A 221,286-nucleotide genomic window follows, 5' to 3' on the forward strand; every position below is an offset into this window, starting at 1 on the left:
TGTCTTGCAACAGGACGAGGTCAGGATGGCCGGGGAAACCCCTTCTTCCACTCACCCCCCACTCCCACCCACCACGGAAGATGAACGGCTGTCCTGGCTTCGCCTGTTGCGCTCCCGACGCGTCGGGCCGCAGACATTCCATCGGCTGATCCGGCAGCATGGCAGCGCAAGGGCCGCACTCACGGAACTCCCCGCTCTCGCCAGGGCCGCCGGTGACATGGAGTATCAGATCTGCCCCGAGGGCCCTGCCCGCGCCGAGCTGAAAGCCGCGCGCCGCGCCGGGGCTGCCCTGCTGTGCTGGGGCGCCCCGGACTATCCCGCCGCGCTCATGACCATCCCCGATGCCCCGCCGCTCCTCTGGGCGCTCGGCGACATACGGTTCGCGAACCGACCCGCCGTGGCGCTCGTGGGCGCGCGCAACGCCTCCTCCCTCGGGCTCCGCATGGCGCGGCGGCTCGCCGGCGAGCTGGCGGAGGCGGGGATCACCGTGGTCTCGGGCCTCGCCCGGGGGATCGACGCGGCCGCGCATGAGGCGGCGCTCGGGGCCGGCAAGGGCGCCGGGGCGGGGTCGCAGGAGCGGCCCCGGGGCAGCGAAGGCGCGGGCCGCATGGCCGGCCCCAGCCAGCCCCCGGCAGGCAGCACCATCGCCGTCTTCGCGGGCGGCGCCGACGTGCTCTACCCGACTCAGAACGCCGCCCTCGCCCGCGCCATTGCCGCACGCGGGCTGATCCTCACCGAGCAGCCCTTCGGCCTGCAGCCGCAGCCGCGGCACTTCCCCTTGCGCAACCGCATCGTATCCGGCCTCGCGCTCGGCGTCGTCGTGGTCGAGGCCGCTGCGCGCTCCGGCTCGCTGATCACCGCCCGCACGGCGCTCGATCAGGGGCGGGAGGTGCTGGTCGTCCCCGGCCATCCGCTCGATTCGCGGGCCTCGGGCTGCAACATGTTGCTGCGCGACGGCGCGACGCTCGTCCGCAGTGCCGAAGACGTGATCTCCGCGCTCGGCCCGCTCCTTGAGCCCGCCTTCGACCTCCGCCCCGACGCCCCCGCCCTGCCGCTCGGCGAAGAGATCGCCGCCCTGCCCGCCCCCGCCCCCCGCCCTTCGGGCGAGACGCGAGCGCTCCATGCCGCGATCCTCGAAAAGCTCTCCGCCGCGCCCCTGGGGGAGGACCAGCTCCTGCGCGATGTCGGCGCCGCGGCGGGCGAGTTCGGCCCCGCGCTCACCGAGCTGGAACTCGGCGGCAGCATCCGCCGCGAGGCCGGCGGGCTCTTGACCCGGGCGGTCTGACGCCCCACTTGGCCCGGGCTGACCGGCGCCGGAGCTCGCGGGGGGCCCGGGCCGAATGCCCCCTCCCCGCCCTTTCCGGCCCCGGATTGACAATCGCCGCGGCGCGCCCCCATGGTCGCGCCCCAATCGCCGGCCCCGGCCGGCCCGCCTGGCCCGGCTCTCGGGCCGCCCCCGAGGGAGATCCGTCCGCCCATGCCCGTCGTCGTCGTCGAATCTCCCGCCAAGGCCAAGACGATCAACAAATATCTGGGGCCGGATTACATCGTCCTCGCCTCCTACGGCCATGTCCGCGACCTGCCGCCAAAGGACGGATCCGTCGACCCCGACGCCGATTTCGCCATGACCTGGGAGATCGCTGCAGACAGCCGCAAGCATGTGAAGGCCATCGCCGATGCGCTGAAGAACGACCCCTCGCTCATCCTCGCGACCGACCCCGACCGCGAGGGCGAGGCGATCTCGTGGCACCTGCAGGAGGCGCTGACGGCCCGCAAGGCGATCAAGAAGGACACCGCGGTCTCCCGCGTCACCTTCAACGCCATCACCCAGAGCGCCGTGACCGAGGCCATGGCCCATCCCCGCCAGGTGGATGCGCCGCTGGTGGAGGCCTACCTCGCCCGCCGCGCGCTCGACTATCTCGTCGGCTTCAACCTCTCGCCCGTCCTCTGGCGGAAGCTGCCCGGCGCCAAGTCGGCGGGGCGCGTCCAGTCGGTGTGCCTGAGGCTCATCGTCGAGCGCGAGATGGAGATCGAGGCCTTCCGCGCCCAGGAATACTGGAGCGTCAAGGCCGAGCTCGCCACCCCGCGCGGCCAGACCTACGAGGCCCGGCTCGTCACCCTCGCCGGCAAGAAACTGGAGAAATTCGACCTCGGCGATGCCGGTGCGGCCGATATGGCGGTCTCCGCCATCCAGAAACGCGACCTCAAGGTCACCTCCGTCGAGGCCAAGCCCGGCACGCGCAACCCTGCGCCGCCCTTCATGACCTCGACGCTCCAGCAGGAGGCCAGCCGCAAGTTCGGCTTTGGCGCCCGGGCCACGATGTCGGCCGCCCAGCGGCTCTACGAGGCCGGCCTCATCACCTATATGCGGACGGACGGGATCGACATGGCGCCCGAGGCGGTCATGGCCGCCCGCGAGGCGATCAAAGCGAAATACGGGGCGGAGTACCTGCCGGATTCCCCCCGCATGTACAAGAACAAGGCCAAGAACGCGCAGGAAGCCCACGAGTGCATCCGCCCGACGGACATGACGCTCTCCGCCGACCGGCTGAAGATCTCAGACCCCGACCAGCGCAAGCTCTACGATCTCATCTACAAGCGCACACTCGCCAGTCAGATGGCGGCGGCGCGGCTGGAGCGGACAGAGGTCAACATCGGCTCGTCCGACGGGCAGGTGGGCCTGCGCGCCACCGGCCAGGTGGTGCTCTTCGACGGCTTCATCCGCATCTATGAAGAGGGCCGCGACGACAGCGTCGATGACGACGAAGACGGCAACCGCCTGCCGCAGATCGCGCAGGGCGAAGCCGCCGACAAGCGCGCCGTCACGCCGGAGCAGCATTTCACCCAGCCGCCGCCCCGCTACACCGAGGCGACGCTGGTCAAGCGCATGGAAGAGCTCGGCATCGGCCGGCCCTCCACCTATGCCTCGATCGTCACGACGATCCAGGACCGGGAATATGTGAAGAAGGACAAGGGCCGCCTCATCCCCGAGGACAAGGGAAGGCTGGTGACGGCGTTCCTCTCCAACTATTTCAACCGCTACGTGCAATACGATTTCACGGCGGCGCTTGAGGAGCAGCTCGACAGTGTCTCCGCCGGCGATGCGCAGTACAAGGACGTGCTGGCGCGGTTCTGGCGCGATTTCTCGGCGGCCATCGCCGAGACCTCCGAGCTGCGGATCACTGACGTCCTCGAGAAGATCAACGAGGTGCTCGAGCCGCATCTCTTCCCGCCGACGGAAGACGGCTCCGACCCGCGGGCCTGCCCGAACTGCGGCACGGGGCGGCTGTCGATGCGCACCGCCCGCTCCGGCGGCGCCTTCATCGGCTGCTCGAACTACCCCGAATGCCGCTACACCCGGCCCTTCGGCCCGCCCGGGGCTGAGGAATCGAACATCCCCGCCGAGGGCAAGCTCCTCGGCCACGACCAGGGCGACCCGATCACGCTCCGCGACGGGCGCTTCGGGCCTTACGTCCAGCGCGGCGATGTGACGGAGGAGGTGCCGAAGCCGCCCCGCGCCTCGCTGCCGAAAGGCTGGGAGCCCGAGGCGCTGGATCTGGAGAAGGCGCTGCGGCTCCTCTCCCTCCCCCGCGAGGTCGGCAAGCATCCCGAGGATGGCGAGCCGGTCGAGGCCGGCATCGGCCGCTACGGGCCCTTCGTGAAGCACGGGCGGCTCTATGCGAACCTCAAGGAGGCCGACGAGGTCTTCGAGATCGGCATGAACCGCGCCGTCGAGCTTCTCGCCCAGAAGGCCGCCAGCCGCGGCGCCGGGCGGGGCGCCGCCGCCAAGCCGCTGAAGGAGCTCGGCGAGCATCCGGACGGCGGCGCGATCTCTGTCATGCCGGGGCGCTACGGACCTTACGTGAAGTGGGAGAAGGTCAATGCGACCCTCCCCAAGGACGTCGAGCCCGAGGCGGTGACGCTGGACCAGGCCGTGGAGCTCGTCAACGAGAAGGCGGCCAAGAGCGGCAAGGGCAAGAAGAAAGCCGCGCCGAAGAAGGCGGCCGCGGCGAAAAAGCCCGCCGCGAAGAAGGCGCCGGCCAAGAAGACCGCGGCCAAGAAGCCGGCCGCGAAGAAGCCGGCCGCCAAGAAGGCCGAGCCCAAAAGCGACGCAGGCTAAAGGGCGCGGGAACCTGCCCGCCACCGGCGGCGTTTATCGGGGCGGCCCTTCCCGGGCCGCCCATGTCCACCGCAGGAGCCAGATCGCCGCCCCGACCTTCCGGCGGCGCCCTTCAGGACCCCCCCATGACCTTCACATCCATGTCCGCCCGGCTTGCCCGGGCCTATCGGCATCTGACCGAGCGACCGGCGCGCGGCCTTCTCATCGGCTATCTCGCCTATATGCTGGCCGGCTGGCTGCTGCTGCTCCTGCCGTTTTCGCGCACGGTGCCCGTCGCGGCGCTCGATTCGCTCTTCATCGCCACCTCGGCGGTCTCCACCACGGGGCTGGTGACCGTGGACCCGGGTAGCAGCTACACCTTCTTCGGCGAGCTGGTGATCCTCGCGCTCATCCAGATGGGCGGGCTCGGCTACATGACCATCGGCTCCTTCGCGCTGATCGCCGTGCAGCGGCATCTCTCGGCGGAGCGCGAGCGCAACGCCCGCACCGCGTTCGAGCTGCCGGCAAAGATGGCGCTGCAGCCCTTCATTGCCTCCGTCGTCATCTTCACGCTGATCGCCGAGGCGGCCGGGGCGGCGGCGCTCTATCCGATGCTGAAGGCGGCCGGGGTGGAGGCGCCGCTCTGGTCGGCGCTCTTCCATGCCGTCTCGGCCTTCTGCACCGCCGGCTTCTCGCTTTTCCCGACGAGCCTCGAGGCCTTCAGCGCCCATCCGGGCGTCGTCGCCGTGATCTCGGCCCTGTCGCTGATGGGCGCCATGGGCTTCCTGATCGTCGTCGACATCTGGCGGTCGCTCCGCCGGCGGCGGGCGCGGGCCTTCTTCACGACGAAGATCATAGTGCGGATCACGCTGGCCTTCCTCGTCCTCGGCACCGCGCTTCTCGCCATCGACGACCCGGTCATCGCCGCCCTGCCCCTCGGCGAGCGGCTGCTCGCCGCCTTCTTCCAGACGATGTCGGCCGCGACGACCGTGGGCTTCGACACCGTGCCCATCGCCGCGCTCGGGCCGGCCTCGATCATGGCGCTCATCGTGCTTATGGTCATCGGCGCCTCGCCGGCCGGCACCGGCGGCGGGCTCAAGACCACTTCCTTCGCGGCGCTCTTCGCGCTGGTGCGCGCCACGCTCCGCGGCGAACGCGAGGTGCGCTTCATGAACCGCCGCCTGCCGGAGGAGAAGATCCGCACCGCCGCCGCCTCGCTCGCCTATTACGCCGGGGTCATGAGCGTCGCCATGATCCTCCTCCTCACCACGGAGGCCGGCCAGCCTTTCGAATCTGTGCTCTTCGAGGCGGTCTCGGCCATCGGCACGGTCGGCCTGTCGCTCGGGCTGACGTCAGAGCTGACGGCGGCGGGCAAGCTGATCCTCATCGTCCTGATGACGGCCGGGCGGCTCGGCATCCTCACCTTCGGCATCGCGCTGGCGGTGAAGCACATGCCCGAGCCGGGCAGCGAGACGCCGCCCGAACCGGGCGCCGGCTGAGCCTGCCGCACCGCAGCAATTATCACCATCCCGGGGCCTGTGGCCGCGTTGACTTTGCCAAGGCTGCAAGCGACAACGTCTTTTGACGACAGCGAGGAGGGGTGTCATGCAGAAGGTTTACGGCTCGGCCGCAGAGGCTCTGGACGGCCTCCTTTTTGACGGCATGATGATTGCCGCCGGCGGTTTCGGGCTCTGCGGCATACCCGAACTGCTGATCGAGGCGCTGGTCGAGGCCGGCACCAAGGACCTCACCGTCGCCTCCAACAATGCCGGCGTCGACGGCTTCGGGCTCGGCAAGCTGCTCGAGACGCGCCAGATCAAGAAGATGCTCAGCTCCTATGTCGGCGAGAATGCCGAATTCATGCGGCAGTACCTCTCGGGCGAGCTGGAGCTGGAATTCAACCCGCAGGGCACGCTCGCGGAGCGGATGCGCGCCGGCGGCTGCGGCATCCCCGGCTTCTACACCAAGACCGGCGTCGGCACGGTCATCGCCGAGGGCAAGGAGCACAAGGAGTTCGACGGCCAGACCTATATCCTTGAGCGCGGCATCTTCGCCGATCTCTCCATCGTCAAGGCCTGGAAGGCGGACGAGACGGGCAATGCGGTCTTCCGCAAGACCGCCCGCAACTTCAACCCGCCCGCCGCCATGTGCGGCAAGGTCTGCGTGATGGAGGTGGAGGAGATCGTGCCGACCGGCAGCCTCGAGCCCGATTCCATCCACCTGCCCGGCATCTATGTGCACCGCATCATCCAGGGGCAGCACGAGAAGCGCATCGAACAGCGCACCGTCCGCCAGCGGGAAGAGGCCTGATGGGCAGCGGCCGTGATGTCATATGACGTTTCGGCCGGGTGCCGCGGGCTGATAGGTTTGCGGTACACCCCAAGGCACCTTATGGACCCCCGATGACCGAGACCTTCCCTTCCCCCATCCCGCCCGAGGCCTTCTCGGACAGGGAGGCGATGGCGCTTCTGGACCATTCGAACATCTCGCTGCTGGTGACGGATCCGCGCCTGCCGGACAATCCGATCGTCTACGTCAACGCCGCCTTCGAGACGGTGACGGGCTACACGCGCGACGAGGTGCTCGGCCGCAACTGCCGCTTCATGCAGGGCCCGATGACGGATCCCGAGGATATCGAGCTCCTCCGCCGCGCCATCGCGGACGGGGTGGAGACGACGATCGACATCCTCAATTACCGGAAGAACGGCTCGAGCTTCGTCAACCGGCTGGTGATGACGCCCGTGCGGCAGAATGGCGAGATCCGCTACTTCCTCGGCATGCAGAAGCCGCTGACGCGGGCCGAGCGGCTGCGGTCGATCAACTTCGGCACGCGCATGGTGCGCGAGCTGCAGCACCGGGTGAAGAACCACCTGGCGATGCTGGGCTCGCTCATCCGCATCGAGGGCCGCCGCGCCGCCGAGCCGGGGCCCTTCCAGCATCTCAGCGAGCGGCTCGCCGGGCTGCAGGCGCTTTACGAAGAGCTGTCGGACCCGGCCGGCGACCGCGCGGCGGGCGATGTGGCTCTCGGCCCCTTTTTGCAGCGCATCGCCGATGCCGTGGCGCGGACGGGCGGCGCCGAGGGCGTGACGATCGGCGTCGACGCCCCCGAGGGCGCCCGCGTCTCGACGCTGGTCGGCGGCAAGATCGGCTTTCTGGCCTCCGAGATCGTCACCAACGCCGTCAAGCACGCCTTCGAGGGCCGCGAGAGCGGCCGCGTCCAGATCGTGGCCACCGCCGACGGCGACGACCTCCGCCTCATCTTCGACGATGACGGCACCGGACTCGCCGAAGGGGCCGAATGGCCGCGCGCCGCCTCTGTCGGCGGCCGCATCCTCGCGGGGCTCCTGGCCGAGCTGGAGGCGACGCTTGCGATCGACACCGGTGCGGACGGCACGCGCATCACGATAGACATTCCCGGCGGTCTCGACGCCGGGACCCTTTGAGGAGGACGGGAAATGCCCTGGGATCGGAGCCAGATGGCGGCGCGCGCCGCTGAAGAGCTGGAAGACGGCATGTATGTGAACCTCGGGATCGGTATCCCGACGCTCGTCGCCAATTACGTGGGCGACAAGGACATCACGCTGCAATCCGAGAACGGGATGCTCGGCATGGGTCCCTTCCCCTATGAGGGCGAGGAGGATCCCGACCTCATCAACGCCGGCAAGCAGACGATCACCGAGCTGAAGCGCACGGCCTATTTCGACTCTGCGCAGAGCTTCGGCATGATCCGCGGCGGCAAGATCGCCGCCGCCATCCTCGGCGCGATGGAAGTGGCGGAGAATGGCGACCTCGCCAACTGGATGATCCCCGGCAAGCTCGTGAAGGGCATGGGCGGCGCGATGGATCTCGTCGCCGGCGTCGGCAAGGTCATCGTGGTGATGGATCACCAGAACAAGCACGGAGAATCGAAGGTCCTGAAGGAATGCTCCCTGCCGCTCACCGGCGCGGGGGTGGTCGACCGGATCATCACCAATCTCGGCGTGCTCGATGTCGTCGAGGGCGGGCTCAGCATCGTCGAGCTGGCCGACGGGGTCACCGAGGACGAGATGCGCGCCGCGACCGAGGCGACGATTGTCTGACGTCCGCTACGACGAGGGGGGCGGCAAGGGCCGCTACTTCATCGAAAGGCCGGAGGGGGTGGCGGAGCTGGTGCTCTCGCTCTCCTCCCCCCGGCTGGTCATCGCCGAACATACCGAGGTGCCGACGGCGCTGGAGGGCCAGGGCCTTGCCCGGCTGCTGCTCGACGCGCTCCTCGCGGATGCGCGCGAGAAGGGCTTCCGCATCGTGCCGCTCTGCCCCTATGTGAACGCCCAGCGCCGGCGCCACCCCGAATGGGCGGAGCTCTTCAGCGGCTGAGACCGGTCAGAGGTTGTTCACCGTGAAGACGCAACCGTCGGAGAGCAGCTCCGGCGGCGTCTGGCAGAGCCCGCGGGCGAGGCGCCAGGCGGCGAGCACCTTCGGCACATAAGCCCGCGTCTCGGCATAGGGCGGCACGCCGCCATTGTCGCGCACCGAGCCTTCGCCGGCATTGTAGCCGGCCAGCGCCAGCACCGCGTCCCCTTGGAAATGACGCATCAGCCAGTCGAGATAGGCCGTACCGCCGCGGATGGACTGCACGGCGTCGAGCCGGTCGCTGACGCCGAAGCGCGTGGCCGTGTCGGGCATGAGCTGCATGAGCCCCGCGGCGCCGGCATGGCTCTCCGCCCCCGCATTGCCGGCGCTTTCGACGGCGATCACCGCGAGCACAAGCGCCGGGGAGACATCGGTGCCGATGGTGGCGGCGAGGATGTCTCGGCCATGCGCCTCGGCGATGCCCTGCAACGTCGCGAGCCGGGGGACGGGCAGCGCCGCCGCCTCGTCCGGCGGGGCGGCGAGCGTGCCGAGCGCGGCATTGACCCGTTCGGCGGCGCCCATGCCGAGCTCGGCCGGCACCACGGCCCAGAACCAGTCGACAGCGCTCGGCGCGGCGCCGGGCTGCATGGCGACCGGCAGCGCCTCCGGCGCGGCGGCGAGATCGGTCACCGGCTCGCGCGGCGCGAAGGCGGAATTGCCGGCGCGGATGGCGCTCGGCGCCGTGGGGTCGATCTGCACCGAGATGCGCGGCGCGGAGCCGGCGGGCGGAGCAGAGACGCGGCGAAAGGTGAAATCGGGCTGCAGGCGCGTGTCCTGGCCTGCGGCGGGCCCCGCGACAGCAAGGACCAGCCCGGCCAGCGCCGTGCCTAGGATGCGTTTCATGCTCTGCCTCGTCTCGCGGGTGGTCTGGTCGCCCCCGTCGTTGGCCGATCCTCGCATGAAAGGGCCGATGAGGGCAGCCGCCCCGGCCCGCATTGCCGCATTCCTGCGGACTTTCGGTGACAATTGGCGAGGTTTGCCAATAATATCAATAGTTTGACAATTTTAGCGGTGCCACGGAGATATACCACAAACGGTCGAAAGGTGACAAATTCCCGCCCGATTCCGCCGGCTATATGGGGCCATCCGAGACGGGGATCGGGCCAAGGAGAGGCCGGCCCGACGAGAACCGCTTGGTGTGTGAAAACCGAGTGAAACCCTGAGGAGGGATTTGAAATGCTCAACGTCCTGAAGAAATTCCGCGCTGACGAATCTGGCGCTGTCACCGTCGACTGGGTCGTGCTGACCGCCGCCATCGTCGGCCTCGGCATCGCCGTTCTCGGCTCCATCCAGTCCGGCGCCGGCGACCTCGCCGACGATATCGGTGCCGATCTGACCGGCATGGTCACGGCCGACAGCTGATCCGTCAGCGCTTGAAAGATCGAAGGCCGCGCTCCTCCCGGGCGCGGCCTTCGCCGTTTGAAACGCCTGCTTTTACAGGGGCTAAACCATCGGCCCGGCTTCACCAAACCACCTAGCGGGTGGCGCAGTTCCGCCACATTCCACCGCGAGTACGGGTCCATGAACTTAACGAGGAGGGCTGCCGACATGCGTCGACATCTCAGAGCCTTCGGCAAGAGCGAAAGCGGGGCGGTCACCGTCGACTGGGTCGTCCTGACCGCCGCCATTGGCTTTCTAAGCGTCGGCCTCGTGGTGACCATCCGCGATGCCGCGACAGATCCCGCCGATTCCGTCGGTGCCCAGCTCAGCGGCATGGTGACGGAAGACTAAGGCAGGGCGCCGGGGCCGCCACGGCCCCGGTTCGAGCAGAAAGGGAAAGACATGCGCGCCGTTTTCGGCCTCGTGCTCATCATCGGTCTCGGCCTGGCCGGCTTCGCCGTCTACACGGTGAAGGGCTACCTCGATACGCAGCAGCGGGCGCTCGCCAACGAGCGCGCCGCCGCCGCCTCCCGCGTGCCCACCGTCGAGATCTATGCCGTCACCCGCACCATGGAATTCGGCGAGCGTCTGTCGCCGGAGGATGTGCGGCTGATCCCCTATCCCGCGCCCTTCCTGCCCGAAGGCGTCTTCCGGACCGCGGAAGAGCTCTTCCCCGACGGGTCGGATTCCTTGCGCATGGTGGCGCGGCAGATGGAGCCGAACGAGCCCGTGCTGGCCGCCAAGGTCACCGAGCCCGGCGCCGATGCCGGCATCACCACGCGGCTCCAGCCCGGGATGCGCGCTTTCGCGATCTCCGTCGATGTCGCCTCCGGCGTCTCCGGCTTCCTGCGGCCCGGCGACCGGGTGGACGTGTTCTGGACGGGCTCCATCGCCCGCTCCGTCTCCGGCGGTGGCCGCGAGGTGACCAAGCTCATCGAGACGGGGCTGCGCCTCGTCGCCGTCGACCAGACCGCCGATACCGGCCGCTCGCAGGCCGCCGTCGCGCGCACCGTGACGGTCGAGGCCAACCCCCAGCAGGTCGCGGCGCTCGCCCAGGCGGCGGCCACCGGCAAGCTGTCGCTCGCGCTCGTCGGCTATTCCGACGAGACGGTGGCCGTGGCTGTCGAGGTCGATCAGCGCTCGCTTCTCGGTATCGTCGAGGAGGAGATCCCCGTCGAGGAGGCACCGCCGCCGCCGATGGAAGAAGAGGTCTGCACGATCCGCACCCGCCGCGGGTCCGAGGTGGTGGAGATCCCGATTCCCTGCCCGAGCTGAGGCGGAAAAGGCCGGCGCGTCGGCTTGCCGAAATCGAACCAAAGGACAAGCGGCGCCGGACGACCGGCGCCGTCGGCTGTTGCGGTTTGCCCACATGAGGTAAGCCGCCCAAGCCACTGTTTCTTGAATTGATGACCTTCGGGTGCAAGGGTGACGCAAAGGCGGGCAGAAGACCCGCATGTCGCGCGTGACTGGAGAGGCAGGTCACATGAAATTTCACAAAGCTCTCAGGGTGGCGACTCTCGCCCTCCTTGCCGGTTTCGGCAGCGTCGCTGCTGCGCCGGCCATGGCGGAGACCCTTCAGGTCCTCCGCGGCCAGCCGTCGCGCGCGCTGCAGGTGCCGATGAACCGCGCCGTGGTGGTCGAGAGCGACACGCCCTTCGCCGAGCTTTCCATCGCCAACCCCGGCATCGCCGACATCTCCTCCCTCTCCGACCGGACGATCTACGTCCTCGGCAAGGAGCCGGGCCGCACGACCCTGACCATCCTCGATGCCGAAGGCCGGCTCATCACCAATGTGGAGGTGCAGGTCACCCCCGATGTCGGCGAGTTCCGCGAGCGCCTGGCGCAGGTGCTGCCCGGAGAGCCCATCGAGGTGCGCACCGCCAATGACGGCATCGTCCTGTCCGGCACCGTCTCGTCCATCGTGGCGCTCGACCGGGCGCTCGAGCTGGCGCAGCGCTATGCGCCCGACCGCGTGTCGAACCTCATGGATGTCGGCGGCCAGCAGCAGGTGATGCTGCGCGTGCGCTTCGCGGAGATGCAGCGCTCCGTCGCCAAGTCGCTGTCGTCCTCGCTGACGCTGCAGGGCACCGCGCTCGGCGGCAATCTCGGGCTGTCCGGCGGCGCGAACACGCTCAACACCTCCGGCGCCATGGCCAATGCCTTCGGCGGCAACATCCCGGCAGCGAACCTCAACAACGGCGCCTTCCTCTTCGGCTTCAACGCCGGCGGCGTCGAGGTGGGGATGCTGCTCGAGGCGCTGGAATCCCGCGGCGTCGTCCGCACGCTGGCCGAGCCGAACCTCACCGCCCTCTCCGGGCAGGAGGCGCATTTCCTCGCCGGCGGCGAATATCCCGTGCCGATCAGCGACGGCAGCGCCGTCTCGATCTCCTACAAGCCCTTCGGCGTGGAGCTGAACTTCATCCCGCGCGTCGTCGACGGCGATCTCATCAACCTCGAGCTGTCGGCCGCGGTGTCGTCCATCGACCCGACCAACGGCGTCAACGTCAACGGCTTCTCCGTCGATGCCTTCCGGCGCCGCGAGACCTCGACGGTCGTCGAGATCCGCGACGGCGAGAGCTTCGCCATCGCCGGCCTCTTGACCGACGACTTCCGCGACCTGAACGGCCAAGTGCCGTGGCTCGGCGACATTCCGATCCTCGGGGCGCTCTTCCGCTCGGCGGAATACCAGCGCGAGCAGACCGAGCTCGTCATCATCATCACCCCGCATCTCGTCACGCCCACCCGCGGCGATACGCTGGCCCTGCCGACGGACAGGGTGCGCCCGCCGTCGGAGCGTGACCTCTTCCTCTTCGGGCGGGTCACCGGCAATGATGCGCCGACGACCGGCGCGGCCGGCGAGGTGGCGCGGCAGGATTTTTCCAGCCCCTACGGCTATGTGCTCGACGATTGACGGGGTGAGGACGATGCGCAGACTGATCTCCACCACGGCGTTGCTGGGCCTCCTGGCCGGCTGCGCGCCGGGCCCCGCGGGCGATGTCGGCTTCGGCGTCGCCACCGCCAACAACCTGGCCGTGCAGACCGGCGAGGTGGCCTATCTCGGCGACGTCAACGCCAGCTTCACCGCCAGCGTCACGACGACGATCAACTTCGCCTTCGATTCCGCCGTGCCCGACAGCGCCGCCCGCGCCGCGCTGAACGCCCAGGCCGCCTTCATCGCCCAGTACCCGGATCTGAAGTTCCGGGTCTACGGGCATACCGATCTCGTCGGCAGCGAGGCCTACAACTACAATCTCGGGCTGCGCCGCGCCAACGCGGCCGTGGCCTATCTGACCTCGCGCGGCATCTCGCGCGGTCGGCTGGAAGCGGTTGTTTCCTATGGGGAAACCCAGCCGCTCATCGCCACGACCAACCCCGAGCGCGCCAACCGGCGGACGGTGACGGAGGTCTCCGGCTTCGCCTCGGGCAGCGGCACGGTGCTCAACGGCGAATATGCGCATGTCATCTACAATGACTATGTCGCCTCCGCCGCGGCCGAGCCCACGGTCACCGGCGCCGGGGCCGCGATCTCCGGTGGAGGTGGCGGCGGCGGCGGAGGTGGCGGCGCCTCCGGCGGCGGCGGCGACACGGGCGGCGGCGACAGCTAGCGTCCCCGCCCCGGAAACGGGGTCACGCGTTCGCGAGGATCGTACCCCCTGCCCCAACAATTCCAACATTGGGGCCCGATTCCTGCCCCGATTGACCCTCATCGTCTGACATCGACGGCGCGGATTCTGTTCGCGCCGCGTCGGCCAGGCCCCGCGCCTGTTCCGACGCCCCGCGCGTACGGGGGCCAGACATGAGGACGAAGGCGAAATGGGAAGCACTGCCGTCTTGCAACCCGATCCCCAGCCGATCGTGGCCTGCACCGTCAGCCGCGACGTGCAGATCTTCGACCTGCTGATCGAGGATATGGAAGCCTCGCTCGGCGAGCGCTGGGGCGATCTCAGCTTCACCGATGCGCTGACCTTCCTCGACCAGCCGGAGGCGGATTCGCTCGAATTCATCGCCCTTGCCCTCGATTCCGAGGACGAGGCCGACCTGGCGCTGCTGATGGAGGTCATCACTTCCGCCAAGGCGCGGGGGATCAAGGTGATCCTCATCGCCGAGGATGTCTCGCCCGCCGCGCTGCACCAGCTTCTCCGCGAGGGGGGTGACGAGTTCATCCCCTATCCGCTGCCCGAGGGCGAGCTCGACCGCGCCATCCGCCGCATGGGCGAGCCGCCCGAGCGGCAGGATGCGGCGCCGACCCCGATCAAGGCGAAGGACGACCGCTCCGGCGTGGTGATCCCCGTTCAGGGCCTCGCCGGCGGCACCGGCTCCACCACCTTCGCCACCAACCTCGCCTGGGAGCTGTCGCTGGCGGCCGATGGCGAGGGCGCGCGGGTCTGCCTGATCGACCTCGACCTGCAGTTCGGCACCGTGTCGACCTATCTCGACCTGCCGCGCCGCGAGGCGGTGCTGGAGCTCCTGTCCAACATCGACGCGATGGACAGCGAGAGCTTCCTGCAGGCGCTACTGCCCTACGAGGAAAGGCTGCAGGTGCTGACCTCGCCGGCCGAGCTGGTGCCGGTCGACCTGCTGACGCCGGCCGATGTCGAGCGGATCATCGAGACCGCGCGGCTCAATTTCGACTATGTCGTCATCGACATGCCGACCACGATGGTCGAGTGGTCAGAGACGGTCCTGCAAGCCTCCCATGTCTATTTCGCGCTGATCGAGCTCGATATGCGCTCCGCCCAGAACGCGCTGCGCCTCAAGCGGGCGCTGCAGGGGGAGGATCTGCCCTTCGAGAAGCTGCGCTTCGTGCTCAACCGGGCCCCCGGCTTCACCGATCTCAACGGCAAGTCGCGGGTCAAGCGCCTGGCGGAGAGCCTCGGCATCTCCATCGAGGTGCTCTTGCCCGACGGCGGCAAGCAGGTCGTGCAGGTCAACGATCACGGCGCGGCGCTGGGCATCGGCGCCCCCAAGAATGCGCTCCGCAAGGAGATCCAGAAACTCGCCAAATCCGTGCATGAGGTGAATGCCGAAGCGGATGCGCGCGCCAAGGGCTGATGTGAGAGAAACCCATGTTTTCCAAGTACAAGAAGCCTGACGCCCGCCCCGCCGCCGCCGCCCCGCGGCCCGGCCAGACCGCGGCGCCTGCCGCCCCGGCGGCCAGGCAAACCGCGACCCCCGCCGCCACCCCGGCGCCCCAGCCCGACCCGCAGCCCGCTGCCGCCCAGCGCAAGGCGCTGATGCGGGCCATGCCGGGCAAGAACGCCGAGGCGGCGCCGGCCGACAAGGAGCGCAAGCGCAAGGAACGGCTCGGCGAGATCAAGCTGGAGCTGCACAAGGCGCTGCTGGAGAACCTCAACCTCGCGGCGCTCGAGAAGGCCTCCGAGCAGGAGCTGAGGACCGAGATCCAGGCGATCTCGGCCGAGACGCTCGAAGAGCTCGGCATCGTCCTCAACCGCGACGAACGCGCCCAGCTCAACCAGGACCTCTATTTCGAGGTCACGGGCCTCGGCCCGCTCGAGACGCTGCTCAAGGACGACAGCGTCTCGGACATCCTCGTCAACGGCCCGCAGCAGATCTTCGTGGAACGCGGCGGCCGGCTGCAGCTGACCGACGTGACCTTCAAGGACGAGCGGCACCTGCAGCGGATCATCGACAAGATCGTCTCCGCCGTCGGCCGGCGGGTGGATGAATCGAACCCCTATGTCGACGCCCGCCTCGCGGACGGCTCGCGCTTCAACGCCATGGTGCCGCCCATCGCGGTCGACGGCTCGCTCGTCTCGATCCGGAAGTTCAAGAAGGACAAGCTCGGCATCGACGATCTCGTCCGCTACGGCGCTTTCTCGGAGGAGATGGCGGCGTTTCTGCAGGCCGCGGTCGCGACCCGGCTCAACGTCATCGTCTCGGGCGGGACCGGCTCGGGCAAGACGACGACGCTCAACGCCCTGAGCTCCTTCATCGACAATTCCGAGCGCATCCTCACCATCGAGGACACCGCCGAACTCCAGCTCCAGCAGAGCCATGTCGGCCGGATGGAGAGCCGCCCGGCCAACGTCGAGGGCCGCGGTGCCGTCTCGGCGCGCGACTGCCTGAAGAACGCCCTGCGGATGCGGCCCGACCGCATAATCGTCGGCGAGACGCGGGGCGAGGAGGTCATCGACATGCTGCAGGCCATGAACACCGGCCACGACGGCTCCATGACCACGATCCACGCCAACTCCGCCCGCGACGCCATCTCGCGCCTCGAGAACATGATCGCCATGGCCGGCGTCGACATGCCCCTGAAGGCGATGCGCAGCCAGATCGCCTCGGCCGTCAACCTGATCGTGCAGGCCTCCCGCCTGCAGGACGGCTCGCGGCGCATGACCTCCATCACCGAGATCACGGGCATGGAGGGCGATGTCATCTCGATGCAGGAGATCTTCCGCTTCCAGCGCACCGGCCTGACGCCCGAGAACAAGATCATCGGGCATTTCACCGCGACCGGCGTGCGCAGCCACTTCTCCGAACGCTTCCGGCTCTGGGGATACGACCTGCCGGCGGCGATCTTCGAACCTTTCAACGGATAGGCGCCATGACGCTTTCGCCCGAACCGATCATCTACGGCCTGATCTTCGTGGCCGTCCTCGTCCTGGTCGAGGGCGTCTATCTCGTCGCCTTCGGCAAGTCGATCAAGCTCAACTCCCGGGTCAACCGGCGGCTGGAGCTGCTCGAGAAGGGCGGCCGCCGCGAAGAGGTGCTGGACCAGCTCCGCAAGGAGATGACCCAGCACATGAAGAGCCAGAGCATCCCGCTCTACTCTCTCCTCGCCAGCAAGGCCCAGCATGCCAATATCGCCTTTACCCCGGTGCAGCTCATCGGCGTCATGGCGGCGCTGGCCGCCGTGGCCTTCATGGGGCTGACCTATGCCACCGAGGCTAGCACTCCGGTGCGGGCGCTCGTGGCCGTCGCGATGGGGATCGGCGGCGTCTACACCTGGATCAACAACAAGGCCAAGAAGCGCATGGCGCTGATCGAGGAGCAGCTGCCCGAGGCCGTCGAGCTCATGGTCCGCAGCTTGCGCGTCGGCCATCCCTTCTCCAGCGCCATCAACATCGTCGCCAAGGAGGTGCCCGACCCGCTCGGCTCCGAGATGGGGGTCATCGCCGACGAGGCCGCCTATGGCCGCGACATGGGCGAGACGCTGAAGGCCATGGCCGAGCGGATCGACATGCAGGACCTGCGCTTCCTCGCCGTGGCCGTGACGATCCAGCAGCAGGCCGGCGGCAACCTTGCCGAGATCCTCGACGGGCTCGCCAAGGTGATCCGCGCCCGCTTCCGCCTGTTCCGCCGGGTGAAGGCCATCACGGCCGAGGCGAAATGGTCGGGGATGTTCCTCTCCGCCTTCCCGCTGCTCGCGCTCATCGGCATCAACGTGATGCAGCCGGGCTATTACGACGAGGTGAAGGAGACGGCGGTCTTCATCCCCGCCTGCCTGGTCGTCGGCGCCTTCCTGGTGGTGAACCTCATCGTCATGCGTGCACTCGTGAACATCAAGGTCTGAGGGGGAGCCATGCTCGACAATCTGACGACCCAGGCGCTCGGCCTCTGGACCTCCCTCGGCCCGCTCGCCCCCGTGGTGGCGGCGGGCGTGCTCGGCATCGTGCTCATCGCCGTCGCCCTGCCCTTCTACCTCAAGCGCGAGGCCGATCCGCTCGACCGGCTGAAGGAGAGCAACCGCGCCGCCACCGCCACGGCGGCCCGCCCCACCAAGGACAAGCTGCGCACCGCCAGCCGCACCGACAAGCTGGAGCGCTATTCCAACTTCCTCGAGCCGAAGGACGAGGAGGAATATTCCGCCTCGCGCCTCAAGCTCCTGCAGGCCGGCTATTCCAGCAAGAATGCCGTACGCATCTACCATTTCTCGCAGTTCGCGCTCGGCCTCGCCGGGCTGGTGCTCGGCGTCGCCTATACGTTCTATCTCTCGGCCACCGGCGATCCGACGACGCGCGACCTGGTGCTCTACGGGCTCGGGCCCGGAATCGTCGCCTACATGCTGCCGAAATACTGGGTCAACAAGCGCCAGCAGGAGCGGCAGAAGGCCATCACCAACGGCTTTCCGGACTCGCTCGACATGATGCTGGTCTGCGTCGAAGCGGGCCAGTCGCTCGACCAGTCGATCATCCGCGTCGCCCGGGAGCTCCGCACCGGCTTCCCCGAGCTCGCGCATGAATACGAGATGGTCGCCTACGAGATGAAGGCCGGCAAGGACAAGACCGCGGTCCTGCGCGACATGGCCGAGCGCTGCGGCGTCGCCGATGTGACGAGCTTCGTCACCGTGCTGATCCAGAGCCAGCAGTTCGGCACCTCGATCGCCGAGGCGCTGCGGATCTACGCCGCCGAGATGCGCGACAAGCGCGTCATGCGGGCGGAGGAGAAGGCCAACACCCTGCCCACCAAGATGACGCTGGCGACCATGATGTTGACCGTGCCTCCGCTTCTCATCATCCTGATCGGGCCGTCGGTCTGGGATATCTACCAGACGCTCGGCGGTGGTGGGGCAGCAGAAGAAACCGGCGTTGCGGAAGGTCACGAGATCGACCAGGGGCAGAACTAGGCGGCGCGCCGGCCTGGCGCTGGCGGCCTTCGCCCTTCTTGCGTCCTGCGGCGGCGGCCAGCTCAACGAAAGCTCCGGCGGCGTCTATGCGCCCGGCCCCTCCGGCGAGCCCGATGTCGACGGGCTCATCATCGGCCACCGGCTGATGGAGGCGGGGGAATACGAGCTGGCGCTGCGCGCCTACACCCGCGCCGCCACCGAGGACGGGCTGACCATCGACACGCTCTCCGCCATGGGCTCCGCCAACCTCCGGCTCGGCCGGCTGAACCAGGCGGAGGAGATCCTCCGCCGCGCCGTGGAGGAGGATGCGACCTTCCCGCCGGCCTGGAACAACCTCGGCGTGATCCTCATGGAGCGCGGCGAAGTGGCCGAGGCGGCGGAGGCGTTTCGTCGCGCCTACGCAACGGACAACGGAAATTCCGACCAGATTCGCGACAACCTGCGATTGGCGCTCGCAAGACGCGACGCGGCGCTCTATGCTGAGCCCCAAGAGAACGAAGAGTTCCAACTGGTTCGGCGCGGGCAGGGCGATTACCTGATCCTCGCGCCGCTCTGAGGCAGAAAACGAGGGCAGCCATGCTCCGCGCGATGCAGTACACCCTTCTGGCGGGGGCCCTTGGCCTGTCCGCCTGTTCGCAATCGGGCGACGAGATCGTCGACAGGGCGATGGCGGATGTCGACCTCGCCGCCGATGCCGATCTCTCCGACGTCATGCTCACCGTGGCCGACCCCTCCGAGGCGGTCAGCTACTTCTCCCGCGGGCTCGAGACCAACCCCGGCCGCATCGACCTGCAGCGCGGGCTCGCCATCTCGCTGGTCCGCGCCGGGCGCGCGGCGGAGGGGGTGACCGCCTGGCAGACCGTCCTCGCCCATCCGGAGGCGACCAACGAGGATCGCGTCTCCCTCGCCGGTGCCCTCATCCGGGCCGACCGCTGGGAGGATGCCGGCGCGACGCTCGACGCCATCCCGCCCACCTATGAGACCTTCGAGCGCTACCGGCTCGAGGCGATCATCGCCGACAGCCGCGAGGACTGGGCCCGCGCCGACAGCTTCTACGAGACGGCGGCGGGCCTGACCACGACGCCCGCGAGCGTCCTCAACAACTGGGGTTTCTCGAAGCTCTCGCGCGGCGATTTCCGCGCGGCGGAGGGGCTTTTCGAGGATGCGCTCCGCCACGACCCGCAGCTCTTCACCGCGAAGAACAACCTCGTCATGGCGCGCGGCGCCCAGCACAATTACGAGCTGCCGGTGATCCCGATGACCCAGGTCGAGCGGGCCGAGCTGCTCTATACGGCCGCCCTGACGGCCATCAAGCAGAACGACATCAACATCGGCAAGCAGCTCCTCGCCGAGGCGATCGACACCCATCCGCAGCATTTCGAAGAGGCCGTCCGCGCGCTGCGGGCGCTCGAAGAGAACGTGGCCCTGTGACGATGCTGGCGGTGACCATGCGCGAGGCGGCGATCTTCCTGCCGCTGGTGGTGCCGATCTGCCTTTACGTCTGCTGGTCCGACCTCCGCGACATGAAGATCACCAACCGCGCGGTGCTGGCGCTTCTCGCCGTCTTCGTGGTGCTGGGGCCGGTGGCGCTGGATCTGCCGGATTACCTCTGGCGCTACAGTCACCTGGCGGTGGTGCTGGCCATCGGCATCCTCCTCAACGCCGTCGGCGCCATGGGCGCGGGCGATGCGAAATTCGCCGCCGCCGCCGCGCCCTTCATCGCGCTGGCCGACCTCCGGCTGATCCTCCTCCTCTTCGCCGCCTGCCTGCTCGCCAGCTTCGTGGCGCACCGCGTCGCCCGCGCGACGCCGCTCCGCCGCCTCGCGCCCGATTGGGAGAGCTGGGAATCCGGGCGCCGCTTCCCCATGGGTCTGCCGCTCTCGGCGACGCTGGTCTTCTACCTCGCCCTCGGCCTGATCGGCGACTGACGGGCGCGGGTCGCCGCCAGGGTTTCAGCCGGCACTGCCCCTCCGCGCCCCCGCCCTTTCCATCCTTTCGCCACCATTCCCCGCCATCCTCGCCGCCGACCCGACGTTCGGAGCCGAGCCGATGAACATGGAACCGCAGCCGCCCCTCGCCCCCCCGGCGCCCCGCCAGCTCAACCAGATGCAGCTGCCGCTGGTGATGATGCGCGACATCCTCCTCAAGACGATGTTCCGCACGAATGCCTCGGAGGTGAGCGAGATCGCCCGCGCCATCTGCCTGCCCCGCCCGGTGACGCAGGAGCTCGTCGACCTCGCGCGTGGCCAGCTCCTCCTCGAGGCGACGGGCACGCTTTCGGCCAATGCGGGCACCGAGATGGGCTATCGCCTCACCGAGGCCGGTAAGGCCCGGGCGCTCGATGCGCTCGCCCAGTCGGAATATTACGGCGCCATGCCGGTGCCGCTCGAGATCTATGCCGAGCAGGTCGACCGCCAGTCGATCCGCAACATCCAGATCACCCGCGAGCAGCTCACCTCCGCCATGGGCCATCTCGTCCTGCCGCCGAAGCTTCTCGACCAGCTCGGCCCCGCCGTCACCTCCGGCCGGTCGATCCTGATGTACGGGCCTCCGGGGAACGGCAAGAGCTCGATCTCCAACGGCATCCGCGACGCTCTGGGCGACCGGATCTACGTGCCGCGGGCCATCGAATATTCCGGGCAGGTCATCACGGTCTACGACCCGATCGTGCATACGGCGGCGGAGGAGGATCTCGACGATCCCAACGCGCTCCGCCGCACCTCCGGCCGCTTCGACACCCGCTATGTCCGCTGCGACCGGCCCACGGTGATCACCGGCGGGGAGCTGTCGCTCTCGATGCTCGATCTCGTCTACAATCCCACGGCGCGGACCTATCAGGCGCCCCTGCAGCTCAAGGCCACCGGTGGCATCTTCATCGTCGACGACCTCGGCCGCCAGGCGGTGCCGCCGCAGAAGCTCGTCAACCGCTGGATCGTACCGCTCGAGGAGGGCCGCGACATCCTGGGGCTCCAGTCCGGCGAGAAGTTCGAGGTGCCCTTCGACACGCTCGTTATCTTCTCCACCAACTTCCATCCGGGCGAGATCTTCGACCAGGCGGCGCTCAGACGGATCTTCTTCAAGATCAAGATCGACGGGCCGAGCCGCGCGGACTTCCTGAAGATCTTCGCCATGGTGGCCCGCAAGCGCCGGATGCCGCTCAACGAAGAGGCGCTCATCCACCTGATCGAGAAGAAGTACCCGACGATCGACAATGTCTTTGCGAATTATCAGCCAGTCTTCCTGATCGACCAGATCGCCGCCATCTGCGATTTCGAGGGCATCCCCTACCAGATGACGAAGGAGCTGATCGACCGGGCCTGGGCGAACATGTTCGTCAAGGACGAGGTGATCGTGAAGTAGGGTGTGCGGGGGCTGCCGCCCCCGCCCCCCCGCTTTCCTGGGGGGCTTCGGCCCCACAGACCCCCGATCGGTGGGGGCCAGCCCCCACGCCCCCGAGGTATTTGCGAAGGGGCATGAACAAGAGAGCTCCCGCCTGCTGCCCCTTTTCAAATATCTCCGGGGAGCGCGAGGGGCAGGCGGCCCCTCGCTCCCGGACCCTCCACGCCTCCCGCCGCATGGACTGCACGCCAAAGCCCCCCTACATCTGGCGCATGACCGCCCTCCCCGCCGCGCTCGACGCCTTCTTCGCCCGCCGCGGCTGGGCGCTGCATCCGCATCAGGCGGAGATGCTGGCGCGGGCCTCCGAGCCGGCGCTCCTCCTCATCGCGCCCACCGGCGGCGGCAAGACGCTGGCGGGCTTCCTGCCGACGCTGGCCGAGCTGGCGTCAGGCCCGCATGACGGCCTCCACACCCTCTACATCTCGCCCCTGAAGGCGCTGGCCGCCGACATCCGCCGGAACCTCGGCACCCCGGTCGCCGAGGCCGGGCTCGACATCCGCATCGAGGACAGGACGGGCGACACCTCCGCCACCACCCGCCGCCGCCAGCGCGCCGACCCGCCGGAGATTCTGCTGACGACGCCGGAGAGCCTCGCGCTTCTCCTCTCCTACGAGGACGCGCCTCGCATCTTCGCCGGGCTCCAGCGGGTCGTCGTCGACGAGATCCATGCGCTGGCGGAATCGAAGCGGGGCGACCAGCTCCTCCTCTGCCTGACCCGGCTCGAGGCGCTGGCGCCCGGGCTCCGCCGGGTGTTCCTTTCTGCCACGGTGGAGGACCCCGAGGCGCTGGCGGCCCTCGTCTCCATCCCTCCCTGCCCGGTGCTTCATGCCGATCCCGGCCCCGAGCCCGACATCGGCATGTTGCAGACGGAGGAGCGCCCGCCCTGGGCCGGCGGCGGCGGCGCCTATGCGATCCCCGCCGTGCTGGAGGAGGTGCGGCGCCACCGGACGACGCTCATCTTCCACAACACCCGCGCGCAGGCGGAGATCTTCTTTCACAACCTCTGGCTGGCGAATACCGACAACCTGCCGATCGGCATCCATCACGGCTCCCTCGCCCGCGCTCAGCGCGAGAAGGTCGAGGCGGCGATGGTGGCGGGGGAGCTGCGCGCCATCGTCTGTACGGGGAGCCTCGATCTCGGCATCGACTGGGGGGATGTCGACCTCGTCATCCAGATCGGCGCGCCGAAGAACGTCAAGCGGCTGATCCAGCGGATCGGCCGGGCCAACCACCGCTACAACGCGCCGTCGAAGGCGCTGCTCGTGCCGGCCAACCGCTTCGAGATCCTCGAATGCCTGGCCGCGCTCGATGCCGCGAAGGCGCATGACCTCGACGGTGACCCGCGGGGGCCGGGGCCGCGGGATGTGCTCTGCCAGCACATCCTCATCCGCGCCTGCGCCGGACCCTTCGACGAGGGCGAACTCTACCGCGAGGTGAAGGGCTGCGGCGCCTACCGGAGCCTTTCCCGCGCCCAGTTCGACGAGGCGCTCGATTTCTGCGCGACAGGCGGCTACGGGCTCGGCGCCTATGACCGCTGGCAGCGGCTCATGCTGCGGGACGGGCTCTGGACGCTCCGCGACCCGCGCTCGGCCGCCCGCATCCGCATGAACATCGGCACGATCCAGGACAGCGACCTTCTGAAGGTGCGGATGCGGGGGCAAGGCACGCCCCTCGGCGAGATCGAGGAAGGCTTCGCCGCCTCGCTGACGCCGGGGGATACCTTCCTCTTCGGCGGCAAGATCGTCCGCTTCGAGGGGCTGAAGGAGATGGCCGTCGAGGTCTCCCGCGAGCGGGGGCGCAAGCCGAAGATCGCCGTCTACACGGGGACCAAGTTCTCCACCTCCACCCGGCTTTCGGAGCGGCTCCTCCGGCTCTTTGAGGCGCGGGATTTCGCGCGGCTGCCGGAGCATACGCGGAGCTGGCTCGCCCATCAGGAGGAGGTCTCGCGCCTGCCCGGGCCGGGGGAGCTGCTGGTCGAGAGCTTCCCCCACGAGGGGCGGCACTACGCCTGCTTCTACGGCTTCGCCGGGCGGAACGCGCAGCAGACGCTGGGGCTGCTCCTCACCCGGCGGATGGAGGATGCGCGGCTGGCGCCGCTCGGCTTCGTCTCCACCGATTACGCGACGCTCGTCTGGTCGCTGGAGCCGGTGACGGACCCGGGCCCCCTCCTCGCCGCCGCGCCGCTTCGCGAGGAGTTCGAGACCTGGCTGCAGGGCAACGCGGTGATGAAGCGCACCTTCCGAGCCTCGGCGACCATCGCCGGGCTCATCGAGCGCAACATGGGCGCCGGCGGGCGGAAGACCGGGCGGCAGGCGACCTTCTCCTCCGACATCCTCTACGACACGCTGGTGCGCTACGCGCCCGAGCACATCCTGATGGGCATCACGCGGGAGGAGGCCATGCGCGGCCTCGTCGATTTCGGGCGGATCGAGGAGATGCTGGCACGCAGCCACGGGACATGGGACTTCCGCGTGCTGCCCGGCCTGACCCCCTTCGCGGCGCCGCTCTTCCTCGAGCACGGGCGGGTGCCGGTGGATGGCGAGGCAGGCGAGCGGCTGATGGTGGAAGCGGCGGAGAAGCTGCTGGCCGAGAGCGAGTGAGGCGGGAGATGGGATGAAGGCCCGCCCGGCTCACCCCCGTAGGGTGGGTTTTCAACGCACCGTCCGCGCAACGCCCGAGCGGCGCCCCCGGCCCCGCACACCCCCGGCGCAAGGCGCCCTTTCCCACGCGTCCCGGCTTGCGCGGGGGCGGCACGGGGCGCATAGAACACATCATGAACTCCTGCGAGATATCCTTCGCCGGGATGGGCCTCACCGCCCTGCACTCCGGCGCGCTCTACCTGGCCGGCGATGGCATGCTCGTCGTCTCCGACCTGCATCTCGGCCGGTCCGAGCGTGTAGCGCGCGAGGCGGGGCCGCTCCTGCCCCCCTATGAGGTGCGGCAGACGCTGGAGCGGCTGCAGGCCGATCTCGCGGCGACGGGGGCGGGCACGGTCCTGTGCCTCGGCGACAGTTTCGACGACACGGCCGCCGCCAGTGGGCTCGGGGCGGCAGAGCGGGCGCAGCTCCTCGCCCTGCAGGAGGGGCGGCGCTGGATCTGGGTGGAGGGCAACCACGATCCCGGCCCCCTCGGCCTTGGCGGGACGCATCTGAGCGAGCTGCGCCTCGGGCCGCTGACCTTTCGCCATATCGCCCTCGCCGGTGAGGTGAGCGGCGAAGTCTCCGGCCATTACCACCCGAAGCTGGGGCTGCCCGGGGCCGGGCGGGCGCGGCCCTGCTTTCTCTTCGACGCGCATAGGCTGATCCTGCCGGCCTATGGCTGCTATACCGGCGGCCTCTCTGCCCGGTCGCCTGTTCTGGCCGCGCTCTTCGAGGGGCCGGTGCAGGCGGTCGTCACCGGGCGGCGGGCGCTCCGCGTGCCTGTCACGGCCGGGGCTGCTGACGCCCGGAGCGCCGCACCCGGCCCAGGCCAACGTCGCAAGGCAAGCTAACCGCGGCCAACCGGCCGCCCGGCGCTACGGCGCGCCCCGGCCGCGCGGAAGCGCCATGGCGGAGGAGCCGGGCGCACCCTCCGACCGCCAGCCCGCCTCCTGCGGCTCGGCCGCCTCGCCGGTGCCGCGCTCGGGCAGCAGCCCCAGCGCCACCAGCTCGTCACGATAGGTGCGGCTGACCGGCAGACGGGCGCCGTTCCTCAGCACCACGACCTCCTTGCTGCCCTCGCGCCGCGCCTCGCGGATCGCCTCGCGCGCCACCCAGTGCGAACGGTGGACGAGGAAGCCCTCGACATTGTCCATCTCCGTCACCGCATCGGAAAACCGCAGGAGCAGCCGCTCCTCCTCCCGCCCGTCGATGAGGACGCTCACGTAGTGATCGTCCGCCGAGAGGCGCCAGATGCGGCCGCCCTCATGGCCCGGCAGGCGGGCCAGCAGCCGCGGCGGCGCGGCGATCCAGGGCTGCGAGACGCGCAGCGCCCATTGCACCGCGTGCAGGATCAGCCCGACGAGCAGCACCTTCAGGATGACGGCGAAGAGGCCCGGCGCCTCGGCGAGGAGCCATGGCTCGAACAGTATGTAGATGCCGACCATCACCGGGGCGAAGACCGCCGTGAAGAGCAGGGCCCGCAGCACCGCCAGCACGCCGGGATGCAGACGCGCCCCCACCGTCGCTGTCAGCCGGGTGATGCCCCAGGTGAGCGGCACGGCGGCGAGGATCGCCAGCTTGAAGAAGAGAAGCCGCGGCACCAGCTCCATCAGGCCCCAGGTCCCGAAGGGGCCGGTGAGCCCGAGGACCGCCGACAGCGCCAGCAGCGCCGCCGCCCAGACCACCCAGGAGCCCTGGCCCACGTTGCCCTGACCTACAGGGCCCTGCCAGCGGACCGGTCGCAGGAAATCTTGCACGAGAGCCTTCATCGGCCATCCTCCCTGTCCTGTCGGCCCCTTGGGGGGACGCCCCCCGGGAGCCAAGTTTTGTGGGGAAACCAGATAGGACAGCGCGCAGATTGACCAAGGGGCAACTTGAGAGTTTTTCAACCCTCGCGCGATTGGCGGGGCAGCCGCCCGCGGGGGCGGCCGCTCTTCGCAGCGTCTCTCTTAAAGCGCCGGCTCGGGCAGGCCTCGGGCCCGGCAGCAGGCGGTCAGCGTGTTGGACAGAAGGCAGGCGATGGTCATCGGGCCGACGCCGCCGGGCACCGGCGTGATGGCGCCCGCCACCTCCGCCGCGCTGGCATAATCGACATCGCCGACCAGCCTGTGGCCCTCGCCGTCCGCCTTCGCCACCCGGTTGATGCCGACGTCGATCACCGTCGCGCCCGGCTTGATCCAGTCGCCCGGCACCATCTCGGGCCGGCCGACGGCGGCGATGACGATATCGGCGCGGGAGACGACCTCGGCGAGATCCTTCGTGCGGCTATGGGCGATGGTCACTGTGCAGCTCTCTCCCAGAAGAAGCTGCGCCATCGGCTTTCCGACGATGTTCGAGCGGCCGATCACCACGGCCTCCATGCCCGAGAGCGAGCCATGGTGAGCTTTCAGCATCATCAGGCAGCCGAGCGGCGTGCAGGGCACGAGGCTCTTTTGCCCCGTGGCCAGAAGCCCGACATTGGAGATGTGGAAGCCGTCCACATCCTTCTTGGGGTCGATGGCATTGATGACGAGATCGGAATCGAGGTGACCGGGCAGCGGCAGCTGCACGAGGATGCCATGCACCTCCGGGTCGGCATTGAGCTCGCGCACCTTGGCGAGCAGCTCCGCCTCCGTCGTCTCCGCCGGCAGCTTGTGCTCGAAGGAGGCCATGCCGGCCTCCAGCGTCTGCTTGCCCTTGGAGCGGACATAGACCTGGCTCGCCGGATCCTCCCCCACCAGCACGACGGCGAGGCCCGGGGTGATCCCGTGCTCGTCCTTCAGCTTCGCCACATGGGTGGCGATGCGGGCGCGGAGGTCGGCGGCGAAGGCCTTGCCGTCGATGACCTCGGCCGCCATCAGAAGAGCCCCTCGATCTGCCCGGCGTCGTTGAGGCGGATCGCCTCGGCCGACGGCACGCGCGGCAGGCCGGGCATGGTCATGATCTCGCCGCAGATCACCACGACGAAGCCGGCCCCGGCCGAGAGCCGCACCTCGCGGACGGGCACGGTATGCCCCTCCGGCGCACCGCGGAGGTTCGGATCGGTCGAGAAGGAATACTGCGTCTTGGCCATGCAGACCGGCAGATGGCCGTAGCCCTGCTCTTCCCAGGCATGAAGCTGCTGGCGGATCGACTTGTCGGCGATCACCTCGTCGGCATGGTAGATGCGCTTGGCGATGGTCTCGATCTTCTGGAAGAGCGGCATCTCGTCGGGGTAGATCGGCGAGAAGTTGGCGGCGCCGGACTCGGCGAGCTGCACCACCTTGTGCGCCAGATCCTCGATGCCGGCGGAGCCGTCGGCCCAGTGCTTGCAGAGCACCGCCTCGGCGCCCTGGGATTTCACGTAATCCTTCACCGCCTGCACCTCGGCCTCGGTATCCGAGACGAAGTGGTTGATGGCCACGACCACCGGCACGCCGAAGCTCTTCACGTTGGAGATATGGCGGCCGAGGTTGGCGCAGCCCTTCTGGATGGCGGCGACATTCTCGGTGCCGAGGTCGCCCTTGGCGACGCCGCCGTTCATCTTCATGGCGCGGCAGGTGGCGACGAGCACCACGGCATCGGGCGCCAGCCCGGCCTTGCGGCATTTGATGTTCATGAACTTCTCGGCGCCGAGATCGGCCCCGAAGCCGGCCTCCGTCACCACGTAATCGGCTATTTTGAGCGCCGTCGTCGTGGCGATGACCGAGTTGCACCCGTGGGCGATGTTGGCAAACGGCCCGCCATGGACGAAGGCGGGGTTGTTCTCGAGCGTCTGCACGAGGTTCGGCTGCATCGCGTCCTTCAGGAGCACCGTCATCGCGCCGTCGGCCTTGATGTCGCGGCAATAGACCGGCGTCTTGTCGCGGCGATAGGCGACGATCATGTCGCCGAGGCGCTTCTGCAGATCCTCGAGGTCGCGCGCCAGGCAGAGGATCGCCATCACCTCGGAGGCGACGGTGATGTCGAAGCCCGTCTCCCGCGGGAAGCCGTTGGCGACGCCGCCGAGCGAGGCGGTGATCTGCCGGAGTGCCCGGTCGTTCATGTCGACCACCCGGCGCCAGACGACGCGGCGGATGTCGATCTCGAGCTCGTTGCCCCAGTAGATGTGGTTGTCGATCATCGCCGCCAGCAGCGAATGCGCGGAGGTGATCGCATGGAAGTCGCCGGTGAAATGGAGGTTCATGTCCTCCATCGGCACGACCTGCGCATAGCCGCCGCCGGCCGCCCCGCCCTTCATGCCGAAGTTCGGGCCGAGCGAGGCCTCGCGGATGCAGATGGCGGTCTTCTTGCCGATGCGGTTGAGCCCGTCGCCGAGCCCGACCGTCGTCGTCGTCTTGCCCTCGCCGGCCGGCGTCGGGTTGATCGCGGTCACCAGGATCAGCTTGCCGTTCGGCCGGTCCTGCACGGACTGGATGAAGTCCTGGCTGACCTTGGCCTTGTCATGCCCGTAGGGGAGGAGGCTCTCGGACGGGATGCCGAGCTTGGCGCCGATCTCGGCGATCGGCTTCTTCTGCGCCTCGCGGGCGATCTCGATATCGGTCTTGTGGGCCATGGTGCACTCCCCTCGCTGTCGCTGTCCGGCGGCGCTCCGCCCGTCGGCCCCACGGATAGCCGGGCGCGCCTTCCGGCAGAACGGCAATTCCGACACTTTCCACGCCGGTAACGGCGACGATCGGGGAGCCTGTTTCCGATGGGAACCTCCCGCCCCGGCGCAGGGCGCTCAGCCCCCTGCCTCTCCCCCCGCCCACGCCCGCTGCGCCGGCACATGCAGCCGCAGACGCTCGCCGAGCCGCAGGGGGCCCTCCCGCTCGACCCAGGCGGTGACACCCCGGCGGCCCCGCGCCGCGGCCTTGAAGGCGCGGCCATGGCCGGGGCGGGCCTCCTCGATGGCGCGGGCGGGGATGTTGCAGGGCTCGTTCAGCATGTCGACCGTCAGCGTCGTGCCGCCCTCCCCCTGCAGCCGCGACGAGGGCGGCAGATGGGTCAGATCCGGGATGCCCTCGATCACCAGCGAGGCCCCGAGCCAGGTCGGCTCCAGCGCTTCAAGCCCGAGCGTGGCGGCGATCTCCGCCATCTCCTCGGCGGAGACGATGGAAAGCTGGCGCGTGTTGCGGATCTCGGTTCCCCGGGGATATTGCGCCGTCACCCGGCTGCAGGAGAGCCGCGTCAGCCCGGCGTGATGCTCCCCCGCCGCCCCGGCGAAGGTCAGGCGCATCTCCGCCACCGCCTCGCCCACGAGCCCGCCCTCGCGGTGCGGCACGCGCCCCATCCAGGTGATCGTCCCGTAGTGATCCGTCGGCACCAGCGCCACCATCGCCTGCTCCCTTGTCGCCCGCCCTCTCCTAGCCCCCGGCAGCCTGCCCCCTCAACCGCCCTCATGTCTTTGCTCCCGAAAATCCTCGGGGGGAGTCGCCCTTAAGGGCGACGGGGGGCAGACAGCCCCCCAAAGAGCCGGCCTCTCGCCTAGGCCGCCCGCCGGAGCACGAAGAACAGCCGGCGGAAGGGGAAGAGCACCCCGCCATCCGCCTCGCGCGGATAGGCGGCCTCCAGCGCCGCGTCGTAGGCTTTGGTGAAGCGGGTGAGCTCCCCGGTGTCGAGCCGCTCGGCCACCGGCCGCAGCGCGGTGGACGCGGTGAAGGCCTGCACCGGATGCCCCTCCGGCACGGGGGCGAGGCGCTGCAGATACTCCGTCTCCCAAAGATTGACCTCACCCAGCGGCGCCAGAAGGCGCTGATAGACCGCCGGCTCCGCCACCGGCGCCTCCCAGCCGTCGAAGTCGAACCGCTCCGGGAAGAGCTCGGCGGCCAGGTCGCGGATCAGCTGGTGCGAGGGCGCGGCGAACTGGCGGGGCATCTGCACGGCGAGCGTGCCACCGGGCGCGAGGAGCCCGGCCAGCCGCGGCAGGAGCAGCGCGTGATCCGGCAGCCAGTGCAGCGCGGCGTTGGAAGAGATGAGCCCGGGCGGGCTCTCGGGCGCCCAGCCGGCGATGTCGGCCTCGATCAGCGCGTCATAGCCCCGCGCCTTGGCCAGCATGGCGGCCGAGGCATCGACGCCGAGGAGCCGCCGCTTGGGATAGCGCGCCCTGAGGCTCGCCGCCGCGGCGCCGTCGCCGCAGCCGAGGTCGATGATATCGCCCGGCCCGGGCGATCCCGCCTGCATCAGAAGGTCGAGCGCCGGCCGGAGCCGCAGCTCGCGGAACCGCGCATAGCTCCCCGGGTCCCAATCCTTCGCCATCCGCGCCTCCCGCCCTTGCTGCCTGCAGACTACCGAAGGCGCCGCGGCCGCGACAGCCCGGGGCGGCGGGGCTCGATGCCCCGGCGCGCCGGCCCCGGCTTGGCAGAAGCTCGGGAGCTCACGGGAGCCCCCAACCGCGTGACCAAAAACGAAAACCCCCGCGAGCCTGGCTCGCGGGGGTCTTGATCGTGCAGGCGGAGAGCTCAGGCGGTCGGCTCGGGCTCCAGCCCGCCGCCGTCATCCTTGCGGCGGCCCTTGGTCTTGGGAACAACGGCCAGCGACGGCTTGCGGGAGGCTTCCGACGGGGCGTCGCCGCCTTCGTCGTCATTGCCGCCGGGCGCCTCGCCGCGGATGACGCGAAGCATGTCCGCGCCGGTCAGCGTCTCGTATTCCAGAAGGCCCTCGGCGAGGTTCTCCATCTCGGTCCAGTTCTCGCGCAGGATCGTCTTGGCCCGCTCATAGGCCTCGTCCACCAGCCGGCGAACCTCCTGGTCGATGATCGTGCGGCTCTCCGCCGAGGCGTTGAACTGCGACTGGCTGCCGAGATAGCTCTCTTGCGTCGAGGTGTAGTTGATGTTGCCGAGCTTGTCGGACATCCCCCACTGGCTGACCATCGACGTGGCGATATTGGTCACATGCTGGATGTCGCTATAGGCGCCGTTCGTCACGTTGTCCGGGCCGAAGACCAGCTCTTCTGCCGCCTTGCCGCCCATGGCGGAGGCGAGCTTCGACAGCGCCGATTCCTTCGTCAGCGACAGCTTGTCCCGCTCCGGCAGGTAGAAGGTCACGCCGAGCGCGCGGCCGCGCGGGATGATCGTCACCTTGTGCACCGGGTCGTGCTGCGGGACGTGCAGGCCGACGATGGCATGGCCGGCCTCGTGATAGGCGGTCAGCTTCTTCTCGTCCTCGGTCATGACCATGGAGCGGCGCTCCGGACCCATCATGACCTTGTCCTTGGCCATCTCGAAATCTTCGAGCGTCACATGCCGGCGGCCGACGCGGGCCGCCATCAGCGCAGCCTCGTTCACGAGGTTGGCGAGGTCGGCGCCCGAGAAGCCGGGCGTGCCGCGCGCGATGACGCGCAGGTCGACATCGGGGCCGAGCGGCACCTTGCGGGCATGGACAGCGAGGATCTTCTCGCGGCCCTTGATGTCGGGATTCGGCACCTGCACCTGACGGTCGAAGCGGCCGGGGCGGAGGAGCGCGGGGTCGAGCACGTCGGGCCGGTTGGTGGCCGCAACGATGATGATGCCCTCGTTGGCCTCGAAACCGTCCATTTCGACCAGAAGCTGGTTCAGCGTCTGCTCGCGCTCGTCATTGCCGCCGCCGTAGCCGACGCCGCGCGAGCGGCCGACCGCGTCGATCTCGTCGATGAAGACGATGCAGGGCGCGTTCTTCTTGGCCTGCTCGAACATGTCGCGGACGCGGCTGGCACCGACGCCGACGAACATCTCCACGAAGTCGGAGCCCGAGATCGTGAAGAACGGCACCCCGGCCTCGCCGGCGATGGCGCGGGCAAGCAGGGTCTTACCGGTGCCAGGAGGGCCGACCAGCAGGGCGCCTTTCGGGATCTTGCCGCCGAGGCGCGAGAACTTCTGCGGGTTGCGCAGGAACTCGACGATCTCTTCCAGCTCTTCCTTGGCCTCGTCGATGCCGGCGACGTCATCGAAGGTGACGCGGCCGTGCTTCTCGGTCAGGAGCTTCGCGCGGGACTTGCCGAAGCCCATGGCGCCGCCACGGCCGCCGCCCTGCATCCGGTTCATGAAGTAGATCCAGACGCCGATGAGAAGCAGGAAGGGCAGGAGCGAGACGAGGAAGGTCGTGAACGAGCTTTCCTCCTGCGGCTTGGCCTCGACGGGCACGCCGCGGGCGATGAGCTCGTCGGTGATCGTCGCGTCCTCGGGCTTGATCGTCGTGAAGGTCTGGCCGCCCTCGGTGGTGTATTGCACCTGCTCGCCATTCAACTTCACGGAGTTGACCTGGCCGTTCTCGACCGCCTGAACGAAGTCCGAATAGTTCCGCGTGGAGCTTTGCAGCCCGGCGCTGCCGTTCGAGAAGATGTTGAAGAGCGCCAGGATGAGGAGGAACAGGACCACCCAGAAAGCGATGTTACGCGCGTTGCCCAATGCAAGGCTCCTTGAAAGCGAGATATCCGGCGCGGCTCCTCCGCGGCTCCGGTTGCTGTCCTAAAATAGTGTCACAAGCGTGGCCTTCAATGCGATAATGCCGCCGGGGTGAATTGAGCGACAAGCTGCGCGCTGCCGCCACGGTCCGGATCGGCCAGCGGGGCGGCGATCAGCGCGGCGCCCGCCCAGATCGAGGGGGAGGCCAGAAGCGACTGGCGCGGCAGGCCTGAGGCCCGCCAGTCGGGGCAGAGAAGCAGCCCCTCGGCCCCGAGCGCGCGCACCTCGCAGGCGCCTTCCGCGGGGGCGCCAGACGGGGCGGTCACGATCCAGCGACCGTCCCAGAGCGCACCGGGTGCGGCGCGCCGCTCCGCCACCGCCTTCCATTCGCGGGTGAGCCGCGTGGCGCCGGGCGCGGGCAGCGTCAACGCGCCGGAGAGGCTCTGCGCCTCGCCGATCCGCGCCCGCGTGATGGCGGCGGCGAGCGGGGCGCGGCGGGGGGGATAGGGCTCCGACGAGATCCAGCGGAGCGCCGCGATCCAGAGCCGGCGCTGCACCTCCTCCGGTTCGGCATAAAGGCTGTGGGCCAGGATCAGGTCCCCCGCCTCCTGCCGCACATGGGCGGCGATGGCGGCCTCGAGCTGGGCATCGAGCGCCGCGCGGGCGGAGCGGAGCTGCGCGGCCGTCTCGGCGAGGGTCTCGGCGGTGATGCCCAAGGGCGCGAGCGCCGCCAGCGCCTCGCGGGCCCGGACCCGCTCGTAGCGAGGGTCTTGGTTGGAGGGGTCCTCGGCCCAGTCATGCCCCGCCTCGGTGAGCGCGGCGCGCAGCTCGGCGCGGGCATAGGCGAGGAGCGGGCGGTGGAAGGTCACCCCGTGGCGGGTGACCTCCGGCGCCATGGCGGAAAGGCCGTCGACCCCGGCCTCGCGGGCGAGGCGCATGAGGAACGTCTCCGCCTGGTCGTCCTGCGTATGGGCGAGCGCCACGGCATCGAGCCCCCGGCGCCCGGCCCAACCGGCGAGGAGCCGGTAGCGCCCGGCGCGGGCCTCGGCCTGGAGGTTGCCACTGGCGGGCGCCTCCCAGCGGAGCACCTCGGCGGGGAGGCCGAGCGCCTCGGCCCTCGCGGCAACCGCCGCCGCCTCCGACGCCGCCTCGGGGCGGAGCCCGTGGTCGATCGTGGCGACCTCCAGCGTGACGCCCCAGCCGGGCGCCCAGAGCGCCGCCATCTCCATCAGCGCCCGGCTGTCGGAGCCGCCGGAGACGGCGAGGCCGAGCCGGCGGGGCGGCTCGGCGCCGAAGTGTCGAAGAAGGTCATCCGCGAGCCCGGCCAGCCGTGAGGGCGCGCCCCCGGCCGGCCGCTCGCTCAGGGGCATCCGAACTCGCCGCGGAGCGCCGTGACATCGGCGAGAAGCGGCGAGGCGGGAAAACGGACCGGCAGCTCCGCCAGCGTCACGCAGGCATCCGCCGCCTGCCCGAGCCGGCCGAGCGCCCGGCCGAGCCGGAAGAGCGCGTCATCGGCGAACTCGCCGGAGGGGTTCCCGGAGAAGGCGTCGAGATAGGCCCGCGCCGCACCCTGCATGTCGCCCGTCTGCTCCAGCGCATCGCCGCGCTTGTAGAGCGCCGCGGTGGAGAGCGGCCCGCCCGGATAGGTCGTCAGGTACTGCTGGTACAGCGTTGCGGCCTCCGCGAAATTTCCGGCGGCGAAGGCGGCTTCGGCGGCGTCGAAGGATTCCTGCTCGCCGACGGCGAGCTGCGGGCCGTCCACCGGCGGCGGCGCCGGCACGGGCACTTCGGCGGCGCTGTCGATGCCGCCGAGGCTCGGCGTGTCGCCGAGCGCGCCGATGTCGCAGCCGGGCTCGATCTCGCAGAGCCGGAACTCCAGATCGCCGATCCGGTTGGTGCCGTCCACGGTGATCTGGTTGATGCGGAACTCGAGCTCCTCGGTCTTGGCGGTGAGCCGCTGCAGCTCGGCCTCGATGGCGTTCAGCCGGTCGAGCGGCGTGGCGCCGGAGATGCCCTCGGCGGGAAAGCCGGAGGTGTTGAGCTCGCCCCTGAGCCGCTCGACATCGACATAGAGCGTCGAGAGCTGCTGCCGGATGTCCGCCAGCGTCTCGCCGTCCTGCGCCGGAGCGGCGACAGGCGCAGCGAGCGAGAAGGCGAGCGCGAGGCCGAGAGCGAGCCGCCGCATCAGCTGAGCGCGCCCGCCGCGATGACGGTCACAGCCCGGCGGTTCTGCGTGTAGCAGGCCTCGTCGGAGCAGACGGCCACCGGCCGCTCCTTGCCGTAGGAGACGGTGCGCAGCCGTGCCGGGTTGATGCCGCGCGAGATGAGATATTCGCGCGCCGCATTGGCCCGCCGGGCGCCGAGCGCGACGTTGTATTCGCGCGTACCCTGCTCGTCGGCATGGCCCTCGATGACGGCGATGAACTCGGGGTGGGACTGCAGCCACCCGGCCTGGCCGTCGAGCGTCGCCTTGGCGGCATCGGAGAGCGTCGACTGGTCGACGGCGAAGAAGACCCGGTCGCCCACGACCTGGTTGAAATACTCAGGGCTGTTGGGGTCGCCCGGCCCGCCCGGGATGACACCCGTGCCCACGCCGCCTGCGCCCGGGCCGCCCGGCCCCATGCCGTCCCCGGCGCCGCCAAAGCGATCCGGCCGCGTACAGGCCGACAGCGCCAGCGCCGCCACCATCAGGACAATGGAAAGATATCTCATGCCGCTCACCCGCTGCTCGTTTTGGCGAGCTTACCAAGGGGGGCGCCCGCAGACCAGAGGAAGGGTGGGCGGTCACGGGGGCGTGTGGTGGGGGGACCCCTGCTGGGTCGGGCGACCCGCCGGTGCGGTCCGTAGGGTGGGTTTTCAACCCACCGTCTGGCGTAACCCTGGAGCTTGGGGCGCGCCCTGCGCGGGCGCTCGATTGGTCGAGTGGGGCGTCCGACGTTCGTTCTGTGCCCCCGCCCGGTACGCGCCGCAGGCGCAGGGCGAGCGCCGGCCCGTCCCGCGGGCTGGCGCTCTGGTGAGGTCAGGCGCGACGGTGAGCGGGGGATCGGCTGCACCATAAAGCGCGCCGTCCAGCCGGCAGGAGCGCCAACCCCCGGGCCGGCGCTCGCCCTGCGCGGCCCCGTTGGGCCGGGTGGAGAGGCCGTGGTGGGTTGAAAACCCACCCTACGCCAGACCCGTAGGGCGGGCTTCAGCCCTCCACCGGCTCCATCGCCTTCACGGCTGGAGCGGCCCCCACGAGGGATCCGACGCGAAGCCGCCCGTCGGCACCTGGCGGAGGTTCCGGCCCGAGATGTCCACCGTGTAGAGCGACGGGCCGCCGGCGGCGCCTTGGGTCTCGCGCGTGAACATCAGGACCCGGCCGTTTGGCGCCCAGGTAGGGCTTTCATCCAGGAACGAAGCCGTCAGCAGCCGCTCCTCCGAGCCGTCCGTCCGCATGACGCCGATGTGGAAGCGCCCCGCGTTTTGCTTGGTGAAGGCGATGAGATCGCCGCGCGGGCTCCAGACGGGGGAGCCGTAGCGCCCCTCGCCGAAGGAGATGCGCCGCGGCTCGCCGCCGCCGGCCGGCATGATGTAGATCTGCTGGGTGCCCGAGCGGTCGCTCTCGAAGACGATCTGGCTGCCGTCTGGGCTGAGGGAAGGCGAGGTCTCGATCGAGGGCGCGTTGGTCAGCCGCGTGTGCTGGCCCGTCGCCAGATCCGTCCGCCAGAGGTCGGTATTGCCGCCCGAGGAGATGGAATAGATGATCTGGCTCCCGTCGCGGCTGAAACGCGGGGTGAAGGCCATCTCGCCATCCGCCGTCGTCAGCGTCTGCGTGCCGACCGAGGCGACCTGCAGCATGTTGATCCGGGGAAAGCCGGAGGAATAGCTCGTGTAGAGCAGCCGGTCTCCGGTGGGGGAGAAGCGCGGCGACAGCACCAGAGAGGAGCTGTCAGTCAGATACTGGATGTTGGCGCCGTCGTAATCCATCACAGCGAGCCGGCGGGCCCGGTTGTCCTTCGGACCGCTCTCGGCGACGAAGGCCACGCGGCTGTCGAAATAGCCGCCCTCGCCGGTGATCCGCGAATAGACGGCATCGGCCACCTTGTGCCCCATCCGCCGCCAACCGGCCGGCGTGCCGGTGAACTGCAGGCCCGCGCCGAGCTCGGCGCCGGAGAAGACGTCGTAGAGCCGGAATTTCACGTTGAGCGTGGAGCCCGAGACGGACACCGCCCCGGTGATCAGCGCCTGCGCATTGATCGCCCGCCAGTCGGCATAGGGCACCGGCGCCGCGAAATCGGAGACCTGAGAGATATAGGCATCCGTCGGGATCAGCCGGAAGAGCCCGGTGCCGGCTAGATCCTCCGCCGCCAGACGGGCGATGTCGGCGGCGAGCTGCCCGGCGCCGCCTTCGTCCTGAAAGGTCGGCACCGCGACGGGGATGGGCTCGATGACCCCCTCGGTGATCTCGATCTGCAGGGGGCCGCCCTGGGCGGTGGCGGGCTGGGCCGGCCCGACCACGAAGACCGGGGCCAGAAGGAGGCTGGCGCAGATGGCGCCGAGAAGTCTCGTCAGCATAAAGATCGTCGTCCCTTCCCACCCGGGCGCGCGGCGCACCGGCCCCCGCAAAGTCGTTCCTAACGCCATTTGGCCCGGAGGCGTTTCACATCAACCGGCATTTCGCCGCGGCCCGGCGCCAAGCGCGGCCTTGGCGCCACACTCCCGGCCCGCGTCCGCGAGGGGAAGGCGGCGTTCGGCAGATCGAGGCGCCCCCGACCCTCGGCCCGCGCCGAGACGGCCTGCGCAGGGCCGGTGAGGGCCCGGTCCGGCACCGCCCCTCACCGCAGCCGCATGTCATCGGGGTTGAAGGTCATCTCGACCATCCGCCAGCTGTCGTACTTGTCGCCCGGCAGCGGGTAACCCGTCTCGCCCTGGCAGCGCAGCACGGCGCGGCGGGCGGCCTCGAAGGCGGAGTTGACGGCGCCGGGCGTGCCGCCCGAATTGCCGATCATCACCACCTGGTTGCTCTCCACCCGCCCCTCGCGCGTCAGGCCGAAGGCGACGGTGACCGTCACCCGCGCCGCTTCAGACCCCGGATCGAGCACCCAGCAGCCCTGGACGGCCACGCGGAACGTATCCTGCTCGGCGGCGGTGAGCTGGGCGGCGCCGCCCGGCTCGGCCCCGGCGGAGCTGGCACCGGCCCCGGCGGCCGCGAGCGCCTCGGCCAGCGCATCGGCCTCGCTGTCGTCGGCGGCGGCCGGAGGCTCTTCGCTCGCCGCGGCGGGCGTCGCGCGGGCGAGGTTGGCGGGCCGCACCGGCGGGCGGGGGGCGCTGTCGAGAACGCCCGAGGGCGTCTCCGCCTCGGTGACGATCTCGGGCGCCGCCTCCTCGGGGGCGGTGGCCTCCTGCTCGGGCTCCGGCTCGGCCGTCTCGCCTTCGGGCTCGATCGCCTCGGTCACCTCGGGCGCGATGGCGGCGTCGATATCCGGCGCGGCTTCGGAGGCGATGCGGTCCGCCGGGCGCGGCTGCGGGCGCAGCGCCTCATCGGGGGCATTCGCCTGCGGCGGCGGCGCGATCTCGGGCGCGGTATCAGGCAGCGCGTCGGGCTGCTGCTCCGGCAGGGGCGGCAGGACGGGCAGGTCGCTCGGCGCGGGCTCCGGCTCCGGTTCGGGCTCGGGCATCGGCTCGGGTTCGGGCTCCGGTTCCGGCTCGGGGGCGAGGTCGGGCGCCTCGGTCGGCGGCGGCGTCACCTCCTGCGGCGGCTCGGGCGCCTCGGGGGGCGGCGTCTCCTCCACCGGCGCCTCGGGCTGCGGTTCGGGGGCGGTGGTCTCGACGGGGGCCTCGGCCTCGGGAAGCGCCGGCTCGGCCTCCTCGTCCACCGAGGGGGGCTCGGGGGCGGGCGGCAGGTCTGCCTCCGCCTGCGGCGTCGTCGCGGCGACGATGGAGGCATAATCGGCGGCGGAGACGACAGAGACCTCGGCGACCTCGAACTCCATCGGCTCGTGATCGAGGCCCCATCCGGCAAGAAGCCAGACGATCAGGGCGGCATGGCCGGCGCCCGAGACATATCCGCCGGGGCTCATCGCAAGCGCCCTATTCGCCCGCGCCGTCCGCAGCCGGCGCGCCCCCGGCATCCGGGCTGGCCTCGCCGGCCCCGGTCGCGCCGAACCCACCGCCCAGACCGCCTCCCAGCCCGCCGTCCAGCGTCGGCCCGCCGGAATCGGTCACGAGGCCGATGTTGGTGAAGCCCCCGGCATTGAGCGCGCCCATGATCTCGGCGACCAGCGCCCAGGCATTGGCGCCGTCGGCGCGCAGGAAAATGCGGTCGGAGGTCCGCTCGGCGGCGATGGCCGTCAGCCGCGGGATCAGCTCCTCGGCCGGCACCTCGGTCGTCTGGATCAGAAGCTGCCCCTCGGCGGTGACGGTGACCGTCAGCGGCTCTTCCTGATCGCTCGGCAGGGCGCCGGCGGCGGTCTGCGGCAATTCGACGGGCACGCCCACGGTCATGAGCGGCGCCGCCACCATGAAGATGATGAGCAGGACGAGCATGACGTCGACGAAGGGCGTGACGTTGATCTCGGCCATCGGCACGGCGCGGCCGCGCCGCCGGCGCCGCCCGCCTCCGCCATCGGCCTTCTTCTGGATGCCGGCGGCCATGTCAGCTGTCCAGCTGGCGGGAGAGGATCGTGGCGAATTCGTCGGCGAAGGCCTCGTAACCCGCGACGATCCTGTCGGAATCGTTGGACAGCTTGTTGTAGAAGATCACCGCCGGGATGGCGGCGAGGAGGCCGAGGCCCGTGGCGAGGAGCGCCTCCGAGATGCCCGGCGCCACCACCGCGAGGTTGGTGTTCTGCGCCTCGGCGATCTCGATGAAGGCGTTCATGATGCCCCAGACCGTGCCGAAGAGGCCGATGAAGGGCGCCGTCGAGCCGACCGTCGCAAGCACCTGCAGGCCGCGCTGGAGCCGCCCCGCCTCCTTGGCGATGGCGACATCCATCGAGCGGTCTATGCGCGCCTGGGCGCCGGCGATCAGCCCGCCGTCCTGCCGGTGCGAGCGGCGCCATTCCAGCATCCCGGCCACGAAGATCTTCTGGCTGGGGCCGTCGGGATTGGTGCCGATCTGGTCGAAGAGCCCGTCGAGCGGCTCGCCGGACCAGAAGGCCTCGTCGAAGATGCGCGCCTCGCGCCGGGCGCGGCGGTATTGCATGAGCTTGTCGATGACCACCGCCCAGCACCAGATGGAGGCCGCGATCAGCAGCACCATGACGATCTTGACGATAAAGGTCGCGCGGGCGAACAGCGCCCACATCGTGTAATCGGCCGCGATATCCATGTTCTGCTCTTTGCTGCCTCGGCCGTCTCATCGGGCCGTTTTGCGAGGACATTAGCGCAGGCGGGGGAGGAAATCCAACGCCGCCGCGGTCACGCCTGCGTTTTGTCGCCGGTGGGCACGGCGCGCATGGCCGCCGGCAGCCGCTGCGGCCGCCCCGACGCGCCGATGGCGACGATGGTCACGAGCGCCGAGAAGAGCAGCGCCCCGCTCCGGCGCACCTCCTGGCGCAGGACCGCGCGGGAGGCCTTGAGCTCTGTCACCTCGGTCGTGGTGCACAAGAGATCGTCGAACCGCGCGGGGGCGAGGTAATCCGCCTCGATCCGCCGGACGGCGAAGACCGTCCCCTCGTCCTTCAGCGCCGTCTGGTCGATGCCGAGGCCCCGTACCCATTCGGAGCGGGCGCGCTCGATGTAGCGCAGGTAGTTGGCGTAATAGACGATCCCGCCGAGATCGACGTCTTCGTAATAGACCCGGGTGGTGAACTCATGCGCCATCGCGCCAGTCTCGCCCGCCGCGCGCCGAATGGCAAAGCGCAGGCGGCGGGGCGGCGAAATTTTCCGGCAGAGTGGCTCGGCCCGGCGGCGACGGGCGCGCGCCCGCCGCAAGGCCGGCCGGGGGGAACCATTTCTTAAATCGGTGGCCCTAGGAGTTGCCGGGATGCAGCCGCCCCGTGGGGGCCGGCGGCAGCACGACGGAACAGCCGGGAGATTTCGACGTGAGCGACATGGGGCAGACCCACCGGATGGCGGCCCAGCGGGCACAGAGCGGCGCCGATCCGCTCTACAGCTTCCTGAGGGAGGCGGCAGGAGGGCCGGCCACGGTCGACCTCGAGGAGGTGGGCCTGTGCGATTCGCAGCGCCTGCAGATCCTCGTCAGCGCCAGCCGGCACTGGCGCGCCGCCGGCTCGTCGCTGCGCCTCACCGGCGCCGGCGAGACCTTCCTGAAGGGGCTGGAGCTCTCGGGGCTCGATCCTGCCGAATTCGATTTTGAGGACAAGTGAGCATGACAAAGGTTCTGGCGATCGACGATTCGCGCACCATCCGCAACCTCCTGCGGATGTCGCTCGAGAATGCCGGCTTTGAATACCATTGTGCCGAAGACGGGCGTCTCGGCGTCGATGCCTTTCCCGAGGTGCAGCCCGATGTGGTGATCACCGACATCAACATGCCCAATCTCGACGGCTACGGCGTGATCGACGAGCTGCGGCGCGGGCCCAATGCCACGAAGGTGCCGATCATCGTGCTCACCACCGAGAGCTCCGACGAGCTCAAGGCCCGCGCCCGCGAGGCGGGCGCCACCGGCTGGATCGTCAAGCCCTTCGACGATGCCTCGCTGATCTCCGTTTTGAAGCGTCTCACCGGCCACGCGGCCTGAGGAGAGATCCATGCAAGCCTCCATCCGCGATACTTTCTTCGAGGAATGCGAAGAGCTCCTTGAAGCCATGGTCGAGGGCCTCGGCGTCATCGACGAGGGCCAGTACGATTCCGAGACGGTCAACGCGGTGTTCCGCGCTGTCCATTCCATCAAGGGCGGCGCCGGGGCCTTCGGGCTGACCGACCTCGTCTCCTTCGCCCATACGTTCGAGACGGTGTTCGACGAGGTCCGCTCCGAGCGGCTGCCCGTCACGCCGGAGCTCGTGGCCGTCCTCTTCCGCGCCGGCGACCAGCTCGCGACGCTGGTCGAGGCGGCGCGTGACGAGACGGGGATCGACGAGGTGCCGCGCGATGCCGTCCTCAAGGAGCTGAAGAGCTACCTGGACGAGCCGGAGGAGGTGCATGGCGGCGCCGAGGCCGGCCCGCCGGGCGGCTTCCAGCCGATGACTCTCGATTTCTCGGCCCTGGCGCTGCCCATGGCCGGCGGCGCCGATGGCCCCCTTGCCGGCGGCGAGAGTTTCGCGGCGCCCGAGCTGCCCGCCGCCCCGGCGGAGCACCTGTTCGACATCCGCTTCCAGCCCGACCGCGCGCTCATCGCCAACGGCCATGAGCCGATGCTGCTGATCCGCGCGCTGAGCGAGCTCGGCACGCTCGCCGTCACCGCCCAGTCAGAGGAGCTGCCGGCCTTCGACGAGCTCGACCCGGAAGAATGCTACCTCAAGTGGTCGATGACCCTGCGCAGCGAAAGCGACAGGGCTGCCGTCGAGAAGATCTTCGAATTCGTCGAGGGGCTCTGCTCGCTCGACATCAGCGAGATCGGCGGCGACACCCCGGCCGCGGCACCGGCAGCGCCGGCGGCGCCCACCCCGTCTGCTCTCCCGTCCGCCGCCGCGTCGGCCCCGCGCCCTGCCGCCCCCGCGGCGCCGCAAGCCCCGCCGGCCGCCGCGCCCGCGGCCGCGCCGCCGCCCCGCCCGCGCGCTGCGGCCGACGAGGATGCCAAGGCCAAGGCCGGCGCCCATCAGGCCCGCGCCACGCTCAGGGTGGAGCTCGACCGGGTCGACCGGCTCATCAACACTGTCGGCGAACTCATCATCAACCAGGCGATGCTCAGCCAGCGCATCGCCGAGCTCGAGCTGCCAAAGGGCGCCGATGCCGAGGTCGAGCTGGAGGATTACAAGCTCCTCGCCCGCGAGATCCAGGAAGGCGTCATGGCGATCCGCGCGCAGCCGGTGAAGCCGCTCTTCCAGCGCATGGCGCGGATCGTGCGCGAGGCCTGCACGGCCACGGGCAAGCGCGCCCGGCTGGTGACGGTGGGCGACCATACCGAGGTCGACAAGACGGTCATCGAGCGGCTCTCCGACCCTCTGACCCACATGATCCGCAACTCCATCGACCACGGGCTCGAAAAGCCCGAGAAGCGGCGCGACGTGGGCAAGGATCCCGAGGGCGAGGTGCGGCTCTCGGCCTCGCAGCGCTCCGGCTCGATCTTCATCGAGATCGCGGATGACGGTGCCGGCCTCAACCGGCCGAAGATCCTCGAGATCGCCATGTCGAAAGGGCTCGTGCCGCAGAATGCCGAGCTCTCCGACGCCGAGATCGACAACCTGATCTTCGCCGCCGGCTTCTCGACGGCGACGGAGGTCTCCAACCTCTCCGGCCGCGGCGTCGGCATGGATGTGGTGCGCACCTCGATCCAGCAGCTCGGCGGGCGGGTCTCCATCGCCTCCGAGACGGGCAAGGGCACGACGCTGACGATCATCCTGCCGCTGACGCTGGCGGTGATGGACGGCATGGTCGTCTCCGTCCGCGGCCAGACCATGGTCGTGCCCATCGCATCTGTGCTCGAGACGATCCGCCCGAAGGAGGGCGACGTGCACCGGATCGGCTCCGACGAGGAGGTGCTGTCGATCCGCGGCTCCTACGTGCCGATCATCGACGTGGCCGCCAGCCTCGGCATGCACGGGCAGGGCAAGTCGCTCAGCTCCTCGGTGCTGATCCTGGTGGAAACCGAGCAGCGCGGGCAATGCGCGCTGGCGCTCGATGCGATCCACGACCAGCGCCAGGTGGTCATCAAGAGCCTCGACCGCTCCTTCGGCGACATCCCGGGCGTCTCGGCCGCCACCATTCTCGGCGACGGCAAGATCGCCCTGATCATCGACCCGGACGGGGTGGCCCAGATCGCCGGCCGCCGCTCCGAGGCCGGCCCTTCCTCCGCACCAGTCATGGAGTTCTTCGATGAGTGACGATCACACCAAGGCGGTCTCCGGGTCCGAGCTGAAATTCGTGACCTTCACCGTGGCCGGGCAGAACTACTGCCTCGACATCCAGCAGATCCGCGAGATCCGCCGCTGGGCGCCGGTCACGCCCCTGCCCCATGCCGCGGGCGGCGTCCTCGGGGTCATGAACCTGCGCGGGGCCGTGATCCCGATCTACGACATGGCCTCGCGGCTGGGGCTTGGCATCACCGAGCCGTCGGAGCGCAACGTCGTCATCGTCGTGGCGATGGACGACAACCTCTTCGGCCTCCTCGCCGAGACGGTGCAGGAGATCCTCTCCGTCAACGAGGATCAGCTCTTGCCGACGCCGGATGTGAAATCCGAATCGACCCGCGAGGCGATCCAGGGCGTAATCTCGCTGGCGGATGACATGACGCGGATCCTCGATCTGCGCTTCGTCACCGGCTCCTTCTCGCGCGCCGTGGCCTGACCCGCCATGCTCGAAGCCCCGGATCCAGGCCCGCCGCAAAGGCAGGGAGGCCAGGAATTCGCGCTGACCGGCGCGGATTTCGCCGCGATCGCGCGGCTGGCCTATCAGCATTTCGGCCTGCACCTGACGGAGTCGAAGCGCAGCCTCGTCTATTCGCGGCTGGCGCGCCGGCTGCGCAAGAAGGGGCTCCCCGATTTCGCCGCCTATGTCGTCCTTCTCAATGGCCCCGAATGGGAGGCCGAGAAGCTCGACTTCCTGACGGCCCTGACGACCAACACCACGCATTTCTACCGCGAGGCGCATCACTTCACCCGGCTGGAGAAGGAGGTGCTGCCACCCCTCATCGAGGCGGCCCGCAAGAAACGCGGGCGGGTGCGGCTGTGGTCGGCCGCCAGCTCGTCGGGGCAGGAGCCCTATTCGATGGCGATGTCGGTGCTGCGGGTCTGCCCCGAGGCGGCCAGCCTCGACATCAAGATCCTCGCCACCGACATCGACCCGGTCATCGTCAACAAGGCCCGCGAGGCGGTCTATCTGCCCGAGGAGTACCAGTCGATGCCGGCCGACATGCGCGCCGAATGCACCCAGCCGGTGCCGGGCAATTACAAGCTGAGCCCGAAGGTCACGGGGCTCGTGACCTTCGGCATCCTCAACCTGATGGACGAGCTGCCCTTCCGCGGCCCGTTCGACGCCATCTTCTGCCGCAACGTGGCGATCTACTTCGACAAACCGACGCAGGTGAAGGTTTTCACCAAGCTCACGCACGTCCTCCGGCCCGGCGGTGAACTCTTCATCGGCCATTCCGAACGGCTCTCGGGCGAGGTGAGCAATTATTATGAAAACTCTGGCATCACCTCCTACAAACGCCGCGCTGATGCGGCCCGGCCGAAGCCAAGGAGCTTGAACGTATGAGCCTGAAGGACTCGCTCAGAATCATGGTGGTGGACGATATGTCGACCAGCCGGGCGATCATCACCAACACGCTCGACGAGCTGGGGATCGTTCACAATTACGCCGAGAATGACGGCCAGGTCGCGCTGAGCAAGCTCGCCGCCAATCCGGTGCATCTCGTCCTGTCGGATTACAACATGCCGAAGATGGACGGGCTGCAGCTTCTGCAGGCCCTGCGGCAGAACCGCATGACCCAGCAGATCGGCTTCATCCTCGTCACCGGCCGCGCCACGCCGGAGATCGTGCAGGTCGGCCAGCAATGGGGGCTGAACAACCTGATCGAGAAGCCGTTCACGACCCCGCAGATGAAGGCCTGCATCGAACGTGTCGTGGGGCCGCTCTGAACCCATGTCCGATCATTTCCATCCCCTGCGCGAGCTTTTGCAGAATGTCGCCAACGAACTTGAGCGCGCCGACCGCGAGCTGCGCGATCTCGAGGGCACGGTCGTCGAGGCGCTGGCCGATCGGCCCGCCACCTCGACGCACGATATCGAGACGCTGCAGAATTTCGACACGCTGTCGCAATGCCTGCTCGCCGTGGCCGGCTTCCTGAAGGTCGCGCTGAAGGGGCTGCCGGAGGATTACGGAATCGACGCCGCCGACGCATTCGGAGGGGTGCCGCTGCACGCCCTGGCGGCGCGCCTGGCGGGCGAAGCGCGGGAGAAACCCGGAAGCCCCGTGACGAGCGAGGCCATCGAACTCTTCTAGCCGCCCGAGGGGCCGGGCGGTCGGGGCAGCGCGCCCCTAGGGAACGCCGCGGAGGCGGCAGCAGACGGCGGATCCAATCCGGCCGCACTGAGGGAATGTGACCATGACGGTTCTGAACAACACCAAGATCGCCATCAAGATCCCGCTCGGCATCGGCATCGTGTCGCTGACGCTGATGGCCGCCTTTTCGGTGGTTTGCTACGCCACGCTGAAGACCGCCGTCGTCGACAGCACGCGCACCAGCTTCATGCAGATCGCCGAGCAGCGCAGCCGCGATCTGATGCACATGTTCAACATGATCGAGGAAGACCTGCGCGTCGCGGCCGAGGCAAGCGCCACGCAGACGGCGATCCAGCGCTTCGAGAATGCCTTCGTCGGTCTCGGCGAGGCCGCCACGCAGCAACTCCAGGCGGATTACATCACGGGCAATCCCAACCCCGCCGGCGAGCGCCAGCAGTTCATGCGCGCCGAGGCGCCGACGGCCTACAACATCAACCACGAGATCTACCACAACACCTTCCTGTCCCTGCAGGCCACGAAGGGATATTACGACGTGCTGCTCCTCGATGCGGCGGGCAACGTCGTCTATTCGGTCTCGAAGGAGGCCGATTTCGCCACCAATGTCCTGAGCGGCCCCCATGCCGGCACCGGGCTCGGCGACGTCTTCCGCGCCGCCAGCACCGGCCCGAACGGGCAGATCTTCCTGTCCGATTTCGAGCCCCATGCGGCCAGCGGCGGCGAGCCGGCGTCCTTCGCCTCCATCCGCGTGACGGATTCGGCCGGCGAGCTGCTGGGCATTCTCGCGGTGCAGATCCCCGGCCGACAGATCGACGAGGTCATGAACAACCCCTTCGGCATCGGCGAGACGATGGATGTCTTCATCGTCGCCCGCGACGGCACGATGCGCAGCGATGCCGTCGACGGCACCAGCTACCGGATCTTCGATCCGCTGCCGGCCGGCACCGAGCTGGATCAGCTTCTCTCGCCCGACTATGCCGAAACGGGCCGGGTCGTCTCCGGGCTGACCGGGCTGACCGGCGAGGCCGTCTATGCCTACGGGCTTCCCTTCAGCGAGCTCGGGGTGGACTGGATGGTGGTCGTCGAGCAGGACGAGGCCGTGATCCTCTACATGGTCCATGCGCTGCGCAACATCTTCATCGTGGCGACGGCGGTGGTCTCGGCCCTCCTCTGCCTCGTCTACTGGGCGGGCGTCACCTACATCACCCGCGGCATGAACCGGGTGCGCGAGTCGATGGGCCGGGTCAGCAATGGTGACTATGGCGCCGATATCCCCGATGCGGCCCGCGGCGACGAGATCGGCGAGATCGCCACCGAGCTCGTGGAATTCCGGGACCGGCTCCGCGCCGCCGACGAGACGCGCGAGATCAGCGCGCGACGAGAGGCCGAGCAGGATGCCGTCGTCGCCGCCCTGTCCCAGGGGCTCGTCACCCTCGCCCAGGGCGACCTGACGCGCAGCATCGACCAGCCCTTCGCGGCCGATTACGAGGCGCTGCGCAAGAACTACAACGCGACGCTGACCAACCTCGCCGCCGTCATCGACCAGGTGGTGGAGACCGCCCGCTCGATCAGCCACGGCGCGACGGAGATCAGCCAGGCCTCCGACGACCTGTCGGGCCGGACGGAAACGCAGGCGGCCACGCTGGAAGAGACGGCCTCGGCGCTCGACGAGCTGACCACCTCCGTCGTCGCCGCCGCCGACAACGCCAAATCCGTCGAGACCGTCGTCGATCAGGCGCGGGAAGAGGCGCGGCGCTCCGGCGAGATCGTGCAGAACGCCGTGACGGCCATGACCGCGATCGAGACCTCGTCGCAGCAGATCAGCCAGATCATCGGCGTCATCGACGACATCGCCTTCCAGACCAACCTTCTCGCCCTCAACGCCGGCGTCGAGGCGGCGCGGGCCGGCGAGGCGGGCAAGGGCTTCGCCGTGGTGGCGAGCGAGGTCAGGGCGTTGGCCCAGCGCTCGTCCGACGCCGCCAAGGAGATCAAGGAGCTGATCTCCGGCTCGACGGAACAGGTCGGGGCGGGCGTGACGCTCGTCGGCAAGGCCGGCGAGGCGCTCAGCACCATCGCCCAGCGGGTGAGCCATATCTCCGAGCTCGTCAGCGAGATCGCCTCCGGCGCCGTCGAGCAATCGACCGGCCTCGGCGAGATCAACACCGGCGTAGGCGCGCTCGATCAGGTGACCCAGCAGAATGCCGCCATGGTCGAGGAAGCGACGGCCGCGAGCCACATCCTGAAAAAGGATGCGCAGGTCCTGAGCGGGCTTGTGAGCCGCTTCGTCACCGCTCCCGGCGCCTCGGTCGCCTCGACGGCGGGCTGGCAGCCGGCCGCGGCCTCCTACGGCTCCTCGGGGGACTATGCCGATTTCGGCGAGCCGGGCGAGCCGATCCGCAGCCCCAGCGAGCTGACCGGCAAGGCGACCGAGGAAGAGGTGAAGCCGCTGCCGATCGAGGCCGCCATCACCGGCACGCATGACCAGGCCGGCATCTGGCAGAGCTTCTGACGGCAGATCCCCGGGTCGGCGCCAGCGCGCCGGCCCACCGGCACGGCACTTTTGGCGCGAGGCGGCATGTCCCCCACCCTGATCATCATCGCCAGTCCCGACAGGGCCCGCCGCACCTGGCTTCACCAGTTGCTCCGCGGGCAGATCGAGGCCGAGGTGCTGGACGCGCCGACCCTGCGCGACACGTTCAACCTCACCGAAGAGCGTGAACCGGGGCTTGTCATCGTCGATGACAAGCTGGCGATCCTGCCGGAATTCCGCGCCCTGCAGATGCTCTTCACCGCCATCGACACCAGATGGCTGACGCTCTGCTCGAACCCCGGCGACGGTGTTTCCGTCGCGGCCCGCGCCTCGTCGGGGCTCTTCTGCCTCGACCCCTCGGCGCCGCCGCACCGCACGCTCGAGCAGCTCCGCGCGGTGCTGCGCAATCCCAAGAAGCGCCATGCGGCCGCACCGCCCGAGAGCCAGACCCCGACGCGCTGGAAGCGCCATGTGCTGATCGGCTCGTCGACGGGGGGGATCGAGGCGCTGATCTGCATCCTCGGCGGCTTTCCGGCGCATTGCCCGCCGACGGCGATCGTCCAGCACACCGGCCGGGGTTTCGGCGCCAGCCTGACGAACCTGCTCGCCCGCAGATGCGCGGCCGAGGTGCGCCCCGCCGAGCCGGGGCTGCAGATGCGGCCCGGAAGGGTCATCATCGCCGCGGGCACTCCCCGCCATATGGAGCTGGAGGGGCCGTCCGAGCCGAAGGTGCGCTTCGGCCATGACGCCAATGTCTCGGGCCATTGCCCCTCGGTGGACGCGCTCTTCCTGTCGGCTGTGCCCTGCGCGCGCAAGGTGGTGGGGGTCCTCCTCACCGGCATGGGCTCCGACGGGGCGCAGGGGCTGCTGGCGCTGAGGCGCGGCGGCGCGATGACGCTGGCGCAGGATGAGGCCTCGTCGGTGGTCTACGGCATGCCGCGGGTTGCCTTCGAGCGGGGCGCGGTCTGCGAACAGGTGCCGATCGGGGGAATCGCGGGGGCAATCTTGAAACATGCCGGTGCGCCGGCCAGGGCAGGAGACAGCGTATGAGCCACGTGGCCATGGGCGGACAGGTGGTGACGATCTTTCAGGGAGAGTACCACGTCTCCGACACGCCGGGCGCGATCATCAACACGCTCCTCGGCTCCTGCATCGCCGTCTGCCTGCATGAACCGACCCGCAGGATCGGCGGGATGAACCATTTCCTGCTGCCCGAGGGGCAGCCGAGCGCGGCGCCCGACGTCAAGCAGGGCGCCTATGCGATGGAAATCCTCATCAACGAGATGGTGAAACGGGGGGCGCTGCGCAGCAAGCTGACGGCGAAGGTCTTCGGCGCCGGGCGCATCACCCAGCGCTTCTCCTATGTCAGCGAGGCGAACATCGCCTTCGTGCGCAGCTTCCTGCGGGCCGAAGACATCCCCTGCCTCAGCGAAAGCGTCGGCGGAGATTCCGCGCGGCGGATCCGCTTCGAGCCCTATTCGGGCGATGCGCGGCAGATGCTGGTGCCGAAGGGGGACGCCAAGGAGGATATCCGCCCCGCGCGCCCGGTGCCGCCGCCGGCGAACGCGGTGGAGCTCTTCTAGGCCCGGGCCTCAGGCGCCCGCGCCGAAATAGGCCTCGGCGCCGAGGTAATGGGCGAGCCGCCCGGCCTCGGCCCAGAGCCGCTCCTCCGCGGTGTCGCCGACGAGCACGACGGCATCGCCCGGCCGCCCCTCGAGCGCCGCCGTCACCCCCGCCCGCGCCTCGGCCCAGGGGGCGAAGGGGCGGGGCGCCGGATGGGCGGCGTCCATCAGGGCCGCCAGCGCCTCTTGCGCCACCGGCGGCCGGGCGAGCCCGATGCGGGCGGCGCCGCGGATGGCGCCGAGCCGCTCCGCCACTTCGGGCGGCGGCAGCGCGCCGGCGCGGAGCATCCGCAAAGCATTGGTCGAGAAGAGAAAGCCGATCACGTCGCGCCCGGTCGAGGCGCGGATGCCGGCATAGGTGCGATAGGGCAGCCCGAGGTCCTTCGCCCGGGCGACACGGCGGCGCACCACCTCCAGCGGCAGATGGGGCATCAGCTCCGCCCGCGCGCGGGCCCAGGCATGGCGCCGCCAGCCGAAGCCCGGCTCCATGCTCGGCCCGCCGTTGTGGCCGATGCCGGGGGTGGGGCCGGCAGCGGTGTCTCCGCCGCTCATTCCCATTCCCTCAGCCGCGCCACATAGCGGGCCATCGTGTCGACCTCGAGGTTGATGCCGTCGCCGACCTTCGCCCGCCCCCAGGTCGTCACCTCCTTGGTATGCGGGATGATGTTGACGCCGAATTCGGCCCCATCCACCTCGTTGACCGTCAGCGATGTGCCGTTCAGCGCCACCGAGCCCTTCGGCGCGATGAATTTCGCAAAGGCCTCCGGCGCCCGGAAGGTCAGCCGCGTCGAGTCGCCCTCGTCGCGCATCGCGATCAGCTCCGCCACGCCGTCGACATGGCCGGCGACGATATGGCCGCCGAGCTCGTCACCGACCTTCAGCGCCCGCTCGAGGTTGAGCTTCTGCCCCTCCGCCCAGCCGTTGCGGCCGATATTGGTCTTCGACAGCGTCTCGGCCGAGACTTGCACCTCGAACCAGGGCCCCGGCTCCGCGCCCTTGGTCACCACCGTCAGGCAGACCCCGTCGCAAGAGATCGAGGCACCGATGTCGATGCCGTCGGGATCGTAGCTGCAGCCGATCCGCGCCCGCATGTCGCCCTCGGCGCGCACGGCGAGCACCTCGCCGATATCCGTGATAATCCCCGTGAACATGGCTCTGCCTCCTGATGCCCTGACCCGTAGCTCCGCCCGCCCGGCCCAGCAAGGCCGGGGCCTGCGGCATTTCCCCAATGCTGCCCCTTTTCCGCCCAAAGCCGTGCTTAGGGCGATAAAAGGGATATTCAGGCTGAAGATGTAAGGGGTCGCCATGGTCATGCCAGCACCCGACAGGCGCTTTCTGTTTCTGCAAGGGCCGCACGGGCCCTTCTTTCACCGGCTGGGGCGGATGCTCACCGCGGCCGGCGCCGAGGTACATCGCATCGGCTTCAATGCCGGCGACCGCGCCTTCTGGATGGGCGCGCCCGGCTACATCCCCTATCACGGCTCGCTCGACGCCTGGCAGGAGGCCTTCGCCGGCATCGTCCATGCCCATGCCATCACCGATATCGTGCTCTACGGAGACACACGGCCCGTCCATGTCGCCGCCATCGAGCGCGCGCGGGCCCTCGGCCTGCGCATCCACGTCTTCGAGGAAGGCTACATGCGGCCCTGGTGGGTCACCTACGAGCGGGGCGGCTCGAACGGCCATTCGCGGCTGATGGAGATGTCGATCGCGAGCATGGCGCGGGCGCTCGAGATGTCGGATCTCGAGGTCCCCGAGCCGCCGGCCCATTGGGGCGACATGCGCCAGCACATCTTCTACGGCGCGCTCTATCACTGGTTCGTTCTCTTCCGGAACGGCGACTACCGGAACTTCACGCCCCATCGCGCCCTGCCGATCTGGTCTGAGGCGAAGCTCTACACCCGCCGCCTGGCGCTCATGCCCTGGCTGGCGCTGGAGCGGCGCTGGCTGACGCGGCGCATCACCGGCGGCGGCTTTCCCTATCACCTCGTGCTCATGCAGCTCGAGCATGACAGCTCCTTCCAGGTGCATTCGCCCTTCGAGACGATGGAGGAGTTCATGTCGCTGGTGGTCGAGGGCTTCGCCGCCGGCGCGCCGCGCCACCACCATCTCGTCTTCAAGGCCCATCCGCTGGAGATGGGCCGCAACCCCTACAAGCGCCAGCTCGCGGATCTGGCGAAGCGGCACGGGCTGGAAGGGCGGGTGCATTACGTGCCCGGCGGCAAGCTGGCGCGGCTTCTCAACCACGCGCGGACGGCCGTCACGGTGAATTCCACCGCCGCCCAGCAGGTGCTCTGGCGGGGCATTCCGCTGAAGGTCTTCGGGCGCGCCGTCTATGCCAAGGACGAGTTCGTCTCTGCCCAGCCGCTGCCGGAGTTCTTCTCGCAGCCGACCCGCCCCAATGGCCACGCCTATCGCGACTACCGGCGGTATCTGCTGGAGACGAGCCAGCTCCCCGGCGGCTTCTACTCCACCTCCGGCCGGCGGCAGCTCCTCCGCCAGGTGGTGGACATGATGCTCGCCGACGAGGACCCCTATGACGCGCTCCTCTCCGGCACCGCGGCGCCGCGGCAGAGCTTGCGTGTGGTGACCTGAGGGCAGCCAGATGTTGCGGCCCGCGCCCCCGGGCGCGGCGCCCGGGCAACACCCGGCCTGCCGCGCCACCCTGCCCGTCTGGCTTTTTTGCTGCCTCCCCGATAGCTTGCAGCCCAAACGTGAGGCAGAATAACAGGTCGAGGAGACCGGGCAGTGATCACCAAATCCACGCGCTTCGCGCGGGGCGTCGCCGCGATTGTGGCGCTCACGCTCCTGGCCACCTGCGGCCTGCCGCGCTCTGGCCCCAACCGCAACGAGATCTACGCCGGATCGGTGCTGCGCGAGGGCGACAGCTTCATCCTGATGGTCGATGATCGCATCAACCTGATCGCCGGCGTCTCGCCGGCGCTCGGCTTCACCGAGAGTTTCGTCAATGCCGGGATCCTCGGCTCCGACACGATCCAGCCGGGCGACGTGCTCGGCCTGACGATCTGGGAGAATGTCGACGACGGTCTGATGGTGCCGACCGGGCAGAACGCCACGGTGCTCGACGAGGTGCAGGTCGACGGCGCCGGCTTCATCTTCGTGCCCTATGCGGGCCGCATCCGCGCCGCCGGCAACACGCCGGAGGCGATCCGCCGCATCATCTCCGAACAGCTCGAAGAGCAGACGCCGGACCCGCAGGTGCAGGTGCGCCGGCTGGCCGGGGACGGCTCGACGGTCTCGGTCGTCGGCGCCGTCGGCGCCCAGGGCGTCTATCCGATCGAACGGCCGACCCGCACGCTGGCCGCCATGCTGGCCGAGGCCGGCGGCGTCACCATCGAACCCGAGATCGCCCTCGTCACCGTCGTGCGCGGCGGCCAGCGCGCGACGGCCTGGTTCACCGACATCTACGACTACCCGCAGAACGACATCCCGCTCCGCGCCGGCGATCGCATCGTCGTGGAGGAGGACACCCGCTCCTTCACCGCGCTCGGCGCCACCGGCCGGCAGGATCTGGTGCCCTTCACCTCCAAGACGATCAGCGCCATCGAGGCCATCGCCCAGGTCGGCGGCCTGTCCTCGGCCGCGGCCGACCCGACGGGTGTCTTCATCTTCCGCAACGAGCCGGAGGAGATCGCCCGCCAGCTCACCGGGGTGAACACGCTCACCGGCACGCAGCGCGTCGTCTATGTCCTTGATCTGACGCGGCCGAACGGGCTGTTCTTTGCCCGCGACTTCGCGGTGCGCGACGAGGATACGGTCTATGTGACCGAGGCGCCCTTCTCGCAGTTCAGCAAGGTGATCGCCTCGATCACCGGCACGCTGGCCTCGGTGGACGCCATCAATTCCGTCGCCAGCAGCTTCGAGTGAGCCAAGGCATGGGCGCCGCGGGGGAGACCTCGCGGCGCCTTTTCGTCTTCAACGGCGGCTTCCTCAACCGGCGCATCCGGCGCATCCTCGCCCTCTCCGGCTATGACGTTTCGCTGGGGGTGCCGTCCGAGGGCGACCTCGTGGGCCTCTGGGGCGCCTCCCCCACCGCCTGGCGCGGCGAGCGGGTGGCGGCGCGGCGCGGCGCGAAGCTGGTGCGGGTAGAGGATGCGTTCCTTCGCTCCCTCCGCCCCGGGCGGAGCGGCGAGCCGCCCATGGGGCTCCTGATCGACGAGACGGGCCTGCATTTTGACGGGCGGCGGGCCTCGGATCTCGAGACGCTCCTCGCCACAAACCCGCTCGACGATCATGCCCTTTTGCAACGCGCCAAGGCGGCCATCGCCCGGATCCGCGCGCTCCATCTGTCGAAATACAACTTGCACGATACCGTGCTCCCCCCGCCGGAGCCCGGCTATGTGCTGGTGATCGACCAGACGGCGGGGGATGCCTCGCTCCTCGGCGCCGGCCGCAACACCTTTCTCGAGATGCTGACGGAGGCGCGGCTGGCCCATCCCGGCGCCCGCATCCTCCTCAAGACCCATCCCGAGACGCGCGCCGGCCATCGCCCCGGCCATTTCCGCGCCGACGATCCGGGCGAGCTCTACGACGCGCCGGTCTCGCCCCATGCGCTTCTCGAGGGGGCCATCGCGGTCTATACCTTCTCCTCCCAGCTCGGCTTCGAGGCGATCCTCGCCGGCCACCGGCCCCATGTCTTCGGCCAGCCCTTCTATGCCGGCTGGGGGCTGACGGAGGATCGCGCCGACCTGCCCCGCCGCCAGCGGCGCCTCACCCCGGCGCAGCTCTTCGCCGCTGCCATGATCCTCGCGCCCCGCTGGTATTGCCCCTATCGCGACCGCCTCGCCTCGCTGGAGGAGGTCATCGACACGCTGGAGGCCGAGACCCGCGCCCATCGCGAGGACCACCCGGGCTACGTCGCCACGAACATTCGCCTCTGGAAGCGCCGCCCCCTCGCCGGCTTCCTGCAAGGCCCGCTCCGCTTCGCCGACCCAGCCGAGACGGCCGCGCGGCTGGCGGAAGAGAGCGGCCGCCGCCTTCTCTCCTGGGCCGGGCGCGAGGTGCCGGGCGCGGTGCAGATCGAGGACGGGTTCCTCCGCTCGCGCGGGCTCGGGGCGGAGCTGGTGCCGCCCCTCTCCCTCGCCCTCGACGACCTCGGCATCTACTACGATCCGCGCACCGAAAGCCGCCTCGAGCGCCTCATCGCCCAGAGCGAGGATCTGCCCGCCACGGCCCGGGCCCGGGCCGAGGCGCTGGTGACGCGCCTGACAGAGGCGGGGATCACCAAGTACAACCTCGGCGGCGCCGGCCTGCCGGAGGGGCTGCCCCATGGCCGCCGCATCCTCGTGCCCGGCCAGGTGGAGGACGATGCCTCCATCCGCCTCGGCGCCGGCGAGGTGCGCACCAACCGCGCCCTGATCGCCGCCGCCCGCGCCGCCAATCCCGGGGCGCTCATCCTCTACAAGCCGCATCCCGACGTCGAGGCCGGGCTCCGCCCCGGCGCCGTGCCCGATGCCGCCGAGCTCGCCGATGCGGTGCTGACCAAGGCCGACCCCGTGGCCCTCCTCCGCGAGGTGGACGAGGTCTGGACGATCACCTCCACCCTCGGCTTCGAGGCGCTCCTCCGCGAAATCCCGGTCACCACCCTCGGCCAGCCCTTCTACGCCGGCTGGGGCCTGACGAATGACCTCGGCGCCCCCCTCCCCCGCCGCTCGGCCCGCCCCGATGTCATCGCCCTCGCCCATGCGGCGCTCATCGCCTATCCGCGCTACATGGATCCGGTGACGCGCCGCCCCTGCCCGCCCGAGGTCGCGCTCGAGCGCCTCGCCACCGGCACCATCCCGCATCCCGGCGCCGCCAACCGGCTCCTCGCCAAGGCCCAGGGCCTCCTCGCCAGCCGCGCCCATCTCTGGCGCTGAGCCTCTCTCGCTTTTCTGCAAATACCCGCGGGGGGAGTCGCCGTTCAGGCGACGGGGGGCAGAGCCCCCCTCCTCCAGACGCTCATCACATCCCCGCCGACGGCCCGCAGCTCCGCCAGCTCCAGCCGCGGCGCCTCCGCCAGCGCGCCGAGGCCCATGGCGGCGAGCGCCGGCGTGCCCTCCGCCCCGATGCCGGTGCCGGCGGTGAAGAGCACCAGCTCATCCACAAGCCCGCCCGCGAGGAGGGAGGCCGCGAGCCCGCCGCCGCCCTCACAGAAGACCCGCGTGATGCCCCGCGCCGCCAGCGCGGCCAGCGCCCCGGCCGGGTCGATCTGCTGGGCAGCGACCGGCGCCTCGATCAGCTCGGCGCCGAGCGCCTCCCACGGCGCGCCCGCCTCGGGGCCGAGCCCGGCGCCATGGACGAGCCAGAGCGGCACCTCGCGCGCCGTCCGCGCCAGGTAGCTCTCCGCCGGCAGGTCGAGCCGGCGGGAGAGGACGACGCGCACCGGCGCCCGCCGCGCGCCCATGCCGCGGAGCGTCAAGTTCGGATCGTCCGCCCGCGCCGTGCCGCCGCCGACCATCACCGCGTCATGGGAGGCGCGCATCCCCTGCACCGCCGCCCGCGCCGCCGGGCCGGTGATCCACTGGCTCTCCCCCGTCGCCGTGGCGATGCGCCCGTCGAGGCTGGCGGCGAGCTTCAGCGTCAGCCAGGGGCGCCCGGTGGTGAAGCGGGTGAGGAAGCCGGCGAGGTCGCGCTCGGCCTCGGTACGGAGCACGCCTTCCGTCACCTCCACCCCGGCCGACCTCAGGATCGCCACCCCCTTGCCGGCCACCCGCGGGTCGCGGTCGGGCGCGGCGATGACCACGCGGGCGACCCCCGCCGCCACCAGCGCCTCGGCGCAGGGCGGCGTCTGGCCGTGGTGGGCGCAAGGTTCGAGCGTGACATAGGCCGTGGCGCCGCGCGCCGCCTCTCCGGCGGCGGTCAGGGCAGCGACCTCCGCATGGGGCCGCCCGCCCGGCGCCGTCCAGCCACGGGAGAGGACGCGGCCGTCCTTCACCAGCACGCAGCCGACGGCGGGGTTGGGCCAGGCCTGCCCCATGCTCCGCCGGCCTATAGCCAGCGCATGGGCCATGTGGCGGCGGTCAGCCTCGGCGCCCGCGGCGGGTGTCACTCGTCCGACGGAGCCTTGGGGCGCAGCTCGGCGACGAATTTGTCGAAATCGTCGGGATCCTGGAAGTTCTTGTAAACGCTGGCAAAGCGCACATAGGCGACCGTGTCGATCCGGTGCAGCGTCTCCATGACGATCTCGCCGATCACCTTGGAGGGGATGTCCGTCTCGCCCATGCTTTCGAGCCGCCGCACGATGCCGGAGATGATCTGGTCGATCCGCTCCGGCTCGATCGGCCGCTTCTGCATGGCGATGCGGATGGAGCGCTCGAGCTTGTCGCGGTCGAAGTCCTCGCGGCGGCCGGAGGTCTTGATGACGACGAGGTCGCGGAGCTGCACCCGCTCATAGGTGGTGAACCGCCCGCCGCAGGCCGGGCAGAACCGCCGGCGGCGGATGGCCACATGGTCCTCCGCCGGGCGAGAATCCTTCACCTGGGTGTCGACATTTCCGCAAAACGGGCAGCGCATGCTTCGCCTCTCTGACGCCGCTTGGGGCGCCCCTCATTCGTCCCACTGGCACTATAGGGGCCTTGGCAGGGGTTGGGTAGGGGCGAATTGGCGCCGCAAGATAGAGGGCGACACCAGACACTCCCGCGCTCTCGGCTTAGCGCAGCATCGCCACCACCTCGCGCCGGTGCGGGCGGCGGCGGTGCTCGAAGAGGTAGATCCCCTGCCATGTGCCGAGCGCCATGCAGCCCCCCAACACGGGGACAGACAGGCTCACCGGCAGGATCGCGGCCTTGATATGGGCCGGCATGTCGTCCGGCCCCTCATAGGTATGGGTCAGGTAGGACATGGACGGATCGTCGGAGGGCGGCACCAGCTTGCCGAGCCAGACAGACAGGTCTGTCTGCACCTCCGGATCGGCATTTTCCTGGATCAGGAGCGAGCAGGAGGTGTGGCGGACGAAGAGGGTGAGCACGCCCTCTCCCCCCTCGGCCCGCGCGACCCAGCGGGCCACCTCATCCGTGAACTCATAAAGGCCGGGGCCGGAGGTGGCGATGGTGAAGGTCTCGTGCATGGGCCGAGCCTCACCCGCGGGCGGCCGGCTTGCAAGGGGCGGGCTTGCAAGGGCCCGGCGTGCAAGGGGCAGACTTGAAAGCCTCCCGCCGGCATGGTCTGGCTCGGGGCAAAGGGGAGATGATATGGCACTCCGGCCAGCGGCAGCACCAATCGGCCAGCGCATCACCGCGGCGATCCGCGCCGGGCGGGGGCGCGAGGCGGCGGGGCTGATCGAGGCGGCGCTGCGCCAGCGGCCGAAGGATGCGGCGCTCCTGCTGACCCTCGCCCAGGTGCACAACCGGCTGACCCGCGAGCCCGGCGCCGCCCGTGCCGCCGCCGAGAAGGCGGTGAAGGCGGCCCCCTCCTCCGCCCGGGCGCGGCTGGAGGCGGCGGAGGCGGCGGCGCTCCTGCAGGACTTCCCGGCGGCCGAGGCCCATCTCTCCCGCGCCCGCGCGCTCGCCCCGAAGGAGGCCGATGTCCATTACGTCGCCGCCGCGCTCGCCGAGCGCATGGGGCAGAGCGAGGCGGCGCTCGCGGCGGCGGAGGAGGCGCTCCGCCTCGCGCCCGGCCACCTGCCCGCCCGGCTGCAGATCGCCACGAGCCTGCGCAATGCGGGGCGGTTGGAGGAGGCGGCGGCCGCCTGCCACGCTCTCTTCACGGACGCGCCCGACAATTCGCATCTCTACGGCATCTGGGCCCGCACGGGCCGCATCGCCGAGGACGACCCGCTCTACCTGCATCTGAGGGACAGCCTCGTCCCCCGCCTCCGCAAAGCCGGCGGCCCGGCCCTCTCCGCGCCGCTCGCCGCGCTCGCCAAGGCGCGGGACGATCAGGGCGCGCATGAGGAGGCGCTGGCGCTCCATGCCGAGGCGAAGGCGGCCGAGGGGCTCACCTACGACGCCGCCGCCTATGAGGCCTTCGTCGATGCCCTCACCGCCGCGCCGCCCGGCGCCCCGGTCGGGCCCGAAGGCCCGGCGCCGGTGCTGATCACCGGCCTGCCCCGCTCCGGCTCGACGCTGCTCGAACAGATGCTCGCCCGGCATCCGGCGCTCTCGGCGGCGGGCGAATCCGAGGCACTGGCGCTGATGGTCAAGGGCGAGGGCGTGGCGCTCCGCGACGGGCCGGCGCTCGCGGCGCTGACCTCCGGCCTCGGCCACGGACAGGCGGCGCGGCTGGCGAAGGGCTATCAGGCGATCGTGGCGCGAAGCGCCGGGGAGGGGCGCGCCATCGACAAGAGGCTCCACAATTTCGAGCTGATCGGGCTCTTCTCGCGGCTCTTCCCGGAGGGGCGCGTCCTTGCCATGCGGCGCGATCCGCTCGACATGCTCACCTCCTGCTACCTGCAGCCGCTCGGCCCCTTCCACAGCTACACGCGCAGCCTTGAGGGGCTGGCCGCCCACTACCTCGCCCATCGCCGGCTGATGGCGCATTGGCAGGCGGCGCTGCCGGGGCGCATCCACGAGGTGAGCTACGAGGCGCTGGTGACGGGCCCCGAGCCGGTCCTTCGCGAGGTGCTCGGCTTTCTCGGGCTGGACTGGGAGCCCGCCTGCCTCGATCACCGCAGCGGCGGCTCGGTGCAGACGCTCTCCACCTGGCAGGTCCGCCAGCCGCTCGGGCCCGGGGCAATCGGCCGCTGGCGGCGCTACGGGGCAAGGCTGGAGCCGCTGAAGGCGGCGCTGGCGGAGGTCTATCCGGAGGGGTTCGGCGCGCCGGCCGTGTAGGGCGGGGGGCTTGGGCTTTCGGGGCGAAGGGGTGGCGGGCTGAAGCCCGCCCTACTCTCGCCCGGCCCTTCAGGAGGGCGGCGAGCCACCCAGAAATCGCTTGAGCCGGCTGAACGCGGCCTCGCGCGGAGGCCGGAAGAGGGCGTTCCATGCGCTGTCGTTGCCGTGCCATGTCTCGCCCGGGGCGACCGAGGCGTAGCGGATGGCGGGGGTCGAGGCCGGGACCGGGTCGCCCTCGGCCATCACGAAGAGCAGGTCGCTGACCGCCCTGGGGCGGCTGCGGGCGAGGGCCTCGCTTAGGGCACGGGATTCGGCGCGGATGAAGCCGGCGGGGTCGGTGTAGCCGACCAGCTCGTTCGGGCCGCGCAGGCGGACGAAGAGGATCGGCTCGGACGAAGCGAGAAGCGCGTGCCAACGGCGCTTGAGCTCGGCGATCCGGGGGGCGTTGGCCGCGATCATTCCGGCGAGACTGTCGGCGGACTTGGCCTCATGGACGAAGCGGATCTGCGTGGCCCTGTCGACGGGTATGCCGGCCGGGTGCAGATCGGTCGCCTCCTCCGTCAGCAAGCCGTCCACGCGGCCCTCGCAGGCGGCCAGCGCGCCGGCCTGGGGAGTGACGAACCAGTCGAGGAGCTGGGCCCCGTCCTCCCCCGTGATGCGACGAAGCTGGTGGGTGACCTGGCAATTGCAGCCGAGCGAGATGACATGGACGTAGCGGGAGAGGTCTATGGGGCGGGACAGATCGATGTGGCGGCTCCGGCCGAACAGCCTCATCGCGGGGCGCCCTCAGTCGAAGATCCGGTCGCCCTGCTGGTCGATCATCAGCTTCGCCTTGCCGACCGCGGCCTCGGCGGCGGAGCTGTGATCGTCGAGCAGGTCGGCTCGGACGAGCTTGTGGGTCTTCACCGCGCCGCCGATCTCCTTCTCGATCCGCGCCGCGATGCGATGCTTGCCGCCGTCGGGGATCGGCTCGGGGTAGATGGCGTAGCCCTTGTATTCCAACGGCTTGGCCTCTGGCCCCGAGGCACCGCCACCTCCACCGAAGAGCTTGCCGAAAAGCCCCACCCTACTGGTCCAGGAACGAGCGCAGCTTCCGGCTCCGCGAGGGGTGCTTGAGCTTACGGAGCGCCTTCGCCTCGATCTGCCGGATCCGCTCGCGCGTCACCGAGAACTGCTGGCCCACCTCTTCGAGCGTGTGGTCGGTGTTCATGCCGATGCCGAAGCGCATGCGCAGCACCCGCTCCTCCCGCGGCGTCAGCGAGGCGAGCACCCGCGTCGTCGTCTCCTTCAGGTTCTCCTGAATGGCGCTGTCGAGCGGCAGGATGGCGTTCTTGTCCTCGATGAAGTCGCCGAGCTGGCTGTCCTCCTCGTCGCCGATGGGCGTCTCGAGCGAGATCGGCTCCTTGGCGATCTTCATCACCTTGCGGACCTTCTCGAGCGGCATCTGCAGCTTCTCGGCCAGCTCTTCCGGCGTCGGCTCACGGCCGATCTCGTGCAGCATCTGCCGGCCAGTGCGGACGAGCTTGTTGATCGTCTCGATCATGTGGACCGGGATACGGATCGTCCGGGCCTGATCGGCGATCGACCGCGTGATGGCCTGACGGATCCACCAGGTTGCATAAGTGCTGAACTTGTAGCCGCGGCGATACTCGAACTTGTCGACGGCCTTCATGAGGCCGATGTTGCCTTCCTGAATGAGATCAAGGAACTGAAGGCCCCGGTTCGTGTATTTCTTGGCGATGGAGATCACGAGGCGAAGGTTGGCTTCCACCATTTCCTTCTTCGCCTGACGGGCTTCCTTCTCGCCCTTCTGCACCTGCTGGACGATCCGCCGGAACTCCGAGATGTCGACGCCGACATATTGGCCGACCTGGGCCATCTCGGCGCGCAAGGTCTCGATCCGCTCGGAGGAGCGCTCGATCAGCGCCTGCCAGCCGCGGCCGGTCTTCTCTGCCATCTCGTCGAGCCACGAGGGGTCGAGCTCGCGGCCGCGATAGGCGTCGATGAACTCGCGGCGGTTGATGCGGGCCTGGTCGGCCAGCTTCACCATGCCGCTGTCGATGGCCATCACCCGGCGGTTGAGGCCGTAGAGCTGGTCCATCAGCGCCTCGATCCGGCCGTTGTGCAGATGAAGCGAGTTCACCAGCTCGACGATGCCGGCGCGGAGCTGCTGGTAATTCGTCTCTTCGGTGGCGGAGAAGCTGTCGTCCTCGTTGAGGGTCGCCGACATCCGGGCGTCCTGCATCTCGGAGAGCTTGCCGAAGTCGTTGGCAATCTTCTCGAGCGTTTCCAGAACGCGCGGCTTCAGCGCCGCCTCCATGGCGGCGAGCGACATGTTGGCCTGCTCGTCGTCATCGTCGTCGTCGTCGCGCGCGATGGGGTTGCCATCGGCGTCGAGCTCAGTGCCCTTGTCGCGCTCGCCGGAGCCGCCCTCTTCCGAGCCGGAATTCTCGACGACGGGCTCGTCGCCCTCGTCATCGCCGAGCTGGTTGCCGAAGGTCGCCTCGAGGTCGATCACGTCGCGGAGCAGGATGTCTTCGCTCAGAAGTTCGTCGCGCCAGATCGTGATGGCCTGGAAGGTCAGCGGGCTCTCGCAGAGCCCGGCAATCATCGTGTTGCGGCCGGCCTCGATGCGCTTGGCGATGGCGATCTCGCCCTCGCGGGAGAGGAGCTCGACCGAGCCCATCTCGCGCAGATACATGCGCACCGGGTCGTCGGTGCGGTCGAGCTTTTCCTGTTCGCCGGAGCCGAGCGTGACCTCGCGCCCGCCGGAAGAGGTCGTCGCCACCTCGCGGGAGCCGCCCTTGCCGTCGTCGGCGTCCTCGTCCTCTTCGTCGTCCTGATCGGTGACCTGGATGCCCATTTCGGAGAGCATCGACATAACATCCTCGATCTGGTCGGAGGAGACCTGATCGGGCGGCAGGACGGCGTTGAGCTGATCGTAGGTGATGGACCCTTTCTCGCGCGCCTCGGCAATCATGCGCTTGACCGCGGCCTGGCTCATGTCGAGCGAGATGTCGCCGTCCTGATCTTCGCTTTGCGGGGCGTCGTCGGTGTCCTTCGCCATGGGGCGCTCCTCATTCAGGGCTCGAACGAATCAGTGATTCGCCCTCAACCGATTCATCCGAATCAATCGCGCAGTCCGGCGATTCGCAACCGGCGTGCGTGAAAATCCAAAAACACTGCGGCCCGGCTGTGCCGGATCGCCCTCCCGAACCCCTCTACCGGGGTCTAACGCTGCCGCCCTTTGGGCGGTTTCATCTGGCCGAGCTGGCCGATCAGCGCATCGAGAGCAGCGCTCTCTTCCCTGTCGATGGCGGCACCGTTGGGTGCGGTCAGGGTGGCCCGCTTGTCGCCCGCCTCCAGCCGCCGCGTCGGATCGAGCGCCGCTGCGGCCTCCTCGAGGCGGCGGGTGAGCCATTCGTCCTCGACCTCGCCGATGTCCTCCATCGCCTCCGCGAGCGCCGCCTGATGGCCGCGCCGCGCCTTCAGCCCCGCGAGCCCTTCGGCGACCGAGAGCCGGGCAAGCTCGGCATCTCCGGCGCGGCGGATGGCGGGGATGACGGCCAGATGGCGGTCGTTGCGCAGATTTTCAAGGGCCTCCGTCCCGATGGATGCGCCGAGCGCAACACCCGGCTCCGGCGCCTCGGCGGCGGCGAGGAGCGCGCGGCGGAGCGGCTCGTGCGGCGCGTGGCGGCACTCGAACATCTCGAGCTCGGAGAGGAACTCCGGCAGCACACCCGGATTGAGCGCGAGGATGCCGAGGAGCGCCGCCTCCAGAACCCTGTCCTCGCTGCCCTCGGGCAGGACGGTGAGCCGCGTCTCGCTGCGCGCCGGCGGCTGCGACGGCAGCCATTTGCCGTCCTTCCACTGGCCGCGCGGGCGGGGCTGCCAGTCACGCCGGGGCGCGCCGTCGCGGGGGGCGCCGCCGCCACCGCCGAAGGCCTCGCGGCGGAGGCGGCCGATCTCCTCGCCGTAGTGGCGGCGGAGCGCCTTGTCCTGAATCGTGCCGATCACCTCGCGGAGCCGCTTGTCGAGCGACGCCCGGCGCTCGGGACTGTCGAGCACCTTTCCTTCCGTCTCTCGCTGCCAGAGGAGGTCGATGAGCGGTCGCGCGCCCTCGATCACCTCCGCCATGGCCTCGCGGCCCTTCGCCTTGATGAGGTCGTCCGGGTCCTGCCCCTCGGGCATCAGCGCGATGCGCAGCGACTTACCGGACTGAAGGAGCGGCAGGGCGAGGTCGATGACGCGGAGCGCCGCCCGCTGGCCGGCGGCATCGCCGTCGAGCGCCAGCACCGGCTCGTCGGAGAAGCGCCAGAGGAGCTGGAGCTGGTCGGCGGTGACCGCCGTGCCCAGCGGCGCGACGGCAGCCTCGAACCCCGCCTCCGCCAGCGCGATCACATCCATGTAGCCCTCGGCCACGACCAGCGGATGGCCCTTGCCGGCCGCCTCGCGGGCGCGCTGCTGGTTGTAGAGCGACCGGCCCTTGTCGAAGAGCAGCGTCTCCGGCGAGTTGAGGTATTTGGCGCGGGCATTGGGGTCCATCGCCCGCCCGCCGAAGGCGATAAGCCGCCCCCGCCCGTCGCGGATGGGAAAGAGGATGCGCCCCCGGAACCGGTCATAGGGCGCGCCGCCGCCCTCCGGCACGATCACCAGCCCCGCCTGGTCGGCGAGCTCAGTGGAGACGCCCTGGCCCTGGAGGTGCTGGGCGAGCGCGGTGCGGCTGTCGGGGGCGAAGGCGATCTCCCACCTGTCCTGCGCCTCGGAGGAAAGGCCGCGCTTCGCCAGATAATCGCGCGCATCGGCGGCGGCGCCGGTCTTGAGCTGCAGCCTGTAGAACCGGAGCGCCGCCTCCATCACCTCGGCGAGGCGGGTGCGCTCGTCGGCCTTCTGGGCGGCGGCGGGGTCGCGGGCCGGCATCTCCATCCCCGCCTCGCGGGCGAGAAGCTCGATGGCCTCCATGAAGCCCATGTTCTCGGTCTCGCGCACGAAGGAGACGGCGTCGCCCTTCGCGTGGCAGCCGAAGCAATAGTAAAAGCCCTTCCGGTCATCGACATGGAAGCTCGCCGTCTTCTCTTGATGGAAGGGGCACGGCGCCCAGAGGTCGCCCTTGGCAGGGTTCGACTTCTTGCGATCCCAGATGACCTTGCGCCCGACGACCTGAGCAAGGCTCAGGCGGGTCTTGAGGTCATCGAGGAAGGTGGGCGGCAGACTCATGGGGGGAGTATCGGGCCTGGGGGGTGTGGCCACAAGCGGCGGGACATGTGAGGGCGGCGGGACATTCGGGGCTCTGCCCCGGACCCCGAGGTATTTTTGGCCAGATGAAAGGGATCAGGGGCGGAGGGGGCCGAAGAAGGCGCGCAGAAGCGCGGCGGCCTCGGCCTCGGCGATGCCGTCGATCACCTCGGGGCGGTGGTGGGCCTGGGGGTGGGAGAAGATGCGGGGGCCGTGGGCGACGCCGCCGGACTTGGGGTCGGGCGCGCCGTAGACCAGCCGGGCGATCCGCGCGGCGGAGATGGCGGCGGCGCACATCGGGCAGGGCTCGAGCGTGACATAGAGCGCGGCGCCGGGGAGCCGCTCAGACCCGGTGGCGGCGCAGGCGGCGCGGATGGCCAGCATCTCGGCATGGGCCGTGGGGTCGGCGAGCTCGCGGGTGCGGTTGCCGGCGGCGGCGAGCACCTCGCCCGCCGCGGAGACGATCACGGCGCCAACCGGCACCTCGCCGCGGGCGGCGGCGGCGCGGGCCTCGGCGAGAGCGGCCTCCATATGGCTGATAAACTCCATGGCCGGGACATGCCCCGGCGCGGGCGGCGCTGGCAAGAGCGGGCGGGAGCGGATAGGGGAGGCGGCATGAGTGACACGCCCAAGCCCCCCGGGAAAACCCCGCCGACATCTCCTGACGGAGACCGGATCGCCAAGCGCCTCGCCCGCGCCGGCGTCGCCTCGCGCCGCGAGGCGGAGCGGATGATCGCCGAAGGGCGCGTTGCCGTGAACGGGCAGGTCATCGACAGCCCGGCGCTCAACGTCACCGGGCGCGACCGCGTCACCGTCGACGGCAAGCCCCTGGCCGAGCCGGAGCCGGCGCGGCTCTGGCTCTATCACAAGCCGAAGGGGCTGGTGACCTCGGCGAAGGACGAGAAGGGCCGCGAGACGGTCTTCGACAAGATGCCGGAGGACATGCCGCGCGTCGTCTCCGTCGGGCGGCTCGACCTCAATTCCGAGGGGCTCCTCCTTCTCACCAACGATGGCGAGCTGAAGCGGAAGCTCGAGCTGCCGTCGACCGGCTGGCTCCGCCGCTACCGGGTGCGCGTCAACGGCACGGTGGACGAGGCGGCGCTCGACCGTCTGCGCAAGGGCATCGAGATCGACGGCGAGCGCTTCCAGCCGATGGAGGTGCGGCTCGACCGCCAGCAGGGCGCCAACGCCTGGCTGACCATCGGCCTCCGCGAGGGGAAGAACCGCGAGATCCGGCGGGCCGTGGAGGTGATCGGGCTGGTGGTGAACCGGCTGATCCGCATCTCCTACGGGCCGTTCCAGCTCGGCAACCTCGCCGAGGGGGCGGTGGAGGAGGTGCGCGGGCGCGTCCTGCGAGACCAGCTCGGCGAGCGGGAGGCGCAGGGCGAGGGCACGGCGAAGCGGGCCGGCAAACCGGGCGGCAAGGCGGGCGGCAAGCCTGGCAAGCGGCCGCAGCGGCCGGAGGGCAAGGGGCCGCGCGGCGCGCGGCCGGAAGGCTCCGGGCGCCGGTTCAGCGCGGGCGGGCCCGGCAAGACCGAGCGGGGCGACGACAGCCCCGGCCGCGACGGGGCCAAGGGCCCGCGGGGCGGCAAGCCCGAGGGCACGGGGCGGAGCTTCAAGGCGCGCGGCGCGGCGGGGGCGGACGCGCCCGGCAAGCCCGGGCGCAGCGGCGGGCCCAGGCGCGAGGGCAGCGCCCGGCCCGAGGGGCGGAGCTTCGGCGTGGCGCGGCCCGGCGGAAAGCCGAAATCCGGGCCCCGGACCGGCCCGAAACCCGGGGGGCGGGGGCCGAAACGGGGCGAATGAGCGGGATTTCCCGATTTTCCCCCTTTCAGGGCGCCCCCTGCGGCCCAATCTATTGCCTGCCCCCTGCCCCGCCCTAAAGTGAGGCCTGATGATCCGTTTGATGCTCTTCGTCTTCCTCCTCCTGCTCGTCGCCACCTGCGCTCTGGCGGCCATGGTGCTCTTTCGGCTTGCCCGAGGGCGCCCCGGCCCCGCGCGGCTGACGCGCGAGGGCGCCCTGCCCCCGGCCGTGACCGGCACCGCCTATGGGGTGCTGATCGCGCTGCTCGTCGGTGTCTCCACCGGCCTTCTGGGGGGCCTGTGATGGCGCGCGAGTTCGGCGGCCGGTATTCTCCGCAGGTGCCCAAGGCCGGGCAGAAGCCCCCGGCCGAGGCGGCGCGGCGGCAGGCGGTGCTCGACGAGGCGGTGATCGACCAGGCGGGGGCCGGGGCGAACCTTCTCTATCTGCCGGCGGTGCTGCTTCTCGTGACCTCGTTCTTCGGGGGCGCCATCTCGCTGCTCGCGGGGCTCGCGGGCAGCGCCATGATCGCCGGCGCCGCCTGGCTGATGCGCGAGGGGCTGCGCGCCGAGGCGGCCTGGAACGCCCGGCCCGCCGCGCGGCGGCCGGCACTGCCGCGGAAGATCCTCGCCAGCCTCCTCCTCGGCCTCGGCACCCTGGCCGCCGGCTTTGCCCATGAGGACGGGCTGGCCGGGCCGGCGCTCTACGGGCTCGCGGCCTTCGCGCTCAGCCTCGTCGCCTTCGGCATCGACCCGCTCAGGAACAAGCGCCCCGAGGGCGTCGACAGCTTCCAGCAGGGCCGCGTCGCCAAGGTGGTGGACGAGGCGGAGGCCTATCTTGCCCAGATGCGCGCCGACATCGCCGCCCTGGGCGACCGGCAGCTCGAGGCCCGCGTCGAGGGCTTCGAGGCCATGGCGCGGCGGATGATCCGCTCCGTCGAGGAGGACCCGCGCGACCTGACAGAGGCGCGCCGCTTCCTCGGCGTCTATCTGATGGGCGCCCGCGACGCCTCGGTGAAGTTCGCCGAGCTCTACCGGCGCCGCCACGACGCGGGAGCGCGGGCCGATTACGAGGCGCTCCTCGCCGATCTGGAGCGCAATTTCGGCGCCCGCACCGAGAAAATGCTGGAGAATGACCGCGCCGGCATGGACATTGAAATCAAGGTGCTGCGCGAGCGGCTGGAACGCGAGGGGGTGTGACCCGTGGCTGACGACAGAACGATCTCGAAGACCATCGACACCGTGACGGCCGTGGTGCTGCCCGAGCCGCTACCGGCCGAGGCGGTGGTGCCCCTCAGCGAGGCGTCGCCCGAGATGTCGGAGGCGATCCGCAAGCGCATGGCCGAGATCGACATGAGCTCCACGCAATCCATCGTCGGCTTCGGCTCGGCGGCCCAGTCCGAGCTGCAGAGCATCAGCCAGACGATGCTGCAGGGCGTGCGCAACAAGGATGTCGGCCCGGCCGGCGACTCGCTGCAGGAGATCGTGGCGGCGCTCCGCGGCTTCTCCGTCAGCGAGCTCGACCTCGGGCGGAAACCTTCCTTCTTCGACAGGATGCTCGGCCGCGCCAAGCCGCTCGCCAAGTTCCAGGCGAAGTTCGAGGAGGTGCAGGTGCAGATCGACCGGATCACCTCCGACCTGCAGAAGCACGAGCACCTCCTGTTGAAGGATATCGAGAGCCTCGACCTGCTCTACGAGAAGACGCTCGCCTTCTATGACGAGGTGGCGCTCTACATCGCCGCCGGCGAGGCGAAGCTCGCCGAGCTCGACGGCGAGACGATCCCCGCCAAGGCCGCCGCGGTTGCCGATGACGACGTGATGGCGGCGCAGGAGCTGCGTGACCTGCGCGCCGCGCGCGACGATCTGGAACGGCGCGTGCATGACCTCAAGCTCACGCGGCAGGTCACGATGCAGTCGCTCCCCTCGATCCGGCTGGTGCAGGAGAACGACAAGTCGCTGGTCACCAAGATCAATTCGACCTTGGTCAACACCGTGCCGCTCTGGGAGACGCAGCTCGCCCAGGCCGTGACCATCCAGCGCTCCGGCGAGGCCGCGAGCGCAGTGAAGGAGGCGAACGACCTGACCAACGACCTCCTGAAATCCAACGCCGAGAACCTGCGCACCGCCAACAAGGCGATCCGCACCGAGATGGAGCGCGGCGTCTTCGACATCGAGGCGGTGGATGCCGCCAACAAGGCGCTGATCGGAGCGATCAACGAGAGCCTCGCGATTGCCGACGAGGGCAAGAAGAAGCGTGCCGCGGCGGAGGCGGAGCTGCAGCGGATGGAAGGGGAGCTGAAGGGCGCCCTGTCTTCGGCGAAGGCGCGGGCGGAGGGGTGAGGTGAGGGTGGGGGCTCTGCCCCCACACCCCCGAGGTACTTTTGGCCAGATGAAAGACGGATCGGAGGGCCGGGGCGCGGTTGGGCGCCCCGGCCTTTTGCTCACTCGCAGGTGAAGCTGTCCGCCGACGCTTCGTCGCCGCCCTCGTAGCGGGCCACCTGCGGCCAGGGGCAGAGCGGGCGGGAGATGGCGCCGAGCGTCGCCTCCGCCTCGCTGCCGGCCAAGGTCGCGGCCGCGATGGGCCCCGGGGCGGTGCCCTCCTCGACCCAGGCTTCCAGCGCGCTCATCAGGTCGAAATCGCCGGTGGAGGCGGCGCCGGTGCCATGCGGCATGCCGGGGACCGTGTAGAGCATGGCGAAGTCCTCCGCCGCGTCGCCGTTGTTGGCGTCGAGCGCCTCGTACCAACTGATGGTGTCTAGCACCGAGAAGACCGGGTCGGATACGCCGTGCACGATGATCATCTTACCGCCCGCGTCGCGGAAAGCGGCGAGCTCGGGGTCATCGGCGCCGGGGGGCGTCATCGCCTCCATAGCCGATTCGCCGAAGGTCTCGTCGCTGGCGTAGATCTTCGGCGCGTCTTCGTCGAAATCGAAGCCGAGAAGATAGGCCTCGAGCTCCTCCGGCGAGCCGCCCACCTCCGTCGGCGGCGTCGTGAAGATGTAGGATAGCGAGCCCGCCCCCATCACCGCGATGAGGGGCATGTTGCCCCAGGGTGGGATCGGGCTTTCCAGCTTCCAGAAGCGCCAGTCGCCGGAGGAGAGGCCCGTGTCCCACGCCCAGTTCGTATAGAGCGGCTCTCCGGCCGAGTTGGTCGGCCCCTCGAACATGCGGCCGAGCGCGGTGACCTGCGCCTCGCTGAGGCAGCCCTCGTTGGCCCCCGCCTCGCACTGGACGGCGGCGAGGTCGAAGGCGCCCTGGCAGGCGGCGCTGTCGCCGACGATGCCGTCCTCCAGCCCGTCGAGCCCGTCGCAGGCGGCGAGGATGGCATCCGACACCAGCGCGAGGTCCTCCGGCGCGAAGGCCGTGCGGATGTCGCCGGTGACCGGCTTGACGCTCTGCACGTCCCAGGCGTGCTGGACGGCAGCCTGCGGCAGGTTGAAGCCGGGATAGCCGATGAGGAGCCCGTCGAAGGCCTCCGGCATCCGGGCGGCGGCGATCATCGCATGGCGGCCGCCATTGGAGCCGCCGATGCCGTAGGCCTTGTCGATCCCGGCACCGTAGAAGGCCTCGACGACCTGCCGGGCGAGCGGATCGACCGTCGCCACCGCGCCGTAGCCGTAGTTGCGCCGCGCCTCGGGATCGAGGCCGAAGCGGTTGCCGGCGGCGAGCCCCGCGGTCTCCTCCTGAGCGGTGCCGTCGTGGCCGGCGTCGCTCGAGGTGACGGCATAGCCGCGCGACAGCGCCGTATCGCTCGTATCCGCCCCGAGAAGCCCGCCCATGGCCGGCACCACGGCGCCGTCATTGCCGCCGTTGAACTGGTGAACGAAGGAGCCGTTCCACTCGTCCGGCAGGCGAAGCTCGAAGCGGATGGCGTAATCCTGCCCGTCCGCCCCGGTCCGCTCGGCGGTGACGAGGCTCACCTGGCAATGCGCGACCGGCATCTCTCCGCCGGCGTCGATATGGGCCACGGCAGTGACGCGCGTGCCCTCTGCGAGGCCGAGCGCGCCGGCGAGGCTCTCGTCGCAGGGCAGCGCCTCGGCGAAGGCGGCTTGGCCCAGAAGGGTCGCGGCGCCCGCGAGAAGGGCGCCCTTCAGTGATCTGAACATGTCTTCCTCCCATTCCGGCGGGTGACCCACCGGCAAGGGGATTGTTTCCCGGGAAAATGTATCTGGCAAGAATGAAGCTGCGGGCCGGCGGGGGGCCGCCGCTGTGGCGCTCGTGCCATGGCCCGTGATGCCCTGCGGCCTGCGGGAACCGGCGGGGCCCCGCGCCAGTTGGAAAGGCGCCTGTCCCTTGCTAGGACCGGATCGAGAGAAGGGGGACGGCGTGGGCAGATCAGACCGGGGAGCGACCCTGAAATCGCTGGCATTTTCCGGGCTTGCCGCGCTTGCCGCCTGTGCGGCGCCGGTCAGCAACCCGCCCCCGGCCCCGACCCAGGTGGCGGCCCCGAGCGTCGCGCCCGTGGCCCGGCCGGGAAGCGTCGCCCCCTCCGCCGCAAGTTCGGACCTTGCCGCCTATTACCGGCGCGAGGAGGCGCGGCTCCTCGCCCAGGGGCTCCTGCGCACCGATGGCGGCGGGCCGGATACGCCCTTCACCGACACGATGCTGGCGCGCAACTTCATCGCCATCGCGCTCTTCGACGAATATGTCGAGACGGCGGGCACCTACCAGGCGCGCGCGACGGCGGCGGTGCTGAACCGCTGGGAACAGCCGGTGGTCTTCAATGTCGAGGCCGGCGCTTCCGTGCCGCCGGCCCAGGCGGCGGAGGACCGCGCCAATGTCACCGCCTATGCGGCGCGGCTGTCGCGCGCGACCGGCCTGCCGATGAGCGTGAGCCCGGTGGCCGGCCAGGGGAATTTCCACGTCCTGATCCTCGGCGAGGATGACCGGCCGGGCTATGCCGCCCGGATCCGCGCGCTTCTGCCGGGCATCCCCGATGCCTCGCTCCGCGCGATCCTCTATCCGCCGCGCGAGACCTATTGCCTCGTCGTCTCCTTCGCCGACCGAACGGGCAACGCCTTCGGCTCGGCCGTGGCGCTGATCCGCGCCGAGCACCCGGACCTCCTCCGCCTCGCCTGCATCCACGAGGAGCTGGCGCAGGGGCTGGGGCTGACGAATGACAGCGCCGGCGCCCGGCCGTCGATCTTCAACGACGATCAGGAATTCGGGCTCCTGACCACGCAGGACGAGCTTCTCCTGCGGATCCTCTACGACCGCCGGCTCCGGCCCGGCATGGGCTCCGCCGAGGCCGCGCCGATCGTCCGCCAGATCGCGACGGAGCTCATGGGCCGCGGCCCGGCCTGAGCGGGCGGTGAGGTCCCGCCCTCCCCGCGAGGCGTAGGGTGGGTTTGCAACCCACCTTCCGCGCCCGCCGGGGCGAAAGGTTGCCGCGCAGGGCGAGCGCCGGCCCGGGGGTTGGCGCTCCTGCCGGTGCCGCATCGCGCTTTATGGTGCAACCTGCCTCCCCGCTCCGAGCTCATGCCCAGCATCACCAGAGCGCCGACCCGCGGGACGGGCCGGCGCTCGCCCTGCGCCGTGCCGGCGCGTACCGGGCGGGGGTACCGCACAAGCGTCACGCCACGGTGGGTTACAAACCCACCCTACGCACTTCGGCACGTGTCGGTCTCCACCCCGAAAAGGGGGAAAACCTGCCCCCCTTCCTCCCTTGATCCGCGGGACCTCCGGGGCCAGTCTCTTGCCAAGCCGGCACGGCCCGGTCCACATCAGGCCATTCATCAAGCGAAGGTGACCGCCATGGGCATTCTCGATTTCCTCTCCGGCCAGTTCATTGACGTCATTCACTGGACCGATGACACCCGCGACACCATGGTCTGGCGCTTCGAGCGCTATGGCCACGAGATCAAATACGGCGCCAAGCTGACCGTCCGTGAGGGGCAGGCCGCGGTCTTCGTTCACGAGGGCCAGCTCGCCGATGTCTTCAAGCCCGGGCTCTACGAGCTCGAGACGAACAACATGCCGATCATGACCTCGCTCCAGCACTGGAGCCACGGCTTCAAGTCGCCGTTCAAGAGCGAGATCTATTTCGTCAATACCGCCCGCTTCAACGACCAGAAGTGGGGCACCAAGAACCCGATCATCTGCCGCGACCCCGAATACGGGCCGATCCGCCTGCGTGCCTTCGGCAATTACTCCATGCGCGTCACCGATCCGGGCGTGTTCCTGAAGGAGATCGTCGGCACCGACGGCGAGTTCACCACCGACGAGGTCTCCTTCCAGATCCGCAACATCGTGGTGCAGGAAGCCTCCCGCGTGCTCGCCGCCTCCGGCATCCCGGTGCTCGACATGGCGGCGAACACCGGCGATCTCGGCAAGGTCGTGGCCGAGGCCATCAAGCCGACGATCGCCGCCTACGGGCTGGTGATCCCGGAATTCTACATCGAGAACATCTCGCTACCGGCCGAGGTCGAGGCGATGCTCGACAAGCGCACCTCGATGGGGATCGTCGGCGACATGGGCCGCTACATGCAGTATTCCGCCGCCGAGGCGATGCAGAACCCCGAAAGCGCCGCCGGCTCGGCGATGGGCATGGGCATGGGCGCCGGGATGGGCATGAACATGGCCGGGCAGGTCGGGCCCTGGGGCGCCGCCCCGCAGCAGCAGCCCGCTGCCGCCCCGCCCGCGCCGCCGCCGCCCCCGGTGGAGAGCGTCTGGCATATCGCCGAGAACGGCGCGACGGAAGGCCCCTTCTCCCGCGCCACGATGGGCCAGAAGGTGGCCTCGGGCGCGCTCAGCCGCGACACGCTGGTGTGGACGGCCGGGCAGGATGGCTGGCTGAAGGCCGGCGACGTGCCGGAGCTGGCGCAGCTCTTCACCGTCCATCCCCCGCCGCCCCCGCCGCCGGGCGCCTGAGCCATGGCCGCGAGCCTGACCGGCCGGTGCGACTGCGGGGCGGTGACCATCACCGTCCCGTCCCTGCCCGACGAGATCAACGCCTGCCCCTGCGACTATTGCCGCCGGGCGGGCGCGCGCTGGGGCTATTACAAGGCCGGGAGCGCCGGCATCTCCGGCGAGACGGCGACCTACCGCCGCGCGGCGAAGGTGGCCGATTTCCACCGCTGCCCGACCTGCGGCATCCTCACCCATTGGGACGGCAACGGCGTGACCCCGCATATGGGCGTCAACATGAGCAATTTCGATCAGGAGGCCCTGAGCGGCATTCCGGTCGTCGAAGATCCTTGACCCTTTTCAACCAGAGCCCCTTTTCATGACCGATTTCGACGGTGCCGCGCCGCCCCCCGCCCCGGAAGAGGAATTCCGGTTCCCCTGCAACGAATGCGGCGCCAACATGCGCTTCGAGCCCGGCACCGGCCGGCTGATCTGCGATCATTGCGGCAATGTGGCCGAGCTCGAGGGCGGCGTGGATGACGCCGCCGAGGCGCTGAAGGAGAACGATTTCGAGGCGGCGCTCTCCGCCGGCGTCCCCGCCGCCGAGATGGAGGAGGTGCGCGTCACGCCCTGCCCCAATTGCGGCGCCCGCATCGAGTTCACCGGCGCGGATCACGCCACCGAATGCCCCTTCTGCGCCACGCCGGTGGTCGCCGATACCGGCACCCAGCGGCAGATCAAGCCGGCGGGCGTCCTGCCCTTCGTGCTGTCGGAATCCGAGGCGCGGGCGGCGATGACCAAGTGGCTCGGGCGGCTCTGGTTCGCCCCGAACGGCCTCAAGGACTACGCGCGCAAGGGCCGCAAGCTCTCCGGCCTCTATACGCCCTACTGGACCTATGACGCGGATACGAAGTCGAAATACGTCGGCATGCGGGGCGTCTATTACTACGTCACCAAGACCGTGATGCGCGACGGCAAGCCGACGCAGGTCCGCGAGCGGCGCACGCGCTGGACGCCGAAATCCGGCCGTGTGGCGCGCTGGTTCGACGATGTGCTCGTCCTCGCCTCGCATTCGCTGCCGAAGCGCTACACCGATGCGCTCGAGCCCTGGGACCTGACGAAGCTCGCGCCCTATCGGCCCGACTTCCTCGCCGGCTTCACCGCCGAGGGCTATCAGGTCGAGCTCGACAAGGGCTATGAGGAGGCGCGCCAGATCATGGACCGCCAGATCCTCCGCGACGTGCGCGCCGATATCGGCGGCGACGAGCAGCGGGTCATGAATGTCTCCACCCAGGTCTCGGATGTGACCTACAAGCATATCCTGCTGCCGGTCTGGATGGCGGCCTACAAGTTCAAGGGCAAGAGCTACCGCTTCGTGGTCAACGGGCAATCCGGCGAGGTCCAGGGCGAGCGGCCCTACAGCGCCATCAAGATCGCCATCGCCGTCATCCTCGGCCTCATCGTCGCGGGCGGCGTCGCCTATGTGGCCTATCTGCAGAACGGCGGCTGATGCGGGCGCTCTTGCCGCTCCTCCTGCTGGCCGGCCCCGCCGGTGCGGAGCCTCTGGTCACCGGCGGCCACCTCACCCTACCCTACCCGGGCGCCCCCTCCGCCGCCGCCTATGTGAGCCTCGCCAACCCCGGCGGGCCGGACGATGCGCTCACCGGGGCCTCGAGCCCGCTCGCGGCGGAGGCCATGCTGCATGAGAGCGTCGAGGCCGAGGGGATGATGCGGATGGAGCCGGTCGGCGCCCTGCCCCTCCCTGCAGATGGCGCGATCGTGATGGCGCCGGGGGGCCTGCATCTGATGCTGATGGGGCTGGAGCCGATGGACGAGGGGGATCTCCTCTCCCTCACGCTGAGCTTCGAGAGCGGCGCGACGCTGGCGCTCGAGCTGCCGCTCAGCCTGCCCGGCGGCTAGCCGCAGGCGCGCTCCGCCGCGGTGGCGAAGGCCCGGTAGCGGCGCCAGAAATCTTCCATCGCGGGAGTATCGGCCGTCCGGGCCTCCTGCGCGAGATGGGGATCCTCAAAGAAGGTCGCGGCGCGGCGTTGGTCGCTGTTCGACAGGCTCTGGTCGGCCACCCGCTGCACGCAGGAACACAGCGCCGGATTTGCCGCCGACCGCCCGCCTGCCATGCAGGCATTTGCAACATCGCCCGACACCCGGGCACAGCTCGCTAGGGCGAAAAACGCCGCCGCAATCATCAATGGACGCATGGTCTGCCTGTCTCCTGCCTTGCGCGCATCATGCGGCAAATGCGCCTTCGGCGCAATCTCCGGGCGCGCTCGCGATCGGCCGTTTCAGGCTCACCTGCTCTCGCAATATTCCTGTGATCTTGGCATGATTGAAGGCGCGGATGACGACGGAGGCTTCATGAAAATCGGCGCGAACGGCAGCAGGGACTGGCTGGAGGCAGAGCTCGCCGACAGTCTCGACGAAGAGATCGAGATGGAGCTGGAGGATTCGATCCTCAGCCAGGAGATCGCGGCCATCTACGACCGCGCCCATCCCGACGCCCTCTCGCGCCCCGCCTATCTGCAGGCGCTCCTGAAGCTCCAGGCCGAGCTGATCCGCCTGCAGGACTGGGTGGTCCACACGGGCGAGAAGGTCGTGGTGCTCTTCGAGGGCCGCGACAGCGCCGGCAAGGGCGGCGTCATCAAGCGGATCACGCAGCGGCTCAACCCGCGCGTCGTGCGCGTCGTGGCCCTGCCGGCGCCGAACGACCGCGAGAAGACGCAATGGTATTTCCAGCGCTACACGCCGCATCTGCCGGCGGGCGGCGAGATCGTGCTCTTCGACCGGAGCTGGTACAACCGCGCCGGCGTTGAGCGGGTCATGGGCTTCGCCGACGAGCGGCAGGTCGACGAGTTCTTCCGCGACGTGCCGGATTTCGAGCGGATGCTCGTGCGCTCCGGCATCCGGCTGGTGAAATACTGGTTTTCCATCACCGACGAGGAGCAGCAGATGCGCTTCCTCATGCGCATCCACGACCCGCTCAAGCAGTGGAAGCTGAGCCCGATGGATCTGCAGAGCCGGGTCCGCTGGGAGCAGTATACCAAGGCGAAGGAAGAGATGTTCCGCTCCACGAACATCCCCGAGGCGCCGTGGTACATCGTCGAGGGCAACGACAAGAAGCGGGCGCGGCTCAACTGCATCGACCACCTCCTGTCACTCATCCCCTACGGCGACGTGCCGCATGAAGAGGTGACGCTGCCCGAGCGCATCTACAATCAGGACTACGAGCGTGCGGTACTGCCGCGCGAGCTCTACGTGCCGTCGAAATACTAGCCCCGGGGGCGGGGCCGGAGCTGGCGCCGGAGCGCGTCGCGGGGCCGTTCAGCCCCGCGTCGCCCGGGCGCGAAGCCGCTCTGCGAGCTCCACTTCGTCGATGCGCCCCTGCGCCACCTCGATGATGAGCGGGCCGATCCAGGCGGTTTCCCACTCCCCCTCCAGCCCGTTCAGCGCGAGGACGGCGTTCATCGCGCGAAAGGCGGTGCGCTTGTTGCCATCGTTGAAGCAATGGCCGGTCGAGACGGCCACGGCCGTCGCGGCGGCGAGGTCGTAGCCGTCGGCGATCATGCCGTAGGAGAGGCGGGTTTCCACCCGGAAGAGCGCGCCCTCCAGCGACTTGTCCCTCGCCAGCCCCGGCAGCTCGCCGGGATTGAGGACCGCGTCATGGATGGCAACGACAAGCTCCGGGGTCAGCGTGACCCAGCTCATTTGTCCCGCAGATACTCGAGCACGGGCTGGGCGCGCTCACGGCTCTCTTCCAGGTGCGCCATCACCTCGTCCATCGTCGCCGGCCGGCTGTCGCCCTCGTCCAGCGTCGCCTCGGCGGGGACGAAATAACCCACGAGCTTGGAATTCCTGAGCACCGCCACGGGCTTGCCATGGGCGCGGTCGAGCACCTTCTGCGGGTCGCGCATCTCGGTCATCGTGGCGATCTGGTTGGTGAGCAGGCGGGTCATCATCGGCACTCCATTGGCTACTCCAATATGCACCCTACCACGCAATCCTTTCAAGAGCCTTAATACCGCCCCCCGACCCCGCCCCATCCGCGCCCGATTGACGAAAGGCCCGGCTGGCCTCATATCGGCGCGCATGACCGAGCTCGCCCAGATCCGCAACTTCTCCATCGTCGCCCATATCGACCACGGGAAATCCACCCTGGCCGACCGGCTGATCCAGCTCACCGGCACCGTCGCCGAGCGGGACATGAAGGCCCAGCTGCTCGACGCGATGGATATCGAGCGCGAGCGCGGCATCACCATCAAGGCGAACTCCGTGCGGATCGAGTATCCGGCGAAGGACGGCAAGACCTACATCCTCAACCTCATCGACACGCCCGGCCACGTCGACTTCGCCTATGAGGTCTCGCGGTCGATGCAGGCGGTCGAGGGCTCGCTGCTGGTCGTCGATGCCACCCAGGGCGTCGAGGCGCAGACGCTCGCGAACGTCTATCAAGCCATCGACGCCGATCACGAGATCGTCCCGGTGCTCAACAAGATCGACCTCCCCGCCGCCGAGCCGGACCGGGTAAAGGAGCAGATCGAGGATGTGATCGGCATCGAGGCGCATGATGCGGTGCTCATCTCGGCCAAGACCGGGATCGGCATTCCCGACGTGCTGGAGGCCATCGTCACGCGCCTCCCCGCCCCCAAGGGCACGCGCGACGCGCCGCTCAAGGCCATGCTCGTCGATAGCTGGTACGACAGCTACCTCGGCGTCGTCGTCCTCATCCGCGTGATGGATGGCGTGATCCGCAAGGGCGACACGATCCGCATGATGAAGACCGCCGCGACCTACAAGCTCGACACGCTCGCCGTGCTCAAGCCGCAGATGGTGCAGATCGACGAGCTCGGCCCCGGCGAGATCGGCGTCTTCACCGCCTCGATCAAGCAGGTCCGCGACACCCGCGTCGGCGACACGATCACCCATGAGAAGAAGCAGACAGCGAAGGCCCTGCCCGGCTTCAAGCCCTCCGTCCCCGTGGTGTTCTGCGGCCTCTTCCCGGTCGATGCCAACGATTTCGACGACCTGCGCGACGCGATGGAAAAGCTGGCGCTCAACGACGCCTCGTTCTCCTTCGAGATGGAGACCTCCGCCGCCCTCGGCTTCGGCTTCCGCTGCGGCTTCCTCGGGCTCCTGCATCTGGAGGTCGTGCGCGACCGGCTGGAGCGGGAGTACGACCTCGACCTGATCACCACGGCGCCCTCGGTGGTCTACAAGATCCACATGAAGGACGGCGCGGTGGACGACCTCCACAACCCCGCCGACATGCCCGACCTGACGCTGGTCGACCATATCGAGGAGCCGCGGATCAAGGCGACGATCCTCGTGCCGGACGAGTATCTCGGCGACGTCCTCAAGCTCTGCCAGGACCGCCGCGGCATCCAGCTCGACCTCACCTATGCCGGCCCCCGCGCGATGGTGGTCTATGACCTGCCTCTGAACGAGGTGGTCTTCGACTTCTACGACCGTTTGAAGAGCGTCACGAAGGGTTATGCGAGTTTCGATTACCAGATCACCGGCTATCGCGAGGACAACCTCGTGAAGATGCAGGTGCTGGTGAATGACGAGCCAGTGGATGCCCTGTCCATGATGGTGCACCGCGACCGCGCGGAGATGCGCGGCCGGGCGATGGTGGAGAAGCTGAAGGAGCTGATCCCGCGCCACATGTTCAAGATCCCGATCCAGGCGGCCATCGGCGGCAAGGTCATTGCGCGGGAGACGCTGAGCGCGCTACGCAAGGACGTGACGGCGAAATGCTACGGCGGCGATGCGACGCGGAAGCGCAAGCTCCTCGACAAGCAGAAGGCCGGCAAGAAGAAGATGCGCCAGTTCGGGAAGGTCGAGATCCCGCAGGAGGCGTTCATCTCGGCGTTGAAGATGGATGGGTGATGTTTAACTTGACTCCTAAACCCGAAGAAGTTTTTACCCCCAAAGCGCCCACTATCAATGAAAAGATGTATGTGGACCGCTCCGAATTAGAGAACAGGCTCAAAGAGCTGATTTCCGGATCGAAACACATAATCGTTCATGGCGAAAGCGGAAATGGAAAGACTTGGCTATACAAGAACGTATTTTCGGAGACCAAAACGCCTTACTCAGTCGTAAATCTGGGGAACGCCTCCAGACTGGGCTCGATTTCAGCCGCAATCACCGAGAAAATTAATCGAAGCAAGGGAGATGATAGAGTCCTCTCTCAGATAGTAGTAAGCGGCGGCGTCGAGTTTTTGCCCGGCGGCGTGGGACTCAAGGGCGCAAAGGAATGGCTCTATGAGGCTGTAGAGAGAGAGCCGTATGACGCGATGATGCGCCTTATCCGCTCTTCCGAAAAGTCGAAGAAAGGGATATTGGTACTCGACAACTTCGAAACCATTCTCCAGAACGCCGCTCTTGTCAAAGAGCTCGCTGATATGATCATATTGCTTGATGACGACGACTACGCAGAGCATGACGTGAAGCTATGCATTGTCGGCGTGCCGACTAATATCCGCGACTACCTTTCGACCGCCAATGCAAGTCAAAGTCTTGCAAATCGCCTCTCCGAACTGCCCGAAGTTGCAAGAATGAGCGTCGATGAAGCTCGATCCCTGCTCACACGGGGCCTCAGAGATCTTCTCAAGATCAATATCTCAGATTCAGTCATTGATGACATTAGCTGGTCCACTGACAGGATTGCTCAATACTTGCATGAACTTGGACTCGAGGTCGCTCGGGTAGCGCTTAGGAACGACGCTACTGCTGAGGGTGAAGAGTTTCGCATGGCGGAAGAACTGTGGTTCAACCAGAATTTCTCAGCAGCACGAGAGACTCTTGAACAGAACTTGAATGCTCGCGAAACAAAGCGAGGTCGCAGAAATCAAGTCATCTACTCTCTAGGAATTATCCAGATTGAGGACTTTAAGTATACGGATGTTGAGAAGCTCGTGCGGAAAGAGTTTCCCCAGTCAACGCAAGGAATTACTCTCAACGTCACACAAAGACTGGGAGAACTCGAAGGCGGCACACATCCCATGATTAAAAGAATTCCGCGAGGCGATGCATATCGAGTAATTGATCCAAAGATAAAAATTGCGGCTCGGGTCATGCTTCAAAAGGTGGACGGTCGTGTGGAGCGCTCTAGCAACTATCGAGGCTGACTGATTGACAAAGTCATACTGCTTCGTCGTTGCGGTCAAACTCAGCTCCATCGCAAACGGCCTTAGGCCGACATCTTCTGAATTACCCACAGCGTCTACCACTAGGCGGCTATAAAGTAGCGCAGAGCTATTGTCTGCTAAATCCCCCCGGGAACCCTCCCCCCACCTCCCGCATTACCCCCGCAGGAGGTCACGCCCATGCAGCACGCGTCCCAGCTCATCCGTCCGGTCCCGACGAGCGCCGTTGCCGTCGCCGCCGCCGCGATCATTGCCCTCGTCATCGCCATCGCGCTCGGCTGGATCGATTGGTTCTACCTCTCCGCCATCGTCGGCGGGCTGGCTGTCGGCTGGGGGCTCGGCGTCCTTCTCGCAGCACGCGACAGGCGTGACCCTGCCGCCTGAGGCGCCCCCTTCCCATCCGTGACGATGCCGCGCGCCCTCTCTGCTACCGGGAGCGCGGCGCGCCCATGCCCTCTCCCCGCCCCCGATCACGAGCCTGAGCGCGGGGGAACCGGAGCCCCTCGCCGGCGCGTTGGGCCTCCGAACAAGCGACAGGAGGCTCCCATGCCCGACCATTCCCCCGAAGAGCTCAAGGACAAGTTCTGGTCCAAGATGACCAGCGAGCGGACGATCATGCTCGGCCTGCCCGGCAAGGCCGCCGGCCGGCCGATGACCGCGATCAGCGACGGCGAGACGCCCGGCGTCCTGTGGTTCTTCACCTCCACCGACACCGATCTCGGCGAGGTCACCTTCGCGGCGGATGCCGAGATGGTCTTCGTCGGCAAGCATCATGACCTCTATGCCACCGCCCATGGCCGCCTCGCCCCCGAGCCGGATCATACGAAGGTGGACGAGCTCTGGTCGCCCTTCGTCGCCGCCTGGTTCGACGGCAAGGACGACCCGAAGCTGCGGCTCCTCAGGCTCGACCTCCATCAGGCCGAGATCTGGCTGGAGGCGAACACGCTCGTCGCCGGGGCGAAGATGCTCCTCGGCAGCGACCCCAAGGAGAGTGCCGGCGAGAACGCCGAGGTCTCTCTCTAGTCGAGGAACGCCCGGACGGCCGCCTCCACCTCGCGGGGGCGGTCGGCATGGACCCAGTGGCCGGCGCCGGGGATCTTCGCGAAGCGCGCCGCCGGGAAGAGCGCCTTGATGCGCTCCCGGTGCTCGGGCTGCACGTAGTGGCTCTCGGAGCCGGAGAGGAAGAGGACGGGGCCGTCGAAGACCCCCGAGACCTCGGGGAAGCCGACGACGCGCTCCATCTCGCGCTCCAGCACATCAAGGTTCAGCCGCCAGCGCCGCTCTTTCATGTCTAGGCTCTGCAGCAGGAACGCCGCATTGGCGGGGTCGAGGCCCATGGCGGCCTCGGCCTCCTTGCGGCTGGAGACGCTGCCCACATCCACCTTCCGCGCCGCCTCGATGATATGCGCCTGGCTGTGGCTGTAGGCTACCGGCGCGATGTCCAGGACGATCAGCCGCCGCACCAGCTCCGGCCGGGTGAGCGCCACCACCATCGCCGCCTTGCCGCCCATCGAATGGCCGAGGAGGTCGGCCTCGCCGCCCGCCTCCGCCTCGATAAGCTCCGCCAGATCGGCAGCCATCTCGTCATAGCCCTGGCTTTCGGCCCAGGGGCTGTCGCCATGGTTGCGCATGTCGGGGAGGATGACCTCGCCCCGGTCGGCCAGCCGCTTGCCGATGACCCCCCAGTTCCGCCCCGAGCCGAAGAGCCCGTGGGCGATGATGAGGGGCAGGCCGCCGCTGCCGTATCTGGTCACGTTGAGCATGCCCCTCTTTGGCAAGAGTGGCCCGCAAAGCCAAGAGCCCGGCAACCGGCGGCGCCGGGGGCCGGAAAATGATCGCGGGAGGATTTTGGCCCGCGGCGAGAATTGCCCGCCGGCCGCCGCCGCCCTAGAAGGGCCGGATGGACCAGGGGGAGATCTTTCAGAGGACGGAGACCGTCCGCCAGCTTCTGGTGGAGCGGCTCGGCGCGCGGGGCGACACGCTCTCGGGCGCGCTGGCCTCGTGCCGCCGCGAGTTGCCGCACCGCATCCGGCGGGCGGTGGGGGTGATGGTCGAGGGCGAGGAGCTCGGCCGCAATCCGCGCCTCGCCCGGCAGGTCCCGCCCGCGCGCTTCGCCCGGGCGGAGGCCGACGTGCTGCGCTACCTGCGCCGCATCGGGCGAGGCCAGCGGCTGAAGGCCCGTGCGGTGCGGATCGGCGCCATCCTCGCCTTCAACATCCTGCTCTTCGGCGGGATCGCGGTGGCCTGGCTGCGCTCTCAGGGGCGGATCTAAGGGCGCCCCCGGCGCTTCCCCGCCCCGGCCCCGCCCTTGCCGCTTGACGCCCCGGGCGATTCCGCCTATCTGGCGGAACCGATTTTCGAGGGCCCCTCTCACGGGGCCCCGCTGTTTTGAGCCGGGGCGCGACGGGCCCCGATAGACCTGAGGATGAGACCATGTCGCGCCGCTGCGAACTGACCGGCAAGGGCCCGATGACGGGCAACAACGTGTCCCACGCCAACAACAAGACCCGCCGCCGCTTTCTGCCCAACCTGCAGGATGTGACGCTGATCTCCGATACGCTGGGCCGCTCCTTCAAGTTCCGCGTCTCCTCTGCCGCGCTCCGCACGGTCGATCACCGTGGCGGGCTCGATGCCTTCCTTTCCCGCGCCAAGGACGACGAGCTGTCCGATTCGGCGCTGAAGGTGAAGAAGGACATCGCCAAGGCGAAGGCCGACGCCGCCGCCTGAGGCGGACGGACCAACGGATTGCGAGGGCCCGGTGGCAGATGCCGCCGGGCCCTTTGCTTTGCGGCCCGGCCCAGTGCGCTCTGGCCCGCTCCGGCGGGCCCTGCCTTTGCGTTCCCCGGCCATGCCGCTAAGGAGAGGCAAAGGGGAGGGGTCCGATGCAGGAGCGTTTCGTCAGCCGCGAGGAAGGGCAGAAGCTCTTCTCCACCGCCGAGGGGCCGGAGGGTGGCCATGCGCTCGTCTTCGCCAATTCGCTCGGCACCGATCTGACGAGCTGGGACACGCTCCTGCCGCTTCTGCCCGAGGGGCTCCGCCTGATCCGCTGGGACAAGCGCGGCCATGGCCGCTCGTCGGTGCCCGAGGCGCCCTATCACATGGGCACCCTCGTCTCCGATGCCGAGGCGGTCTGCGAGGCCTGGGGGCTCAGCGGCGTCACCTTCGTCGGCCTGTCCATCGGCGGGCTGATCGCGCAGGGGCTGGCGGTGAAGCGGCCCGATCTGATCGGCAGCCTCGTCCTCTCCAGCACCGCCGCCAAGATCGGCACGCCGCAGCTTTGGGCGGACAGGATCGCCGCCCTCCGCCGCGGCGGCATGGAGGCGATTGCCGACGGGGTGATGGAGCGCTGGTTCTCCGCCGCCTTCCGCGAGGGGCCGGAGCTTGCCGCCTGGCGCGCCCGGCTCGCCGCGACGCCGCTCGAGGGCTACATCGGCTGCTGCGCCGCCATCTCGGGCACGGATTTCTGGGCGACCACGGCGACGCTGACCCTACCGACCCTCGGCATCGCCGGGTCGGAGGATCGCTCGACGCCGCCGGACCTCGTCCGCGAGACGGTGGCGCTCGTCGCGGGCTCGCGGACCGAACTGATCCGCGGCGCCGGCCACCTGCCGCAGATCGAGGCGCCGCGCGACTATGCGGCGCTGCTCACCGCCTTCCTGAAGGAGACCGGCCATGTCTGACGATTCCACTGACACGGACCGCCCCGACCGACTCGCCCAGGGCCGCAAGACCCGTTCCGAAGTGCTCGGCCCCGCCCATGTCGCCCGCTCGGACGCGAACCGCACACCGGAGGATGCCCGCTTCATCGAGCTCATCACCGAGGCCGCCTGGGGGCATGTCTGGTCCTCCGAGGCGATCAGCCGGCGCGAGCGCTCGATGCTGACCATCGCCCTCCTCGCCGCGCTCGGCAATGAGGAGGAGCTGCGGCTGCACCTGCGCGCCACGGCCAACACCGGCGCCAGCCGCTCGGACGTGATCGAGGCGCTGCACCACGTCGCCATCTACGCCGGCGTGCCCCGCGCCAATTCGGCAATCCGCATCGCCAAGGAGATCTGGGCGGAGGAGCCTCAGGCCAAGGACTAGCCGAAGGCGAGGGCGCCCCGGCGACATCTCATGTCGCTGCGAGCCAAGCCCGGCCGGCGGGGCGGGCCGACAAGGGCCCGGCCAGTGCCAGCCTGACGAGAGCGCCCATGAGCCTAGACGCCGCCCCCGCGACCGCCGCCACCACGACCATCCGCGCCGCGATCTGCCGCGCCTTCGGGCAACCCCTGTCGCTGGAGGAGGTGGAGCTTCGCGCCCCGCTCTCCGGCGAGATCCAGGTGCGGCTCGGCGCCGTCGCCATCTGCCATTCGGATATTTCCTTCATGGATGGCATCTGGGGCGGCGCCCTGCCCGCTATCTACGGCCATGAGGCGGCGGGCATCGTCAGCGCCATCGGCCCGGGCGTCACCGGCCTCGCCCCGGGCGACCGGGTGGTGGTGACGCTAATCCGCGCCTGCGGCGGCTGCGGCTCCTGCGCCTCCGGCCATCCGGTCTATTGCGAGAGCCCCGCCTCCGCCCATCCGCCGGCGCTGACGCAGGGCGGCGCGCCGCTCACGCAGGCGATGAACGCCGGCGCCTTCGCCGAGGCGGTGACGGTGCATCACAGCCAGGTGGCGAAGGTGGCGGAGGCGATCCCGATGGAGGCGGCGGCGCTTCTCGCCTGCGGCGTCATCACCGGCGTCGGCGCCGTGGTGAATGCCGCGAAGCTCCGCCCCGGCGAGGATGCCGTTGTGATCGGCTGCGGCGGCGTCGGGCTCAACGCCATCCAGGGCGCCCGCATCGCCGGCGCCCGCCGCATCGTCGCCGTTGATCCCGTGCCGGAGAAGCTGGAGGCCGCTCGCGCCTTCGGCGCCACCGACCTCATCGACGCCCGCCAGGAGGCGCCGTGGGAGGCCGCCCGCCAGGCGCTCGGCCGCGGCGCCGATGCCGTCTTCGTCACCGTCGGCGCCATCCCCGCCTTCGACGCGGCACCAGCCTATCTCGCTCCCCGTGGCCGGGCCATCGCCGTCGGCATGCCGGCCTCCGGGGCGCTGTCGCATTACGAGCCGGTGAACCTCGCCGCCTACGGGCAGAGCCTCACCGGCACCAAGATGGGCGACACGGTCGTGGCGCGTGACATCCCCTGGCTCGCGGATCTCTACCTGCAGGGGCGGCTGGAGCTCGATGCGCTGATCTCCCGCCGCTGGCGTCTCCACGAGATCAACGAGGCCATCGCCGACAGCCGCAAGGGCGCCGCCCGCCGCAACGTGATCGTGTTCGACTAGGGCGCCAGATTCTTCGCCGAAAAATCTGCCCCAAAATTCTTCGCAGAAGAATTTTGCCTCAGACTCCGAGGTCCGGCGGCGGCAGCATCATCACCGCGTCGATCTTCCAGGCGCCGTCCAGCTCGATCATCTTGTAGGCAAGGGCATGGACCCGACCGCCCGCATCGCTCACCCAGACCTCCTGCCAGAGCGCCCCGCCGATCTCGCGCTGATCCATCATCCGCGCGCCCTGGTTCTGCCAGACCATCGGATAGCCATCCTCGACCATCACGCCGAAATTGCCGGGGCTGCCGAAGATCGCCTGGATGCCGGGGCTGGCATAGTCCCACGCCTCCTCGATATCGCCGTCGTTGAAGGCGTCGAGCTGGCCGGTGATGACGGCTTCGATCTCCTCCTCCGCCTCGGCGGCGGCCGGCTGGGCGAGGACGGCGAGGGCGATGGCGCTGGTCAGGGGCAGGATGCGGTGCATGGGGTGCTCCTTTCGGATGTCCGTCATCGTAGACACGGTCCGGCCGCCGCGGAAGTTTCAACGCCACACCGGAACCGCCGGGCCGCCCCCGGCATTCGCCCCGCATGAGCTATGCATGGATTCCGGGCGAGCCGCCCGCCACCTTCCTCACCCGCGTCGCCGAGACGCAGCTCCGCAAGGCGCTGGCGCCGCTCGAGGGTGAGGAGATGCCCTCCCCGGACGAGATCCACGACATCCGCAAGCGGCTGAAGAAGCTCCGCGGCCTCCTCCGCCTATTCCGCGGCGCCGCGCCCTTCTACGCCGAGGAGAATGCCGCCTACCGCGACGCCGCCCGCATCCTCGCCCCCCTTCGTGACGCCGCCGCCGTGCTCGAAAGCTACGAGCGGCTCCGCGCTGCGGGGCTGATCGACGCCGAGGCGACACGGCCCTTCCGCGAGGGGCTCGAGGCGGCGCAGGCGGAGGCCGAGACGGGCGGCGAGGCGCCCGGCCGCCGCGACGAGGTGCGCCTGAGGCTCGAGGCGGCGCTCGGCCGGGTGGCGGACTGGGAGCTGACGGAGGACGGCTGGGGCGCGGTCGCCCCCGGCCTCACTGAAACCTACCGGCGGGGCCGCAAGGGCCTGAAGGCAGCAGAAAGCCGCGAGGGCGAGGCGCTGCACGACTGGCGCAAGCGCGTGAAATACCACTGGTATCACGCCCGGCTTCTCTCGCCGGTCTGGCCCGAGGCGCTCGCCCCGCATGTGGCGGCGGCGAGCGCGCTTTCCGACCTTCTGGGCGACCGGCATGACCTTGACGTGCTGGCCGCCGCCCTCCCCGGCGGGCTGGAGAGTGCCGCCGAGGAGGGCCTCCGCGAGGCGCTCTGCACAGAGGCCCGCCGGCTGGAAGACGCCGCCTTCGCCATCGGGCAGAAGCTCTACGCCGAGCGCCCCAAGGCACTCGCCAGACGCTGGGGCGCCCTCTTCCGGCTCGCCTAGATGTCGATCGGCTCCTCATGGGCAAGGTCGCCCCGGAGCGCCTTGACGATCAGCGCCTTGGTCTCCTCGATCCCGTAGAGCGCGATGAACCCGCCGAAGCGCGGCCCCTCGGAAGCGCCGAGCAGCACCTCGTAGAGCGCCTGGAACCAGTGGCGGAGCGGGTCGAACCGATGCTCCTTGCCGATGGCATAGAGCATGTTCTGCAGCGCCTCGGCATCCGCCTCGCCCTGCCATTCGTCCAGCGCCGCCAGCACCTCCTCCATCGCCGCCCGCTCGGAGACATCGGGCATCCGGTAGGTCTTATGCGGCTTCACCCGGTCGTTGTAGTAGCGCACGGCATGGCCGACCGCCGCATCGAGCCCCGGGTGGCTCTTCGGCGTCGCATCCGGCGCATAGCGGCGGATGAAGCCCCAGAGCGTCGCCTTGTCCTCCGCCCCGGCCACGCTGGCGAGGTTGAGGAGCATCGAGAAGGGCACCACGAGATCGCTCTCCGGCACCTGCCCGCCATGGATATGCCAGGCGGGGTTGGCGAGCTGCTGCACCGGTTCCTGCCCTTTGAAGCCGCGGATCTGCTGGTGGTATTCGTCCACCGCCTTCGGGATCACGTCGAAATGCAGCCGCTTCGCCGTCTTCGGCTTCTGGTACATGAAGTAGCTGAGGCTCTCGGTCGAGGCATAGGTCAGCCATTCGTCGATGGTCAGCCCGTTGCCCTTCGACTTCGAGATCTTCTGCCCGGTCTCGTCGAGGAACAGCTCGTAGGTGAAATGGTGGGGCGCCCGCCCGCCCAGCACCTCGCAGATGCCGTCGTAGATCGGCGTATTGGTGGAATGGTCCTTGCCATACATCTCGAAATCGACGCCGAGCGCCGCCCAGCGCGCGCCGAAATCGGGCTTCCACTGCAGCTTCACATGGCCGCCGGTGACGGGGAGCGTCCATTCCCGGCCGTCCTCGTCGTCGAAGGTGATGGTGCCGTCTTCGGCATTCACCTCCTTCATCGGCACATAGAGCACGCGGCCGGTCTCGGGATGGATCGGCAGGAAGCAGGAGTAGGTCTGCTGGCGCTCCTCGCGGAGGCTCGCGAGCATGATCTTCATCACGTCGTCATACTTGCGCGCCGCCTCGCGCAGCGTCTCGTCGAAGCGGCCGGAGGCATAGAACTCCGTCGCCGAGATGAACTCGTATTCGAACCCGAAGGTATCGAGGAACCGCCGCAGCATGGCGTTGTTGTGATGCCCGAAGCTCTCGAACTCCCCGAACGGGTCCGGCACCGAGGTGAGCGGCCGTTGCAGGTTCTCGCGCAGCATCGCCTGGTCCGGAACGTTGTCCGGCACCTTGCGCATCCCGTCGAGATCGTCGGAAAAGCAGATGAGCCGGGTCGGGATGTCAGAGATCAGCTCGAAGGCCCGGCGGATCATCGTGGTGCGCAGAACCTCGCCGAACGTGCCGATATGCGGCAGGCCCGAGGGGCCGTAACCCGTCTCGAAGAGCACATGGCCCTTCTCGGGCGGGGCCTTCTCGTAGCGTTTGGCGAGGGCGCGCGCCTCCTGGAAGGGCCAGGCCTTGCTGTCCATCGCCACGTCTCTGAGGTCCGCCATATCGCACTCCATTGCCACAACTCGGGGCGCCGCATCCCTATTGCGGGGCGGGGGGGCCGTCAATAAATGGGCAGGGAACGACAGGAGAGAGTGATGACCGACGACAGCCCGCTGACGGAAGCCGATGCCCTCGTGGCGCTGATGATCGCCGTCTCGGCCTCCGACGAGACCATCCGCACGGCCGAGCTCCTGCAGATCCAGAACATCCTCGATCACCTGCCGATCTTCGCCGATTACGACGGCGCCGCCCTGCCCCGCGTCAGCGAGATGGTCTTCGACCTTCTCGAGCAGGAGGACGGGCTCGACGCGCTCTTCGGCCTCGTCCGCGACGCCCTGCCGGAGCGGCTGTTCGAGACGGCCTATGCGCTGGCCTGCGACATCGCCGCCGCCGATGGCCAGATCGGCCAGGTGGAGGCGCGGATGCTGGAGGAGACGCGCCACGAGCTCTCCATCGACCGCCTTCACGCCGCGGCCATCGAGCGCGGCGCCAAGGCCCGCTACCAGAGCCTCTGAGCCGGGGTCCGGGCGGCGCGGCGGCCTCGGGCGCCCTGCCTCCTGCCCCTTTCCAAATACCCTTCGGGGGGTCCGGGGGGCAGACAGCCCCCCGGCCTCTCAACCCGCGCGCGCCGCCAGCATCTTCGTGGCCCGGCCGAGGTCATGCAGCAGCGACCCCGCCATCGAGCGCATGACGGCGAGCTCCATCGCCTCCGCCCCGACCCGCGTCACCGATGCTGTCATATGGCCGATGAACGTCCGCACTGTCCGGCCCTCGGTCAGGGCCTCGGGAGAGAGGTCCACCGGCACCAGCCGTGCCAGCACCGCCTCCACCGCCGCGCCCTCGGCCAGCAGCACCGCCTGCGCCCCCGTCTGATCCGTCAGCGCCGCGCGGAGGCCGTCGGGCGGCGCCACGCCGATCAGGAGGGCGCGCCCGGGGCCCACCCAGAGCGCCCGCGCCGCGCCCGCGCGCGGCGCCTCCCCGGCGGCGGGGAAGGCGATCCCGTGCGCTGCCTGAAGGGCCGCCGAGACATCGCCCTCCGCTCCCCGGAAGGGCGCGATCTCGGTGACCGGACCCCAGTCGACCTCGCGCAGCTCCAACCCTGGCAGGGCCGGCAGCTCGGCGAAGGCGGGGGCCGCGAACAATCTAGCCACGCATCCGCCCTCCCGGCTGGTCCACGAAGACCGGCGAGGTGACGAGGCAAAGCGCCTCCGTCCCGCGCAGGTGGTCGGTGAAGCGCACGACCTCTCCGATCCTCTCCGGGCCGCGCTTCAGGAAGGCCAGCGCGATGTCGCGCCCGATGATGGGTGAATGGCCGGCGGAGGTGACATAGCCTTCCGCATTGGCCCGCTCCGCCGCCGCGCCGCGCGAGAAGAGGAAGCCGCCGGCGGTCAGCCGCGCGCCGTCCACCGGCTTCAGCCCGATCAGCCGCTCGCGGCCCGGGTCCGTCAGCCCCTCGCGCGCCGCCGCCGCCCGGCCGATGAAATCCTTCTTCGTCGACATCATGCCCTGCAGGCCGACGTCATATGCCGTCGCCCGCCCGTCGATCTCGGCATGGGTGAGGAAGCCCTTCTCGATCCGAAGGACGTTCAGCGCCTCCATCCCGTAGGCGCCGCCGCCGAGGCTTTCGGCCTGGGCCACCATCAGCCGCCAGAGCGCGGCGCCATAGGCCACGGGCACCGCGATCTCGAAGCCGAGCTCGCCCGAGAAGGAGATGCGGAAGAGCCGCCCCGGCACGCCCATCACTCCGATCTGCGCCGCGCCCATGAAGGGCAGCTCGTCCACCACCGGGCGGTCATCCACCAGCGTCCGCAGAAGCTCGCGGGCCAGCGGCCCGGTGGCGGAAAATTGCGCCCAGGCCTCGGTGACGGAGGTGAAGGTCACGTCCAGATCCGGCCGCAGCACCTGCGCGGCGAAGTCCATGTGCCGCATCACCAGCCCGGCGGCCGCCGTGGTCGTGGTGATGAGATAGCGGTCGTCGCCCAGCCGCGCGCAGGTGCCGTCGTCCATGACGAAGCCGTCCTCGCGCAGCATCAGCCCGTAGCGGACGCGGCCGATGCCGAGCGTCGACATCGCCCCCGTATAGAGGAAGTCGAGAAATTCCGCCGCATCCGGCCCCTGCACGTCGATCTTGCCGAGGGTGGAGACATCGGCGACGCCGACCTTGTAGCGGACCATGCGCACCTCGCGGTCGCAGGCCTGACGCCAGTTCGTCTCGCCGGCCCGGGGGAAGTAGCTGGCGCGATACCACAGCCCCGCCTCCACCATCGGCGCCGAGCGCTCGCGGACGGCGGCGTCGGAGGCGGTGCGCCGGATCGGTGCGAAGCCCTTGCCGCGCCCGCCCGCGCCCATCGCCGAGATCGGCACGGGCACGTAAGGAGGCCGGTAGGTCGTTGTGCCCGCCGGGGTGGCCGGTGTGCCGGTGGCCGCGGCGAGGACGGAGAGCGCGTTGACGTTCGACATCTTGCCCTGGTCGGTCGCCATACCTTGCGTCGTGTAGCGCTTCATGTGCTCGGGGGAGGAGAAGCCCTCCTCAGCCGATTGCTTGACGTCCTTCACGGTCACGTCGTTCTGGAAGTCGAGCCAGGCCCGCCCGGGGCCCTCGAAGACCCAGGAGGAGGGGCTGGCATCGGCCTCTTCCTCCGCCTCCGGCAGCTCGGGGGGCGGCGCGGTGAAGCCGCTCTCGACCGCCGCCTCGGCCCCGGCACGCCAGCCCTCGGCGAGGCAGGCGGCGGTGGCGAAGGTGCCGGCGGCGGCCCCCGCCGGCACGAGTCCCGGCACGCCGCCTTCGGGCGGCAGGAAGGCCGAGAGCCCCGCATCCCAGGCGGGCTTGCCGCCCATATGGCAGGCGATGTTCACCTGCGGGTTCCAGCCGCCGGCCATGGCGAGCGTGTCCGCCCGGATGCTCTGCTCGACGAGGCCATGGCTGACCTTCACCAGCGACAGGCCGAGCCGCCCGTGGGTGGCGGTGACGCGCCCGCCCGGGAAGACCGGGTAGTCATGCGCCTCCTTGGCGTCCGGATCGGGGTCGATGAGGCCGGTCACCGCGACGCCGGCATCGAGGAGCTGCTCGGCGGTGGCGCGCGCGGCGCGTCCCGTGCCGAAGATCGCCACCTCCTTGCCCGGGGCCACGGCCCAGCGGTTGAGATAGGCGCGTACGGCCCCCGCCATCATCACGCCCGGCCGGTCGTTGCCGGGGAAGGTCATGGCGCGCTCGAGCGCGCCGGCGGCGAGGACGGCCCGCTTCGCGGCGATCCGCCAGAAGGCATAGCGCGGGCGGCCCCCCGCCGGGGCCAGATGGGCGCCGACCCGCTCGAGCGCGCCATAGGTGCCGCCGTCATAGGCGCCGGTCACCGCCGTGCGGGTCATGACGCGGACGTTGGGCATGGCCTCCAGCTCCGCTGCCACACCGGCCGCCCAGTCGGCGCCGGGCTGGCCGCCGACGCTTTCGCGCTCGGCGAGGAGCCGGCCGCCGAGCGCCGTATCCTCCTCCGCGAGGATCACCCGCGCCCCGGCCCGGCCGGCGGCCAGCGCCGCCATGAGCCCCGCCGGCCCCCCGCCGATGACGAGCACGTCGCAGAAGGCAAAGGCCTTCTCGTCCTCCCCCGGCCCCGGATCGCGGTGGAGCGCGCCGAGCCCGGCGGCGCGGCGGATGAAGGGCTCGTAGAGCAGCTCCCAGGCCTTCCGCGGCCACATGAAGGTCTTGTAGTAGAATCCCGCGCCGAAGAAGGGCGAAAGCAGGTCATTGACCGACAGTACGTCGAGCGACAGGGCCGGCCAGTTGTTCTGGCTCGTCACGTCGAGCCCGTCCCAGATCTCCTGCACCGTGGCGCGGACGTTGGGCTCCCGCCCCGCCCCGCGCCCGACGGTCACCAGCGCGTTGGGTTCCTCCGACCCGGCGGTGAGGATGCCGCGCGGCCGGTGATACTTGAACGAGCGCCCGACGAGGCGGATGCCCGAGGCGAGCAGCGCCGAGGCGACGGTATCGCCCGGATGCGCCGTGATCCGGCGCCCGTCGAAGCGGAAATGCAGGTCCTGCGAACGGTCGATCCGCCCGCCCTTGGACAGCCTCATGGGACCTCCCCGGGCTCGATCATCTGATGGCTGCGCGTGTCGCGGACCGCGCGCACCATCGCCCCGCAGGGGTCATGGTGCCACAGCTCGGCCAGCGGGCCGGCGGGGTTCTCGCGCAGATACACATAGGCATGCATCTCGTCGCCCCAGGCGCCGCCCGTCTCGGGCCGGGCGAGCGCGGCCCCCATCCAGGTGAACTCGCGCCGGTCGCGGGCGCCGCAATGCGGGCAGGCGATGCGCATTCAGCAGCCCTCCAGGATCTGGTCGAAGAAGGGCTCGCCCCCCTGCGCCAGATAGCGCAGGCGGATGGCGGCGCCGAGCGCAAAGAAGGCCTCCGACGCCGGCGAGCCGTCGCAGAAGGCGGCCTTCATGTCGGCGCCGACGCCCTCCTCGATCTCGGCGGAGGGGGTGGCCGCAAGCTCCTGCAGCGCCAGCGGGAAGCGCGATTCGATGAGAAGGACGGGGCCCTCCGCCTCGATCCGCTCGACCTCGACGCCGCGATAGGCAAAGGCCTCCCGGCCCTCCCACATGTCGGCGGCCAGAAGCTGGGTGAGCTCGCAGGCGGCGGCATTCGGGCAGCCCTCGGGCACCGGCGGCGCCGCGACCGGCCCGCCCGTCTCGCAGGCGGCGAGAAGCGGCAGGGCAGCAAGGGCAAGGAGAGCCCCGCGCATCACTTCTCTCCCGACATCATGCTGCAGACATTGTTATGGGCGGTGTAGAGCCGGTAGGTAACCGGCTGGCCCGGCACCTCGGCCAGCGTCTCGGTGCCCGCGCAGGGCCCGTTCACCAGCCCCTCGCGCAGCACGCCGAAGCCGGAGGTCACGACATCGACCCCGTCCTGCCGGGGCACGACGGTCAGCATGCCGCCGCCGCAATCGGCGGAGCAGGTGACGCCGCCCTCCCCCTCGACGCAATTGGCCCATTGCTGGTGCCAGGCCCCGGCGGCGGCGGCGGTGCCGGCGACGCGGCCCTGCGCGGCAAAGCGCGCCGCAACGAAGCCGGTGTAGAACTCTCCCTCGTCGAGCGTGAGCTGGACGACGAGCTCCTCCACCACCTGCGCGGGGGCGGCGGCCAGATCGGCGGCGTCATAGGCGCGCGTGAAGCAGCCGTAGATCGGCTTGGCCGCGGCCGGCGTGGCGGCGGCCAGAGCGGCCGCCAACGCGGCGGCGGCCCTAATGCAGGTTATGCTGCGCACCGGTGCCCTCCTCGTCCATGATGCCCACGCCATCGCGGAAGCGCTCCAGCCGGAAGCGCTCGGCCGTGGCATGGGGCGCGCCCGTGGCGATCAGATGCGCCGTTGCCCAGCCGGAGGCGGGGACGGCCTTGAACCCCCCGTAATTCCAGCCGCAATTGAGGAAGAGCCCGCCGATATGCGTCGTGTCGATGATGGGCGAGCCGTCGGGCGACATGTCCATGACCCCGCCCCAGTGGCGCAGCACCTTGGCGCGGCCGATCATCGGCATCAGCGTCATCGCGGCTTCCATCACCTGCTCGACGCCCGGCAGGTTCCCCCGCTGCGCGTAGGAAGGGTAGAAGTCGAGGTCGCCCCCGAAGACCAGCCCGCCCTTGTCGGACTGGCAGATGTAGAAATGTCCCATGCCGTAGGAGATGACGTGGTTGACCGCCGGCTTGATGCCCTCGGTCACATAGGCCTGCAGCACATGGCTCTCGATCGGCAGGCGCATCCCCGCGAGCGCCGCCACCTGGCCCGAGCGGCCGGCGGTGATCATCGCGACCTTCTTGGCGCGGATCGGGCCGCGGGAGGTCTGAACGCCGGTGACGCGGCCCGCCTCGATGTCGATCCCCGTCACCTCGCAGTTCTGGATGAGATCGACGCCCCGGCTATCGGCCCCCCGCGCGTAGCCCCAGGCGACGGCATCGTGCCGTGCCGTGCCGCCCCGCCGGTGGAGGAGCCCGCCGTGGATCGGGAAGCGCGTCTGCTCGAAATCGAGATAGGGCACATGGCGGCGGAGCTGCTCCTTCGTCAGGAGCTCGGCATCGTCGCCCTGGTTGCGCATCGCATTGCCGCGCCGGGCCATCGCGTCGCGCTGGCCGTCGGAATGGAAGAGGTTGATGAGCCCCCGCTGCGAATGCATGACGTTGTAGTTGAGCTCGGCCTCGAGCCCTTCCCAGAGCTTCAGCGAGTGGCTGTAGAACTCGCTGTTGCCCGGCAGGTAGTAATTCGCCCGCACCATCGTCGTGTTGCGGCCCACGTTGCCGCCGCCGAGATAGCCCTTCTCGAGCACCGCGACATTGGTCAGCCCGTGGTTCTTCGCGAGGTAATAGGCGGTGGAGAGCCCGTGGCCGCCGCCGCCGATGATGACGATGTCATAGGCCGGCTTCGGTTCGGGCTGGCGCCATACCGGCGCCCAGCCGTTGCCGAGGCCAAGCGCCTGTTTCACGATCTGAAAGCCCGAATAGCGCACGTCTCGTCCCCTGCTCGGGCCGGATGGAACCACGGCCCGCCGCAAATGACCAGCGCCAGTTTCGCCGTTCCGTAGGGGCCGGCTCGGCGGCGCCCGAACTTGCCTCAAGGGCGCTTGGTCGCGCCGGCATACACGTTCAAGAACGGCCGGCGTAACGCTTCGGAGACCCATTTTCACGGCGTCGTTACGGCTACTTTTGTGGCCCGACGAGGGGCCCCAGTTACGTCTCACGACACAGACGATGGTGCAGACAATCCCGGGTCAGCTCCGCTCCTCGCCGCCACGTGTCGGTAGCGAAAAATCAGGCACTGCCCTGAAAAGAAAGGAAACGACCCATGACCAAATTCACCATTCTCGCCCCGCTCGCCGCTGCCCTCTCGCTGGCCGGCATCTCCGCCTCTGCCGCCGAAGCGGAGACCACGGGCACCATCGGCCACTATAGCGCCGGCTCGCAGATCATCTGGCTCGAAGGCGACGGGGTGTATCACTTCCGCCTCGACCAGGACTTCCCGGACGATCTGGAAGCAGGCGACCAGGTGCAGGTCACCTACGAGACCCGTGACGGCATCCGCTTCATTACCGAGTTCACCGACCTCTCCTGAGGACGATGATGCGGGGATCGGGCGCGCCTCCCTGACGCCCGTCTCCCCTTTCCAAGCCGGCTCTGCTGTCCCGCAGGGCCGGCTTTTCGCTGTCGGTGGGCTGCCGGGGGGTTGCCTCCGGCCGCCGGCTCGCATGACATCGGCGCGACCCCGCGCCCCGGCCCCCAGGAGCCCTGTCATGACGGAGCCCGACCGCCCCACCGAGGAGGCTGACCGCGACGCCGCCGCGGGCCTCGTCGGCCGGCCCCTGCCGATCCGGCCCATGGTGGAGATCGCGGGCGCCGAGCGCATTGCCGAACTCCTCCCCGCCGGCGGCTATGTTCGGGCGCCGATCCTCCGCCGCCGGGGCATCGCCACCGCCTTCGACGACGAACTGCAGCGCAGCCGCGGCGCGCGGATCGAGACGCCGCCCGTCGAGGCTTGGCGGCTCCGTGACGCCATCGTGCTCGACCTCGGCATCGTCATCAGCGCCGGCGGTGAGGTGGTGCGGGAGTCGCTCGCCGAGCTGAAGATCCCGCAGGACGGGCCCAACTACGCCTGTGACGGCGAGAGCCTCACCCTGAAGAGCCCGCCCCAGGGGCGCTTCCCGCGCGGGCATCTTCTCAAGAAGCGGGGCGCCCGCAACTACGGCCACTGGCTGGCGGAGCTGCTGGTGCGGGAAGAGGCGCTGCGCCAGGCCGGCCTCCCCCATGGCTGGCCGCTCGTGCACAAGAGCCGCCATGCCGAGCTCACCGAGCTCTACCGCCGCTCGCTGCAGATGCTGGGCGCCCCGCCGCCGCACCCCTGCGGGCCGGAGCCGCTCTCGGTGGACGACCTGACACTCGTCACCGGCCTCTCCGCCCATCCGGACCGCAAGCACCCTCTCTTGCGCGAGATGGCCGCGCGGCTCCGCCGGGTGGCGGCGGCGGAGGGCGCGACCGGGCTCGGTGAGCGGCTGCTCGTGACCCGCGCGGCCGGGCACGGGCGGGGTTTTGCCAATCGCGAGGCCGTCCATGCCTATTTCACCGACCGCGGCTTCCGGATCATCGAGCCGCAGAGCCTGAGCTTCCCCGAGCAGATCGCCGCCTTCGGGGCGGCGAAGGAGGTCTGGGGGATCATGGGCGCTGCGATGACCAACACGCTCTTCGCGCCGCCGGAGGCGAGGATCGGCTACATCGCCTCCGCCCATATGAACGGCCAGTTCTTTGCCGATCAGGAGGCGATCGCCGGCCGCGACGCCTTCAACGTGCTCTTCTGCGCGCCGGTCTCGGGCAGCGGGCCCAGCTCGCCGCGCGGCAACATCAACGACAAGATCACCGTCGACCTCGCGGCGCTGGAGGCGCTCCGCGCCGAAATGCTGCCGGCGGCGCCGGCGCCCGCCCCTCCCCCGCCGCTGGTCCGGCGGCTGATGAAGCGGCTGCGCCGGCGGCGTTCCGGCGCCTAGAGCCCCTTGGCCTTGTAGCTGGCCGCCACCCGGCTGATCGAGACGATATAGGCGGCGGTGCGCAGGTCGGCGACATCGCCGCGGCCGTGCCAGACCTCGCGCATCGACTGATAGGCCGAGCGCATCGTGTCATCGAGACCGGAGCGCACGAGCTCCAGCTCGCCGGCGCCCCGCAGATACTGGCTCTTGAAGCCCGGCGAGAGCGTCCAGCCGAGACCGCGGTCTGCCGAGAGCCGCTCCAGCTCCTCGACGATCAGCTCGTGGCGCGCTTCCTCCTGGCGCCGCTGCATCCGGCCGAAGCGGATATGGCTGAGGTTCTTCACCCATTCGAAATACGAGACGGTGACGCCCCCGGCATTGGCATACATGTCGGGGATGATGATCGTGCCCTTGCGGCGGAGCACCTCGTCCGCCCCCGCCGTGATCGGGCCGTTGGCGGCCTCGACGATGAGCGGCGCCGAGATCCGCTCGGCATTGCCCATGTGGATCGTCCCCTCCATCGCGGCGGGGATGAGGATGTCGCACTCATGCTCCAGAAGCACGGCGCCATCGGCCACCAGGCTGGCATCGGGATAGCCCTTGATGCCGCCGTGGCGGGAGATCCAGGCCTTCACCGATTCCACGTCGAGCCCGCTCTCGTTGTAGAGCGCGCCGTCGCGTTCGATGATGCCGGTGATCTTCGCGCCGTCCTCGTTCTGCAGGAAGGTCGCGGCGTGATAGCCCACGTTGCCGAGCCCCTGCACGATGACGCGCTTGCCGTCGAGCCCGCCCGAGAGGCTCGCGGCGGCGACATCCTCGGGATGGCGGAAGAACTCGCGGAGCGCGTATTGCACGCCCCGGCCCGTCGCCTCGACGCGGCCATGGATGCCGCCGGCATTGAGCGGCTTGCCGGTGACGCAGGCGGCAGCGTTGATATCCGTCGTGTTCATCCGCCGGTACTGGTCGACGATCCAGGCCATCTCGCGCTCGCCGGTGCCCATGTCGGGCGCCGGCACGTTCTGCGCCGGGTTGATGAGGTCGCGCTTGGCGAGCTCGTAGGCGAAGCGCCGGGTGATGAGCTCGAGCTCATGCTCCTCCCACTCGCGCGGGTCGATCCTGAGCCCGCCCTTGGAGCCGCCGAAGGGCGTTTCCACCAGTGCGCATTTGTAGGTCATCAGCGCCGCCAGCGCCTCCACCTCGTCCTGATGGACGCTCATGGCGTAGCGTATGCCGCCCTTCACGGGCTCCATATGTTCCGAATGGACGGCCCGGTAGCCGGTGAAGGTATGGATCGAGCCACGGAGCCGGACCCCGAAGCGCACCGTATAGGTCGCGTTGCAGACGCGGATCTTCTCCTCGAGCCCGGGGGAGAGATCCATCAGCGCCATGGCGCGGTTGACCATGATGTCGACGGATTCGCGAAAGCTCGGCTCTGTGAACGTGGCGGCCTCGTTGGGCATGGCAGATACCTTCCTTTTATGGGTCCGACCGTTCGGGGGTCGGCGGGCCTTCGGGTGCCGGCCATCGGGCCAGCGGGCCCTCTCTGCCCCCTTCTATCGCGGGAGGGTAACGAGTGGCAAAACATCCCGCTTCGAATCGCGCCCCGCCCCGGGGGCGCAGGCGTTTCCCTTAAGTCGTCGATCCCGCCGCGTGCCCGGGGATTGTCGCCAGCCCGCCGAAACGCAGCAGGATTGAATAAGCTTTGCCACAATTTTGCCCTAGCGCGAGCCCAGGGGAGCCACGCGCGCGCGTCAAGCATCCGGTAACCAGATTGCCCCGGCGCAAGCGCAAAACCCGAGGGTGGGGCCTGAGGGACGAGCGATGACGACCGCCTTGAGACCGACATCAATCCTCCGCGCCGCCCGCCGGGCCGGCGGGCGCCTTGGCCGGTTCCACCGGGCCGAGGACGGCTCGATGATCATCTTCTCCCTCTTCATCATCCTCATGATGCTCATCGTCGGCGGTGTCGCCGTCGACGTGATGCGCGCCGAGGCGCATCGCCAGCGCCTGCAGACGCTGGTCGACCGCGCCACGCTGGCCGCCGCCGACCTCAACCAGACGCTCGACCCCGAGGAGGTGGTGCGCGACTACTTCACCCGGGCCGGCCTGCTGGAGGATCTCGTCAGCGTCGATGTCTCCTCCGCCTTCAACCGGCGCGAGGTCACCGTCCTTGCCCGCACCAACGTGCCGACGACGCTGACGCAGCTCGTCGGCATCGAGGAGTTCAACGTCCCCGCCGTCGCCACCGCGACGGAGAGCGTCACGGATCTGGAGATCCTGCTCGTCCTCGACGTGTCGGGCTCGATGGGGGATTACAACAAGCTGGAGGATCTGAAGGACGCCGCGCAGGAATTCGTCAACACGATCTTCGATACCGATACCGAAGGCCGCGTCTCGATGGGCATGGTGCCCTTCAACGGCCAGGTGAACCTCGGCCGGCGCTTCTTCGAGCAGTACAACACCCACGATTACGGCGGGGTCGCCGAGAATTACTGCATCGACCTGCCGCCCGAGGCCTATGCGTCGCTCGACCTGTCGACCGACCTGCCCATGCCGGCCACCGGCTTCTACGACAGCTATTCGACGACCTATACCTACGACAATTACTACAGCCCGTCGGACAACCGGCCGCGCAACGACCGGGGGTACTACACCAACTCCTGGTGCCCGCCGATGACGGAGAACCAGGTGCTCGTCCCCTCCGACGACAGGCAGGAGCTGCTCGACGCGATCGAGAACCTGCATGCCATCGGCGCCACCTCGATCAATGCCGGGATGCGCTGGGGGATGGAGCTGATGGATCCGGGCTCCGCCGCCATGATCACCGAGCTCAACGGCGGCACTGTCGCCGGGCAGATCCGCCCGCTCGCCTATGACGCGCCGGATGCCGGCAAGATCGTCGTGCTGATGACCGACGGGGAGCATTTCCCCGAGGAGCGCCTGAACGACGGCTGGCGCGCCGGCGCCTCGCCGATCTTTCGCTCGAGCGACGGCTATTACTCCATCTACCATCCCGGGGTGTCGGGCGGGTTCCAATGGTATGTGCCGCACAAGGATTTCTGGATGCGCGAGCCCTGGCAGGGCAGCAACCCGAACTACCGCGACAGGGCGACGAGCGTCTCCACCGGCTATCGCGCCCAGGACATGCTGCGCGGTGGCGAGAGCCTGCCCGCGCGCATCGGCAATGCCACCCGGCAGGACTGGCAGGACATCTGGGAGGACATGCGCGTCCAGTATGTGGCCTGGCAATTCTACGCCCGCGCCTTCGGCACGAGCAATTACAGCCGCAGCAGCGTCTTCACCACGCAGATGGACAGCTTCCGCACCCAAACCTCGACCGCGACGATGGACAACCAGCTCCAGGCCCTGTGCACCGATGCCAAGGACCAGGGCGTCGCGATCTACGGGATCTCGTTCATGGCGAGCGAGCATGGCGCCGGCGAGATCTTCGACTGCGCCTCCTCGCCCTCGCATTTCTATCCCGCCACCGGCGAGGGCTCCTCCGACGGGACGGACATCATGACCGTCTTCCAGTCGATCGCCGGGTCGATCAACACGCTGAGGCTGACGCAATGAGGCGGCTCCTGCGGCGCATCCTTTGGGCCGAGGACGGCAGCAGCACGGTGGAATTCGTGCTGATGGCGCCGGTCTTCATCCTCATCTTCGTCTCGGCCTTCGAGGTCGGCGCGCTGATGCTGCGCAATGTCATGCTCGACCGGGCGCTCGACATCGCCGTGCGCGACGTGCGGCTGGGGCTCGTCGGCGGCGCGGATGACGAGGAATACTACGACAACCTCAAGGAGCGGATCTGCGACCGGGCGCTGGTCGTGCCGAACTGCATGAGCGAGCTGAAGCTCGAGATGCGCCGGGTGCATCCCGTCGCCATGCGCCTGATGCCGGTGGATGCCGATTGCGTCGACCGGGCCGAGCGGGGCAAGCCGGCCCGCGAGTTCACGCATGGCGGCGATCATGAGCTGATGATCCTGCGCGCCTGCACGCTCTTCGACCCCTTCTTCCCCACCGGCGGGCTCGGCTCGCCGATCCCCCGCCGATCGGACGGGACCTATGCGCTGGTCTCCGTCTCCTCCTTCGTGATCGAGCCGAGCTGATGACACGCATCGCCAGATTCCTGCGCCGTTTCGCCGGGGGCACCGAGGGCTCGGTGATCATCGAGGGCGTGATCATGTTCCCGGTCGTCGCCTGGTGCTTCGTCGCCTGCTACAGCTTCTTCGACGCCTTCCACGCGCGGGCGAACAACATCCGCGCCGCCTTCACCATCTCCGACACGCTGACGCGCGAGACGGATTACATCACCCCGGCCTATATGGACGGGCTTCTGCAGCTCCAGCGGTTCCTGATGATCGGCAGCGACAATGCGCGGCTGCGGATCACCGTCTTCCATTACGACGACGACCGCGACCGGCTGGAGCTCGACTGGAGCCAGGGGCGCGGCGGCTATGCGGCGCTGACCAGCCGGCAGTTGCGCGACATGGCCGACAGCATCCCGACCCTCGCCCCGGGCGACAGCGCGATCCTGGTGGAGACCGAATCGGATTACGAGGTGCCCTTCAAGGTCGGGCTCGCCGATGACACGTTCTACGAATTCGTCGTCGCGCGGCCCCGCTTCTCCGGCCAGCTCTGCTGGAACCCGGTGGAGGACGGCGCCAACGACACGGCGGTCTGCTAGAACCGCCCGTCCTCGCTGCCCGGCTTCCGCAGTGCCAGCTGCGCCGAGATCTCCGTCGCCATCGCGCGGGCGGCCCGCCCGTCCGTCACCCCGCCGATGCCGACGCGGCGGCCGAGCCGCCACCACAGGCCCGGCGCCCAGGCCGCCCCGGCCGGGGTGTGCAGACGAAGAAGAAAGCCGTTCGACGGCTTGAAGGCGAAGGTGCCGCTGTCGACGCGGGCGATCTCGTCCCAGCCGGCGATCAGCCGCCCGGGGCTCTCGGCGAGCCCCTCTTCCGTCAGCACCAGCGCCCGCGCCGTGGCCCGGCGGAGCGCCTCGGCCACGACGAGCACGCCGATGGCCAGCGCGCCCAGCGCCAACGCGGCCAGCGTGCCGGCCGTGCCGGTCAGCGCCAGCCAGAGCGCGATGGCGCCCAGCGCATAGAGAACGGCGAGCGCGAAGACCCGCCGCGACCCGGCCGGCCGCATCTCTGCCAATGGTTCGCTCATCCCGCCCCCCTGTTTCGGGCCATCCTGCCGGAGGCCGTTAAGGATTGCATCCCCGATCCTCCCGCTTTCCTGCGGGCGGGACCTGCTCGGGGCCGGTCGCAACAAAAAGCCCCCGCCGGTGAGGGCGGGGGCCGGGACCGGGGCCGAGGCCCCGATGAAAGGCGCTTACTCGCTGCCGAGGATCGTGATGCGACCGTCGGTATAGGGCTCGTAAGGCGTGTTTTCGGCGAGGAATTCCGCCGTCACATCCGCGAGGTCCGGCCCGAAGTCATAGGCATTCTCGGCCTCGACGAACATGGCATAGCCGTCGCCGCCGTTGCGGACGTAGTTGTTGGACACAAGGCCGTACATCGCCTCGGTATCCACCGCCTCGCCGGCGACCATCACCTCAGAGACGCGGGCGCCCGGCTCGGCCGAGGGATCGACCGTGAAGGTCAGCCCCGCCACCTGCGGGAAGCGGCCGGCGCCATCGGCGATCTGGCTGACGCCGTTCTCGAGCGCATCGAGCAGCACCTGGCCGGAGACCTGGAAGGTGGAGAGCGTGTTCTGGAACGGCAGCACCGTCAGCACCTCGCCCATGGTCACTTCGCCCTCGTCGATGGAGGCGCGCAGGCCGCCCGAGTTGGCGATGGCCACCTGGATGCCCTGATCGGCCACGCGGTCGAGCATGGCATCGGCGACGAGATTGCCCATCGAGCATTCCATCGCGCGGCAGACCGCACGGTCGCCCTCGATGAAGCCGGCCGCCTCGGCGACCACCTCGTTGCGGATCTCGTCGAGCGGCACGGCCAGCTCGGCAATGCGGTCGACCGTGCCCTGATCCTCGGCCACGGCGGCATCCATGATGATCGGCGCGCCGGAAGCGGAGGTCACGACGCCCTCGTCGTCGAAGGTGACGTTCAGCTCGCCGAGGAACTTGCCGTAGGCATAGGCCGAGACAATGGCCGTGTCGCCGACCATGGTCGGATAGGCGCCCTCGGCACCTTCCATGTCACCCAGAAGGGTGTTGGTGTGGCCGCCGACGATCACGTCGACGCCGGTCGTGTTCTCGGCCACCGTCTGGTCCACGCCATAGCCGGAGTGGGAGAGGACGATGATCTTGTTCACGCCCGCCTCGGTCAGCGCGTCCACTTCGCCCTGTACGGCCTCGGACGGGTCGGAGAAGGTGATGTTCGGCCCCGGCGAGGCGAGCTCGTCGGTATCCTGCGGGGTCAGGCCGATAAGGCCGATGGTCTCGCCGCCCACCTCGATGGTGGTGGATTTCATCAGGACGTCGGCCAGAAGCTCCTCGGCGGAGACATCGGCGTTGGACATCAGGATCGGGAAGTCGATCGCATCCATGAAGCCGCGGAGCACCTCGGGGCCGTCGTCGAACTCGTGGTTGCCGACGGTCATCGCGTCATAGCCGAGCTGGTTCATGAACTCGGCCGCCATGGCGCCCTTGTAATAGGTGTAGAACAGCGAGCCCTGGAACTGGTCGCCGCCGTCGACGAGGATCGAATTCTCGTGATTGGCGCGGGCCTCGGCAATCGCCGTGGCCAGACGCGCGGTGCCGCCGAAGCACTCGCCGGCGGTGTTGTCCTCGGGCGAGCAGGTCGAGTCGGAACCGGAGATCGGCTCGAAGCGCGAGTGGAAATCGTTGGTGTGAAGGATCGTCAGATCGAAGTCGGCCTGCGCGGTGCCGGCGGCGAGCGCCAGCGCGGCGGAGGTGGCCATGAGGCGAAACGACATGTCATGTCTCCCTGTTTTGGTTATGCGGTGACCTTGGGCCGAGCGGGACAAGGCGTCAACGCCCTGCCCTTGCCAGCCGGTCGTGACAGGCGGGTGACGGCCCATGCGCTGCTCAGCCATCTTGACCGCTGCGCAAACCGCAGGCAGGAGCGACAACATGTTGATCTACAAGATCCTCCGTGGGGCAGAATGGGCGGCGCTCCAGGATATGGCGGAGACGCCCGGCGCCCCGATCGACGTGGCCGACGGCTTCATCCATTTTTCGACCGCCGCCCAGGCGGAGGAGACGGCCGCGAAGCATTTCGCCGGCGAAGAGGGGCTGTGGCTCCTGACGCTCGAGGCCGAGACGCTGGAGGCGCTCAAGTGGGAGCCCTCGCGCGGCGGGCAGCTCTTCCCGCATCTTTACGGGCCGCTCCGGCTCGCCGACGTGATCGCCGCCGCGCCCCTGCCGGTTGACGACGGGCGGCACATCTTCCCCGAACTCGCATGAGCGGCCGGGGGAACGGCCAGAAGACCGGGCGGGGGGAGGATCGTGGCTTCGTCGCCGCCTTCCGCGCCCGCGGCGGCGCCTTCATGGACAGGCACGGGCTCGCCATCGTCCGCCGGCTCGACCCCGAGACGGGCCACCGGCTGGCGCTCCGCGCGCTCGCGATGGGGCTCGGGCCGCGCGGCGGGCCCGTCACCTCGCGGCGGCTCGCGATCAACGTGGGCGGGTTGCAGCTGCCCAACCCGCTCGGCCTCGCGGCCGGCTTCGACAAGGATGGCGAGGCGATCGAGCCCATCTCGCGCATGCCCTTCGGCTTTGCCGAGATCGGCGCCGTCACGCCCCGCCCCCAGCCCGGCAACCCCCGCCCCCGGCTCTTCCGCCTGAAGGAGGACGAGGCCGCCATCAACCGCTTCGGCTTCAACAACCAGGGCATGGATGCGCTCGCCGCCCGGCTCGCCTGGCGGCCGCATGGCATTCTCGGGCTGAACATCGGCGCCAACAAGGACAGCCCGGACCGCGCCGCGGATTTCGCGGCCGTCGTGCGTCGCTGCGGCGACCTCGTGGATTTCGTGACGATCAACGTCTCCTCCCCCAATACCGAGCGGCTGCGCGATCTGCAGGGGCGCGAGGCGCTGACGGCCCTGCTGGAGCAGGTGATGGCGGCACGAGCCGATATCGCGACGATCCTGCCGATCTTCCTCAAGATCGCGCCCGACCTGACCGAGCCCGAGCTCGCCGACGTCGCCGAACTGGCAGAGCGAGCGCGGCTCGACGGCATCATCGCCACCAACACCACGCTCGCCCGCGACGGGCTTCGCTCGCGCCATGCCAGCGAAGCGGGCGGGCTCTCGGGCCGGCCGCTCTTCGGGCGCTCCACCCGCGTTCTGGCGCAACTCGCCGGCATGACCTCCCTGCCGCTGATCGGGGTCGGCGGCGTCGGCAGCGCGGAGGAGGCCTATGCGAAGATTCGTGCCGGCGCCTCCGCGGTGCAGATGTATACCGCGCTGGTCTTCCAGGGGCTGAACCTGCCGGGAGAGATCCTCGAAGGCCTCGATGCGCTCCTCGCCCGCGACGGCTTCGCCAATGTCGCCGAGGCGGTGGGCACCGACCGCGAGCGCTGGCTGCCCTAGGCGGCCCGGCGGGGCGGCTCCGCGCCGATCCCGGCCTCCAGCGCCGGATAGAGCCGGCCGAGCGTCACGGCGCGCACCACGAAGAACAGCAGCATCGCCGCCCAGAGCCCGTGGTTGCCGAAGAGCGGCACCAGCACGGCCAGCAGCGCCGCATAGACGAGCCCCGACTGGAACATCGCGATGCGCATCGCCCGCGTCCATGTGGCGCCGATGAAGATCCCGTCCAGCATCCACGAGGCGATGCCGACCACCGGCGCCAGCGCCACCCAGAAGAGGTAGTGCTCCCCCGCCTCGCGCACGCGGGGGGCCGTCGTCATGATGGCGATGATGTCGGGGCCGAAGACCCAGAAGACCAGCGCCATCGGGATGGAAAGCCCGAGCCCCCACCAGCTCGTCATCAGCGCCGCCCGGCGGAAGGCCGCGCGGTTGCCGGCACCGAGCGCCGCGCCGACCAGCGCCTCGGCCGCGAAGGCGAAGCCGTCGAGCGCGTAGGCGGTGATCTGGAGGAACTGCATCAGCACCTGATTGGCGGCCAGCACCACATCCCCCTCGCCGGCGGCGATGAAGAGGAAGGAGGTGAAGCCGGCCTGCAGGATCACCGAGCGGATCATGATGTCGCGGTTGACGCTCATCATCCGCTTGATGCGGACCCGGTCGAAGATGCGCAGCCAGTCGCGCCACTGGTCGCCCGAGAAGGCGGCGCGGCAGAGCCAGAGCCCGAGCGCCAGGCCGCTCCATTCGGCGATGAGCGTGGCCGAGGCCACGCCGCCCACGCCCCAGCCGATGCCGAGGACGAAGAAGAGGTCGAGCGCGATGTTGAGCCCGTTCATCCAGAGCTGGAGGACGAGAACGCCCCGCGTCCGCTCCATGGCGATGAGCCAGCCGGTGACGGCATAGATGGCGATGGCCGCGGGCGCGCCCCAGATGCGGATGGCGAGATAGCGGCGGGCCAGCTCTTCCACCTCCGCCGAGGCGGGGGCGAGCTTGAAGGCCGCCCAGAAAACCCCGACCTGCGCGAGAATGAAGACGAGCCCCGCCGCGCCGCCGATCATCAGCGCCCGCATGAGGATCGCCCCCGTCTCGCCGGCGTCACCGCCGCCGCGGGCCTGGGCGACGAGGCCGGTGGTGCCCATGCGGAGGAAGCCGAAGATCCAGTAGATCGACGACAGGATCACCGCGCCGATGCCGACGGCACCGATGGGCGCCGGCAGGCCGAGCTGGCCGACGACGCCGGTGTCGACGGCGCCGAGGATCGGCACCGTGGCGTTGGAAAGGACGATGGGCAGCGCGATGGCGAGGATGCGCCGATGCGTCAGCGGGCCGGCGGCCCGGGCCTCGGCGCTCATGCATCGCCCTCATGCTGCGGCATCAGGAAATGGCCCGTACCTTGCGCGAAGAGCCGCGCGCGATTGTCCTGCCAGGCCTCGACATGGACGGAGGCATAGCGCCGCCCCGAGCGGTTGACCCTCGCGCGGGCATAGGCGTCCCTCGGCAGGCCGGGGCGCAGGAAATCCGTGGTGAAGTCGATGGTCTTCGGCAGGCGCGGCGCGCCTTCCGGCAGGCCGCCGCCCGCCTCCATCTCTTCCCAGGCGAAGGCCCAGGCGAGTTCGATGATGGCTGTCACCTCCAGGAAGGCGGCGGTGACGCCGCCATGCAGCGCCGGGCGGATCGGATTGCCGATCAGCATGTCCTGAAAGGGCAGGACGGCCGTCAGCTCGTCGCCCCTCCGGTCGAAGCGGATGCCGAGAAAGCCGAGATAGGGCAGGTGCGAGACCAGTTGGCCCAGCGCCGCATCCCGCCGCGCCTTGACCTGCTGGACGCTCTCGAAGGCCATCAGCCGCGCTCCACGGTGAAGGCGGCCGTCGCGGCCGCGACGGGGCGGCTCGGGTCGTCGTCTCGCGCCTCGGCGCGCACGAAGGCGACCGTCCGGGTGATGTGATAGCATTCCGCCCGCGCCACGATGGTCTGCCCCGGCGTGGCGCTGCGCATGTAGTCGATCCTGAGGTCGAGCGTCGCCGTGCCCGCCGGGCAGTCGGGATGCGCCATGACCGCGGCGCCGGCGCAGGTGTCCATCAGCGCCGAGACGGCGCCGCCGTGGATCACCCCCGTCGCCGGATCGCCGACCAGCCGCTTGTCCCAGGGCATGGAGATTTCCGCCGTGCCGGCGCCGACCGCCACGAGGTCGAGCCCGAGCGCCCGCCCGTGCGGCAGCCCTTCGATGAACGCCCGCGCGATGCGCTGGCGGCGGGCCTGGTCCTCGTCCGACATGGGTCACCTCCGGGGCAGAGACTTCCCCATAAGACGCGCGCCGTCCAGCCACCTCGCCGCATGTTGCCGCACCGGCGAGGCGGCGCTAAGGTCTTGAAGGAGGTCCCGCATGCCCGATCAGGACGCCACCGTCCGCTTGTCCTTCAAGGAGATGTGCGCGCGCTTCGACGTGACGCCGCGCACCTTGCGTTATTACGAATACATCGAGCTGCTTTCGCCCGAGCGCGAAGGCCGCTCGCGCTTCTACGGCCCCCGGGAGGTGGCGCGGATGACGCTCATCCTGCGCGGCCGGCGCTTCGGCTTCTCGCTGGAGGATATCCGCCAGTGGCTCCTGATCTACGAGCGGGAGGGCACGGAGGCCCAGATGCGCCGCTGGCTGGAGCTGGCCGACCGGCAGCTCGCCGAACTCGACACCCAGGCCCAGCAGCTTCAGGAGACGATCGAGGCGCTGCAATCGCTCCGCGAAGAGACGGCCAGATCGCTCTCCTGACCGGCGTACTGACCGGCCGTTCGAGCGGGGTCATTTCCTTGAGCTTTTTCTCGCGTTCTGCATAGAGAAAAGTGGGCCCGGGGGCGAGACGAATGGTCGCAGGCAAAATGACGCGCCGGCCGGCCCGCCGGCGCCCGCCGCCCCACCCCTCCGGAAATCCTCCACGGTTATCAGGGCGTTAACGGCTCGGTCCGGAACCGCGGCGATTCGTGACGGGAGGTCACGGCCGCGCGGGGGCTCCGCGCTGTTTACGTTGACGTCAGCCACCCACTATCTTCCGCCCCAAAAGATTGTAGACGGGCCGCTTCCGCTGCAATCGAGAAACGGACATGACGGAAGACACGATGACTATCCGTGAGATGTGCGAGGCGTTCGAAGTGACCCCGCGCACCTTACGGTTCTACGAATCCAAGGAGCTGCTCAGCCCCATCCGGCAAGGGACTCGCCGTCTCTACACGCGCCGCGAGCGGGCAAGATTGAAGCTGATCCTGCGCGGCAAGCGCTTCGGCTTCTCTCTGGAGGAAATCCGGCAACTTCTGGAGCTCTATTACGTCGGCGACGACGGCCGCACGCAAACGGCCCGCGCGCTCGACGCCGCCCGCACGCACCTGTCGCGCATGGTCGCGCAGCGTGACGAACTGGCCTCGGCCATACAGGATCTGGAAAGCCTGATCGCGCAGGCCGAGAAGGATCTCGAAGGCAAGGGGCCGGGGATTGCCCAGGCCGGCTGAGCCGGCTTCGCCCGAGGTGCCGGCCCGGCCGGCCCTCGCCTTCGAGGAGTGACGACATGCCGAGCTACACCGCCCCGATCGACGATATGCAATTCGTCCTGCACGACTTGCTGAGGATCTCTGAAGGGGCGGTCCCCGGATATGCCGATCTCGACCGCGACTTTACCGGCGCCATCCTCGAGGAGGCCGGCAAGGTCGCCCGGGATCTCCTCGCCCCCCTGAACGCCACCGGCGATGCCGAAGGCTGCCGGCTCGAGAACGGCGTGGTCCGCACGCCCGAGGGCTTCAAGGCGGCCTTCGACACGGTCCGCGAAGGGGGCTGGACGGCCATCGATGCGGGCGAGGAATTCGGCGGCCAGGGCCTGCCTTACGTCATCCATACGGCGGTGAACGAGCCCTTTGTCTCCGCCAACATGGCGTTCAACATGTACCAGGGCCTGACGCATGGCGCCTATACGGCGATCCTCGCGCATGGCTCCGAGGCGCAGAAGGCGCTCTACCTGCCGAAGCTCGCCTCCTGCGAATGGACGGGCACGATGAACCTGACCGAGCCGCATTGTGGCACGGATCTGGGGCTCATGCGCACCAAGGCCGAGCCGCAGGACGACGGCTCCTACCTCATCACCGGCCAGAAGATCTTCATCTCCGCCGGCGATCACGACATGGCGGACAATATCGTCCATCTGGTGCTGGCGAAGATTCCCGGCGGCCCCGAGGGCACGAAAGGCATCTCGCTCTTCATCGTGCCGAAGGTGCTGCATGATGAGGACGGCGCGCTCGGGCAGCGCAACGGCGTCTCGGTCGGCAAGATCGAGGAGAAGATGGGCATCCACGGCAATGCCACCTGCGTCATGAATTACGACGGCGCCAAGGGCTGGCTCCTCGGCGAGGCGCACAAAGGCATGCGGGCGATGTTCACGATGATGAACGAGGCCCGGCTCGGGGTCGGCCTTCAAGGCTTCGCGCAGAGCGAGGCGGCCTATCAGGCGGCGCTCTCCTATGCCAGGGAGCGGCTGCAGGGCCGCGCCGTCACCGGCCCCGCCCAGCCCGAAAGCCCCGCCGACCCGCTGATCGTCCACCCGGACATCCGGCGGAACCTGATGGACATGAAGTCCTTCACCGAGGGCGCGCGGGCGCTGACCTACTGGGGCGCGACGCTGATCGACGCCGCCCACCGCGCGGGCGATGCCGAGGCGGAGGCGCTGATCTCGCTCCTCACCCCCGTCATCAAGGGCTTCCAGACCGACAAGGGCTTCGAGATGGCCACCGCCGCCCAGCAGGTCTGGGGCGGGCATGGCTACATCGAGGAATCGGGCATGTCGCAATTCGCGCGCGATGCCAGGATCACGATGATCTACGAGGGCGCGAACGGCATCCAGGCGCTCGATCTTGTCGGCCGCAAGCTCGCCTCGAACGGCGGCAAGACGGTCATGGCCTTCTTCGAGATGATCAAGAGCTTCTGCAGCGAGAACAAGGGGATGGAGGGGCTCGACGAGCCTTTCCTCGTGCCCCTGAAAGCGGCTTCGAAGGATCTGCAGGCGGCAGCGATGTACTTCATGCAATCGGGCATGAAGGAACCGAACAACGCCCTCGCCGGCTCCTACGACTTCATGCACATGATGGGGCATGTCTGCCTCGGCTTCATGTGGGCGAAGATGGCCAAGGCCTCGCTCGAGGCTCTTGAAGCCGGCGCCGAGAACGCGGGTTTCTACGAGACCAAGATCGCGACCGGCCGCTACTACATGGCGCGCCACCTGCCGGCGACGAAGATGCACCTCGCCCGCATCGAATCCGGCGCCGAGTCGGTGATGGCGCTGGCCGAAGAGGCGTTCTGAGGGCCGCGGGCGGGGCCGACACCGCCCCGTCCGCCCCCACGACCTTCGCGCGAAGATCGCCTGCCCGGCCGCGAGGACGCGCCCGCCCCCGGATGGCCTCCCCACGCCCACCGGTCTAGACTGGCCCCGCCAACCCGGGAGCCGCCCCATGCCCAAACGCCTGCGCCTCACCCGCCGCTTCCCCGTCGCCATGACGGAGGACGGCTACCGGCGCCTCAAGCGCTTCGCCCGCGAGGCGGGGCTCGACGAGGGGGAGGCGCTGTCCTTCCTCTTCGAGAATTTCGATTCGATCCTGGATGAAGAGACCTTCGGCCACCGGCTCCGCCTCTTCAATCTCGAGCTCGAAGACCGCAAACGGTGACGCCGCGCACCGCCCCGGGCGGCGGCGCGGGCTGAGGGTTGGGGAGCCTCCGGCGGCGGTATTTGGAAATGAGCGATTGCAGAGAGGCTCCCCCCGCCCCGACGCATTCTCCAGGAGGCACGGGACGGGGTTCGCTCATTGCGGTCATCGGCTCCGCAGCCTGTACCGCAACGCCGATCTTGTCGTGTCAGGGTTACCAATAGGTAAAGCCCTTCCCTCTCGCTCATTTTCAAATACCGTCCGGGGGGTGCGGGGGGTGGAAAACCCCCCGCTGGCGCAACGGGAGAGACGAGCATGACGGCAAAGCTCTATTGCTTCGGCGAGAGCGGGCATTCCTACAAGGTGGCGCTGGCCCTCGCCCTCACCGGCACCCCATGGGAGGCGCGTTTCGTCGATTTCTTCAACGGCGAGACCCGCTCCCCGGAGTTCCGCCAGACTCTCAACGTCATGGGCGAATGCCCCGTCTATATCGACGGCGATCTGAAGCTCACTCAGTCCGCCACCATCCTCCTCCATCTCGTGGATGAGACCGGCAAGCTCGGCTGGGCCGATGCGGCGGAGAAGGCGGAGGTGCTCCGCTGGATGTTCTGGGACAATCACAAGATGTCCGGGCAGATCGGCGTGCAGCGGTTCCTGATGAACTTCCTGCCCGAGGAGAAGCGCTCGCCGGAGATCCTCGCCTATGTCGGCGGGCGCTGCCGCGCGGCGCTGCAGGTGCTGGAGGCAGCGCTCGAAGGCCGCGACTGGATCGCAACGTCACGAGAGGTTTCCATCGCGGATCTGAGCTGTTGCTCCTATCTCTACTACCCGGAACCGTTCGGCTTTGACCGGGCGGACTGGCCGAATATCGACGCCTGGCTCGACAGGATCGCAGCCCTCTCCGGATGGGCGCATCCCTACGATCTGATGCCGGGCAGCCCTGCCGACCGGGCGTGAACGGGGCGTGAAGAGGAGGGACCCATGACCGAGGCCTATATTTACGATTCCGTCCGCACTCCGCGCGGCAAGGGCCGCAAGGACGGCGCGCTGCAGGAGGTGACCTCGGTCCGCCTCTCCGCCGGGATCCTCGATGCGCTCGCCGAGCGAAGCGGGCTCGAGGGCCACGCGGTCGAGGATGTCATCTGGGGCAATGCCACGCAGGTCGGCGAGCAGGGCGGCTGCCTCGCACGCACGGCCGTCCTGGCCTCGACACTCGACGAGCGCATCCCCGGCCTTTCGATCAACCGCTTCTGCGCCTCCGGCCTCGAGGCGGTGAACCTCGCCGCCAATCAGGTGCGGGGCGGGGCCGGCGCCGGCTATATCGCCGGCGGTGTCGAGATGATGGGCCGCGTGCCCATGGGCTCCGACGGGGCCGCCGTGGCTGTGGACCCCACCGTCGCGATGGATCGCTACTTCGTCCCTCAGGGCATCTCGGCCGACATCATCGCCACCGAATACGGCATCACCCGCGAGGAGGCGGATGCCTATGCCGCCCAGTCACAGCACCGCGCCGCCGAGGCCTGGGCCGACGGGCGGTTTGACCGCTCCATCGCCCCGGTCAGGGACGTGAACGGCCTCACCATCCTCGACCGCGACGAATACATGCGCCCCGAGACGACGGCGGAGGCCCTCGGCGCCCTCAAGCCCTCCTTCAAGGAGATGGGCGAGGTCATGCCCGGCTTCGACAAGGTCGCGCTGATGAAATACCCGCATCTGGAGGCGATCAACCACATCCACCATGCCGGCAATTCCTCCGGCATCGTCGACGGCGCCGCGGGCCTTCTGATCGGCTCCCGGGAGTTCGGCGAGGCCCATGGCCTCACCCCCCGCGCCCGCATCCGCGCCACGGCGAAGATCGGCACCGATCCGACGATCATGCTCACCGGCCCCGTGCCGGTGACGGAGAAGATCCTCGCCGACAGCGGCATGTCCATCGGCGACATAGACCTCTTCGAGGTCAACGAGGCCTTCGCCGCCGTAGTGCTCCGCTTCATGCAGGCCTTCCAGGTCGGGCAGGACAAGGTGAACGTCAACGGCGGCGCCATCGCCATGGGCCATCCGCTCGGGGCCTCCGGCGCCATCATCCTCGGCACGCTGCTCGACGAGATGGAGCGGCGGGGCCTCGGCACCGGGCTCGCCACGCTCTGCGTCGCCTCCGGCATGGGGGCCGCGACGATCATCGAGCGGGTCTGATGACCATCATCCGCCGCAGCGACGTCGCCCGGCAGACAGCGCCCTCCTCCTACCCGGAAGAGTTCAACACCGCGCCGTCCGACTTCTCCTTCCGGCCGATCAGTGACGCGCTCGGGCTCACCCAGTTCGGGCTGGCGGAGGAGGTGCTGGAGCCCGGCTCCTCCGTCTCGCTGCTCCACTGGCACGAGGAGGAGGACGAGTTTCTCTACCTCCTCGCCGGCGAGCTGACGGTGATCGAGAGCCGGGAGGGCGACGAGACGCGCACGATCCTGGAGCCCGGCGATTGCGCCGGCTGGCCGGCGGGCGAGCCGGTCGGCCATGCGATCTACAATCATACGGACATGCCGTGCCGCTACCTGATCCTCGGCACGCGGAAGGCGGCGGAGGTCGGCCACTATCCGGGGCGCGACCTCCTCTTCATCCGCGACGAGACCGGCGCGAGCTACACGCATCTCGACGGCACCCCCTATCCGAAGAAGGAGGGCTGACATGGCGATCTTCCGCAAGGCCGACCAGACGCTCAAAGATGCCGGCGCCAGTTACCCGGCGCCCTACACGCTGCCCGCCGGGCGGATGCTGACGCATCACCTGACGGAGCGGGGCGGGCTCACCCAGTTCGGCGTCGTCCTGCAGCAGCTGCAGCCCGGCGGCCAGTCGAGCCAGATGCACTGGGAAAGCCATGAGGACGAGTTTCTCTACGTCCTCGATGGCCGGCTGACAGTGGTGGAGGACGGGGTGGAAACCGAGATCGGCCCCGGCGACAGCGCCTGCTGGCCGGCGGGCGTCGCGGTGGCCCATTGTCTGCGCAACCACTCCGATGCCCCCGCCACCTACCTCGTCGCCGGCACGCGCGACGAGGCGCACAACATCTGCACCTATCCCGGCCTCGACATGCTGGCGACGCCGGCCGGCCGGACGCATGCGGACGGCACGCCCTATCGCGAGCCGGACCCCAAGGGAGAGACCTCATGAGCGATTTCAGCTACGAGACGGAAGACGGCGTCGCGATCATCACCTGGGATGTCGAGGGCAAGAGCATGAACGTGCTCAACCTCGCCGGGGCGGACGAGCTCTCTGCCCTCATCGACCGCGCCCATGGCGACGAGGCGGTGAAGGGCATCGTCATCACCTCCGCCAAGAAGGATTTCGCCGGCGGGATGGATCTCAACGTCATCGCCAAGATGAAAGAGAGCGCCGGCGACAACCCGGCCAAGGGGCTCTTCAACGGCATCATGGGCTTTCACCGGCTCGAGCGGAAGATCGAGCTCGGCGGCATGGACCCGAAGACGAAGAAGGGCGGCAAGCCGACGGTCGCCGCCCTGCCCGGCACGGCGCTGGGCATCGGGCTGGAGATCCCGCTCTCCTGCCACCGCCGGATCGCGGCGGACAATCCCAAGGCCAAGATCGGCCTGCCGGAGATCAAGGTCGGCATCTTCCCCGGCGCCGGCGGCACGACGCGGCTGACGCGGATGATGGGGGCCATGGCGGCGGCGCCGTTCCTTCTGCAGGGCAAGCTGTCTGACCCGAAGGCCGCCAAGGCGGCGGGGATCATCGACGAGGTGGTGCCGGCGGATGAGCTTCTGGCCCGCGCCAAGGCCTGGGTGCTGGAAGCGACCGAGGCCGATTGCGTCAAGCCGTGGGACCAGAAGGGCTACAAGTTGCCGGGCGGCACGCCCTTCCATCCGGCGGGCTTCCAGACCTTCGTCGGCGCCTCCGCCATGGTCAACGGCCAGACCTGGGGCGCCTTCCCGGCGGCCAAGGCGATGCTCTCGGCCATCTACGAGGGCGCCATGGTCGATTTCGACACGGCGCTCCGGATCGAGGCGCGCTGGTTCACCAATGTGCTGATGAACCCCTCGAGCAGCGCCATGATCCGCTCGCTCTTCATCAACAAGGAAGCGCTGGAGAAAGGCGCCAACCGCCCCGAGGCGCCCGACCAGAAGGTCGCCAAGCTGGGCGTGCTCGGCGCCGGGATGATGGGCGCGGGCATCGCCTATGTCTCTGCCAATGCCGGCATCGAGGTGGTGCTGATCGACCAGGATCAGGCCGCCGCCGACCGCGGGAAGGCGCATGCCGAGGGGATCCTCGACAAGGGCATCTCCCGCAAGAAGGTCACGCAAGAGGGCAAGGAGGAGGTGCTCGGCCGGATCACGGCGACCACCGACCTGCAGGCCCTCAAGGGCTGCGACCTGATCATCGAGGCGGTCTTCGAGGATCCGGGCGTGAAGGCCGAGATCACCGGCCGCGTGCAGCAGATAATCGGGCCGGAATGCATCTTCGCCACCAACACCTCCACCCTGCCGATCACCGAGCTGGCCAAGGCCTTCGGGCGGCCGGAGGATTTCATCGGCATCCATTTCTTCTCGCCGGTCGACAAGATGCTGCTGGTCGAGATCATCAAGGGCGAGAAGACGGGGGACCGCGCCGTCGCCAAGGCGCTCGATTTCGTCCGCCAGATCCGCAAGACGCCGATCGTCGTCAACGATGCGCGGTTCTTCTACGCCAACCGCTGCATCATCCCCTATCTCAACGAGGGCGCCCGGATGGTGACGGAGGGCGTGGCCCCCGCGCTCATCGAACACGCCGCGCAGCTCGTCGGCATGCCGCTCGGGCCGCTGCAGCTCATCGACGAGACCTCCATCGACCTCGCGGTGAAGATCTCCAAGGCCACCAAGGCGGCGATGGGCGATGCCTACCCGGCCGACATGGCGCCGGTGGACGATCTGATGTTCTGGCTGGCGGACGAAGGCCGGCTCGGCCGCAAGGCGAAGGCGGGCTTCTACGCCTATGACGACAAGGGCAAGCGCACCGGCCTCTGGCCCGGCCTCGCCGAGCGCCACAAGGTCGCCGGCGAGCAGCCCGACGTTACCGAGGTGCAGCACCGGCTCCTCATGGCGCAGGTGCTGGAGGCGGTGAAGGCGCTGGAGGAGGGCGTGCTCGAAGACATCCGCGAAGGCGATGTGGGCGCCATCCTCGGCTGGGGCTTCGCGCCTTGGTCGGGCGGGCCATTCTCGTGGCTCGACATCATCGGCGCCGCGAAGGCGGTGGAGATCTGCGAGGGCCTCGCCGCTTCCGAAGGGCCGCGCTTCGAGCCGCCGCAGCTCCTGCGCGAAATGGCCGCCTCGGGCGAGACCTTCTACGGACGGTTCTCGCAACAGGCCGCCGCCTGAGCGCGACCGCCCTGGGATCTTTCTTGGAAAGATCCCGGGGCCCGCCTCACCGCGCCAGCACCGCACCCACGAGGATCAGCCCCATCCCGCCCAGCTCCCGCGGGTTGAGCGTGTCGCCCCAGAGCCACCAGCCCCAGAGCGCCGCGAATATGAGGAGCGAGTTCTCCATCACCGCCATCCGCGCGGGCTCGCCGAGCTGATAGGCGCGGATGAGGAGCCCGACGGCCAGAAGCGAGCCCAAAGCCTGCGCGAGGCTCACCGCCGTGAAGGTCGCGCCCGCCCGCCCCCACGCCCGAAGCGCCCAGCCCGCCGCGCCCTCCGGCACCTCCGGCCCCCAGAGCGCCAGCGCGAGGCAGCCGAGCGCCCCCACGGCGCCGAGGAGGAGGTAGTAGCCGAAGAGGAGCGACAGGGGCGATTCCTGCGAACAGCGCAGCCGCGTCACGAGGTTCCCCGCCCCGTAGAGCAGCCCCGCCAGCACCGCGAGCCCCGTCGCCCAGCCGCCGCCGCTGCCGAAGGGGTCGAGCATCACCACGACGCCCGCGAAGCCGAGGCCCACCGCCAGCGCCCGCCCGGCACCGGGCCGCGCGCCACGCAGCCCCCAGTCGATCAGCACCAGCCAGATCGGCGCGGTGAAGAGCCCCGCCGCCACCAGCGCCACCGGCAGCGTGCCGAGGCAGCCGAAGTAAAGGAGCATCCCTCCGGTCGCGAGCACGGAGCGGAGCGCCACGGCCCCCGGCGCGACGGGCCAGACCCGGCGCCACGCCATCAGCGGCACGAGCACCACCAGCGCCATGCCGGCACGGACGGCCTGGAACTGCCAGAGCCCGGCCGTGGGCGCGATCAGCGCCACGAAATTGTCGATGAGCCCGATGAGCGCCATGCCGCCCAGCACCATCGCCCCGGCCCCGCCGCCCGAGGCCATCCACCGCACCGCCATCCCCGCCCCTCCTGTCGCCCGGCGCGCCACTCTCCGCCCCGGCCCCGGCGCGCGCAAGCCCTCGCGGGCCCATCTCGGCACCCGCCGCCGCTTTCGCTTTCCCCTCCCCGCGCGGGCCCCTATGATCGGCGGAAAAGAGGTGCGGGCAGTGACAGCCCTCTCGCAATATCAGCGGTTGGAATCAGGCGGGCTCTGGCGGGCCGACAGTGACGCGGAAGAGCGCGAGGTCTTCGTGTCCTTCGGCGACGCGACGCTCGTCATCGCCGCCCCCGACGGGCGCCCGCTCGCGCATTGGTCGCTCCCCGCCATCGAACGGCAGAACCCCGGCACGCGGCCCGCGCTCTTCACGCCGGGTCCGGACAGCGGCGAGGTCCTGCAGATCGAAGAAGCCCTGATGATCGACGCCATCGAGCGGGTCCGCAAGGTGCTCGCCCGCTCGCGGCCCCGGCGGGGGCGGCTGCGCTATCTGGGGCTGGGCACCTTCCTCGCGGTGCTGCTCGCGGTGGTGGTCTTCTGGCTGCCGGGGGCGCTGCAGCGGCAGACGCTGGCCGTCGTGCCGCTCGCCAAGCGGCTGGAGATCGGCGCGAGCCTTCTTGGCAACCTGCAGCGCCTCGCGGGCGCCTCCTGCCGCGACCCGCTGGGTAGCCAGGCGCTCATCACCCTGCAGGAGAGGCTCTTCAGCGACGGCGACGGCCGGCTGGTGGTGCTGCCAGAGGCGCCCGATTTCGGCATCATCCTGCCGGGGCGGATCGTGATCCTCTCCGCCGAGATGATCGAGGCGTCAGAGGAGGCGGCGATCCCCGCCGGCCATGCCCTCACCGCCTGGATCGCCCGTCAGGACGACGACCCGATGGAGGCGCTCCTCAAGGATGCCGGCCTCGGCGCGACGCTGACGCTTCTGACCACCGGCGATCTGCCGCCCGGCGCGATCGAGGATCATGCCGCGCATCTGCTGGTCGAGCCGCCGCCCGCGCCGCCCCGCGCCGAGCTGGCGGCCGGCTTCGAGGCGGAGGGGCTGAGCTTCGCCGCCTGGGCCGCGGCGGTGGACCCGGAGGGCGCCCGCTTCGGCACCAATCCCGGGCCGATCCCCGAGACGCTGACGCGCGTGCCGCTTCTCACGGATTCCGACTGGATCGCCCTCAAGGGCATCTGCCAGGGCTGACAGCTCAACCGCGGGGGGCGCTTTCACCGGGCAGGAGATGCGCCGGGGGGCTGGCCCCCCGGCCGCTCACTCTCACCGAACGTAGGCATCCGCATAGCCCGCGCCCCGCGCCGCGTTCAGCGCGTTCTGTAGCGCCTGGGCGCTGGAGAAGGGCCCGGCCGCCACGGCCTGCATGCCGCCGGCCTGCATGATGCCGACCGGCAGGCCCATGGCCTGCAGCCGCGTCACGGCGCGCTGCGCATTGCCCGGCTCGGCATAGGTGCCGACCTGCACGTAACGGCCCGCGGGAGCGGCGGAGGGCGCGGCGGACGGCGCCGAGACGACCGGCGCGGAAGAGGTCGAGAGCACGCCGGCGGCCCCGGCCGTGCCGCGGTGGAGGTTCACCCGCCCATCGTCCCAGGCTCGCTCGTAGCCGGGCGGCGGGGCGTTCGGCACGACGCCAACGACGGGGTTCGAGATCGGCACGGCGGCCCCGGCCGCCGCCGGCGCCGGGGCGCCGAAGGTCGACAGCGTGCCCGGCGCGCTGGCCGTCACCGCCGCGGCATTGCCGGCGGAATGCGGCGCCTGGGCCTGCGGCCCGCAGCGGATCGGCAGGCCGCCGCCGCCAGAGAGGAACTCGGTATAGGAGAAGACGCCCGACGGGCAGGACGCGGCGAGCCCGGCCGGCAGCGGCTGCGCGGCCGAGGACGGCGTCGAGACGACGACCATCGGCGCCGTGGCGGTGACCGGCCTGCCGGCCATCGAGGGCGCGCCCGGCAGCACGGGGCCGGACGGCGCGGTGGTGACCGGGATCGGCATCGGCGCGGCGGGGCAGCTCAGCGGCCGGCCCGTCGACTGGTCGATCAGCGACCGGCCCGCCGCCACCTCGGCGCAGGCGCTGGCCAGCGTCAGCCGGCGCACGGTCGGCCCGGTGGGGATCGGCGCGCCGATGGGCCCCGAGGCCGCCACCGGCGCCATGGCCGGGATCAGCATCGCAGGGGCGGCGGCTGCGCTGGCCACGACGGTCGGCGCCGCACTGCCGCAATCGACAGGTTGGCCGGTCGAGGCGCGGATGAGCCCGGGCTGGACGCCGGTGCGCCCGGCGCAGGCCTCGGCCAGCGTGATGCGGCGGGGGGCCGGCGCGGCCGGGGCTGCGGGGGCCACGCGCGCCGGGGCGGCAGGCGCCGCGGCGGTGGCGACCGGGCCTGTCGGCGCGGCCGTGCCGGGCCGGATCGGGCCGGAGGAGCCATCGATATCCGGCAGGCCGAAGAATCCCTGCGGCTGGTTGGTGGCGATGGTCTGCGCCGGCGGCGTGTCGAAGGTGGGCACATAGCCGCAGAGCTGCTCGCGCTGCGGGCTCATGCGCGGCACCCATTCGAGCCCGCCGTCGAGCCCGGCACGGATGAAGGCGCAGCCCTCGCTGTCGACGAACTGGTTGCCGGCGTAATTGGCCGGCGGAAACTCGGCCGGTACCTGCGCGAGCAGCGCGGCAGGCGCCGCTCCGAGCGCCAGAGCCAGACAAGCGGCATATCGGACAGGTTTCATGGCAGACCCCCACTAGATGTGGGAGAGGATGCCGGATCGGCCCTGCCAAGTAAAGGCCGGGCCGGGGTCTGGTTAACCCTGCGCTACTTGGTGCCGAACATCCTGTCGCCGGCATCGCCGAGGCCGGGGACGATGTAGCCGTGGTCGTTCAGATGGCTGTCGATGGCGGCGGTGACGATGGGCACGTCGGGATGCGCCTGACGCATCCGCGCGATCCCCTCGGGCGCCGCGAGAAGGCACATGAAGCGGATGTTGCTGGCGCCGGCAGCCTTCACGAGGTCGATGGCGGCGGCGGAGGAATTCCCCGTCGCCAGCATCGGATCGACCACGATGGTCAGCCGCTCGTCGAGGCTGCCGGGGAGCTTCGAATAATACTGCACCGGCTCCAGCGTCTCGGGGTCGCGGTAGAGCCCGACGAAGCCGACGCGGGCCGCCGGGATCAGCTCGAGGATCCCGTCCAGCAGCCCGTTGCCGGCCCGCAGAATCGACACGAGCGCCAGCTTCTTGCCCTCGATCATCGGCGCGTCCATCGGCTGGAGCGGCGTCTCGATCCGCTCCGTCGTCATCGGCAGGTCGCGGGTGATCTCGTAGGCGAGGAGGTGGCTGATCTCGCGCAGGAGCCGGCGGAAGGAATTGGTCGAGGTCTCCTTGTTCCGCATCAGGCTCAGCTTGTGCTGCACAAGGGGGTGGTCGACGAGGGTCACGCCGTCGGGGATCCCGCCACCGGAGGTCACGCCGTCATCTGTCATCGCTTCAGCCTTTCTCTCACCGCATCCCGCGTCTCCTCGTCGCAGAAAGCCGCGGCGAGCGCCACCTCGGTCAGCTCGGTGAACTCCTCCTCCCCCCAGCCGAAGGCGCGCTCGAGCCCCTCGAACTCGGCGGTCATCGTCGTGTGGAAATAGGGCGGATCGTCGGTCGAGATCGTGACCTTCACGCCCCGCTCGCGGAGCTTGGCGATGGGATGGCTCTCCCAGCTCTTCGCCGCGCCGAGGAAGACGTTGGAGCCGGGGCAAACCTCGAGCACCACCCCCGCCTCGGCGATCCGCTCGCAGAGCTCGGGGTCGCGGGCGGCGGAGATGCCGTGGCCGATGCGCTCCACCTTCAGGTCGCGGAGCGTGTCGGCCACCATGTCGGGCCCACCCCATTCGCCGGCATGGGCGGTGAGGCGCAGCCCCGCCTCCCGCGCCATGTCGAAGGCATAGGAGAAATCCCCCGGCCGCCCCATCAGCTCCGCTCCCGCAAGGCCGAAGCCGGTGAGGAAGCGGCCCTTCGTCTCGGCGGCGCAGAGCGCCGTGGCCTTCGCCTGCTCGGGGCCAAGATGCCGGATGGCGGTGACGATGGCGCGGAGCGTGATGCCATGCGTCCGCTCCGCCTCGGCGGCGGCATCCTCGATGGCGGCGAGGTAATCGCGCCAGGCGGCGACATCGCCGCCGCCGCAGAAGTCCGGCGACAGGAAGGTCTCGGAATAGACCACGCCATGGGCGGCGCTTTCCTCCAGCACCGCGAGGGTGAGGCGGCGGAAATCCTCGGGGGATTGCAGCGTCGTGCAGGCGGCCTCATAGACGGTCAGGAAGTGGTCGAACCCCTCGTAGCGGTAGCCTCCGGCCTCGGTGAAGATGCCGGAGAGGTCGATCTTCTTCTCCATCGCCAGCCCCTTGATGAAGGCCGGCGGCGCGGCGCCTTCGAGATGCAGGTGCAATTCTACCTTCGGGAAGTCACGCCAGCTCATCGGGGGATCTCCAGGTGGGCGGCGATGAGCGCCGCGACATCGGTGAAGGCCATCAGCCCCAGCTCCTTCCGGCCCGCCCCCGCCACCAGCACCGGCACCCGCTCGCGGGTGTGGTCGGTGCCGGCGAAGGTCGGGTCGTTGCCGTGATCGGCGGTGATGACGAGGAGGTCGCCCTCGCGAAGCGCCGCCACGACCCGCCCCAGCTCGCCATCCGCCCATTCCAGATGCCGCGCATAGCCCGCCACGTCGCGGCGGTGGCCGTAGAGGCTGTCGAACTCGACGAGATTGGCGAAGGTGAAGGCGCCCTCCTCCGCATCGGCCACAAGCCGGTGGAGGTCGGCCATCAGGCTCTCGTCCGTCCCCTTGGTCACGTCGTCGATGCCCTGCATCGAGAAGATGTCGCCGATCTTGCCGATTGCATGCACGGGGTGGCCAGCCTCTTGCGCCCAGTCGCAGAGCGTCGGCTCCGGCGGGGCGATGGCATAGTCGCGGCGATGCGGTGTGCGCTTGAAATCGGCTGCGGTGGCGCCAAGGAAGGGCCTCGCGATGACCCGGCCGATCTTCATCGCATGGAGCCGCGGCGCCAGCGCCTCGCAGAGCTGGAGCAGCCGGTCCAGCCCGAAGACCTCCTCATGCGCGGCGATCTGGAAGACGCTGTCGACGGAGGTGTAGCAGATCGGCCAGCCGCTCTTCAGATGCTCTTCCCCGAACTCCTCGATGACCGCCGTGCCGGAGCCGTGCCGGTTGCAGAGCGTGCCTTCAGTGCCGGCGAGGCGGGCGACCTCGGCCATGAGCTCCTCGGGGAAGGCCGGGTCACTGTCGGGAAAATAGCCCCAGTCCCAGGGCACGGGCACGCCCGCCAGCTCCCAATGGCCCGAGGGCGTGTCCTTGCCCGGCGAGATCTCGGTCGCGGCGCCGAAGGCGCCCGTGACGGCGGCATCGGGCCATGGGTCGGGGAAGCCGGAGGCGAGCGTGATCGCCCGCCCGAGCCCGAGCGCGGCGAGGTTCGGCAGGTGGAGCGGGCCGGAGCGCCCCTCCTCCGCCCGGCCGGCGGCGCAAGCCTCGGCGATATGGCCCAAGGTGTTGGCGCCGGTATCCGGCACGCGGCCGTTGAAGAAATTGGCGGCATCGGGCGCCCCGCCCACGCCGGCCGAATCGAGAACGACGAGGAAGGCGCGGCTCATCGGGCGCCTCCCGCCAAGCGGAGCCATGTCATGACCGCACCTCCTCAAGGATCAGGGGCATCTGGGGCGGCGGCGCCTCGCCCAGCGTGAAGGCCGCCCGCACCGCCTCCGCCGCGGCGAAGGCATCCTCCTCGGTCGCGGCATGCAGCGTGCAGAGCGGCGCGCCCGGGGCGAGCTCCGTGCCGAGCGCCGCGATGTCGGAGAGGCCGACCGCCGGGTTCACCCGGTCGCTTTCCACCTGCCGCCCGCCGCCGAGGGCGACGACGGCATGGCCCAGCGCCTCGCCGTCGATGGCGGTGACGAAGCCGCCCTCCGGCGCCGTCACGTCGCCAACGATCTCGGCCGCCGGCAGATGGGTGCGCCAGTCCTCCGCCATGTCGGGCGGCCCGCCGAGGGCGGCCAGCATCTCGCACAAGCGCTCGAGCGCCTCGCCGGACGCGATCGCCGCCGCCGCCTTCTCCGCCCCGCCCGGGATGCCGCCGAGCTCCAGCGCCCGGCCCGCCAGCGCGACGGAAAGGTCATGGAGACGCGGCGCCGCCGCCCGCCCCTCGCTGAGGACGGACATGCAGACCGCCACCTCCAGCGCATTGCCCATGGCGGGCGCCAGCGGCTGCGACATGTCGGTGATCAGCGCATCCGTCGGGCAGCCGGCGCCGGTGCCGGCTGCAGTCAGCGCCTCCGCCAGCGCCCGCGCCTCCTCGGGCCGCTTCATGAAGGCGCCGGACCCGCATTTGACGTCGAGCACCAGCGCGTCGAGCCCCGCCGCCAGCTTCTTCGACAGGATCGAGGCGGTGATGAGGTCGATGCTCTCCACCGTGCCCGTGACGTCGCGGATCGCGTAGAGCCGCCGGTCGGCCGGGGCGATCTCGCCGGTGGCGCCGACGATGGCGCAGCCGACCTGCTCAGTGATCGCCCGGAGCTCCCTCTCACTGACCTGGGTGGAGACGCCGGGCACCGCCTCGAGCTTGTCGAGCGTGCCGCCGGTATGCCCCAGCCCCCGGCCGGAGATCATCGGCACATAGGCCCCGCAGGCGGCCAGTGCCGGGGCGAGGATCAGCGACACCGGATCGCCCACGCCGCCTGTCGAATGCTTGTCGATCACCGGGCCCGGCAGGTCCCACGCGAGCACCCGGCCCGAATCGCGAAAGCCCGCTGTCAGCGCCACGCGCCCCGCCTCGCCGAGCCCCTTGAGCATGACGGCCATGGCGAAGGCCCCGGCCTGCGCGTCCGACACCTCGCCCGTGGCGAGCCCGGCGGCGAAGCGGGCCAGCGCCCCCTCCGGCAGCGCCTCCCCCCTCCGGACGGCGGCGATGAGCGCGCGCGGCTCCATCCTCAGCTCATGTAATCGCGGGAAAACCCGCCGGGGAGGAGGTCGCCTATCGTCGTCACCTCCACCTTGCCGTCCATCGTCGCCATATGGACCTGCACCTCCGCCGCGCCGAATTCCTTCAGCTTCTGCCGGCAGCCACCGCAGGGCGTCACCGGCATGGGCGAGCCGGCGATGACGGCGACCTCGCGGATCTCGGTCTCCCCCGCCGCCACCATGGCGGCGATGGCCCCGGCCTCGGCGCAGGTGCCTTCGGGATAGGCGACATTCTCGACATTGACGCCGAGATAGACCCGCCCCGAGGCCGCGCGGATCGCCGCCCCGACCTTGAAGTCCGAATAGGGCGCGTGGGCATTCTCGCGCACCGCCTTCGCCGCCTCGATCAGATCCATCGCTCGCCTCCGTCCGAAAGGTCCCGCCAGCCTGCGGCGCCGCCCCCGGGGATGCAAGGCCCGACGCCGCGCGCACCCGAGCGTCGCCTCAGCCCGCCCAGTCCTGTCCACCCCCTGCCTCTGCCCCTTTCCAAATATGCTTCGGGGGGTTCGGGGGGCAGACAGCCCCCCGAACCCCCCGTCCCACCCTCTGGACAACTCACGCTTTCCCACGCTAATGCACGATCATGCACGTTTCACCCCCAGACGCCCGGCGCGAAGCCATCGCCACCCGCCTCTCCGCGGGCAGCCCGGTGAGCTCCGCCGCCCTCGCGGCGGAGTATCGCGTCTCGGAGGACGCCATCCGCCGCGACCTCCGTGCCCTCGCCGCCGCCGGGCGCTGCACAAGGGTCTATGGCGGGGCCCTGCCGCTCTCCCCCGCCGGCCGCCCCCTGGCCACCCGTCAAACCGAGGATCTCGCCGCCAAGCGCGCCCTCGCCGAGGTCGCCGCCCGCCTCGCTTCCCCCGGCCAGACGCTCTTCCTCGACACCGGCAGCACGGTGGCGATCCTCGCGCCGCTCCTCCCCGCCGGCGTCACCATCTTCACCAATTCGCTGCCCGCCGCGGCCGCGCTCTCGGGGCGCACCGATCTCCGCCTCCACCTCATCGGCGGCCGCGTCTCGGCAGAGACCGGCGGCACCACCGGCGCCGCCGCGATCCGCGAGGCCCGGAGCCTCCGCCCCGACCTCGCCTTCCTCGGCGCCTGCGCCCTCTCGGCCGAGGGCATAGCCGCCTTCGACCCGGAGGATGCCGAGCTCAAGCGCGCCCTCATCGCCTCCGCCCGCGCCACGGCGCTGATGATGACGAGCGCCAAGCTCGAGACGCATGCGCCCCACCCGGTCGCCCCGCTCACCGCCCTCACGCATCTCATTCTGGAACAGGGCGCCCCCGGCTATGACGGCCCGGCGCTCCACCGCCCCCCGAAGGATCCCTCATGACCCTTGCCCCCGCCTCCCGCGCTACCCGGCTCGCCTTTCTCGTCGGCGGCTTCCTGCCCTCGGCCTGGGCGCCGCTCATCCCCTTCGCGAAAGAGCGGGTGGGGGCGGACGAGGGGCTCCTTGGCCTCCTCCTCCTCTGCCTCGGCATCGGATCGGTGATCGCCATGCCGCTCACCGGCACCATCGCCGCCCGCACCGGGCCGCGGCCGGTGATCCTCATCGGCGGCGCCGGGCTGGTGCTGGCGACGCCCTTCCTGATGATCGCGGCCGGGCCCCTCGCCCTCGGCGCCGCGCTCTTCGTCTTCGGCGCCTCGCTGGGAAGCCTCGACGTCGCCATGAACGTCCATGCGGTGGAGGTCGAGCGGCGGGACACGCGGCCCCTCATGTCGGGCTTCCATGCGATGTTCTCCGTCGGCGGCATCCTCGGCGCCGGCGGCGCGACGCTGATGCTGACCCTCGGCGCCGGGCCGATTGCGACGGCGCTGACAGCGGCGGTTCTCGCCGCCCTGGCGCTCGCCGTCGCGGCACCCGGGCTCCTGCGCGCCGGCGGCGAGGAGCCGCCGCCCCTCGCCCTGCCCCGCGGCATCGTCCTTCTCTTCGCCGGGCTGGCGGCGGTCTGCTTCCTGGCCGAGGGCGCGGTGCTCGACTGGGGCGCGCTGCTGCTGACGGGGCTCGACCGGCTGGACGCGGCGCAGGCGGGCCTCGGCTACATGGCCTTTTCGGTGACGATGACGGCCGGGCGGCTGACCGGCGACCGGATCGTCGCGGCGCTCGGCCGCTTCCACGTGCTCTTCTGGGGCGGGCTGATCGCCAGTGCCGGGATCGTGCTGGCGGTGATGCTGCCGGGCGCCGCCGCGCTGGCGGGCTTCGCGCTGATCGGCGTCGGGGCGGCGAACCTCGTGCCGGTGGTCTTCTCGCTGACCGGCAAGCAGACCCTCATGCCCCCGGCGCTCGCCATCGCGGCGGTGACGACGACGGGCTATGCGGGCGTGCTCCTCGGCCCGGCGCTCATCGGCTTCCTCGCCGACTGGACGAGCCTGCCCCTCGCCTTCGGAATGCTGGCGGTGCTGATGCTGGCCTTCCCGCTGACGGCGCGGCGGGCCTGGAAGGCGTGAGGGGGGGCCGGGCTGAAGCCCGGCCTACGGGGGCCGGGGGCCGGCCCTCGCTTGGAGGGCGCCGTCCTGGGAACCAGCCGTAGGGTGGGTTTTCAACCCACCGCCCTCCCTCACCACCGCGCCCTGACCTCTCCGCGCAGGGCGAGCGCCGGCCCGGGGGTTGGCGCTCCTGCCGGTGAGGCGGCGCGCTTCATGGTGCAGCCACCTCCGCCCCAACCGCATCGCCCAGCCCCACCAGAGCGCCAGCCCGCGGGACGGGCCGGCGCTCGCCCTGCGCCTGCGGCGCGTACCGGGCGGGGACACCGCAGAAGCGTTGGAAAGGGCAATCCTTCGTAGGGCGGGCTTCAGCCCGCCACCCCCCGCGGCAAGCCCCCCCGCCCTGTGCTCCCGCGAAGGGACGGCGGGCGGGGCGATTGCCGGAGGCGAGCGCCGTCCGGCGTCAGAACGCCTCGGGCACCGCCTCGCGGGCCATGTGGTCCAGCACCGCGTTGACGAAGCTCGGCTCCTTCCCCTCGGGGAAGAACGCCCGCGCCACGTCGACGAACTCGCTGATCACCACGCGCGGCGGCGTCTCCTTCGCCACCATCTCCGCCCCCGCAGCCCGGAAGAGGGCCCGCAAAGTCGGGTCGATCCGGGCAATCGGCCATTTGGCCACCAGCGCCCGGTCGGTCATCTGGTCGATCACCGCCTGCCGGCTCACCGCCTCGGTCATCAGCGCCCGGAAGAGGTCGATATCGCCGTCCTGATATTCGCCCTCCTCGTAGACCGCGCCGAAGCGGTGCATCTCGAACTCGCGGATGACCTTATCGATCCGCTGGCCCTGCGCCTCCATCTGGAAGAGCGCCTGCACCGCATAGAGCCGCGACGCCGATTTCATCTTTCGCCGCTGGTTATTGCTGAGGTTGTCGCCGCGGAGGCTCATGCGGGCGTGCCCCCGCGCGCCATCAGGATGTCGGAGGTGAAGCCCGCCCCGCGGCTCCGCCCGCCCCATCTGCGCGAGAGCGCCAGCAGATGCAGCGCCGCCGCCGCCGCACCCGCGCCCTTGTTGGCTTGCGCCGGATCGGCGCGGACGACGGCCTGGCCGTGGTTCTCCACCGTCAGGATGCCGTTGCCGAGCGGCAGGCCCTGCAGCGCGAGGAGCTGCAGCGCGCGCGACGAGTCGTTGCAGACCGTCTCGTAATGCGTCGTCTCGCCGCGGATCACGCAGCCGAGCGCCACGAAAGCGTCGAAATCGGCGAGCTTCGCGGCCATGGCGATGGCCGGCGCCACTTCCAGCGCGCCGGGAACCTCGACGGTCTCGTGGGTCGCGCCGGCGGCCTCGAGCTCGGCCCGGGCACCCGCCAGCGCCATGTCGGCGATGTCGCGGTAGAAGGGCGCGACGACGATCAGCGCCTTGACCGGCCGGTCGAACTCGGGCCGCGGCAGGGCGTATTCGGAGGCTCCGGCCATCGGATCAGCCTTTCGGAATGGGCCGCGTGCCGGCGATCTCGATGCCATAGGCCTCGAGTCCGACGATGCGCGGTTTGGGAGAATTGGTGAGAAGCTCGATCCGGCTGAGGCCGAGCGTCGAGAGGATCTGCGCGCCCACCCCGTACTGGCGGAGCGTCTGCGGCGAGACCTCGCCGGCGCCGGAGATCTTCATGTGCAGGTCCCGCAGCAGCACCAGCGCCCCACGCCCCTCGGCGGCAATGGCGCGCATTGCGTCGGCGAAGAGGCTCGCCCGCCCCGCCGGCCCGCAGCCGACGATGTCCTTCATCGCGTCCTGGGCATGCATCCGCACCAGCACCGGTTCCTCGCCCGAGATGTCGCCCTTGATGAGCACGATATGCTCGGCGCCCTGCGTTACGTCCGAGAAGATGCGCAGCTCCCACTCCCCGCCGAATTCGGAGGTGATGGTCTGCGCCTCGGTCTGGCGGACGAGATTGTCGTGCCGGCGGCGGTAGGCGATGAGGTCGCTGATCGTGCCGATCTTGAGCCCGTGCTTCTGCGCGAAGGCGACGAGATCGGGCAGCCGCGCCATCGAGCCGTCCTCGTTCATGATCTCGCAGATCACGCCGGAGGGGTTGAGGCCGGCCAGCCGGGCGATATCCACCGAGGCTTCGGTATGCCCGGCGCGCACGAGCACCCCGCCCTCACGGGCGCGGAGCGGAAAGACATGGCCCGGCGTCGCGATATCCTGCGCGCCCTTGCCGGCGTCGATGGCGACGGCGACGGTCAGCGCCCGGTCGGCAGCGGAGATGCCGGTGGAGACGCCCTCGCGCGCCTCGATCGAGGTGGTGAAGGCCGTCTCGTGCCGCGAGGAATTCTGCTGGGCCATGAGCGGCAGGCCCAGCGCGTCGATCCGCTCGGAGGTGAGCGCGAGGCAGATGAGCCCGCGGCCATGGGTGGCCATGAAGTTGATGGCATCCGGCGTCGCCATCTGCGCGGGGATGACGAGGTCGCCCTCGTTCTCGCGATCCTCGTGATCGACAAGCACGAACATCCGCCCGTTGCGGGCGTCGTTGATGATCTCGTCGACGGTGGAGATCGCGTCGGACCAGTCGCGCTCGATCGGGCCGGGATTTTCGAAGGTCATGGGCATGGGGCTTCCCGCAAATCTGGGCGGGAGATAGTGGATGAGGGGCCGCTTGGCCAGAGGCGGGGCGCGGCGCATGGCTGCCATGCGGGCGGGAAAGGTCGGCTGGCGGTTGGCCCTTCGGGGCGGAGGGGTCTCAGCCCCCTCCTGCGCGGCTCCCCCCGTAGGGTGGGTTTTCAACCCACCATCCCCCTCGCAACCGGGCACACCCGTCACCGCGCAGGGCGAGCGCCGGGCCGGGGGTTGGCGCTCCAACGGTTACGCGGCGCACTTTATGGTGCCGCCACCTCCCCGCTCACTGGCCGGGCCCAGCCCCACCAGAGCGCCAGCCCGCGGGACGGGCCGGCGCTCGCCCTGCGCCTGCGGCGCGTAACGGGCGGGGGAACAGCTCGGCCGTCAGGTGCGGGCGTAGGGTGGGTTTGTAACCCACCTTCTCCTCGCAACCGGGCGCCCCGGCGCCCTGCGCCGTGCCGGCGCGCACCGGGCGGGGCACCGACAAACCGTCGCGCCATCGGTGGATTGCAAACCCACCCGACAGGGCCGCCCGCGTAGGCCGGGCTTCAGCCCGGCACCCCCTCCCTCAATGCCCCGCGCCGAACGCCCCCGCGCGGACGCCATATTGCGCCGCAACGCCATAATCCGGGTCGTCCTCCGAGCGGACCACCAGCTGGTCCGCCCGGTCGAGGAGGCGGACGCAATCGTCCGAGAGGTGCTTCAGCTCGACCCGCTTGCCCAGCGCCTCGTAGCGATGGGCGAGCGCGTCGATGGCCTCCAGCGCCGACTGGTCGGCCACCCGGCTCTTCGCGAAGTCGACGACCACCAGCTCGGGGTCCGCCTCCGGCGTGAAGAGCTCGCCGAAGCCCTGCGCCGAGCCGAAGAACAGCGGCCCTTCGATCCGGTAGACCTTCACGCCCTCGTAGCTCACCCGCTCCGCCCGGATGCGCACGGCATTCTCCCAGGCATAGGCGAGGGCCGAGACGATGACGCCGACGATCACCGCCGTCGCGAGATCGGTGAAGACCGTCACCACGGTCACCAGCACGATCACGGCGGCATCCGTCCGCGGCACCTTGGTCATGATGCGGAAGCTCCGCCAGGCGAAGGTGCCGATGACCACCATGAACATGACGCCGACGAGCGCCGCGAGCGGGATGAGCTCGATGAGCGGCGCCGCGACGAGGATGAAGAGCAGGAGGAACACGGCCGCCGCGATGCCGGAGAGCCGGGTTCGCCCGCCGGAATTCACGTTGATCATCGACTGGCCGATCATCGCGCAGCCGCCCATGCCGCCGAAGAAGCCGGTGACGGTGTTGGCGGCGCCCTGCGCCACGCATTCCCGGCTCGCCCCGCCCCGCTGGCCGGTGATCTCGCCGACGAGGTTCAGCGTCAGAAGGCTCTCGATCAGCCCCACGGCCGCGAGGAGCGCGGCATAGGGCAGGACGATCCGCAGCGTCTCCCAGGTCATCGGCACGGCGGGGATGTGGAAGGCAGGGAAGCCGCCGGAGATCGAGGCCATGTCGCCCACGCGCGGCACGTCGACGTTGAAGATCATGACGATGCCGGCGGTCACGGCGATGGCGGCGAGCGGCGCCGGCACCAGTTTCGTGACCTTCGGCATGCCCCAGATCACCACCATGGTCAGCGCCGTCAGCGCCAGCATTGCATAGAGCCGCGTGCCGGTCAGCCAGGCCCCGCCGCCGACCCCGCCATGGCCCCCGACGCCCCCGCCGCCGGCGCCCGGCACCTGGAACTGCGCGAGCTGGGCGATGAAGATGACGATGGCGAGCCCGTTGACGAAGCCGAGCATCACCGGGTTCGGCACCAGCCGGATGAACCGCCCCAGCTTGAAGAGCCCCGCGGCAATCTGGATGAGGCCGGTGAGCACCACGGCGGCGAAGAGATATTCCACCCCGTGCTCGGCGACGAGCGCCACCATGACGACGGCCATGGCCCCGGTCGCACCCGAGATCATCCCCGGCCGCCCCCCGAAGGCCGAGGTGATGAGCCCGACGAAGAACGCCGCATAGAGCCCGACCAACGGATGCACCCCCGCCACGAAGGCGAAGGCCACGGCCTCGGGGACGAGCGCGAGCGCGACGGTGAGGCCGCAGAGCAGCTCGGTGCGGATCTGCCCTCCTGTCAGCGGCGCGGTGGGCGCGACGGCGTCGTGCAGCGGGCGGGCGAATTCGGCAAGGCTGGCGCGGGCCAAGGCAGGCTCCTGTTGAGGCTGATGCGGGCGGGATACCCCTCGGCCCTAAAGAACCCCCTCCCCCACCGCCAGAGCGCCGGGCGCAAGGCCGCCATGCGTGATGCGGCGAGGTCACGCGAACAACCGCGAGCCCGCCCGTCTGGGCGGGCCGAGCATGTCCGGACCGTACCGCGCAGGGCGAGCGCCGGCCCGTGGGTTGGCGCTCCCACCTGCTCCGCATGGCGCTTTATGGTGCAACCACTCCCCCGCTCACCGTCACGCCTGACCCCACGAGAGCGCCAGCCCGCGGGACGGGCCGGCGCTCGCCCTGCGCCTGCGGCGCGTACCGGGCGGGGGCCCTGCTCCAACCTCGCGCATTCGGTGGGTTAGAAACCCACCCTACCCAGCAACCTCCGCCCATCCGCCCTTGCCTCCGCCGCCTCCTGCCACCATCTGTCAGGTGCCAGCCTTGCACCGGAACAAAAGAAGACCGACACTCGCGCGCCAGTCCTTGGGGGATGTCACGATGCACAACAATTCGCCCGAACAGATGCCCATGCTCCAGCGGGCGCCCGAGCGGCGCGAGAAGCTGGAGGGCGGCAAGAGCTTCGTGATGCACACGAGCTTCTCGCCGGCGGGCGACCAGCCGACGGCCATCGTCGAGCTCGCCTCGGGCATCACTGCCGGCGAGCGGGATCAGGTGCTCCTCGGCGCCACCGGCACGGGCAAGACCTTCACCATGGCGAAGGTCATCGAGGAAACCCAGCGCCCCGCCATCATCCTCGCCCCCAACAAGACGCTGGCCGCGCAGCTCTATGGCGAGTTCAAGGGCTTCTTCCCCGAGAACGCCGTCGAGTATTTTGTCTCCTACTACGATTACTACCAGCCGGAGGCCTATGTGCCCCGGTCGGACACCTATATCGAGAAGGAGAGCCAGATTAACGAGCAGATCGACCGGATGCGCCACTCGGCGACCCGGGCGCTGCTCGAGCGCGACGATGTCATCATCATCGCCTCCGTCTCCTGCATCTACGGCATCGGCTCGGTGGAGACCTATTCGGCGATGACCGTCGATCTCCACAAGGGCCGGCCCTATGACCAGCGCCAGCTCATCGCCGATCTCGTCGCCCAGCAATACCGCCGCAACGACGCCGGCTTCCAGCGCGGCGCCTTCCGCGTGCGGGGCGACACGATCGAGGTCTGGCCCGCCCACCTCGAGGACCGCGCCTGGCGCCTGAGCTTCTTCGGGGAGGAGCTGGAGTCCATCACCGAATTCGACACGCTGACCGGCGAGAAGACCGACACGTTCGATCGCGTCCGCATCTATGCGAACAGCCACTACGTGACGCCCCGCCCGACGCTCGCCCAGGCGATCCAGGGCATCAAGAAGGAGCTGAAGGTCCGGCTCGACCAGCTCGTCTCGGAGGGCAAGCTCCTCGAGGCGCAGCGGCTCGAGCAGCGCACGAATTTCGACCTCGAGATGATGGAGGCCACCGGCTCCTGCGCGGGGATCGAGAACTATTCGCGCTACCTCACCGGCCGCGCCCCCGGCGAGCCGCCGCCAACGCTCTTCGAGTTCATCCCCGACAATGCCATCGTCTTCGCCGACGAGAGCCATGTCTCCGTCCCCCAGATCGGCGCCATGTACCGCGGCGACTACCGGCGGAAATTCACGCTGGCCGAGCACGGCTTCCGCCTGCCCTCCTGTATGGACAACCGACCCCTCAAGTTCGAGGAATGGGACGCGATGCGCCCGCAGTCGATCTATGTCTCCGCCACGCCGCAATCGTGGGAGCTCGACCAGGCCGGCGGCGTCTTCGCCGAGCAGGTGATCCGCCCGACGGGGCTGCTGGACCCCCAGGTCGAGATCCGGCCCGTGGGCACCCAGGTCGACGACCTCCTCGACGAGATCCGCAAGGTGACGGCCCGCGGCTTCCGCACGCTCTGCACCGTGCTGACCAAGCGCATGGCGGAGGACCTGACCGAATACCTGCACGAGCAGGGCATCAAGGTCCGCTACATGCACTCCGACATCGACACGATCGAGCGGATCGAGATCCTCCGCGACCTCCGCCTCGGCGCCTTCGACGTGCTGGTCGGGATCAACCTCCTGCGCGAGGGGCTCGACATCCCCGAATGCGGGCTGGTGGCGATCCTCGATGCCGACAAGGAGGGGTTCCTGCGGTCGGAGACCTCGCTCATCCAGACCATCGGCCGCGCGGCGCGGAACGCCGAGGGCCGGGTCATCATGTATGCCGACCGGATCACCGGCTCGATGGAGCGCGCCATGCGCGAGACCGACCGGCGCCGCGAGAAGCAGGTCGCCTACAATATCGAGCACAACATCACCCCGGCGACCGTGAAGAAGAACGTCGAGGACATCCTCGCCGGGCTCTACCATGGCGACGTCGACATGAACCGCGTGACCGCGAAGGTCGACAAGCCGCTCCACGGCGGGAATTTGGAGGCTGTGCTGGACGGCCTCCGCGCCGACATGCGCAAGGCCGCCGAGAACCTCGAGTTCGAGGAGGCGGCGCGGCTTCGCGACGAGGTGAAGCGGCTGGAGACGGTGGACCTCGTGATCTCCGACGACCCGCTGGCGCGGCAGTCCGCGGTGGACTCGGCGGTGGACGAGGGGCGGAAGGCGTCCGGCCGGTCGACGGCCGGGCGGCCGGGGCAAAGAGGCGGGGTGAAGCGGCGGGGGAAGCGGTAGGGCAAGGCGCCCCAACTTTCCCTTAGGGAAAAGACTGTCCCCCTTTTAACGTTTCGTTAAGAATCGTTAACGCCCTCGGGGGACAGAATGCCGCGCAACACCGTGTTCCTGGCCCTGGGCGCCGTCGCCCTGGCCGGTTTCTTCTTCGGCTCGCCCCCTGCACCCGTCGCCCAGACGCAAACCCAGCTCGCCCAATCCCAGTGCGACCCGAATTATCGCGGCGCCTGCGTGCCTATCGCCTCAGACGTCGATTGCGCCGGCGGCTCCGGCAATGGCCCGGCCTATGTGCGCGGCCCTGTGACCGTCGTAGGGCGCGACATCTATGATCTGGACAGGGACGGCGACGGGATCGGGTGCGACCGCTAGGCTGCCGCGCCGCGCCATGCTAGATTGGCCCGCATGAACGCCCGGCTCCAAACCCTGATGACCGATGCCGCCGCCCTCCCGGACGGCGCGCAGTCGGATCTGGCCGAGATTGTCGAAGGGTTCCTAGCGGCCCATGCCGGCCCCTTGCCCTTTGATCCGGCCGAACTGGCGGATCTGCGGCGGCGCGAAGCGGCGCCTTTCGATCCGGCGGCCCCGGCAGACGTGAGCCGCGCGCTCCGGCGTGGCTGACATCCGCTGGTCGCGGGAGGCGCTGGCGGACCTCATCGCGCAGACGGACGAGCTTGAAAGCCAGAACCCGCAGGCAGCCAGAAGACTGCTACAGGACGTCCAGCGCCTTGCCGATCACCTCGCGCAATTTCCCGCGCTTGGCCGGGCCATAGATGGCACCGGCCTGCGCGTCCTCCTGACGCGATCCTACAGATATCGACTGGTTTACCGGGTGGCCGGCGACGCCGTGGAGGTCATCGCCGTCCTGCACCCGCGGCAGGCGTGACTCACACGTCCCGCCGTCCCCCCTTCACCGCGCGCACGATGGCCAACACGATCACGGCGCCGACGATCCCCGCCAGCAGCACGACCAGGATGCCGCCCGCCGCCAGTGCCGTGACGCCCACGGCCGCGAGGATGAACGGTGTTGCCAGTGCCGCCAGCACGCCGACGGCCATGTAGAGGCCCTTGTCGCGGCCCGCGACGAGGCCGGCAAGCCAGCCGGCGACGAGGCCGATGAGGGCCAGGATGATCAGCATGAAGATGCCGATGCCTTGCAGTAGCTCTTCCATCTCACTCTCCCGTGATTGCAGAGCCTTAACCCCGCCGGCCCCCCGGCGGTTCCCTCTTTCCTCCGCGCGCCGGCTCCGTCACGCTTCCGCCATGCGCATCGCCCTTGTCCTCGGCTCGGCCAACTGGCCCGACGGCCCCTCCCCCAACCTCCTCCGCCGCGCCCGCCATGGCGCGCGGCTCTGGCGGGAGGGCAAGGTCGATGCCGTCCTCGGCACCGGCGGCGTGGGCAACGGCGCCGCGAGCGAGGGCGCCGCCATCGCGGCGGTGCTGGCGGCGGAGGGCGTGCCCGCTCACGCCATCCACAAGGAGGAGGCGGCGCGGACGACGATGGAGAACATCGCCTTCTCCCTGCCCCTCCTCCAGATGCTCGGCGCCACCGAGGTGCTCATCGTCACCGACGCGCCGCATTGCCCGCGCGCCGTGATGACGGCCCGGGCGCATGGGCTGCCCGCCCGCGCCGCGCCCCTGCCGCTAAAGGGCGCGAGCCCCCGGGCGCAGGTCCGGCTCGCCCTGCGCGAGCTGGTGGCGCTGCCCGGCTATCGCTGGCGGCTCTGGCGCGAACCGCCGCACCGCCCATACGTCACAAAACGTTGACAGACTCGGCGAGCGGCTCCTACGCTTCGTATAGAGAAACTTTTTTCGTCTAGCGAAAAGGGTGGGGCTGCGAGTGGAGGCGCGGCCCGGACGTCCCCGCAGACGCAAAGGATTCGGTCAGCACCCTCGAGGAGGAAACGGGGCGCTGGCCGAAAGGCCGCCAGGCGGCCGATCCCGGGAGGAGGAGGGCGGCGGCCTCCGGGCCGCCGCCAGCGGCGACCTGCCGTGCTCCCGGTTCATGAAACGGGAGGATATCATGGACGACCACACCCAACGGCCGGACTCCGGCCTGCCCCAGGCGGAATCCGCGCCATCTGCGGAGCACACCACCCCCGATCTCGGGCTTGCCCCCAAGTCGGGCATCTCGCGCCGCTCGATGCTCACCAGCGGCGCCATCGGCATGGCCGGCGCCGGCCTCGCCACCCGCGCCGCCGCGCAGGACGAGCCGGCGAGCCCGGCCCTCGCCTCCGGCTCCGTCGAGGGGCAGGAATTCCGCGCCTTCGTGCGCTACGGCACCGGCTCCGAGATCATGGATCTGAAGCTCAACGCCATCGCCCCGCGGCAGGTGGTGGTGCGCTGCACCGCCTCCATCGGCTGCTACACCGTCACCCGCTCGGTGCTCGGCGGGCAGGACCTCGCCACGCCGACGATCCCCAACCACTCCGGCTTCGGCGTGGTCGAGGCGGTCGGCTCCGAGGTGCGCCGCGTGAAGGTCGGCGACCGGGTGCTCGTCTCCGGCTCCACCGAATGCGGGCATTGCTACCAGTGCCTGCACGGCAATCCCGAGGCCTGCGACTGGCTGGCGCCCTACCAGAACGAGCCGGTGGCGCAGATGGCCGACGGCACAGGGGTCATCGAGAGCGCCCAGGTCGGCGGGCTCTCCGAGCTCATGGTGGCGTGGGAGGCCTATTGCGTGCCCTGCTACACCGACCTGCCGGACGAGCAGCTCTGCATGCTCGGCGACACCTTCGGCGTCGGCGTCACGGTGACGGCGATCCATGCGCCGGTGACGGCGGGCTCCGATGTGGTGATCTTCGGCGCCGGCTGCATCGGCCTCTCGGCCACGCAGGGCGCCCGCGCCCGGGCGGCGGGGCAGATTATCGTCATCGAGCCGATCCCCTACCGCCGCGAGCGGGCGCTCGAATACGGCGCGACGACGGTCATCGACCCCAATGTCGACCCCGACGGGATCGTCGAGCAGGTCCGCGCGCTCTGCAGCGGGCCGTCGGAGAATATCGACGCCGGCGGCCGCACGCCGCGGGGCTTCTTCCAGAGCCGCGGCGGCGATTTCGTCATCGAATGCGTGGGGGGCGATCTCTTCCCGCCGACCGAGGTGGCGGGGCCCGACCCCTCCGGCATCCTGCCGCTCCGGCAGAGCTGGGAGGTCACGCGCGGCGGCGGCTATCTGACGCTGCTCTCGGCCTTCCAGTATTCCGACATCTCCTTCCCCTCGACGGAGTTCTGCCTCTCCACCCGCACCGTCTACGGCGGGCAGATGGGCGGGCAGCATCCGCTGCGGGACAATCCCCGCATCATCAAGATGATGGAGCGCGGCTATGTCGATGCGGGCTCGCTCATCACGGCGCGCTACGGGCTGGAGGGGATCGTCGAGGGCTTCCAGGGCGTCGCCGACCGGCGGGAACTCGGGGTGATCTTCAACCCGAACGCCTGACATGACGGAGGGGGGCGACGCCGCCCCCCTCGCTTTTCTGCAAATGAGCGGAGGGCAGACGGCCCCCCGCCCCTGCCCGCTCAGCCGTTCCGCCGGGCGCCGAAGCGCCAGACGGCGACGCCGAGCCCGGCCACGGTCAGCACCGTGCACCAGATCAGCGAGCCCGCCACCGGGTGCAGCAGCATCCAGCTCGCATCCGCCGGGATCGGGTTCGGGTTGCCGAAGAGATCGCGCAGCGCCGCGACGACCGGCGTCACCGGGCTCCAGTCCGTCACCAGCCGCACCACGGCGGGCATCCCGTCGATCGGCACGAAGGCGTTGGAGGCGAAGGTCAGCGGGAAGATGACCAGAAAGCCGATGGCCTGCGCCGCGTTCTGGGTCCGCACCGAGAGGCCCAGGCCCGCGCCGAGCGCGATCATCGCGAAGGAGAAGTAGATCATCAGCGCGAAGCCGCCGAGCGCCGGGCCGAGCCCCGCTTCGGGCGACCAGCCAATCAGCAGGCCGCAGAGCGCCATGACGACGATGCCGAGCAGCCCTTCGATCATCTCGCCCGCCGCCCGGCCGACCAGGATCGACAGAGACGAGATCGGCAGCACGCGGAAGCGGTCGATCACCGCCTCGCCGAAATCGGTGACGATGCCGGTGGCGGTCGACACGCAGCGGAAGGCCAGCGTCTGGATGAAGATCCCCGCCATCAGGAACTCGCGGTAGTTGCCGCTGTCGCCGACGTCGATGGCCGAGCCGAAGATATAGCCGAAGAGCAGCACGAACATGAGCGGCTGCAGCGTCACGTCGAGCAGCTTCTCGGGCACACGCGGGATGTGCTGCAGGTCGCGGGCCATGAAGACTCCGATCTCGTCGAGCATCTTCATGATGCCCCGGCGCGTGGCGGGCCGTGTGGTGGTGTGGGTGGCGGTTTGCGTCGTGCCGGTCATTCTGCAGGCTCCAGGCTGGGGGCCGGCTCGGCCGTCGCGGGCCGGCCGGTCAATTCGAAGAAGACGTCGTCCATGCTCGGCCGCAGGACGCTGACGGCGTCGAGCGACAGGCCGGCGCCCGCCAGCGCCTCGACGAGGCGGGCCGTCCCGGGCAGGTCCTTGAGCGGGACGATGAGCTGCGGGCCCCGGCGGAAGGCCGGGCCGGCGGCGAAGGGCGCGGCGAGCTCTCTCAGCGCCGCCTCGGCCCCTTCCCCCTCGCCGAGGTCCACGGCCAGAGAGGCCCGCCCGACCCGCGCCTTGAGGGCGGAGGGCGTGCCCTCTGCCACCACGCGGCCATGGTCGATGACGGCGACGCGCTCGGCGAAGGTGTCGGCCTCTTCCAGGTATTGCGTCGTCAGGAGCACCGTGGTGCCGCCCTTCGTCATGTCGGCGATGATCTCCCAGGTCGCGGCGCGGCCCGAGGGGTCGAGCCCGGTCGTCGGCTCATCGAGGAAAAGGACGGGCGGCGCCACCACCAGCGAGGCGGCGAGGTCGAGCCGCCGGCGCATCCCGCCGGAGAAACTTTTGATCGGCTTGCGGCCCGTGGATGCGAGGTCGAAGCGCTCGAGCAGCTCGTCGGCCCGGGCCCTGGCGTCGCGCGGGCGCAGTCCGTGGAGCCGGGCGATCATGACGAGGTTCTGCCGGGCGGAGAGCAGCTCGTCGACGCTGGCATATTGCCCGACGAGGCCGATGTTCCGCCGCACCATGGGCGCGGCGCGCACCACGTCATGGCCGGCGACGAAAGCGGTGCCCTCATCGGGCGTCAGCAGCGTCGTCAGCATCCGCACGGTCGTCGTCTTGCCGGCGCCGTTGGGGCCGAGAAGCCCGAAGACCGAGCCGCGCGGCACCGAGAGCGAGATGCCGTCGGCGGCGCGGTTGGATCCGAAGCTCTTGCCGAGCCCCCGCGCCTCGATGGCGAGCGCGGGATCGGGAGGGGAGGAGGATGTCATGAGGAAGAACTCCGCAGGTGGGCTTGCCCTCTCGGGCGCGCCGTTGGTACGATGTACGAAGCGACCTAATGGTACGGTGTACGAATGTCAAGGATCCCTTCCGACCCCGCGCTCCGCGCGCGGATGCAGGCGCTGACGGAGGCCATGCAGGCCGAGGGGCGGGCGATGCGCGGCGGCGATGTCGTCGCCGGAATGCGCCGCATGATGGCTCTGAGGGACGAGATGCATGCGCTCCGCGCCGAGATCGCCGCGCAGGATGCCGCCACCCGCCAGAGCGCCCGCGCCGGCCGTGGCGGGCGGCCGCAGCTCGATCGCGCCAGCATCGCCGCTGCCGCGCTCGCCATCGCCGATGCGGAGGGGCTGGAGGCGGTCTCGATGCGCCGTGTGGCCCAGGCGCTCGGCGCCGGCACCATGTCGCTCTACCACCATGTCGCCACGAAGGAGGCGCTGCTCGGCGAGATGTCTGACCGGATCATGAGCGAGGTGCTTCTGCCGGCGGAGGCCATGACGGGGCTCTGGCGGCAGGACCTGCGGCTGATCGCCCATGCGACCCGCGCCAGCTTCACCGCCCACCCCTGGGTGCTGACGGAGCGGCCGCCCGGCCCGTCGGGGCCGAATGCCATGGCGCATTTCGAGCAGAGCCTCGCCGCGCTCGCCGCGGTCGACATGCCCCTCGCCGACCGGCTGACGCTCATCGCCACCGTCGACAATTACGTCTTCGGCCATTGCCTGCGCGCCGGGATGGAGCGGGGCGGCCCGCCCGCGGAGGAAGAGCTCGATGCCCGCGCCTTCGCCGGCATCGCCGAAGACGGCGCCCATCCCGAATTCGCCCGGCTCATCGCCCGCGAGGGGGCGGAGGCCTTCTTCAGGCAGCTCACCCTCTCGACCCGGGCCGAGGCGATCTTCGAGGAGGGGCTCGGCCTCATCCTCGACGGCGCCGCCCGCCGCTTTTCGCTGCCGGATTGAGGGGGAGAGAGGCGCGGGCAGGCCCCGGCGCGAATGCCGCCCTGCGGTGCTTGACACCACCCCCGCGCTCGCCCTATCAGCACCCGGTCTGGGGCCGTAGCTCAGTTGGGAGAGCGCGTCGTTCGCAATGACGAGGTCAGGGGTTCGATCCCCCTCGGCTCCACCATTCTTCTTTTTTCCATGTTTTTGCCTCCTAAGGCCCTGAACGGTAACGATAATTCGGGGGTTCGAAACCCTGTATCTCGGTCGTAGGCTAGACCCTCGGTGAAGGCCAATCGGAGCACCGTCTGCTGTAGTGGAAGCTGGCGGGTTTCCCATAGTTTCGAAGGGTTTGCGAGGAAGTCGAGCGCGAGTTCGAACGTCTCCCGGTAGCTACGCTTCGGCTTGCCCATTTCGGCGAGTTTGTCAGCGAGGAGACGTTTCTCGTCCTCCAGCTTTTCGACGCGGCGCTCCAGCGCTGCAGAGACAGTGCATGACTCCGTTTCGACGATCCGGTCGAGCAGTTGTTCGATGGATGCATCAATACGCTTCAGGTCCATCTTTAGGTCGCCACCGAGGGAGTTGGCTTGTGCCAACCGCATTTCCCAGGCGGCTCGGAACATCTCCTTGACGCAGGCGAATAAGGCGGGGGTTGGCTTGAGGGTACGCAGGACATCCTCGAATGAATCCTCGATATCCGCGCGGCGGATGGATTTGCGCTTTTCATCGCAGTCCTTACGCACGCACAGGTAGTAAGGGTGCTTCTTGCCGGTCTTGCTCTTGGACCAGCAGGCGCTCATGGGATTGCCGCAGCACCCACAGCGCACGAAACCCCGCAACGGGAAGTCGGCGCTGAAATCCTTGCGGATCGCGGCAACGGGCTTGTCGTCGAGCCGCTCCTGCACCTTCTTCCAGGTCTCGTAAGAAGTCAGCGCTTCGTGCTTGCCGGGGTGGAGGCGGATGCCCCACTTCTCAACATCAATCAATCCGGCATAGAGGGGCCGGCGCAGCGTCTCTGCCACGAGTGTGAAGCGCACCTCGCCATGCCGGTCGCGCGGGGTCGAAGGGAAGCTTTCGAAGAACTGCTTCACCTCCGAGATGGATTGGAAGCGGCCCGCGGCATAACCTTCGAGAGCTTCGCGAACGATAGAGGCGTTCGGCTCGTCCGGCACTAGCATCTTGCCGTGGCCAGGCACCTTCTCGTAGCGATAGCCCAAGACGGGAGCGAAGATGTAATAGCCCGCGAGGACACGGGCCGTCATCTTCTGCACCACCTGGCGGCCGTTCTGCTGGCGTTCCAGCTCCCCCTGCGCAGCCATGATGGTCTCGATGAAACGCCCTTCGGGCGTGTCTTCGAACTTGAAGTTCAGACATTCAACGCGGGCATTGCGAGATGTCAGCTCCCGCCGCAGCTTGATATGAAACTCTGTATCGCGGGCGAACCGCTTGAGGTCGTCGAAGATGACCGCGTAAGGCTTGCCGTCCTGCGCATCGAGATAGCTGAGCAGCGCCACCAGGCCGGGGCGCTTCATGAAGTCGCCTCCCCCCGACGCATCGTCGGGGAAGACTGCCTCAACCTGGTATCCCTTCGAGATCGCGTAGTCGCGGCAGCGGGCCTCCTGGCTATCGAGACCATGGCCATGGATGGCCTGCTTGGTGCTCGACACCCGGCAATAGATAATCGCTCTGGTTACTTCGTCCTCGCTCATCGGTGCCGCCCTTCATCGCCTGTTGGCAAAACGTGCCGCCGGGCGCGATCGTGATCCTCATGGTCAAACCCCGAGCTCAGTCTAGCACCGGAGGCCGGCAGGTCGCTCAGCATTTTGGCTAGGTCGAGGACTTGTCCCCCATCTTTTACTACCCGATCTTGCGGCGCGATGCCGAAGCCAAGATCGACAAAGGCAAGGATGATAGACCAAAGTGTTTCGATGAATTCGCGCTTCTGATCCTCGCTCAAATCGGACTGTTCGAGGTGATGGCCAAAAGTCGTCCAGTCGAAGGCGATACGCGGTTCAGGAGGGGGAATGGCAGAGCTAATATTGGTGGGGCTGGTCATGGCGGTTTTGTCTTTCTATTCTGTCTGGTTCTTTCTCCCTCTTGGGAACAATGGGAGAACATAATAGGCATAAATTCCTAGATTTGGCAAAGTCTTTATTTGATTATCCTCGCTTCATCGAATTGAACCCTACTTCAAAGAATTGATTGCTTGGGTGCTCTCCGATCGCCCCCGGAGCGGCGCTCGGAGACTTGGGCAAAGGCTTTCCGAGCCATGCCATCAACCTGATCCCGTTCATGGGCGCGAGTGATCAGGGCTTCGATTTCACCGCGCTCCGATGCTTCCAATCCTCGCAGATCGCGCTCATGAGCCTGCTTTACGATGGCATGAGCCTCCCGCGTGATATCTTTTGCGCTCGTGCCGCTGCCAGCAGGTCTCGGCGATGATGGCGTGAAGTCGGCATGACGGTTTAATAGCTCAGCGCGCTGGGTATCGACCCGCGCATGATATTCCTCGTGGTATCTGCCGATCATCTTCTCTCGCGCATCGGCAAAGCGTTCCTTGATATCGCGTAGGTCCTGCCAGTCCTCGGGCTTACGAACCTGGCGTTCTTCGAACCGCAGGACCGCTTCGTGAAAGACTTTGCTGAGTTCCCGGTCGATAAAGTCGGACACGTCAATTCTCCTCCGGTGCGCCAATATTTGCTTTCGGTAAGGCTGTTTCGGTATCCTGATTTCATGGTTGTATTTCAGGACATTCAGGACGTCGAAGAGTGGTTGGAGCCGCTGGGCTACATCGCGTTTTGGGAAGCGGTCAGGCCCTATCATCTGAACCTGCAGGATCGCGATCACTGCGACGAGCTGATCGCGAGCGGAAAGGTTGACCCCACCCTGATCCTCGACGGGCTTAAGTATCTTGCCGTCGTTGAGATGCGCGTGGCTTTCGGTTTGACGGATCGCATAACCGAGCCGCTGGCTGCGCAAAGCCTGGCGTCCATCCACTAGCCAGCCTCCTTGAAGAAGCGGAACCAGCCGCATTTGCCGTTGCTTGCAGCAACGGTATGGACGCCGGTCCAACCGATGAAGGTGCAGGATGTGTAGGTGCGATCGGCGAGTGGGTCCCAGCGGGCACCGTTGTCGAGGAACATGTAGCTGGCGATGATGTGCGGTGTGCCCCAAGTGGCATAGATGCCGTAAAGGCCGAGCGGCAGCAGGACCCAGAGGAAGAGCGCGACCACCCTCATGACTCAGCCTCTGTCGGCAACGGAAAGCGCAGCTTCGGATCGGACGGCAAGCGTCCCCCTTCGAGAGGATTGGCAGCCACCAGGTCGCAATAGGGCGCGATATTGTTCTGACTGATCTTGTCGGCGACGAAGAACCCGACCCCCTTCACGTGGATCAGTTGCTGATGGGCGGGCATCGCCATGAGCTCGGCGGGCGACATCCATTTCTGGCGGATCAAGCTCCAGTTAGTCTGCAACCGGAAGCTTTCGGAATCGGCACCCAGCCCTTGCTGCACGGCGTGCTGCTCGCCCATCATGTCGCTGACGAGCTTGGCCTCAGTGAACCCAGAGAAGCCAAACCACTGCTTGACGATGGCGTTCTCTTCGATCGTCTCGACGGCGTGTTTGCCAAGCTTCTTTTCGATCTCGGAACGGGACTGGGCGATGTTGTGGGCTTCGGTCCCTCCGAACGCCCTGAGGGTTGTCAGCGCGTCCACATACGGCTTCAGAGGCGCGTTGGTGACTTCCTCTCCGATCAGAGTAAGCCCGCCCGCCTTGCGATAGAGAGCGTTGATGAAGCCCATCAGGTGGAGGGCGTAGTATGGCCCCAGACGGCTCATATGCGCCTGCGGGCCAACCAGGAAGATCACGGCGCGCTTCTGGATCAGCTCAAAATGCGTTGTTGTGGCGCCGATACCGACTTTGTTGAGACGGGTGCCGATGGCGAAGATGCGAAGCGCGTTTTCCGCCGCCTCGCAGTGCTGTGGCCAGTGCTCGTGGCGGGTCATACCGAGGATGTTTCGAGCCAGCACCCGCAGCATGCCTTCACCCTCGGCAGCTTCGATTTCAGCAAAATTTGCAAGCATCATCGGGTCGCTCAGGACTTGCCAGACACCGCCAGGCGTGGCGAGCTTCGGATTTCGCTTGAGAAGCATCAGGGTAACGAACTCGACCAGCAACCGGGGCCAGCTCCTGAAGTACCGGTTTCGAGCGTCGTCCTGCGGCTCTTCGATCATCGAGTGGGTGAAGAGCTCATTCGCATAGAGCAGGTCGTCGGGCGCGTTGAGGTAGGTATCGACTACGGCTGAAATCGGGTTGATGGACACACGGTGCCGGTAGTCGGCTGGAAAGACCCCCATGTCGTCAATAACCGCGACGGGAAGCCCGAGGTCCGCGATCATATCCGCCGATTGTGCCGCGAGTTCACCGTCCTTGGAATCTGTCAGGAGGATGGCGCTTCGGGAAGTGGAGGACAGAAGCGAGAAGAGCCAGACGTTCGACCCTGCGGTCGTTTTCCCTCCGCCGTTGGCGGAAAGAAGGAGGGAATGCCCCTTAGGGGCGAAAATCGGCTCGCCAGTCTGGGGAACCAGTCCAATCAGACGCTTCCCCACTGGATCGACCTCGTTGACGAAAGGCTTACGCCCGGAAGCGAAGCGGCGCTTTCGAAAAGGTAAACTCATCGGATCATCCCCCGCTTGCGCAGGTCATCCTCGCTCGCCAGATGGTCGGCGCGCGGGACGCCGCCCATCCGCTTCATGCGGGCGAGCTGACGGCTACGGGAGAAGAAGCGCCACAGATGACGCATGCCGTCCAGAACTTGCAAAACGCCGGTCAGGCCGACCAGCACGGCGAAGATATATAATTGCCACCATTCCTTGGTGACATTGGACCAGGCCAACCACGCCGCGCCGAGACACAGCGTCCCCAGCGCGAAATGGGCGTTAATCTTGAGGATGGCGCGCCATTCGGGATTACGTTCGATCATGACCGCGCCTCCTTCTTGGCGCGATCCGACGCTTCGAGGATCTGGGGCCGCATCCGGTTGAGGTGACGGTAGGTCCCCATCACGGAGTCCGAAAGCTTGGAGCCTCGGAGGTCCCGGCTGACCAGTGTGAGCTGACCGATGCAGAGCCCGCCGGTCACCGCTAGTCCAATGACCGCCAGTGCGGTCTTGATCTCACCAGGGTAGAGGATGTCGGCAAAAGACCAGGCGAACCCGCCAAGCATCGTGGCGACTATCAGCCCCGCGGCAAAGAACGGCCTCCGCGTGGATATAACTGACAGGTCTTCTAGCCGATATGAATCATTGTGGGTATGCAGGGCGGATGGGCCGATAAAGAGCTTGCCAAAGATCATGGCTCAGCCCTCCATCCGGCAGGCAGGCGAATGCAGAGCGCGGCTCAGCGCCGCCTCTCGTTCCCGGACTTCGATCGGAGTAAAGAGCCGCCCCGAGGCGGCATAGAGCGCCAGCTCAAGCCGGTTCTCTTCGACATACACGGCTTGCGCGCAGGAGCAGCTGTCAGACACTCTGGTGAGTGTTCGCTCTACACGAGCAGTCTTTTCGGAATTCTGAAGACGCTCGGCCCCGCCGATGATGATGGCAGGATCGGGAATATATCGACACAGCTGCGCCAAGTCCGGATCGCCGGCCGTCAGCATGGCACAGAGGCCCGGCACATCGGGAAGCTGCGGTGCCGGCGTGCGCACGGATTCGATTTCGGAGGCAACGCCGGCCTCACACTTCAGCAGCCAACCATCACGGGCCATCTCCCGGGCGGCTATCTCCGGGCCAGCCCACACCCAGGTGAAGGCGGCGCAGGCCGCCCCCACGATCATCGTCGTGCCGCCGATCGGCAGGGCCGAAATATCGAATGGCATCTTCGTACCCCTCAGCGCCGAGCGGAAGCTTGCTGAACTCTCTTGGCCTCGACTTCCTGCACGAGGCGAGCGGGCGGCAGCGTCACGAGAGACTCAAAGCTGTTGGGGTCAGGGTCGTCTGGCTCCCTCGGGTTCTCCTGCTGGACCCGGCCGAGCAGCGTCGTGAAGGTGTAGAACCAAAGGCACAGCGGGAAGATTAGCTCAATCACGGCGACGATCATCGCCAGCGGCAGGAAATGTCCCATCCAGGCGAAGGTGTCGGTCACACCAGTCTTGGCCGGCAGGTGCGGTCGAGATACGTCGATAGTGTCTTCCCGTACAATCGCCGCGCCAAGTGCGCCGGCATGTCGCTGCATGATCGCAGAGAGGTTTGCGCTCGCCCTGTCCCGGTCAGGAATGTTCGCCCCGCTGGCGAGCTGCGCTGCAAAACCCTGCAGCGTTGCCGTGGGGGCGGATTGCTCCAACTGGGTCAGCAGCCGAGAGATTTCCGACATGTCTGCTTGAAGTGCCGCTCGCCTCTGGTTTGATGAAAGCGAGGGATCGTCCAGCGCATCTGTGAAGTCTGCTTGCTTGTCAGCCAGAGCTTCAAGCGCGACGGAGACATCGCGCCCGGAGCGTTCAACTTCGGAGAGAACAGCAGCCGCAGCCAAGCTTTTCAGCTGCGCTTCCCGGTAGACGGGGCCGGTTCCGCCGATGCCGGACTCGTTCAGGCATCCAGCATCAAACTCGCACTGCGCCGTCGCAGTGAGATCGGACGTGATGGCCCGGACCAGAGGCACCGCATCCATGCTTCGCCTCGCCTCGGCCTGGGCTATGTCAACATAATCAGCATACTCACTTGCAAACTCCTGAAGCCGGAGCTGGTCGACCTCGCTGCGCGTGAAACCGGCGTAGGTGGCACCGAACATTCCGGCACCGACAACCACGATCGAAGCAACACTTACTAAGCCGGCTCCGGGAGCCCCCAGGGCAGCCTGGAGGGTTCCTTTCTCCACTGCGAGACGCGTAGTGCCGTAACTGACACCCGCTCCGGTCAAGCCGATGAGAACGATCTTGCCCCAGTCGAGCGCTGTCGCCGGTTCCAAGAGGCCCGGCAAGGCCGCGCCTAACATGAGCCCCGACCCGAAAGACAGTCCGGCAGCCAAACGCGTCGCGATTGGCTCCTTTGATCGACGGCTCATCGGCTTTAAGGTGGCATTGGAGAATGCTTCGTTCTGTGTCACTCGTTTCGCTCCTCAAGTAACTTTGCCCGCCGCTACGCTACGAGCCCGAAGACCCAAGCAAGCTGAACTTCCAAGAGAAGAGCACGAGGACGATGACCGAGCGCGCAAAGTCCGTTTGCATTCCCGGAAACGCAAAGGGATTTAGCGTTCTTGATGGCGGCCAAGGCCGCTCATTCCCGATGGCGTGGCAAAACGTCTGCCGAGACCTTCTAGAGTTCTACCGGAAGACCAAACAGGAGACGCTGCACAGAAAGCGCGTGGGATGGACCGCGATCCGCGACGACATCATGGCTAAATTCGATGAGAGGCGGCCTGACGGAAAGTTGCAGCGCGATCCAATGCTAACCCGGCAAGATTTGGAAGCATGGCAAAGGGGTGTGAAATTATCAAACGTCAAATTCCAATACATCGACATATTTGCTAGATCGCTCCTAATGGACCCCCGATATGACAGCTTCTCGACAGAGGCCATCCAGAGCAGAGATGCCGCAGTGTTGGAATCATTGTCGAACATTTATTTGCCGAGGACTGGAAATACCTCATCCGCACAAATAGTCAGGGAAACCCTTTCGGGGATAGCAATCACGGAAGCGCTTGAGGATACATGGTTTCGCCACATCGCCATACAGCCTCTCTATGAGAGCTCAGGCATTTTCAAGGCAATCTTTGCGTATATCCCTGAGAAAATATCTGATTTCAGGAGAGCCCATTTTTCAGAGGTAGTCTTCTTCGAAGGCTACATAATTCCAATAGATGCACCTATGGAGTCTAATGTCTTAGCGGCCCTCGCAGATCAAGATTTGGAAATAACAACAGCGAGTTGCTTGGTAAAGCTAACCAGGGCAGAGTTTAAGGGGAGTCAGGCGTTCGGTCATGCCGACGGCATGATCTCATTAAGCAGGCTCATCTCAGGCGAAGAGACGATCTTGGCGGGCGAGGTCCGTTATCCCAGCCCTATTCTTCGACCTTCAATAGTCACAGAAGATATTGATAGCCGATATCATGAGGCTAAAGAAGAGGAGAAACTTGGAACAAAAAGGACATCGCGTACCTCTCAATCAATCGCAGAAATTTGGAAGGACGAGAGTGACCACGACTTTCTTGAGACTTTCAGGTGGAACGCCAATATTGCTCCGGCAGAGATGTATGAAGTTATTCTTGGCGAATTATTTTCTCAATGTTATAAAGGATACCTATTTTGAGGAATGTCGCGAGAAAGATGAACTTCGGTGAAGATGAGCCGACGCCAGATATTTTCCGAGCTGCTGTTGAGAATGACATCGGCGAACTTTCTCGCGCCCTCGCAGAGGGTCAAACGTTAGACCAAGTTAGCACCAACAGACTTCACATGACGCCTCTTCATCTCGCCTGCATCCACTCAAGCAATGACTTTCTACTAGCGGCATCGCGACACAAGTCTTTCGATCCATGGGCAAGAGACGACAATATGCGTACTCCGTGGGATCACGCTGCCGCCAAGCGTAACTTGGAGGCGCAGTCTCTACTGCTGAGCGTAATGCAACGGACGATCATTCGCTGACGTGCGGAGTTGGTGCCTCACCGAGAGGTCTCGTCCTATCCACAGAGCCAAGGGTAAGGGCAAGGGCAAGATGTGTGGGGTCAGACCCCACTACCTTGGCAAGGGAGACGCTGCGCTCTCCCGTTGCATCCCTCTCTCCCGAATTGGAATTTCATCGAAACTCAGGAAGTTATCAGGGGATAACAGCCTACAATATCTGGGGAAGGCTAGCATAGCGTGCACTACCTATGCTAGAAATGAGCCTATGTTCTCTAAATGTTCGACGAGGAACCGCCCTGTGACCGCATCACTCGCCCTACAGCCCGCTTGCCCTAGCTTCTGCGCTGTGACTGAGGCCGTCGAGAAGCTTGCTGCTGGCGCCGGCATCGAAGAGCGGGGTGCTATCTACACCAAGCGTGAAGTGGTCGATTTTATGCTCGATTTGACGGGCTACACCGCCAATGCTCCGCTCAGAGAGTACCGACTTCTTGAGCCGTCCTTCGGCGACGGCGACTTCCTTTTGCCAGCTATCGACCGCCTTCTGGAATCAGCGGCGCGTGATGATGCCCTGACCTATGAGGCGCTTGCTCCTGCGATCCGAGCCATTGAGTTGCATCGTCCGACCTTTGAAGGAACGCGCACGCTTGTCGCCGAGCGGCTTCGAAAAGCTGAATTGTCTCGTGAAGATGTGGCGCGACTATGCAAAGCGTGGCTATATCAAGGTGACTTCCTGTTGGCTGAATTCGAGACTGCCTTTACTCATGTGGTGGGTAATCCGCCCTATGTTCGGCAGGAATCCATTCCTGATATTCTGATGGCTGAATACCGCGCGCGATACAAGACTATATACGACCGCGCTGATATCTATGTGCCGTTCATCGAGCGCTCTTTGGCGCTATTGGGGTGGGGTGGAAAGCTCAGTTTCATTTGTGCCGACCGATGGATGAAAAACAAATATGGCAAGAAGCTTCGTGAGTTGGTCAGCACGAAGTACGCGCTTACTACATACGTCGATATGTACGGCGTTGATGCCTTCCATGCCGAAGTCAGCGCCTATCCTGCGATCACCGTGATAAAACGGGCGGAAGGCGATAAGACTCGAGTCTTTTCCCGTCCTGCCGTCGATGCAAAATTTCTCAAATCCTTGTCCGCCGACTTGACGGCCTTCAAGCTACCAGAGATGAGCAAGGCTCGCGAAATCGAGAACGTCACTGCAGGCAGTGAGCCTTGGGTTCTCGACTCCTTTGACGAGCTTGCCTTGGTTCGGCGCTTGGAGGCGCATTTTCCGACCATCGAGGATGCGGGCTGCAAGGTCGGGATTGGCGTTGCGACAGGAGCGGACAAGGCTTTTATCGGTGACTTTCAAAGCCTCGATGTAGAGGCCTCGCGCAAGCTGCCGCTCGTGATGACGCGTGATATCCTCGAAGGGCATGTCGCATGGCGCGGCAAGGGCATCGTCAACCCGTTCGGTGATGACGGCAAGCTCGTGGATCTCGAGGACTTCCCGAAGCTTCGCGCTTATCTTGAAGAGCGCAAGGAACAGATCGCTGGCCGTCATGTCGCCGAGAAGAACCCGCGCGGCTGGTATCGCACCATCGACCGTATTTATCATGCACTAACCTACCGCGAAAAGCTCTTGATCCCCGACATCAAGGGGGATGCCTCCATCGTGTACGAGGAAGGCAAGCTCTATCCGCACCACAACCTTTACTACATCACATCTGATGATTGGGATTTGCACGCCCTCCAGGCTGTTATGCGCTCGGGTATCGCGCGCCTTTTCGTCGCGCTCTACTGCACCCGTATGCGGGGCGAGTACTTGCGCTTTCAGGCGCAGTATCTTCGCAAGATCAGGATTCCGAAGTGGCTGGACGTTAGCGCCGATCTACGCCTGCGCTTAGCAGATTACGCCGAGACCAACGACCGCCAAGCTCTCAACGAAATTGTATCGGAGCTCTACGGGCTGACACCTGCAGAGCTGAAATTGATTGAAGGAAATCCCTAAGAATGAGCCTCGACCTTGCCAACTACGAAGACCAGGCGCGCGAAGCCGTCAAACTATTCTGGGGCAACCGCGAAGCCGCGCTGGCTAAACAGATTGAGTCCGGCAGCCAAGATGCGGGTTCGCGGGGGGCAGTTACAGCTGGCAAGAACATGGACGGCTTTCTCGTCATCGCTCAGACTCTCATTGAGGCCAACGGCCTTGGTCTGGCTGATATCTGCGTAACGCAGCGGGTGCTGACGCTGCCAGGATTTTTTCGTCCGACGAAGCTGTGGGACATGCTCGTGATGTATCGGGGTGAGCTGATCGCTGCCTTGGAATTCAAATCGCAAGTCGGCCCATCCTTTGGCAATAACTTCAACAACCGTTCAGAAGAAGCTATCGGGACGGCTCACGATCTATGGACAGCATACCGCGAGGGAGCATTTGGGGAAGATGCGCCGAGACCCTTCCTTGGCTGGGTCATGCTGGTAGAAGATTGCGTTAAGTCGAATACACCAGTCTCCGACAAGCAGCCTCACTTCCCTGTCGACCCAGCCTTCAAACGCGCTTCTTACGCTCAGCGGTACGATATTATGTGCAAACGGCTGGTTCAGGAAGGGCTATACTCCAGCGCCACGTTTCTTGCGTCACCGCGTGAAGCGGCCCGCGATGGAAGCTATCGACATCTAAGTGAACTTACGTCCCTGAAGACCTTTGTGACCGAGTTCGCAGGGCATATTGCAGCAGTGGCAGCGAGGAAGTAAGCATGGCCGACGACCACGAGCATGCAGAGAGCATTCGCATCGCCCATCTGACGATGTTGCAGGGCGTTATTACGCGGATGGGCGCGAACTCTTTTACACTCAAAGCTCTGTCCGCAACCTTTGGGAGTGCTGCGGTTGCTATCACTGCGACGGCAGATAACCCATCTCTTTACTACGCTATCGCGGCCTTTGTGCCGGTACTGATATTTTGGCTAATGGACGCTCAGTACCTCAGGTATGAGCGCGCATACCGCGATCTATATGAACACGTCCGTAAAGGCGAAGAGATCGAGGCATACAGCCTAGATGCCGCACCATTTATGCAAGACATCCGTTCAGTGTTTCGCGTTGCCCTGTCTTGGTCCGTTAGCCTGTTCTATTTCGCAATCCTCATCTCCTTCGGAATTGTGATTTACTTGATTCACGCGGGGATTTAGATGGTTTTGGCTTCAGACTACTTGGGAATCGAGCCGCAGAAGCGCAGAGTATTTTTCTCGTTTCACTATCAGAACGATATTTGGCGCGTCAATCAGATCAGAAATTCTTGGCGCTACCAGCACGAAAATCAACGCGTTGCCGAAGGTTTTTATGACGGCAGCATCTGGGAGAGCTCAAAGCGCACCAACGATGACTCACTGAAGGTACTTATTCGTGAAGGTATCAAAAATACATCGGTAACCTGTGTCCTTGCCGGAAGCGCGACGTTCGCACGAAGATGGGTCCGGTATGAGATCGCGCGAAGTATAGTGAAAGGCAACGGCCTGTTGGTCGTTCGTGTACACAACATGTCGAACCAGGCCGGGTATGCGTCACAGGCAGGGCCAAATCCGCTCGATTTCATGGGTACTTATAAAGTCGATGATGGCCGCATACTTCTTGCAGAGAAGAACGAAGGTAAGTGGGAACGCTATACTGACTATACGCAGGCCATACGCCTTCCCCGGCAGTGGCGTCAGCCTACTTCTACAACCGTTGTCCCCCTGAGCACTTATGCGCGGGACTATTGCTACGTATCGCATGGCGGCAATGCGAACTTTCCGGCGTGGGTTCGGCATGCGGCTGGCATGACTGGAGCGTAGCAATGGGACTTGTGACTATAGGCCAAGCCTTACTAGCTGCAGATAGGGAGCTGGCAAGCACCTATCGCGACGCAAAGCTCATCCTTAGAGAGGAGGCAAATACCGGACGCACATCTTTCGATATCTTCCTTTCTCATTCGAAGATAGATGAGAAATATGTGCTTGGTGCAAAACGTATACTCGAAGAGAAAGGCTTTACGATCTATGTGGATTGGATCAACGATCAGCAACTTGACAGGTCCAATGTAAACAAGAACACCGCGGATTACCTTCGAACACGGATGAAACAGTGCAAACTTCTATTCTATTTGCACACCGAAAACGCCAGCGTATCTAAATGGTGCCCCTGGGAGCTAGGTTTCTTCAACGGCCATTCAGGATCTGCTGAGCGAACGTTTATCTTCCCCCTTGTGTTCACTGGAGAAAAATTCACGGGCCAAGAATATCTAGAGCTTTATCCTATTGTTGACATCGACAATGTTGGAAAGGAATCCAGTTTTCGGAAGGATGTCTGGGGCTATTTCCCGTCAACCGAACGAGAATGGCGGCAGATATCATCCATCCTAGATAGGATTTGAAACAATTCGATGATGTCCATGGCATCATAGCAAGCGGATGGCCGGTCAATAGGCCGTGCGTCGAATGAAAATTGCCGAGCGGGCGATTTGCATTGAGGGCTATGTCGAAAATCTCGCGTGTATTCAGGAGGGATGTCTAAATCATCGCGGCTCTGGACATATGGGCTTTCGGTTAAAAGCCAATTGGTGCGCGAATTGTTGCGAGGCAAGCGAAGGGCCGCTTCCAGCCCGAAGCACTCTTAGACGCTACATTAAGTTGCAGTCAGCCATTAGTCGTTTTCTGGTCTGAGAACTCTAGCACTATCTGTTCCAGAGTGGCTGCCTCACTATGATTCGCAGCTTGAGTGTGTTCAGACGCTTCTTTGGACTCCTCAACACTTGCCGAAAGCCCGATGTAGGCATCGCCCATCATCATCTCGTAGTGCCCGCCATGGCCGGAGTCCTCGAATATCCTCTGAAAAACTCCCATGTAGCGCTTGACCTGACCCGGATCGCAAGACATGAAAAGATCATCATTTGCAAAATGTGATCCGTCGTTGATCCAGGATAGCAGCGATTTACAGGTCAACTTTTCCTGTCCGTCAAATTTCTCTATGATGTCTTCTGGTGTGATGCCTCCGAAGAACTTGAAATAGTGTTCAAGAATCCGCCGCATGACATTCTGGATCGCAACATCAGACGGGGTCTTTTGACGTACTTCGCGCCAAAGAAGTTCGTAGCTCGACTTAATTGGGTTTTCTTCCGAGAACTCAACCTCTGACTTCTCACTCGATTTTCTGATAATCCAGAATGTCTCATCTCTGAACGGCGAAGAGCCGTTGCGTTTCGTGTTGAAGGTAATCTCTTTATGGAAGTAGATGTTATGCGTAAGGACGAAGACTTGCTTGATCGAACCGGCGCCATCGCGCATTTCAGAGACGATCCCTTTTATCAGATTGCAGACGATAAACAAAATGTCTGAATCTAGGCTCGACACCGGGTCATCAAAAACAACGATCCGGTCATTCGTAGCGCCGCTGGTCGAGAATGAGCCTTTGATTAGGTGGTAGAAGTACAGGAAGGTGATGAACGATTTCTCGCCTTCGCTGAGCGTTTCTTTTGCATCCGACCCATCTACCCTGCGAACGACATAGAATCCCTCATCGTTGCTTTCGGCCAGATGGAAATTTGTGAACCCGAATGATCTGAGTAGCTTGTTAATATTATCAATGGCGGGCTTAATGCTTGTGATCTTGCGCTCGTTTTCTTCAAGCTCCGATCGCTTGTCGTCAAACTCGCTCTGCTTCTTCTCGATTTGTGCGCTCAAGCCGCTTATCGCTGCGGCGAGCGCTTTGTCTTGCGTCTTGAAATGTTCGTAGGTGGGCTTCGTGTCTTCGATCAGGCGCTTCCAAACCTCCGCGCTAAGGTCCGCCCTCGCTGATCTCAGGTTGCTGAGTGTGTCATTATTGGTTTGCACCTTTGTGTTGGCCGCCCCAATATGCCCATTCACAATGCTAAATAATGGCGCCGTATCTCTTAGAATGACGGGCGCGCTCGGCACCTTCTTCTTCCCTTTGATAGCCTCTATGTTGGCATCAAGCGCCAGATTCAAAGTCGCCAGATCGCGCTCGAACGCGTCGCGCTCCAAAAACCGCGATTCGAGTAATTCCGTTAGCGCATAAGCCGCGCGGAGGTCTTTTACGCCTTTTTCATAGCTTTCAAGAACCGCATCAATGGAGGCGAGATCCGCAACGTAGCTTTCGTCGAAGTACTCTTCCAGGCTCTTTCTGAATGTGTCATCAGTTTTCTGCTGGCAGAACGGGCATTGGTCATCCAGTTGATCGAAATACTGATGTCCCTGGCGTACCCAGTCGCTGTTTCCTAGCTGCTCAATCAAGGCCGCGATATCTACATCAGTCTTGCCGATTATCTTCTTACTTAAAATTGGAGCGCTCTCCTGGTTGGTGATCTTCGCCGCGTTCGGACTTGGAATACTAGCTGCCTCTGTTAGCGCATCTGCAAATACAGTTTCCGCGTCTTTCAAAAGGTCGGCCAAAGGTCGCAAAGTGGCCGTGCTGTTTTCTGCTTCCGCGAGGTAGCGCGTAGAAAATTTCCTCTTGCTGTTGTTCAGCCCTGAGAAAGCCTCACTGAGGTCATTGAGAATGCCCTTTGCAGCCCAAATATCGTTGACGAGCCCGGCCTCTAGTTCTGCACGCTCCTTTTCTTTGCCGCCTTGTCCATCGTCGCCGCTCAGCGTTCGTCGCAGATTCTTAATGGCCTTAGAAAGATCATCGGTTTCGGATTTGAGCGCCTCGATCTTTTCGGCTATTTTGACATTCTCACCGAAAGTATAGATGCCCTTGATGTTGCTGTCGGAATCGAAATGTTGGGCAACAAAGTCTCGGTTATAGACACGCGTTTCGAGCGGTGGGCCAGACTTCCATACGACCTGACAGTCTGGATAAAGGGACAAATTCTCGACGACGCGGGAAATAGTTGTTTTTCCAGATCCGTTCGGCCCGAAGATGAAGTTAAGCGCCTTGAGGCCGGACAGCTTAGTGCCTGTTCCGTCAAAGGCCCCTTCATTCGCCAGTTCTATCTCTTCGATCATGGTGCATGCGCCACTAATTGCTCAAATTAAATATTATCAACGTGACACTTAATTTCGCTTACTCGCAAGTGTTTTTTCTATCTTCTAGGTCTTGTGCATCTCTTTGGCGATCGGGCTGTCGTGAACCGAGCCTTTAGTCTTGTACATTCGGCTTCCATCCCTTGCGTAAGATCATCTGGCAGCCCTGCGGGATGAAGTCTTTCTCAGTGCCGGGGTTTGCAGCCCCGTCATCCGTCAAGACCACGCCCTTCGCATACGCTACGGGCGCAGTCGACGGTTTCCCCATCCTTCCGCGCGCTTCGCGCTTGTGCAGGACAGGTGATCCCCCTCCGGTGTCTGCGGTCTTGACGGTCTCCCCCCCTCATTGGCGCGAGCCTAGTCCGGTTGCAGGCGCAACCGGTCTTGAGAGTTCGAAGAATGGCTGTAACCGGAACTTTTATTTGATAGTGACCGACAAGATCATTTCCGATCAGGAGCATGGCGAGTTGACATGACTAAAGCCCTGGTTGGCGGGAAAACTGAGCCGCTTAATCGTAAAGCCGGTGATCTTTGCTCACACTATCGGAGTCAAAATTTTTATAATCTGGGGCATGAGAATATGTGTTTGACTAGTTGGCAATCCGAGTTCGTTCCGAATGGATTCGATTAGAAGTCTTCCATGTCGCCGCCGCGCTCGACGTATTCATCATGAAGATCGTAGGTTATTTGCACGAATAGCTCCACGAACACCCACTCATCTAGATCGGCCACGATCCCTTCTTCGGCTAGGCTTTCGATACCCTTTGATATTCCATCACTAAGATCGGAAAAAGCTCTGGCCGCATGCGACCAAAGTTCTCGAAGCTCATCAATAGTTGGAGTGTAGGTGATCTGGTGCGCCAGTTTGTTTCGCATGGTGTTAATCGAGAGCAGCACCTCTCGTTGCGGACCATTGATAATGCCAATATCTGAGCATAGCTGAACAAGCCGCGCATGGGTAAGCTGATCGCCGAGGCGTTCCAGCTTTGCGTCGTATTGCACGAGTAGCTTTCGGAGCAGGAACTCGATGGCAAGATGACCTGGTAGGAAGGCGCCTAAGAGCTCATTGCCGCCAATAGTGTGTTGGTAGAGGTCAGTAAAATTTCCAACCTGAGTCTTCTTGCTCATGAGCTAATTATCCATCGAAACTACAATCTTGGCAACAGTTTGAGTGAATAATCAAAGCGCGCGCCGTGGGCCCGCTGGGCGCTGCGGTATCAGGAAATCACGTTCAGTACTCTCGTGTCTCGCAGATTTCAGTAATCTGTAAATCCGCATCTGCTCGCGGTGGCGCGTCAGCGCGACGTAGATCAAATGCCGATCCATAGACGGGCTCGACAGGACGAAGCTGCGGTCGACGGTGCAACCTTGCGATTTATGGATGCTGACCGCATAGCCGTGATCCAACGCGGCGTAGGATCGCGGATTGATCAGGACGGTCCGATCGCCGTCGTCAAGCTTTATGCGCAATGTTCCGTTGGCCACCGAGGCGACGCTGCCGAGCATGCCGTTCCGCAAGCCTAGGCTTGCGTCGTTGCGCGTGAAGAGGATGCGGTCCCCGGATGCGAAAACGCGTGGCCCGTGCTCAGTCTCCGCATATATATCATCTTTCAACTCACTGGCGGAGACACGACCTTCGCGGATAGCCTGATTGAGCGCGAACACATCCCGGCGTCGGTGCGCTAAGGCAAGAAGGCTGGCCTTCGGGTTCGCACGCATGTCAGCGAGATAATCGTCGGCCAGGGATGAGATGGCCAGATCGAGGTCGCGTGCCTCTTGAACATAGCCGCGGTCGGCATAGTCGCGCAGCGCCATGTCCACATGACCGTTCGCCAGATCGGTCGAAGCCCTGCGCTGCCAGTCTGCTTTCTGACGGCGCACCTGTGTCAGCCTGGCATGGTCATGCCGGGCGAGCAGATCGCGGAAAGGCGTTCCCGATTCGATCGGTTGGAGTTGATCCGGATCGCCCACGAGCACGACCTTGCAGTCTCGCGAGTGCAGTTCTTCCATGACGCGAACGAGCTGCCTCGTGCCGACCATGCCGACTTCGTCGATGACAAAGACCGAGCCACTTGCGATCGGTTCCGCGCCTACCTTCCAGCTACTTTCCAATGAGGCCAGCGTCCGGGATGAGATTCTCGAGGCAGCTTCGAGCGAGTCCGCTGCCTTGCCGGAAAGTGCCGCGCCATAGACTTTATATCCCTGCGCCTCCCAGGCGGCGCGGGCCGCTTCCAATAGCGTGCTTTTGCCCGCCCCGGCATAGCCGACGACGCATGATAGCCCGTCCGCAGAGAGAACGTGATTGAGCGCTCCGAATTGCTCGTCACTGAGCACTGCTCCGACCTGCGCCAACTCTCGGCTTCTGACGGACACGGCGTTTGAGACATGGCGGCGGTCGACCGCATGTCGCCGGGCTCCCGCCAGCGCCGCGGCGCAAGCAACGAGGCGGTGCTGCGTGCCCTGGTAGTCTCGCGTGGTGAATCGCGCACCTGCGTCGGAAGAAACCGCAATAAGATCGGGCGAAGCGAGCAGTCGTCGCCGAATGCGCTCTTGCCAGTCGGCATCGGGGGAAACGGCTCCGAGGACGCGGTTTATATCGCCTGTCGTGAACGCCTCTGCCTTGGCAGAAAGATGATCCAGTACCATCTCGGGCCGCAATTCCACATCCAACATGGAGGGCGGTGCATCTCCCAGCGGCAGCACCAGCTTTTGGCGCGGGTCAGCGGTGGGACGTCCGTCAGCCAATTCAGCTGCGAGGCGATCGAAAGCGAGCCGATGCTCCCGCGCGCGGTCAAGGTCGCGGCGTTCCGCCAGATGCTTTTGGATCATTTCATCCAGCTCGCGGCGGTCGCGAGTTAGCTTTGCTTCGGCTTCCGCCGCCAGCGCCGCTTCGATCTTTGAAAGCCCACCGGTTAGGCGTGCCCAGACGCCGCTTAACCCTGTCGGCAGTCTTGCTTGACGGCGCTGCAGTTCCTCGCGCTCACGGATGGTTTGGCGCTGTGACAGAGCATCGCGTTCCGCACGCTGACGGACAACAATAGCGGCAAGTGCATCATCCGGCCTGACTGGCGACTGTACCACGGGATCGGTGACTGAAGCGGCAGCATCTTCAACGCTTGGCAATCCATCAGGAAGGCCAAGCCGCACTCTTAGCGCTTTCGCACCAGCGCCCGTCCAGCGGGAGAGAGAGTAGATTTTCCCATCAGCATCGACGGCAACAAAAGTGCGCCTAGTGCCTTGCGCTATGGCGAACCCATGTTCACGCAGGGCGGCGGCCAAGGCACCCTTGGAGTCTGACCGCTCCCAACATTCGCGGAACAGCGCTTTTAGTTCTTTGGGATCGCGCGCAGCCTTCTTTGACTGCGCCGCTTCGACCTGGGTGAAGCTGTTCGGATCACGATCCTTCGCTGCGATGAAACCCGCGGGCATTTCCCAGCCATGCGCCTGGTATAGGTTCCGCGCCACTTCCTGAAGTCGCCGCTTGAAATGCGGTAGGTTGATCGCTCGCATTGTTTGGGTGTCGATCCGCGACCAGACACAATGCGCGTGTCGCCGGGATTTCTTTTCGTGGAAGACAACTGCCCGAGGCTGGCCGGCCAGGCCGAGCTGCATCTCGATCTTGTCGATCGCTGCCTCGAACACAGCTATAGGCACGTCATTTCCTAGCGGTGGGTTCAGGCTCAGCGAGAAGAGATACTGTCTGCACTTCGTGCCGAGCGAAATGGCCTCCGTTTCCTTGAACGCACCGACCAGATCGTCCGCCACAAAGCCGCGCAGCTCGTGCACCACCGCATGCTCGTTGTCATCGACATTGAGTAGGTGGAGGGCAAGATCGCGCCCGAAGCCGCGCTGGTTGCCCTTCAGGATCATGACTTCAGGCCTAGCGCCTGCATCAGGATCGCGCGCATAGCGATGACAGCGTGGCACGCCTCTTGAAGATCGGACGCGGTCGTGTCGTCGACCGGTAGGGTTCCAATGTTGGCGTGGTGGGCGAGCTGGTTCAGGTTGTTGGCAATGCGCGACTGGCCCAAGAGCCCGAGCAGCTTTCCAATCGCTTCGCGATCTTCGATGGCCAGTCCGCTCGCGCGCCGACGTGGCAGAATTTCACCGAGTGCCTTCGCCCGGAGGAAGACGCTGAGCGCCGTGCCGTTCGCAAGTTCGGTGAGTTTGGCATGATCTTCAGGAGACAGACGGACGGTCACGCGTGGACAGTCGCGCGTCCGCCTTCGCCGATTGGTTAGGGACGTTTTAGAGTGAACTGTCCTCCGGCTGAATTCCTCGCGTAGGCCGTTCATAGCGACGGTCCACTTGGGCGCCGTGGCCGCTGTGGCATCAGGTGTTGCTGAGCTTCAAGAACACCGTTCCAGTCAGCCAGTGTCTCAAGGATGGAGTTCGAAAACTCTCCCTCAAGGTCCACCAGACTTCCCCTCACCGATGAACCGCCAGCCCCTCCGGGGCGCCCGTGCCTTGCACCATGCCGTACCCCATGCCAAGCCGCGAAACGGCCCGGCCCAGAAACGACGATGGGGGCCCCGCCGGAGCCCCCACCTGCCGATCCTTCTCGCGCGCGGCGCTTACCAGTCGGCCTCGATGCTCTTGCCGCCGCCGGAGAACTGGACGCTGACATCGGTGTACTGGAAGATCTCGATCTTCACGCCGTTGGGGTCGTCGATCCAGGCCTGCCAGGTCTCGTCGACGCCCTTCTTCGGCGCCGTCGGCTCGATGCCCTGCGCGCGGATATGCGCCACGGCCTCCGGCAGGTCCTCCACCTCGAGGCAGAGGTGGTTGATCTGGTTCTTGCCGGAGTATTCCGCCGAGCCGTTCTCGAAGACCTCGACGAAGGTCCGGTTGCCGGCATCGAGGTAGAAGCCGAAGATCTTCCCCTGCCGCGTGAAGTTGAAGACGGTCTTCATGCCGAGCACGTCCTCGTAGAAGCGGCGCGTCTCCTCGACGTCGCGCGCGAAGATGCAGACATGGGCGAGTTGCTTGAGATTGAGGGCCATGGGAGGCCTCCTCCTGTTGGGGCGGGGGCGGGCCTCAGCCCAGCCCGTCGCGGAAGTCGTTGAGATCGGCCTCGACGCTCGACGGCGCGTCGAGCCAGTCGTCCATCGCCGCGCCGGTGACCGGGTCCTTGGCCGGGATCGGCAGCATCATGATGCGCTTGGCCGCCTCGCGGGCGGCGAGATCGTCCAGCCGCTCGCCGCGCATGTTGTCCCAGTCGCGCCCGTCGGGATAGCCGCCGACGACGAGCACGTCCTCGGAATTGCCGGTCATCTCGTGGCTGACGCCGGCGGGCATGACGACGACGTCCCCCGCCTCCAGCCGCACCCGCACCCCGCCGGAGACCGAGAGCTCCAGCTCCATCCAGCCCGTGGCGACGCCGAGGCATTCATGGGTGGTGGAGTGGTAGTGGGCGTAATCGTAGATGCCGGGGTAATCCCAGTTGTTCGTCCAGCCGTTGCCGCGGAAAAGCGCCCGCATCTCAACCGCCCCGCCGCCCGGCAGGGCGCCGCGGTGGATCAGCAGCGGAAAGCGGCTGTTGGGCACATGGCCCGCGGGGCGGGATGTGTGGCGTTCGGTGTCCATGTCAGCTCCCTTTGGCGAGGCCGATCCGGCGCATGGTCTCCGCCGAGCGGGAGGCAAAGGCGCGCCAGTCGGCGGGGTTGTCATGCTCGGCGACGACATGCGTGGCCGCCGTCGCCTCCATCAGCGGCACCAGCGCCTGCCAGTCGATGATGCCGTCGCCGGTGGCGCGCCAGCCGTCTTCGCTCGACATGCCGTCCGGCCCCGCCGTGTCCTTGAGCTGGATGGCGACGATGCGGTCCGCATAGCGGCGCAGCTCCTCCGCCGGGTCGGCGCCGCCCCGGACGATCCAGCCGCAGTCGATCTCGAACTTTAACGCCTCGCTGACGCCGAGGATGTGGTCGATGGGCCGCGTGCCGTCGGGCAGCGCGACATATTCGAAATCGTGGTTGTGCCAGGCGACGGTGAGGCCGCGCTTTGCAGCGACCTCCGCCCCGCGCGCCAGGATCTCGCCGATGCCGCGCCAGTAGGCGGCGGTCGGCTGGCGCTCTTCCTGCGGCACATAGGGCGGTATCAGCACCTCGGCGCCCATCGCCTCGGCGATGTCGCACCAGGCGCCCGGATCCTCGGCGAGGCCGGCCAGCGGCATGTGAAAGCCGATGATCCGCATCCCCGCCGCCTCGACCGCCCGCCGGAAGGCGGCAGGGTCCGCCTCATAGGCCGGCAGCCAGGGTTCGATCGCGTCATAGCCCATGGCGGCGAGCTCGGGGAGCTGCGCCTCGAGGGGCGGGAAGTTCCGCGAGGAATAGAGCTGGTAGGCAAGCGGGAAGGTCATTCGGCGGCGTCCGCCCCCTGCGGTTCCTTGTCCTTGTCGAACTCGAGGAGCTCGAGCATCACGCCGAGGTCCTTGACGGTGTCGTAATAGGCATAACGCCCGTGGCTGCCGTCGAACTCGCCGCGCTGCAGGAGCTTGTGGCCCCGCTCCTCGAGATAGGCGTTGCGCTTGGTGAGGTTGCGGGTGCGGAAGGCGATGTGGTGGCAGCCGGGGCCCTTCTCTTCCAGAAGGTCGCGCCAGGCGCTCTTCTCGGGGCCGGGCTGGAGGAATTCCACGTCGATGTTGCCGAAGGCGAACATGCGGATCGTGCAGCCGACCCGGGCGGGCTGGCCGTTGTAGATGGCTTTCGCCTCTTCGGGCTCGGCGGCCTTGCCCTCGGGCGGCATGTCCTTGCCGGTCAGCTCGGCGAACCAGCGGGCGGAGGCCTCGGCGTCGTGGGTGACGAAGCAGATCTGCATCACCTCGTCTTCGTCGAGCAGTCGTTTGTCGATCATGGGGGGGTCCAGTTCAGGCAGCCGCAGGGGCGCGGCGGAGGGGAGTGAGGGGGCCGGGCGGCCCAGGAAGGAGACCGCCCGGCAGGGGATCCGCGGCGGCTCAGCCGAGGATCAGGTCGTAGTTGCTCTGCATCTGCTCGATCGCCTCGTCGGTGGTCATCGACGGGTCGCTCCAGAAGTTGAAGAGCACGTCCCAGAGGGAGGATTGCCAGTCGGCATCCACCATGGTGTGCGGGTTGGCCACCTGGTGCTCGGGGTCTTCCAGATAGCCGAGAACGGCCTGGCTGCAGGCGTCGATCTCGCCGGCGGCGTCGAGCCGGACGGGGGTGGAGCCCTTCGCGGCCGCGAACTGGGCCTGCACCTCGGGGTCGAGGACGACCGAGGCGAAGTCGAGCTCGGCGGCGTCCATCTCCTCGGACTGGTCGCCGAGGATGCCCCAGGCGTCGACCGTCACCGGCACGGCCATGGCGCCGGGGATCTGCATGCAGCCGAAGTCCTCGCCGGCGACCTTGCCGGCGGCGGTCCATTCGCCCTTCATCCAGTCACCGTGGATCTGCATGAGCGCGTCGCCGGTGATGACCATGTTGGTCGTCACGTTCCAGTCGCGGTTGACGGAGCCCTCGTCGGCGGCCTCCTGGAACTTCCGCAGCCAGTCGAGCACGAGACGCATCTCGTCGCTGTCGATCATCGCCGGATCGACCTCGCCGCCGTAGATGCCGTTGTAGAAGTCGGGCCCGGCGACGGAGGCGGCGATGGCATGGGTCAGGTAGCCGATCTGCCATTGCTGGGCACCGATGGCGATCGGCACCACGCCGGCGTCACGGATCATGTCGAAATCGGCGAACATGGCGTCGAGGCTGTCCCAGGCCATGGGATCGACGCCGAGCTCTTCGGCCACGTCCATGTTGTAGTAGACCATGCCGTCGATATGGATCGCGGTCGGGATCTTCATGATCTCGCCGTCGACGGTGATGCTGTCGATCACCGAGGAGGGCAGATGGTCGAGATAGCCGTTCTCCTCGTACCATTCGGTCATCGGCCGGGCCATGCCCATGTCGGCGAGGTCGCGGTAGAAGCCGGGGCTCGACTCGAGGAACACGTTGGGCGGGTTGCCGCCGGTCACGAGGTTCAGAAGGCTGACGTTCGAGCCCGTGTCATGCGGAATCGCGATGTCGGTCCAGGTGTGGCCCATGCCCTCGAAGCGGTCCTTCAGCACGTTGAGCGCCGCCACTTCCGGCCCCGAGGACCAGTTGTGGTAGATGATCACCTCCTCGGCCATGGCGGCCGGGGCGAAGAATGTGCCGCAGAGCAGGGCGGCAGTCAGTCGGGTCGTCGTCGTCATCTTGGGTCTCCTCCCTTTCGATGAAGTCACAGCCGTTCTCCCGAAGCGGCGTCGAACAGGTTCGCCTTGCCGCGCGGAAAGGCGACGCTGATGGTCTGGCCGGGGCGGAGGCGCGAGGCGTCCCCCGGCTCCACCCGGTGCGAGAGCAGCCCCTCGCCCCAGTGCAGGTATCCCGTGGCATCCGAGCCGGTGCGCTCGGTGTGCTGAAGCGGCAGCTTGAACGTGCCGGCCGCTCCCTCGATGGCGGCATTGGGCGCGCCGAAATGTTCGGGGCGCAGGCCGATCACGATGGGCGCGCCGTCCTCCGGCGCCCGGGCGAAGGCGTAATCGTCGAGCGCCAGCGTCTCGCCGGTGTCGAAGACACCCGTGACGCCGCCGGCCGCCTTGCGGATCTTGCCGGGCTTCAGGTTCATCGCCGGGGCGCCGATGAAGCCGGCGACGAAGAGGTTCGCCGGCCGTTCGTAGACCTCGTCGGGCGTGCCGAACTGCTGGATCACCCCGCCGTTCATCACCGCGATGCGCGTCGCCATGGTCATCGCCTCGATCTGGTCGTGGGTGACATAGACGACGGTCGGATTGAGCTCGTCATGCAGGCGCATGATCTCGAGCCGCATCTCGGTGCGCAGCTTCGCATCGAGGTTCGAGAGCGGCTCGTCGAACAGGAGCACGTCGGCATGTTTCACCAGCGCCCGGCCGATGGCGACGCGCTGGCGCTGCCCGCCCGAAAGCTGGCTCGGCCGCCGGTCCATCAGCGGCTCGATCTGCAGGAGCTTCGCGGCCCAGTCGACGCGGCGGGCCACCTCCTCGCGGGGGAGCTTCGCGGCCGAGAGGCCGAACTTCAGGTTCCCGCGCACCGATTTCGTCGGATAGAGCGCGTAGGACTGGAAGACCATGGCGAGGCCCCGATCCTTCGGGTCGAGATCGGTGACGTCGCGGTCGCCGATGTAGATCCGCCCGGAGGTGACGTCGGTCAGGCCGGCGAGCATGTTGAGGAGCGTGGTCTTGCCGCAGCCCGAGGGGCCGAGCAGCACCAGGAACTCGCCGTGATCGACGCTGAGGTCCAGATCGTCGAGCACGGTCAGGCCGCCGTAGGTCTTGACGATGTTCTCGAAACTGACGCGCGGCATGGCCTTATCCCTTGATGGCGCCGGCGGTGATGCCGGCGACGAAGAACTTGCCCACGAGGAAGTAGATGACGAGCGGCGGGATCGCGGTGAGCAGCGCGGCGGCCATGTCGACGTTGTAGGAGGCGGTGCCGGTCGAGACCGTGACCATGTTCGCGAGGTTCACGGTCATCGGCTGGGTGTTGAACCCGCCGAAGGTCACGCCGACGAGGTAATCGTTCCAGACGCTGGTGATCTGCAGGATCAGCACAACGATCAGGATATTGCCCGACATCGGCAGGATGATCTCGACGAAGATCCGCCAGAACGAGCCGGAATCCATCACGGCGGCATTCATGATCTCGCGCGGGATGTCCTTGTAGAAGTTGCGGAAAATCAGCGTCAGCACCGGCATGGCCATGATGGAATGGACCACCGCGACGCCCATGATCGTCCCGTAGACCCCCAGCGTCCTCGTGATGCCGATCAGCGGATACATGATGATCTGCAGGGGCACGAAGGCGCAGAGGAAGAGAAGGAAGAGGAAGGTCCCCGCCCATTTCACCTCCCAGAGCGCCAGCGCGTAGCCGGTGATCATGGCGAGCGAGATCGACAGGAGGAGCGACGGCAGCAGGATCCGCACGGAGTTCCAGAAGCCGACCTTCAGCCCCTCGCAGGTGATGCCCGAGCAGGCCTCGAACCAGGCGAAGCGCCAGGCCTCGAGCGTCCAGGTCTCCGGCAGGGCGAAGATCTGGCCCTGGCGGATCTCGTCCATCGTCTTCAGCGAGGTGGTGAGCACCACATAGAGCGGCACGCAGAAGAAGAGCGCACAGATCGTCAGGAAGACGAGCACCGCGATGGAGCGGCCGGTGAGGCGACGGCGACGGCGCGGGACGGCCTTGGCGCGGAGCGCGGTGGCGCCGGCGGCGGCTTCTGTGACGCTGAGATCGGTCATGCTGCATCCCTCCTGCGGTTCTGCCAGGCGGTCAGCAGCACCAGCGGCAGGAAGACGAGCAGCGTGATGCCGAGCATCATCACCGCGGCGGCGCTGGCGTAGCCGAGATTCTGCTTCTGGCTGAGGGCGTTGATGACAAAGTACGCCGGCACCCAGGTCGACTGTCCGGGGCCGCCATTCGTCATGGCGAGCACGATGTCATAGGCCTTGATGACGCCGAGCGAGAGCAGGATCGCGCAGGTCAGGAAGGTGAACTTCATCATCGGGATGATGATCTCGATATAGAGCCGGGGCAGGCTCACGCCGTCGAGCTTCGCCGCCGACCAGATCTCGCCGTTGATGCTCTTCAGCCCGGCGATCATCAGGGCCATGTAGAAGCCCGAGGATTGCCAGATCGAGGCGAGGATGATGGCGTACATCGCCGTGTCGCCCTGCGCGAGCCAGTTGAAATCGACCGATTCCCAGCCCATCCGGTGCAGCGTCGCCTCGAGCCCCATCGTGGGGTTGAGGATCCAGCGCCAGGCAACGCCGGTGACGATCAGCGACACGGCGAGCGGGTAGAGGAAGACGGTGCGGAAGAAGGCCTCGCCCCGCTTCTCGCGGTCGATCATCGCCGCGAGGATGAAGCCGAAGACGATGGCGAGCGCCGAACCGATGCCGAGCGTGATGAGGTTCCAAAGGGCCGTGGACCAGCCCGCGTCCTGAAAGAGGCGGTCGTATTGCCGGCCCCATTCCGTCCAGTCGATGGCATAGTCCGGCACGCGCCGCGAGCGGGTGAAGGACAGGTATATCGTCCACAGGATCGACCCGACGAACGCGACTGCCGTGACCGCCAGGGCGGGGGACAGCGCGAGCTGCGGGGCGATCCGGGTCCAGCGGATCGTCATGGCTCCTCCCTCGGCCGGACCCTCCTCGGCCCGGCTCCGACGCAACTTTCCCCCGGTCTCCGGGGCTTTCCGCCGCGTTTGTATTAACGTTAATACTGAGATAGGATTCGCATTGCGTCAACACAAAATCGGCGGGCACCCTCAGTCAGCCGAACAGGAGGAGGATCGGATGCTGACCAAGGACATGCCACCACTGGGCTTCGGCACCTACGGGCGCAAGGGGCCCGAGGGGATTGCCGCGATGCTCTGCGCGCTGGAGACGGGCTACCGCCATCTCGACACCGCGCAGGACTACGGCACCGAGCGGGAGGTGGGCGAGGCCGTGCGCCAGTCCGGCCTGCCGCGCAGCGAGATCTTCGTCACCACGAAGGTCCGGCCGGCGAATTTCGGGCCCGGCGACCTCGTGCCCTCGATCGAGGAAAGCTGCGCGATCATGGGGCTCGATCAGGTGGACCTCGCGCTGATCCACTGGCCGGCGCCCAATGGCGAGCGGCCGCTTTCCGACTACATCCCGCAGCTCGCCGAAGCGCGCGAGCGGGGTTTCGCCCGGTACATCGGCGTGTCCAACTTCACCATCGCGCTTCTGGACGAGGCGCTGGAGATCCTCGGTGGCGTGCCGCTCCTCACCAATCAGGTCGAGCTCAACCCCTGGTTCCGCAACCGCAAGCTCGCCGATCACTGCACGGCGCGGGGCGTCGCGGTCACCTGCTACCAGCCGATCGCCCAGGGCCGGCTCGGTGACGACCCGGTGCTGGCCGAGATCGCCGCCGCCCATGAGGCGACGCCGACCCAGGTCGCGCTCGCATTCGAGCTGTCGCGCGGCTATGCCGCCATCCCCACCTCGGGCAAGCCGGAGCGCATCCGCGCCAATTACGCGGCGCTGGACATCCGGCTGACAGCCGGGGAAATAGAGCGCATCGAAGGGCTGGACCGGGGCGAACGCTCGATCGACCCGGACTGGGGCCCCGCCTGGGACTAGGCCCGCAAGGGATCAGGCACAGGCAGCCCCAAGGGCCCCCGGGGGGACAGATGGTCACGCTGAAGGACATCGCGGAGCGCACGGGCGTGTCGGTGAATACCGTCTCGCTCGCGCTTCGCGGCTCGCCGCGCGTGGGGCAATCGACCCGCGAGCGCATCCTCGAATCCGCCCGCGCGCTCGACTACATGCCGAACCACGCCGCCCAGGCGCTGGTCAAAGGGCGCAACATGACGGTGGGGCTGCTCCTCACCGACATGACGAGCCCCGTCCTCACCCTGGTGGCCCAGAAGCTCGAGATCGAGCTGAAGGCGAAGGGCTATGTGACGCTCCTCGCCGCCTCCAACGGCGACGGGGCGGAGGAGGAGCGCGCGCTCGCCACCTTCCGCGCCCGGCAGGTGGACGGCGTACTGGTCTATCCCAACCACCGGCACGAGCTCGACGGGATCCGCCGGCTCGCCGCCTCCGGCATGCCGGTGGTGCTGCTGGCCGGCAAGGAGGTCGAGGGGCTCGACGTCGTCGGCATCGACGAGGAGCATGGCAGCGCACTGGCGGCGCGGCACATGATCGGCCTCGGCCACCGCCGCATCGGCATCATCGACAGCGACCGCATGACCGGCAATTCCGAGAAGATCGAGGGCTATCGCCAGGCGCTCGGCGAGGCGGGCATCCCCGTCGATCCGGCGCTGATCGTCGGCCCGGGAGGGCATTCGATCGCCCAGGGCTATGCGGCGATGGGCGCGCTTCTGCGCCTGCCGGACCCGCCCACCGCTGTCCTGTCCTCGACGGACCGGATCGCCATGGGCGGGCTGCGCTGGTGCCAGGAGCACGGCATCTCGGTGCCGGGCGACGTGTCCGTCTTCGGCTATGACAATGTGGAATATGCCGAGGCCGCCTCCACGCCCCTGTCGAGCGTGAACTATCCCTCCGACGAGATCGCCCGCGCCGCGGCCTCCCTGATCCTCGAGCGGATCGACCACAGCGGCGAAACGCCGCGCCGCATCATCCTGCAGCCGGAGCTGGTGCTCCGCAGCAGCACAGGCGGGTGCCCCGCCGCCTCCTGAGCACCGACAGCCGGGTTCCGCCCCAACCCCTGCCCCACCCCCTCTTTCCGCGCCGCCGGGCCCTTCGGCCCGCCTGTCCCCTCGCGCGCCCCCTTCAGCGTCGGCGGCGGCCGGCCACCGGCTCCACGCCCCCTAGCGCGATCAAATTTCTTACATTATGAAAATCATGTCTCGATTCGCGCCGCCTCGGGAGGGGGCGGCGCGGGACCTGTCGGGGCACTGGGAGGAGAACATGACAATGAGCGCAGGCGGTGCCTATCTGCACCACATTCATATCGGCAGCCCGGATCCGGCGCGGCTCGCGGCCTTTTATGCTGACCACATGCAGATGGTCGCCGAGGAGAAGGACGGCGCCTGGCATCTGGCCGGCCCCGACCGGCGGCTGAGGATCAGCGAGGGGCCGGCGAAGTCGCTCCTGCAGGCCGGCTTCGCCGCCGAAAGCGCCGCGGCGCTCGACGCGCTCCGCGAGCGGGCCGAGGCGGGCGGTTGCGGGCCGGAGGCGGCCGACGAGCCGCTCTTCCGCGAGGGCGCCTTCGCCGTGACGGACCCCGACGGCAACCGCGTCGTCTTCGGCCTGTCGCATCGCGAGCCGGCGCCGGAGGGGCATTTCATCCATGGCCCGCTGCAGCACCTGACCCTCGCCACCAAGGACGTCGAGGCCATCGAGGGCTTCTATGGCGGCATCCTCGGCTTCGAGGTGTCCGACCGCGTGCTCAAGGACAGCGGCGAGGTCGCCACCTGCTTCCTGCGCTCCAATCACGAGCATCACACGCTTGCCTGCTTCAAGCAGGACCGGACGGGGATGGACCACCATTCCTACGAGGCCGGCCAGTGGGACACGATCCGCGACTGGTCCGACCATTTCGCCGGCAAGGGCACGACGCTGATGTGGGGGCCGGGCCGGCACGGGCCGGGCAACAACCTCTTCATCTTCATCAAGGACCCCGACGAGAACTGGATCGAGGTCTCCGCCGAGCTCGAGGTCATCCATGACCGCCCCGTCAAGGACTGGCCCCATGCCGAGCGCACGCTGAACCTCTGGGGCCGCGCGATCATGAGGTCCTGACATGCGCTTCGTTTCCTTCAACGACGGCGGGCGGCATGGCTTCGGGGTCAAGGTGCCGGGGGGCATCCATGACCTCGGCGCCCGGACCGGCTCGCCCGACCTCAAGAGCTGGCTGGCCGGCGGGCCGGCCGAGATCGACGTCACGGGCGCCGACCCGGACATCGCCGACGGCGCCTTCGACTACCTGCCGGTGATCCCCAACCCGGGGAAGATCCTCTGCGTCGGGCTCAACTACGAGACCCACCGCAAGGAGACGGGCCGCCCCGAGGCCGCCCATCCCGCCATCTTCACCCGCTTCGCCGACAGCCTCGCCGGCCACGGCCAGCCTCTGGTCAAGCCGGATTTCTCGGATGCCTTCGACTACGAGGGCGAGCTGGCTCTGGTCATCGGCCAGCCCTGCTTCCGCGTCACCGAGGCGGAGGCTCTGGCGCATGTCGCCGGCTATGCCTGCTTCAATGACGCGACGCTGCGGGACTGGCAGCGCCACACCCACCAGTTCACCCCCGGCAAGAACTTCCCCCGGACGGGCGGCTTCGGCCCCGAGCTGGTGACGCCCGACGAGGCCGGCGAGCTGGCGGACCAGCCCATCGAGACGCGGGTGAACGGCGTGACCGTCCAGTCGGCGAGGCTCGGGCAGATGATCTTCGGCATCGCTGAGGTGATCGCCTATGTCAGCGCCTTCACGCCGCTCTCGCCCGGCGACGTCATCGCCACGGGCACGCCCGGCGGCGTCGGCTTCAAGCGCGAGCCGCAGCTCTTCCTGAAGCCGGGCGACCGGGTCGAGGTCTCCATCGGCGGCATCGGCACGCTTGAGAATTCCATTGGCGCCTGAGGCGCATCCAAGAAATGAAAGAGAAGAAAAGATGAGCGAGACAAGCCTCAGTGATGTCCTGACCGCCGGCGGCAACCCGGTGGAGATGCTGCGCAACTCCCGGCAGGACGCCTTCGTCTACCCCGTCGTCGCCACCGAGTTCAGCAACTGGCGCGACGAGCAGCGCGCCTGGCGGCAGGACGTGGTGCTGTTCGACCAGTCCCATCACATGGCCGAGCTGATGGTCGAGGGCCCGGATGCCGAGCGGCTCCTGTCCGATCTCGCCATCAACTCCTTCAAGGGCTTCCGCCCCGACAAGGCCAAGCAATTCGTCGCCTGCTCGCCGTCGGGCCACGTCATCGGCGACAACATCATGTTCTACCTCGCCGAGCACCAGCTCGTGCTCGTCGGCCGCCCGCCCAGCATCAACTGGGTGCAATATCACGGCGAAACCGGCGGCTACGACGTGCAGGTCACCAAGGACATGAGCTCGCCGGCGCGGCCCGACGGGCGGGCGGTGAACCGCCGGCACTACCGCTTCCAGATCCAGGGCCCGAAGGCGCCGGAGCTGCTGGCCAAGCTGAACGGCGGGCCGCTCGAAGACATCCGCTTCTTCAACATGGGCCGGGTGAACATGGGCCCGCATTCCGTGCGCGCGCTGCGCCACGGCATGTCGGGCGTGCCCGGGCTGGAGTTCTGGGGGCCCTACGAGGAGCGCGACGTGATCCGCCAGGTGATCCTCGAGATGGGCGCGGAGTTCGGCATCCGCCAGGTCGGCAGCCGCGCCTATTCGACCTCGACGCTCGAATCCGGCTGGATCCCCTCGCCCCTGCCCGCCGTCTACTCCGACCCCGCGCTCAAGGCCTATCGCGACTGGCTGCCGGCAAAGGGCTACGAGGCGACCGGCCCGATCGGCGGCAGCTATGTGGCCCCGAAGATCGAGGACTATTACGTCACGCCCTACGAGATCGGCTACGGCCCCTTCGTGAAGTTCGACCATGACTTCATCGGCCGCGAGGCGCTGGAGGCGATGACGCCCGAGACCCAGCGCCGCAAGGTCTCGCTCGCCTGGCATCCCGAGGATGTCGCCCGCGTCCAGGCCTCGATGCTCGAGCCCGAGGGCGAGAACTTCAAGTATATCGAGATGCCGCTGTCGAACTATGCCGCGTCGAACTACGACCGGCTCGAGAAGGACGGCCGCATGGTCGGGGTCTCGATGTTCTCGGGCTACAGCTACAACGAGCGCTGCTTCATCTCGCTCGCTACCGTGGAGCCGGATGTGAAGATCGGCGACGAGGTCACGCTGACCTGGGGCGAGCCCGATGGCGGCACCGCCAAGTCGACGGTCGAGCCGCATCGGCAGACGACGATCCGCGCCACGGTCAGCCCGGTGCCCTTCAGCCAGGTGGCGCGCGAGAGCTACGCGCAGAGCTGGCGCACCGCGCATGCGTCATGACCCGGTGCCGGCGCCCGGAGCTTCCGGCGCCGGCGCCGCACCCGCCGCGTTGCATGGGGCCGGGCGGCGGGCTACTCCGGCAGGAGGATGGCCCGGAGGGCACGAGGTGAGCAGCGCGGACAAACTCCTTTCGGTCCTCACGCTCTTCACCGCCGGCGGCGAGCCGCTGACGGTGGAGGAGGTCTCGCGCCAGCTCGACCTGCCGCAGAGCACCACCTACCGCTATCTGCGCTCGCTGTCCGACGCGGGGCTCATCGCCTCGATCCGCGCCGGCTCCTATGTGCTGGGGCCGACCATCGTCATGCTCGACCGGCAGATGCGGCGCTTCGATCCGCTGCTCGTGGCCTCGCGCGGCGTGATGGAGGAGCTGGCGGCGGGCATCGAGGTCTCGGGCGTCCTGCTTCTCTGCCGGCTCTTCCGCGACCAGGTGATGTGCGTCCATTCGGTCGAGGTGGCGGCGCCGGATCTGGAGGTCGCCTATGAGCGCGGCCGGCTGATGCCGCTCTTCCGCGGCGCCGCGTCCAAGGCGATCCTCGCCAGCCTCGCCCCGCGCAACGCGCGCGGGCTCTACGGCCAGCAGCCGCAGGCCTTCGCCGCCGCCGGGCTCGGCGCGAGCTGGGACGAGGTGAAGGAGTGCTTCCGCGCGCTCCGCCGCGCCGGCGGCGTCGTCACCTATTCCGAGATCGACAGCGACGTCCTTGGCATCGCCTGCCCGATCTTCGATCCGGCGGGCCAGGTGCTCGGCAGCCTCGGCTTCGTTGCCGGCGGGCGGCGCCCCGGCGACGCCCTCGTGCCGGCGCTCTTGGAGGCGCTGCGGCAGGGGGCGGAGGATATCGGCCAGGCGCTCCGCCAGGCCGAGGAAATGGAAACGGCCCCGGGCGCCTAAGGCGCCGGGGCCGGAAAAGACCGAGGCGCCCGGACGCAAATAGCCGGGCCGGCGCAATTCGCGCCGAAGGTCGAATTGCGTGAATTGCAGATGGATGGGTATTCAGGCGGATTATACCGCGTTGATTTCGCGAATAGGCCATTTCCACCGTTGCAATTGACGCACGCCCCCCGCTGGAAACGAGACTGAAGGTTTATCTCCCCCCATCGTCGCGGTGGAAAGCGGCGCCGCCAGGCCCTAGGATGGCGGACGACCCCCGCGCGGCGCAGCGCCCGCGGCGGCGGCTGGAGGGCGACCGCGCGTGGACAGATCGAGCGAAGACGAGGCCGCCGGGATCGACGAGACGGGCCCGGAGGCGGAGGATGACACCGGCGAGGGCGGGCCGCCCGCCCGCCAGCGGGGCATCCAGTCCATCGACCAGTCGCTCCTGCTCCTCAAATGCATGATGGAGCTGAACGGCCCGGTGACGCTCACCGAACTCGCCCAGGCCGCCGGGATGCCGGCGAGCAAGGCGCATCGCTACCTCGCGAGCTTCGCCAAGGCGGGCATGGTCTTCCAGCGGCAGCGCTCGGGGCGCTACCAGCTCGGCAATCTGGCGCTGGAGCTCGGCCTCGCGGCGATGAACCTCTCCGATTTCACCAACCGCACTGCGGACCGGCTCTACGAGCTGATGCTGGCCACGGATTCGACGGCGCTCCTGTCGGTCTGGGGCAACCACGGGCCGACGATCGTGCGCTGGGAACGGGCCGAGAGCCTGATCGCCACCTCGCTCGGGCTCGGCACCACGCTGCCGCTCCTCAACTCCGCCAACGGGCTGATCTTCTTTTCCTATCTGCCGCGCCGCTTCACGACGGATGTCCTGAGGCGCGAGCTGAAGCTCAGGGCCAAGACCGGGCTCACCGACCTCGACACCTCGAAGGCGGGGCTGGAAGAGCTGATCCGGCAGACGCGGGCGCGGGGCTTTGCCAACGGGCATTTCATCCCCGGCCTGCACGCCGTCAGCGCGCCGATCCTCGACTGGCAGGGCGAGGCGGTGGCGGGGGTGTCGCTCATCACCAACGAAGAGGTGAGTTCGCCCGAGAATGAAAAGGTGCGCCGGCTCCTGGCCTTCTGCGCCGAGAATTCCGCGCCGGCGATCCCGCAGGGGCGGGCGGCGGCGGACGAGGGCTGAGGCCCTCGGGGGGGGTGGTCGGCCCGGCCACCCCTGGGGCGGCAGCCGGGCCAGGCGGCGCCTACTCGGCCGCCTCCGCGTCATCGCCGGTGTAGCCGAAGCCGACGCTGTCGCCGAAGCGGGCGACCTCCTCGTCGATCTCGAAGAGATATTCGTCGGGGAACCAGCCTTCCTCGACCAGCCTCAGCGTGGCGCTTTCCAGCTGATGCTGGAAGTCGCCGGGGCTGGCATACATCTCCTGCAGCTGCGCGTCGGTGAGCGGCTGCGAGGCGCCCGCCAGCGAGCACAGGAAGCTCTCGCCCTCGTTCGGCGTCAAGTAGACATGCGTCGGCACCTCGAGCTGCGGGCTGCGGATCCCGCCGCGCACGTTGCCGAATTCGTCCCTGACCGGGCCGCTCTCGTCGAACTCGACATGCGGCGGCATGGGGGCCGGCGTGTCCTCCATCAGCCATTCGTACATGTCCTCCACGGCCATGTAGAAATAGGCCATCGCCATGAAGCCGTCGCCGGGCAGCCCGCAGGTCGCCGGGTCGGTGGCGAAGAAGTAGCGGCTCTCCAGATGGGGCGCGCCGGGCACCTGGTAGCGGCGGAAGTTCTCGCCGTCGGCGGGCCAGGAGGCTTCGTCGGCCGCGGTGAAATCCTGGAACTCCGTCTGGCTCATGGTGACGATGAGCGGCACGTCCCAGAACTCCGCCAGCTCTTCGGTGGTCGGCCCGGTGCGCACGCCGAGGATGGCGCCGTCCACGAGCGGCGAGCCGTCCTCCAGCGTGTAGCTCGCCTGCCCGCCGAGGTGGAAGTAATCCGAGATGTTGTTGGCGGTCTGCGACAGGCCGGCCATGGCCAGCGTGCCGGCGTTCCACTCCTCGCCGAGCGGGTTGGCCGTGCGCACGAGCAGCATGGCCTGGGCGGCCATCTCGTTCTGCATCGCGGGGTCTTCGCTGGCGATATGCATGTCGGCATAGCGCGCGGCGTTGAAGCCCTGGATGTTGGCTATGGCGCCCGGGTGGTCGTCGAGCTCGACGAAGACATGGCCGTTCTTCATGCTGCCGATGCGGCTGTAGGTCCAGGCCTGAGCCGCGCCGGAGGTGTGCTGCGTCTCGAACACGGTGAAGCCCGACCAGTCCTCGATGTCCGCCGGATGGCGGATGACGAGGCGGGTCGTGTAGTCCTCGCCGCCGGCCGTGCCGGTGAGGAAGAACTCGTCGGCGACGTAGCCGTAATAGTCCATGTCGAAGAAGTCGGGGAACTCGCCCAGATAGGGGCGGATGCTCGTCTCGAAGATCGCCGGATGCATCAGGTTGCCGGCCTGCTCCGCGACCGGCCCCTCGACTTGCGGCAGGGCCGGCGTCTCGGCCCGGGCGGCCGTGGCGGCGAGCCCCAGCGCCATGGCCGTCGTGCCGGCCAGAAGTGAAGTGCGGTAGTTCATTGTGGTCCTCCCTTGATAAGGCGGCGCCCTGCCGGTCCGAAGGCCCCGGCGCGCCGGCTTAGTGACGGGGGACGCGCATTGCCCCGGGCACCCGGAGCAGGCGGGCGCGGCCCCTCCCGGACCGCAGCCCTGCCTGCTCCGCCTCCTCGATACCGCGGGCTGCGCGCCCCCTCGCGCCGGAGCAAACCGCCTGCGGGCAGGAGGGTCAAGAAAATTCCGCATCGCGAAATTCGTTCCTTAGTGTGAAATTTTGTGCGGCGGGGCGATTTCTGTGAGGAAATGCCTGCCCTTTCCGCCCCGAAGGCAGCATCCCGCCGAGCGGAGCGGCGCGCCAGGAAAAAGATCCGCAGCGATCCAATTGCCGTGCATTTTCCCTCCGACGGCCCCTGATTCTCTCCCGGTGACCGGCCGGGGAAGAGATGGCGAAACCTGTCCGCTAATTCAGGACGCTTGCGCGACAGGATAAACCGGTCAATAAATTTCTTGATGGTGAAAGTGATTCCTCATGGCAAAAACGCCGGCTGTCGCGTATGCGGAAGGGAGGCGGCCCCCAGCGGGCCAAATCCGGCCACCGGCGGCCTCGGGCGACACGCCGCCCGCGCACCGGCCTGAGGTGCCGCCAGACTGCATGTGATGGCAGGGCCAGGGCCGGAGCCCGCCGCCCCGCCATCGACGAAGACCGCCAGCGGCTCGAGGAGGGGCCAAAGGCGGGCAAGGTCGCCCGGAGCGGCCGCCACAGGCGCGTTGCGGCGCCGCGACGAGAGCAAGACCGCAACACCAAGGGAGGAAACCATGACCACGACACGATTCATCCGCCATCTCGCCGGGCTCGCCGCCCTGGCCGGGGTCGCGGCGCCCGCGCTCGCCCAGGATGTCGACATCGGCACGATGGGCCAGGGCACGCTCAGCTATTCGACGGGCTCCGCCGTCGCGCAGGTGCTGCAGGCCGAAGGCGGCTTCAACGCCCGCGTGCAACCGAACTCCGGCGAGACGACGATCATGCCGCTCGTCAACACGGGCGAGCTCGATCTCGGCATCGCCTCGGTCGGCGAGGTCGCCAATGCCATCGAGGGCACCGGCGTCTTCGAGGGCCGGGCCCAGGGCGACATGCTGGCGCTCGCGGCGCTCTTCCCGCTCAAGGTGGCGATCTTCGCCCGGGCCGACAGCGGCATCGAGACCATGCAGGATCTCGCCGGCCACAGCCTGACGACGGATTTCTCGGCGATGGGCGTCATCAACGACATCCTCATCGCCTCGCTCGCCAATGCCGGGCTGACGCTCGACGACATCGACCCGGTCGCCGTGCCGAACGTCGTGCGCGGCGCCGATGACTTCATCGCCGGCCGGGCGGATGCGTTCTTCTTCGGCATCGGCTCCGCCAAGGTGCTGGAGGCCGATGCCTCGGTCGGCGGCGTCACCATGCTGCCGCTCGACGACAGCGAAGAGGCCGTGGCGCGGATGCAGGAGGTCTTCCCCGAGGGCTATCTCTCCGAGCAGGTCGTCCTGCCGAACACGCCGGGCTTCGACGCGCCGATGATGGTCATGACCTATGACAACATCCTGCTCGTCAATTCGGCAGTGCCGGACGAGGTGGTGGCCGAGATGGCGCGGGTCCTCGCAGAGAACAAGGAGGCGCTGGTCGCCAACTTCCCGCCCTTCGGCGGGCTGGTGGTCGAGGATCTCTACAAGGATCTGCCGATCCCCTATCACCCCGGCGCCATCGCCTTCTACGAAGAGGCCGGGCTCTAGCCCCAAGGCGGCGCGCTCCACACCGGGCGCGCCGCTCTCCATTTCACCCCACGGCATCCCGCCCCCGGCGGCGGCCCTCGGCCGCTCCCCCCGGGGAAGGGCCAACGCCCACCGCTGACGCGCCCGCCCCGGGCCGCCCCCTCCCCCCGTCCCGACCGGACGGAGGCCGGGGGAGAGCCGGGCGACGCCCCCGCCTTGCCCGACGACCTGCCGCCATGAGGCCCGCCTTGACCGATCCTTCAGTCCAGCCCCCCGCAGCCCAGACGGAAGACGACATCGCCGCCGGCGCGGCGCTGATGGTTCCGGCGCCGACGCCGGGGCGGGGGCCGCTCGGCGTGATCCGCTCGATCCTCGCCGTCCTCGCCATCGCGGGCCCGGTGGTCTGGGTGCTCGACCTGCCCCGGCAGCTCTTCCACCTCGCGCCCTATACCGAACAGCTCCTTGCCTATGAGCTGGCGGTGATCCTGCCGATGCTCTTCCTTACCTTCGACATCCGCGGCCGGCGGAGCCAGGACGTGCGCTGGCACGACCTGATCCTCGCCGCCGTCGGCTGCGTCGCGCCGGCCTGGCTGGCCTGGGAATATCCGCGGCTCGTCAACGATCTCGTCTTCCTGCCGCGCGAGGGCGTCATCATCGCCGCGCTTCTCGTCGCCATCTCGGTGGAGGGCGTGCGGCGGGCCATCGGGCTGACGCTGGCGCTGGTCGTCCTTGGCCTCATCGCCTTCGGCTTCTGGGGCTACCTGCTGCCGGCGCCCTACAATTCGCGCGAGATGTCCTTCGCGCGGCTCGTGGTCTATCTCGGCATCGACACCAACGCGCTCCTCGGCATCTCGCTGCAGGTGGGCGTGGTGGTGATCGTGCCCTTCATCCTTCTCGGCAAGTTCCTCGCCGCCTTCGGAGGGTCGGACTTCTTCTCGGCCCTCGCCGTCGCCGCCATGGGGCGGTTCCGCGGCGGACCGGGCAAGATCGCCGTCTTCGGCTCCTCGCTCATGGGCTCGATCTCGGGCTCGGCGGTGGCGAATGTGGCGGGCACCGGGGTCGTGACCATCCCCCTGATGAAGCGCGCCGGCTTCCCCGCCCATGTGGCCGCCGGCATCGAGAGCGTCGCCTCGACCGGCGGGCAGCTCATGCCGCCGGTGATCGGCGCCGCGGCCTTCCTCATGGCCGAGTTCCTCGTCCTGCCCTATTCGACCGTGATGATCGCGGCGCTGCTGCCGATCCTGCTCTACTACGCCGCCATCTTCACGCTGGTGGACCTCTATGCCGCCAAGAAGGGCCTGGCCGGCGTGCCCCGCGCCGAGATCCCGGCGCTCTGGCCGGAGTTCCGCCAGGGCTGGCACTTCCTTCTGCCCTTCGTGGTCTTCCTCGTCGGCATGTTCTCCTTCCGGCTCCAGCCCGAGCTGGCGGCGCTCTGGGCGGTGGGGACGCTCTTCGTCACCAGCTTCGTCTTCGGCTATCACGGCCGCCGCCCGACGCTGAAGACCATCTGGGCCGCGATCTACGACGCCGGCGAGAGCGTGGTGGAGATCGTGATCGTCACCGCCGCCGCCGGGCTGGTGATCGGGGTGCTCAACCTCTCGGGCATCGCCTTCACGCTGGCGGGGCAGCTTCTGTCGATCGCCGGGGGCAACGTGCTGATCCTGCTGATCTTCGCCGGCATCTCGTCGATCATCCTCGGCATGGGGATGCCGACGGTCTCGGTCTACATCCTCCTCGCCGCGCTGATCGCGCCCGCCATCATCCAGGCGGGGGTGGAGCCCATCGCCGCCCATATGTTCGTGCTCTACTTCGGGCTCATGTCGATGGTGACGCCGCCCATCGCGGTGGCGAGCTTCGCAGCCGCCAACCTGGCGAAGGCGGGGCCATGGGCCACGAGCTTCTCGGCGATGTGGTTCGGCTGGACGGCCTATATCATCCCGTTTCTCTTCGTCTTCTCGCCCGCGATGCTGCTGCAGGGCCCGCTCCTGCCGGCTCTTATCGCGGCGGTGACGGCGCTGGCGGGGATCTTCTTCATCTCGATGGCGGCCGTGGGCTTTGCCCGCGCGCCGATCGGTGCGGGGCTGCGGCTTCTCTGCCTGATCGCGGGCGCGATGTTGCTGCCCCCCGCAGAGATCGTGCCCGGCGGCTACTGGGTCGTCGGGGCCGGCGCGCTCTTCGCGCTCGGCCTCGCACTCTGGCTCTTCGTGTTCACCCCGCCGGCGCCGCCGGCCCGGCGGAGGGACCCGATGACCCCGGTCTGACCCGGGGCAAGGACGCCGGCTCGCGGTGGAGGCGCGGGCCAGCGGATCAAAGACCTGCCGGACGAACGGCGGGCACGACACCCAAAGGAGGAGAAAACCAATGAGACCAACACGTCACTGCATGACTGCCCTGGCGCTCGTCGCCCTGGCGGGGCCTGCCCTCGCCCAGGACGAGGCCGAAAGCGTCGGCCGCGGCTGGCCCGTGATCGACACCGAGGCGGTCATCCTGACCGGCCCGGAGGGGCGCGGCCCCGAAGACGGCTCGCCGCCCGAGGGCATCGAGCCGCTCGAGGTCGACATGTTCACCACGAGCGATTTCTATGCCGACCAGGAGCTCTGGACGGACAAGCGCTACTTCCGCTGCAACGTCCCGCGCCAGCTGACGGATATCAACACGACGCTCAATCCCAACCAGGACGGCGGCACGATGGCGCGCATCGGGGCGAACCCGCCGGCGAGCGCCGAATGGGGCAATTGCGACGAGGATTATCCGCGCGAGGCCATCGTCAGCCCCTATCCCTTCGAGACGGCCCAGGAGCATTACGAGGCGCTCCTCGCCGAGACCGAGGCGAACGGCGGGCCGACCGTCTATTCGCGCGAAAACCCGCCCCCCGCCTGGGACGGCACCTATGCGCGCAACAACGAGGGCTATCCGCAGTGGAACTTCGGCCGCATCACCCAGATGCCGACCTATCTGTCGCTGCTGACGCCGGAGTACCAGGTCCATGCCGTCCAGCAGAACTACCATGAATCGGTCTCCAACGCCCCGCAATGGCCGGCCCAGTACTGCTGGCCGGAGGGCTTCATGCGCTGGTTCTCCGAATTCGCGACCCGCGATTATCACCTGATGATGACGCCGGAGATCGTGCAGTGGCAGGCCGGCGTCGCCGACAACCTCGAGAAGCAGATCTTCATCGGCCGTGACTTCAACATGGACGGCGGCGTGCCGCGGCTCGGCTCGGAAGTGCCGCGCTGGTACGGCGAGAGCGTCGGCTTCTGGGACGGCGAGGCCCTCATCAGCTGGACGTCCAACGTCCAGGGCTGGATGCAGCACACGATGTGGGAATTCTCCAACGAGATGCAGACGGTGGAGATCTACACGCCGCGCCACGCCGAGGACGGCACCTTCCTCGGGCTGACCCACGAGGCGGTGCTCTACGATCCGCTGGCCCTGGTCGAGCCGGTCCGCGTCGTGCGGAACTTCGACTATCAGGGCGGCAATCTCGAGACGGACCCCTACGTCTTCATCGAGTGCCTGCAGACCATCTACCCGAACGAGGGCCGCGCCCAGCAGACCCCGCCGGGCACCGTCATCGAATTCCGGGTGCCGGACTGGTTCAACCGCCCCTGGGCGGACCGCTGGACCCGCTACTTCGAAGAGGGGATGGAGCCGCCGGAAGCCGAGAGCCTCTTCGGCTTCGACTGACCGGCCGTCCCCATGATCCTTTCCCTGGCGCCGTCTCCCTTCGGCGCCAGGGGATACCGGAGCGCCCCGCCCCGCCTGTCCAGGGCGCCGCGCGGCGCTCCGGGCCGTTCTCTCTCAGTCCAGAAGCTCCTCGAGCCCGGCTCCGCTCACCTCGCCCATGCGGTAGAGCCCGGCCCGGTCATGGATCGTCAGCCGGCCGCCCTGCAGGGCGCAGAGTCCGGCCTCGCGCAGATCCTTCAGGACGCGGCTGACATGCACCTGCGAGATGCCGCAGATATCCGACAGGTCCGCATGGGTCAGCGGCAGGGCGAAGCCCTCCTCCGTCCTGAGCCCGGCGCGCCCGAGACGGTGATCCATCTCGGCGAAGAAATTCGCCATGCCGGCCAGGGCGCGGAACCGGCCGAGCCGGTAGCTCCAGTAGCGGTGCAGGCCCGCGTCGATCAGCGTCAGCTTCCACAGCGCCTCGGCGAAGGGATAATCGCCCGCCATCGCGGCGCGGAGCGCGTCATGCGGAAAGCGGGCGATGCGCACGGGGCCGAGGCTTTCCACCTCGTGATCCAGCTTGTCGAGCGGCAGGGCATGCAGATCGACGAAATCGCCGGGCACCTGGATCGCCACCATCTGCCGCCGCTCGCGCGGCCCCATGTAGCGGCCCATGAGCCCGTCGAGGAGCAGGATGCTCTCGGTCTGGGCGTCGCCCTCCTGCGCGAGGCTCTGGCGGCTGCCGATCTCGACGGTGTCGCCCGCGATCTCCGCCAGCTTGGCACGCATCCGCCTTGGCAGCGTGCCCACGAGCCCCTTTGCAAGTGTCTCTTCCAGCATGGCCCCCGCCCCCTTCCCGGCTCCGCACTCCAAGAGAGTCACGAATTGCGCCATGATGCCAGTGGCTTCGGGCGGGGCAGCGGTGCCGGCAGCGGCCGGCCGGCGGCGACCGTGGCAATCTTGCCGCCCCCCTCGGCGCGCCGGGCGGCGGGGGCTCCCCGCTGGGGCGGCCATCGCCTACCCTGATCGTGACACGAGGCGCCAAGGGGCCGCTTGCCTGCCACAATTCGGCCCGTTAACCTGAATAATCGCTGGTGTGTCCCCGCAAAAAGGGGCCCCCTATCGAGTGACGGCAACGACCGGCAGAGACCATGGCAAGAGCGCAGATGACCAGTTCCACGCCCGCGGCAATCGATGACCAGGCGTTCGACATCGCCCCCATCGCCATGTGGCTGGAGGATTATTCCGGCGTCCTCACGCAATTCGACGCCTGGCGCGACGAAGGGGTGAGCGACATCCGCGCGTTCCTCTCCGGAGATCCCGACCGGGTGAAGGCCTGCTCCGAGCAGATCCGCGTCCTCAGCGTCAATGCCGCGACGCTGTCGCTCTTCGGCGCCGCCGATCAGGAAGAGCTCGTCGCCAACCTGCCGATCATCTTCCGCGACGAAATGATCCGCACCCATATCGAGGAGCTGGCGCAACTCTGGGATGGCAAGCCCTCCTTCTCCAGCACCACGACGAATTACACGATCGACGGGCGCCGGCTCGACATCAAGCTGCGCGGCGCCGCCCTGCCCGGCCACGAAGCCACGATGGACAGGGTGCTCGTCACCACCGAGGACATCACCGACGCCGCCGACGCCCGCCGCAAGGCCGTGCAGAAGGAGCTGGAAGCGACCGGCATCTTCGAGCATTCGCCCGTCTCGCTCTGGATCGAGGATTTCAGCCGCATCCGGCACCTGCTCGAAGGGCTTCGCCAGCGCGGCATCTCTGACCTGCGCGTCTTCCTCGACGTGCATCCCGAATTCGTCCGCCAGTGCATGGCCGAGATACGGGTGCTCGACGTCAACCAGGCGACGCTGACGATGTTCGGCGCGCCGGACAAGTCGACGCTGCTGCACAGCCAGCACCTGATCTTCCGCGACGACATGGAGAACCACTTCCGCGAGCAGCTCATCGAGCTGTGGCAGGGCAACCTCTTCCACAGCCGCGAGGTGGTGAATTATGCGCTCGACGGCTCGGAGCGCTTCGTCATCATGCAATTCTCCGTTCTGCCTGGGCATCATGGCAGCTGGAGCCGCGTGCAGGTGGCGCTGACCGACATCACCGCGCGCAAGAAGGCCGAGGCCTATCTCGAATATCTCGGCAAGCACGACGTGCTGACCGGCCTGCGCAACCGCGCCTATCACATCGAGGCGGTGAACCGGCTGGAGCGGATGAAGGTCCGCCCCTGCTCGGTGCTGATCGTCGACCTGAACGGCCTCAAGGCCATCAACGATTCGATGGGCCATGACACCGGCGACGGGCTCTTGCGCCGCCTCGGCGAGGTCCTCAGCGAATCCGCCGGCGAAGAGGGCAGTGCCGCCCGGATCGGCGGCGACGAATTCGCCGTGCTGCTGCCCAATGTCGGCAAGAGCGCCTCGGCGACCGTGGTCGAGACGATCGAGCGGCTCGTCCATCTCAACAACCAGTATTATTCCCACCAGCCGCGCCTGCAGCTCGCCATCGGCCATGCCACGGTCAAGGAGGGCGAGACGCTCGACGCCGCCATCCGCCGCGCCGACGAGCGGATGTACGAGCAGAAGCGCGAGTATTACGCCTCGGAAAACGACCGCTCGAACAAGAGCGTCGCCTGACCGGCCGGCGCGACCCCGCCCCTCCCCCCGTCTTTGCTCTCCCGAGGCTCCTCGGGGCGGCTGCCGCATTCCCCGCCTTCTCAAACGAAAAGGGCGGCGCCGGATTTCTCCGCGCGCCGCCCTTGCGAGGCCCGGGCCACCCCATGCAACCCTCGCCCAAGCAAAGCCTGACAGATTCACTCAGGCATGACAAGCCCCTCCGGGCAGCGCATGAGCGTCGCCGCCCTCACGGCGCCGCGCAGGCGAAATTCGCCGCATCGGTGTCGTCGCCCTCGCCGGAATAGGTCGCGACCTCCGGCCAGGGGCAGAGGATGCGCGTGCGGTCGGGGGTGCCATCGGTCAGATGGGCGGCGGGGATCGCCTGGGGCGCCTCGCCGCCACTGACCCAGCCATCGAGCGCCGGCAGCATGTCGAAGCTCGTCGGCCCCGGCCCGCCGCCGCAATGGCCCATGCCGGGCACCATGAAGAGCCGCGCCGCCTCCTCCGCGCCGGTGCTCCCGGCCCGCATGTCCTCGTAGTAAGCCACGGAATTGTAGGGAGAGATCCCCGGATCCGCCCAGCCGTGATACATGATGAGCTTGCCGCCGGCCGCGAAGAACTCCGACAGGTCGGCGCTCTCGGCGCCGGTGTCGCCGGCGATGGTCTCGGCCGCGGCGATCTCCGCCTCGGGGTCGAAGCCCTCGTAGCTCCAGCCGTCATCGCCATGGACGAAGATCCGGAAGAAATCCGAGGCGACGATCAGCGGCGTGGCGCCGCGGAGCGCGAACCACGTGCCCTCCGACCCCGGCGCATAGCCGTGGAAGAGCGGCGTCCCGTCGGCGGCCATCGGCCCGGTGTAGAGCGCCTCCGCCGTCGCCCGCTTCTCGTCCGACAGGTCGAGCGCGGCGAGGTCGATAGAACAGGCCATCGGGTTCTCGATGACCCCGTCGGCCACCCCGTCGTTCAGGTCGCAGGCGTCGAGCGCGTTCTGGCCGAGGGCGGCGTAATCCTCGTCCGTCAGGATAGAGGTGCCGTCTTCCATGCCGACGAGGCCGGTGAAGACCTGCTGGGCATGGAGCCGCGCGCCGTTCACCGCTGCGGCGCCGGCGATGATGCCGTCGAAATCCTCCGGGTAGCGGCTGGCGGCGGTCAGCGCCTGGCGCCCGCCGGTCGAACAGCCCGAGAAGTAGCTCTGCTCCGGCTCGGCCGCGTAATAGCCCGCGAGGATCTCCTTGCCCGCCGCCGCCGTCTCGTGGACGGCGCGATAGGCGAAGTCGAGGAAGGCGGGCTCTTCCAGCCCGAAGCTGGCATCGGCGCCGCCGAGATGGCCGGTATCGGTCGAGGCGACGGCATAGCCCGCCGCCAGCGGCCCGGTCATGGCGCCGGTCGAGATCGAGCCGGCGAAACCGCCGTTGCCGACGACCAGGAAGCGGCCGTTCCAGGCCTCGGGCGCGGGCAGCCAGATCTCCATGCCGATCATCGAGCCGGGCTCGCTGGCGAGCTCCGCCGTCACGCGGCAGAGCGCCGGCGCCGTCTCGACCGTCACCGGGCCCTCGCGGCCGGCGATGGTGAGGGCGCCCGCCTTCACCGGCAGGGCCGTGACCACGCTGCCATTGGCGAGCGCCGCGTCTTCCAGCGCCGCGCATTCCTGCGCGAGGGCCGGGGTCGTGGCGAGGCCGCACAGGGCCACACCAGCCATCAGATGATGTCTCATGTCGTCTCCTCCTCCAGGGGCCGGCGGTCCCTCCCGACCGGGCGGCCCGAGGAGGAGCCTAGCCGTGCTCCGCCCGCCTGTCGCCTGAAATCGAAGAACTTTTCGCTAAGCGAAATGTCAGAGGATGAGCTTGTAGCCGATGTGGCTCTGCTCGAAGCCGAGCCCCGCATAGAAGCGGTGCGCGTCCTTGCGGTCGTTGTGCGAGGTGAGCTGCACATGAGCGCAGCCGCGGGCGCGCGCCTCCTCCACCGCGAAGGCGATCATCTGCCGCCCGAGGCCGCGGCCCCGCTCCGGCGCCGCGATGCGCACCGCCTCGATCTGGCAGCGCCAGGCGCCCTGGCGCGAGAGGCCGGGGAGGAAGGTGAGCTGCATCGTGCCGACGGGCGCGCCCCCGGGCGCCCCCTCCTCCTCCGCCACCACCAGAAGCTGGTTGGCATCGGCGGCGATGGTCTCGAAGGCCAGCGCATAGGCGGCGGGGAGCGGCGGGCCGAGATCCTCCCGCGCGGCGCCCAGCATGTCGTCGGCCAGCAAGGCGACGAGGGCGGGCAGGTCCTCTGCGGTGGCGCGGCGGAAGGTGAGGGGCATCGGGGGCCTTTCAGGAGGATTGCGCGAGGAGCGCGGCATTGCCCCCCGCGGCGGTGGTGTCGATGGAGACATGCCGCTCCAGCCGGCAGCGCGGCCCCATGTCGGGCCCGGTGAGGAGCGGGATGAGCGGCCCGTCGCGCGAGGCGAGGGCAATCCGCGCCGCCCGCTGCGCGGCCTCGTCGCCCCAGAGCGCCACCGCCGCAAAGCCGGTCAGCCGGGTGAGCGCCTCGGCGGGGAGCGTCCCGTCGATGCCGCCCGCGCCGGGGTAGATGACGAGCGCCGCGGCGCCGTTCGCCTCCACGATCTCGGCCTGCGCCCGCGCGGCCTCTGCAGTCGGGCCGAGGCAGAGGACGAGCCCGCGCCCGTATTCGCGCAGCCGGTTCGATTCGCCCGTCGGCCCGGGCATGGGCGTGGTGGCGACCAGCCGCCCGCCCTGCCCCCGCTGCATGTCGATGGCGACCTGCACGGCGGCCTCGTCGGCCGGTCGGCCGGCCGGCCCGCCCATCGCCCCAACCTCCTCCGGCTTGCAGAAGCGCGCGAGGTAGTGCGGCCCGCCCGCCTTGGGGCCGGTGCCGGAAAGGCCCTCGCCGCCGAAGGGCTGCACCCCCACAACCGCACCGATCTGGTTGCGGTTGATGTAGATGTTGCCGGCATGGATCCCCTCCACCGCCGTCGCCACCCGGTCGTCGATGCGGCTGTGCATCCCGAAGGTCAGCCCGTAGCCGCGGGCGTTGATGTCGGCGATCACCTGGTCCAGCGCCTCCGCCCGGTAGGTCGCGACATGGAGGACCGGCCCGAAGACCTCGCGCTCCAGCGCCGCGATGCCGGGCAGGCGGATGACGGCGGGGCCGATGAAATGGCCCTCCTCCGGCACCGGCAGCTCCTTGAGGAGCCGCCCCTCCGCCTTCGCTGCGGCCACATGGGCGGCGATCCCCTCGCGCGCCTTGGCGTCGATCACGGGGCCGATGTCCGTCGCCTCGTCCCAGGGGTCGCCCAACGCCAGCTCGTCCATCGCGCCGTAGAGCATCTCGAGCACCCGGTCGGCGACATCCTCCTGGATGTAGAGCATCCTGAGCGCCGAGCAGCGCTGCCCGGCGGAGCGGAAGGCCGACATGGTGATGTCACGCACCGCCTGCTCCGGCAGGGCGGTGGAATCGACGATCATGGCATTGAGCCCGCCGGTTTCCGCGATGAGCGGGGCGGAGGGCGCCAGATGCTCGGCCATCGCCCGGTTGATCGCCTGCGCCGTCGCGGTCGAGCCGGTGAAGGCCACGCCGTCGATCCGCGGATCGGAGGTCAGCGCCGCGCCGACCTCGCCCCCGGGGCCCGGCAGGAGCTGCAGCGCCGCCTCGGGCACCCCGGCGCGGTGGAGGAGCTCGGTGCCGAGCGCGGCGATCAGCGGCGTCGTCTCCGCCGGCTTGGCGAGGACGGCGTTGCCGGCGGCCAGCGCGGCGGCGATCTGGCCGGTGAAGATGGCGAGCGGGAAGTTCCAGGGGCTGATGCAGGTGAAGAGCCCGGCGGCCGGGCGCTCCAGCGCCGCCGCCCCCGCGGCGTAATAGCGCAGGAAGTCGACGGCCTCGCGCAGCTCCGCCACCGCATCGGGCAGCGCCTTTCCGGCCTCGCGGGCGAGAAGCGCGAAGATCTGCCCCGCCTCCGCCTCGTAGAGATCGGCGGCGCGGCGGAGCACCTCGGCCCGCTCGGCGGCCGGCGCCTCCCAGGGCGCCGCGCGGGTAATGGCGGCGCGGGCGGTCTCGGCGGTCGCCTCGGGCGCATGGCCGGGCGTGTCGGCCGGGTCGAAGGGGTTTTCGACCGGCGCGCCCTCGCTGCCCCATGTGTGGGTGCGGAAGGGCGCCCGGGCCGCATCGATCTCTGCCATCTCCGCCGGGTCGCGGAAGTCGAAGCCGCGCGAGTTGCGCCGGCCCTCGAAGAGCTCCGCCGGCGGGTGCACGAGGCTCTTCGCCTTGGCGAGCGCGGTGAACGGATCGGCAGCAACCTCCTCCGCCGGGATCTGCTCGTTGACGATCTGGTTCACGAAGGAGGAGTTGGCGCCGTTCTCAAGCAGCCGGCGGACGAGATAGGCGAGGAGGTCGCGGTGCGGCCCGACGGGCGCATAGATCCGGCAGCGGGCGCCGGCCTGCCCCCGGACGATCTCGTGCAGCGCCTCGCCCATGCCGTGGAGCCGCTGGAACTCCCAGCCCTCCACATCGCCCGCCAGTTCGAGCACCGCCGCCATCGTATGGGCGTTGTGGGTGGCGAACTGGGGGTAGAGCCGGGGCCGCGCCGCGAGGAGACGCTTCGCCACGCAGATGTAGGAGACATCCGTCGCCGGCTTGCGGGTGAAGACCGGAAAGCCCGCGAGCCCCTCGACCTGAGCCGTCTTGATCTCGCCATCCCAATAGGCGCCCTTGACGAGGCGGACCATCAGTTTGCGATCCAGCCGCTCGGCCAGCGCCTCGAGCCAGTCGACCACCGGCAGCGCCCGCTTGCCATAGGCCTGCACGACCACGCCGAAGCCGTCCCACCCGGCGAGCGCCTCGTCGGCGAGCACCGCCTCGATGACGTCGAGCGACAGGTCGAGCCGCGCCGCCTCCTCCGCGTCGATGTTAAGCCCCATGTTCGCCGCCGCCGCCGCGCGGGCGAGATCGCGCACCGCGGGCACGAGCTCCGCCATCACCCGGGCGCGGTTGGCATATTCGTAGCGGGGGTGCAGCGCCGAGAGCTTGATCGAGATGCCGGGATTGGCGGCGACGCTGCCGCCCGTCGCCTCGCGGGCGAGGCGCCGGATGGCCTCGGCATAGGCCTCGCGGAAATGATCGGCATCGGCGGCGGTCATCGCCGCCTCGCCCAGCATGTCGTAGGAGAAGGTATAGCCCTGCCGCGCCCGCTTGCGGCCGCGGTCCAGCGCCTCGCCGATGTCACGGCCGAGCACGAACTGCGCGCCGAGCTCACGCATCGCCTGCCCGACGGCCACGCGGATCACCGGCTCGCCGAGCCGGCGGATGGCGCCGCGCAGCACCTCCGCCATGCCCGTGCCCTCGCGCAGCACCTGCCCCGTCAGCATCAGCGCCCAGGTGGAGGCATTGACCAGCGAGGAGGAGGAATGGCCGAGGTGCCGCCCCCAGGCCGAGGGGGCGATCTTGTCCTCGATGAGGGCGTCGATCGTCTCGTTGTCCGGCACGCGCAGCAGCGCCTCGGCGAGGCACATGAGCGCGATGCCCTCCTCGGTCGAGAGCCCGTATTCGGCGAGGAAGACCTCCATCAGCCCGGCGCTGCCGGAGCTGCGCACCTGCCTGACCAGTGCCGCCCCCCGCGTCGCCGCCCGCTCGCGGAGCGCCGCATCCGGGCCCTCCTCGGCGATCAGCTCGGCAAGGAGCGACTCTTCCTCCGCCAGATGGCGCGCGCGGATGGTGGCGCGGAAGGGCGCGAGGGGGTCGTCGCCGGTCATGAGGTCCTCCGGAAGGGTGATGACCGCGCGATGCTAGCGCCGCGGGCGGGGGGTGCAATGGGGGCGAATCGCCTCATTTGCAGGCGGCGCCTGGGGATAACCTGTGGGAAACCCCGCCCGCCCCGGCGCTGCACCGCCCGGCGCGGGCGCGGAAGGCGGATTTTGCAGACAGGCGGCGGGCCGCGGCCTAGCGTTCGGGGAAGCGAAGGACATCACCCGGGGGGATTGCGATGCCTGAGGACCACAAGGGTGCGGCCGCACGCATGATCGGCGCCATGAGGGAGGACGAGATCGCGCCCTTCCTGAAGCGCACCATTTCCGATCACGCGCTGACTCCGCTCATGCGCGAGCTCAACGCCGACATGCTCTCCGCCCATCCGGTGCGGAAAGCCGCGGCGACGGAGGCCCTGCAGCGGATCGGGTTTCTCTGAGGCGCCCCCTCAGATGAAGGGCACGAGCGGCACGCCGCAGGCGGAGAGGCCGGCGAGCGCGGCGAGGGCAAGGGCGAGGCGGTAACGTCTCATCGGGGGCGTCTCCTTTGGGGTCGCCCCATGCTGGCGGATCGGGCGGCGCCTGTCGAGCGCTCCAGGGGGGCGTGCCGGAGCCCCCTCAGAGCCCGCCCAGATCCTCGACCAGCCGCACGATCTCGTCCACGCCCTCCCCCTTGCGGAGCGCGGCGAAGACGAAGGGCCGCCCGCCGCGCATCGCCTCGGTATCGGCCTGCATCCGCTCCAGCGACACGCCGACATGGGGCGCGAGGTCGGTCTTGTTGACGACGAGGATGTCGGAGCGCGTCAGCGCCGGGCCGCCCTTGCGGGGGATGTCCTCTCCCGCCGCGGTGTCGATCACGTAGATCGTCAGGTCCGCCAGCTCGGGCGAGAAGGTGGCAGAAAGGTTGTCGCCCCCCGATTCGATGATGACGAGATCGAGCGCCGGGAACTTGGCGCGAAGATCGGCGATGGCGGCGAGGTTGATCGAGGCATCCTCGCGGATCGCCGTATGCGGGCAGCCGCCCGTCTCCACCCCCACGACCCGCTCGGCGGGCAGGATCTGCTGGCGCATCAGCGCCTCGGCATCCTCGCGGGTGTAGATGTCATTGGTGATGACGGCGAGGTCGACGCGGTCCTTCAATGCGCCGGCGAGCGCGGCGGTCAGCGTCGTCTTGCCGGCCCCCACGGGGCCGCCGATGCCGAGCTTGAGGGGGCCGTTGGGCGAGGTCATGGGCGCTCCGTTTCTGGTCTGGGCGGAAATGTCGCGACTTCCGTGCACGGTTTTCGCGCGAAAGCTGCGGGCCGGAGGCGGCTCACGAGCGGAACATCCGCGGCTCCAGCACCTCGTGGCGGAGGCTTGCGATATCGGCGGCGAAGGCGGCGGTGCCGAGGTCATCGAGCCCGGCGGTGGCGGTCTCCTCGGCAAGCCGGGCGCAGAGCGGCGCGAGGCGCTCGACGATCCCGGCGCCCCGGGTCTGGCCGAGCGGCATGAGCCGCAGCGCCGCCTGCACGAGGTTGGAGGCGAGGCTCTGCAGGAACAGCGCGGCGGCGGGGGTTGCGGGCAACCCGGCGAGGCGCGCCGCCCGGCCGACCGCCAGCGGATAGGGCAGGTCCGGCAGGTCCAGCCCCCTGGCGGCGTGGGTCGTGGCGGCGAAGGCGGCGCCCTGCTGGCGCATCTCCGCCAGCCGCTCGGCACTGATCGCCATGGCCTCGGCGCGCTCGGCGAGGGCGGCAAGCTCGCCCGGCGCGGCCCGGTGGGCGAGGTGGAGGAAGATCGCATCGTTGCGGGGGCCGCCATGGGCGAGGAGCCCGGCGAGCCAGGCCTCCAGCCCCTCGGGGCCCGTCTGCCCCTCCGCCACCGCCGTCTCGAGGCCGCCGGAGAAGTTGAAGCCGCCGGTCGGGTAGCTGGGCGAGAGCCAGCGGGCGAGAGTGAGGAGCGGCTCAGCCTCCATGCGAGGGATCGTGCGAAGGCCGGTGGGCGTGGGAGTGGTCGTGCCCGTGGTCATGGGAATGGTCGTGGCCATGGTCATGTTCGTGTCCATGCCCGTGACCGTGGTCATGGGAGTGGCTGTGCCCATGCCCGTCTTCATGCCCATACCCACCGTCATGCCCATGCGTCTCCGGCTGCCCGTGCACATAGCCGCCGTGATCGTGGCCCATCACCCGGCTGCCGCCATAGGCGCCGCCCTCGGGGGTGAAGGGGCCCGTCAGCTCCGTGACCTCGGCGCCCAGCCCCTCCAGCATAGCGCGGAGCACCTTGTCGTGGCGGAGGACCAGCCGGTCCGACTCGATCTGGCAGGGCGTGTGGCGGTTGCCGATGTGCCAGGCGAGCCGTACCAGCATGCCGCCCCGCACCGCCATCAGCGGCTCGTCGGCCGCCTCGATCAGCACGGCGCGCCCGTCCTCCAGCGCCAGCCCGTCGCCGGCGGCGAGGCCGACCGTCGCCGGCAGATCGACGAGGAGGCGCGCGCCCTCCTCCGTCTCCAGCCGTTTGCGGCGAAGGAGCCGCTCGTCATAGGTCAGGCGGAGCCGCCCGGCGATCTCGGCGGTGACGGGGGCCGGCAGATGGGCATGGGCGGGGGGCAGGTCGGTCATGGCGGCCCCGAGGATGCGCGCCCCCGCCCCCCTCCGCAAGGCCCCCGGCGCGGCCCGCCGCGCCCCGCCCTCGCCGCTGCCCAAAAAAGCGCCCGGCGCCGGATGACGCCCATGGGCGGCCGCCCCCTCCCCCTCGCATTTCTCCAAATACCCGCGGGGGGAGTCGGCCCTCGGGCCGACGGGGGGCAGAGCCCCCCTCCCCGCTCAGAACAGGAAATACCGCTGGGCCATGGGCAGCTCCGTCGCTGGCTCGCAGGTCAGGAGCTCGCCATCGGCGCGCACCTCGTAGGTCTCCGGGTTCACCTCGACCTTTGGCAACAGGTCGTTGAGCTTCAGGTCCCGCTTGCCGATGCCGCGCGTGCCCTTGGCCGGCACCAGCGCCTTCCGCCCGCCTATTTTCTCCTCCAGCCCCGCCTCGATGGCTGCACCGGAGGTGAAGACGACCGAGGTCGCCGTCCGGTTCAGCCCGTAGGCGCCGAACATGGGCCTTGTGTAGACCGGCTGCGGCGTCGGGATGGAGGCGTTGGGGTCGCCCATTTGCGCTGCGGCGATGCTGCCGCCGATCAGCACCATCTCGGGCTTCACGCCGAAGAAGGCCGGGTGCCAGAGCACCAGATCGGCGCGCTTGCCGACCTCGACGGAGCCGGTCTCATGGGCGATGCCATGGGCGATGGCCGGGTTGATCGTGTATTTCGCCACATAGCGCCGGGCACGGATGTTGTCGTTGGCGCCTTGCTCCTCGCTGAGGCGCCCCCGCTGCCTCTTCATCTTGTCGGCCGTCTGCCAGGTGCGGATGATCACCTCGCCGACCCGCCCCATCGCCTGCGAATCCGAGGCGATGATTGAGAACGCCCCCATGTCGTGCAGGATATCCTCCGCCGCGATTGTCTCGCGCCGGATGCGACTTTCGGCGAAGGCGACATCCTCCGGGATCGACTTGTCGAGGTGGTGGCAGACCATGAGCATGTCGAGATGCTCCTCGATCGTGTTCACCGTATAGGGCCGCGTCGGGTTGGTGGAGGAGGGCAGCACATGCTCCTCCCCGCAGATCTTGATGATATCGGGCGCATGGCCGCCGCCGGCGCCCTCGGTGTGGAAGGCGTGGATCGTCCGCCCCTTCATGGCGGCGACGGTGTTCTCGACGAAGCCCGATTCGTTGAGCGTGTCGGTGTGGATCATCACCTGCACGTCCATCTCGTCGGCGACGCCAAGGCAGCAGTCGATGGCGGCGGGGGTGGTGCCCCAGTCCTCGTGGAGCTTCAGCGCCGCCGCGCCGCCCTCCACCTGCTCGATGAGCGCGCCGGGGAGCGAGGCATTGCCCTTGCCGGCGAACATCAGGTTCATCGGAAAGGCCTCCGCCGCGCCGATCATCTGCATCAGGTGCCAGGGCCCGGGCGTGCAGGTGGTGGCGAGCGTGCCATGGGCCGGGCCGGTGCCGCCGCCGATCATGGTGGTGAGGCCGGAATGCAGCGCATCCTCGATCTGCTGGGGGCAGATGAAGTGGATGTGGCTGTCGATGCCGCCGGCAGTGAGGATCCGCCCCTCGCCGGCGATGGCCTCCGTCCCCGGGCCGACGATGATGTCGACGCCGGGCTGCGTATCGGGGTTACCGGCCTTGCCGATGCCGACGATGCGCCCGTCCTTGAGGCCGACATCGGCCTTCACGATGCCCGTCCAGTCGAGGATCAGCGCGTTGGTGATGACCGTATCGACGGCACCCTGCGCCCGCGTCGCCTGGCTCTGGCCCATCCCGTCGCGGATCACCTTGCCGCCGCCGAACTTTACCTCCTCGCCATAGCCGAGGGCATTCTGCCCCGCGCCGCCCGTCAGCGCCGCGCCGACGCGCTCGACGATGAGGTCGCGCTCGACCTCGATGATGAGGTCGGTGTCGGCGAGTCGGAGCCGGTCGCCGACACTGGGGCCGAACATGGCGGCGTAATCGGCGCGGGAGATGGTGGCGGGCATGGCGGGTCCTTTGGCGGAGCTCAGGGCGTCAGGAAGAGGCGGAGGTCTTCGGTGCGCACCTCGGTGAGGCGCGTCTGGCAGCTCGTTTCGATCATCGGCGCCATCGAGCCGCCCTCGTAGGGCGCGGCCTCGGCGGCGCAGGCGGCGTCGCGGTAGTCGATCCAGAGGGTCTGGGCGCGCAGGAGCGCCTCGAAGGGGGCGCTCTCGGCGCCAAGGGTGCCGCGCACCTCGGCCCAGATGTCGTTGAGCACGGCATCCGCCTCGCGATAGGCCTCCGCCGCGCATCGGGTCATGTCGGCCTGGGTCTCGCCGCCCTGGCTGCAATCGACCTCGGCCGCCGCCGGCAGCGCCGGCAGGATCAGCGCGAGCGCCATGGAAAGGACCGCTCTCATAGCGCCCCCATGACCTTCTGGTTGAAGCCGTAGACCTTGCGGTCGCCCCCGAGCGGGATCAGCCGCACCTCGCGGCGCTGCCCCGGCTCGAAGCGCACGGCGGTGCCGGCGGCGATGTCGAGCCGGTGGCCATGGGCCGCCTCGCGGTCGAAGGTGAGCGCCGGGTTCACCTCGGCGAAGTGGTAATGCGAGCCCACCTGCACCGGCCGGTCGCCGGTGTTGGCGACCTCGAGTGTGATCGCCTCCTGGCTGGCGTTGAGGGTGATCTCGCCCTCGGCGGGGAAGAGTTCTCCGGGGATCATCTGGGGCTCCTAGCGGATCGGCTCGTGGACGGTCACCAGCTTGGTGCCATCGGGGAAGGTCGCCTCGACCTGCACTTCGTGGATCATCTCGGGGACGCCCTCCATGCACTGGTCGCGGGAGACGACCTGCGCCCCGGCCTCCATCATGTCGGCCACCGAGCGGCCGTCGCGGGCGCCCTCGACGACGGCATCGGTGATCAGCGCGATGGCCTCGGGATAGTTGAGCTTGACGCCGCGGGCGAGGCGTTTGCGGGCGACCTCGGCGGCCATGGCGATGAGGAGCTTGTCCTTCTCGCGCGGGGTGAGCTGCATGGGCTAAAGACTCCAGACTTTCGGCAGGGCGGCGGCGGCGAGGCCGGCGAGCGCCGGCTCCAGGATGCGGCGCAGGCGGAAGCCATCCTCCGCCAGAAGCCGCGCGAAGAGAACCCCTTCCCGGATCAGGCTGGCGCCGCCGGCCGGGCCGAGCGCGGCGCGAAGGGGGGCGAGGGCGGCCTCGGCCCGGGGCGAGACGAGGAGGAGGCTGACCATGGCGCCGGCGCCCCCGCCCTCGGCCGGGCCGGCGAGGGCGGCGGCGGCATCGGGGCCGAAGTCGAGCGCATCGGCGAAGACGAGGGCGCCGGCGCGGCGCACCTCCCAGCGGTCGCGGAAGCTGGCCGCCTGAAGCGCCTCGCCGCTTTCCCGGCGCCCGAAGATCACGGGCTCGGCGATCAGCGCCTCGGCACCCTCGGCGAGCGAGAGCTCCAGCCGGCGGGAGAGGGCGGCGCCCTCGAAGAGGATGGTCTCCTGCGGGAGCCAGTGGAGCCTCGCGCCGGCCCCGAGCTCGGCGCGGACCTCCGAACGGGCCTCGCCCGCCTCGGCCCGATAGGCACGCTCGGCGGCCTGGGTGGTGAGCGTGAGCGCGGCGCCGGCCCCGAGCTCGGCGGAGACCGCCATCCGGTCGCCCCCCGTCAGCCCGCCGGAGGTGTTGAGCAGCACCGCCTGCATGGCCCGCCCCGGCTGGGCGCGCGGGAAGAGCGCCTTCAGCGCCCCCTCCTGCCGGAGCCCGGCAAGCCGCGTCGTGGCCCCAGCCGCCGCCACGCGCAAGGTGACGGCGCCGCGGGCGCGCTGCGGGCGGCCCGTCGCCGGGCGGTCTTGAAGGAGGCTCGCGTCCGGTCCCATCTCGGGCCATCCTTGAGGGAAGGGCGGGCGGCGGCAAGCCCGGGGCGCCGGGGCCGCCGGGCGGGCGCCGCGCCATTTGCCCGTCGCCCAATTTCCGGGCACAGAAAGGGCGCGCCCGTCTCCCGGGCGCGCCCCTCGCCGGCCAGCCGGGCGCGGCTCAGGTCGGATTGTCCATCCTTATGCTCAGCCGCAGCGAGCCCTTCACCGGCTGGCTGAAGATGGCGCGGACAAGCTCCTGCGACCCGCCGTGCTGCGCGTCGATCCGCGGGAAGTCGAAGACCGCCTGGCCCGAGCTGTTCTCGATCTTGCCGACCGGCGCCAGCGCCTCGACTGTGCGTGCCCGCCCGCCGAAAGGCAGGTTCGGCCGCGGATCGATCACCCACTGGTTGTTCACCGAGCCCTGATCGTGGACGACGGAGAGCGGGTTGCGCACCTCCTCGTCGATGGCATGGAAGACATTGGCATCGAAGGTGACATTGCGCATCCGCCCCAGATCGAGCCCGGCGAAGGTCGTGTCCACCTCCTCCACGCGCCGGCAGGAGCCGCCGACGACGCGGAAGATGTTGGAGACGACCGCCAGCCCGTGGATGAAATGCCCCGGCCCGTAGGGCTTGATGCGGATGAAGCGGAACCAGTCCGCCACCGAGGAGGCGGTGAAGTTGTTGCCCGTGATGGTCAGCCCGCCGAAGGAATACTGGTTCGAGAAGGTCGGGGTCGCATCGTGCTCGTTCGTCCACTCGATGATGTTGTTGTCGATGTAGTTGCCGGTGATGACCGAGCGCACGTTCGGCGTCGTCAGGATCAGCCCGCCGACCCGCACGCCGTTGGCCGTGTCGTCGCCGAGGAACCAGTGGTTGCCGACGATGGTCGAGCCCGTCCCCGCCAGCACGGCGAAATGCTTGAAGCGGGTGCAGCGGTTGTCGCGGATCTTCACGTCATTGGCGTTGGCGTTGAAGCAGGTGGTCGTGCGCTGCTCGACCGGCAGATCCTGCTCCTTGGAGATGAACTGGCACCGGTCGATCATCATGCCTTGGCAGGCCCGGCCGATCGAGGTCAGCCCCCGGTCCTTCGGCTGGTTGAAGAAGCAATCCTTCACATGAAAGATGATGCCCGACTGGGCCAGCATGATGCCGCTGGCCTGGCCGTTGCAGAGAAAGTCGATGTCCGACAGGATGAACTGGCTGAGCTCCTCGTAGCCCGAGAAATCAAGGAGATAGCGGAAGCGGCGGAAGGTGTAGCTCTGCGTGCCGGCGGCATCGTAGAGCGGCTGGCTGATGGTCACCCGGTTGTTCGCCGCATCGACGGCATTCACGTAGATCTCCCGCCCGACGCCGTTGCCAGAGACGAGCGCGCCCAGCGGGATCGAACCGGCGTTGGAGATATTGGTGATCCGGTAGGGATCGGCGGGCGAATAGCTGCCGGTGGCGCTCACGACGGCATCGGCCCAGGCATCCGGTCCGGCCGGCTCGAACTGGCCGTTGCGGATCGCGCGGCGGGTCTTGAACGAGGTATTGGAGGGCTCGAGGCTCTGCATGTCGAGCGGGCCCGTCAACCCGATGCGCCGGCCGCAAAGGTCGAGGCTTTCGTGATCGGAGAAGTTGACCAGTGCCTGATAGGCCTTCTTGAAGGCCAGCTCCTCGTCGCCGAAGGCATCGAGATAGGTCTGGTAGTCGAAATTGCGCTGCAGGATGAAATGCGGCCCGATCGGCTGGTCGATCGTGCCCTCGAAGCGCACCTGGCTCTGGAAGGTCACATCCCCCTCGATCCGGTAGGTCCCGGCGGAGACGAGTACCTCCCGCCCCTGCGCGGCGGCATCGGCAGCCTCGAAAGCGTCGGTGTCGTCGGTGACGCCGTCGCCCCTGGCGCCGTAGTCGCGCACATCGACGAGGCCGAGAATGTCGCGGAGGAAGAAGGAAGTCACATCGCGGATCTCGATATCGTCGATGCGCACGATGCCGCCGTTGGGGCCGGTGAGGTCCACGCCGATATGGCCATAGATGGCGCCGTGCCAGACCATGTCGACGCCGATCCGCGCCCCCGTGCCGATGATGGCGGAGACCTCGACGACCTCGCCATAGGTGGTGAGCTGCGTGGCCGGCCCGGTCTCGGTGAGGCCCGGGACATGCCCGCCCCCGGCGCCCCCGGCCCAGCCGGCGATGCGCACGGCGGGAAGGGCGCCCGACATCGCCTTCACCCGGGCCGTGACCTGCAGGTAGCAGCCCGGCAGGATCGTCGTCTCGCCCATGTAGCGGACCTTCTGGGTGCCGGAGGTCTTGTTGACCTCAAGGCAGCCGGTGAAATCCTGATCCGCCGGCACGAAGACGCCGCCGCCCTCGGCATAGGTCGGCGAGCCGGGCGTGCCGTCGCCCCGCGACCAGACGTCCAGCCCGGCGGCAAAGGGCGGCGGCATCAGCACCAGCCCGTCGGTGATCTCCTTGTTCATGTCGCGGCCTCTTCCATCGGCTCCAGGGGTGGGCCGGAGAGGTAGGCCGGGAAAGTGAAGGGGGCGGGAGGGCACCGTGCGTTGCGGCGTGGTTTTGCAGGGAGGGCGCCGGCTCCGGGCTCCCTTGAGGGCCCCCGGAACCGGGTGGGGACGCTGCCCCCACACCCCCGAGGTATTTCTGGCCAGATGAAAGGGGGAAAGAGGCTCTCTTGCCCCTGCCTCTTTCCAAGTACCTTCGGTGCCTCTTTCCAAGTACCTTCGGGGAACGCGCGGGGCAGACGGCCCCTCGCTCCCGGACCCTCCGCCGGGCCGGCCGTCAGAACCTTATGACGAAGGTGGCGCCGGGGGGCGGGCTGTCGGCGAGGGCGATCTCGGCCCCATGCGCCTCCAGCATCCGGCGGACGATGGGCAGGCCCATGCCGGTGCCGCCGGCGGCGCGGCGCGTCGTGAAGAACGGATCGAAGATCCGTGCCCGGTTGCCGGCCGAGATGCCGGCGCCGTCGTCGGCGATCTTGAGCGCGCCCGGGGCGACGGTCAGCCGCACCTGCCCGGCCCCGTGGGCGACGGCATTGGCGATGAGGTGATCGAGCACGAGGCGGAGCCCGTCCGCCGGCAGGGGGATCTCGCCATCGGCGTCGAGGAGGATCTCCGCCTCCGGGTGATCGTCCTGCAGGGCCGCGAGAAGCGGGCCGAGCCGCGCGCGGCCGGCGCCCGCCGGCTCCTGTGCCCGGGCGAGGGCGCGCTGCGCGTCGAGGAGCGCCGTCATCCGGTCCGCCGCATCGTCGATCCGGGCGAGGAGGCGGGCGCGCTCCTCCGCCGGGATGTCGTCGCCGTCGAGGAGCTCCGCCGCGCCGCGGAGCACGGTGAGCGGCGCCTTCAGCTCATGCGTCGCATGGTCGGCATAGGAGCGCAGCACCGCCTCGCGCCCCGAGAGGATCCGCCCCATCTCAAGCACCGCGCGGCCCGTCCGCTCCATCTCGCGGGTGCCGTAGTGGCGGAGCGGTGCCGCCGCCCCCGCCGTGCCGCGCCCCAGCGCCTCCGCTCGTGCCGCCAGCGCCCGGATGGGGCGGTAGAGCAGCCGCCAGAGCACCCAGCCGAGCGCCGCGGTGGCCGCCAGCACCGCCAGCGCCACGGCGATCAGCGCCTCGGTGAAGGGCATCGGCGGCGAGAGCGCCCGCAGCGCCAGGATCCCCGCCGGCGGCAGCGCGAGGACGAGCCCGAGCACTAGCGCGATGACCAGCGCCAGCGAGGGGCGCCATTTGACGAGGATGCTCTGGCCGCTCACGGGTCTCCGCCTGTTCCGTTGCCGGTCCCCCCGCCCACGCCACGGCAGGGCCCCATGCGAATGCCGATGCCGTGGAGAGTCTCCACCGCATCCGGGCAGCCCGCCTCGGCCAGCTTGGCGCGCAGGTTGCGCAGGTGGCTGTCCATCGTCCGGTCGGAGACGTTGACGTTGGTGCCCCAGATCGCATCGACGAGCGCGGGGCGCGGCACGACGTGATCGGGGCGCTCCATGAGTTTCGCGAGCAGCTCCATCTCCCGCGCCGTCAGCACCACATCGGCGCCCGAGACGCTGACCCGGTGGCGCGCCGGGTCGAGCGCGAGCACGCCGCGGCGGAGCGCCGGGGGCGCCTCCGGCGCCGGGGCGGCGGCGCGCTTGAGGACGGCGCGGACCCGGGCGACCAGCTCACGGGGAGAGAAGGGCTTGGTGACGTAATCGTCCGCCCCGAGCTCGAGCCCGACGACGCGGTCCACCTCGTCGCCCTCGGCGGTGAGGAAGATCACCGGCACGTCGTTCTCGCGGCGGAGCGCCCGGCAGACGTCGCGGCCGTCCATCTCCGGCAGGCCGATGTCGAGGATGACGAGATCGGGCCCCTGCCGCCGGGCCTCGGCAAGGGCCGCGGCGCCATCCGCCGCCTCGGCGAATCCGAAGCCCGCCCGGGCCAGCGCGATGCCGAGAAGGTCGCGGATCTGCGGGTCGTCATCGACGACGAGGATGAGCGGGGTCACGTGCGCGGGTCCATCTGGGGCCGGTCCGTCTGGCTGCGGTCCGGGCTGATGGCGGGCAGGCTAGCGCCCGCCGCGCCGGCGGGAAAGTCCTGTGGCGGGGTCAGCCACCAGGCATCGGTCTTCAGCCGCGCGGGCAGGCCCCGCAGGATCAGGTCGTACATGTTTGTCCCTCCGTGCTTTTCGGCAAGCCTAGGAGGTGGCGGTGCAGGGCACGGGGCCCGGGCGTGCAGGGGATGTGCAGGGGGCGAGGGGCGGGGGAGCCGGGGAGCCGGGCTCAAGCCCGGCCTACGGGCGCGTGGGTGCCGGGGCGGGTGCAGGGCGGGCGTAGGCCGGGCTTGAGCCCGCCACTCCCGCCACTCCCGCCACCCTACCCCGCCGCGGCCCGGATCGCCGCGATGCGCTCGGCGTAATCCCCGCCGAAGATCGCCGAACCGGCGACGAGCACATCGGCCCCCGCCGCCACCACGGCGCCGGCATTGGCCGGGGAGATGCCGCCGTCGACCTCCAGATGGATCGGCCGGTCGCCGATCATCGCGCGGACAGCGGCGATCTTCTCGACCATCGCCCCGATGAAGGCCTGGCCGCCGAAGCCGGGGTTCACGGTCATGACGAGCACGAGGTCCACCGCGTCCAGCACATGCTCGAGCGCGCTCACCGGCGTCGCCGGGTTGAGCGCCACGCCGGCCTTCGCCCCCGCCTCGCGGATCTGCTGGAGCGCCCGATGCAGATGCGGCCCGGCCTCGGCATGGATCGTGATCACATCCGCCCCGGCCCGGGCGAAATCGCCGGTATAGGGCTCGGCGGGCGAGATCATCAGATGCACGTCCATCACCCCCGCCACATGCGGGCGGATGGCGGCGGCGACGGCGGGGCCGATGGTGATGTTGGGCACGAAATGCCCGTCCATCACGTCAACATGGATCCAGTCGGCCCCGGCCGCCTGGACGGCCGCGATCTCTGCGCCCAGCGCCGCGAAATCCGCCGACAGGATCGACGGGGCGATCTTGATGTCTGCCATGGCTCCCCTCCTCGCCGAAGCGCGCCGCGGCCCCTTTCGCGGTCGCAGCATTCTCGTGCTATCCTTCAGGCCATGCCGCAGCTCCGCCTCCATCACAAGGATATTCTTGCCCAGGGCGAGGCCGCCGCGCTGGCCCGCGGCCTGCTGAAGGAAGGCGCGCCCGCGCGCCTTCACACCCAGGATTTCGCCGAGATCGCCTGGGTGCAGAACGGCAAGGTGCGGCTCCTGACGGAGGACGGCCGGCGCGAGCTGGTGGAGGGCGATCTCGTCCTCATCCCCGCCGGGCCGGCGCATGGCTGGCAGGGGCGGGGCGCGGAGCCGATGCTCGTCTCGGTCAGCCTCGCACCCGATCTGACAGAGGCGCTCCTCCGCCGCCACCAGCAGCTCGCCGGCCGGCATCTCTGGGGCGCCGCGCCGGAGCTGCGGCATCTCGACATGCGCGCCCTCGCCGAGCTCAACCGCGCGGCGCTGGCGCTCGAGCGCCCCCGCCGCGATGCGCTGGCGGCGGAGGCGTTCCTCCTGCCGCTGCTCGCCGGGCTCTCCGGCGCGGCGCCGCTGCCGCCGGGCCTGCCGGACTGGCTGGCGCGCGCCTGCCGGGCGGCGGAGGATCCGGAGGTCTTCCGCGGCGGGGCGGCGGCCTTCGTGAAGGTGGCCGGGCGGGCGCATCCGCATGTCAGCCGCAAGGCGCGGCGGCTACTGGGGATGAGCCCCTCGGATTACGTGAACCGCCAGCGGATGGGTTTCGCGGCCCGGCGGCTCGCCGGCTCCGCCGACAGCCTCGCCGAGATCGCGGCGGACTGCGGCATCCCCAACCTCAGCCATTTCCACAAGCTCTTCCGGGCGCATCACGGCCAGACGCCTCAGCACTACCGGCGGAGCCACCAGCGCGACGTCTTCGGCGGGTGAGGTCTGGCGGGCGCAGGCGCTCCGTCGACACATGCGTAGGGTGGGTTTGCAACCCACCGTCCCGCTTTCATCCGGGTGCAACCGCGCCGCGCAGGGCGAGCGCCGGCCCGGGGGGTGGCGCTCCAACGGTTCCGCGCCGCGCTTTATGGTCCAACCAGCCTCCCCGCTCTCAGGCTGCGCCCAGACCCAACCAGAGCGCCAGCCCGCGGGACGGGCCGGCGCTCGCCCTGCGCCTTCGGCGCGTACCGGGCGGGGCACCGCACGGCCGTCGCCCCAGACGGGAGCCCCCCGCGCGCATCTCCCATCCCCGCGGAAACCCCGCCCCCAAAGGCCCCGCCCCGCCCCCCGGCTTGCCAACCCGCCCTCCCCATGCCACCTCTTCAGGACCCTTCGGGAGGCGACGATGGACACAACGACCGACCGCACGCAGCTGCCGCAGGTGCAGCACGGCCCCGGCGCCCTGCCCCGGAACCCCGGCATGCCGCTCGACCTCGACTGGGTGGCCGCCGTCCAGGCCAACACCTCCGCCATCGAGCGCCGCGCCGCGACGCTGCCCGGCCGCCGCTCCGTCAAGAAGGCGCATCAGGCGGCCTGGCTCTGCAAGGCCGTCTCGCTGATCGACCTCACGACCCTGGCCGGAGACGACACCGCCGGCCGCGTCCGCCGGCTCTGCGCCAAGGCGCGCCAGCCCGTCTCTCCCTCGATCCTCGCCGCGCTCGGGATGGAGGGCCTCACCACCGGCGCCGTCTGCGTCTACCACGACATGGTGGAAACCGCCGTCCGCGCGCTCGAGGGCTCGGGCATCCCGGTTGCCGCCGTCTCCACCGGCTTCCCTGCCGGGCTCTCGCCCTTCCATCTGCGGATCGCCGAGATCGGCGAGAGCGTCGCGGCCGGCGCGGCGGAGATCGACATCGTCATCTCCCGCCGCCATGTGCTGACCGGCAACTGGCAGGCGCTCTATGACGAGATGGCCGAGATGCGCGCCGCCTGCGGCGAGGCGCATGTGAAGGCGATCCTCGCCACGGGCGAGCTCGGCACGCTGCGCAACGTCGCCCGCGCCTCGCTGGTCTGCATGATGGCCGGGGCGGATTTCATCAAGACCTCGACGGGGAAGGAGGGCGTCAACGCCACGCTCCCCGTCAGCCTCGTGATGATCCGCGCGATCCGCGCCTACGAGGCACGCACCGGCGTCAAGGTCGGCTACAAGCCCGCCGGCGGCATCTCCAAGGCCAAGGATTCGCTGGTCTATCTCTCGCTCATGAAAGACGAGCTGGGAGACCGCTGGCTCCAGCCCGACCTCTTCCGCTTCGGCGCCTCCTCGCTTCTGGGCGACATCGAGCGGCAACTCGAACACTACGTGACCGGCGCCTATTCGGCGAGCTGGCGGCATGGGATGGCGTGATGACGCCTCAGCTCGCCCCCTTGCAGGCGTTCCATGCCGCGCTCCAGATCGACCGGGACGAGCTGATCCATGACCGCCGGCGACCGGTCAGCGAGCCGGACGACGCACGCATCCCTCAGATGGGCTACATCGGCCCGAACTTCCGGGCCGGCAATCCGCTCCTCCTCGCGATCAACCCCGGAGGCGGTGGTGATGCCTACCGCCGGACGACCGAGGATCGGGAGCTGCTGCCGCTGATCGACCGCGCCCGGCGCGGCCGCTTCGATCCGGCCGCCTTGGCCCACCTCTTCGAGCGCGTCATGGCCAACATGCGCAAATGGTCCTTTTGGCGGATCGTGAAGCCGACCCTGGAGGCCTGCGGCGCGGGGCAGGACGAGGTGTCCTTCCTCAACTGGGTTCCCTACCGGACCCGGATGGACGCGATGCCCTTCGCCGCCGATATGAGGGCCTGCCGCGACCGCATCCTGCTCCCGCTCATCGACAGCCTTCGACCGGGGGTCATCATTGCCCTTGGGAGGAAGGCCGGCGGCGCGCTCAGGCGCCTGCAAGACACCGGTATCCCGACCTTTGTCGTTCCGCGCACGAGAGGCGACAGCTTCGTCTCGGCCGAGGCCCAGGCCGTCCTGGCCCAGATCTCCAACGAAAGATGACCTCATGTCCGTGAAAGAAATCTTCGACACGATGGATTACGGCCCCGCCCCCGAGAGCGCCAAGGAGGCGCTCGCTTGGCTCGAGGCGCGCGGCGGCATCGCCGGGCCCTTCGTGAACGGCGCCTGGGGGGAGCTCCGGGCCGACATGGAAAGCCGCAACCCCGCCACCGGGGAACGCCTGGCGGGGCTCACCAAATGCACCGCCGATGAGGTCGCCGCCGCCGTGAAGGCCGCGCGCAAGGCGCAGCCCGCATGGGAGAAGCTCGGCGGCCATGGGCGGGCCAAGGTCCTCTATGCCATCGCGCGGGGGATGCAGAAGCAGTCGCGCCTCCTCGCCGTGATGGAGAGCCTCGACAACGGCAAGCCGATCCGCGAGAGCCGCGACATCGACGTGCCGCTGGCGATCCGCCATTTCTACCACCATGCCGGCGCCGCCCAGCTCTTCGAGAGCGAGATGCCCGGCCGCGCGCCCCATGGCGTTTGCGGGCAGATCATCCCCTGGAACTTCCCGCTCCTGATGCTCGCCTGGAAGATCGCGCCGGCGCTGGCCGCCGGGAACACAGTCGTCCTCAAGCCGGCCGAGTACACCAGCCTCTCCGCCATGGTCTTCGCCGAGATCTGCCAGGAGGCCGGGGTGCCGCCCGGCGTCATCAACCTCGTGACCGGCGACGGGGAGACGGGGGCGGCGCTCGTCGCCGCCAAGGTCGACAAGATCGCCTTCACCGGCTCCACCGAGGTCGGGCGGAAGATCCGCGAGGCGACCGCCGGGCGGGGCATTCCGCTGACGCTCGAGCTCGGGGGGAAATCCCCCTACATCGTCTTCGACGACGCCGATATCGACAGCGCCATCGAGGGGCTGGTCGATGCGATCTGGTTCAACCAGGGGCAGGTCTGCTGCGCCGGCTCGCGGCTGCTGGTCCATGAGGCCATCGCCGACGACTTCCACGAGCGGCTGAAGCGGCGGATGGACGGGCTGCGCATCGGCGACCCGCTCGACAAATGCATCGACGTCGGCGCCGTGGTCGACCCGGTGCAGCTCAGCGCGATCAAGGAGATGGTGGAGGGCAACACGGCCGGCGAGACCTATCACGCCGCCTGCCCCCTGCCCTCCACCGGCGCCTTCTATCCGCCGACGCTGATCACGGGGCTCGCGCCGAGTGACCGGCTGATGCAGGAGGAGATCTTCGGGCCCGTCCTCGTCTCCACCACCTTCCGCACCCCCGCGGAAGCGGTCGAACTCGCCGACAACACCCGCTACGGCCTGGCGGCGACGCTCTGGACGGAGAACGTCAACCTCGCGCTCGACCTCGCCCCGAAGCTGGCCGCCGGGGTGATCTGGGTGAACGCCACGAACCTCTTCGACGCCGCCGCCCCCTTCGGCGGCATCCGCGAAAGCGGCTTCGGCCGCGAGGGCGGGCCGGAGGGGATGCGCGCCTATACGAAGCCCGCGAAGCTCGCCGCGGCGCCCAAGGCGCCGGTGGCCTATGAGGGCGACGGCGCCCCGGCCGGCGGCATCGACCGGACGGCGAAGCTCTATATCGGCGGCAAGCAGGCGCGGCCGGACGGAGGGTATTCCAAGGCCGTGCATGGCCCCAAGGGCGCGCTCCTCGGCCATGCCTCGCTCGCCAACCGCAAGGATGTGCGCAACGCCGTCGAGGCGATGAACGCCGCGAAGGGCTGGGGCAAGACCACCGGGCACCTCCGCGCGCAGATCCTCTACTATCTGGCCGAGAATCTCTCCGCCCGCGCCGAGGAATTCGCCGCGCGGATCGACGCGCTGCAGGGCGGCCACAAGGGCGCGGCGGAGGTCGAGGCCTCCATCCGCCGGCTCTTCACCTATGGCGCCTGGGCGGACCGCTACGACGGCCGCGCTGCCGGCGTGCCGATCCGCGGCGTGGCGTTGGCGATGAAGGCGCCCACGGGCAACATCGCCGCGCTGGCCCCGGCGGCGACGCCGCTCCTCGGCGCCCTGTCGCTGATCGCCCCGGCGATGGCGATGGGGAGCCGCGTGACCCTCGTCGCCTCAGAAGCCTTCCCGCTGGCGGCGACGGATTTCTATCAGGTGCTGGAGACCTCTGACGTGCCCGCCGGGGTGGTGAATATCCTGACCGGCAGCCATGCCGAGCTGGCGCCGGCTCTGGCCTCGCATATGGACGTCGATGCGCTCTGGTCCTTCTCGGAACCGGGGCTGGCGGCGGGCATCGAGCGCGCCTCCGCCGGCAATCTCAAGCGCACCTGGATCGGCGCGCGGGATTTCTCGGGGCCGGATGGCGAGGGCGAGGACTTCCTCGAGGCCGCCACCGAGGTGAAGACGATCTGGATCCCCTACGGCGAGGGCTGAGCATTCAACATGCCTCCTCCGAGAGGATACCAAAGGTCATCGACCAAACACGAAAAACGCTGTGATCCCAACAAGAAGCAGCAGCACGATTGCCACTGCCCTCAGAAGGGCAAGGACCCGCCGAATACCTCCGCGCTCCGCCCAATCAACTACCTCTTCAATCGCTTCCTCTGCCACCAGATTTTTCAGAGGCTTCCGGCCAACACCGTAGGCGAGGATCCGGTCGTCTCGTCGTTTTTCTCTCGCGCTTCGCGGCCGTTCTGATCTCACGAACCTTGCCTCCAGGTGGGCCTTGAAGCTGCGTCCACTACTTCCGCGGCCCCGTCCAGCTCTCCCACCAGCGCCCGAGCCGGCCCCGCCGCTCCTTGGCGTTGGCCTCCACCCTGTCCCAGCGGTCGCCGGCGCGTTCCATCGCCGGGTCGAGGCTCCGCTCGCGGAACTGCCGCCACATGGCGCGGAGCATCAGGCCCGCGAAGAGCAGGAAGAGGAAGAAGCCGATGTTGAACCACGGGATCGGCCGGTAATCCGGGCCGGGCACCTCGCGGATCGCCGTGGCGTTGGGGTAGATCGTGAAGAAGCGGTTCCGCCAGCCGTAATGGCGGATCACCACCCAGTTCGGGTCCGCCGAGGTCGAGCGGACGTCATCCGCCTCCGCCTGAAGGTCGGAGCTGTCGAACTTGAAATAGGGCGGCCAGATCCAGCCGGTATCCTCGTTGCGATAGACCATCGTCTGGTCCTTGCCGCGGACGAGGCCGAGGAGCATCGTGCGCTTCCGCACGGTGTTGATGAGCCGGAGGTCCCGCGTCGTGTTCTCGACATTGCCGCTGTCGGCCTGGGCGTAGAACAGGCGGTTGAAGCCGGAGAAGTCGGTGCGGATCACCTCCGTCCCCGTGATGCGCGCCACATCCTGCTGCGGCAGGGCGTAATGCAGGACGGCCCCCACGATCAGCACCAGAAGCAGTCGCCAGCCGATCCGCAATGCGCGCATGTCTTTCCCTCTCAGTTCGTGTTCGTCAGCCAGACGATCAGCCCGACCACCACCACCGGCACCACATAGACCAGAACGATCAGCCGCCGCCGGAAGCCGGAGAAATATTTCTCCATCCCCGCCTCCACATAGGCATCCCTCTCGGCAAGGTCAGCCCCCGGGTTCTCTTCCGCCCAGCGCTTTTCCAGCCGCTCGCGGCGGACGGAGCGGGAATAGGCGGAAACGGAGAGGAAGATCACTGTCAGGACGAGAAATCCGACGATTGCGAGCTTGATGAATGCCATGCCTCAGCGCCTCCCTATGCTGCCCCAGGGGCCGACGGCGTCGATGACGTCGGCCGGCCGCGCCTGCTCCCTGCTCCGGCTCCATGGCCCGGGGGCGGGGGCCGGCTCTGCCATCGGCGCCTCGTGCCCGAAGAGTGCGTCGCGCGTGCCGGCCTTGTCGACCATGTATTCCCCGGCGAGGAAATCGGCGACATAGGTCTTCTTCGCCTCCGGCCAGGTGGCATAGGCGCGGTAGAACGCCTCCTTGTGGCAGATGAAGAGCTGGCGGATGTCGAGCGGCGTCAGCTCGGCGAGGAGCTGGTTGACGAGGGGCGCATCCGGCCCCTTGGCGGCGCGGAGCGTGTAGAAATAGGCAGGGTGCTCGCTGTCGATCTTCGGCCAGGGGCCGCCCGCCTCCGCCCAGCGGGTCAGCGCCGCGAGCCCCTGCCATTCGGGCGGCAGGTGCTGGGCGTATTTCCGCCCGAGCGCGCGAAGGTCGCGGCGGGTGGCGCCGGCGAGGCTCTCGCCCATGACCGCCGCGAGCTCGGCGGTGATGAAATCCATCTTCTGGTGGAGGATCGCCGCTGCGTCGATGCCGCGCGCCTCGACGATCGGCTCGGCGAGGCCGTTGTCCTTGAGGAACCGCGCCAGCTCGTTGCGGGCGGAGAAGGGGATGACCGGCAGCGGCAAGGGCCCGAGGCCCTCGAGCCGCGCGGCGATGACGGCCGGCGCGGCGACGGAGCGGAAGAGATAGAGCCCGCCGAAGAGCGCCGTCCAGAAATTGTCCTGCGCGAAGGTCATCTTCTTCAGCCGCACGGGGTTGCGGGCGAGATCGCCGGTTTCCTTCGCGAGGCCGATCATCTCGGCGATGAGCGCATCGTCCCACCAGGCATGCTCCTCGGCCTTGAACCGGTCGATGAGCGCCCCGAGCCGCTCGGCGGTGGCGACGGTGCCGGCGGTGGTATCCGCCTCCACCGTGATCTGCCGGATGTCGAAGAGCTTCGCCGCCGTCTCGGCCCGGTAGACCGAATTGACGAGCTCCCCCGCCACGGCATCCCGCGCGGTCAGCGCGAAGAGCTCGCGCTCGTTCGCGTCGATGAACTGCCGCAGGATGGCGCGGGAGGTGGAGAACTTGGCATCGAGCAGCGGCGCGGTGCGCTGCGCGGTGGTCAGAAGGATGAACTGCCGGTTGACGCCGGCATGGTTGAGATAGAGCGGGTCGCCGAATTCATCGCCGATCTCGGGCGCATAGCCGGAGATGTCGATATGGAACTCCTCGAGCGCCGTGGTGCGCCCGGTCAGCGACTTGAGCGCGCGGTTGTAGCGCTCGACGAGGACGGGGGAGTCGACCCGGATCAGGTTGCCGAACATGAGGCCGCGGGCGATCAGGCGGTGCATGGTTTGCCCTCCGGTCGTGCGGCCCGTAGGGCGGGCTTCAGCCCGCCACGCCCCGACATGCAAGTCACTTGAATCCTCACCAAACCCCCACCCTCCATCTCCGCGGCACGCTCGCCACCGCCAGCACCAGCACCGGCCCCCAGAGGAGCCCGGCGCTCAGCCCCAGCCTCAGGAAATGGCCTACTGTCGTGCCGGGGGCGAAGCCCATGAGGCCGGCCAGGTCCGTCCCAGAGAGCGCATAGGCCGCCGCGAAGACCGCCGCCGAGAGCGCCGTCATCAGCGCCACCGAGATCACCCCGTTGAGGATCAGCCCCGCAAAGGTCTCCGGCAGCCAGCGGCCGAGGGGGCGGGGCAGGAGGATGGCGGCGATCACGATGATCAGGCCGGGGAGGAGGACGCTGGAGATCATGGCACTCTGGGATGCCGCAGGCGGTGAAGGACGGAGCCGATGGCGGCCCCCACGAGGTAGCTGGCGAGGAAGAAGACGGACTCGGACGCGAAATAGCGCCAGGCGATGGTGGCGCGGCTGATGTCCGGCCCCGAGCTCACCTGCAGGAAGAACAGCACCAGCGATACGACCAGTGTCGGGACGATGCCGATCCATGGCCCGAGCCGCGGGCCCCAGCGGAGCGAAGCGGCGAAGCCCACGAGCAGGGGCACGATGAAGACCGCGAAGAGCACCAGCGGATAGCTGAAATACATGCCCATGGCTTAGCCCTTCCCCTCCAGATACCGCCGCCGTGCCTCTTCCGTCAGGCCCATCTCGCGGACCATCTTCGCCACCGCCTCCTCGTCCGACTTGTCGGCATAGCGGAATTCGCTGTCGGCGTAGCGGTTGATCTCCTGGATCACCATCTCGACCGTGATCGGGCGGCGCAGCTCCTCGATCATGGCGAGCTTGGTCTCGTAGGGCTGACGGAGGAAGAGATCCGGCTCTTCCATCCAATCGTCCGGCAGCTCGAAATCCATGGCGCGGACCTTGATCGCATCCGTGATGTTCTTGATCGCCCGGCCGGTGAAGCGCGCATCCGCCTCCTGGATGCCCTTGAGATAGGTGCCGAGCTTGGCGATCGTGTCGAGCTGGCCGAGGTCGCGGGTCACGCGGTCGAAGACGCGCTCCAGCCCCTCCTCATGCGGCCGGCCGTGGCTTTCGTAGCTGGCGGCGACGGCCTTCTGGATGGCCTGGGCGGCGTAGAGCTCGTGGTGGCCCACGGGGATCTTGTGGTTCTTGCCCATCAGCAGCGCGAGGATGTCGATGTAATCCTCCCGCGTCTGCGGCCCATCGACGAGGAAGCGCCCGCCGGCGCGCTGGCGGAGCGCGTCGTCGACATTCTCGGGGTAGTTGGAGAACATGCCGAAGGTGCAATTGCCGCGGACAACCGTATTCGCCCCGGCGAAGGCATCCATCAGGACGGAGGTGATCTCGAGCTGCCCGGCGCTCGACTGCCGGTCGCCGCGCTTGCCGGCCAGCATGTCGATATCGTCGATGGTGCCGAAGCCGATCACACTCGGGTCGATGATGTTGTCGATGAAGGCCCGGGCGTTCTGGCCGGACTTGCCCTGGTAGCTGTCGATATTGTCGGTGGAGAGGTTCTGGTAGCGGAACGGATAGCCCGCCACCTGGCAATAGCCGTGGATGAGGCCGGCCATCATCTGGATCAGCGTCGTCTTGCCCGTCCCCGGCGCGCCGTCGCCCATGAAGGTGAAGATGAAGCCGCCGAGCTCGGCGAAGGGGTTGAGCCGCCGCTCGAAATCATAGGCCATCAGCATCTTGGAGAGGCGCAGCGCCTGATACTTGGCGATGTGGTTGCCGACCACCTCATGCGGCTGCTTGAAGGTCATCGCCAGCGTCGTGCCCTTGCCGCGGCTGGCGGGCGAGAAGCCGCGGAGCGTCAGCCCGTCGGCCTCGACGCGGAAGGCGCGGGAGGTGAAGCTCTCCAGCCGGCCGGCGCTGGCGGCGCGGGTGGCGACCTTGGCCATCAGCGCCTCGGCAAAGGCGGCGATGGTGGCGGCGAGGCGGGGCTCGTCGGAGCCATGGGCGGCGATGTCCTGATCCAGCTCCCAGAGCGCGCCGTGGAGCGCGAGGGGGGCGTTGTCGGTGAGGATCTCCTCGACCTCGCCGACCTCGACCTCGGCGCCCGTGGCGTGGTCCGCCAGAAGGAAGGCGGTGGCATTGCCGAAGGCATGGAGCGTCACCAGCGCCTCCGCCGCCAGCAGTTCGGAGAACTCCGCCCGCCGCGCCTCGGGCAGGTGCCCTTCCAGATTGGCGCGCTTGAGCTCGGCGAGCGGCGTCGCCTCGGCATAGGCGTCGCCCAGCGCCATGGCGATGGCGAGCGCCCGACGGAGCGCGGATTGCAGCGAGGCCTTGAGTGGCGAGATCAGCCCGTCATCCTCCCCCGCATCGGCGATGCGGCTGAGCAGCGCCACGCCCCGGGCCGGCGTGGTGCGGCGGGTGACGAGGCCGGGGGTGGTGGAGCGGAAGGGGCGGCGCGTGCCGATACCGGGCGAGCGCTCGGGCGCGGGGGCCGGCGCGGCACCGGCCTCCGCCAGCCTCGGGGCATGGTCGAACCCTTCAAGGAGGGCGAGCGCGCTTTGGTAATGGGCGCGGATATCCGCCTCGCGGAGCTCCATCAGATCGCTGGGCTGGCTCATGACGTTCCTTCAGGCCTCAAAGACTTCTCGAATAATCCCGGGTCATCGCGAGACAGACAGTTCTGTCCAGTCCTCGCGATGGGTGTTCATCCGCCAGACGCGGGGGGCGCCCGGCCCCTCGCAGGCCCGCACCACGTCGATGCCGGCAAGCGCCCCGCCCCGCACTTTCTCGAGGCAGGCGCCGTCGCGGGGGCCGGAGGCCGTGGCCGGCAGGTCGAAGAAGCCCCGCGCGCGGAGCCTCTCGGCAAGGGCCGGCCAGTCCTCGCCCGCCGCCATCCAAGCCACCTCGGCGCCGGTGGGCCTGACGGTGCAGGCGGCAGCGCCCACGGCGAGGGCGGCAAGGGCCAGCACCGCCCTCACCGGACGCTCATGACCCGCCCGCCGGCGGAGACGACGAACTTGCGGACATCGCCGAACCCCGGCGGCTTCAGCTCGGCCAGCGCCTGATAGGGCCGCTCGGGCAGGATGATCGAGCGCTCCATGCGGCTCGCCCCCGTCTCTGCCCCGCCGCCCTGGAACGGGTCGAGCGCGAAGATCTCGCGCTCCACCGTCGAGAACCAGCCGGATTTCTGCGTCTCCACCCGGTCGGAGACGAGCTCCTCCTCCGTCCAGACCAGCGCCCAATCCTCGCCCTCGGGCGCCCGGGCGCGGGCGAGCACGTCGCGGATCGGCCCCGCCTGGGCGGTGAAGCTGTGACTGTACATCGGCCCGAGGTGGAAGCGGCGGAGCCGCTTGGGGTGCAGGTCGCCGAAATCCTCGTCGAAGCCCTTGGCGATGGTCACCAGCTTCAGCCCGCCGAGCGACTGGGCCATCAGATGGCTCTGCACCGCCGGCCAGCGCCATTCGTCCTTCGGCAGGCCGACGCGCCCGGAATCCTCCACCTCCATCAGGTAGACGACCGGCAGGTTGATGGCGCCGTCATAAACCGCCCAGCGGATCAGATAGGTCCGCCTGTCATCGCCCTTGAGCCAGACCGCCTCGGGATCGTTCCGCGCGAGGAAGAGCCCGCCCTTCGCCAGCTCCTCGTAATAGAGCCGCTGCGACAGGCTGTATTGCAGCCGCGTCGGCACCTCCTGCTCGGCGAGGATGAAGCGGACCATCTCGTCCTTCAGCGCATCGGCGGAGGGGCTCTGCGCCAGATGGCTCTGCGCCTGCAGCGCGTCATTGGCGAGGACGAGAAGCTCCGCCAGCACGGGAAAGCCGCTCTCCACCCGGTCGATCGTCAGCTTGCCGGCAGAGGGAAAGCGCCCGGAGAACAGGTACTTGAGCGCCAGCGCCTTGAAGCTGTGGCTGAGCCCGACGATGTAGCGCGCCAGCGCCTCCACCTCCCGCCGGCCAAGCCGCCCCTCGCCCTCCATCTGCCCCGCCACCCGGGCCAGATGCCCGGTGATGGCGTCGAACTTGTCGAAGTAGCGGCGGGTGACGCCGGTGTCTTCCAGACGGAAGTGATCGAGCGAGAGGTCTTCGGCGCCCATGGTCAGACGCTGTCAGCCCCGTAGAGGTTCTTGTCGTGCTTCTCGACGATCTTGTTGAAGCGGCGGATGAAGCGTTCGTCGGCCTTGGCCTTGGCCTCCAGCACCTCGCGGGCGAAGACCATGTGGCCCTCGTGCGCCTCCAGCATGTCGGCCATCTTGGCATTGGTCGCGGCGCCGATGGCGGCCATGGCCGTCTGCGCCTCCTGATCCGTCTTCACGCCGATCTCGTTGATGCGGTGGGCGACGTCCTGCTGCTGGGCGGTCTTCAGCGAGGAGGAGAGCGCGTCATAGAGCACCACCCGCTGGCGGGTATCCGTCTGCAGCTTGTTGATCAGCACCATCTGCGTGGCCGCCTGGTTCTGCAAGCTGTCGACCCAGGTCTTGCCCTTCTCGATATAGCGCTCGAGCGTCTGCGACTTGGCGAGCTGCACCTGCTCCTGCTGGACCAGATCGTTGTGGCGCTTGTTGAGCTCGGCGAGCTCGCTTTCGAGCCGCGTGCGGGCGGCGGCGTCCTGCTCGACCGAGATGCGGTTCTCGAGGTCGATGATCGCCGGATCCATGCCCTGGATCTCGGCACGGACGCTTTCCAGCGCCGTCACCGTCGCCTCGCGCTCTTCGAGCGTGCCGGTCAGGTTCTTCTCCACGCTCGCCTTCTGCTCGTTGAGCATGGCGAGCTGGCCTTCGAGCAGCTTCACGATGGTGTCGGACTTGGCGATCAGATCCTGCAGCTTGTCGTCGATGGAGGCGGTGCGCATCCGCTCCTGCCGCATCGATTCCGCCTTGTGGCGCGAGAAGACGCCGACGAAGCGCTCCATGCCGGTCTTGTTCCGCATCTCGTCGAAATCCTTCGAGAAGGCGGCGGTCACGTCATCGAGCCCCATGATGAGCTCGGCGATATTGGCGTTCATCACCTCGGTATGGGCATGCACATCGTCCAGCGAGGCGTTCTCGATGTCGATGGTCACATCCGTGCCCGCCGCCATCTTCTGGCGTGCGGTCTCGATCCGGCTGGTCAGCTCGGAGATCTTCGATTGCGCCTCGGCCACCTGGGCCTGGCTCTGACGGATCTGTGAGTCGAAATCGGCCATCTGGTCCTCTTCGGGGTGAAATCTCGTGGGCAATATCTGTGTCAGCATATCGTCTTCTGCAATCGCAGGATATGCCGGGAACGCGGGAAATGGCGCAAGAGGAGGGGGAAAATGCCGGACCGATTCGTCAGATTGGGCAAGGATGGCGCCGAGCCGGAGGTCGGGCGCCCCGACCCGGCCAGGCTCATCGCCGGCGATCCGGTCTTCACGACCTGGAACCTCGAGGAGCGGGAGGGGCTCTATGCCGGCCTCTGGCAGGCCACGCCCGGCGCCTGGCGCATCGCCTATGACGAATGGGAGTATTTCCGCATTCTCGAAGGCCGCTCCGTCGTCACCGAGGAGGGCGGCGCGGCCCTTGAGCTCGGCCCCGGAGACAGCCTCATCCTCCGCCCCGGCTTCGCGGGGCGGTGGGAGGTGATCGAGACCACGCTCAAGGAATACGTGATCCGGCTCTGAGCGCTCAGCCTTCGGCGCCGGAGACGTCGTAGGCCGCCGAGCTCGGGCCGCGGTCGTTGGTGTGCAGCAGCTCTTCCGGCGGCACGTAGAGCGGCGGCAGTTCCACGCCCCGATTGGCGAGCTCGCGGCCTTCGAGCGCCACCGATTCCTGATAGGTCCGGATGGTCACCCGCGTGCCGGTGCTCGGCACCCGGTCATAAAGGTCGATCACGTCATGGTTGAAGAGCCGGATGCAGCCGGCGGAGCCCGAATTTCCGATGCTCGTCAGGTCGTTGGTGCCGTGGATCCGGTAATAGGTATCGGCCCCGCCGCGATAGAGATAGAGCGCCCGGGCGCCGAGAGGGCTCGCCGGGCCGCCCGGCACGCCGCCGCGGAAGGGCTCGTAGATCTCGGGCTCGCTGCGCAGCATGTTCGCCGTCGGCGTCCAGCCCGGCCATTCGGCCTTGCGGTTGATGGTGGTGTTGCCGGACAGCGTGCGCCCCTCGCGCCCCACGGCGATCGGGTAGCGCATGGCCATGCCGCCATCCATGACCCAATAGAGAAACTTGGCATAGGGATCGATCTCGATCGTGCCGGGCGGCTCGCTGCCGTTGTAGGGCACGTAGGCGCGGCGGTTCACGCCCTCCAGATACTGCGCCGGCACCGGCGGCAGCGTGTATTCGCCATCGACGAGAAGCCCGTAGCCCTCCACGATCTGGTTCGACGGCACGCCGCCGATGATCTCGGTCGGGCCGGCGTTCGACAGGGGCGCCGTGTCGCAGGCGGCGAGCAGGGCCACGAGGGCAAGGCCACCGAGCAAGGCCGCGTGGCCCCGGCGGAAAGAAATGGGCTGAAACATGGGATCGCCTTGAGAATGCGTCTTTACCGCATGACTTTATCAATTTGGCGCACCTGCGCAAATGCCGATCGTCCGGCACGCCGGCAGGGCGCGGCTCCTGCCCGTCAATTGGGCAGGGTCGGGCGGCCGTGAGCCCGCCCCCGTGACCTCGCCCCGCCGCCACGCTAGGCTCACCCCATGCGCCCCGGCCCCTTGAACCTCATCACCGACATCGCCGGCCTCGCCGTCGGGCAGGCCCATGATCCGCATCTCGCCTCGGGCACCACGGTGCTTGTGGCGGATGAGCCCGTCACCGCCTCCTATGCGGTGATGGGGGGTGCCCCCGGCACGCGCGACACCGATCTTCTCGCCCCCGACAAGCTGGTCGGCGGGGTGGATGCGCTGGTGCTCTCCGGAGGCTCGGCCTATGGGCTGGCCGCCTGCGACGGGGTGGCGGCGCGGCTGAGGGACGCCGGGCGGGGGCTGCCCTTCGGCGGGGTGACCGTGCCCATCGTGCCGGGCGCCATCCTCTTCGATCTGGTGAACGGCGGGGCGAAGGACTGGGCCGAGAACCCCTACCCCGCCCTCGGCGCCGCCGCCTTCGATGCCGCCGGTCCGTCCTTCGCGCTCGGCAGCCATGGCGCCGGCTATGGAGCCACGACGGCGGATGTGCGGGGCGGGATCGGCTCGGCCTCGGCCGTGCTGCCGGGCGGCGTGACCGTGGGGGCGCTGGTCGCGGTCAACCCCGTCGGCTCCACGCTCGTCCCCGGGCAGGGCCGCTTCTGGGCGGCGCCCTGGGAGGAGGGGGAGGAGTTCGGCGGGCTCGGGCCGGCGCGGGACTTCCCGCGCGGACTTCCGGCCACGAAGCTGGGGCCGGGCCAGAACACCACGATTGCCATCGTCGCCACCGATGCGCGGCTCGACAAGGCCGGTTGCCAGCGGCTCGCCATCGCCGCGCATGACGGCATCGCCCGCGCCATCGTGCCCGCCCATACGCCCTTCGACGGAGATCTCGTCTTCGCCGCCTCGACCGGGCGGCACGAGCGGGATCAGGCGGGGCTTCTCGCGCTCGGCCATGCCGGCGCCACCTGCCTCGCCCGTGCCATCGCCCGGGCGGTGTTCCACGCCGCGCCCGGCGGGCCGCAGAGGGCGTTCCGGAAGGACTAGTCGGGCGGCGGGCTGTCGGCCTTCACGGCACCGCGGCGGCCCATCGGCATCCCCGGCCCGACGGTCGTGTCGTAGCGCGTCTGCTGCTCAGCCTCGGCGTTGATCTCCGCCCCGAGGAGCAGGACATAGGCGCTGATCCAGAGCCACATGAGCAGCACGACGACGCCGGCCAGCGCCCCGAAGCTCTCGTTATAGCTGCCGAAATGCTCCGAATAGACCGCGAAGCCCATCGAGGCGGCGAGCCAGAGCACGCAGGCGAGCGCGGCGCCCGGCACCAGCCAGCGGAGCTGCGCGCTCCGCCGGCTCGGGCCGAGCCGGTAGACCAGCGTCACGCCGAAGACCGTCAGCACGAAAAGCAGCGCCCAGCGGGCGAGCCCCAGCATCTGCTCGAGCGTCTCCGGCAGCGGCAGGAGCGAGAAGAGCGAGGGCAGAAGGATCGTCGCCGAGAGCCCGGCGACCATGCCGGTGACGAGCAGCACCGTCAGCCCCAGCGTCAGGAGCTTCAGGTGGATGAAGCCCCGCGACTCCTGCTCGTCATAGGCGATGTTGAGCCCCTCGATGAGGCTCGCGACGCCCTTCGACGCGGAATAGAGCGCGAGCGCCAGGCCGACGATCGCGGCGAGGCCGAGCCCGGCATTCTCTGATCCCGCGACCTCGGCGGCCTGGCCGAGGATGATCTCGGCGGCCCGCTCCGGCATGACCGCGGCGAGCATGTCGAGCTGCGAAGCCACCTGTTCGGGCGAGAGGATCAGCCCGCCGATGGCGAGGAGCGCGGTGATGGCGGGGAAGAGGGCGAGCAGGCCGTAGAAGGCGATGCCGGCGGCGATGAGGGCGATGTGATCGCCCTGCAATTCGCCGAAGGCGCGCTTCAGGATCTGCACCCAGCCCTTGAGGGGGATGTCACGCGGACGGGGGGCCTCGTGACCGAGACCCCCCGCGCTGTCATGGGCCGCGTCCGGCATCAGACGTCCGGCTGGCCGAGCTTCTCGCGCTCGGCTTCGGTCCGGGCACGCTCCTCGACGCGATGCGCCGCGTCGCGGGCCTCGGCGATGCCGGCGTCGATGGCCTCCTTCGCGGCGTGGTCAGCCTTGCCGGCCTCCTCACGCACGACGGAATTCGCCTCGTCCAGCGCCGCGCGGGCAACCCGCTCGGCCTTGGCGCGCTCTTCGCGGAAGATGCGCTCGGCCTCGTGGCGGAGATGGTCGGAGGTCTCGCCGAACCATTCGTCCTCCTTGCGCGAGCGCGGCAGGGCGCCCGCGATGGCGGCACCGACGGCCAGCGCCAGGGCGCCGGCGACGAGCGGCTGCTCCTCGAAGAAGTCCACCGCCCGGTCCTTGCCGCGGATCGCCGCGTCCCGCCCGTAAGCGAGCGAGTTGCGGGCGGCAGTGCCGGCCTGGCGGCGCGCGTCGAGCGCCCGGGCGCGGGCATGGATGATCCGCTCGCGAGCCTCGTGGGAGAGGTCCTCGGTGCCCTCGGCGAGCCGGTCACGCAGCCGGCGGGCGCGTTCGCCACCGGAATAGAGCGCATCCGACACGCTCATCCGAGCGCGGGAAGCGGCGTCGCGGACGCGATCCGCCCCGGCGCCGAGCCGCGCGCGGGCGCCATCGGCGGCGTCGCCGACGCTATCGGCCGCGCCGCGGGCGGCATCGCCCACAGAGCCGGCCGCATCGCGCACCGTGTCGCCGGCCGCGGATGCGGCACCCGCCACGCGCTCGCGCTTGCCGTCGCGTTCTACGACAGCTTCATGCGCATGGCTGAACTCCGAGAATTCGCCAGTGGCCTCCGCATCGCGGGCAAGCTCTTCCTCGAGCGCGTCGAGCTCGCCGTCATCAGCATACCACGAGGGGTAATGCGCGCCGCGATCGTCGGCGGGCCGGCCGGCCGCGCTGGCGGCGCTGGGGGTCCAGCTCTTTGCCGCCGCATCGCGCAGGCGCTCGGCACGCGGGTCACCGCCAGCGGCGCCGCGCGGCGGCTCGCTGACATAGCCCGGCGTGTAATCCGGCGAGCTCTTCTGGCCGCGGCCAAAGATCAGCCAGGCAAGGCCGATGCCGGTGACGGCGAGCGCCACGGGGTTGTCCTTCACCTGCCGCGTCACGGCGCGGCCGACCTCTTCGCCATTGGTGCGAATGGATCGGGTGACCTCACCGATGAGGGCCTCCGGGGTGAAGCGGTGCTGAATCTCGGCGAGTGTCGCCGAGAGCTCCGAACGCTCGCGTTCGATGCGGCGCTCGATCTCGTGCGGGGAGAGATCATCATCTTTCGGCATGGGAGGTAGCTCCTGTCATAGCGCGGGTGTCGCGCTTGATGTTTTCCGCCGTCCGCTTCGGGGCGAGGGAGGACAGCTTGAGGGCATTCAGGGCCCGGGCGAGGAGCGCCCAGGCGATCAGGGCGAAGGCGACGCCGACGATCAGCGCAGACCAGCCGGGCTCGAGCCCGAGTTCGGTCAGGCCGGCCGAGATGGCGGCGGCGAGCACGTTGAGCGCGGTCAGCGCGAGGGCCACGGCGGCGATGATCATGCCGATCGCCACGCCGGCCTGGCGCAGGTTCTCGTTGATCTCGGCGCGGGCGAGGTCGACCTCGCTGCGGACGAGCCCGCTCACATGGCGGAGCACCTCGGTGATGAGGCCGCTCGTCGATTCATTCTGCTTGTCCGGCATCAGACCCCCTCCCCGACCTGGGGATGCATCGAGGTGTCGTCCGGGGCCTCGGGCGTGCTGCGCGTGGCGGTGGCGTCGCTCCGGTCATAGGGCGCGACGGCCGGGCCGACGCTGGAGGGGCCGCTGTCGCGGGCCTCGGCGCTGGCCTTGGCGAGCCGCGCGCCGGCAAAGCCGAGCAGCGCCGCGCCGCCCAGGAAGGCAACCGGGTTGCGGCGGCCGAAGTCGCCCACGTCGCGGGCGATGTCACCGACCGACTTGCCGCGCACGCTGTCGGCGAGATCGGCGAGACCGTCGGCCATCTGGCTGAAGATCTGCTCCTGCGGCGAGCCGCCGCGGAGTTCGCCCGAGGCCGAGCGCAGCGCCTTGCCGACGGAGGAGACCTCGTCGGCGACGTGATCCTTGGCGCCCTCGGCG

General features: G+C 68.5%; 217 protein-coding genes, 1 tRNA gene and 2 pseudogenes (1 of these 220 running past the window's edge). 109 read left to right on the top strand and 111 right to left on the bottom strand.

Annotation, left to right across the window (positions count from 1 at the left end; all coding sequences use genetic code 11):
- Positions 1-25: 25 nt before the first annotated feature.
- The 7 genes from ACAZ03_RS13145 (at position 26) to ACAZ03_RS13175 (ending at position 8,455) form a co-directional block, all read left to right on the top strand.
- Positions 26-1,285, top strand: a complete 1,260-nt coding sequence (locus ACAZ03_RS13145) for a DNA-processing protein DprA (RefSeq protein ID WP_373354243.1) — start codon at positions 26-28, stop codon at positions 1,283-1,285.
- A gap of 192 nt (positions 1,286-1,477) precedes the next feature.
- On the top strand, positions 1,478-4,120 hold the full coding sequence (topA, locus tag ACAZ03_RS13150; protein ID WP_373354244.1) for a type I DNA topoisomerase: 2,643 nt from the start codon (positions 1,478-1,480) through the stop codon (positions 4,118-4,120).
- Between the two features lie 125 nt (positions 4,121-4,245).
- Positions 4,246-5,598, top strand: coding sequence for a TrkH family potassium uptake protein (locus ACAZ03_RS13155; RefSeq protein WP_373354245.1), 1,353 nt, complete (start codon positions 4,246-4,248; stop codon positions 5,596-5,598).
- 106 nt (positions 5,599-5,704) lie between these two features.
- Entirely contained in the window at positions 5,705-6,409 is a 705-nt protein-coding gene (locus ACAZ03_RS13160; RefSeq protein WP_373354247.1) for a CoA transferase subunit A, read from the top strand.
- A 92-nt stretch (positions 6,410-6,501) separates the two neighbouring features.
- The gene (locus ACAZ03_RS13165; RefSeq protein WP_373354248.1) at positions 6,502-7,542 is read left to right on the top strand and encodes a PAS domain-containing protein; all 1,041 of its coding nucleotides are present in this window, start codon (positions 6,502-6,504) and stop codon (positions 7,540-7,542) included.
- Positions 7,543-7,554: 12 nt separating this feature from the next.
- Positions 7,555-8,178 (top strand): 3-oxoacid CoA-transferase subunit B, encoded by a 624-nt coding sequence (locus ACAZ03_RS13170; RefSeq protein ID WP_373354250.1) that lies wholly within the window; start codon positions 7,555-7,557, stop codon positions 8,176-8,178.
- Positions 8,171-8,455 (top strand): GNAT family N-acetyltransferase, encoded by a 285-nt coding sequence (locus ACAZ03_RS13175; protein ID WP_373354252.1) that lies wholly within the window; start codon positions 8,171-8,173, stop codon positions 8,453-8,455. Before ACAZ03_RS13170 ends, ACAZ03_RS13175 begins: the two co-directional genes overlap by 8 nt.
- A 6-nt stretch (positions 8,456-8,461) precedes the next feature.
- Here the strand turns inward: ACAZ03_RS13175 and ACAZ03_RS13180 are convergent, their stop codons facing one another.
- On the bottom strand, positions 8,462-9,334 hold the full coding sequence (locus ACAZ03_RS13180) for a lytic transglycosylase domain-containing protein (protein WP_373354254.1): 873 nt from the start codon (positions 9,332-9,334) through the stop codon (positions 8,462-8,464).
- A gap of 333 nt (positions 9,335-9,667) precedes the next feature.
- Here ACAZ03_RS13180 and ACAZ03_RS13185 point away from each other — a divergent pair, with 333 nt between their 5' ends.
- From ACAZ03_RS13185 to pdeM, 15 genes are all read left to right on the top strand, one after another.
- Positions 9,668-9,853 carry a Flp family type IVb pilin gene (locus tag ACAZ03_RS13185; protein ID WP_373354256.1) on the top strand — a complete coding sequence of 62 codons (186 nt, stop codon included), beginning with the start codon at positions 9,668-9,670 and terminating at the stop codon, positions 9,851-9,853.
- 186 nt (positions 9,854-10,039) lie between these two features.
- Positions 10,040-10,222 (top strand): hypothetical protein, encoded by a 183-nt coding sequence (locus ACAZ03_RS13190; RefSeq protein ID WP_373354258.1) that lies wholly within the window; start codon positions 10,040-10,042, stop codon positions 10,220-10,222.
- A 51-nt stretch (positions 10,223-10,273) separates the two neighbouring features.
- Positions 10,274-11,146, top strand: coding sequence for a Flp pilus assembly protein CpaB (gene cpaB, locus ACAZ03_RS13195; protein ID WP_373354259.1), 873 nt, complete (start codon positions 10,274-10,276; stop codon positions 11,144-11,146).
- Positions 11,147-11,354: 208 nt separating this feature from the next.
- Complete coding sequence (locus tag ACAZ03_RS13200) at positions 11,355-12,782, top strand: type II and III secretion system protein family protein (RefSeq protein ID WP_373354260.1); 1,428 nt, start codon at positions 11,355-11,357, stop codon at positions 12,780-12,782.
- 13 nt (positions 12,783-12,795) lie between these two features.
- Positions 12,796-13,476, top strand: a complete 681-nt coding sequence (locus tag ACAZ03_RS13205; protein ID WP_373354261.1) for an OmpA family protein — start codon at positions 12,796-12,798, stop codon at positions 13,474-13,476.
- A gap of 208 nt (positions 13,477-13,684) precedes the next feature.
- Complete coding sequence (locus ACAZ03_RS13210; protein WP_373354263.1) at positions 13,685-14,923, top strand: CpaE family protein; 1,239 nt, start codon at positions 13,685-13,687, stop codon at positions 14,921-14,923.
- Between the two features lie 14 nt (positions 14,924-14,937).
- The gene (locus ACAZ03_RS13215) at positions 14,938-16,434 is read left to right on the top strand and encodes a CpaF family protein (RefSeq protein WP_373354265.1); all 1,497 of its coding nucleotides are present in this window, start codon (positions 14,938-14,940) and stop codon (positions 16,432-16,434) included.
- Between the two features lie 5 nt (positions 16,435-16,439).
- Entirely contained in the window at positions 16,440-17,408 is a 969-nt protein-coding gene (locus tag ACAZ03_RS13220) for a type II secretion system F family protein (protein WP_373354267.1), read from the top strand.
- Positions 17,409-17,417: 9 nt separating this feature from the next.
- Positions 17,418-18,461 carry a type II secretion system F family protein gene (locus ACAZ03_RS13225; RefSeq protein WP_373354269.1) on the top strand — a complete coding sequence of 348 codons (1,044 nt, stop codon included), beginning with the start codon at positions 17,418-17,420 and terminating at the stop codon, positions 18,459-18,461.
- Positions 18,424-19,017, top strand: coding sequence for a tetratricopeptide repeat protein (locus ACAZ03_RS13230; RefSeq protein WP_373354271.1), 594 nt, complete (start codon positions 18,424-18,426; stop codon positions 19,015-19,017). The genes ACAZ03_RS13225 and ACAZ03_RS13230 overlap by 38 nt, the downstream gene beginning before the upstream one ends.
- Before the next feature lie 20 nt (positions 19,018-19,037).
- Complete coding sequence (locus ACAZ03_RS13235) at positions 19,038-19,892, top strand: tetratricopeptide repeat protein (RefSeq protein WP_373354273.1); 855 nt, start codon at positions 19,038-19,040, stop codon at positions 19,890-19,892.
- 2 nt (positions 19,893-19,894) lie between these two features.
- Entirely contained in the window at positions 19,895-20,389 is a 495-nt protein-coding gene (locus ACAZ03_RS13240; RefSeq protein WP_373357083.1) for a prepilin peptidase, read from the top strand.
- A gap of 121 nt (positions 20,390-20,510) precedes the next feature.
- The gene (locus ACAZ03_RS13245; protein ID WP_373354274.1) at positions 20,511-21,821 is read left to right on the top strand and encodes an ATPase; all 1,311 of its coding nucleotides are present in this window, start codon (positions 20,511-20,513) and stop codon (positions 21,819-21,821) included.
- 251 nt (positions 21,822-22,072) lie between these two features.
- Positions 22,073-24,460, top strand: coding sequence for a ligase-associated DNA damage response DEXH box helicase (locus ACAZ03_RS13250; RefSeq protein WP_373354276.1), 2,388 nt, complete (start codon positions 22,073-22,075; stop codon positions 24,458-24,460).
- Between the two features lie 173 nt (positions 24,461-24,633).
- On the top strand, positions 24,634-25,350 hold the full coding sequence (pdeM, locus tag ACAZ03_RS13255; RefSeq protein ID WP_373354278.1) for a ligase-associated DNA damage response endonuclease PdeM: 717 nt from the start codon (positions 24,634-24,636) through the stop codon (positions 25,348-25,350).
- A gap of 24 nt (positions 25,351-25,374) precedes the next feature.
- On the opposite strand, the gene ACAZ03_RS13260 is transcribed toward pdeM, so the two are convergent.
- From ACAZ03_RS13260 to ybgC, 14 genes and pseudogenes are all read right to left on the bottom strand, one after another.
- Positions 25,375-26,268: a LytTR family DNA-binding domain-containing protein gene (locus tag ACAZ03_RS13260; protein WP_373354279.1), complete on the bottom strand. Its 894-nt coding sequence runs from the start codon at positions 26,266-26,268 to the stop codon at positions 25,375-25,377.
- 180 nt (positions 26,269-26,448) lie between these two features.
- Positions 26,449-27,336 carry a bifunctional methylenetetrahydrofolate dehydrogenase/methenyltetrahydrofolate cyclohydrolase FolD gene (gene folD, locus ACAZ03_RS13265; protein WP_373354280.1) on the bottom strand — a complete coding sequence of 296 codons (888 nt, stop codon included), beginning with the start codon at positions 27,334-27,336 and terminating at the stop codon, positions 26,449-26,451.
- Positions 27,336-29,012 carry a formate--tetrahydrofolate ligase gene (locus tag ACAZ03_RS13270; RefSeq protein ID WP_373354282.1) on the bottom strand — a complete coding sequence of 559 codons (1,677 nt, stop codon included), beginning with the start codon at positions 29,010-29,012 and terminating at the stop codon, positions 27,336-27,338. Before ACAZ03_RS13270 ends, folD begins: the two co-directional genes overlap by 1 nt.
- Before the next feature lie 168 nt (positions 29,013-29,180).
- Complete coding sequence (locus ACAZ03_RS13275) at positions 29,181-29,774, bottom strand: MOSC domain-containing protein (RefSeq protein ID WP_373354284.1); 594 nt, start codon at positions 29,772-29,774, stop codon at positions 29,181-29,183.
- A gap of 149 nt (positions 29,775-29,923) precedes the next feature.
- A complete protein-coding gene (locus ACAZ03_RS13280; RefSeq protein ID WP_373354285.1) occupies positions 29,924-30,694 on the bottom strand; it encodes a methyltransferase domain-containing protein in 771 nt (256 codons plus the stop codon).
- Between the two features lie 203 nt (positions 30,695-30,897).
- On the bottom strand, positions 30,898-32,820 hold the full coding sequence (ftsH, locus tag ACAZ03_RS13285) for an ATP-dependent zinc metalloprotease FtsH (RefSeq protein WP_373354287.1): 1,923 nt from the start codon (positions 32,818-32,820) through the stop codon (positions 30,898-30,900).
- 86 nt (positions 32,821-32,906) lie between these two features.
- Positions 32,907-34,187 carry a tRNA lysidine(34) synthetase TilS gene (gene tilS / locus ACAZ03_RS13290; RefSeq protein ID WP_373354289.1) on the bottom strand — a complete coding sequence of 427 codons (1,281 nt, stop codon included), beginning with the start codon at positions 34,185-34,187 and terminating at the stop codon, positions 32,907-32,909.
- Positions 34,178-35,002 carry a tetratricopeptide repeat protein gene (locus ACAZ03_RS13295; protein ID WP_373354290.1) on the bottom strand — a complete coding sequence of 275 codons (825 nt, stop codon included), beginning with the start codon at positions 35,000-35,002 and terminating at the stop codon, positions 34,178-34,180. Before ACAZ03_RS13295 ends, tilS begins: the two co-directional genes overlap by 10 nt.
- On the bottom strand, positions 35,002-35,529 hold the full coding sequence (pal, locus tag ACAZ03_RS13300) for a peptidoglycan-associated lipoprotein Pal (protein ID WP_373354292.1): 528 nt from the start codon (positions 35,527-35,529) through the stop codon (positions 35,002-35,004). Before pal ends, ACAZ03_RS13295 begins: the two co-directional genes overlap by 1 nt.
- 501 nt (positions 35,530-36,030) lie before the next feature.
- A complete protein-coding gene (gene tolB, locus ACAZ03_RS13305) occupies positions 36,031-37,371 on the bottom strand; it encodes a Tol-Pal system beta propeller repeat protein TolB (RefSeq protein ID WP_373354294.1) in 1,341 nt (446 codons plus the stop codon).
- A gap of 260 nt (positions 37,372-37,631) precedes the next feature.
- A complete protein-coding gene (locus ACAZ03_RS13310; protein WP_373354296.1) occupies positions 37,632-38,876 on the bottom strand; it encodes a hypothetical protein in 1,245 nt (414 codons plus the stop codon).
- A gap of 103 nt (positions 38,877-38,979) precedes the next feature.
- Positions 38,980-39,450, bottom strand: a pseudogene (locus tag ACAZ03_RS13315) (ExbD/TolR family protein); the annotation flags it as partial.
- A gap of 1 nt (position 39,451) precedes the next feature.
- On the bottom strand, positions 39,452-40,126 hold the full coding sequence (gene tolQ, locus ACAZ03_RS13320; protein WP_373354298.1) for a protein TolQ: 675 nt from the start codon (positions 40,124-40,126) through the stop codon (positions 39,452-39,454).
- A gap of 89 nt (positions 40,127-40,215) precedes the next feature.
- Positions 40,216-40,620, bottom strand: a complete 405-nt coding sequence (gene ybgC, locus ACAZ03_RS13325; RefSeq protein WP_373354300.1) for a tol-pal system-associated acyl-CoA thioesterase — start codon at positions 40,618-40,620, stop codon at positions 40,216-40,218.
- Positions 40,621-40,850: 230 nt separating this feature from the next.
- On the opposite strand from ybgC, the gene ACAZ03_RS13330 reads away from it, so the two are divergent.
- The 10 genes from ACAZ03_RS13330 (at position 40,851) to ACAZ03_RS13375 (ending at position 49,992) form a co-directional block, all read left to right on the top strand.
- Complete coding sequence (locus ACAZ03_RS13330) at positions 40,851-41,126, top strand: STAS domain-containing protein (RefSeq protein WP_373357084.1); 276 nt, start codon at positions 40,851-40,853, stop codon at positions 41,124-41,126.
- A gap of 2 nt (positions 41,127-41,128) precedes the next feature.
- Positions 41,129-41,500: a response regulator gene (locus tag ACAZ03_RS13335; protein ID WP_373354302.1), complete on the top strand. Its 372-nt coding sequence runs from the start codon at positions 41,129-41,131 to the stop codon at positions 41,498-41,500.
- 10 nt (positions 41,501-41,510) lie between these two features.
- Positions 41,511-43,742, top strand: coding sequence for a chemotaxis protein CheA (locus ACAZ03_RS13340; RefSeq protein WP_373354304.1), 2,232 nt, complete (start codon positions 41,511-41,513; stop codon positions 43,740-43,742).
- The gene (locus tag ACAZ03_RS13345) at positions 43,735-44,205 is read left to right on the top strand and encodes a chemotaxis protein CheW (RefSeq protein ID WP_373354306.1); all 471 of its coding nucleotides are present in this window, start codon (positions 43,735-43,737) and stop codon (positions 44,203-44,205) included. The genes ACAZ03_RS13340 and ACAZ03_RS13345 overlap by 8 nt, the downstream gene beginning before the upstream one ends.
- 6 nt (positions 44,206-44,211) lie before the next feature.
- A complete protein-coding gene (locus ACAZ03_RS13350; protein ID WP_373354308.1) occupies positions 44,212-45,114 on the top strand; it encodes a protein-glutamate O-methyltransferase CheR in 903 nt (300 codons plus the stop codon).
- Entirely contained in the window at positions 45,111-45,497 is a 387-nt protein-coding gene (locus tag ACAZ03_RS13355; protein ID WP_373354309.1) for a response regulator, read from the top strand. The genes ACAZ03_RS13350 and ACAZ03_RS13355 overlap by 4 nt, the downstream gene beginning before the upstream one ends.
- A gap of 4 nt (positions 45,498-45,501) precedes the next feature.
- Positions 45,502-45,861, top strand: coding sequence for a hypothetical protein (locus ACAZ03_RS13360; protein WP_373354311.1), 360 nt, complete (start codon positions 45,502-45,504; stop codon positions 45,859-45,861).
- Positions 45,862-45,964: 103 nt separating this feature from the next.
- Positions 45,965-48,388 carry a methyl-accepting chemotaxis protein gene (locus ACAZ03_RS13365; protein ID WP_373354313.1) on the top strand — a complete coding sequence of 808 codons (2,424 nt, stop codon included), beginning with the start codon at positions 45,965-45,967 and terminating at the stop codon, positions 48,386-48,388.
- 66 nt (positions 48,389-48,454) lie between these two features.
- On the top strand, positions 48,455-49,459 hold the full coding sequence (locus ACAZ03_RS13370) for a CheB methylesterase domain-containing protein (RefSeq protein ID WP_373354314.1): 1,005 nt from the start codon (positions 48,455-48,457) through the stop codon (positions 49,457-49,459).
- On the top strand, positions 49,456-49,992 hold the full coding sequence (locus tag ACAZ03_RS13375; protein ID WP_373354316.1) for a chemotaxis protein CheD: 537 nt from the start codon (positions 49,456-49,458) through the stop codon (positions 49,990-49,992). Before ACAZ03_RS13370 ends, ACAZ03_RS13375 begins: the two co-directional genes overlap by 4 nt.
- A 9-nt stretch (positions 49,993-50,001) precedes the next feature.
- On the opposite strand, the gene ACAZ03_RS13380 is transcribed toward ACAZ03_RS13375, so the two are convergent.
- Positions 50,002-50,583 carry a hypothetical protein gene (locus ACAZ03_RS13380; RefSeq protein WP_373354317.1) on the bottom strand — a complete coding sequence of 194 codons (582 nt, stop codon included), beginning with the start codon at positions 50,581-50,583 and terminating at the stop codon, positions 50,002-50,004.
- Complete coding sequence (locus ACAZ03_RS13385; protein WP_373354318.1) at positions 50,580-51,182, bottom strand: riboflavin synthase; 603 nt, start codon at positions 51,180-51,182, stop codon at positions 50,580-50,582. Before ACAZ03_RS13385 ends, ACAZ03_RS13380 begins: the two co-directional genes overlap by 4 nt.
- A 154-nt stretch (positions 51,183-51,336) precedes the next feature.
- Here ACAZ03_RS13385 and ACAZ03_RS13390 point away from each other — a divergent pair, with 154 nt between their 5' ends.
- The 3 genes from ACAZ03_RS13390 (at position 51,337) to ACAZ03_RS13400 (ending at position 55,910) form a co-directional block, all read left to right on the top strand.
- A complete protein-coding gene (locus ACAZ03_RS13390) occupies positions 51,337-52,626 on the top strand; it encodes a capsule biosynthesis protein (protein ID WP_373354320.1) in 1,290 nt (429 codons plus the stop codon).
- Positions 52,627-52,779: 153 nt separating this feature from the next.
- Entirely contained in the window at positions 52,780-53,919 is a 1,140-nt protein-coding gene (locus tag ACAZ03_RS13395; protein ID WP_373354322.1) for a polysaccharide biosynthesis/export family protein, read from the top strand.
- An 8-nt stretch (positions 53,920-53,927) separates the two neighbouring features.
- Positions 53,928-55,910, top strand: a complete 1,983-nt coding sequence (locus ACAZ03_RS13400; protein WP_373354323.1) for a capsular polysaccharide biosynthesis protein — start codon at positions 53,928-53,930, stop codon at positions 55,908-55,910.
- A gap of 44 nt (positions 55,911-55,954) precedes the next feature.
- Here ACAZ03_RS13400 and ribD read toward each other — a convergent pair whose 3' ends face one another.
- From ribD to ACAZ03_RS13415, 3 genes are all read right to left on the bottom strand, one after another.
- Positions 55,955-57,043 carry a bifunctional diaminohydroxyphosphoribosylaminopyrimidine deaminase/5-amino-6-(5-phosphoribosylamino)uracil reductase RibD gene (ribD, locus tag ACAZ03_RS13405; RefSeq protein ID WP_373357085.1) on the bottom strand — a complete coding sequence of 363 codons (1,089 nt, stop codon included), beginning with the start codon at positions 57,041-57,043 and terminating at the stop codon, positions 55,955-55,957.
- 35 nt (positions 57,044-57,078) lie between these two features.
- Entirely contained in the window at positions 57,079-57,546 is a 468-nt protein-coding gene (gene nrdR / locus ACAZ03_RS13410) for a transcriptional regulator NrdR (RefSeq protein ID WP_373354325.1), read from the bottom strand.
- Between the two features lie 136 nt (positions 57,547-57,682).
- A complete protein-coding gene (locus ACAZ03_RS13415; protein ID WP_373354327.1) occupies positions 57,683-58,099 on the bottom strand; it encodes a secondary thiamine-phosphate synthase enzyme YjbQ in 417 nt (138 codons plus the stop codon).
- A gap of 124 nt (positions 58,100-58,223) precedes the next feature.
- On the opposite strand from ACAZ03_RS13415, the gene ACAZ03_RS13420 reads away from it, so the two are divergent.
- Entirely contained in the window at positions 58,224-59,801 is a 1,578-nt protein-coding gene (locus ACAZ03_RS13420) for a sulfotransferase (protein ID WP_373354329.1), read from the top strand.
- Positions 59,802-59,870: 69 nt separating this feature from the next.
- On the opposite strand, the gene ACAZ03_RS13425 is transcribed toward ACAZ03_RS13420, so the two are convergent.
- The 5 genes from ACAZ03_RS13425 to ACAZ03_RS13445 all read right to left on the bottom strand — a co-directional run bounded on the left by ACAZ03_RS13425 (position 59,871) and on the right by ACAZ03_RS13445 (position 65,585).
- Positions 59,871-60,575 (bottom strand): hypothetical protein, encoded by a 705-nt coding sequence (locus ACAZ03_RS13425; protein WP_373354331.1) that lies wholly within the window; start codon positions 60,573-60,575, stop codon positions 59,871-59,873.
- 12 nt (positions 60,576-60,587) lie between these two features.
- Entirely contained in the window at positions 60,588-60,866 is a 279-nt protein-coding gene (locus ACAZ03_RS13430) for an HlyU family transcriptional regulator (RefSeq protein ID WP_373354333.1), read from the bottom strand.
- A gap of 1 nt (position 60,867) precedes the next feature.
- Positions 60,868-62,868: an RNA polymerase sigma factor RpoD gene (gene rpoD / locus ACAZ03_RS13435; RefSeq protein WP_373354335.1), complete on the bottom strand. Its 2,001-nt coding sequence runs from the start codon at positions 62,866-62,868 to the stop codon at positions 60,868-60,870.
- A gap of 164 nt (positions 62,869-63,032) precedes the next feature.
- The gene (dnaG, locus tag ACAZ03_RS13440; RefSeq protein ID WP_373354336.1) at positions 63,033-65,018 is read right to left on the bottom strand and encodes a DNA primase; all 1,986 of its coding nucleotides are present in this window, start codon (positions 65,016-65,018) and stop codon (positions 63,033-63,035) included.
- Between the two features lie 114 nt (positions 65,019-65,132).
- Positions 65,133-65,585, bottom strand: a complete 453-nt coding sequence (locus ACAZ03_RS13445) for a nucleoside deaminase (protein ID WP_373354338.1) — start codon at positions 65,583-65,585, stop codon at positions 65,133-65,135.
- Positions 65,586-65,651: 66 nt separating this feature from the next.
- Between ACAZ03_RS13445 and ACAZ03_RS13450 the strand changes: the two genes are divergently transcribed.
- The 4 genes from ACAZ03_RS13450 (at position 65,652) to ACAZ03_RS13465 (ending at position 69,173) form a co-directional block, all read left to right on the top strand.
- Complete coding sequence (locus ACAZ03_RS13450; protein ID WP_373354340.1) at positions 65,652-66,839, top strand: pseudouridine synthase; 1,188 nt, start codon at positions 65,652-65,654, stop codon at positions 66,837-66,839.
- Positions 66,840-66,927: 88 nt separating this feature from the next.
- Positions 66,928-67,140 (top strand): hypothetical protein, encoded by a 213-nt coding sequence (locus ACAZ03_RS13455; RefSeq protein ID WP_373354341.1) that lies wholly within the window; start codon positions 66,928-66,930, stop codon positions 67,138-67,140.
- Positions 67,140-68,033, top strand: a complete 894-nt coding sequence (locus tag ACAZ03_RS13460) for a 5-bromo-4-chloroindolyl phosphate hydrolysis family protein (protein ID WP_373354343.1) — start codon at positions 67,140-67,142, stop codon at positions 68,031-68,033. The genes ACAZ03_RS13455 and ACAZ03_RS13460 overlap by 1 nt, the downstream gene beginning before the upstream one ends.
- A 3-nt stretch (positions 68,034-68,036) precedes the next feature.
- Positions 68,037-69,173, top strand: coding sequence for a toxic anion resistance protein (locus ACAZ03_RS13465; RefSeq protein WP_373354345.1), 1,137 nt, complete (start codon positions 68,037-68,039; stop codon positions 69,171-69,173).
- Positions 69,174-69,274: 101 nt separating this feature from the next.
- Here the strand turns inward: ACAZ03_RS13465 and ACAZ03_RS13470 are convergent, their stop codons facing one another.
- Positions 69,275-70,939: a tannase/feruloyl esterase family alpha/beta hydrolase gene (locus ACAZ03_RS13470; RefSeq protein ID WP_373354347.1), complete on the bottom strand. Its 1,665-nt coding sequence runs from the start codon at positions 70,937-70,939 to the stop codon at positions 69,275-69,277.
- A gap of 220 nt (positions 70,940-71,159) precedes the next feature.
- Between ACAZ03_RS13470 and ACAZ03_RS13475 the strand changes: the two genes are divergently transcribed.
- The 5 genes from ACAZ03_RS13475 to ACAZ03_RS13495 all read left to right on the top strand — a co-directional run bounded on the left by ACAZ03_RS13475 (position 71,160) and on the right by ACAZ03_RS13495 (position 75,599).
- Positions 71,160-72,137, top strand: a complete 978-nt coding sequence (locus ACAZ03_RS13475; RefSeq protein WP_373354349.1) for a DUF2927 domain-containing protein — start codon at positions 71,160-71,162, stop codon at positions 72,135-72,137.
- 450 nt (positions 72,138-72,587) lie between these two features.
- Positions 72,588-73,703: an SPFH domain-containing protein gene (locus ACAZ03_RS13480; protein WP_373354351.1), complete on the top strand. Its 1,116-nt coding sequence runs from the start codon at positions 72,588-72,590 to the stop codon at positions 73,701-73,703.
- Between the two features lie 3 nt (positions 73,704-73,706).
- The gene (locus tag ACAZ03_RS13485) at positions 73,707-74,033 is read left to right on the top strand and encodes a GFA family protein (protein ID WP_373354353.1); all 327 of its coding nucleotides are present in this window, start codon (positions 73,707-73,709) and stop codon (positions 74,031-74,033) included.
- Between the two features lie 25 nt (positions 74,034-74,058).
- Positions 74,059-75,189: a TFIIB-type zinc finger domain-containing protein gene (locus tag ACAZ03_RS13490; RefSeq protein ID WP_373354355.1), complete on the top strand. Its 1,131-nt coding sequence runs from the start codon at positions 74,059-74,061 to the stop codon at positions 75,187-75,189.
- Positions 75,189-75,599 (top strand): copper chaperone PCu(A)C, encoded by a 411-nt coding sequence (locus ACAZ03_RS13495; RefSeq protein ID WP_373354357.1) that lies wholly within the window; start codon positions 75,189-75,191, stop codon positions 75,597-75,599. Before ACAZ03_RS13490 ends, ACAZ03_RS13495 begins: the two co-directional genes overlap by 1 nt.
- Here ACAZ03_RS13495 and ACAZ03_RS13500 read toward each other — a convergent pair.
- Positions 75,596-75,814, bottom strand: a complete 219-nt coding sequence (locus ACAZ03_RS13500) for an arginine transporter (RefSeq protein WP_373354359.1) — start codon at positions 75,812-75,814, stop codon at positions 75,596-75,598. The two genes, ACAZ03_RS13495 and ACAZ03_RS13500, sit on opposite strands and share 4 nt — an antisense overlap.
- Positions 75,815-76,052: 238 nt before the next feature.
- On the opposite strand from ACAZ03_RS13500, the gene ppk2 reads away from it, so the two are divergent.
- On the top strand, positions 76,053-76,967 hold the full coding sequence (ppk2, locus tag ACAZ03_RS13505) for a polyphosphate kinase 2 (RefSeq protein WP_373354361.1): 915 nt from the start codon (positions 76,053-76,055) through the stop codon (positions 76,965-76,967).
- A 48-nt stretch (positions 76,968-77,015) separates the two neighbouring features.
- On the opposite strand, the gene ACAZ03_RS13510 is transcribed toward ppk2, so the two are convergent.
- Entirely contained in the window at positions 77,016-77,399 is a 384-nt protein-coding gene (locus ACAZ03_RS13510) for a type II toxin-antitoxin system death-on-curing family toxin (RefSeq protein ID WP_373354363.1), read from the bottom strand.
- A complete protein-coding gene (locus ACAZ03_RS13515) occupies positions 77,396-77,650 on the bottom strand; it encodes a hypothetical protein (RefSeq protein ID WP_373354365.1) in 255 nt (84 codons plus the stop codon). The genes ACAZ03_RS13510 and ACAZ03_RS13515 overlap by 4 nt, the downstream gene beginning before the upstream one ends.
- A 130-nt stretch (positions 77,651-77,780) precedes the next feature.
- Here ACAZ03_RS13515 and lepA point away from each other — a divergent pair, with 130 nt between their 5' ends.
- From lepA to ACAZ03_RS13535, 4 genes are all read left to right on the top strand, one after another.
- Positions 77,781-79,580 carry a translation elongation factor 4 gene (gene lepA, locus ACAZ03_RS13520; protein ID WP_373354367.1) on the top strand — a complete coding sequence of 600 codons (1,800 nt, stop codon included), beginning with the start codon at positions 77,781-77,783 and terminating at the stop codon, positions 79,578-79,580.
- Positions 79,580-80,824 (top strand): AAA family ATPase, encoded by a 1,245-nt coding sequence (locus tag ACAZ03_RS13525; protein ID WP_373354368.1) that lies wholly within the window; start codon positions 79,580-79,582, stop codon positions 80,822-80,824. Before lepA ends, ACAZ03_RS13525 begins: the two co-directional genes overlap by 1 nt.
- A gap of 198 nt (positions 80,825-81,022) precedes the next feature.
- Positions 81,023-81,226, top strand: a complete 204-nt coding sequence (locus ACAZ03_RS13530) for a hypothetical protein (RefSeq protein ID WP_373354370.1) — start codon at positions 81,023-81,025, stop codon at positions 81,224-81,226.
- A 162-nt stretch (positions 81,227-81,388) separates the two neighbouring features.
- Positions 81,389-81,865: a pyridoxamine 5'-phosphate oxidase family protein gene (locus ACAZ03_RS13535; RefSeq protein ID WP_373354372.1), complete on the top strand. Its 477-nt coding sequence runs from the start codon at positions 81,389-81,391 to the stop codon at positions 81,863-81,865.
- Here ACAZ03_RS13535 and ACAZ03_RS13540 read toward each other — a convergent pair.
- Positions 81,862-82,605: an alpha/beta fold hydrolase gene (locus ACAZ03_RS13540; protein WP_373354373.1), complete on the bottom strand. Its 744-nt coding sequence runs from the start codon at positions 82,603-82,605 to the stop codon at positions 81,862-81,864. The genes ACAZ03_RS13535 and ACAZ03_RS13540 overlap by 4 nt on opposite strands.
- A gap of 137 nt (positions 82,606-82,742) precedes the next feature.
- Between ACAZ03_RS13540 and ACAZ03_RS13545 the strand changes: the two genes are divergently transcribed.
- The 5 genes from ACAZ03_RS13545 (at position 82,743) to ACAZ03_RS13565 (ending at position 86,148) form a co-directional block, all read left to right on the top strand.
- Positions 82,743-83,114 carry a hypothetical protein gene (locus tag ACAZ03_RS13545; protein WP_373354375.1) on the top strand — a complete coding sequence of 124 codons (372 nt, stop codon included), beginning with the start codon at positions 82,743-82,745 and terminating at the stop codon, positions 83,112-83,114.
- Between the two features lie 161 nt (positions 83,115-83,275).
- The gene (gene rpmB, locus ACAZ03_RS13550) at positions 83,276-83,569 is read left to right on the top strand and encodes a 50S ribosomal protein L28 (protein ID WP_373354377.1); all 294 of its coding nucleotides are present in this window, start codon (positions 83,276-83,278) and stop codon (positions 83,567-83,569) included.
- Between the two features lie 155 nt (positions 83,570-83,724).
- Positions 83,725-84,522 (top strand): 3-oxoadipate enol-lactonase, encoded by a 798-nt coding sequence (pcaD, locus tag ACAZ03_RS13555; RefSeq protein ID WP_373354378.1) that lies wholly within the window; start codon positions 83,725-83,727, stop codon positions 84,520-84,522.
- Complete coding sequence (gene pcaC / locus ACAZ03_RS13560; RefSeq protein WP_373354380.1) at positions 84,515-84,925, top strand: 4-carboxymuconolactone decarboxylase; 411 nt, start codon at positions 84,515-84,517, stop codon at positions 84,923-84,925. The genes pcaD and pcaC overlap by 8 nt, the downstream gene beginning before the upstream one ends.
- Before the next feature lie 107 nt (positions 84,926-85,032).
- Entirely contained in the window at positions 85,033-86,148 is a 1,116-nt protein-coding gene (locus ACAZ03_RS13565) for a Zn-dependent alcohol dehydrogenase (RefSeq protein ID WP_373354382.1), read from the top strand.
- A gap of 58 nt (positions 86,149-86,206) precedes the next feature.
- On the opposite strand, the gene ACAZ03_RS13570 is transcribed toward ACAZ03_RS13565, so the two are convergent.
- Positions 86,207-86,617, bottom strand: coding sequence for a DUF4864 domain-containing protein (locus tag ACAZ03_RS13570; RefSeq protein ID WP_373354383.1), 411 nt, complete (start codon positions 86,615-86,617; stop codon positions 86,207-86,209).
- Positions 86,618-86,721: 104 nt separating this feature from the next.
- On the opposite strand from ACAZ03_RS13570, the gene ACAZ03_RS13575 reads away from it, so the two are divergent.
- Positions 86,722-87,588, top strand: coding sequence for a CHAD domain-containing protein (locus ACAZ03_RS13575; RefSeq protein WP_373354385.1), 867 nt, complete (start codon positions 86,722-86,724; stop codon positions 87,586-87,588).
- Here ACAZ03_RS13575 and ACAZ03_RS13580 read toward each other — a convergent pair.
- On the bottom strand, positions 87,585-89,183 hold the full coding sequence (locus ACAZ03_RS13580; protein WP_373354386.1) for a lysine--tRNA ligase: 1,599 nt from the start codon (positions 89,181-89,183) through the stop codon (positions 87,585-87,587). The two genes, ACAZ03_RS13575 and ACAZ03_RS13580, sit on opposite strands and share 4 nt — an antisense overlap.
- 93 nt (positions 89,184-89,276) lie before the next feature.
- On the opposite strand from ACAZ03_RS13580, the gene ACAZ03_RS13585 reads away from it, so the two are divergent.
- Positions 89,277-89,696 carry a tellurite resistance TerB family protein gene (locus ACAZ03_RS13585; RefSeq protein WP_373354388.1) on the top strand — a complete coding sequence of 140 codons (420 nt, stop codon included), beginning with the start codon at positions 89,277-89,279 and terminating at the stop codon, positions 89,694-89,696.
- Positions 89,697-89,795: 99 nt separating this feature from the next.
- Here the strand turns inward: ACAZ03_RS13585 and ACAZ03_RS13590 are convergent, their stop codons facing one another.
- Genes ACAZ03_RS13590 through ACAZ03_RS13615 form a run of 6 tightly spaced genes read right to left on the bottom strand, consistent with a single transcriptional unit; the run spans position 89,796 to position 95,678 of the window.
- The gene (locus ACAZ03_RS13590) at positions 89,796-90,332 is read right to left on the bottom strand and encodes a sarcosine oxidase subunit gamma (protein WP_373354390.1); all 537 of its coding nucleotides are present in this window, start codon (positions 90,330-90,332) and stop codon (positions 89,796-89,798) included.
- Complete coding sequence (locus tag ACAZ03_RS13595; protein WP_373354392.1) at positions 90,325-93,252, bottom strand: sarcosine oxidase subunit alpha family protein; 2,928 nt, start codon at positions 93,250-93,252, stop codon at positions 90,325-90,327. Before ACAZ03_RS13595 ends, ACAZ03_RS13590 begins: the two co-directional genes overlap by 8 nt.
- Positions 93,249-93,494 carry a sarcosine oxidase subunit delta gene (locus ACAZ03_RS13600; protein ID WP_373354394.1) on the bottom strand — a complete coding sequence of 82 codons (246 nt, stop codon included), beginning with the start codon at positions 93,492-93,494 and terminating at the stop codon, positions 93,249-93,251. The genes ACAZ03_RS13595 and ACAZ03_RS13600 overlap by 4 nt, the downstream gene beginning before the upstream one ends.
- Positions 93,495-93,923 carry a hypothetical protein gene (locus ACAZ03_RS13605; RefSeq protein ID WP_373354395.1) on the bottom strand — a complete coding sequence of 143 codons (429 nt, stop codon included), beginning with the start codon at positions 93,921-93,923 and terminating at the stop codon, positions 93,495-93,497.
- Positions 93,923-94,411: a hypothetical protein gene (locus tag ACAZ03_RS13610; RefSeq protein ID WP_373354397.1), complete on the bottom strand. Its 489-nt coding sequence runs from the start codon at positions 94,409-94,411 to the stop codon at positions 93,923-93,925. The genes ACAZ03_RS13605 and ACAZ03_RS13610 overlap by 1 nt, the downstream gene beginning before the upstream one ends.
- 13 nt (positions 94,412-94,424) lie before the next feature.
- Positions 94,425-95,678 carry a sarcosine oxidase subunit beta family protein gene (locus ACAZ03_RS13615; RefSeq protein ID WP_373354399.1) on the bottom strand — a complete coding sequence of 418 codons (1,254 nt, stop codon included), beginning with the start codon at positions 95,676-95,678 and terminating at the stop codon, positions 94,425-94,427.
- 335 nt (positions 95,679-96,013) lie between these two features.
- On the opposite strand from ACAZ03_RS13615, the gene ACAZ03_RS13620 reads away from it, so the two are divergent.
- On the top strand, positions 96,014-96,280 hold the full coding sequence (locus ACAZ03_RS13620) for a hypothetical protein (protein WP_373354401.1): 267 nt from the start codon (positions 96,014-96,016) through the stop codon (positions 96,278-96,280).
- Positions 96,281-96,458: 178 nt separating this feature from the next.
- Complete coding sequence (locus ACAZ03_RS13625) at positions 96,459-97,703, top strand: DUF563 domain-containing protein (RefSeq protein WP_373354403.1); 1,245 nt, start codon at positions 96,459-96,461, stop codon at positions 97,701-97,703.
- Here the strand turns inward: ACAZ03_RS13625 and ACAZ03_RS13630 are convergent.
- The gene (locus ACAZ03_RS13630) at positions 97,700-99,142 is read right to left on the bottom strand and encodes a Glu/Leu/Phe/Val dehydrogenase (protein WP_373354405.1); all 1,443 of its coding nucleotides are present in this window, start codon (positions 99,140-99,142) and stop codon (positions 97,700-97,702) included. The two genes, ACAZ03_RS13625 and ACAZ03_RS13630, sit on opposite strands and share 4 nt — an antisense overlap.
- Positions 99,143-99,515: 373 nt before the next feature.
- Here ACAZ03_RS13630 and ACAZ03_RS13635 point away from each other — a divergent pair, with 373 nt between their 5' ends.
- From ACAZ03_RS13635 to ACAZ03_RS13645, 3 genes are read left to right on the top strand one after another with little or no spacing between them, the layout of a single operon-like run.
- The gene (locus ACAZ03_RS13635; RefSeq protein ID WP_373354407.1) at positions 99,516-101,258 is read left to right on the top strand and encodes a pilus assembly protein TadG-related protein; all 1,743 of its coding nucleotides are present in this window, start codon (positions 99,516-99,518) and stop codon (positions 101,256-101,258) included.
- Positions 101,255-101,791: a TadE/TadG family type IV pilus assembly protein gene (locus ACAZ03_RS13640; RefSeq protein WP_373354408.1), complete on the top strand. Its 537-nt coding sequence runs from the start codon at positions 101,255-101,257 to the stop codon at positions 101,789-101,791. The genes ACAZ03_RS13635 and ACAZ03_RS13640 overlap by 4 nt, the downstream gene beginning before the upstream one ends.
- Positions 101,791-102,369 carry a TadE/TadG family type IV pilus assembly protein gene (locus ACAZ03_RS13645; protein ID WP_373354409.1) on the top strand — a complete coding sequence of 193 codons (579 nt, stop codon included), beginning with the start codon at positions 101,791-101,793 and terminating at the stop codon, positions 102,367-102,369. The genes ACAZ03_RS13640 and ACAZ03_RS13645 overlap by 1 nt, the downstream gene beginning before the upstream one ends.
- On the opposite strand, the gene ACAZ03_RS13650 is transcribed toward ACAZ03_RS13645, so the two are convergent.
- Complete coding sequence (locus ACAZ03_RS13650; protein WP_373354411.1) at positions 102,366-102,857, bottom strand: hypothetical protein; 492 nt, start codon at positions 102,855-102,857, stop codon at positions 102,366-102,368. The two genes, ACAZ03_RS13645 and ACAZ03_RS13650, sit on opposite strands and share 4 nt — an antisense overlap.
- 165 nt (positions 102,858-103,022) lie before the next feature.
- Complete coding sequence (locus ACAZ03_RS13655) at positions 103,023-104,588, bottom strand: bifunctional UDP-sugar hydrolase/5'-nucleotidase (protein WP_373354413.1); 1,566 nt, start codon at positions 104,586-104,588, stop codon at positions 103,023-103,025.
- Between the two features lie 157 nt (positions 104,589-104,745).
- Here ACAZ03_RS13655 and ACAZ03_RS13660 point away from each other — a divergent pair, with 157 nt between their 5' ends.
- Together ACAZ03_RS13660 and ACAZ03_RS13665 are read left to right on the top strand one after the other, a co-directional pair.
- A complete protein-coding gene (locus tag ACAZ03_RS13660) occupies positions 104,746-105,078 on the top strand; it encodes a DUF952 domain-containing protein (protein ID WP_373354414.1) in 333 nt (110 codons plus the stop codon).
- A gap of 83 nt (positions 105,079-105,161) precedes the next feature.
- Positions 105,162-106,205 (top strand): quinone-dependent dihydroorotate dehydrogenase, encoded by a 1,044-nt coding sequence (locus ACAZ03_RS13665; RefSeq protein ID WP_373357086.1) that lies wholly within the window; start codon positions 105,162-105,164, stop codon positions 106,203-106,205.
- Here ACAZ03_RS13665 and ACAZ03_RS13670 read toward each other — a convergent pair.
- Genes ACAZ03_RS13670 through ACAZ03_RS13680 form a run of 3 tightly spaced genes read right to left on the bottom strand, consistent with a single transcriptional unit; the run spans position 106,202 to position 108,473 of the window.
- Positions 106,202-107,551 (bottom strand): MATE family efflux transporter, encoded by a 1,350-nt coding sequence (locus tag ACAZ03_RS13670; protein ID WP_373354416.1) that lies wholly within the window; start codon positions 107,549-107,551, stop codon positions 106,202-106,204. The genes ACAZ03_RS13665 and ACAZ03_RS13670 overlap by 4 nt on opposite strands.
- Complete coding sequence (locus ACAZ03_RS13675) at positions 107,548-108,039, bottom strand: PaaI family thioesterase (RefSeq protein WP_373354418.1); 492 nt, start codon at positions 108,037-108,039, stop codon at positions 107,548-107,550. The genes ACAZ03_RS13670 and ACAZ03_RS13675 overlap by 4 nt, the downstream gene beginning before the upstream one ends.
- Positions 108,039-108,473, bottom strand: a complete 435-nt coding sequence (locus ACAZ03_RS13680) for a PaaI family thioesterase (RefSeq protein ID WP_373354420.1) — start codon at positions 108,471-108,473, stop codon at positions 108,039-108,041. Before ACAZ03_RS13680 ends, ACAZ03_RS13675 begins: the two co-directional genes overlap by 1 nt.
- Before the next feature lie 109 nt (positions 108,474-108,582).
- Here ACAZ03_RS13680 and ACAZ03_RS13685 point away from each other — a divergent pair, with 109 nt between their 5' ends.
- The 9 genes from ACAZ03_RS13685 to ACAZ03_RS13725 all read left to right on the top strand — a co-directional run bounded on the left by ACAZ03_RS13685 (position 108,583) and on the right by ACAZ03_RS13725 (position 117,232).
- Positions 108,583-108,963 (top strand): MerR family DNA-binding transcriptional regulator, encoded by a 381-nt coding sequence (locus tag ACAZ03_RS13685; RefSeq protein ID WP_373354422.1) that lies wholly within the window; start codon positions 108,583-108,585, stop codon positions 108,961-108,963.
- A 329-nt stretch (positions 108,964-109,292) separates the two neighbouring features.
- The gene (locus tag ACAZ03_RS13690; RefSeq protein ID WP_373354424.1) at positions 109,293-109,694 is read left to right on the top strand and encodes a MerR family DNA-binding transcriptional regulator; all 402 of its coding nucleotides are present in this window, start codon (positions 109,293-109,295) and stop codon (positions 109,692-109,694) included.
- Between the two features lie 56 nt (positions 109,695-109,750).
- Complete coding sequence (locus ACAZ03_RS13695; RefSeq protein ID WP_373354426.1) at positions 109,751-111,529, top strand: acyl-CoA dehydrogenase C-terminal domain-containing protein; 1,779 nt, start codon at positions 109,751-109,753, stop codon at positions 111,527-111,529.
- Between the two features lie 148 nt (positions 111,530-111,677).
- Positions 111,678-111,890 carry a hypothetical protein gene (locus tag ACAZ03_RS13700; protein WP_373354428.1) on the top strand — a complete coding sequence of 71 codons (213 nt, stop codon included), beginning with the start codon at positions 111,678-111,680 and terminating at the stop codon, positions 111,888-111,890.
- A gap of 294 nt (positions 111,891-112,184) precedes the next feature.
- Entirely contained in the window at positions 112,185-112,826 is a 642-nt protein-coding gene (locus ACAZ03_RS13705; protein WP_373354429.1) for a glutathione S-transferase family protein, read from the top strand.
- Between the two features lie 24 nt (positions 112,827-112,850).
- Positions 112,851-114,062 (top strand): acetyl-CoA C-acetyltransferase, encoded by a 1,212-nt coding sequence (locus ACAZ03_RS13710; protein WP_373354431.1) that lies wholly within the window; start codon positions 112,851-112,853, stop codon positions 114,060-114,062.
- Complete coding sequence (locus ACAZ03_RS13715; protein ID WP_373354432.1) at positions 114,062-114,550, top strand: cupin domain-containing protein; 489 nt, start codon at positions 114,062-114,064, stop codon at positions 114,548-114,550. The genes ACAZ03_RS13710 and ACAZ03_RS13715 overlap by 1 nt, the downstream gene beginning before the upstream one ends.
- Position 114,551: 1 nt before the next feature.
- On the top strand, positions 114,552-115,034 hold the full coding sequence (locus ACAZ03_RS13720; protein ID WP_373354434.1) for a cupin domain-containing protein: 483 nt from the start codon (positions 114,552-114,554) through the stop codon (positions 115,032-115,034).
- The gene (locus tag ACAZ03_RS13725) at positions 115,031-117,232 is read left to right on the top strand and encodes a 3-hydroxyacyl-CoA dehydrogenase NAD-binding domain-containing protein (protein ID WP_373354436.1); all 2,202 of its coding nucleotides are present in this window, start codon (positions 115,031-115,033) and stop codon (positions 117,230-117,232) included. Before ACAZ03_RS13720 ends, ACAZ03_RS13725 begins: the two co-directional genes overlap by 4 nt.
- Positions 117,233-117,278: 46 nt before the next feature.
- On the opposite strand, the gene ACAZ03_RS13730 is transcribed toward ACAZ03_RS13725, so the two are convergent.
- Entirely contained in the window at positions 117,279-118,169 is an 891-nt protein-coding gene (locus ACAZ03_RS13730) for a DMT family transporter (RefSeq protein ID WP_373354437.1), read from the bottom strand.
- Positions 118,170-118,290: 121 nt separating this feature from the next.
- Here ACAZ03_RS13730 and ACAZ03_RS13735 point away from each other — a divergent pair, with 121 nt between their 5' ends.
- Positions 118,291-119,331: a hypothetical protein gene (locus tag ACAZ03_RS13735; protein ID WP_373354439.1), complete on the top strand. Its 1,041-nt coding sequence runs from the start codon at positions 118,291-118,293 to the stop codon at positions 119,329-119,331.
- A 72-nt stretch (positions 119,332-119,403) separates the two neighbouring features.
- Here ACAZ03_RS13735 and ACAZ03_RS13740 read toward each other — a convergent pair whose 3' ends face one another.
- From ACAZ03_RS13740 to cdd, 6 genes are all read right to left on the bottom strand, one after another.
- The gene (locus ACAZ03_RS13740) at positions 119,404-120,855 is read right to left on the bottom strand and encodes an SPOR domain-containing protein (RefSeq protein ID WP_373354441.1); all 1,452 of its coding nucleotides are present in this window, start codon (positions 120,853-120,855) and stop codon (positions 119,404-119,406) included.
- 83 nt (positions 120,856-120,938) lie between these two features.
- Positions 120,939-121,604, bottom strand: a complete 666-nt coding sequence (gene upp / locus ACAZ03_RS13745) for a uracil phosphoribosyltransferase (protein WP_373354443.1) — start codon at positions 121,602-121,604, stop codon at positions 120,939-120,941.
- Positions 121,601-122,584 (bottom strand): adenosine deaminase, encoded by a 984-nt coding sequence (locus tag ACAZ03_RS13750; protein WP_373354444.1) that lies wholly within the window; start codon positions 122,582-122,584, stop codon positions 121,601-121,603. The genes upp and ACAZ03_RS13750 overlap by 4 nt, the downstream gene beginning before the upstream one ends.
- A complete protein-coding gene (locus ACAZ03_RS13755) occupies positions 122,581-123,768 on the bottom strand; it encodes a phosphopentomutase (protein ID WP_373354446.1) in 1,188 nt (395 codons plus the stop codon). The genes ACAZ03_RS13750 and ACAZ03_RS13755 overlap by 4 nt, the downstream gene beginning before the upstream one ends.
- 28 nt (positions 123,769-123,796) lie before the next feature.
- Positions 123,797-125,098 carry a thymidine phosphorylase gene (locus ACAZ03_RS13760; RefSeq protein ID WP_373354447.1) on the bottom strand — a complete coding sequence of 434 codons (1,302 nt, stop codon included), beginning with the start codon at positions 125,096-125,098 and terminating at the stop codon, positions 123,797-123,799.
- A 2-nt stretch (positions 125,099-125,100) separates the two neighbouring features.
- Complete coding sequence (gene cdd / locus ACAZ03_RS13765; RefSeq protein WP_373354448.1) at positions 125,101-125,487, bottom strand: cytidine deaminase; 387 nt, start codon at positions 125,485-125,487, stop codon at positions 125,101-125,103.
- A gap of 227 nt (positions 125,488-125,714) precedes the next feature.
- On the opposite strand from cdd, the gene ACAZ03_RS13770 reads away from it, so the two are divergent.
- Together ACAZ03_RS13770 and ACAZ03_RS13775 are read left to right on the top strand one after the other, a co-directional pair.
- Positions 125,715-126,464 (top strand): DeoR/GlpR family DNA-binding transcription regulator, encoded by a 750-nt coding sequence (locus ACAZ03_RS13770; RefSeq protein ID WP_373354450.1) that lies wholly within the window; start codon positions 125,715-125,717, stop codon positions 126,462-126,464.
- On the top strand, positions 126,461-127,579 hold the full coding sequence (locus ACAZ03_RS13775; protein WP_373354451.1) for an MFS transporter: 1,119 nt from the start codon (positions 126,461-126,463) through the stop codon (positions 127,577-127,579). The genes ACAZ03_RS13770 and ACAZ03_RS13775 overlap by 4 nt, the downstream gene beginning before the upstream one ends.
- Positions 127,580-128,018: 439 nt before the next feature.
- On the opposite strand, the gene nusB is transcribed toward ACAZ03_RS13775, so the two are convergent.
- From nusB to ACAZ03_RS13795, 4 genes are all read right to left on the bottom strand, one after another.
- The gene (nusB, locus tag ACAZ03_RS13780; protein WP_373354453.1) at positions 128,019-128,456 is read right to left on the bottom strand and encodes a transcription antitermination factor NusB; all 438 of its coding nucleotides are present in this window, start codon (positions 128,454-128,456) and stop codon (positions 128,019-128,021) included.
- Between the two features lie 41 nt (positions 128,457-128,497).
- Positions 128,498-129,028 (bottom strand): 6,7-dimethyl-8-ribityllumazine synthase, encoded by a 531-nt coding sequence (locus ACAZ03_RS13785; protein WP_373354455.1) that lies wholly within the window; start codon positions 129,026-129,028, stop codon positions 128,498-128,500.
- A gap of 4 nt (positions 129,029-129,032) precedes the next feature.
- On the bottom strand, positions 129,033-130,160 hold the full coding sequence (ribB, locus tag ACAZ03_RS13790) for a 3,4-dihydroxy-2-butanone-4-phosphate synthase (RefSeq protein ID WP_373354457.1): 1,128 nt from the start codon (positions 130,158-130,160) through the stop codon (positions 129,033-129,035).
- 574 nt (positions 130,161-130,734) lie between these two features.
- Complete coding sequence (locus tag ACAZ03_RS13795) at positions 130,735-132,363, bottom strand: SulP family inorganic anion transporter (RefSeq protein ID WP_373354458.1); 1,629 nt, start codon at positions 132,361-132,363, stop codon at positions 130,735-130,737.
- A gap of 505 nt (positions 132,364-132,868) precedes the next feature.
- Here ACAZ03_RS13795 and uvrB point away from each other — a divergent pair.
- The 4 genes from uvrB (at position 132,869) to ACAZ03_RS13815 (ending at position 135,935) form a co-directional block, all read left to right on the top strand.
- Positions 132,869-135,055, top strand: a complete 2,187-nt coding sequence (gene uvrB, locus ACAZ03_RS13800) for an excinuclease ABC subunit UvrB (RefSeq protein ID WP_373354459.1) — start codon at positions 132,869-132,871, stop codon at positions 135,053-135,055.
- Positions 135,056-135,142: 87 nt separating this feature from the next.
- A complete protein-coding gene (locus tag ACAZ03_RS13805) occupies positions 135,143-135,421 on the top strand; it encodes a hypothetical protein (protein ID WP_373354461.1) in 279 nt (92 codons plus the stop codon).
- Positions 135,422-135,478: 57 nt separating this feature from the next.
- Positions 135,479-135,670: a hypothetical protein gene (locus tag ACAZ03_RS13810; RefSeq protein WP_373354463.1), complete on the top strand. Its 192-nt coding sequence runs from the start codon at positions 135,479-135,481 to the stop codon at positions 135,668-135,670.
- Positions 135,663-135,935, top strand: a complete 273-nt coding sequence (locus ACAZ03_RS13815) for a type II toxin-antitoxin system RelE/ParE family toxin (protein ID WP_373354465.1) — start codon at positions 135,663-135,665, stop codon at positions 135,933-135,935. Before ACAZ03_RS13810 ends, ACAZ03_RS13815 begins: the two co-directional genes overlap by 8 nt.
- A 1-nt stretch (position 135,936) precedes the next feature.
- On the opposite strand, the gene ACAZ03_RS13820 is transcribed toward ACAZ03_RS13815, so the two are convergent.
- Complete coding sequence (locus ACAZ03_RS13820; RefSeq protein ID WP_373354467.1) at positions 135,937-136,221, bottom strand: GlsB/YeaQ/YmgE family stress response membrane protein; 285 nt, start codon at positions 136,219-136,221, stop codon at positions 135,937-135,939.
- A 91-nt stretch (positions 136,222-136,312) separates the two neighbouring features.
- Here ACAZ03_RS13820 and ACAZ03_RS13825 point away from each other — a divergent pair, with 91 nt between their 5' ends.
- The gene (locus ACAZ03_RS13825; RefSeq protein WP_373354469.1) at positions 136,313-136,816 is read left to right on the top strand and encodes a YdcF family protein; all 504 of its coding nucleotides are present in this window, start codon (positions 136,313-136,315) and stop codon (positions 136,814-136,816) included.
- Between the two features lie 256 nt (positions 136,817-137,072).
- Positions 137,073-138,488, top strand: a complete 1,416-nt coding sequence (locus ACAZ03_RS13830) for an alcohol dehydrogenase catalytic domain-containing protein (RefSeq protein ID WP_373354470.1) — start codon at positions 137,073-137,075, stop codon at positions 138,486-138,488.
- Between the two features lie 80 nt (positions 138,489-138,568).
- Here ACAZ03_RS13830 and ACAZ03_RS13835 read toward each other — a convergent pair whose 3' ends face one another.
- Both ACAZ03_RS13835 and ACAZ03_RS13840 read right to left on the bottom strand, forming a co-directional pair.
- A complete protein-coding gene (locus ACAZ03_RS13835) occupies positions 138,569-139,423 on the bottom strand; it encodes an ABC transporter permease (protein WP_373354472.1) in 855 nt (284 codons plus the stop codon).
- A complete protein-coding gene (locus tag ACAZ03_RS13840) occupies positions 139,420-140,412 on the bottom strand; it encodes an ATP-binding cassette domain-containing protein (RefSeq protein ID WP_373354474.1) in 993 nt (330 codons plus the stop codon). Before ACAZ03_RS13840 ends, ACAZ03_RS13835 begins: the two co-directional genes overlap by 4 nt.
- An 84-nt stretch (positions 140,413-140,496) precedes the next feature.
- Here ACAZ03_RS13840 and ACAZ03_RS13845 point away from each other — a divergent pair, with 84 nt between their 5' ends.
- Positions 140,497-141,378, top strand: a complete 882-nt coding sequence (locus tag ACAZ03_RS13845) for a TetR/AcrR family transcriptional regulator (protein WP_373354475.1) — start codon at positions 140,497-140,499, stop codon at positions 141,376-141,378.
- A gap of 90 nt (positions 141,379-141,468) precedes the next feature.
- A tRNA-Ala gene (locus ACAZ03_RS13850) sits at positions 141,469-141,544 on the top strand.
- Between the two features lie 490 nt (positions 141,545-142,034).
- On the opposite strand, the pseudogene ACAZ03_RS13855 reads toward ACAZ03_RS13850, so the two are convergent.
- From ACAZ03_RS13855 to ACAZ03_RS13895, 9 genes and pseudogenes are all read right to left on the bottom strand, one after another.
- Positions 142,035-143,066: pseudogene (locus ACAZ03_RS13855) on the bottom strand (recombinase family protein); the annotation flags it as partial.
- Positions 143,063-143,413 (bottom strand): hypothetical protein, encoded by a 351-nt coding sequence (locus tag ACAZ03_RS13860; protein WP_373354477.1) that lies wholly within the window; start codon positions 143,411-143,413, stop codon positions 143,063-143,065. The pseudogene ACAZ03_RS13855 and the gene ACAZ03_RS13860, both read right to left, overlap by 4 nt.
- Before the next feature lie 134 nt (positions 143,414-143,547).
- Positions 143,548-144,354 carry a hypothetical protein gene (locus ACAZ03_RS13865; protein WP_373354479.1) on the bottom strand — a complete coding sequence of 269 codons (807 nt, stop codon included), beginning with the start codon at positions 144,352-144,354 and terminating at the stop codon, positions 143,548-143,550.
- Positions 144,354-144,596: a hypothetical protein gene (locus ACAZ03_RS13870; RefSeq protein WP_373354481.1), complete on the bottom strand. Its 243-nt coding sequence runs from the start codon at positions 144,594-144,596 to the stop codon at positions 144,354-144,356. Before ACAZ03_RS13870 ends, ACAZ03_RS13865 begins: the two co-directional genes overlap by 1 nt.
- Positions 144,593-146,035 carry a type IV secretory system conjugative DNA transfer family protein gene (locus ACAZ03_RS13875; protein ID WP_373354483.1) on the bottom strand — a complete coding sequence of 481 codons (1,443 nt, stop codon included), beginning with the start codon at positions 146,033-146,035 and terminating at the stop codon, positions 144,593-144,595. The genes ACAZ03_RS13870 and ACAZ03_RS13875 overlap by 4 nt, the downstream gene beginning before the upstream one ends.
- A complete protein-coding gene (locus tag ACAZ03_RS13880; RefSeq protein ID WP_373354485.1) occupies positions 146,032-146,340 on the bottom strand; it encodes a hypothetical protein in 309 nt (102 codons plus the stop codon). Before ACAZ03_RS13880 ends, ACAZ03_RS13875 begins: the two co-directional genes overlap by 4 nt.
- Positions 146,337-146,711: a hypothetical protein gene (locus tag ACAZ03_RS13885; RefSeq protein ID WP_373354486.1), complete on the bottom strand. Its 375-nt coding sequence runs from the start codon at positions 146,709-146,711 to the stop codon at positions 146,337-146,339. Before ACAZ03_RS13885 ends, ACAZ03_RS13880 begins: the two co-directional genes overlap by 4 nt.
- Positions 146,712-146,714: 3 nt before the next feature.
- On the bottom strand, positions 146,715-147,233 hold the full coding sequence (locus ACAZ03_RS13890; RefSeq protein ID WP_373354487.1) for a hypothetical protein: 519 nt from the start codon (positions 147,231-147,233) through the stop codon (positions 146,715-146,717).
- Positions 147,234-147,244: 11 nt separating this feature from the next.
- Positions 147,245-148,456: a hypothetical protein gene (locus ACAZ03_RS13895; protein ID WP_373354488.1), complete on the bottom strand. Its 1,212-nt coding sequence runs from the start codon at positions 148,454-148,456 to the stop codon at positions 147,245-147,247.
- A gap of 92 nt (positions 148,457-148,548) precedes the next feature.
- On the opposite strand from ACAZ03_RS13895, the gene ACAZ03_RS13900 reads away from it, so the two are divergent.
- From ACAZ03_RS13900 to ACAZ03_RS13930, 7 genes are all read left to right on the top strand, one after another.
- Complete coding sequence (locus ACAZ03_RS13900) at positions 148,549-149,658, top strand: hypothetical protein (protein WP_373354490.1); 1,110 nt, start codon at positions 148,549-148,551, stop codon at positions 149,656-149,658.
- 17 nt (positions 149,659-149,675) lie between these two features.
- Positions 149,676-149,996 carry a hypothetical protein gene (locus ACAZ03_RS13905; RefSeq protein ID WP_373354492.1) on the top strand — a complete coding sequence of 107 codons (321 nt, stop codon included), beginning with the start codon at positions 149,676-149,678 and terminating at the stop codon, positions 149,994-149,996.
- Between the two features lie 325 nt (positions 149,997-150,321).
- On the top strand, positions 150,322-151,980 hold the full coding sequence (locus tag ACAZ03_RS13910) for an Eco57I restriction-modification methylase domain-containing protein (RefSeq protein WP_373354494.1): 1,659 nt from the start codon (positions 150,322-150,324) through the stop codon (positions 151,978-151,980).
- Between the two features lie 2 nt (positions 151,981-151,982).
- The gene (locus ACAZ03_RS13915; RefSeq protein WP_373354496.1) at positions 151,983-152,723 is read left to right on the top strand and encodes a PaeR7I family type II restriction endonuclease; all 741 of its coding nucleotides are present in this window, start codon (positions 151,983-151,985) and stop codon (positions 152,721-152,723) included.
- A 2-nt stretch (positions 152,724-152,725) separates the two neighbouring features.
- On the top strand, positions 152,726-153,160 hold the full coding sequence (locus ACAZ03_RS13920; protein WP_373354497.1) for a hypothetical protein: 435 nt from the start codon (positions 152,726-152,728) through the stop codon (positions 153,158-153,160).
- A complete protein-coding gene (locus ACAZ03_RS13925; RefSeq protein WP_373354498.1) occupies positions 153,161-153,802 on the top strand; it encodes a TIR domain-containing protein in 642 nt (213 codons plus the stop codon). It abuts the gene before it with no gap.
- Between the two features lie 2 nt (positions 153,803-153,804).
- Complete coding sequence (locus tag ACAZ03_RS13930) at positions 153,805-154,380, top strand: TIR domain-containing protein (protein ID WP_373354500.1); 576 nt, start codon at positions 153,805-153,807, stop codon at positions 154,378-154,380.
- A gap of 262 nt (positions 154,381-154,642) precedes the next feature.
- Here the strand turns inward: ACAZ03_RS13930 and ACAZ03_RS13935 are convergent, their stop codons facing one another.
- The 12 genes from ACAZ03_RS13935 to ACAZ03_RS13990 all read right to left on the bottom strand — a co-directional run bounded on the left by ACAZ03_RS13935 (position 154,643) and on the right by ACAZ03_RS13990 (position 168,127).
- Positions 154,643-156,970 (bottom strand): AAA family ATPase, encoded by a 2,328-nt coding sequence (locus tag ACAZ03_RS13935; RefSeq protein ID WP_373354501.1) that lies wholly within the window; start codon positions 156,968-156,970, stop codon positions 154,643-154,645.
- A 645-nt stretch (positions 156,971-157,615) separates the two neighbouring features.
- Positions 157,616-158,116 (bottom strand): hypothetical protein, encoded by a 501-nt coding sequence (locus ACAZ03_RS13940; protein WP_373354503.1) that lies wholly within the window; start codon positions 158,114-158,116, stop codon positions 157,616-157,618.
- A 51-nt stretch (positions 158,117-158,167) separates the two neighbouring features.
- Positions 158,168-160,858, bottom strand: a complete 2,691-nt coding sequence (locus tag ACAZ03_RS13945; protein WP_373354505.1) for an AAA family ATPase — start codon at positions 160,856-160,858, stop codon at positions 158,168-158,170.
- A complete protein-coding gene (gene mobC / locus ACAZ03_RS13950) occupies positions 160,855-161,190 on the bottom strand; it encodes a plasmid mobilization relaxosome protein MobC (protein ID WP_373354507.1) in 336 nt (111 codons plus the stop codon). The genes ACAZ03_RS13945 and mobC overlap by 4 nt, the downstream gene beginning before the upstream one ends.
- A gap of 372 nt (positions 161,191-161,562) precedes the next feature.
- Entirely contained in the window at positions 161,563-161,991 is a 429-nt protein-coding gene (locus ACAZ03_RS13955; protein ID WP_373354508.1) for a VOC family protein, read from the bottom strand.
- Positions 161,992-162,025: 34 nt separating this feature from the next.
- Positions 162,026-162,574, bottom strand: a complete 549-nt coding sequence (locus ACAZ03_RS13960) for a cupin domain-containing protein (RefSeq protein WP_373354510.1) — start codon at positions 162,572-162,574, stop codon at positions 162,026-162,028.
- Position 162,575: 1 nt separating this feature from the next.
- Positions 162,576-163,346, bottom strand: a complete 771-nt coding sequence (locus ACAZ03_RS13965) for a sugar phosphate isomerase/epimerase family protein (RefSeq protein ID WP_373354512.1) — start codon at positions 163,344-163,346, stop codon at positions 162,576-162,578.
- Positions 163,343-163,840 (bottom strand): VOC family protein, encoded by a 498-nt coding sequence (locus tag ACAZ03_RS13970; protein ID WP_373354514.1) that lies wholly within the window; start codon positions 163,838-163,840, stop codon positions 163,343-163,345. Before ACAZ03_RS13970 ends, ACAZ03_RS13965 begins: the two co-directional genes overlap by 4 nt.
- Positions 163,841-163,940: 100 nt before the next feature.
- Positions 163,941-165,182: an ABC transporter substrate-binding protein gene (locus ACAZ03_RS13975; RefSeq protein WP_373354516.1), complete on the bottom strand. Its 1,242-nt coding sequence runs from the start codon at positions 165,180-165,182 to the stop codon at positions 163,941-163,943.
- A 26-nt stretch (positions 165,183-165,208) separates the two neighbouring features.
- Positions 165,209-166,309, bottom strand: coding sequence for an ABC transporter ATP-binding protein (locus ACAZ03_RS13980; protein ID WP_373354518.1), 1,101 nt, complete (start codon positions 166,307-166,309; stop codon positions 165,209-165,211).
- Between the two features lie 4 nt (positions 166,310-166,313).
- Complete coding sequence (locus ACAZ03_RS13985; protein WP_373354520.1) at positions 166,314-167,240, bottom strand: carbohydrate ABC transporter permease; 927 nt, start codon at positions 167,238-167,240, stop codon at positions 166,314-166,316.
- Positions 167,237-168,127 carry a carbohydrate ABC transporter permease gene (locus ACAZ03_RS13990; protein ID WP_373354522.1) on the bottom strand — a complete coding sequence of 297 codons (891 nt, stop codon included), beginning with the start codon at positions 168,125-168,127 and terminating at the stop codon, positions 167,237-167,239. Before ACAZ03_RS13990 ends, ACAZ03_RS13985 begins: the two co-directional genes overlap by 4 nt.
- 169 nt (positions 168,128-168,296) lie before the next feature.
- Here ACAZ03_RS13990 and ACAZ03_RS13995 point away from each other — a divergent pair, with 169 nt between their 5' ends.
- The 7 genes from ACAZ03_RS13995 to ACAZ03_RS14025 all read left to right on the top strand — a co-directional run bounded on the left by ACAZ03_RS13995 (position 168,297) and on the right by ACAZ03_RS14025 (position 175,557).
- The gene (locus ACAZ03_RS13995; protein ID WP_373354524.1) at positions 168,297-169,106 is read left to right on the top strand and encodes an aldo/keto reductase; all 810 of its coding nucleotides are present in this window, start codon (positions 168,297-168,299) and stop codon (positions 169,104-169,106) included.
- 50 nt (positions 169,107-169,156) lie between these two features.
- A complete protein-coding gene (locus tag ACAZ03_RS14000) occupies positions 169,157-170,167 on the top strand; it encodes a LacI family DNA-binding transcriptional regulator (protein WP_373354526.1) in 1,011 nt (336 codons plus the stop codon).
- Between the two features lie 232 nt (positions 170,168-170,399).
- Positions 170,400-171,233 (top strand): VOC family protein, encoded by an 834-nt coding sequence (locus ACAZ03_RS14005; protein ID WP_373354527.1) that lies wholly within the window; start codon positions 170,400-170,402, stop codon positions 171,231-171,233.
- A 1-nt stretch (position 171,234) separates the two neighbouring features.
- Positions 171,235-172,065 (top strand): fumarylacetoacetate hydrolase family protein, encoded by an 831-nt coding sequence (locus ACAZ03_RS14010; RefSeq protein WP_373354529.1) that lies wholly within the window; start codon positions 171,235-171,237, stop codon positions 172,063-172,065.
- A 31-nt stretch (positions 172,066-172,096) separates the two neighbouring features.
- On the top strand, positions 172,097-173,500 hold the full coding sequence (locus ACAZ03_RS14015; protein WP_373354531.1) for an aminomethyl transferase family protein: 1,404 nt from the start codon (positions 172,097-172,099) through the stop codon (positions 173,498-173,500).
- Between the two features lie 106 nt (positions 173,501-173,606).
- Positions 173,607-174,386: an IclR family transcriptional regulator gene (locus ACAZ03_RS14020; RefSeq protein ID WP_373354533.1), complete on the top strand. Its 780-nt coding sequence runs from the start codon at positions 173,607-173,609 to the stop codon at positions 174,384-174,386.
- Positions 174,387-174,687: 301 nt separating this feature from the next.
- Positions 174,688-175,557 (top strand): IclR family transcriptional regulator, encoded by an 870-nt coding sequence (locus ACAZ03_RS14025; RefSeq protein ID WP_373354535.1) that lies wholly within the window; start codon positions 174,688-174,690, stop codon positions 175,555-175,557.
- A 61-nt stretch (positions 175,558-175,618) separates the two neighbouring features.
- On the opposite strand, the gene ACAZ03_RS14030 is transcribed toward ACAZ03_RS14025, so the two are convergent.
- On the bottom strand, positions 175,619-176,983 hold the full coding sequence (locus ACAZ03_RS14030; RefSeq protein WP_373354537.1) for an alpha/beta hydrolase domain-containing protein: 1,365 nt from the start codon (positions 176,981-176,983) through the stop codon (positions 175,619-175,621).
- A gap of 792 nt (positions 176,984-177,775) precedes the next feature.
- Between ACAZ03_RS14030 and ACAZ03_RS14035 the strand changes: the two genes are divergently transcribed.
- The 3 genes from ACAZ03_RS14035 to ACAZ03_RS14045 all read left to right on the top strand — a co-directional run bounded on the left by ACAZ03_RS14035 (position 177,776) and on the right by ACAZ03_RS14045 (position 182,398).
- A complete protein-coding gene (locus tag ACAZ03_RS14035) occupies positions 177,776-178,732 on the top strand; it encodes a TAXI family TRAP transporter solute-binding subunit (protein ID WP_373354539.1) in 957 nt (318 codons plus the stop codon).
- A gap of 227 nt (positions 178,733-178,959) precedes the next feature.
- Entirely contained in the window at positions 178,960-180,972 is a 2,013-nt protein-coding gene (locus ACAZ03_RS14040; RefSeq protein WP_373354540.1) for a TRAP transporter permease, read from the top strand.
- Positions 180,973-181,093: 121 nt separating this feature from the next.
- Complete coding sequence (locus ACAZ03_RS14045; protein ID WP_373354542.1) at positions 181,094-182,398, top strand: hypothetical protein; 1,305 nt, start codon at positions 181,094-181,096, stop codon at positions 182,396-182,398.
- Between the two features lie 114 nt (positions 182,399-182,512).
- On the opposite strand, the gene ACAZ03_RS14050 is transcribed toward ACAZ03_RS14045, so the two are convergent.
- Entirely contained in the window at positions 182,513-183,220 is a 708-nt protein-coding gene (locus ACAZ03_RS14050; protein WP_373354544.1) for a Crp/Fnr family transcriptional regulator, read from the bottom strand.
- 326 nt (positions 183,221-183,546) lie between these two features.
- On the opposite strand from ACAZ03_RS14050, the gene ACAZ03_RS14055 reads away from it, so the two are divergent.
- Entirely contained in the window at positions 183,547-185,016 is a 1,470-nt protein-coding gene (locus ACAZ03_RS14055; protein ID WP_373354546.1) for a diguanylate cyclase domain-containing protein, read from the top strand.
- A gap of 226 nt (positions 185,017-185,242) precedes the next feature.
- Here the strand turns inward: ACAZ03_RS14055 and ACAZ03_RS14060 are convergent, their stop codons facing one another.
- The 3 genes from ACAZ03_RS14060 to putA form a co-directional block, all read right to left on the bottom strand.
- Positions 185,243-186,709: a tannase/feruloyl esterase family alpha/beta hydrolase gene (locus tag ACAZ03_RS14060; protein WP_373354547.1), complete on the bottom strand. Its 1,467-nt coding sequence runs from the start codon at positions 186,707-186,709 to the stop codon at positions 185,243-185,245.
- Between the two features lie 117 nt (positions 186,710-186,826).
- Positions 186,827-187,294 carry an N-acetyltransferase family protein gene (locus tag ACAZ03_RS14065; RefSeq protein WP_373354549.1) on the bottom strand — a complete coding sequence of 156 codons (468 nt, stop codon included), beginning with the start codon at positions 187,292-187,294 and terminating at the stop codon, positions 186,827-186,829.
- 10 nt (positions 187,295-187,304) lie between these two features.
- Positions 187,305-190,739, bottom strand: coding sequence for a bifunctional proline dehydrogenase/L-glutamate gamma-semialdehyde dehydrogenase PutA (putA, locus tag ACAZ03_RS14070; RefSeq protein ID WP_373354550.1), 3,435 nt, complete (start codon positions 190,737-190,739; stop codon positions 187,305-187,307).
- 263 nt (positions 190,740-191,002) lie between these two features.
- Between putA and ACAZ03_RS14075 the strand changes: the two genes are divergently transcribed.
- Entirely contained in the window at positions 191,003-191,170 is a 168-nt protein-coding gene (locus ACAZ03_RS14075; RefSeq protein WP_373354552.1) for a hypothetical protein, read from the top strand.
- 178 nt (positions 191,171-191,348) lie between these two features.
- On the opposite strand, the gene ureG is transcribed toward ACAZ03_RS14075, so the two are convergent.
- From ureG to rpe, 13 genes are all read right to left on the bottom strand, one after another.
- Positions 191,349-191,960, bottom strand: a complete 612-nt coding sequence (gene ureG, locus ACAZ03_RS14080; protein ID WP_373354554.1) for an urease accessory protein UreG — start codon at positions 191,958-191,960, stop codon at positions 191,349-191,351.
- An 82-nt stretch (positions 191,961-192,042) separates the two neighbouring features.
- Positions 192,043-192,681 (bottom strand): urease accessory protein UreF, encoded by a 639-nt coding sequence (locus ACAZ03_RS14085; RefSeq protein WP_373354555.1) that lies wholly within the window; start codon positions 192,679-192,681, stop codon positions 192,043-192,045.
- A complete protein-coding gene (locus ACAZ03_RS14090) occupies positions 192,671-193,324 on the bottom strand; it encodes an urease accessory protein UreE (protein WP_373354556.1) in 654 nt (217 codons plus the stop codon). Before ACAZ03_RS14090 ends, ACAZ03_RS14085 begins: the two co-directional genes overlap by 11 nt.
- Positions 193,325-193,528: 204 nt before the next feature.
- The gene (gene ureC, locus ACAZ03_RS14095; RefSeq protein WP_373354558.1) at positions 193,529-195,289 is read right to left on the bottom strand and encodes an urease subunit alpha; all 1,761 of its coding nucleotides are present in this window, start codon (positions 195,287-195,289) and stop codon (positions 193,529-193,531) included.
- A gap of 20 nt (positions 195,290-195,309) precedes the next feature.
- The gene (locus ACAZ03_RS14100; protein WP_373354560.1) at positions 195,310-195,681 is read right to left on the bottom strand and encodes a lysozyme inhibitor LprI family protein; all 372 of its coding nucleotides are present in this window, start codon (positions 195,679-195,681) and stop codon (positions 195,310-195,312) included.
- On the bottom strand, positions 195,678-195,983 hold the full coding sequence (locus tag ACAZ03_RS14105) for an urease subunit beta (RefSeq protein ID WP_373354562.1): 306 nt from the start codon (positions 195,981-195,983) through the stop codon (positions 195,678-195,680). Before ACAZ03_RS14105 ends, ACAZ03_RS14100 begins: the two co-directional genes overlap by 4 nt.
- Before the next feature lie 9 nt (positions 195,984-195,992).
- The gene (locus ACAZ03_RS14110) at positions 195,993-196,295 is read right to left on the bottom strand and encodes an urease subunit gamma (RefSeq protein ID WP_373354563.1); all 303 of its coding nucleotides are present in this window, start codon (positions 196,293-196,295) and stop codon (positions 195,993-195,995) included.
- Between the two features lie 3 nt (positions 196,296-196,298).
- Positions 196,299-197,141 carry an urease accessory protein UreD gene (locus tag ACAZ03_RS14115; RefSeq protein ID WP_373354564.1) on the bottom strand — a complete coding sequence of 281 codons (843 nt, stop codon included), beginning with the start codon at positions 197,139-197,141 and terminating at the stop codon, positions 196,299-196,301.
- A 157-nt stretch (positions 197,142-197,298) separates the two neighbouring features.
- Complete coding sequence (locus ACAZ03_RS14120) at positions 197,299-199,584, bottom strand: glycosyl hydrolase family 28-related protein (protein WP_373354565.1); 2,286 nt, start codon at positions 199,582-199,584, stop codon at positions 197,299-197,301.
- A 316-nt stretch (positions 199,585-199,900) separates the two neighbouring features.
- Positions 199,901-200,869, bottom strand: coding sequence for a sensor histidine kinase (locus ACAZ03_RS14125; RefSeq protein WP_373354567.1), 969 nt, complete (start codon positions 200,867-200,869; stop codon positions 199,901-199,903).
- Positions 200,866-201,594: a response regulator gene (locus ACAZ03_RS14130; protein WP_373354569.1), complete on the bottom strand. Its 729-nt coding sequence runs from the start codon at positions 201,592-201,594 to the stop codon at positions 200,866-200,868. The genes ACAZ03_RS14125 and ACAZ03_RS14130 overlap by 4 nt, the downstream gene beginning before the upstream one ends.
- Complete coding sequence (locus ACAZ03_RS14135) at positions 201,591-201,755, bottom strand: hypothetical protein (RefSeq protein ID WP_373354570.1); 165 nt, start codon at positions 201,753-201,755, stop codon at positions 201,591-201,593. Before ACAZ03_RS14135 ends, ACAZ03_RS14130 begins: the two co-directional genes overlap by 4 nt.
- Before the next feature lie 206 nt (positions 201,756-201,961).
- Positions 201,962-202,612 (bottom strand): ribulose-phosphate 3-epimerase, encoded by a 651-nt coding sequence (gene rpe, locus ACAZ03_RS14140; RefSeq protein WP_373354572.1) that lies wholly within the window; start codon positions 202,610-202,612, stop codon positions 201,962-201,964.
- A gap of 72 nt (positions 202,613-202,684) precedes the next feature.
- Between rpe and ACAZ03_RS14145 the strand changes: the two genes are divergently transcribed.
- The 4 genes from ACAZ03_RS14145 to ACAZ03_RS14160 all read left to right on the top strand — a co-directional run bounded on the left by ACAZ03_RS14145 (position 202,685) and on the right by ACAZ03_RS14160 (position 207,911).
- Entirely contained in the window at positions 202,685-203,518 is an 834-nt protein-coding gene (locus ACAZ03_RS14145; RefSeq protein WP_373354574.1) for a helix-turn-helix domain-containing protein, read from the top strand.
- A 403-nt stretch (positions 203,519-203,921) separates the two neighbouring features.
- Positions 203,922-204,920: a deoxyribose-phosphate aldolase gene (gene deoC / locus ACAZ03_RS14150; RefSeq protein WP_373354576.1), complete on the top strand. Its 999-nt coding sequence runs from the start codon at positions 203,922-203,924 to the stop codon at positions 204,918-204,920.
- Positions 204,920-205,570, top strand: coding sequence for a hypothetical protein (locus tag ACAZ03_RS14155; RefSeq protein WP_373354578.1), 651 nt, complete (start codon positions 204,920-204,922; stop codon positions 205,568-205,570). The genes deoC and ACAZ03_RS14155 overlap by 1 nt, the downstream gene beginning before the upstream one ends.
- Positions 205,571-205,574: 4 nt before the next feature.
- Positions 205,575-207,911 (top strand): aldehyde dehydrogenase family protein, encoded by a 2,337-nt coding sequence (locus ACAZ03_RS14160; RefSeq protein ID WP_373354579.1) that lies wholly within the window; start codon positions 205,575-205,577, stop codon positions 207,909-207,911.
- Between the two features lie 307 nt (positions 207,912-208,218).
- Here the strand turns inward: ACAZ03_RS14160 and ACAZ03_RS14165 are convergent, their stop codons facing one another.
- From ACAZ03_RS14165 to ACAZ03_RS14205, 9 genes are all read right to left on the bottom strand, one after another.
- A complete protein-coding gene (locus ACAZ03_RS14165; RefSeq protein WP_373354580.1) occupies positions 208,219-208,899 on the bottom strand; it encodes a DUF1523 family protein in 681 nt (226 codons plus the stop codon).
- 11 nt (positions 208,900-208,910) lie between these two features.
- A complete protein-coding gene (locus ACAZ03_RS14170; protein ID WP_373354581.1) occupies positions 208,911-209,183 on the bottom strand; it encodes a hypothetical protein in 273 nt (90 codons plus the stop codon).
- Positions 209,184-209,186: 3 nt separating this feature from the next.
- Entirely contained in the window at positions 209,187-210,560 is a 1,374-nt protein-coding gene (locus ACAZ03_RS14175; RefSeq protein ID WP_373354583.1) for a DUF6638 family protein, read from the bottom strand.
- 76 nt (positions 210,561-210,636) lie between these two features.
- Positions 210,637-210,969 carry a hypothetical protein gene (locus ACAZ03_RS14180; protein ID WP_373354584.1) on the bottom strand — a complete coding sequence of 111 codons (333 nt, stop codon included), beginning with the start codon at positions 210,967-210,969 and terminating at the stop codon, positions 210,637-210,639.
- Positions 210,966-211,268: a hypothetical protein gene (locus tag ACAZ03_RS14185; protein WP_373354586.1), complete on the bottom strand. Its 303-nt coding sequence runs from the start codon at positions 211,266-211,268 to the stop codon at positions 210,966-210,968. Before ACAZ03_RS14185 ends, ACAZ03_RS14180 begins: the two co-directional genes overlap by 4 nt.
- Before the next feature lie 3 nt (positions 211,269-211,271).
- Entirely contained in the window at positions 211,272-213,212 is a 1,941-nt protein-coding gene (locus ACAZ03_RS14190; RefSeq protein ID WP_373354588.1) for an ATP-binding protein, read from the bottom strand.
- A 42-nt stretch (positions 213,213-213,254) separates the two neighbouring features.
- Entirely contained in the window at positions 213,255-213,572 is a 318-nt protein-coding gene (locus ACAZ03_RS14195) for a hypothetical protein (RefSeq protein ID WP_373354590.1), read from the bottom strand.
- Positions 213,569-214,687 (bottom strand): hypothetical protein, encoded by a 1,119-nt coding sequence (locus ACAZ03_RS14200; RefSeq protein ID WP_373354592.1) that lies wholly within the window; start codon positions 214,685-214,687, stop codon positions 213,569-213,571. Before ACAZ03_RS14200 ends, ACAZ03_RS14195 begins: the two co-directional genes overlap by 4 nt.
- A 2-nt stretch (positions 214,688-214,689) precedes the next feature.
- On the bottom strand, positions 214,690-215,775 hold the full coding sequence (locus tag ACAZ03_RS14205) for a hypothetical protein (RefSeq protein ID WP_373354594.1): 1,086 nt from the start codon (positions 215,773-215,775) through the stop codon (positions 214,690-214,692).
- 111 nt (positions 215,776-215,886) lie between these two features.
- Here ACAZ03_RS14205 and ACAZ03_RS14210 point away from each other — a divergent pair, with 111 nt between their 5' ends.
- Complete coding sequence (locus ACAZ03_RS14210; RefSeq protein WP_373354596.1) at positions 215,887-216,231, top strand: cupin domain-containing protein; 345 nt, start codon at positions 215,887-215,889, stop codon at positions 216,229-216,231.
- 4 nt (positions 216,232-216,235) lie between these two features.
- On the opposite strand, the gene ACAZ03_RS14215 is transcribed toward ACAZ03_RS14210, so the two are convergent.
- Positions 216,236-217,030, bottom strand: a complete 795-nt coding sequence (locus ACAZ03_RS14215) for a L,D-transpeptidase (RefSeq protein WP_373354598.1) — start codon at positions 217,028-217,030, stop codon at positions 216,236-216,238.
- 216 nt (positions 217,031-217,246) lie between these two features.
- On the opposite strand from ACAZ03_RS14215, the gene ACAZ03_RS14220 reads away from it, so the two are divergent.
- Positions 217,247-218,215 (top strand): P1 family peptidase, encoded by a 969-nt coding sequence (locus ACAZ03_RS14220; protein ID WP_373354600.1) that lies wholly within the window; start codon positions 217,247-217,249, stop codon positions 218,213-218,215.
- On the opposite strand, the gene ACAZ03_RS14225 is transcribed toward ACAZ03_RS14220, so the two are convergent.
- The 4 genes in view from ACAZ03_RS14225 to ACAZ03_RS14240 are tightly spaced (each overlapping or abutting the next) and all read right to left on the bottom strand, a layout consistent with a single transcriptional unit that may run on beyond the window.
- Positions 218,212-219,177, bottom strand: a complete 966-nt coding sequence (locus ACAZ03_RS14225; protein WP_373354602.1) for a YihY/virulence factor BrkB family protein — start codon at positions 219,175-219,177, stop codon at positions 218,212-218,214. The two genes, ACAZ03_RS14220 and ACAZ03_RS14225, sit on opposite strands and share 4 nt — an antisense overlap.
- Complete coding sequence (locus ACAZ03_RS14230; protein WP_373354604.1) at positions 219,177-220,481, bottom strand: DUF3619 family protein; 1,305 nt, start codon at positions 220,479-220,481, stop codon at positions 219,177-219,179. The genes ACAZ03_RS14225 and ACAZ03_RS14230 overlap by 1 nt, the downstream gene beginning before the upstream one ends.
- Positions 220,468-220,872 (bottom strand): phage holin family protein, encoded by a 405-nt coding sequence (locus ACAZ03_RS14235; RefSeq protein ID WP_373354606.1) that lies wholly within the window; start codon positions 220,870-220,872, stop codon positions 220,468-220,470. The genes ACAZ03_RS14230 and ACAZ03_RS14235 overlap by 14 nt, the downstream gene beginning before the upstream one ends.
- Positions 220,872-221,286, bottom strand: partial view of a hypothetical protein gene (locus tag ACAZ03_RS14240; protein WP_373354607.1) — the 3' portion only. Its footprint extends 140 nt past the window's final position; only the last 415 of its 555 coding nucleotides appear in the window; the start codon falls outside the window, past its right edge; the stop codon is at positions 220,872-220,874. The genes ACAZ03_RS14235 and ACAZ03_RS14240 overlap by 1 nt, the downstream gene beginning before the upstream one ends.

Origin of the sequence: Pseudoroseicyclus sp. CXY001, from assembly GCF_041714655.1 — a bacterium.
Lineage (GTDB): Bacteria > Pseudomonadota > Alphaproteobacteria > Rhodobacterales > Rhodobacteraceae > Pseudoroseicyclus_A.

What these genes read in the sequence shown, in the direction of transcription:
- ACAZ03_RS13145 (WP_373354243.1), top strand. Translation starts at nt 26, where the DNA reads ATGGCCGGGGAAACCCCTTCTTCCACTCACCCCCCACTCCCACCCACC.
- topA (WP_373354244.1), top strand. Translation starts at nt 1,478, where the DNA reads ATGCCCGTCGTCGTCGTCGAATCTCCCGCCAAGGCCAAGACGATCAAC.
- ACAZ03_RS13155 (WP_373354245.1), top strand. Translation starts at nt 4,246, where the DNA reads ATGACCTTCACATCCATGTCCGCCCGGCTTGCCCGGGCCTATCGGCAT.
- ACAZ03_RS13160 (WP_373354247.1), top strand. Translation starts at nt 5,705, where the DNA reads ATGCAGAAGGTTTACGGCTCGGCCGCAGAGGCTCTGGACGGCCTCCTT.
- ACAZ03_RS13165 (WP_373354248.1), top strand. Translation starts at nt 6,502, where the DNA reads ATGACCGAGACCTTCCCTTCCCCCATCCCGCCCGAGGCCTTCTCGGAC.
- ACAZ03_RS13170 (WP_373354250.1), top strand. Translation starts at nt 7,555, where the DNA reads ATGCCCTGGGATCGGAGCCAGATGGCGGCGCGCGCCGCTGAAGAGCTG.
- ACAZ03_RS13180 (WP_373354254.1), bottom strand. Translation starts at nt 9,334, where the DNA reads ATGAAACGCATCCTAGGCACGGCGCTGGCCGGGCTGGTCCTTGCTGTC.
- ACAZ03_RS13185 (WP_373354256.1), top strand. Translation starts at nt 9,668, where the DNA reads ATGCTCAACGTCCTGAAGAAATTCCGCGCTGACGAATCTGGCGCTGTC.
- ACAZ03_RS13190 (WP_373354258.1), top strand. Translation starts at nt 10,040, where the DNA reads ATGCGTCGACATCTCAGAGCCTTCGGCAAGAGCGAAAGCGGGGCGGTC.
- cpaB (WP_373354259.1), top strand. Translation starts at nt 10,274, where the DNA reads ATGCGCGCCGTTTTCGGCCTCGTGCTCATCATCGGTCTCGGCCTGGCC.
- ACAZ03_RS13200 (WP_373354260.1), top strand. Translation starts at nt 11,355, where the DNA reads ATGAAATTTCACAAAGCTCTCAGGGTGGCGACTCTCGCCCTCCTTGCC.
- ACAZ03_RS13205 (WP_373354261.1), top strand. Translation starts at nt 12,796, where the DNA reads ATGCGCAGACTGATCTCCACCACGGCGTTGCTGGGCCTCCTGGCCGGC.
- ACAZ03_RS13210 (WP_373354263.1), top strand. Translation starts at nt 13,685, where the DNA reads ATGGGAAGCACTGCCGTCTTGCAACCCGATCCCCAGCCGATCGTGGCC.
- ACAZ03_RS13215 (WP_373354265.1), top strand. Translation starts at nt 14,938, where the DNA reads ATGTTTTCCAAGTACAAGAAGCCTGACGCCCGCCCCGCCGCCGCCGCC.
- ACAZ03_RS13220 (WP_373354267.1), top strand. Translation starts at nt 16,440, where the DNA reads ATGACGCTTTCGCCCGAACCGATCATCTACGGCCTGATCTTCGTGGCC.
- ACAZ03_RS13225 (WP_373354269.1), top strand. Translation starts at nt 17,418, where the DNA reads ATGCTCGACAATCTGACGACCCAGGCGCTCGGCCTCTGGACCTCCCTC.
- ACAZ03_RS13235 (WP_373354273.1), top strand. Translation starts at nt 19,038, where the DNA reads ATGCTCCGCGCGATGCAGTACACCCTTCTGGCGGGGGCCCTTGGCCTG.
- ACAZ03_RS13240 (WP_373357083.1), top strand. Translation starts at nt 19,895, where the DNA reads ATGCTGGCGGTGACCATGCGCGAGGCGGCGATCTTCCTGCCGCTGGTG.
- ACAZ03_RS13245 (WP_373354274.1), top strand. Translation starts at nt 20,511, where the DNA reads ATGAACATGGAACCGCAGCCGCCCCTCGCCCCCCCGGCGCCCCGCCAG.
- ACAZ03_RS13250 (WP_373354276.1), top strand. Translation starts at nt 22,073, where the DNA reads ATGACCGCCCTCCCCGCCGCGCTCGACGCCTTCTTCGCCCGCCGCGGC.
- pdeM (WP_373354278.1), top strand. Translation starts at nt 24,634, where the DNA reads ATGAACTCCTGCGAGATATCCTTCGCCGGGATGGGCCTCACCGCCCTG.
- ACAZ03_RS13260 (WP_373354279.1), bottom strand. Translation starts at nt 26,268, where the DNA reads ATGAAGGCTCTCGTGCAAGATTTCCTGCGACCGGTCCGCTGGCAGGGC.
- folD (WP_373354280.1), bottom strand. Translation starts at nt 27,336, where the DNA reads ATGGCGGCCGAGGTCATCGACGGCAAGGCCTTCGCCGCCGACCTCCGC.
- ACAZ03_RS13270 (WP_373354282.1), bottom strand. Translation starts at nt 29,012, where the DNA reads ATGGCCCACAAGACCGATATCGAGATCGCCCGCGAGGCGCAGAAGAAG.
- ACAZ03_RS13275 (WP_373354284.1), bottom strand. Translation starts at nt 29,774, where the DNA reads ATGGTGGCGCTGGTGCCGACGGATCACTACGGGACGATCACCTGGATG.
- ACAZ03_RS13280 (WP_373354285.1), bottom strand. Translation starts at nt 30,694, where the DNA reads ATGGCGAAGGATTGGGACCCGGGGAGCTATGCGCGGTTCCGCGAGCTG.
- tilS (WP_373354289.1), bottom strand. Translation starts at nt 34,187, where the DNA reads ATGCCCCTGAGCGAGCGGCCGGCCGGGGGCGCGCCCTCACGGCTGGCC.
- ACAZ03_RS13295 (WP_373354290.1), bottom strand. Translation starts at nt 35,002, where the DNA reads ATGCGGCGGCTCGCTCTCGGCCTCGCGCTCGCCTTCTCGCTCGCTGCG.
- pal (WP_373354292.1), bottom strand. Translation starts at nt 35,529, where the DNA reads ATGAGATATCTTTCCATTGTCCTGATGGTGGCGGCGCTGGCGCTGTCG.
- tolB (WP_373354294.1), bottom strand. Translation starts at nt 37,371, where the DNA reads ATGCTGACGAGACTTCTCGGCGCCATCTGCGCCAGCCTCCTTCTGGCC.
- ACAZ03_RS13310 (WP_373354296.1), bottom strand. Translation starts at nt 38,876, where the DNA reads ATGAGCCCCGGCGGATATGTCTCGGGCGCCGGCCATGCCGCCCTGATC.
- tolQ (WP_373354298.1), bottom strand. Translation starts at nt 40,126, where the DNA reads ATGGATATCGCGGCCGATTACACGATGTGGGCGCTGTTCGCCCGCGCG.
- ybgC (WP_373354300.1), bottom strand. Translation starts at nt 40,620, where the DNA reads ATGGCGCATGAGTTCACCACCCGGGTCTATTACGAAGACGTCGATCTC.
- ACAZ03_RS13330 (WP_373357084.1), top strand. Translation starts at nt 40,851, where the DNA reads ATGGGGCAGACCCACCGGATGGCGGCCCAGCGGGCACAGAGCGGCGCC.
- ACAZ03_RS13335 (WP_373354302.1), top strand. Translation starts at nt 41,129, where the DNA reads ATGACAAAGGTTCTGGCGATCGACGATTCGCGCACCATCCGCAACCTC.
- ACAZ03_RS13340 (WP_373354304.1), top strand. Translation starts at nt 41,511, where the DNA reads ATGCAAGCCTCCATCCGCGATACTTTCTTCGAGGAATGCGAAGAGCTC.
- ACAZ03_RS13345 (WP_373354306.1), top strand. Translation starts at nt 43,735, where the DNA reads ATGAGTGACGATCACACCAAGGCGGTCTCCGGGTCCGAGCTGAAATTC.
- ACAZ03_RS13350 (WP_373354308.1), top strand. Translation starts at nt 44,212, where the DNA reads ATGCTCGAAGCCCCGGATCCAGGCCCGCCGCAAAGGCAGGGAGGCCAG.
- ACAZ03_RS13355 (WP_373354309.1), top strand. Translation starts at nt 45,111, where the DNA reads ATGAGCCTGAAGGACTCGCTCAGAATCATGGTGGTGGACGATATGTCG.
- ACAZ03_RS13360 (WP_373354311.1), top strand. Translation starts at nt 45,502, where the DNA reads ATGTCCGATCATTTCCATCCCCTGCGCGAGCTTTTGCAGAATGTCGCC.
- ACAZ03_RS13365 (WP_373354313.1), top strand. Translation starts at nt 45,965, where the DNA reads ATGACGGTTCTGAACAACACCAAGATCGCCATCAAGATCCCGCTCGGC.
- ACAZ03_RS13370 (WP_373354314.1), top strand. Translation starts at nt 48,455, where the DNA reads ATGTCCCCCACCCTGATCATCATCGCCAGTCCCGACAGGGCCCGCCGC.
- ACAZ03_RS13375 (WP_373354316.1), top strand. Translation starts at nt 49,456, where the DNA reads ATGAGCCACGTGGCCATGGGCGGACAGGTGGTGACGATCTTTCAGGGA.
- ACAZ03_RS13380 (WP_373354317.1), bottom strand. Translation starts at nt 50,583, where the DNA reads ATGAGCGGCGGAGACACCGCTGCCGGCCCCACCCCCGGCATCGGCCAC.
- ACAZ03_RS13385 (WP_373354318.1), bottom strand. Translation starts at nt 51,182, where the DNA reads ATGTTCACGGGGATTATCACGGATATCGGCGAGGTGCTCGCCGTGCGC.
- ACAZ03_RS13390 (WP_373354320.1), top strand. Translation starts at nt 51,337, where the DNA reads ATGGTCATGCCAGCACCCGACAGGCGCTTTCTGTTTCTGCAAGGGCCG.
- ACAZ03_RS13400 (WP_373354323.1), top strand. Translation starts at nt 53,928, where the DNA reads ATGGGCGCCGCGGGGGAGACCTCGCGGCGCCTTTTCGTCTTCAACGGC.
- ribD (WP_373357085.1), bottom strand. Translation starts at nt 57,043, where the DNA reads ATGGCCCATGCGCTGGCTATAGGCCGGCGGAGCATGGGGCAGGCCTGG.
- nrdR (WP_373354325.1), bottom strand. Translation starts at nt 57,546, where the DNA reads ATGCGCTGCCCGTTTTGCGGAAATGTCGACACCCAGGTGAAGGATTCT.
- ACAZ03_RS13415 (WP_373354327.1), bottom strand. Translation starts at nt 58,099, where the DNA reads ATGCACGAGACCTTCACCATCGCCACCTCCGGCCCCGGCCTTTATGAG.
- ACAZ03_RS13420 (WP_373354329.1), top strand. Translation starts at nt 58,224, where the DNA reads ATGGCACTCCGGCCAGCGGCAGCACCAATCGGCCAGCGCATCACCGCG.
- ACAZ03_RS13425 (WP_373354331.1), bottom strand. Translation starts at nt 60,575, where the DNA reads ATGAGGCTGTTCGGCCGGAGCCGCCACATCGATCTGTCCCGCCCCATA.
- rpoD (WP_373354335.1), bottom strand. Translation starts at nt 62,868, where the DNA reads ATGGCGAAGGACACCGACGACGCCCCGCAAAGCGAAGATCAGGACGGC.
- dnaG (WP_373354336.1), bottom strand. Translation starts at nt 65,018, where the DNA reads ATGAGTCTGCCGCCCACCTTCCTCGATGACCTCAAGACCCGCCTGAGC.
- ACAZ03_RS13445 (WP_373354338.1), bottom strand. Translation starts at nt 65,585, where the DNA reads ATGGAGTTTATCAGCCATATGGAGGCCGCTCTCGCCGAGGCCCGCGCC.
- ACAZ03_RS13450 (WP_373354340.1), top strand. Translation starts at nt 65,652, where the DNA reads ATGAGTGACACGCCCAAGCCCCCCGGGAAAACCCCGCCGACATCTCCT.
- ACAZ03_RS13455 (WP_373354341.1), top strand. Translation starts at nt 66,928, where the DNA reads ATGATCCGTTTGATGCTCTTCGTCTTCCTCCTCCTGCTCGTCGCCACC.
- ACAZ03_RS13460 (WP_373354343.1), top strand. Translation starts at nt 67,140, where the DNA reads ATGGCGCGCGAGTTCGGCGGCCGGTATTCTCCGCAGGTGCCCAAGGCC.
- ACAZ03_RS13470 (WP_373354347.1), bottom strand. Translation starts at nt 70,939, where the DNA reads ATGTTCAGATCACTGAAGGGCGCCCTTCTCGCGGGCGCCGCGACCCTT.
- ACAZ03_RS13480 (WP_373354351.1), top strand. Translation starts at nt 72,588, where the DNA reads ATGGGCATTCTCGATTTCCTCTCCGGCCAGTTCATTGACGTCATTCAC.
- ACAZ03_RS13485 (WP_373354353.1), top strand. Translation starts at nt 73,707, where the DNA reads ATGGCCGCGAGCCTGACCGGCCGGTGCGACTGCGGGGCGGTGACCATC.
- ACAZ03_RS13490 (WP_373354355.1), top strand. Translation starts at nt 74,059, where the DNA reads ATGACCGATTTCGACGGTGCCGCGCCGCCCCCCGCCCCGGAAGAGGAA.
- ACAZ03_RS13495 (WP_373354357.1), top strand. Translation starts at nt 75,189, where the DNA reads ATGCGGGCGCTCTTGCCGCTCCTCCTGCTGGCCGGCCCCGCCGGTGCG.
- ACAZ03_RS13500 (WP_373354359.1), bottom strand. Translation starts at nt 75,814, where the DNA reads ATGGCAGGCGGGCGGTCGGCGGCAAATCCGGCGCTGTGTTCCTGCGTG.
- ppk2 (WP_373354361.1), top strand. Translation starts at nt 76,053, where the DNA reads ATGAAAATCGGCGCGAACGGCAGCAGGGACTGGCTGGAGGCAGAGCTC.
- ACAZ03_RS13510 (WP_373354363.1), bottom strand. Translation starts at nt 77,399, where the DNA reads ATGAGCTGGGTCACGCTGACCCCGGAGCTTGTCGTTGCCATCCATGAC.
- ACAZ03_RS13515 (WP_373354365.1), bottom strand. Translation starts at nt 77,650, where the DNA reads ATGATGACCCGCCTGCTCACCAACCAGATCGCCACGATGACCGAGATG.
- lepA (WP_373354367.1), top strand. Translation starts at nt 77,781, where the DNA reads ATGACCGAGCTCGCCCAGATCCGCAACTTCTCCATCGTCGCCCATATC.
- ACAZ03_RS13525 (WP_373354368.1), top strand. Translation starts at nt 79,580, where the DNA reads ATGTTTAACTTGACTCCTAAACCCGAAGAAGTTTTTACCCCCAAAGCG.
- ACAZ03_RS13530 (WP_373354370.1), top strand. Translation starts at nt 81,023, where the DNA reads ATGCAGCACGCGTCCCAGCTCATCCGTCCGGTCCCGACGAGCGCCGTT.
- ACAZ03_RS13535 (WP_373354372.1), top strand. Translation starts at nt 81,389, where the DNA reads ATGCCCGACCATTCCCCCGAAGAGCTCAAGGACAAGTTCTGGTCCAAG.
- ACAZ03_RS13540 (WP_373354373.1), bottom strand. Translation starts at nt 82,605, where the DNA reads ATGCTCAACGTGACCAGATACGGCAGCGGCGGCCTGCCCCTCATCATC.
- ACAZ03_RS13545 (WP_373354375.1), top strand. Translation starts at nt 82,743, where the DNA reads ATGGACCAGGGGGAGATCTTTCAGAGGACGGAGACCGTCCGCCAGCTT.
- rpmB (WP_373354377.1), top strand. Translation starts at nt 83,276, where the DNA reads ATGTCGCGCCGCTGCGAACTGACCGGCAAGGGCCCGATGACGGGCAAC.
- pcaD (WP_373354378.1), top strand. Translation starts at nt 83,725, where the DNA reads ATGCAGGAGCGTTTCGTCAGCCGCGAGGAAGGGCAGAAGCTCTTCTCC.
- pcaC (WP_373354380.1), top strand. Translation starts at nt 84,515, where the DNA reads ATGTCTGACGATTCCACTGACACGGACCGCCCCGACCGACTCGCCCAG.
- ACAZ03_RS13565 (WP_373354382.1), top strand. Translation starts at nt 85,033, where the DNA reads ATGAGCCTAGACGCCGCCCCCGCGACCGCCGCCACCACGACCATCCGC.
- ACAZ03_RS13570 (WP_373354383.1), bottom strand. Translation starts at nt 86,617, where the DNA reads ATGCACCGCATCCTGCCCCTGACCAGCGCCATCGCCCTCGCCGTCCTC.
- ACAZ03_RS13575 (WP_373354385.1), top strand. Translation starts at nt 86,722, where the DNA reads ATGAGCTATGCATGGATTCCGGGCGAGCCGCCCGCCACCTTCCTCACC.
- ACAZ03_RS13580 (WP_373354386.1), bottom strand. Translation starts at nt 89,183, where the DNA reads ATGGCGGACCTCAGAGACGTGGCGATGGACAGCAAGGCCTGGCCCTTC.
- ACAZ03_RS13585 (WP_373354388.1), top strand. Translation starts at nt 89,277, where the DNA reads ATGACCGACGACAGCCCGCTGACGGAAGCCGATGCCCTCGTGGCGCTG.
- ACAZ03_RS13595 (WP_373354392.1), bottom strand. Translation starts at nt 93,252, where the DNA reads ATGAGGCTGTCCAAGGGCGGGCGGATCGACCGTTCGCAGGACCTGCAT.
- ACAZ03_RS13600 (WP_373354394.1), bottom strand. Translation starts at nt 93,494, where the DNA reads ATGCGCATCGCCTGCCCGCATTGCGGCGCCCGCGACCGGCGCGAGTTC.
- ACAZ03_RS13605 (WP_373354395.1), bottom strand. Translation starts at nt 93,923, where the DNA reads ATGCGCGGGGCTCTCCTTGCCCTTGCTGCCCTGCCGCTTCTCGCCGCC.
- ACAZ03_RS13620 (WP_373354401.1), top strand. Translation starts at nt 96,014, where the DNA reads ATGACCAAATTCACCATTCTCGCCCCGCTCGCCGCTGCCCTCTCGCTG.
- ACAZ03_RS13625 (WP_373354403.1), top strand. Translation starts at nt 96,459, where the DNA reads ATGACGGAGCCCGACCGCCCCACCGAGGAGGCTGACCGCGACGCCGCC.
- ACAZ03_RS13630 (WP_373354405.1), bottom strand. Translation starts at nt 99,142, where the DNA reads ATGCCCAACGAGGCCGCCACGTTCACAGAGCCGAGCTTTCGCGAATCC.
- ACAZ03_RS13640 (WP_373354408.1), top strand. Translation starts at nt 101,255, where the DNA reads ATGAGGCGGCTCCTGCGGCGCATCCTTTGGGCCGAGGACGGCAGCAGC.
- ACAZ03_RS13645 (WP_373354409.1), top strand. Translation starts at nt 101,791, where the DNA reads ATGACACGCATCGCCAGATTCCTGCGCCGTTTCGCCGGGGGCACCGAG.
- ACAZ03_RS13650 (WP_373354411.1), bottom strand. Translation starts at nt 102,857, where the DNA reads ATGAGCGAACCATTGGCAGAGATGCGGCCGGCCGGGTCGCGGCGGGTC.
- ACAZ03_RS13655 (WP_373354413.1), bottom strand. Translation starts at nt 104,588, where the DNA reads ATGTCGTTTCGCCTCATGGCCACCTCCGCCGCGCTGGCGCTCGCCGCC.
- ACAZ03_RS13660 (WP_373354414.1), top strand. Translation starts at nt 104,746, where the DNA reads ATGTTGATCTACAAGATCCTCCGTGGGGCAGAATGGGCGGCGCTCCAG.
- ACAZ03_RS13665 (WP_373357086.1), top strand. Translation starts at nt 105,162, where the DNA reads ATGGACAGGCACGGGCTCGCCATCGTCCGCCGGCTCGACCCCGAGACG.
- ACAZ03_RS13670 (WP_373354416.1), bottom strand. Translation starts at nt 107,551, where the DNA reads ATGAGCGCCGAGGCCCGGGCCGCCGGCCCGCTGACGCATCGGCGCATC.
- ACAZ03_RS13675 (WP_373354418.1), bottom strand. Translation starts at nt 108,039, where the DNA reads ATGGCCTTCGAGAGCGTCCAGCAGGTCAAGGCGCGGCGGGATGCGGCG.
- ACAZ03_RS13680 (WP_373354420.1), bottom strand. Translation starts at nt 108,473, where the DNA reads ATGTCGGACGAGGACCAGGCCCGCCGCCAGCGCATCGCGCGGGCGTTC.
- ACAZ03_RS13685 (WP_373354422.1), top strand. Translation starts at nt 108,583, where the DNA reads ATGCCCGATCAGGACGCCACCGTCCGCTTGTCCTTCAAGGAGATGTGC.
- ACAZ03_RS13690 (WP_373354424.1), top strand. Translation starts at nt 109,293, where the DNA reads ATGACGGAAGACACGATGACTATCCGTGAGATGTGCGAGGCGTTCGAA.
- ACAZ03_RS13695 (WP_373354426.1), top strand. Translation starts at nt 109,751, where the DNA reads ATGCCGAGCTACACCGCCCCGATCGACGATATGCAATTCGTCCTGCAC.
- ACAZ03_RS13700 (WP_373354428.1), top strand. Translation starts at nt 111,678, where the DNA reads ATGCCCAAACGCCTGCGCCTCACCCGCCGCTTCCCCGTCGCCATGACG.
- ACAZ03_RS13705 (WP_373354429.1), top strand. Translation starts at nt 112,185, where the DNA reads ATGACGGCAAAGCTCTATTGCTTCGGCGAGAGCGGGCATTCCTACAAG.
- ACAZ03_RS13710 (WP_373354431.1), top strand. Translation starts at nt 112,851, where the DNA reads ATGACCGAGGCCTATATTTACGATTCCGTCCGCACTCCGCGCGGCAAG.
- ACAZ03_RS13715 (WP_373354432.1), top strand. Translation starts at nt 114,062, where the DNA reads ATGACCATCATCCGCCGCAGCGACGTCGCCCGGCAGACAGCGCCCTCC.
- ACAZ03_RS13720 (WP_373354434.1), top strand. Translation starts at nt 114,552, where the DNA reads ATGGCGATCTTCCGCAAGGCCGACCAGACGCTCAAAGATGCCGGCGCC.
- ACAZ03_RS13725 (WP_373354436.1), top strand. Translation starts at nt 115,031, where the DNA reads ATGAGCGATTTCAGCTACGAGACGGAAGACGGCGTCGCGATCATCACC.
- ACAZ03_RS13730 (WP_373354437.1), bottom strand. Translation starts at nt 118,169, where the DNA reads ATGGCGGTGCGGTGGATGGCCTCGGGCGGCGGGGCCGGGGCGATGGTG.
- ACAZ03_RS13735 (WP_373354439.1), top strand. Translation starts at nt 118,291, where the DNA reads ATGATCGGCGGAAAAGAGGTGCGGGCAGTGACAGCCCTCTCGCAATAT.
- ACAZ03_RS13740 (WP_373354441.1), bottom strand. Translation starts at nt 120,855, where the DNA reads ATGAAACCTGTCCGATATGCCGCTTGTCTGGCTCTGGCGCTCGGAGCG.
- upp (WP_373354443.1), bottom strand. Translation starts at nt 121,604, where the DNA reads ATGACAGATGACGGCGTGACCTCCGGTGGCGGGATCCCCGACGGCGTG.
- ACAZ03_RS13750 (WP_373354444.1), bottom strand. Translation starts at nt 122,584, where the DNA reads ATGAGCTGGCGTGACTTCCCGAAGGTAGAATTGCACCTGCATCTCGAA.
- ACAZ03_RS13755 (WP_373354446.1), bottom strand. Translation starts at nt 123,768, where the DNA reads ATGAGCCGCGCCTTCCTCGTCGTTCTCGATTCGGCCGGCGTGGGCGGG.
- ACAZ03_RS13760 (WP_373354447.1), bottom strand. Translation starts at nt 125,098, where the DNA reads ATGGAGCCGCGCGCGCTCATCGCCGCCGTCCGGAGGGGGGAGGCGCTG.
- cdd (WP_373354448.1), bottom strand. Translation starts at nt 125,487, where the DNA reads ATGGATCTGATCGAGGCGGCGAAGGCGGTGCGCGAGAATGCCCACGCG.
- ACAZ03_RS13770 (WP_373354450.1), top strand. Translation starts at nt 125,715, where the DNA reads ATGCACGTTTCACCCCCAGACGCCCGGCGCGAAGCCATCGCCACCCGC.
- ACAZ03_RS13775 (WP_373354451.1), top strand. Translation starts at nt 126,461, where the DNA reads ATGACCCTTGCCCCCGCCTCCCGCGCTACCCGGCTCGCCTTTCTCGTC.
- nusB (WP_373354453.1), bottom strand. Translation starts at nt 128,456, where the DNA reads ATGAAATCGGCGTCGCGGCTCTATGCGGTGCAGGCGCTCTTCCAGATG.
- ACAZ03_RS13785 (WP_373354455.1), bottom strand. Translation starts at nt 129,028, where the DNA reads ATGGCCGGAGCCTCCGAATACGCCCTGCCGCGGCCCGAGTTCGACCGG.
- ribB (WP_373354457.1), bottom strand. Translation starts at nt 130,160, where the DNA reads ATGCCCATGACCTTCGAAAATCCCGGCCCGATCGAGCGCGACTGGTCC.
- uvrB (WP_373354459.1), top strand. Translation starts at nt 132,869, where the DNA reads ATGCACAACAATTCGCCCGAACAGATGCCCATGCTCCAGCGGGCGCCC.
- ACAZ03_RS13805 (WP_373354461.1), top strand. Translation starts at nt 135,143, where the DNA reads ATGCCGCGCAACACCGTGTTCCTGGCCCTGGGCGCCGTCGCCCTGGCC.
- ACAZ03_RS13810 (WP_373354463.1), top strand. Translation starts at nt 135,479, where the DNA reads ATGACCGATGCCGCCGCCCTCCCGGACGGCGCGCAGTCGGATCTGGCC.
- ACAZ03_RS13820 (WP_373354467.1), bottom strand. Translation starts at nt 136,221, where the DNA reads ATGGAAGAGCTACTGCAAGGCATCGGCATCTTCATGCTGATCATCCTG.
- ACAZ03_RS13825 (WP_373354469.1), top strand. Translation starts at nt 136,313, where the DNA reads ATGCGCATCGCCCTTGTCCTCGGCTCGGCCAACTGGCCCGACGGCCCC.
- ACAZ03_RS13830 (WP_373354470.1), top strand. Translation starts at nt 137,073, where the DNA reads ATGGACGACCACACCCAACGGCCGGACTCCGGCCTGCCCCAGGCGGAA.
- ACAZ03_RS13835 (WP_373354472.1), bottom strand. Translation starts at nt 139,423, where the DNA reads ATGACCGGCACGACGCAAACCGCCACCCACACCACCACACGGCCCGCC.
- ACAZ03_RS13840 (WP_373354474.1), bottom strand. Translation starts at nt 140,412, where the DNA reads ATGACATCCTCCTCCCCTCCCGATCCCGCGCTCGCCATCGAGGCGCGG.
- ACAZ03_RS13845 (WP_373354475.1), top strand. Translation starts at nt 140,497, where the DNA reads ATGTCAAGGATCCCTTCCGACCCCGCGCTCCGCGCGCGGATGCAGGCG.
- ACAZ03_RS13860 (WP_373354477.1), bottom strand. Translation starts at nt 143,413, where the DNA reads ATGACCAGCCCCACCAATATTAGCTCTGCCATTCCCCCTCCTGAACCG.
- ACAZ03_RS13870 (WP_373354481.1), bottom strand. Translation starts at nt 144,596, where the DNA reads ATGAGGGTGGTCGCGCTCTTCCTCTGGGTCCTGCTGCCGCTCGGCCTT.
- ACAZ03_RS13875 (WP_373354483.1), bottom strand. Translation starts at nt 146,035, where the DNA reads ATGAGTTTACCTTTTCGAAAGCGCCGCTTCGCTTCCGGGCGTAAGCCT.
- ACAZ03_RS13880 (WP_373354485.1), bottom strand. Translation starts at nt 146,340, where the DNA reads ATGATCGAACGTAATCCCGAATGGCGCGCCATCCTCAAGATTAACGCC.
- ACAZ03_RS13885 (WP_373354486.1), bottom strand. Translation starts at nt 146,711, where the DNA reads ATGATCTTTGGCAAGCTCTTTATCGGCCCATCCGCCCTGCATACCCAC.
- ACAZ03_RS13890 (WP_373354487.1), bottom strand. Translation starts at nt 147,233, where the DNA reads ATGCCATTCGATATTTCGGCCCTGCCGATCGGCGGCACGACGATGATC.
- ACAZ03_RS13900 (WP_373354490.1), top strand. Translation starts at nt 148,549, where the DNA reads ATGACCGAGCGCGCAAAGTCCGTTTGCATTCCCGGAAACGCAAAGGGA.
- ACAZ03_RS13905 (WP_373354492.1), top strand. Translation starts at nt 149,676, where the DNA reads ATGAACTTCGGTGAAGATGAGCCGACGCCAGATATTTTCCGAGCTGCT.
- ACAZ03_RS13915 (WP_373354496.1), top strand. Translation starts at nt 151,983, where the DNA reads ATGAGCCTCGACCTTGCCAACTACGAAGACCAGGCGCGCGAAGCCGTC.
- ACAZ03_RS13920 (WP_373354497.1), top strand. Translation starts at nt 152,726, where the DNA reads ATGGCCGACGACCACGAGCATGCAGAGAGCATTCGCATCGCCCATCTG.
- ACAZ03_RS13925 (WP_373354498.1), top strand. Translation starts at nt 153,161, where the DNA reads ATGGTTTTGGCTTCAGACTACTTGGGAATCGAGCCGCAGAAGCGCAGA.
- ACAZ03_RS13930 (WP_373354500.1), top strand. Translation starts at nt 153,805, where the DNA reads ATGGGACTTGTGACTATAGGCCAAGCCTTACTAGCTGCAGATAGGGAG.
- ACAZ03_RS13935 (WP_373354501.1), bottom strand. Translation starts at nt 156,970, where the DNA reads ATGATCGAAGAGATAGAACTGGCGAATGAAGGGGCCTTTGACGGAACA.
- ACAZ03_RS13940 (WP_373354503.1), bottom strand. Translation starts at nt 158,116, where the DNA reads ATGAGCAAGAAGACTCAGGTTGGAAATTTTACTGACCTCTACCAACAC.
- ACAZ03_RS13945 (WP_373354505.1), bottom strand. Translation starts at nt 160,858, where the DNA reads ATGATCCTGAAGGGCAACCAGCGCGGCTTCGGGCGCGATCTTGCCCTC.
- ACAZ03_RS13955 (WP_373354508.1), bottom strand. Translation starts at nt 161,991, where the DNA reads ATGGCCCTCAATCTCAAGCAACTCGCCCATGTCTGCATCTTCGCGCGC.
- ACAZ03_RS13960 (WP_373354510.1), bottom strand. Translation starts at nt 162,574, where the DNA reads ATGGACACCGAACGCCACACATCCCGCCCCGCGGGCCATGTGCCCAAC.
- ACAZ03_RS13965 (WP_373354512.1), bottom strand. Translation starts at nt 163,346, where the DNA reads ATGACCTTCCCGCTTGCCTACCAGCTCTATTCCTCGCGGAACTTCCCG.
- ACAZ03_RS13970 (WP_373354514.1), bottom strand. Translation starts at nt 163,840, where the DNA reads ATGATCGACAAACGACTGCTCGACGAAGACGAGGTGATGCAGATCTGC.
- ACAZ03_RS13975 (WP_373354516.1), bottom strand. Translation starts at nt 165,182, where the DNA reads ATGACGACGACGACCCGACTGACTGCCGCCCTGCTCTGCGGCACATTC.
- ACAZ03_RS13980 (WP_373354518.1), bottom strand. Translation starts at nt 166,309, where the DNA reads ATGCCGCGCGTCAGTTTCGAGAACATCGTCAAGACCTACGGCGGCCTG.
- ACAZ03_RS13985 (WP_373354520.1), bottom strand. Translation starts at nt 167,240, where the DNA reads ATGACCGATCTCAGCGTCACAGAAGCCGCCGCCGGCGCCACCGCGCTC.
- ACAZ03_RS13990 (WP_373354522.1), bottom strand. Translation starts at nt 168,127, where the DNA reads ATGACGATCCGCTGGACCCGGATCGCCCCGCAGCTCGCGCTGTCCCCC.
- ACAZ03_RS13995 (WP_373354524.1), top strand. Translation starts at nt 168,297, where the DNA reads ATGCTGACCAAGGACATGCCACCACTGGGCTTCGGCACCTACGGGCGC.
- ACAZ03_RS14000 (WP_373354526.1), top strand. Translation starts at nt 169,157, where the DNA reads ATGGTCACGCTGAAGGACATCGCGGAGCGCACGGGCGTGTCGGTGAAT.
- ACAZ03_RS14005 (WP_373354527.1), top strand. Translation starts at nt 170,400, where the DNA reads ATGACAATGAGCGCAGGCGGTGCCTATCTGCACCACATTCATATCGGC.
- ACAZ03_RS14010 (WP_373354529.1), top strand. Translation starts at nt 171,235, where the DNA reads ATGCGCTTCGTTTCCTTCAACGACGGCGGGCGGCATGGCTTCGGGGTC.
- ACAZ03_RS14015 (WP_373354531.1), top strand. Translation starts at nt 172,097, where the DNA reads ATGAGCGAGACAAGCCTCAGTGATGTCCTGACCGCCGGCGGCAACCCG.
- ACAZ03_RS14030 (WP_373354537.1), bottom strand. Translation starts at nt 176,983, where the DNA reads ATGAACTACCGCACTTCACTTCTGGCCGGCACGACGGCCATGGCGCTG.
- ACAZ03_RS14035 (WP_373354539.1), top strand. Translation starts at nt 177,776, where the DNA reads ATGACCACGACACGATTCATCCGCCATCTCGCCGGGCTCGCCGCCCTG.
- ACAZ03_RS14045 (WP_373354542.1), top strand. Translation starts at nt 181,094, where the DNA reads ATGACTGCCCTGGCGCTCGTCGCCCTGGCGGGGCCTGCCCTCGCCCAG.
- ACAZ03_RS14050 (WP_373354544.1), bottom strand. Translation starts at nt 183,220, where the DNA reads ATGCTGGAAGAGACACTTGCAAAGGGGCTCGTGGGCACGCTGCCAAGG.
- ACAZ03_RS14055 (WP_373354546.1), top strand. Translation starts at nt 183,547, where the DNA reads ATGACCAGTTCCACGCCCGCGGCAATCGATGACCAGGCGTTCGACATC.
- ACAZ03_RS14060 (WP_373354547.1), bottom strand. Translation starts at nt 186,709, where the DNA reads ATGAGACATCATCTGATGGCTGGTGTGGCCCTGTGCGGCCTCGCCACG.
- ACAZ03_RS14065 (WP_373354549.1), bottom strand. Translation starts at nt 187,294, where the DNA reads ATGCCCCTCACCTTCCGCCGCGCCACCGCAGAGGACCTGCCCGCCCTC.
- putA (WP_373354550.1), bottom strand. Translation starts at nt 190,739, where the DNA reads ATGACCGGCGACGACCCCCTCGCGCCCTTCCGCGCCACCATCCGCGCG.
- ACAZ03_RS14075 (WP_373354552.1), top strand. Translation starts at nt 191,003, where the DNA reads ATGATCGGCGCCATGAGGGAGGACGAGATCGCGCCCTTCCTGAAGCGC.
- ureG (WP_373354554.1), bottom strand. Translation starts at nt 191,960, where the DNA reads ATGACCTCGCCCAACGGCCCCCTCAAGCTCGGCATCGGCGGCCCCGTG.
- ACAZ03_RS14085 (WP_373354555.1), bottom strand. Translation starts at nt 192,681, where the DNA reads ATGGAGGCTGAGCCGCTCCTCACTCTCGCCCGCTGGCTCTCGCCCAGC.
- ACAZ03_RS14090 (WP_373354556.1), bottom strand. Translation starts at nt 193,324, where the DNA reads ATGACCGACCTGCCCCCCGCCCATGCCCATCTGCCGGCCCCCGTCACC.
- ureC (WP_373354558.1), bottom strand. Translation starts at nt 195,289, where the DNA reads ATGCCCGCCACCATCTCCCGCGCCGATTACGCCGCCATGTTCGGCCCC.
- ACAZ03_RS14100 (WP_373354560.1), bottom strand. Translation starts at nt 195,681, where the DNA reads ATGAGAGCGGTCCTTTCCATGGCGCTCGCGCTGATCCTGCCGGCGCTG.
- ACAZ03_RS14105 (WP_373354562.1), bottom strand. Translation starts at nt 195,983, where the DNA reads ATGATCCCCGGAGAACTCTTCCCCGCCGAGGGCGAGATCACCCTCAAC.
- ACAZ03_RS14110 (WP_373354563.1), bottom strand. Translation starts at nt 196,295, where the DNA reads ATGCAGCTCACCCCGCGCGAGAAGGACAAGCTCCTCATCGCCATGGCC.
- ACAZ03_RS14115 (WP_373354564.1), bottom strand. Translation starts at nt 197,141, where the DNA reads ATGGGACCGGACGCGAGCCTCCTTCAAGACCGCCCGGCGACGGGCCGC.
- ACAZ03_RS14120 (WP_373354565.1), bottom strand. Translation starts at nt 199,584, where the DNA reads ATGAACAAGGAGATCACCGACGGGCTGGTGCTGATGCCGCCGCCCTTT.
- ACAZ03_RS14135 (WP_373354570.1), bottom strand. Translation starts at nt 201,755, where the DNA reads ATGTACGACCTGATCCTGCGGGGCCTGCCCGCGCGGCTGAAGACCGAT.
- rpe (WP_373354572.1), bottom strand. Translation starts at nt 202,612, where the DNA reads ATGGCAGACATCAAGATCGCCCCGTCGATCCTGTCGGCGGATTTCGCG.
- ACAZ03_RS14145 (WP_373354574.1), top strand. Translation starts at nt 202,685, where the DNA reads ATGCCGCAGCTCCGCCTCCATCACAAGGATATTCTTGCCCAGGGCGAG.
- deoC (WP_373354576.1), top strand. Translation starts at nt 203,922, where the DNA reads ATGGACACAACGACCGACCGCACGCAGCTGCCGCAGGTGCAGCACGGC.
- ACAZ03_RS14155 (WP_373354578.1), top strand. Translation starts at nt 204,920, where the DNA reads ATGACGCCTCAGCTCGCCCCCTTGCAGGCGTTCCATGCCGCGCTCCAG.
- ACAZ03_RS14160 (WP_373354579.1), top strand. Translation starts at nt 205,575, where the DNA reads ATGTCCGTGAAAGAAATCTTCGACACGATGGATTACGGCCCCGCCCCC.
- ACAZ03_RS14165 (WP_373354580.1), bottom strand. Translation starts at nt 208,899, where the DNA reads ATGCGCGCATTGCGGATCGGCTGGCGACTGCTTCTGGTGCTGATCGTG.
- ACAZ03_RS14170 (WP_373354581.1), bottom strand. Translation starts at nt 209,183, where the DNA reads ATGGCATTCATCAAGCTCGCAATCGTCGGATTTCTCGTCCTGACAGTG.
- ACAZ03_RS14175 (WP_373354583.1), bottom strand. Translation starts at nt 210,560, where the DNA reads ATGCACCGCCTGATCGCCCGCGGCCTCATGTTCGGCAACCTGATCCGG.
- ACAZ03_RS14180 (WP_373354584.1), bottom strand. Translation starts at nt 210,969, where the DNA reads ATGATCTCCAGCGTCCTCCTCCCCGGCCTGATCATCGTGATCGCCGCC.
- ACAZ03_RS14185 (WP_373354586.1), bottom strand. Translation starts at nt 211,268, where the DNA reads ATGGGCATGTATTTCAGCTATCCGCTGGTGCTCTTCGCGGTCTTCATC.
- ACAZ03_RS14190 (WP_373354588.1), bottom strand. Translation starts at nt 213,212, where the DNA reads ATGAGCCAGCCCAGCGATCTGATGGAGCTCCGCGAGGCGGATATCCGC.
- ACAZ03_RS14200 (WP_373354592.1), bottom strand. Translation starts at nt 214,687, where the DNA reads ATGGGCGCCGAAGACCTCTCGCTCGATCACTTCCGTCTGGAAGACACC.
- ACAZ03_RS14205 (WP_373354594.1), bottom strand. Translation starts at nt 215,775, where the DNA reads ATGGCCGATTTCGACTCACAGATCCGTCAGAGCCAGGCCCAGGTGGCC.
- ACAZ03_RS14210 (WP_373354596.1), top strand. Translation starts at nt 215,887, where the DNA reads ATGCCGGACCGATTCGTCAGATTGGGCAAGGATGGCGCCGAGCCGGAG.
- ACAZ03_RS14220 (WP_373354600.1), top strand. Translation starts at nt 217,247, where the DNA reads ATGCGCCCCGGCCCCTTGAACCTCATCACCGACATCGCCGGCCTCGCC.
- ACAZ03_RS14225 (WP_373354602.1), bottom strand. Translation starts at nt 219,177, where the DNA reads ATGCCGGACGCGGCCCATGACAGCGCGGGGGGTCTCGGTCACGAGGCC.
- ACAZ03_RS14230 (WP_373354604.1), bottom strand. Translation starts at nt 220,481, where the DNA reads ATGCCGAAAGATGATGATCTCTCCCCGCACGAGATCGAGCGCCGCATC.
- ACAZ03_RS14235 (WP_373354606.1), bottom strand. Translation starts at nt 220,872, where the DNA reads ATGCCGGACAAGCAGAATGAATCGACGAGCGGCCTCATCACCGAGGTG.